Here is a 175,092-nt window from a genome sequence, read left to right on the forward strand (position 1 = left end):
ATCTAGAAAAGTTAATAAACACCTATGGTATAACCAGTGGAGAAGCTGAATATTTTGTTTTTACAGGTTCTATATTTAACCAAGCTTATCAGTTAGAATCAACGCAAATAAATATGTTGCACAAATCTGGAAAAATAGAAAATATAGTTAAGGCTTCAGATCAGCTAAATTTAAAAGCGCTATCAAAACCTGTGCTTAAATATTTTATATGTTATCCAAAAGTTAAAATGTGATACATTTTTTCTATTTTTGCCATTAATGAATTTTACAGCAAAACAAATAGCAGGAATTTTAGAAGGCGACATTGTTGGTGATCCAGATGTTGAAGTTTCTAAACTATCTAAAATAGAGGAAGGTACAAAAGGATCTTTAACCTTTTTAGCCAATCCAAAATATACATCTTACATTTATACAACTGAAGCTTCTATTACAATCGTTAATAAGAGTTTTATACCAGACAATACTTTAAATAATACAACATTGATTAAAGTAGAAGATGCCTATAAATCTTTTTCAAAACTGTTAGAGTATTACAATCAAGTAAAGCTTAACAAAGTTGGTATAGATAACGTAACTTCCATATCAGATTCAGCAACATTAGGAGAAAATATTTATGTAGGAGCTTTCACTTACATAGGAGACAATGTTGTTATAGGAAATAATGTTAAAATATTTCCAAACACCTATATAGGTGATAATGTAGTAATAGGAGATAATACCATTGTTTTTTCTGGAGCAAAAATTTATTCAGAATGTACTATTGGTAATTATTGTGTTATTAATTCAGGTGCTATTATTGGGGCTGACGGTTTTGGTTTTGCACCTAATGAGAGTGGAGAATATAGTAAAGTACCTCAAATAGGTAATGTTATTATTGAAGACTATGTTGATATTGGTGCAGCCACAACAATAGACCGAGCTACATTGGGCTCAACTATTATAAGAAAAGGTGTTAAACTTGACAACCAAATACAAATTGCTCACAATGTTGAGATAGGTAAAAACACCGTTATTGCTGCTCAAACAGGAATTGCAGGATCTACCAAAATAGGTGAAAATTGCCAAATTGGAGGTCAAGTAGGTATTGTAGGGCACTTAACCATAGGTAATAATGTAAAAATACAAGCACAATCAGGAATAGGTAGAAATATAAAAGATAATGAAGTGCTTCAAGGTTCACCAGCATTAAGTTATGGTGATTACAACAAATCTTATGTGTATTTCAAAAACCTGCCTAAAATTGTAAAAAATTTAAATGATTTAGAAAAAAAAGTAAATGGGAATAATTAGAACGGATACAAAACAAAAAACCATAAAAAGCGAAATATCGCTAAATGGTGTTGGTTTACACACAGGTAACGAAGTAACACTTACGTTCAAGCCTGCTCCTGAAAACTTTGGTTTTGCTTTTAGACGTGTAGACCTAGAAGGTAATCCAGTAATAGAAGCAGACGCTACTTATGTTACTAATACACAAAGAGGTACTTGTTTAGAAAAAAATGGGGTAACCATTCAAACATGCGAGCATGTTTTAGCAGCATTAGTAGGTTTAGATATAGATAATGCCATATTAGAACTAGACGCTTCAGAGCCTCCAATTATGGATGGCTCATCTAAATTTTTTGTTGAAGCTCTTGAAAAAGCAGGTATCTTAGAGCAAGATGCTTTTAGGGAAGTTTATGAAGTTACTGATGTTATCTCATATACAGATGAAGAAACAGGTAGCGAAATTTTAGTAATGCCTTCAAAAGAGTACCAAATCACTACTATGGTAGATTTTGGTACAAAAGTATTAGGAACTCAAAATGCAACGCTTAATCATATTCTTGATTTTAAATCAGAAATATCTGATTCTAGAACATTTAGTTTTTTACATGAAATAGAAACTTTACTAGAGCACGGACTAATAAAAGGAGGAGATTTAAATAATGCCATTGTATACGTAGACAAAGAACTGTCTCAAGAAACAATGGAAAAACTTAAAGTCGCTTTTAATAAAGATGAAATTACTGTTAAGCCTAATGGAATTTTAGATAACTTAACACTGCATTACCCAAACGAAGCAGCAAGACACAAGCTTCTAGATGTTATAGGAGATTTAGCTTTAATTAGAACACCTTTAAAAGGAAAAATTATAGCTAATAAACCAGGACATTTTGTAAATACACAATTTGCAAAAAAGATGTCTAAATTAATTAAGAACGAACGCCGAAATAATGTGCCTATCGTAGATTTGAATAAAGAGCCTTTAATGGATGTAAATCAAATCATGAACATGTTACCACACAGACAGCCTTTTTTATTAATTGATAAAATTTTTGAGCTTACAGATACAGGTGTAATAGGTATGAAAAACGTCACTATGAATGAGCCGTTTTTTGCAGGTCACTTCCCAGGGGCTCCTGTAATGCCTGGTGTTTTAATTGTTGAAGCTATGGCTCAAACAGGTGGAATACTTGTGTTAAGTACAGTTCCTGATCCTGAAAATTATCTAACATTTTTCATGAAGATAGACAATGTCAAGTTCAAACAAAAAGTAGTTCCAGGTGACACTTTAATTTTTAAGTGTGATTTAATAACACCAATACGTCGTGGTATATGCCACATGCAAGGATACGCCTATGCAAATGGTAAACTTTGTGCAGAAGCAGAGCTTATGGCTCAAATTTCAAAAGTAAAATAATAATAATAAAATGAGTTAAGCTATTGTTTTACTTGAATTACACATCAAAAAAACATTTAGCCCGTGCATTTTTACCGATATATTAAAATAAAAAAACAAAATGAATCAACCATTAGCATACGTTCACCCAGGAGCAAAAATTGCAAAAAATGTAGTTATTGATCCTTTTACAACAATACACAACAATGTGGTTATAGGAGAAGGAACTTGGATAGGGAGTAACGTAACCATTATGGAAGGTGCTAGAATAGGCAAAAACTGTAATATATTTCCAGGCGCTGTTATTTCTGCAGTACCTCAAGATTTAAAATATAATGACGAAGACACACTTACTATTATAGGTGACAATGTTACTATAAGAGAATGTGTTACAATAAACAGAGGAACTACAGACAAAATGAAAACCGTTATTGGAAATAACTGTTTAATTATGGCATATTGCCATATTGCTCATGATTGTATTGTAGGTAATAATTGTATTTTTTCAAACAATAGTACATTAGCAGGTCATATTACAGTAGGAGATTACGTTGTTTTAGCAGGTATGACAGCTGTTCATCAATTTTGCTCAATAGGAAACCATGCGTTTGTAACAGGTGGATCATTAGTAAGAAAAGACGTTCCTCCATTTGTAAAAGCAGCTAGAGAGCCGCTTTCTTATGTAGGTATAAATTCTGTAGGTTTAAGACGTAGAGGGTTTTCAACAGAAAAAATAAGAGAAATACAAGATATTTTCAGAATATTATATCAAAAGAATTATAATAATACTCAAGCTGCTGAAATTATAGAAGCAGAAATGGAAGCAACTCCTGAAAGAGACGAGATTCTACAATTTATCAAAGATTCTCAAAGAGGTATTATGAAAGGATATTTTAAATCAAACTAACATTATGGCAAATACATCAGATATTAGAAACGGATTGTGTATAAGATTCAATCACGACATTTATAAAATTATAGAGTTTTTACACGTAAAACCAGGAAAAGGTCCTGCCTTTGTAAGAACAAAATTAAAGAGTGTTACTACCGGAAAAGTTGTAGATAACACATTCTCTGCAGGGCATAAAATAGAAGACGTTCGTGTTGAAACTCATAAATTTCAATACTTATACAATGATGGAGAGTTTTATCATTTTATGAACGAAGCAGATTACACACAAATACGTTTATCAGAAGCAGCATTAGACCGTCCTGATTTAATGAAAGAAGGAGAAGTTGTAACAATTCTTATTAATACAGAAGATAATATGCCGCTTTCAGTTGAAATGCCTGCAAGTGTAATACTTGAAGTAACACATACTGAACCAGGAGTAAAAGGAAATACAGCTACTAATGCAACAAAACCAGCCACTGTAGAAACTGGAGCAGAGGTAAATGTCCCTCTTTTTATTAATGAAGGTGATAAAATAAAAATAGAAACCGAAAAAGGAACTTACAAAGAGCGTATTAAAGAATAATTCTAGTGAAGTTTCCAAAACCACATACATTATCTCAAATAGCAAATTTAATACAATGTAAATTTGTTGGAGATTCTAATTTTCAGGTTTTAGGCATGAATGAAATTCATGTTGTTGAACCAGGTGATATTGTTTTTGTTGACCACCCTAAATATTATGACAAAGCTTTAGAATCAGCTGCTACAATAATATTAATTAACAAAGAAGTTTCTTGTCCTGAAGGTAAAGCATTATTAATAAGTGATGATCCTTTTAGAGATTTTAATAAACTTACGCAGTATTTTAAGCCTTTCAAGTCTTCATCAGTTACAATTTCTGAAACAGCTTCAATAGGAAAAAACACCATAATACAACCTAATACTTTTATTGGTAATAATGTTATTATAGGGGATAACTGTGTTATCCATTCAAATGTAAGTATATATGATGACACGGTTATAGGTGATAATGTGACTATACATGCAGGTACAGTAATAGGAGCTAATGCTTTTTATTATAAAAACAGACCAAGCGGATATGATCAATTACTTTCTGGAGGAAGAGTTGTTGTAAAAGATAATGTAGATATAGGAGCTTTGTGTTCAATTGATAAAGGAGTAACAGGAGATACTATAATAGGTCATGGTTCAAAGTTAGATAATCATATTCAAGTTGGTCATGATACAGTTATAGGTGAAAAATGCTTAATTGCATCTCACGTTGGTATTGCTGGTTGTTGTGTTATTGAAGATGAAGTAACCATTTGGGGGCAAGTAGGTACAACTAGTGGAATACGCATAGGTAAAAAGGCCATTGTTTTAGGGCAAACCGGTGTAACCAAATCTATAAAAGGTAATGCTACATATTTTGGTACACCTGTAGAAGAAGCTAGAGTAAAACTAAAAGAACTAGCTTCAATAAAGCGAATACCTGAAATTATCAAAAAACTGAAAAACATATAAAAAATGGATTCTAAAGGCGTTGTTCAAAACTATTATAATTCTAATATAGAAGAAATTACAGGTGATTTGAACACGTTTTTTCATGAAGATTGTTGCTTACACTGGAATAGTAGTAAAGGTTTTTTAGTGTTAGGATTTAAAGAGCTAGAAACGTTTTTTAATGATTTATCAAGTTCCTATAAGCAGATAAGAACAGAAATAAGTCACTTACTTCAAGAAGGTAATCTTGTAACAACACGTTACACAACCTATGGCAACACTATAGAGAACGAAGATGAAGAAATTGCCCTAGCTCATTACATGAGTATATGGGAAGTAAAAGAAGGAAAACTTTATAAAGGATACGAGATAAGTCAACTTGCAGATGACTATGCCTTAAAAATAAACTCTTTTGCAGAAATAAAAATCTAAAAACACTTTATAAATAGCTGTCAAAAATGTACTTTTGACATGTTTAATAAAACAATAAAAATTAATAACAAAAAATGAGCGTTTTAGTTAATAAAGATTCAAAAATAATTGTTCAAGGATTTACAGGAAGTGAAGGTACATTTCACGCAAGTCAAATGATTGAATACGGAACCAACGTTGTTGGTGGTGTTACTCCAGGAAAAGGAGGACAAACACATTTAGACAAACCAGTTTTTAATACAGTACAAGATGCTGTTGATCAAGTTGGAGCTGATACAACTATTATTTTTGTACCACCAGCATTTGCTGCTGATGCCATTATGGAAGCTGCTAATGCAGGAATTAAAGTAATTATTACAATTACAGAAGGTATTCCTGTTGCTGATATGATTAAAGCTGCTGATTACATTAAAGATAAAGATTGTCGTTTAATTGGGCCAAACTGTCCAGGAGTTATAACGCCAGGTGAAGCTAAAGTTGGTATTATGCCAGGTTTTGTATTCAAGCAAGGTAAAGTAGGTATCGTTTCAAAATCAGGTACTTTAACTTACGAAGCTGCTGACCAAGTAGTAAAACAAGGTCTTGGAATTACAACTGCTATTGGTATTGGTGGAGATCCTATCATAGGAACAACAACTAAAGAAGCTGTTGAATTACTAATTAACGATCCAGAAACTGAAGCTGTTGTTATGATAGGTGAAATAGGAGGTCAGTTAGAAGCTGATGCTGCTAAATGGTACAAAGAAAGCGGAAGTAAAAAACCAGTTGTAGGATTTATTGCTGGTGAAACAGCACCTGCTGGACGTACAATGGGACATGCTGGGGCTATAGTAGGTGGTAGTGATGATACAGCTCAAGCCAAAAAAGCTATCATGAGAGATTGCGGAATTCACGTTGTAGATTCTCCTGCTGAAATTGGTAAGAAAGTAGCTGAAGTTATTGGTTAATAATCTTAAAATATAGACTGAAACAAATTCAGTATAACTGTTAAAAACCTTACAAAATCTTGTAAGGTTTTTTTATTTGATGCAACTTGTATTTATTATCTTTGATTTATCATATCAATAGATATAAAAAACATTAGAACTAATCGTATTTTTTATAAAATGAAATTATTACAAGGAAAAACCGCTATAATAACAGGAGCAAGTCGTGGTATAGGGAAAGGTATTGCAGAAGTTTTTGCGCAACAAGGTGCAAACATTGCTTTTACTTATAGCTCTTCAGTTGAAGCAGCTAATGCATTAGAAAAAGAATTAAATGATTTAGGTGTAAAAGCTAAAGGGTACCAGAGCAATGCCGCTGATTTTGCTCAAGCTCAAGAATTAGCTGATGCCGTAGTACAAGAGTTTGGTAGTATAGATGTTTTAATAAACAATGCAGGAATTACTAAAGACAACCTTTTAATGCGTATTAGTGAAGAGGATTTTGATAAAGTTATAGAAGTAAACTTAAAATCTGTTTTTAATATGACCAAAGCTGTTCAACGTACTATGCTTAAACAGCGTCAAGGCTCAATCATTAACATGAGTTCTGTTGTAGGTGTCAAAGGAAATGCTGGACAGACTAATTATGCAGCTTCAAAAGCAGGTATTATAGGTTTTTCTAAATCAGTGGCATTAGAATTAGGCTCAAGAAATATAAGAAGCAACGTGATTGCACCTGGTTTTATTGAAACCGAAATGACAGCAAAGCTAGATGAAAATACTGTAAAAGGTTGGAGAGATGCTATTCCTTTAAAGCGTGGCGGTACTCCTGAAGATATCGCAAATGTATGCGTGTTTTTAGCAAGTGATATGAGTGCTTACGTTACAGGACAAACTATTAATGTTGACGGAGGAATGCTAACGTAATTTATGGCAACAACCGTTTTATTATATATCATATTATCTGGAATCATAGCGCTGTCATTAGCGCTATTTCAGTATTATAAAAAACGGAAATCAAAGCCTTATCCTGTTTTAATCTTATTAAGGTTTATTACTTTTTTTTCAATTCTACTATTAATTATTAATCCTAAAATTGAAAAAACTAATATATTTAATCAAAAACCTAATTTGGTTTTAGTAGTTGATAATTCTTCTTCAATGCACTATTTAAATCAAAGTGAAAAATTATCGCAGCTTGTAAGTGAATTAAAAGTAAATAAGGAGCTTACTGATAAGTTTGAAGTAGATGTTTTTTCATTTGGAAAAGAACTAAATGCTAATGCTATAGATTCTTTTAGTTTTAATGAAAAACAAACCAATATAGATAAGGTTTTTACAGGTTTATCTCAAGTATATAAACATACTGTAGCGCCAGTTGTATTACTAACAGATGGCAACCAAACCTATGGTGCTGATTATACGTTTTCAGCAAATAAATTAAAACAACCAATTTATCCTGTAATTTTAGGAGACACCACAAAGTATGCTGATCTAAAAATTCAGCAGCTTAATGTGAATAAATACGCCTATTTAAAAAATAAGTTTCCAGTTGAGACTATTTTGGTGTACAATGGAGAAAAGGCAATCACAGCAGAGTTTAAAATAACTAGCGGAACAGCAACAATCGTAAAAGAGACTATTCATTTATCAAAAGATAACAACTCTAAAGTTGAAGCGCATAATTTACCAGCAAATCAAGTAGGCGTATTTTCTTACCAAGCCTCTATCTCGGTATTAGAAAATGAAAAAAATACCACTAACAATGTCAAAAATTTTGCAATAGAAGTTATAGATGAAAAAACAAAAGTAGCTTTAATTAGTGATTTTTCTCATCCAGACATTGGTGTTTTAAAACGAAGCATAGAACGTAACGAGCAACGTGAAGTTGTAATTTTAAACCCTAATAATTTTGAAAATCAAGCAAATGATTTTCAACTATTTATATTGTATCAGCCCAACAATAAGTTTAAGTCTATTTTTGAGTTAATTAATAGTGAAAATTTAAGCTCATTTATAATTACTGGACCAAAAACTGATTGGAATTTTTTAAATAGTGTCAGCAATAACTATAAGCATGATATTACTACGCAAACTGAAAACTATCAAGGTGTATCTAATGTAAATTATAGTGCGTTTGTTTTACCAGATTTAGATTTTGAGTCGTTTCCGCAGTTACTTTCTACTTTTGGTGACGTAACATTCTCAACGCCTTATCAAACAATATTGTATAAAAAATTAGGAAACATCACCACAGAGAAGCCTTTGATGGTTACTTTAGACGTTAACAATAGGCGAGAAGCAGTACTTTTTGGAGAAAATATTTGGAAATGGCGCTCTCAAAGTTACTTGAATACAAAATCATTTCAAGAGTTTGATAATTTAATAGGAAAACTAGTACTTTATTTAGCGTCAAAAAAACGTAGAGATAGATTGAATCTTGATTATGAGTCATTTTACGAAGGTAGTAACCAGGTTATCATTAAAGCACAGTATTTCAATAAAAATTACGAATTTGATACCAGAGAAACATTAAATATTTCTGTAAAAAACAAACTTACAGAAGCAGTTACAACATTTCCGCTTATCTTAAAAAATAATAATTATCAAGCAGATTTAAGCAATTTACCATCTGGAGACTATGACTTTACGGTAAAAGCTACAAACGATAATATATCAAAATCAGGGAGTTTTAAGATTATAAACTATGATATAGAAAAGCAATTTGCAAACGCAAATGTAACAAACCTACAAGCTTTAGCTACTAATAGTCAAGGAAAAGCTTTTTTTATAGATAATACAGATGCTTTAATAACAGATTTATTATCAGACTCAAGATATACAACCATTCAAAAGAGTAATAAAAGTACAGTGCCACTGATAGATTGGATTTATTTGTTAGGCTTAATATTATTAAGCTTAACTCTAGAATGGTTCATAAGAAAATATAACGGATTAACTTAAATAAAAACTATGGAAAGATTACCAAAAATAGGATTGCCTATAATTATAGGTTTAGTTATACTAGTAATAGCAATTTCAAAATCAGCAGTAACCATTGGTTCTGGTGAAGCAGGTGTGCTTTATAAAACATTTGGAGGTGGTGTTGTTACTGATGAACCACCATTAGGGGAAGGTTTTCATATTGTTGCTCCTTGGAATAAGGTGCATGTATATGAAGTAAGACGTCAAGAGATTTTTGAAAAAATGAAGGTTTTATCTTCAAACGGATTAGATATTCAATTAGATGCTTCAGCTTGGTATAAACCAGATGTAAAGGATTTAGGTAAATTACACCAAGAAATTGGTGATGATTATTTACAACGTATTATTTTACCAACTATTCGTTCTGCAGCAAGAAGTGTTGTAGGACGTTATACACCAGAGCAATTATATTCTTCTAAAAGAGATGCGATACAGAAAGAAATTTTTGAAGAAACTAAAAAAATCGTTGATGATCAATATATTGTTTTAGATGAAATTTTAGTGCGTGATGTAACATTGCCTCCAACTATTAAGCAAGCTATTGAGCGTAAATTAAAACAAGAACAAGAGTCTTTAGAATATGAGTTTAGATTAGTAACAGCTCAAAAAGAAGCTGAACGCCAACGAATAGAAGCTCAAGGTAAAGCTGATGCAAACAAGATTTTAAGTGCATCACTTACTGATAAAATACTTCAAGACAAAGGAATTGAAGCTACTGTAAAGCTTTCAGAATCAAGTAATAGCAAGGTAATTGTAATTGGTTCTGGAGACAGCGGAATGCCAATTATTTTGGGCAATCAATAATGATTAAATAAAAATTAACAAAGCAATATTTGGATTTTAAAAAATAATTTTAAAATCTTTGTACTCACAAAACAAAGACATGACTTTTATTCAATTACATCATCATCATTTTCATACTTGCACTCAAGCGAGCTGAAAATGTATTGAATAAATCTAAATATATTTTAAACCCGTTTGAGTAAATCAAGCGGGTTTCTTTTTTTTTTAAATAAAAACACTCCAAAGGTTTACTCAAGCACAAACAAAAGCTTCCCGCTTTCTCGGGATACAGTATGAGTAAATTAAAAATAGCGGTTCAAAAATCAGGGAGACTTCACGAGGATTCAATGAAAATCCTAAAAGATGTAGGTATTTCAATAGATAATGGTAAAGATCAACTAAAAGCTTCAGCTAGGAATTTTCCTTTAGAAGTTTTTTATTTACGTAATGGCGATATTCCGCAATACTTGCGTGATGGTGTTGTAGATGCAGCAATAATTGGTGAAAATGTGCTTATTGAAAAAGGACAAGATATAGCTATTATTGAAAAGCTAGGTTTCTCAACTTGTAAAGTATCAGTTGCTGTTCCTAAATCTTTTAAATACAAATGCATTAGCGACTTACAAGGAAAACGCATTGCTACATCTTATCCTAATACAGTTAATCAATTTTTAAAGTCAAATGAGGTAGAAGCCAATCTTCATATCATAAACGGCTCTGTTGAAATTGCTCCTAATATCGGACTTGCCGATGCTATTGTAGATATTGTTTCTAGTGGTAGTACGCTTTTTAAGAATAACTTAAAAGAAGTTGAAGTCATTTTAAAATCTGAAGCCGTTTTAGCTGCTTCACCATTAATTTCTGAAGAAAATCAAGCTATTCTAGATAGATTACAATTTCGATTTCAATCGGTTTTAAAAGGGAGACAATCAAAGTATGTGTTACTAAATGCTCCTGATGAAAAACTTAATGATATAATAAAAATATTACCAGGTATGAAAAGCCCAACGGTTTTACCTTTAGCAGAAAAGGGTTGGAGCTCGATACACTCGGTAATTAATAAAAATGAATTTTGGGAAATTATAGATGAGCTTAAAGCCAATGGTGCCCAAGGAATTCTTGTTTGTCCAATTGATAATATGGTAATCTAATATGAAAACACTTATAAACCCTAAAAGAGAAAATTGGCCAGCCATTTTACAAAGGCCAACTCAAACAGTTGAAAACATTGAAGATACTGTAAACCAAATTTTTATTGATGTTAAGCGAAATGGTGACAAAGCTATATCAAAATACACCGCACTATTTGATGGTGTTAAACTAACTAATAGTGTGGTTACTACCGAGGAAATTAATGCAGCTGGTAGCCAAATTTCAAACGAACTAAAGTTAGCCATTTCAATAGCAAAACAGAATATTGAAAGCTTTCACGTGGCTCAAAAAACAAGAAAAATTCAAATAGAAACAACACCAGGTGTAAATTGTTGGCAAGAAAAACGCCCCATTCAAAAAGTTGGTTTGTACATTCCAGGTGGAACAGCACCTTTGTTTTCAACCGTGTTAATGCTTGCTATTCCTGCTCAAATTGCAGGTTGTAAAGACATTGTTTTATGTTCGCCTCCAAATAAAGAAGGTCAGATTGCTAACGAAATATTATATGCAGCACAACTTTGTGGCGTCACAAAAATTATAAAGGTTGGTGGTATTCAAGCCATAGCAGGTTTAACCTTTGGAACAGAAACCATTCCTAAAGTATATAAAATTTTCGGTCCTGGAAATCAGTTTGTAACCGTTGCAAAACAGCTTGCGACCAAATTTAATGTCGCTATTGACATGCCTGCTGGACCAAGTGAACTTTTAGTTTTTGCAGATGATTCTGCTAAAGCAAGTTATGTAGCTTCTGATTTATTAAGCCAGGCAGAGCATGGTACAGATAGCCAAGTTGTTTTAGTTTCTACGTCAAAAACGCTTATTACAAACGTTGAAACCGAAATAGAAAAGCAAATATGTGAATTACAAAGACTAGACATAGCCAAGCAAGCCATTGCTAACTCTAAATTAATTTACGTTGAATCAAATGCTGTTGCGCTTGATTTAATTAATGATTATGCGCCTGAACACTTTATAATTTGTTCTGAAAACGAAACATATTTTATTGATGGAATTCAAAATGCAGGCTCTGTTTTTATTGGGAATTACACACCAGAAAGCGCGGGCGATTATGCTTCAGGAACCAATCATACATTGCCTACAAACGGCTTTAGTAAGGTTTATTCAGGTGTCAATTTGGATAGTTTTACAAAGAGTATAACTTTTCAAAAAATAACCTCTGAAGGCTTAAAAAACATAGGAAATACTATTGAACTTATGGCTGAAGCCGAAGGACTTCAAGCGCACAAAAACGCCGTATCAATTAGATTAAAAGACTTGAAATAATATGAATGCACTTTTTGATATAGACACGCTGGTAAGATCTAATATTAAAACCATTAAGCCATATGCTTCAGCTAGAGATGAATACAAAGATTTACGTTCTGATATGATGTTTCTAGATGCCAATGAAAACCCATTTGAAAATGGTGTAAATAGATACCCAGATCCGCAACAAACGGCTTTAAAACAGCGTTTGGCAGACATAAAGAAAATACCACAGTCGCAAATTCTGTTAGGAAATGGAAGCGATGAAGTATTAGATCTAATTTTTAGAGCATTTTGTGAACCCAATTGTGATAACATTATCACATTGCCACCAACGTACGGAATGTATAGTGTTTTAGCAGATATTAATGCTGTTGAAAATATAGAAGTGCCGCTAAACTCACTTGATTTTCAACCAAAAGTTGATGACGTTTTACGAGCGTCAAATGAGCAAACCAAACTATTGTTTTTATGTTCTCCTAACAATCCGACTGCTAATAGTTTTGACGCTTCTAAAATTGAAAAACTAATAAGTAATTTCAAAGGTATTGTTGTGATTGATGAAGCGTATATTGATTTTTCTAAAAATGAAAGTTGGTTGAATAGAATAAATGAATTTCCAAATTTAATAGTAACACAAACACTATCAAAAGCTTACGGTTTAGCTGGAATTAGACTTGGTGTTTGCTATGCTTCAGTAGAGATTATTTCAGTTTTAAATAAAATTAAGCCACCATATAACGTTAATGAACTAACACAAGAGCGTGCTTTAAAACAACTCAATAATTTAAACGAAGTTAAAGAACAAATTCAGTCGTTATTAGAATCAAGAAAACGTATAATAGAAGCATTAAAACCGATTAGTTTTATTGATAAAATCTATCCATCTGATGCTAATTTCATCTTAATCAAGGTAGATAATGCAACAGAACGTTATAATCAGTTAATTAAAAAGGGAATTGTTGTTCGTAACAGAACGAATCAGTTAGGATGTGAAAACTGCTTACGAATTACAGTCGGCACAAAAGAAGAAAACAATAAACTTATACAAGCACTAAAATCCATAGCATGAGCAAAAAAGTATTATTTATAGATCGCGATGGCACACTTATAAAAGAACCTGCTGATGAGCAAATAGATGCATTTAGCAAACTTATTTTTTACCCTAAAGTGTTTCAGTTTTTAAGCAAAATCGCCAAAGAATTAGATTATGAAATCGTCATGATTACAAACCAAGATGGTTTAGGAACTGCTGCTTTTCCTGAAGAAACTTTTTGGCCTGTTCATAATTTTATCATTGAAACATTTAAAAGCGAAGGCATAACGTTTGATGAGCAGTTTATTGACAAAACGTTTGCTAAAGACAATGCACCAACAAGAAAGCCAAATACAGGTTTGCTGACCAAATATTTCTCTAAAGATTACGATTTAGAAAACTCTTTTGTTATAGGCGATCGCTTAACTGATGTAGAATTAGCGAAAAATTTAGGAGCAAAAGGTATTTACATAAATGACAATACGTTTTTAGGAACGGATGAAGTTACTGTAAATCAAAACGATTTAAATAGTTTCATTGCGTTAGAAACTAACGATTGGGAAAAAATATACACATTCTTAAAAGCCGAAGATAGAACCGCGAGCATAGAAAGAAACACTAATGAAACTCAAATAAAAATTGCTCTTAATCTAGATGGTACTGGGAAAAGCAAAATAAAGACAGGTATCGCGTTTTTTGACCATATGCTAGACCAAATTGCGCGTCATGGTCAACTTGATTTAGATATTCATGTAAAAGGCGATTTAGAAGTTGATGAACACCACACCATAGAAGATACAGCCATAGCTTTAGGCGAGGTTTTTAATAAGGCATTAGCAAATAAATTAGGTATAGAACGCTACGGGTTTTGCTTACCTATGGACGATTGTTATGCTCAAGCAGCTATTGATTTTGGGGGAAGAAACTGGCTTGTTTGGGAAGCTGATTTTAAGCGTGAAATGATAGGGAAGATGCCTACAGAAATGTTCTATCACTTTTTTAAATCATTTACTGATGGCGCCAAATGTAATTTAAACATAAAAGCAGAAGGAACCAACGAGCACCACAAAATTGAAGCGATATTCAAGGCTTTTGCAAAAGCAATTAAAATGGCTATAAAACGCGATGTTGAGAAAATGGTTTTACCATCAACAAAAGGAATACTTTAAAAACAATTTTTATGAAAGTAGTAATAATAGATTATGGCGCAGGAAACATAAAGAGTGTTCAGTTTGCTTTCAAGCGTATTGGTGTAGATGCTGTGTTATCAAAAGATTCTGAAACTATACAGCAAGCAGATAAGGTTGTTTTTCCAGGCGTTGGAGAAGCTAGCAGTGCTATGAAAAAATTAAAAGAAGCTCAACTTGATTTAATTATTCCCAAATTAAAACAACCTGTATTAGGTATTTGTTTAGGGATGCAACTTATGTGCAACGAAACAGAAGAAGGCAACACTAAAGGTTTAGAGATTTTTGATGTTTCTGTAAAAAAGTTTTCAAATCAACTTAAAGTTCCTCAAATGGGTTGGAATACCGTGTTTGATTTAAAATCAAAATTGTTCTCAAACTTAAAAAAACAAGAATATATGTATTTAGTGCACAGTTACTATGTGGAGCAATGTAAATATGAAATTGCAAGTACCAATTATGGTCTGAACTATGCCTCTGCATTACAAAAAGATAATTTTTATGGAGTACAATTTCATCCAGAGAAGAGTAGTGTGGCAGGAGAAAAAATATTAAAAAACTTTTTAGACTTGTAATTATGAGAATTATACCCGCAATAGATATTATAGATGGAAAATGTGTGCGCTTAACAAAAGGTGATTACAACACAAAAAAAATATATAATGAAAACCCTGTAGAAGTTGCCAAACAGTTTGAAGGCGCTGGCATTGAATATTTGCATTTGGTAGATTTAGACGGAGCAAAAGCAAAGCATATAGTAAATTATAGAGTGTTAGAGCAAATAGCGTCTAAAACTAGTTTAAAAATTGATTTTGGAGGAGGCTTAAAGTCTAATGAAGATTTACATATAGCTTTTAACTCTGGTGCAAGACAAATTACAGGAGGAAGCATTGCTGTAAATGATGTTGAAACTTTTCAAGGTTGGCTAGATAAATACGGTGGCTCTAAAATTATTTTAGGAGCTGACTGTAAAGACAAAAAAATAGTTATTAGTGGCTGGTTAGAAAGTAGCCAATTGGAAATTTTACCATTTGTAAAGAATTATCAAAAAAAAGGTATACGCTACGTGATTTGTACTGATATAGCTAAAGACGGTATGCTTGAAGGACCATCATTTGAACTGTATAAGGAGATTATTAAAAATTGTTCTAATAGTGATGGACAGTCTATAAAGCTAATCGCCTCTGGAGGTGTTACTTCAATTGACGATATTAACAAGCTAGAGGATTTAGGTTGTGAAGCTGTTATTATAGGTAAAGCGCTTTACGAGGGAAATATAAAATTAAAAGATTTAGAAAAACAACTATAGTCATGCTTACCAAACGAATTATTCCATGTTTAGATATAAAAAACGGACGTACAGTAAAAGGTGTAAATTTTGTTAATTTACGCGATGCTGGAGATCCAGTTGCTCTTGCAAAACAATATGCTATCAGTGGAGCAGATGAATTGGTGTTTTTGGATATATCTGCTACACAAGAAGCTAGAAAAACTACAAGAGATATGGTTTTAAAAATAGCAGAACAAGTCAATATTCCATTTACAGTTGGTGGTGGTATTTCTTCAGTAGAAGATGTTGATATATTGCTTAAAAATGGTGCAGATAAAATATCAGTAAATTCTTCAGCAATAAAACGTCCAGAGTTAATAAACGAATTGGCAAATAAATTCGGTAGCCAATGTGTGGTTGTTGCTATTGATGCAAAGCAAATTGATGGTAAATGGAAAGTGCATTTAGCAGGAGGAACCATTCCTACAAATCTCGATTTATTTGTTTGGGCAAAAGAAGTAGAACAACGAGGCGCAGGAGAGATTTTATTTACCTCAATGGATCATGATGGTACAAAAAACGGATTTGCCAATGAAGCGCTTTCAGCGTTGTCACAAGAATTATGCATTCCTATTATTGCTTCAGGTGGTGCAGGCTCTAAACAGCACTTTGTAGATGCGTTTAAAAAAGGTAAGGCAGACGCTGCTTTAGCCGCTAGTGTATTTCATTTTGGAGATATTCCAATTATAGAATTAAAACAAGAATTAAAAAACAATAATATAGAAGTTAGATTGTAATGACTATTAATTTTGATAAAAATAAAGACGGACTTGTTCCTGCCATTATACAAGATGTTGAAACAAAAACAGTATTAATGTTAGGCTACATGAATGATGAAGCCTATAAAAAAACACTAAAAACTGGATTGGTAACATTTTATAGCAGAACAAAACAACGATTATGGACAAAAGGAGAAGAAAGTGGTAATGTGTTACAATTAGAAAACATTAAAATAGATTGTGACAATGATACCTTATTGGTTCAAGTAAAACCATCTGGACCAACATGTCATACAGGAAGTGATACCTGTTGGAATGAAGAAAACACATCATCATTTGGTTTTATTTCAAAGTTAGAAGCAACTATAACAGACCGAAAGGAAAATTTTAAATCTAATGAGTCTTATGTAGCTTCATTATTTGAAAAAGGTATTAATAAAATTGCTCAAAAAGTAGGAGAGGAAGCCGTAGAAGTTGTTATTGAAGCAAAAGATAATAATGATGCATTGTTTTTAAGCGAAAGCGCAGACTTGCTATTTCACTATTTGATTTTGCTACAAGCAAAAGGTTTTTCTTTGTCAGATGTGGTAAAAGAGTTAAAAAAAAGGCATTAGAAATCTAATGCCTTTTTATTTTTTAATAACACTACTTAAGAAATCCAATTTTTATAAATAGACTTATTTGTATACCAAATTAAAAACACAGCTATAATCAATATCATAATAGGCATAATAGCGCCACCAGGACCATAAACCTCCATAGCTTTGCTAATAAAAAGATTGTAAACCATTTGAACAATAACACCTACAAAAGATAGAAAAAAAAGATTTTTAGCCCATTTTTTTCTTAAAATTAAAAATAAGCAACCTAGAGTTCCTGCAAAGACCGCAATAGCGAATGCTGCTGTAGCCCAAGCAGGAACATTAGTGTATAAAGCTTGTTCTGCTTCAGGCAAAACAGCTAAATCCGCTTCAGTCATATAAGCTTGTCCTATGTAAGCTAATACACCCATAATATTCCAAATAAAGGCTAGAATACTTATAATCCAAAAAGACATTGGGGGCTTGTTTGTTGAGATTTCTTTCATAATAATTAAAATGTTTGTTAGTTAACTACATACAATTTATGAAAAATTTGCCACATCTATTATTTTAAATTAATTTTCAACTCTTAAAAAAACACCCCTTTTTTTGAATACTAAAAAATACTTTTACGTTATAACCATACAATATTTAGGCTATCGTTTTCATGGTTGGCAAAAACAACCAAATTTAAAAACGGTTCATTTAATGCTTGATAAAACTCTAAATTACATTCTTGAAGGCAGGCGCTTTAAAACATTAGGCTCTGGTAGGACAGATGCTATGGTTTCTGCTCAAGAAGCAGCTTTTGAACTATTTTTATTTGATGAACCTATTGATGATTTCACAGCATTTTTAGAATTATTTAATTACAATTTACCTCAAGATATTCGCGCGTTATCAATTAGAGAAGTTGATAGCTCTTTTAATATTATTCAACATTCTAAAGTAAAAGAATACTTGTATTTGTTTACCCATGCGCAAAAGCAGCATCCATTTTGTGCACCAATTATGACAACCATACTAGATGAGTTAAATATAGATTTAATGGCGCAAGGCGCTAAACTATTTGAAGGCACACATAACTTCAAGCCATACTGCTTTAGAGCTACTGATAACGGTATTTATACAAGAGAAGTACTTACTTGTGAAATTGTAGAAAACACGCTATTTAAGGCAAATTTTTTTCCTGAAAAGTCTTATATACTACGTGTTAAAGGTCAAGGATTTATGAGAAACCAAATACGCTTAATGATGGGAGTATTAATAAAACTTGGCAGAGGAGAAGTCACATTAAGCTATATTGAAAATAGCCTTAAAACAGACAGTCAAGAAGTTATGGATTATATAGCACCCGCATCAGGATTGATGCTAAATAGTATTACTTTTAAACAACCTTAATTGTTAAATGCCTTAACAATCAGCCTGTTCACTTAACATAATTTATGTTAATCAACTCTTAATTCCGTTAAAGCTTGTTAAATCGCTTGACAAACCTCATCTAGACCATAAGTTATACTCGTAAATAAGTTAAACCAATAAAAATTTAATTATGAGTTATTTGAATATGAAAGATGAGAAATTATTACCGGTTGTAGTAGAATTAAATAAACTATTAGCTGATTACCATATTTATTACCAAAAGTTACGAAGTAATCACTGGAATGTATTAGGTAAAAACTTTTTTGATTTGCACATTAAATTTGAGGAGTTGTATACAGATGCACAGATTAAAATAGATGAAATTGCAGAACGTATTTTAACCTTAAGATATCATCCTATGAGTACATTAAGTGATTATCTTCAAACATCTTCAATTACTGAAAAGGATAACCTTAAAACAGATGTTGATATGGTTAATGAAACTTTAAATGACCACAAAATCATATTAGAACAAATGAATAAGGTTATAGAAGTTTCAGATAGTATATCAGATGAAGGAACTATAGATCTTATAGGTGCTTACATTCGAGAATTAGAAAAAGCAAGCTGGATGTTGAATGCTTGGACAAAAAGCACAAACGGATCATTAAAACGATCTACCCAAGAAATTTAATTCACACATTCAGAATAAACATAAAACCTCTAATAATTAGAGTGGGTTATAATATCACATTAACCTTTTTACCTATTTAAAAAACTTAAAACTATGTTACGTTGGACAATCACATTTATCATTATTGCATTAATAGCTGGTCTTTTAGGTTTTGGCGGTATTGCTGGAGCTTCAGCTGGAATAGCAAAAATATGTTTTTACATATTTATAGTACTTTTTGTAATCTCTCTATTAAGAGGATTAATGAAAAAAAGTTAAAAATCTCAAACCACAATTACTAAATATTAACCATTAAAAATTACATTATGAAACGTATTATATTAACATTCGCATTATTATTTACAATAACCACAGTATTTACAAGCTGTAGAGACGAAAAAACAACAAAAGAAAAAGTAGAAGATACATTTGAAGAAGCAGGTGATGAAATTGAAGATGCTGCTGAAGACACTAAAGACGCTGTAAAAGACGCATCTGAAGAAGTTAAAGATGCAGCAAAAGAAGCTAAAGAAAATGTAGAAGACAAACTTGATGGTGACGAATAGTTTTAAGCTATTATTACCATTAAAAAACTTGTTTAATAACAAACAACAACAATGAAAACCCTATTATATATAACAGCTTTTATGTTCATGGTATCAGTCCATGCTCAAGAAAAGCCCAAGAATGTTTCTGAAGAAACAAACATTAAAACCGTAAAAATTAACGACGGTAAAAAAATAACCGAGAAAAAAGTAAAGCTTACTACTAGAGAAGAACAACAAGTAGAGCTTGCTGAAGAAGATAAAAATAAAGTAAACCAAACCATGGTTGACGCTCCTTCAAAAGTAACAAAAACACTAGAGGTTGATAACGATGGCGATGCATTTTATGACTCAAAGTTTGAAACAGCACACTATGAGTTTAATGACAAGGTTTACAACTTTAAGAAGAATTCAGAAGGCTTTTTAGTGTCTACTAAATCTAAATCAGATATGTCACCATTAGGTAATGTTATAAAGTCTAGTAAGGAAAATCATTATTTCTTTAAAACTAATGATTATTCAGGTATTGGTTACTTTACAGACCGTGGTAATTTTACGATAGAGTATTATGACACAAGTACTAATAAATTAGTCAAACAAGATTTTATTTTAATAAAAAAATAATAATCAAAAAGCAATAGTAAAAAGTCCCGTTTATCGCGGGACTTTTTTGTATTTTTAAAATCGCAAAAACAACAGCATTCATGAGTTTATTGATACCTAAAGAGGCTTTCACTTTTTTTAAAGCATTACAAGAAAATAATAACAGAGATTGGTTTAACGAGCATAAATCAGAATATAAAACCATAGAGAAAAGCGTTAAAGTTTTTTATAATGAACTCCTAGAAAAAATGAAAGTTCATGATGATATTGATAAGCTAAAAATGTTTAGAATATACAGAGATGTACGTTTTTCTAAAAACAAACTGCCTTATAAAACGCATTTTGGAGGTTCGTTTCACAGACGAAAACCAGAGTTGCGAGGTGGTTATTATTTACATATTGCGCCAGAAAACAAATCATTTATTGCAACAGGTTTTTGGGAACCTAATAAAGATGACCTTTTAAGAATTAGAAAAGAATTAGAAATGGATGCTTCAGAAATGCGTACCATTCTAAACAATAAAACTTTAAAAAACACTTGGGGAGATTTAGTAGGTGACGAACTAAAAACAGCACCTAGAAATTTTGACAAAAATCACCCAGATATAGATCTAATAAAAAAGAAGCAATACATCTTTACAAAAACATTTACAGATAAGCAGGTACTTGCATCAACGTTTATAAATGAGGTAGATGATGCCTTTAAAGCAATTCGTCCATACTTTGATTATATGAGCGATGTGCTTACTACAAACCTAAACGGCGAGTCTATTATATAGCCTTTAAAACCTCGGGTTTTTGTAGTACTTGTATGTTGTCAAACAAGCGCTCTTTTACAATATTCATCATACGCTTATTTAGTGCTGATGAGTTCGTGATATAAAAGGCATATTCTTCAACAGTAAATTGACCAATAACCATTCCTTTTAATGAATTTCTAAACTTCATATCCTTATGAATGGCATTGTCTATATAATCCATCTGTTTTTCAATAGATAAATCATAAAAAACATTTTTATGCTTATTTACGTAGTTTCTAAACACCGCAACAAATAGGTCGTTTTGTAGTTTAATTACTGGTCGTAAAGTCGCATTTTGAAAACGTTCGTCGTCACTCATTGAGTCAAAAAAAAGAGCAGAAGTAATTTCTGGTCGACATTTTAATAGGTCTAAAGATCTGTTCATGTCAAAAAGTTTTCTTTAAATTTAAAAATTATGTATCCTCATAATGAGTGCCTTAAAATTTGATGTTAACATGGTTATCAACAAATAGAAATTATGTATTAAAGCATTGAACCAAACTATGTATTTCTACATAAAAAATGATACTTATAAACTATCTTTGAGAAAAATAGCTACACAATGGAATTTGGAAGTGTAAACAACCCACAAGATATAGACTTTACGTTGCCTCAAGATCATATTGATACAGCTAGAGTTTTAAATAATGTAAAAGATGACAACGTACCAGAAATTTATGTAGGTTGCGCCAAATGGAATAGGGCAGATTTAAAAGGATTTTATCCTCGTGGCACCAAAGATGAGTTAGCATATTATTCCAGACAGTTTAATGCCATTGAGCTTAATGCTACATTCTACAGAATTTTTCCTGCAGAACAATTTGCTACTTGGTATGAGAAAACACCTAATGACTTTAAGTTTTTCCCAAAGTTAAACCAAGAAATAAGTCACTGGAAACGACTAAATGAGGTGCAAGCAGTTGTAGAAAATTACTTGTATAATGCTTCTAATTTACATGAAAAGTTAGGAACCATATTTTTACAAATGCATAACAATTTTGCGCCTAAAGATTTTGACAGAGTTGTTCATTTTGTTGAAAACTGGCCAAAAGAAGTGCCTCTTGCTATAGAGTTTAGGCATACCAATTGGTATAATGACAATGTAGTTTCAAATCAGTTATACGATTTATTAGAAAAAAACAACATATCCAACGTTATTGTTGATACAGCAGGAAGACGAGATTTAATGCACATGCGACTTACTAATGCAACCGCATTTGTTAGATATGTAGGAGCAAATCACGAAAGCGACTACACAAGACTTGACGATTGGGTAAAAAGACTTAATTCATGGCAAGAGCAAGGTATTAAAGAGATAGATTTCTTTATTCATCAAAACATAGAAAAAGAATCCCCTTTATTATCAGCTTATTTTATAAAACAATTGAATAGCACATTAGGATGTAACCTTAAAATTCCTAATGATAATCAACAACAAACTTTATTATAACATATGAGATTTCACACAAGAAAATGGGTAAAACCAGAAGACTTAAACCCTAATGAAACTTTATTTGGAGGACAATTACTTGCCTGGATAGATGAAGAGGCAGCATTATATACCATAATACAACTAGAAAACTCTAAAGTTGTTACCAAATATATTTCTGAAATTAATTTTATGAGCTCTGCAAAGCAAGGTGATATTATTGAACTTGGTATTGAGGTAGTAAAATTTGGTAAAACATCTTTAACATTAAAGTGTGAAGCGCGTAACAAAATGACTCGAGAAACTATTCTTACTGTAGACAATATTATTATGGTAAATCTTGGTAATGATGGAAAACCAGCTGCTCATGGTAAAACAGAAGTAGAGTTTGTTAAAGATAGATTGTAGAATTAACAATCGTTAACATCTACAGCTGTAAGCTATTTCGTATATTATAGTAAATGTCTTATAAAGCCAAATAAGGCTATTATTAAAAATTAAACTATCAACTATGAGAAATAAGCTTATGCTGTTTATTGTTGCCGTTGCGTTAGTTGCATGCGGATCAACAAAAACTCAAACTACAAATTTGTCCAAGCGTATCATGAAAGGATACTGGGCACTTAACACAATTACTTATAGCCAATCAGGCGAATTCAATGTAACACTCTTTAACGATGCCACTGCAGGTTGCTTTAAAGGAAGTACCTGGCGTTTTATTCCTAATAATAATACAGGAATTTACACTTTATCAGGGTTAGATTGTGACAATACAGAAAAACACTTTGTATCTACATTTGACAAAATAGACAAAGATTCTGGCTTATATGATTTTCTTTTAAAGCCAACAAATGAGAAGCATAAGTCTGAAACTAATAACGGTTTTAGAGTTAGCTTAACACACCTTGATGACACTACAATGCAATGGCAACAAACGGTTTCTTTAGATGGAAAACCATTTACAATTTATATGAACTTTACTAAAATTAACGAATAATGACAACTTACATTAAGAAAATAACAGGAATAACATTAGCTATGTTACTTACTATAAGTATTAGTAGCTGTGAAGCAACAAAAAATGCAAATAACAAACAAAAAGGCGCTGTAATTGGTGCTGCTGGTGGAGCCATTCTAGGTGCTATCATTGGAAACAATGTTGGCAAAGGTGGCAACGGAGAATTAGGAGCTGCTATTGGTGGTGTTATTGGTGGTGGAGCTGGAGTCCTTATTGGTAATAGAATGGATAAACAAGCACAACGTATAGAAAATGAACTACCAGGAGCTCAAGTAGAACGTGTAGACAATGGTATTGTCGTTACTTTTGATGAGAATAGTGGCGTTTTCTTTGATACAAATAAGTATAATATCAACGCGCAATCTCAAGCTACTTTAGATAAATTATCTAATGTATTAGCTGATTACCCTGATACTAATGTGCTTGTTGTAGGCCATACAGATAGTACTGGAGATGATGCTTATAATATGACGTTATCAAAAAACAGAGCTTATGCTGTAACTAATTATTTTACAGGAAGAGGATTAAGCGCTTCTAGATTTACAACACACTGGTTTGGTGAAGAAAAACCAATTGCTGATAACACTACAGCTGATGGTAGATCTAAAAATAGACGTGTAAACCTAGCTATTTTACCAAATGACAAAATGATTGAAGATGCTCAAAATGAAGCAGGAAATTAATCAGTAAATATCCCTCACAAAAAAAGCAGCTCATTATTTTGAACTGCTTTTTTTTTATGCTTTAAACTTAAAATCGTATTCAAATATTTCTAAATCAAAATACGGAATAGCAGCAAGCATATGATCAAATATATCAGAGATTATATACTCATAGTTTTCCCATCGTTTATCACTACTAAAGGCATAAATCTCAAGCGGAATACCCTCAGGAGATGGCGCTAATTGCCTAGTCATAATTGTCATATCTTTATTGATTGCAGAATGGTTCTCTATATATGCTTGTATATATTTTCTGAAAACACCTAAATTCGTTAGGTTTCTACCATTTATCAATACAGATTTATCAATGTTATGCGAGCTGTTAAACGATTCTATATCACTTTGTCGCTTATTTACATAATCGGTGATCAATTGAATATCTTTCAGTTTTTCAATATCATCAGATGTAAGATACTTTACTGAAGTTGCTCTTATGATAAGTGCGCGTTTTATACGTCTTCCTCCAGAATCACTCATACCGCGCCAGTTTTTAAATGCATCAGATATAAGAGCATAAGTAGGAATGTTGGTAATGGTTTTATCAAAATTCTGAACCTGAACTGTAGATAGGTTTATTTCTATAACATCACCATCTGCACCATATTTTTCCATAGTAATCCAATCGCCAATACGAATGGTATCATTCACAGCCACTTGAATACTCGCAACAAAACCAAGTATCGTATCTTTAAAAATAAGTAATAGTATGGCAGAAGCAGCACCAAGTGTTGTAAAAAACTTAATGATAGATATATCGGTGATGACAACAAAACTTACTGCTACACCAATAATCCATACAAAAAGCATTACTACTTGTATGTAGCTATCAATAGGCTTGTCCTTTAGTCTTGGTATGGTTTTAAAATAAGATTCAAACGTTTTTAAAACACTTCTTAAAATCCAGATAAATAGTACAACACCGTAAATTTTAATAAGTTTTTCTATAGGTACTTCAAAACTCGGAAAATCATAAAACACTATAGGAAATAACTTTAAAGTAATAACTAGTGGTACTAGGTGTGCTATATTTCTAGGAGCTTTATGAGTTATTAATAAATCATCAAAATTGGTTTTAGACTTTCCTGCAAAATTGCTAAATGCCTGAAGTAAAATTTTTCGGGTTATAAAATCTGAAAGAAATATAAAAAACACCAATATGCTCAATAAAACTATCATATTGAGATATGTTGCTGAACTTTCAGAAAAGTCTAATGAAATAAAATAATCGTAAAAGTAATGTCTTAAATTTTCAAACATTTATACGGTAGTTTTTAAATATTTTTTTTCAATGTAAAACGTGCCAAACGGAATTATTGAAGCTAGTAAAACAATACCAGTAGTTGAGTTTTTCCATTGTAATTTTCTAGCTATAAATAACGCCACAATAATATAGGCTATAAATAAAATACCGTGAGGCATTCCTAGCATTTTTACATATTGCGGATCGCCACTTAAATACTTTATAGGAGTTGCTATCCCTAATAGTAAAATATACGAAACTCCTTCTAAAAATGCGATAATTCTAAATACGTTTATAAGTTTTGTCATAGTTGTTGTTTTACCTTGCAAAGGTACTGCTCATTTCATAAAAACATTCTAGATTTAACAACTTTTTTAGACGATATCATTGTAGGAAATAGCCCGTTTTTGGGTTGTTTTTAAGTAAGTTAACGAAAAAAAACACGTACTATCGAATATAATCTTTCTGTGGTTAGATATACTATACATTTATCTACGAATTTGTTATTAATCTATATTATACAATGAAATTTGTTCTGTCCCAGCAGGTTATTAAAGTTCAAAATGTACTAGCATTATTCGTGTTTTGTATGCTATACACGCATGCTTTCTCCCAATCTACAGCAATTCCTGACTCTAACTTTGAGCAAGCACTTGTTTATATGAATATTGATACCAATGGTATGACAGGAGATATTTTGAATTGTGATGCCGAAAACGTTTTGTCTTTAAACTTATACAATAAAGACATTAGTGACTTAACGGGTATTGAAGCTTTTGTAGATTTAAAAAACCTTAATGCAGATTATAACAATCTTACTAACATTAATTTAAGCCAAAATCGCGATTTAGAATATATTGATGTTGATAATAATGCATTAACAACTATTGATGTATCAAGTAATTTAGATTTACATGAGCTACATGTTAGCTCAAACTACTTATCAAGTATTGATGTTAGTCATAACAGTGAGCTTAAAAGTCTTACATGTAGTATAAACAACATAAGCACCATAGATGTATCACAAAATTCTGAACTTGAAGTTTTATGGTGCTACTCAAACAATTTAAACACATTAACGGTTTCCAACAACGCTTCATTATCATCATTGATTTGTGGTCAGAATAATTTAAGCGTACTTAACGTAACCAATAACTCAAACTTAAAAACCATCTCTTGTGCTTCAACAGGAATATCAGAATTAAATATTGCAAACAATCCAGAGCTAGAATATTTAGATTGTAGTAATAATAGCATTAGTAGTTTAAATTTAAACGCTAACACGCAACTTAAAAGAGTATTAGCTAGTAATAACAATTTGACTGCTATTGATGTATCTAATTTAGAAGATCTTTTTCTTTTTTATATCACTAATAATAATTTAGAGCATATAGATCTTTCTAGTAATACAGATTTAAGGTACTTTAATGCCGAAAACAACAACCTTCAAGAGGTAGACATTCGTAATAATAATGCAAATGGCATAAGAGAGTTCAACACAACTCAAAACCCAAGCTTAACGTGTTTAATGGTAAATGATGCTTCTCAAAGCTACTTAAACACTTGGGATATAGATGCACATACTAGCTTTGTTAATAGTGAAAATGAATGTCAGCTATTAAGTACTGATAGTGTTTCACAATTAGATACTTTAAGTGTATATCCTAATCCTGCATCAGAATTTCTTTACGTAACCTTAAATACAAATAATGAGTCTAGTCTAGAGTTATTTACAATAAGTGGTCAGCGTATTAAAAAACAAACACTACACGCAGGGAAAAACCAAATAGATATTTCACAAATAAATGCTGGAATTTACCTTACAAAAATTATATCTAATGGTTTTTCACATAGCTCTAAACTTATAATTAAGTAAAGGCGTTTACTGTTTAACTATTTTCTTAACAATTACACCAGCGTTATTAGCACTATATAGTTTAGCGAAATAAACACCGGTTGATAATGCGGGTAGCTGCATCGTTGCTGTTTTATGTGTTGTTTTAGTGATGTATTCTTGATAAACTTGCTTGCCGTCAATACCATATAACTCAACTGTAAAAGCCGTATCAAAATCGTGTTTCACATGCAATTCATTATTAAAAGGTATAGGATATAAAGTAACAGAATCTTCATAAGCGACATCTTCGGTACTTAATAAACCATCATAAAACGTTTCAGCATAATTAAAGGCTTGAATTCCTACATCTTTTCCTATAATTCTACCACGAATATCATCAATAGGAGGGTGAATACCACCCCAAATTCTAGATAAACTGCATTGATCTGATGCATCTCTGTATGTAGCCCATTCTAAAGAGAATGTTTCTGATGGACCTTCCTCAAAAACTAAAAACTCATTTTGTGGTGCTTCAAAAGTTCCCATACCTCCAGGAAAAAACGGATCTCCTGTTAATAAGGTTAATACTTCAGCTGCTGCTCTAGAAAATGTAGAGTGTCCAGAAACATAACCTGCAAAAGGTGGTGTTACAAATGTTGGGCGCTGATAAGGCCACCAATGCGAACCTAATATCCAATCAACACCAGCCACATCTGTATTTGGGTCACTTATATAATCTGGTCCTTTCCAAGCATAAATCTTAATTTTACCAACGTTTTCATTATTGGTGCCAGCAAGCGGGTCTCCAGCTTCTATCAATGCTATTCTATTTGGTATTAATGGTAATCCATGAGGGTCATAACTTGGCAATGACATATCACTACTTTGTCCTTTTCCAGCCATGTATCTTATAGCAGAAATTGGTCTTATGTAATCATAATATCCTTTTACACCCCAAGTAGCTACAGCTGAATCATGCATGGCACCACCTAAAGCTAAATAGCATTTCACATCCCATTCTAAATCACTTAAAATAGGACCTTCGCCTTTAAAACGCTTTTCTAACATAGGGTGATCACTTACATAATTCATAATTGTAAACCAATGTCCTGGTGGTGTTTCAGAATCTGGACCATCTGCCCAAAATTCTGCTAATACACGAGCATAATCTGCGCGCTTTACAATTTGTGGTTCATAAGGTAATCCTGTTGCTGGATTTGTATCATATCCAGTTCCTGTATCTCCACCTTCCATAAAGTCATAAAATGTAGCATAATCTTCATGTGTGATAGGGAAGTCTTCTAAATCAATATTCCCAATACCATTAGGAGAGATATCTATAGTAGTTGGATCATTAGGGTCTAAATGTGATGACCATGATGCTACCAGTGCAAATGTCCATTTATAAGGGTCTTCAAAACCATTTTCATTTGAGTTTTGTATGTAAGGTGGTGCTGTAGGGTCATGATATATATAGCAATCAAAACCACTATTAGCATTGAGTACTTGCAAATCTGCATCTGTAAAACTAAATGGTGTAACTTCTCCCCATTCAGGGCTTAAAAAACCAGGTGTATTCAATGGGTACATATTACCACTTTGATCTATATAAACGTCAAAAGCTAGTGGTTGCCATCTATTGGGATCTATATCATTAGTATCTGAATAAACATCTAAGATTAAAGGGGTGTTCACTGGTGAATAGTGTTGATTACTATATCCATTGGCTTCATTTGAGCCATCTTGTAAACCAAATGCTATCATCTGATTGGCTAAATAGTTACCAAGTGCTGCATAAGAGCCAGAGCTGTAGTCTGTTGATGTAAACGATTCATCATAACCATACGAACTAAACAAATCATTAAAAGCTTGTAGTGATTGTCCTGCACCAGGTGAGTTAGCAAATCTGTGGTTTAATAATCTAAACATTGCATAACTTATCATTTCATGTCTTGCTGATGCCAGGTCTGTCGGACTTTGTATACCAGTAAAATTACAATGGTATGAACCAAAATCTTTTCCTAAAAATACCGTTTCTGCTTGACCATCAAACAAAGCCCAAGAATCATACATTACTACTGATGCGTGAAACAAGTTTCTAGCATGTACTGTTGGCCTAGCAAAATCTACGCGTATGGCGTTTAATAAAGCCTCATTCCAATCTCTAGCTACCGAGTGTTGAGAAAATGTTGGGAGTAATGAAAAGATTGTAAGAACAATAGTTAGTGTAGTTTTTTTCATAGATGTAATAGTTAGATTGTTAAATGTAAAAAAAACATTAAAAAAATACCACAAAACTTTAACGAAACATTAAAATTTCATTATTGGCGATTACGTATATTTATGGCTATTAACCAATCAAAAAACAATGAAACTATTAAAATGTTTACCTGTTTTGGCACTATGTCTTGCTTCATGTGTTGATAAACAAGAGCGTTCTACTGCAGAAGACGTAGATTCTGAATTCGCAATTTCATATGAAAAGTTTACACTCAATAATGGTCTTGAAGTCATTCTTCATGAAGATCATAGTGATCCTATTGTGGCTGTAGCCACTATGATGCATGTGGGGTCTAACAGAGAAAAGCCAGGCAAAACTGGGTTTGCTCATTTTTTTGAGCACATGAGCTTTAATGATTCTGAAAATGTTCCTGTTGGAGCCAACAGAAAAATGATACCAGAGTGGGGCGGAAGTCGTAACGGTGGTACCTGGAGCGATGGTACGGTATACTACGAGGTGGTTCCTAAAGATGCCTTTGAAAAAATACTTTGGATTGATTCTGATCGCTTTGGCTATATGATAAATACAGTTACAGAGGCTGCTTTAGAGCGTGAAAAACAAGTAGTGAAAAATGAAAAGCGTCAACGTGTAGATAATGCTCCTTATGGTTATACTGACGAGATAATAAGAAAAAACCTCTATCCAGAAGGGCATCCATATAGCTGGACAGTTATTGGTGCTTTACCAGACTTACAAGCTGCTACCATTGACGATGTAAAAGAGTTTTATACCAAATACTATGGTGCTGCAAATGCCTCATTAGTTATTGCGGGAGATATTAATATTGAAGAAACAAAAGAACTAGTCAAAAAATGGTTTGGCGAAATTACAAGTGGGCCAGAGGTAGAGCCTCTTAATCCTATGCCGGTTACTCTAGCGCAATCTAAATCGCTTTACTTTGAAGATAACTTTGCAAAACTTCCAGAGCTTCGTATGGTGATTCCTACGGTTGAGGAGTATCATAAAGACACGTATGCGTTACAAATACTAGGGCAACTTTTAAGTGGTAGCAAAAAAGCACCATTATATAATGTGTTAGTAGACGAACAAAAACTAGCGCCAAATGTAAGTGCTTATCAAAGTAGTAGTGAACTTGCTGGCGAATTTATATTTAGAGTAAGAGCAAACGCTGGCGTTGATCTAGATTCTGTAAAGCATGCCATAGACGCAGGACTTAAGCGTTTTGAAAATGATGGTGTTAGCGATCGTGATTTAAAACGTATCAAAGCCGAGTTAGAAACGGGACTTTATCAGGGCGTGAGCACGGTTTTAAATAAAGCCTTTCAATTAGTTCAAGATAATGAGTTTGCTGGCGATCCTAGTTACATCACAAAAACGGCCAAACTTACTAAAGCGGTGACTGCTAGTGATGTGATGCGTGTATACAATCAATATATAAAAGGGAAACCATTTGTAATGACTAGCGTGGTTCCTAAAGGACAACTAGATTTAGCTGTTACTGATGCGCAAGAGGCGACTGTTTGGATTGAAGATGTTAAACAAAACGTAGCTAATGAAGAAGTAAGCCAAGGTGAAGAGGCCGAGTATGAAAAAACGCCTAGCAAGCATGATAGAAGTGAGCCTCCTTTTGGAGAACTTCCGTTATTTAAGTCGCCTGAAATATGGACAAGTGCTTTAGAAAATGGTTTAGATATCTACGGCATTGAGAATAATGAAGTGCCATTGGTACAGTTTGATATAACTATTCCTGGTGGCCATCTTTTAGATACAAAAGAGAAGTCTGGTGTAGCAACTCTTTTAACCGATTTAATGCTAGAAGGTACGGCTACAAAAACACCAGCAGAACTAGAGGAAGCTATCGGTTTACTTGGTGCTACTATAAATATGTATAGTGCTGGAGAGGATATTCACATTACGGGAGCCTGCTTATCTAAGAAGTTTAATGAGACTATAGCGCTTGTAAAAGAGATTCTATTACAGCCACGCTGGGACGAGAAAGAGTTTAACCGCCTTAAACAGTCTTTACAAACAAGTTTAAAAGGGCGAGAGGCAAACCCTAATAGTATTGCAAGTATGGCCTATTATAAATTACTTTATGGTGATAACCATATCTTTTCAATACCTAGTGCAGGAACATTACAAACGGCAGAAGCTATTACTATGGCTGATTTAAAGGCTTACTATAAGTATCTAACGCCTCAAAATGCATCGTGTCATATTGTGGGAGATATATCGGAAAGTACGGCAGCAGCGGCATTAGCGACCTTAAACGATTGGCAAGGAGCGGCTGTAACACTGCCAGAGCAAAGCTTACCAGAAACACCAGTAGCTAATACTTTGTATTTTATAGATGTTCCTGATGCTAAACAATCGGTGTTGTATATAGGTAAATTGGCGTTAAGTGCTACAAATCCAGATGCTAATAATTTAGACTTTGCAAATGAGATTATTGGTGGTGGATCTAGTGGTAGGTTGTTTCAAACATTACGTATAGAAAAAGGGTATACTTATGGGGCATATTCTAGTGTGTCTAATAGTTTGGAAGTTGCGCCATATACGGTAAGAACTAGCGTAAGAGCTAATGCTACGCTAAAATCGTTAGAGATTATAGAAGGTATGTTGCAAGGTTATGCGGCAAACTTTACAGATGAAGATGTAACACTTACTAAAAACAAGCTGCTTAAGAGTAATACACGTGCTTATGAAAGTTTGGGTGCTAAATTGAGCATCTTACAGCAAATAAGTAAATACAACAAGCCGCATAATTTTATTGAAACAGATCAGCAGGAACTTGTTGCTATGACTTTAGATGATTATAAAACGATTATTAATACGTATTTAAATGAATCTGATATGATATATGTGGTTGTTGGTGATAAAGCTACACAGTTTGAGGACGTAAAGAAACTAGGTAAGCCTGTGGTAGAGCTAGACATATACGGAAACGTTATTAAGTAATTTGTTTTATAGCCAAGGCTATTTAAACAGACTATACTATAAGGTAGGTAAGCATGTATTGTGAGCCTACCTTTTTTAGTTTTAAAATATTCTATTTTACATAATATTAATTATAGTACAATTTATTTAGTATTCAGATTCGTGTATTGTTATGGTATTTTGGCATTGTGTAAGTTATTGTGTTATTCTATGCATATAAACAGTGTATTATGATTTATGTTATGTGCTATGTTATTGTGAGTCAAATTTTGCATATTCTGGATAAGGCTTCAGGATTTTATAAATACGCGATTCTCATGGATTACTATATGCTTATGTTAAGGATAAACTAATGTGTTGTGTGATTGTGTTTGCTTAAATATTTTGGGGATTTTGAGTGCCGCTATGTGTAATTGACCCGAACTCACCCGACTTAACCCGAAGTAAACCCGAAGTAAACCCGAAGTAAACCCGAAGGAAACCCGAAGGAAACCCTAGCTAATTATGGTGTTATTTGCTGATTATCAGGATGTACAATTGTTTATGATGTGATTTTTATGAATTTAACAATTGGTATTCAGGTAGTTAGGATAATTTTTTTGATTTTTTGTGTTTTTATTGAAGATTATTCAAAAAAAGGCTAAAAAACGCCATTGTTTTTATAAAATATTCATTTTCAGTTGTTTGTGAGTTAAAAAATATTTTATATGTTTGGGATGACGAACAGATATTTTGAGCGATTCGCGAGGCTTGATATGGCTGTTTGTTAATATCGATATTTAGAATTTCTCCTTAAATACTTTTTAATAGCTATTTTTTTAGAGTGGTTATAGATCCCAAATCTATACCTTATTATTAACCAAACTTGGTGGTATGATTTATTGCCTATATCATTGAGTTATAAATTTTAATATTATGGCAAAGAATAATTCATTTATAAAACTGGATGGAACTTTAGATGGTTTGACGTTTTATAGACAAAACGGAGAAAGCTTTGTTAAGACACAAAGTAAGATAAGTAAGAATAGAATCATGAAGGATCCGTCGTTTAAGCGTACGCGAGAAAACATGATAGAATTTGCAGGCGCGAGTAAAGCTGGAAAGGCTTTTAGGGATGGTTTTGCAAGTATGGTAAAGCTTATGGGCGATGCTTATATAAGTGCGCGATTGAGCGGTGTTATGAAACTGATAAACAGTGTTGGTGTTGGAAAGCGTGGTGAGCGTGATATTGATATTGTTTTGCACCATGCGATGTTGCGTGGTTTTGAGTTTAATAAAAAGCTGCCATTGAAGAGCATTTTTTATGCGCCTTACCCGATGCCAGAGATTGACGAATCTCGTCGTGTTGTGACTTGGACAGTTACAGATTTTGACACGGATGCTTTTGTGAATGCGCCGGAGAATGCTACGCATTTTAAATTGGTACTTGCTACGAGCTATGTGAGTAATTATCTTTTTAATAAAAACACTGGAGCGTTTGATCCTGAAAATGAGCTTGTAAATGGTACGGGCGGTCAGGGTTATAGTGATGCGATACCGCTAGGTGGTATGGTGGGTTCTGATATACGCTTGGAGGTTGATATGAGCGCTATTGCAAGTGTACCTGCTACTACTGCCCTATTTGCTGGTGTTGGTATTTTGTTTTACCAGGAGATAAATGGTGAGTTTTATGAGTTTGCTCAAGGGAATACGATGAAGGTTGCTGTTTCTGGTTAGGCTTTTTTTTTCAACTTATGTTTAAGTTGATAAGACTCGGTCATGAAAACCCACTCTGTATTATTGGAGTGGGTTTTTTGGGTTTAAAGTTTTATGGGGTAAAGGTAAAAATGATGTTCTGTTTTGTATAATATAAAACAGTTTTAAGTACTAAAATAATTATGATTTATTCTTTTTCAAATGCCCATTTATAATCTTTAAGTCTTAATGGAAATAACTTATCGGGTATAATTTTTTCATTAATTAAGCTATGAATAGTTAGTAAACTTTTATATTTATTTTTACCAATCTTACCTTGTATAGATGTTTTGCTATATAATGAATCAAGAATCTTGAAAAAATCTACATCATCATCATTTATGGATTGCTCTAACTCTTGAAATTCTTCTATATTAATTATAACAAGTGGCCAAATAATATGATTTATAGATTTTAGATTAATATCTTCTTTAATTAACATTCTTTCAAATTGTTGTCGCAATGGTAAATTAAAAAGACCACTAGATAATATAGGTTCATTTACAAGTATTATAGGATATAAATGTACTTTACGATTTAAATTCAATCCCTCATCATTAATATGATGCTTATAAGTATGGAAGTTCTTTATTGTATCTACCATTTGAGTTAATCCAAAGCTTTTATAAAACTTTTCCAAATCTAATGCTTTAAATTCTTCAACACTCGTAACACTTTTATATCCATCAGCCATATTGATAAAATTGCTTTTCACCTCAATACAAGCAATTTTTTGTTTCTGACGAATATATACATCTGCTATTTCTATTTCTGATTTAGAAGGGAGAGTGATTTTTAACTCATCCAACATTTTAACTGTATAGTTTTGTTTGTTTTTAAAAGTATTGGAGATAATATCTACCACAAGTGGTTCAAAAAATTTTGAACCAATAAAATCTCCCCAATCTTTTCGATTTAATCCTGAATGAGTCTTTAAATAATCAAACCAAAAATCGTTGATAAAAAATGTATCTATTTTTTCTAATAAAAAAGCCATATCTAAAACTGCAAAACCAGTGAATTTATCTGAATTTAAAGGTTCCCATGAAAATATAGGGTTCTTTTTAACAGATAAAAAATCTAACGTTTTAACATCATTATGGTTTACAATATTTAAAGGGGTATTAGCACTGAAACCTTTAATTATTTTGATAACAGCTTTTTGTTTATTATCTATTTTTAAATGATAAATTTTCAAATTTTCATCATACATTTTTAAAAATGAATAAATAAAGACTCTAAAAAATTTTTCTATATCATCAAGACCATACTTTATTTTAAAATAATTCATTAAATGACTTTTTATAGAATTATCTTTCATTAAGCATTTAAAAAAAACTATCGATTTATAAAGTTTGGTTAAAGTATTTATTGGAATAGAATATTGATTAAATGGAATTTGATTAAATGCAAAAAATTCAAAGAAATTAAATTCTTGTTGATTAATAACTTTTTCATCTGGTGCTTCATTTGAAAATTTTAAAATTCTTTCATTACAGATGAGTAAGTAATCAAGTATACCAAACCTTTCTACTTGAAGATATTGTCTTTTATCAACTTTTAAAAAACTATCTGATTGTAGAATTTCATTCAATGCATAAAGACATGTACCCCTTGTAAAAAGAATATATTCCTCTGGTAAATTAATTAGACGTTCTGCATACTTCTGAAATATTCTAACATAATTTAACGGAGCATTTTTTTCATCATGTAATATGATGGCTTTAAGACACTCTATTTGTATTTCTTTGGTAGTATTAATATTACGATAACCTTGTGGTTGCAAAAGCGTGTTTATTTTTGCAATGGTTAATATAATCTCATTTTTCGGGAGATGCGCCAATAAACCGAGTGGGTTCTCTGGGATTGGCTTATTATAATAATTCGAATATTTTAAAATTATTCCAATCAATATATTTTAAATTTTATTTATTTTTTATTCTTCTTAATGTACCAATAATCAATAAAGTGTGTAATACTCGCTCACTTGTACTTCTACTTGATGCATCAGGATCACTTAATCCATGACATATTTTATTTCTTAAATTCCAGCCTCTAGGATCTGTATACATAGCTCTAAAATATATTTGGATATCTTTTCCTAAAGTATATTTTACAATATCATCAAGTAATAGTTTATTAAAAGTTTTTAGCTGGAATGCATCCATAGAAGATGGTTCTAAAACAACTCCATTATTCTGTTCTATTAAGTTTCTTATTGAAGTTTCAATTTGTGGAATCAGTAGATGTTCACAAATGATAAAGTCATCATCAAAGTATGCTTGAACACCTTTACGAATGACATTAATTCTACTTTCAGATAGAATTACAGAATCTTTTATGAAATTTATAAAATCATCAACAGTATAGTTAAGTTCGTTTATTAATCGATAAAATATCTTATTTGAATAAATGGAATAATATTGAAAATCTTCAGAAATATAATGGAGTATGTTTCCTATTAAATCTTCTTCAAGTGTGCCAATGTTTGCAATCTCTCTTCCAGTTTCGTCTATGATACTTTTACCAAAAAAGTTACTTAATATATGCTCTTTAGCAGACTCTTTTAAACACTGTGTCACATGGTCTATTTGTGGAGTGAAAAAATGAATCAATCTATGAAAAACTTCATTTTTTGTTCCTGTAGTTATTGGAATAACTATTTTATCTATTTCTTCTTTAGTTATTTGAATTTCTGAAGTTGTCAATTGCATCTCATCCAATATTTTAGCACCAATATTTTTAATTTCAATTAATAATTCATCAGATTCATTTTTCATTCCATATTCGGAATACAACTTTTGTAAATTTTTAAGAGCACCTTGATACTGAAGAATTAATGCATATTCTTTTTTGTTTTTTATAACGTCTCCATGTATACGCAAAACTCTATGAGCATCATTAAGTTTATTCTTTTTTCTATAATATTGGGCAAGTCTTTTTATAACACATTCCGAAGCCCAAGTGTTTAGCTCACTTTCTGAAGTTACATCAACTAAACGTTGTTCTAGTTTTTGTAGAATTGTTGATTTTTCAAGTTCAGATAATTGAATTTTAGGATTACTTATTAATATGTCAAAAGAAAACCCCCAAAGTCCAGGTTTATCATTTTCACCAATCTCATCTTCAAGTACAAGTATTGCTTCTTTACATTTATTTATTAACTCTTTATTATTTATAGAAATAGCAACTGAAATTGCTCTTTTAATTTTTCGTACTAGGTCTATTCCATTTTGTAACCTATCCTCTACAATTCTTATTAGTGATTCAATATATATTAATGCAATGTGATGAGAAGGCTTTCTAAATATAATTTTAGAAGTAAAATCCCATACTAATCCTGCATATCGAGCTTTTAAGACTGGATTAACTACTTGGCTTATTCTTTCTTCCCAATAATCAATTACATCTTTATTAACATCTTTAATTGATGGTATTTCAAACAATATTCCGTTTTCTTTAGGAAAACTAGCATATGGGCCAAAGTAAGTTCCCCAATCACTATTATTCAGATTGTTTTCCATGAATTGAAAACCAAGGATTTCCGCTTTTATTTTACTGCAATCATCAGCATTTGGGAAACTTTGAATTTTTTTTAAAATATTAGTTTCAAGATGATAATCATTTTCAAGTTCAATATAGATATCGTCTAACATATTTTTAATTAATTTCAAGAATTTTAATGGTAGAAAATTAACTATGGGGGAGTTTAAATTTACAAAACATTGTAGGAAGTATTGTGAGTGAAAACTACAAAATAAAATAAAGTTCTTAACATTTATAAACCATCTCACACATCACACTTCCCTCCTTCTTCGTCACATTAAAAGTGTTCCATAAACTTTCAAAACACTTAATCCGCTTCATTATTCTCTGGTTTATTGTTTGATGTGTTGAAGATGTTGTAGCCAAGCCCAACGCCAAACCAGGGTTTGCCTTGGTAAATCCAGTTTTCGCCTACTTTACCGGCAAGGCGATCCCAACCTGTAATGAGTGCTATTTGAAATTTGTCATACTCGCCTATTATGCCCATAAAGGGTGTTAGTGATGATGCGTTTGTTTTTGTGGTAATGACGCCATTGCGGACGGTGTTTTCGTCTATGCTTACGGCGCTTAGGTTGAGACCTGCCGAGGGAATGAGAAAGCCTTTTCCTGATTTGTCTAGACGGATGCGTAGCCCTATGGATAGGCCTATGTTGATATCGCCTGTAAAATCTGACGGACGTAGTTTGTTGCCATTGCTATCTTTTTTACTGCCTGCTGGCCTGATTTTGATAGGTACGGTGATGGCTCCTGTTACGAAGCTATATTTTGGGTTGTTTTGAACGTACTTTTTTGTGAAGTTTTCAAAGTCTTGTTTTGTGATGTGGTACAAGTTTATGGTTTCTTGTGCGACTTGTTGTGTATTGCCTTTGCTATCAAGCATTGCTACTGTGTTTACGGTTGCATAGATGGTTTGGTTGTTTGGGTTGTTGTTGTTTTCCCATTTGAGGAACTTAATGACATAGCCTGTATTGTCTGGTTGGTCTACAACAAAGCGCCACCCTTTTTGTGCTATTATGGTTGTACTGCTAGGAGCTGGTGGATTTGCATTGAGATTGTATTGCTTAAGACTCATGGTGCGTGTGAGGTAATACACTGCATCATTGTTGTTTTGTGCAAACGTGCTTATGTAAAGGAATGCGATTGCGTAGGGTATAAACTTTTTCATTGTGGTTGGTTTTTGGTGCGATAATTAGACAGGTAAAAATTAGGTGGTTTTATGGTGTGATGCCATACCTAATGTTGGGTAGTTTTTGGATTGCAGGATTATGTAGGAGTTACCAATGTTAAACTTTGGTTAATATCAGTATGCAGAGGTTCGTGCTAATAGTATTACTATTATTTTTGCGTGGAATATATTTGATTATGGAAAATTTACTTTTAAATATAAAAATAGATGTCCCTGCAGGTTGCTATTTAAAGCACCCAGAATCGTCAGCATTGGGAAAAAAAATATTGACTCACAGTATTATTCTTATAAATGAGATAGGATTTGAGAACTTTAATTTTAAAAAGTTAGGCGCCCTAATACACTCAAACGAGAGTTCAATATACCGCTATTTTGAAAGTAAGCACAAGCTTCTTATTTACCTAACTTCGTGGTATTGGGGCTGGATAGAGTACCAAATGGTGATAGAGACTCATAGCCTTACTAATGATGAGGACAAGCTAAAGAAGGCGATTGATGTTCTAACGCGAGAAACGAAAGAGGTTGCTATATACAGCCATATAAATAAGGTATTATTGACGAATATTATAATAAACGAAAATTCGAAATCTTACCTTACGAAGGATGTAGATGCGGCGAATAAAGAAGGTGTTTTTATGCCTTATAAGCGTGTTATAAAACGACTGTCTGGTATGATAACAGCTTATTGCCCTAGTTATGAATATTCGTTAAGTTTGGCAAGTACCGTAGTACAAGGCGCATTGCACCAACAGTTTGTAAAGGCACATTTTAAAACGATAACAAACTTTGACAAGACGCACACACTCTCACATTTTTTTACAGATATTATTATAAAAACCTTACAAGATGGCAAATAACTCTTTAACCCCATGGCAACGTTTTTTAGGTTTGCTAGAGCTAGAGAAGAAGGATATTTTTCAAATAGCGTATTATGCCATTTTTGAAGGCCTTGTAGCTTTGTCGTTACCTTTGGGTATACAGATTATTATCAATTTGTTGCAGGGCGCACAAGTATCAGCATCTTGGGTTGTTCTGATTATTTTGGTAACCGTAGGAGTGGCGTTTTCAGGGCTATTGAAGTTGATGCAGTTGCGTATTATAGAAACGATACAGCAGCGAATATTTACAAGAGCCTCTCTAGAGTTAAGCTATAGATTTCCTAAAATAAAGATGAAGGATTTAAGGAACTATTATTTGCCAGAGCTAGCCAATAGGTTTTTTGATACGATTACGATACAAAAGGAATTATCTAAGATATTGATAGATGTGCCTTCTGCCCTATTACAAATTGTATTTGCGCTGATATTGCTATCATTTTACCATCCGTTTTTTATAGTGTTTGGTATGCTACTTATTTTGCTGGTGTATATTGTTTTTAAGTATACCGCACGAAAAGGTTTGGAAACCAGTCTAGAAGAGTCTAAGTATAAGTACAAGGTTGCGCACTGGCTACAGGAGGTATCTAGAGCCGTAACAAGCTTTAAGCTATCAGGAAATACCAGTCTAGCCATGCAAAAGAGTGATGATTTGGTAGATGATTATTTAAAATCTCGTGAAAGCCATTTTAGAATTCTGGTAATACAGTTTATACAAATGATAGGCTTTAAGGTGCTTGTAACGGCAGGTTTATTGCTTATAGGAGGTGTTTTGGTACTAGATCAGCGTATGAATATTGGGCAGTTTGTAGCCGCAGAGATTATTATTATCTTGGTAATAAACTCGGTAGAAAAGCTTATTTTAGGATTAGGCTCGTTTTATGATGTACTAACCAGTATAGAAAAATTAGGTCAAGTCATAGATAAGCCAATAGAGTCACAAACGGGGGAAGTTGTGCATAGTGGAAGTTCACTGCGTATAGTGCTAAAGGACGTAAACTACGAAGTAAAAGAGCGCAACACCCCGATACTAAAAGCTATAAACTTGGCGATAGAATCACAGGACAAGATACTAGTAAAAGGAGAAAGTGGCGCAGGGAAGTCAAGTTTACTACACCTAATAACCGGTGTTATACTGCCAACCTCGGGCTATATTTATGTAAACGATTTATCAATTGAGAGTTTGCATATAAACAAATATAGAGCGCAGTTGGGATTATCGTTATCAACCGAAACCCCTTTTGAAGGTACCATACGCGAGAACGTGACCTTTGGCAATAAGGACATAAGTGATGACGCGATATATGAAGTATTTAAGCACATAGGACTTACGGAGTTTTTGCAGCAACAACCCAAAGGTTTAAATACGATATTAAAACCCGAAGGAAAGCAAATGGCTTATACCATAGCCAAGAAAATAGTATTGGCTCGTGCTATAGTTAAGAAGCCCAAGGTGTTGATACTAGAAGACCCATTGGATCAGTTTAAGAAAAATGAGGCAAAGCAAATTATAGATTTCTTAATAGATGAACGTCATGCATGGAGTATGGTTGTAGTAAGTAATAATGACTATTGGGACTTGAAATGCAACAAACACATTGTATTAAATAAAGGAGAAATCGTACACTAAAACAACGTTTATGCTAAACATATCAAAAAATAGTGTTTCAGAATATATAGATTTAAGTAAGTTTAAATCAGGTAAAGAAATTTTTAATAAAGCATACCATAAGCGATTTAAAAGTTTTTTATTGGTGTTTTCGGTAATTATGCTCATCATATTATTTTTACCATGGACACAAAACATAACAAGCTCTGGTAGTGTAACCACGCTAAAACCTAACCAGCGACCACAAACCTTACAGTCTCAAATACCAGGACGTATTGAGCAGTGGTTTGTACAAGAAGGTGATTTTGTGAAGGCAGGAGATACCATTTTACGTATTTCGGAAGTAAAGAGTGATTACTTTGATGTAGAGCTAGCCCAACGAACCAATGTACAGCTAGATGCAAAATCATCATCAGTAAGTGCCTATAAGAATAAGATACAAGCCTTGAACAACCAAATAAGTGCGTTGTATAATGAGCGTAGGCTAAAGCTAGAACAAGCAAAAAACAAGCTAAAACAGGCGCACCTAAAAGTAAAAACCGATAGTATAGACCTTGAGGCCCTAAAAATAAAGGCAGATATAGCCAACACCCAATACAACAGAACGGTAGATTTACAAGCCGAAGGCTTGAAAGCAGTAAAAGATGTAGAAGACTCAAGGAATAAATTGCAAGAAGCAAGCGCGAAGCTTGTATCAGCAGAAAACAAGTTTTTGGTAGCCAAAAACGAGGTTATAAATAGTGAGTTGGCCATATCTACCCTACAAGCTACGTATGCCGATAAGATATCAAAAGCACAAAGTGATTTATATGCCACACAATCTAGCGCATATGATACCGAAGTACAAGTATCAAAACTAGAAACCGATTTGGCTAACTATACCAAACGTAGCAGCTTACTGTATGTAACAGCGCCCCAAGATGGTTTTATAAATAAAGCTATAAAGTCTGGAATAGGAGAAACCTTTAAAGAAGGCGAGCAATTGGTGAGCATCATGCCCTCTAATTATGAGTTGGCCGTAGAGATGTATGTAAAACCTATAGATTTACCTTTGATACATGTAGGAGAAGATGTGCGTGTACAGTTTGACGGTTGGCCAGCTATAGTATTTAGCGGATGGCCCAATGTATCATACGGAACCTATGCAGCAAAAATAGTAGCGATAGAAAACTTTATAAGTCCTAACGGTAAGTATCGTGTGTTGCTATCACCCAATGAAGAAGCGGCGAAATGGCCAGAAGCCATACGTGTAGGATCAGGCGCAAAAACGATTGCTTTGCTAGATAATGTTCCTATATGGTTTGAGATATGGAGGCAAATAAACAGCTTCCCTCCTAACTTTTATCAACCAAAAGTAGCACCAACAAAAAAGTAACAACCGCACACAGGCATCATTTTATGAAACAAGCATTTAGCTATATATTACTATTATTCTTTATAAGTGGGTTTTCACAAGATATAACCCATACCATATCTCTAGAAGAATATTTGGGGTATGTAAAAAAATACCACCCTATAGTCAAGCAAACGCACTTAATAACAAGCGAAGGCGAAGCAAAACTATTGAAGTCTCGTGGTGCATTTGACCCGAAAATAGCTGTTGATTATAACAGAAAAAAGTTTGATGATAGTAAATACTACAACAAGCTAAATACGGTTTTTAAGATACCAACATGGTATGGCGTTGAGCTAAAAGCCACCTATGAAAACAATGATGGCAAGTACTTAAACCCTGAACTAAACACTCCTGACGATGGTTTGTATAGCGCAGGCGTATCGGTATCATTAGCCAAAGGGTTGTTTATGAACGAACGCATGGCAACATTAAAACAAGCAAAACTGTTTACACAACAAGCCCAAGCCGAGCAACAGTTGGTTGTAAATGACATTATTTACAATGCGTTATCCTCTTACTTTAATTGGTTAAAAAACTATCAGTCTCTAAAAACCTATGAAGCGTTTACCGAAAATGCTGAAACCCGACTAGAGATTGTAAAGAAAAGTTACTTTGCAGGCGACAAACCCGCTATAGATACGCTTGAGGCAGGTATCAATTTGAAAAACAGATTGGTAGATTTAGAAAAAGCTAAAATAGGTTATATAAAATCTAAACTAGCGCTATCAAATTATTTATGGATAGAAAACAATATTCCGTTAGAGCTTGAAGACGCTGTTGTACCAGATTTGAATACCATATATGTTGTAGATCAGGTTTTAAATAGTTCGATTTTAAATGAAGAAGCGATAGATATAACGAATCACCCTAAAATAAGAGCATTACAAGTAAAAAGAGATATACTGACTATTGATAAGAAATTGAAAACAAACAATTTACTGCCAACAATAGATTTGCAATATAATTTTTTAACAACAGATTTTGATCCTTTGAGTTCGTTAAACACAGCCAACTATAAAAGTGGCTTGCAGGTTAACTTTCCGTTGTTTTTAAGAAAAGAACGTGGGGATTTGAAATTGGCAAAAATAAAGCTACAAGATGTCACTTTAGATTTAGTAGCCACAGAGGTTTCGTTGAAAAATAAAATACAATCAAACATACAAGAAATAACCTCTTACACCAATCAACACACCATATTACTAGACCTAGTAGAAGACTCAAAAAAGCTTGTACAGGGCGAAGACAGAAAGTTTGACATAGGAGAAGGCTCTCTGTTTTTGGTAAACTACCGAGAAGTTAAGCTTATAGAAAGTCAGCTAAAACGTATAGATGCAGAATATCAATTACTGAATAGCAAGACACGATTATTAAGGACTTTAAGTAGTTTGTACTAACACGATTTAAGTAGCACAACTACCCTATTATATAAAGAAACAACGTACCAAAGCTTGATTGCGATAATCAAGCTTTTTTTATGCGCACTTAACTTTCATAACACACAAGAAACTTTATTTTAACGATAACGCCATTAAATTAACCCAGTCATAATATTATGTTTCTAGTAGATTAATACTGTAAGATTACTTTCACGTTTTAATCTTAACTAAACATTATGAAGAAAAAAATTACACTTTTAAGTGCCCTATTTTTAACCTACCTAATAAGCTACTCTCAAGTATCGCTACAGATTACCGAAATCTGGCCAGGCAATGGCGAAGGCGATAATTTAACTGCCGATTGGTTTGAAATAACCAACACAGGCAGCGTAGCTTGGACACCCGCTATGGGAGATTTATATTTTGATGATGAATCTCAAGACCCATTAGATGCTGCATTGATAAGCGGTATAACCAGTATACAACCCGGAGAAGCTGTGATAGCTATAGATGACAATGATACTGCCGAGTTTGTTGCCGTTTGGGGAAGTTATTACGACTTAACTCATGTACAAATAGGTACATATAGTGGCGCTGGATTAGGCGGCGGTGGCGATGCTGTAACACTATTTATGAGCCTAGGCGCACCAACCGATGCTAGTAGCATTATAGATGCAGAAGCCTATCCAGATACCGATGCTAACCCTGGGCAATCTTATGATGTAACCAATGCCGCATTTAGTGTTATTGGTTCAATGCCATTTCAGCCTGTAGCAACTGCTGTAAACGATATGAATGAATCGGCAGTAGGATCGCCAGGGAATCAAGGACCAGCAATACCTAATTTACAAATCACAGAGATTTGGCCAGGTAATGGCGAAGGCGATAATTTAACTGCCGATTGGTTTGAAATAACAAATTTAGGTCCTGGTGTATGGACGCCATCTATGGGAGATTTATATTTTGATGATGAATCTCAAGACCCGTTAGATGCTGCATTGATAAGCGGTATAACCAGTATACAACCCGGAGAAGCTGTGATAGCTATAGATGACAATGATACTGCCGAGTTTGTTGCCGTTTGGGGAAGTTATTACGACTTAACTCAAGTACAAATAGGTACATATAGTGGCGCTGGATTAGGCGGCGGTGGCGATGCTGTAACACTATTTATGAGTATAGGCGCACCAACCGATGCTAGTAGTATTGTAGATGTAGAAGCCTATCCAGATACCGATGCTAACCCAGGACAATCTTATGATGTAACCAATGCTGCATTTAGCGTTATTGGTTCAATGCCATTTCAGCCTGTAGCAACTGCTGTAAACGATATGAATGAATCGGCAGTAGGATCGCCAGGAAACCAAGGCCCTTTAGCGCCTTCAACATTACTTATTACAGTTGATGTTGCTAATTTGACATCTTACCTAAACTTGCCAGAAGATAATGCCGGTTATGTAAGTGGAGTTGTGAATGACCCAACAGATCCAGCAAGTACCATAGGGATTCCTTTTCAAGTATCAGATGCCGAAACACCGTTAGCAGATTTAGTAGTAACCGCAACAAGTAGTGACGAAGCAATAGTACCTAATGCCAACCTTGTTTTGACAGGAACTAATGGTGATAGAACATTAACAATAACACCTATTGCAACAGGCTTTACAACCATTTCAGTAGTTGTAGAAGATGCCGATATGAATACAGCAAGTTATACTATAAGCTATGCAGCATCCGATGCATCAGTAACACCAAGTAGTAGTTGGTTTCATACAGGAGCTTCAGACGGTTCAACCGGAATCGCTATAGAAGACAACTATATTTGGATTGGAGATGATGAAGATCAAACATTACGTTTATATAACGGCGAACATTCAGGATTACCAATTAAAGAACTAGATTTTAATGGCGCTTTAGGTAGTACAGAAGAAGCCGATTTAGAAGGTTCATTTAGAGTAGGAAATACAATTTATTGGATAGGATCAACATCAGAAACCGATAGGTCAGTGATATTTTCAACACAAATATCAGGTTCAGGAGCCGCTTCTACCCTAACCTACAATGATAAATATACAAGTTTATATGCCGACTTAATTGCATGGGACACAAACAACGTACACGGTTTAGGTGCCAACTATTTTGGATTAAGCACCGCTATAGAAATAGAAGCATTAGCACTAGCTCCAAATAGTTCAACAACAGCATATTTAGGATTGCGCAGTACTACATCTCAAAATAAAGCAGTAGTCATACCCGTAACAAACTTTACAAGCTTACCGGGAATGGCATCAGGATCAGCAAATTTTGATACACCTATACTTATTGATTTAAAAGGACGTAGCTTACGTAGTATGGAATGTAATGATAATGGATGTATATTAATAGGCGGTCCATTTGGAACACAAACGGATTTTAAACTTTATACATGGACTGGAGAAGCCGCAGATGCCCCAGAGCTTCGAGCAGCAGATTTAACAGCACTAAACACGCATGGTTCATTTGAAGGATTAGTAGCGTTACCAAACTCGACTTTTATGGGAGCAGATGGCGACACAGATACCGTAAAGCTTCTTGTAGATTTAGGAGCAACAGTGATTTATAATGACGGAACAGAAAATAAAGACCAGCGTGCAACGTGGAAAAAGTTTAGAAGTGACCTAGTTACATTAGGCGCTGTTACAGAACCGCTTATAAAAACTCCGGTAATTAATGAATTTGTTGTTGACCATTCAGGAACAGATACCGCAGAATTTATAGAAATATATGGTGATCCATACACAGACTATTCGGCATATACCCTAGTAGAAATAGAAGGAGACAGCAGTTCTCCGGGCTTGATTGATGATGGCGTATTTACTTTAGGAACAACCGATGAAAACGGATTTTGGACTACACCATTTCAATCTAACGTTATAGAAAATGGTACTATGACATTACTACTAGTAGAAGGTTACACAGGCATTGTAGGAGATGATATAGATACGAATGATGATGGTGTTATTGATATGCCATATTGGATCAATATAGTAGATGGTATAGCAAGTTCAGATGGTGATGAAAACGATCTTGTTTATGCATTAGATTTAACTCCTGATTTTGATGGCAGCACCTTTCAAGTAGGAGGTGCATCACGTATTCCTAACGGATTAGATACAGATAGCACTTCTGACTGGGTAAGAAATGACTATGATGGTGAAGGACTTTCAGGATTTGGATTTACAGGAACCCCAGAAGAAGGCGAAGCAATAAACACGCCAAATGCCTATAATACATTAGTTGGTCCGACACTGAATATTACAGAAATATGGCCAGGAAATGGTGATGGAGATAACCTAACAGCAGACTGGTTTGAGATAACCAATAACGGCCCGATAGCATGGACACCAGCATCAGGAGGTTTATACTTTGACGATGAGTCTCAAGATCCTGCATCGGCTGTACTAATAAGTGGTATTAGCTCTATAGCACCAGGAGAATCTGTTGTAGCTATTGATGCAGCAGACACCGCTAATTTTATAGCTGTTTGGGGTGGTGTTTATAATCTTACAGACGTACAAATAGGAACTTATGCCGGTGCTGGTTTATCAGGCGGAGGCGATATGGTAACGCTTTGGATAGGAGATCCTTTAACAGTAGGAACTATTGTAGATGCAGAAGCATATCCAGATACCGCTTTATATCCAGGACAATCATATGATGTTGAAAAAGGAGGTTTTAGTGTTGTAGATGAAGCGCCATATATGCCAGCAGCAACGGCAGGTAATGATATGGGAGAATCTGCAGTAGGATCACCAGGAAATCAAGGACAGTTATTAAGCGTAGTAGAATTCAACACGCGTATAAACACCTTGAAAGCTTACCCAATTCCTTTTGATGATGTATTATACATAGACGTTGATTTACAAACTACAAAAACCACAACGATTCAAATAGTTGATATATTAGGTTCTGTAGTTTATAATAATCAAATAGTTTTGTCAGGCGAGAAAACAGCGATAAAAAACCTGTCTAATTTATCATCAGGAGTTTATGTGTTACAAATACCTGAATTAAAAATTAGTAAGAAACTTGTGAAAAAGTAATCTATTACTTCCCCTTTTTTATAAAAAGCCAGTAACTTAATAATTACTGGCTTTTATTTTGATAAATTCATAAATCTCATCACTCTATTGAAAAAAAACAAATAATTTGCTTAAATTAATTGTTTGAATATGAATATATAATTCGAGTAAGCTACTAATGAACCAACCATTAAATTTTTTTAGAAATCTATTATTTATAGATGTTCTTTTTTATGTTTTGTTTATAATATCTATTATAATAAGCTATTTCTTTGAAAAAGGATATTTATCATATACTGTTACTTTAATTAATATTGCTATCGGGTATAAACATGTTTTAGTTTGTAAAAAGCACGATTTAAAAGTGAATAAAACGTTTTTGATAGCCTTACTTATTATATTGGTTTCAGACATATTATCATTTAACTATTTTACAGAATGCTATTTGGGTATTTTGATTTGTATTACCTTGTATTTTATACTTAACATTATTATAGTGAAACCTTATATGTCTAAATGGCAAGCCAATAAGATGTTTTCCGTTTCGGTATTGTTGTGTTTTTTGTTGTTAGGGTATTTAGTTTATGCCGTACTTGATTTGCTTATAGATTTTATACCAGAAGGACAATTGATTTTTACATTAACAACCACATTAAGTCTTTTAATTTACACACTTATTTTTGCACTTATTTATATAAATGATCAATACGATAGTGCTGTGTTGTTGTTAATATCAGGCGTTCTTAATTTTTTTCAAGTAGCCTTATCTCCTATTAATGAGTTTTTTCATTTTACAAATACATTTACCGCTCTAATTATCATTTGTCATATACTATCATTATATCTTTTTATGACGTTTATTAGTCATACAGATCCTATAAAAGATAGAAGTAAATCCACCAAATATGTGTAATACAAAAGCGCCACATTATTTTTGTGACGCTTTATATATAAAGTTATCTATGTATTACATGCTTTAATGCGTATGTTCTGCTTCAGATTTATTTTTTTCAGCTAATAAATAATAGGCGTTGTTTGTTGCAAATAATGTATTAGGTGCTATGGGTTCTAAAAAATTAATAGCCATCCAACCGTTGTTGGTTGTTCCTGTTGTCACGGGTATTTGGTTAAAATGCCACGATTCACCTTCTTGCGTGGCTTGAAATACATAAAAAGAATCCCCTTCTTTTACTAAAGCGCTTTCAGGTAAAGCCCATTGTTTTTTTGCTGATGTTTCTATTTGTCCTTGAATATACATTCCAGGAATTAAGTTTCCTGATTTATTTTCAATTTCAGCATGTACATGAACAGCTTTAGGACCATCTTCAAATGTTTTTCCTATAGAATAAATAGTGGCTTCAATATCTTTATCAGGTTGTGTTTGAATTTGAAAACGAACCGTTTGTCCTTTCTTTACCAAGGCCACATCTTTTTCAAAAACCATTAAATCTGCATGCACATGATGCGTATCAACAATTTCAAAAAGTTCTGTTTGCGGATCAACAAATTGTCCTGTTTTTACTTCTACTTTTTGAACATAGCCGTCAATTGGGCTTTTTAACGCTACTTTTTGATAGATAGTTCCTTTTTGAATGCCTTTCGCACTTAAATTAAGTAACTGTAATTGAGACTCTAAACCTGCCGCTAATGTTTTAGCACTTATGTACTTTGCTTCAGCTTCTTGAAAACTCATTCCAGAAGCAACGCCTTCATTGTAAAGTTTTTTCTGTCTTAAATAGTCTTTTTCTAAAAATACCATGTTATTATAAGCGCTTAAATATTGCGTTTGTATACTTATAATATCCGGATGAGATAAATAAGCAAGCACTTGGTTTTTACTAACCTTATCGCCCTCAATAACATTTATAGAAGCCACATTAGCACCTATGGTTGCTGTAACCGTTGCTTCATTTTGTGGAGGTACTTCAAGTTGTCCGTTTGCTTCAACATAACCACTCATTGTTTTTTCTGAAAGCGTATCTATAGTCATTTGTAAGGCATCAAATTGCTGTTTGGTAAGTTCAACACCTTCTGCATGGTCATCCTCATGAGCTTCACTTGATGTTTCTTTATTTTCTTGAACGCTTGTGGTTTGCTTACAAGAAACTATGCTAGATACGATAAGCAATGTGATGAATAAAATTTTATAATGTTTCATATGATTATTTTTTAAAATATTGAAGTTTGAATGTATAGATCATGTATTGCGTAAAAGCTTGTTGAGCTTCAACTTCGCTTTGCAGCGTGTCTTCCATTATTTGGGTAAATCCAGTATAATTTAAAGCACCTTCTTTGTAGGCTAGCAAAGCTCCTTTTCGTTGTTCTTTGGTATACGGCAATACACTTGTTTTATAGAATTCCCAAGCGTTTTTCCAAGTTGTGTATGCACGTTTTGTTTGCTGATACAATGCTTGTAACTCACGCTGTTTATATTGGGTTTTTATTTCGGCTATTTCTTTATTAACTCTAGCCGATTTTATTTTGGCTTTTTGAGTTCCTGATAGCAAAGGAATAGATATTCCTGCTTGGTAACTGTAAAAACCACTATTACCATTTACTTGTTGTAAACCACCTTGAAAGCTAAACTTTGGTAAATAGTTAGCTTTGGCAACCTTATAGCTTTCAAGCGCTTCCGCCTGTTGTGACTCGGCTAATACATATTCTGGATGCGCAAGCATATTGGTGTTTTCTAAATCTATCATAGGAATATCTATCGTAGATGCCGATGTAAATAAGTTGTCAGAACCAGAGCTTATCCAAAGATTAAACTTTTGAAGGTTTATAAGATAATCTGATTCATATTGTTGCTTCTTATTAGCTATTTGTAATGCTTGATTATTTGCTGCTAAATATTCTAGTCTTGAGATAGCCTCGACATCATAATTGAGTTTTACAGCAGTTTTAAAATGCGAATAAATACTATCAAGCTCTGTATATAAATTATACATTCTTTTAGAGCTGAATACGTTTACCCAAGCTTCTTTTACTTCTTTTTCTACTTGTAATTGCGAAAGTGAATACTTGTTTTCGGCGAGTTGTATACGTTTGCTTTGTAATTTTCTTTTGGGAGCTATTCCAAAAATATCAATATTAGATTGACCAAACCCTATAGTTGTATAAACAGCATTATTCTCATTTATCTCTTCGCCACTAGTAAAAATACTTGTTGTGCCTAAATCTACAACCGTGCTTTTTAATGCTTGTTGTTTTTTTACCTCTAATTGTTTTTGTTTTAATAATGGGTAATTTTTGTTTGCTAACGCTACCGCTTCATCAATAGATAATTCCTGTAATGGTTCTTGATTTGTTTGAGCAAAAACAGTGGTTACAGGCATGGCACAAAAAGCTATCAAAACAAGTAATGCGGTAGCTTTTTTAGGTAATTTAAAAGAAAGCGTTTTTGTTTCTGACCAATGATATAAAATAGGTAATACAAATAAAGTGAGTAATGTGGCTGTTAATAGTCCACCAATAACCACTGTAGCTAATGGACGTTGAACTTCAGCACCTGCACTAGTAGAAATTGCCATAGGCAAAAACCCTAAAATATCTGTAAAAGCAGTAAGCATGATAGGCCTTATACGTCTTTTAGTTCCTTGTATGATTCTATCATTTAAACTTGTAACGCCTTCAGCTTTGAGTTCATTTAAGCCGCTAATCATTACAAGACCATTTAGTACAGCAACACCAAAAAGCACTATAAAACCAACACCAGCAGAAATACTAAACGGCATATCTCTAAACCATAAAGCTATAATACCTCCAATAGTAGCCATAGGAATAGCCACATAAATGATAATAGTTTGCGATACTGATTTTAAAGCAAAATAAATGAGTATAAAGATTAACACTAATGCTAGAGGCACAACTACTTTTAAGCGTTCGCTAGCTCTTTCAAGGTTTTCAAAAGCACCACCATATTTTAAAAAGTAACCCGCAGGAAGCTTTAAATTTTCATTTAAAATCTCTTGAATGTCAGTAACAACAGATTTAACGTCTCTATCTCGAATATTAATCCCTACATAAGTACGTCTGTTGGTGTTATCACGACTTATTTGCATTGGTCCAGGTTGGTAGCTTATATCAGCAACTTCACGAAGCGGAATTTGTACACCAGACGGAATATTAATAAGTAACGATTTTACATCATTTATATCATTTCTATGCGTAGCCTCTAACCTTACTACAATATCAAATCGTTTTTCACCTTCAAATATTACACCTGCTTTACCTCCTGCAAATGCTGCCTGAACAGTATGGTTTAAATCATTTATTTTTAGTCCATATTGCGCTAATTTATTTCGGTTGTAATTTATAACAATTTGTGGTTGACCAACTGTAGCTTCTACTTTCATATCAGCAACACCATCAACATTTGCTATAAGTTTGCCTATTTCTTCAGCTTTTGCAGCAAGCATGTTTAAATCATCACCAAATAGCTTTATTGCTACATCTTCACGAACGCCTGTAAGTAATTCATTAAAGCGCATTTCTATAGGCTGTGTGAATTCAAAATTTACACCAGGAACAATACGTAAATCAGATTTTATTTTTTCAATTAATCCTTCTTTTGTACTTGCTGAAGTCCATTGTGAAATAGGTTTTAAAATAACAAAAATGTCGGCAATATCCATTGGCATAGGATCGGTTGGCACATCAGCAACTCCTATTCTACTAATGATTGTTTCAACTTCTGGGAAATTAGCTTTTACAATTTGTTCAATTTTTGTTGTGGTTTCTATAGTTTCTGTTAGTGAACTTCCTGGTTTTAAAATGGCATGAAACGCAATATCACCTTCGTCTAACTGTGGAATAAACTCACCACCCATTTTAGAGAAAACAAAAACTGATGTTGCAAAAAGTGCTAGAGCAACGATGACAACATATTTACCTTTTTTTAAGGTTTTAATTAATATGCCTTCATAAACGTTTTCAACACGATTTACTATACGATCACCAAAAGATAGTTTTTGTGTTTTTGGCGCCCTTAAAAACACCGTACATATCATAGGAACATAAGTAACACAAAGTATCATAGCACCAATCATGGCGAAAATGAACGTTAAAGCCATAGGCTGAAACATTTTACCTTCAACACCTTCTAAAGCCAATATTGGTATAAAAACTATCAGAATAATAAGCTGACCAAAAAAAGCAGCATTCATCATTTTTTTTGAAGCTGAAGCTGTTAGTTTATCTCTCGTTTTATTAGTGAGTTTCTTATCTTTAAGTATTTGTGTTGAAATTAGAAAGACCGTGCTTTCTACAATAATTACAGCACCATCTACTATAATACCAAAGTCTATAGCACCAAGGCTCATTAAGTTGGCCCAAACGCCAAAAACATTCATAAGAATAAACGCAAAAAGTAAGGATAACGGTATGGTAGATGCCACTATAAGTCCGCCTCGCCAATTTCCTAAAAGTAATACCAGCACAAAAATAACAATGAGACCACCTTCTAATAAATTAGATGTTACCGTTCCTGTTGTTTTATTAATCAAGAGGCTTCTGTCTAAAAATGGTTTGATGGTAACACCTTTAGGTAATGACTTTTGTATTTCTGAAATACGCGTTTTGACTTCGTTAATAACACGATCTGAATTAGCTCCTTTCAGCATTAAAACCATACCACCAACAGCTTCACCTTTTCCGTCTTTTGTTAAGGCGCCATATCTTACGGCTTGTCCTATTTTTACTTGAGCAATATCTTTTACTCTAATAGGGATATTGTTGATGTTTTTTATAACAATGTTATTAATATCGTCAGTGGTTTTTGCCAAACCATCACCTCTTATAAAATTAGCTTGATGATTTTTTTCTATATAAGCACCACCCGTATTTTCATTGTTATTTTCAATTGCTTTAAAAACTTCAGCAATGGTGACATTCATAGCTTGTAACCTGTTTGGTTTTATTGCTATTTCAAATTGCTTAATACTTCCGCCAAAGGCATTAACTTCAACAACACCAGGTACCATAGCCATTTGCCTACGAACAATCCAATCTTGTATTGAGCGTAGTTTTGTGGCATTGTATGTATCTCTGTAAGCATCATCAACTTCTAAAGTATATTGATAGATCTCACCAAGTCCTGTAGAAATTGGGCCCATGGTTGGTTTTCCAAAACCTTCTGGGATTTGCTCTTGTATTTCTGATAACTTTTCAGAAACTAATTGTCTTGGTAAATAAGCGCCAATATCATCTTTAAAAACTATTGTTACAACGGATAAGCCAAAACGAGAAATAGAACGAATTTCTAATACATCAGGTAGGTTGCTCATGGCTAATTCTACAGGGTATGTAACAAATTTTTCTATTTCTTCAGTTCCTAAATTTGGAGCTTGTGTAATAACCTGAACTTGGTTATTTGTTATATCTGGAACAGCATCTATAGGAACTTCTTTCATGCTCCATATTCCTGCTATTAAAATGGCTAGTGTAAACAAGCCAATAATAAATTTATTATTGATTGAAAAATCAATGATTTTATTAATCATAAGTAAATGGGTTTAAAAAATAAACATATAAGAAATACCCTTTTAAGATCTTAAAAGGGATATGTTGCGATATACATAGCGTATATCGCGAAAACGTAAATTAAACCCGTGGTGGCTGTAAAATAGAAACTTTAAAGTCTTTTTCAACACCTTTATGATGTAGTAATAGGTGTCTTGGAATATTGTTTGTTATTAAAACGTAACTCGTTTTAGCAGTATTTGTTACGTGTATATGGCAGCAGTGACATTGACAAAAAGGAGAACACATATCTGAAACATCATTGTGTTCATGGTCTAAATCTGCATGTTGAGATATTTCTGTTTTTATATCATCAACAAGCACACTGTCTTCGCATGGTGCAAAGTTAAGTGCTAGTATATAAGTAGATAATATAAAGGCTAATATTCTCATTAGTACAAATATAACGCTTTTTAGGTTTCGTATCTACATATGTTAGGCTGTAGATGTTAAAATTATATTAATGTTACTATTACAAAATCCATAACCTTGTTAGAGACCGTACATATAACAAACCCAAAACTTAACAACAATTATGAAAAAAACAGTAATTGCCTTACTAACCGTAGTATCAATCACATCATGTGTTTCTAAAAAGAAATATGTTGCTTTACAGCAAGAAAATGGTGAAATAAAAAGTGAACTTACCAAAACACGTGTTGCCAAAGAAGATTTAGAGGCAAAATTTGATGAAATTCAATCACGAATAGATACCTACAATTCTAAAATAAACTCGCTTACAGAAGAGAATAATGCTAAAATAGTAACTGTTGGAGATGATATTGTAATCTCTAATGATGTTAGAGAATCAATGAATGCTACATTAAAGCATGTAGATCCTAATGAGTTACAAATGGCTAAAAGCTTAAAAGATTCGATGAATTTAGCTGTTGCTCATAACTTATGTAAATCTATCAATACAACAGATTTAAATGAAGATGAAGATATCGCGATAAATATTGACGAAACAGTAGTAATGATTTCTATCTCTGACAAAATGTTATTTAACACAGCTAGTTACCGTGTAAGCAACAAGGCTAATGATATTTTACAGAAGTTAGCTGATGTTATAAACTCTGAACCTAGTATAGAAGTTATGGTAGAAGGCCATACTGATTCTAGAAGTATTCACAATACAAAAGTATCAGACAACTGGGACTTAAGCGTACTTCGTGCTACATCTGTAGTTAGAAAACTACAAGATGATTATAACGTAGCTCCAGAAAAATTGATTGCATCTGGTAGAAGTTTTTATCAACCTATCGCTGAAAATGATACTAAAGAAAATAGAGCAAAAAACAGAAGAACAAGAATTGTAATTCTCCCTAATATTAATAAGTTTTTTGCCTTAATGGCATCAAATGAGTAAGCTGTATCAAAATAATAATACTTTAAAAAGACTGCTTTTGGGCAGTCTTTTTTTTATGTGTTACTTTGCTATTTATGACGCAAAAAAGTTCTAAAATACAGCAACAATATCAAGGCTATTTACAAACACCATTACTTTGGAATGAAAACCCTTTATTTGAGTTGCATCAATTAATACTACCAGAAATACCTACAACAATATTTTGTAGAAGCTTACCTGAAAATTTACGATTGGGTAAACGTGTTGAACATTTTGTTTTTAATGAATTATCACAATATAATTCTATAAAGTTACTTGCTGAAAACATACAAATACAAGATGATTATAGAACTATAGGAGAATTAGATTTATTTGCTTTAAATCATGAAAATCCAATACATGTAGAGATTGTATATAAATTTTACATTTATGACGATACTGTAGGAAATTCTTATTTAGAACACTGGATTGGCCCGAATAGAAAAGATAGTTTGGTTGAGAAATTAACCAAATTACGCGATAAACAGTTACCGTTATTATACAGAAAAGAAACTCAAACGGCATTAAATAATTTACAATTACATGTAAATAATACAAAACAGTACGTGTATTTTAAAGCACAACTTTTTTTGCCTTTAGGGACACAAGAAGTAACAGAAACGCTTATAAATAAAGATTGTATTGTTGGTTATTATATAAAAACCAAACAGTTAGAACAATTTCATCATTGTAAATTTTACATTCTAAATAAAGCAGATTGGTTAATAAAACCACATACAAATGTAAACTGGATGTCTTATTCAGCGTGTTTTACCTTGTTGCATGCAGCACAAAATAATCAACTATCAGAATGTTGCTGGATAAAACACCCTAATGGTGTTATTGACAAATGTTTTGTTGTTTGGTGGTAATTTTAATTTTAAACCTATTCAGCAGGTCTGCCATGAATTACTTCAAAAACTTCATCAAAATTATTACGCAAATACGCACGTAATTTTTTACGATAGTCTTCTTTTAGCCACTCAACAAAATTAAAAGTACTTTTACTGATGCACTTTGTATAGCGTTGAATACGATAATCTATATCATCGCCTAATTTTTTAGAAAGATCTAGTGCATCATAAACATCTTCACTGTTTTCTATACATATTTTTGCATGATGCTCTATAGAACGCTCTAAAACTACTTTTGAAGACTCACCACTTCTTACGGCATCAATGTAAGTTTTCTTTACATCAAAGTAGACATTTTCAGAATTTGAAAATTCCTCTCGTAAATCAGCGGGCATTTCATATTTAAAAGTCTCTTCTATTTCATCATCTGATAAAATACCATCTAAATAAAAATTAGGAGATCTAAAAATACGATGCCAATCTAAAACAGCTCCCCAAGGACCAAAACGGTGAAAGTTATTTCCTAAATCAATTACAGTAAAAGAGTCTTTGTCTTTAAGAATACGCGAACCACGTCCTATCATTTGGTAGTAAAGCGTTAGAGATTTTGTAGCTCTGTTTAGTATGATAGACTCAACAGTTGGCTCATCAAATCCTGTGGTTAAAATACTTACAGATGTTAAAATAGCATCTGGTGTTTCTTTAAACCATTTTAAGATGGCTTTACGTTCTTTTTTAGTGTTTGTATTATCAAGATGCGCAACAGGATATCCCGCAGCCCTAAAAGTATCATACACATGTAAAGATGTATTAATACCATTATTGAAAATTAATGTCTTTTTTCCTTTAGAGCGCTCTTCATAAGCTTGAACCAACTTTGAAAGCATGTCGTTATTGGTATATAAATCTTCAGAAGATTTTACCGTATAATCACCATTTGCTCCAACAACTAATGACGTTAATCCTACATTGTATGAATAAATTTCAGCTTTTGCTAAAAACTTATTGCTGATTAGCGATTCTATACTCTCACCTACTATAAGCTCATCATAATTGTCCTTCATAGGCAATTTGATATTTGAACTCAATGGTGTTGCAGTTACACCAAGTATAAAAGCGTTTTCAAAGAACTTAAAAAGCTTTGTGAATGAGTTGTAATGCGCCTCATCTATAATTACTAAACCAATATCAGAAATATCCAGTTTATCTTCATTAAGACGATTGTTTAGAGTCTCAACCATAGCAACAAAACAGCTATATTGCGCTTGATCATCAAGGTTTGCTTTACTATTAACAACCTTGTTTTCAACACCAAACTCGGTAAGCATACTAGAGGTTTGACGACATAATTCTATACGATGCGTCATTACCAATACCTTTTTTTTATGAAGTTTTAAGTATTGGCGTACAATTTCAGAGAAAATAACGGTTTTACCACCTCCTGTTGGTAATTGATATAATAAATGATAATCTTCAGGAGCCTCCTCAAAACTTTTAAAAATTTTATTAATAGCCCCCTTTTGATAGCTATATAACTCCTTACCTACTTTCCTGTCTTCTAATTCTAATAATGAAATTGTACTACTCATAATTTTTTTGCGATGTGCAAAAATAAGATGTTTCTTGAGTTTTTAAAGACTATTTTTAAATAAATTGAATTGTTTTTTTTTAACAATGGTCGTTTAAAACTTAATTTTGAAACTTTAACAACATCTATTATTTTATAGTGCTATTTCAAACGATATCATTAAAGCATATGTCGTTAATAACTCCTTGTAAATACATCGTCTTGTTTTTTGTAAAAATGTTATTTTGCAAGCCAAAATCAAATTAAATAAGTGAAAGTCTGTATAGCCGAAAAACCAAGTGTAGCAAGAGAAATTGCTCAAGTCTTAGGCGCCAAAACCAAGCGTGATGGCTACTTTGAAGGTAATGGTTATGCGGTAACTTACACGTTTGGTCATTTATGCTCACTAAAAGAACCTAACGATTATAAACCCTATTGGAAAAGTTGGGATTTAAACAACTTACCCATGTTACCTGATAAGTTTGAAACTAAAGTATCAAACGATTCTGGCATTAAAAAACAATTCAAAATAGTAAAATCCTTATTTGATAAAGCCGATGTTGTTATAAACTGCGGTGATGCCGGTCAGGAAGGAGAATTAATACAACGTTGGGTTTTAGACCAAGCCAATTATAAAGGTGAAGTTAAACGATTATGGATATCGTCTCTTACCACAGAAGCCATAAAGGAAGGTTTTGAAAAATTAGAAGCTAGCACAAAATACGATAACTTATACTATGCTGGGTTTTCTAGAGCAATTGGCGATTGGCTTTTAGGAATGAATGCTACCCGATTATACACCGTAAAATATGGTGGTTACAAACAAGTTTTATCTATTGGTCGTGTGCAAACACCAACGCTAGCCATGGTTGTTAACCGTTGGAAAGAAATAGAAAACTTTAAACCACAACCCTATTGGGAATTACAAACGCTTTATCGTGACACCTTATTTAGTTACGAAGAAGGACGTTTTCTAAAAATGGAAGATGGCGAAAAATTAGCCAATATCGTTAAAGAACACGATTTTGAAATTGTAAGCATTACCAAAAAGAAAGGAAATGAATTTGCACCAAAACTGTTTGATTTAACAGGTTTACAAGTCTATTGCAATACAAAATTTGGCTATTCGGCAGAAGAAACCTTAAAAATAGTTCAAAAGTTATATGAAATGAAAGTAGTAACCTATCCGCGTGTAGATACTACATTTCTTCCAAACGATATTTATCCTAAAGTACCTGGAATATTAAAAAACTTGACTAATTACAGTCAATTAATTCAGCCACTTTTAGGTCAAAAAATTAAAAAATCTAAAAAGGTTTTTGACGATGCTAAAGTAACTGATCACCATGCGATAATTCCAACAGGTGTACAAACCAATTTGCAGTACAATCAACAACAGGTTTACGATATTATTACCAAACGTTTTATAGCGGTGTTTTATCCAGAATGTAAAGTCTCAAACACAACTGTAATTGGTAAAGCAGAAACTGTAAACTTTAAAACAACTGGTAAAGAAATACTTGAAAAAGGTTGGCGTGTTGTTTTTGAAACTAAAGATAAGCCAACTAAAGAAACTGGTATTCTGCCTACGTTTGAGAAAGGCGAAAAAGGTCCGCATGAGCCTTCATTTTTAGAAAAAGAAACCAAGCCACCAAAACAATTTACGGAAGCATCTTTATTGCGTGCAATGGAAACCGCTGGTAAACAAGTAGATGATGACGAGTTACGTGATTTAATGAAAGAAAATGGTATTGGACGACCTTCAACTAGAGCCAATATTATTGAAACGCTGTTTAGACGTAAATACATAAAACGTAATAAAAAACAAGTATTACCAACAGTTACCGGTATTCAATTAATAGATTTAATTCAAAATGAATTATTAAAATCTGCAGAATTGACAGGACTTTGGGAAAAACAACTAAAAGACATAGAAAAAGGTGAATATAGCGCTGTAGCATTTATCAATAACATGAAAAAAATGGTAGACCATTTGGTGTACGAAGTTAGAACAGAAAAGGTTCAAGCTAAATTAAGTTACACCAATAATAAACCAGCCAACGCCAGCAAATCACCATCTAAAAAAACTTCAAAAAAAGGTATTGTAGGTAAAACATGTCCAAAATGCAAAAAAGGACAATTATTAAAAGGAAAATCGGCTTACGGTTGCACATTATATGGAAAAGATTGTGATTTTGTTTTACCTTTTGAATATGCTTCAAAAAAAATATCAGAAAATCAATACAAACGCTTATTAGATAAAGGATCTACTGTAAACCTAAAAGGATTTAAGGTTAATGAGGCTTCTGTTGAAGGTTTGCTTCGTTTTGATGATAACTTTAAACTAAAGTTGGAACCTAAAAAAACAATTTCAGCAAAACAAAAATTGGATACTTCTGATGAGAATAGCTGTCCTAAATGCAAAAAAGGTACCATAATAAAAGGAAAAACCGCTTACGGTTGTAGTGCCTATAAAGATGGTTGCGATTTCAGGTTTAGCTACGACGATATAAGAAAAAAAGCTAACGGGCAAGAACTAACTAAGGCATTGGTTTTAAAAATACTTCAAGGCTATGCCTCATCATAAGCATTATAAAATATATAAGCCTTATAGGTATTTAAGTCAGTTTGTAAACAACCAAAACAAGCGAAAAAACAAGAAGTTACTAGGTGAATTATATGATTTTCCAGATGGCATTATGGCTATAGGAAGACTAGATGAACCTTCTGAAGGATTACTTTTACTTACTACTGATGGCAAAATAAGTGATTACATTAGGAGCTCAAAAGTAGAAAAAGAGTATTATGTTATGGTTGATGGATTAATTACTAATGACGCTATAACCAAGTTAGGACTTGGCGTAGAAATTAGTGTTAACGGTAAACCATACAAAACAAAACCTTGTCCTGTTGAAAAATTAGAAAACCACCCTAATGTCCCAGAGCGTTTTGTTAGAGACGAACGTCATGGGCCAACATCATGGATTAAAATTGTTTTGAGAGAAGGTAAATTTAGGCAGGTTAGAAAAATGACGGCTGCTGCAGGATTTCCCACCTTACGCCTTGTTCGTGTTAGAATTGGAGATTTTATATTAGGCTCAATGAAGCCAGGTGACGTTATTGAGATAGCATTTTAGAATGCTATTTATTCTTTAACAACAATTAAAGTAGCCTTTACTCCTGTTAATAGATTCCATCGTCCAGAAGCGATTACTTTTCCTTCTTCATCTAAAATCTGTAACTCTGCTGTATTCGGACTTGATTCGCCCTCGTTTAAAGCTAAAAAATCAATTTTATTAAAACCTGGAACTAAATCTAATTTAAAACCGCTAAAACCTGGTTTTAATAACTCACTTGGTCTTACAACATCATCATTAACAAATACGCGAACACGATCACCATCAAAAGCACCAAAGTCACGATAAACCACATTTACTTTTGAAGCCTTTGTTTTATAATCACCAAGATATTGATCTACTTCACTGCCATAAAGTTTGTAACCACCTTCTTCTTCAACACCTTCTAAATGCTTGGTTACTTTCTTTTCATACAATTCTCCTGGGTTACCAAAGTCTTCACCAAACATAGAAAACCCTTCACTTTCAGTATTAAGAGGTTTACTTTTAGGGATTGAAAGTCCATTGAAGTCGTCTTTTTTAGGTGTGTTTGGCTTTATTGAAAACGAATTATTAGTATTTACATCTTCACTTTGTATTGCTGGGATTGAAGTTGATTCTTGTCCATTATCAATTTGAGCACTTACTGATATGGCACTTAAAATGGTAAATATTAATAATAATTGTTTCATAGAATGAATTATGTTCTTATGAGGTTTGACAAAAATCGTACCTAAAAATTTAATCACCAATTTTTTATTAAAATTTTAATGGACTCACCTACTTTAAAAGATTATTGTGTTTCTTTTGAAATGTTAAAATATGTTAAATATGTATTATGTTATGCATAGTACTGTAACAAATATAAAAATTGGTCGTCTATTAGGTATAACATCAATCATTAAAAATCAAAATTATGAGAACTTTAAACAACAATCAATTATCAAGTACTTTACAAACAACTAAAAGTCACACTTGGAACAGCAAACGTCGTTATCGTTAATTATTAAAAAAAAAAATCAATCAATCAAAAAACACACATCATGAAAGCCGTTATTAAATTATCTAGAGATTCATTTGGAAAACTAAAACAAGTCAAGTTTAATAAACTATTGACGCCTAATAGCGATTCTCAAGAAGTGTTATGGACAGGAATAAAACGATACGCACATTAGAATTTATTTGAATTAGTCATTCATAAAAGCCAACATATGTTGGCTTTTTTTATTCATTAATAATTTTTAAAGTATCAACTGGAACCTGGTATTGAATAAACACTTTTTTGCGCCCCCAATTTTTTGCTGCTTTTACATCTAGTCCCATATAAATATCTATGCGTTTTTTCCAGCGCCAATGCATTTTATCTTTCACTAGATAGATATCATCAAAACCTTCAATACAAACACTTGTGTTATGATGAAGCCCAAGCGCTAATAAATCTCTAGAAACAGCAATGTATTTCATTCCAGGAATCAAACTATCACCAAAAGCTGTAATATGCGGATTTGTATTGGTTTGATTTGTTAAAGAATTATATGCCGTAGCTGTAACTTCAAGTGTTTTCCACTCATGAGTTTTTTTAATATCAACATCATCATGAGTGGTTACTTTTTTACAAGCATTAAGCATAATTAGGATAATAGCTAAAAAACAAATTTGTTGCTTCTTCATAGTAACTGAAAAATACAACAAATTTCTTTTAATAGTTCAATAGTTCTTGTAAAGCTGATTCAAACTTGCTTTTAGCTAAATATTGCTCTTCTAATTGGTTTATAAACGGAATAGGTGTCTCCATACTAGCAACACGCTTTACAGGTGCATCAAGATATTCAAAACAATGTTCCATGATTAAAGCTGAAATATCTGATGCTATTCCACCAAACATAGAGTCTTCTTGTAATATTATAGCCCTACCTGTCTTTTTTACAGAGTTGTAAATAGCATTTGTATCAAGTGGTTGTAAGGATCTTAAATCAATAAGATCTGCTTGAATATTCGGGTTGTTTTCTAATGTTTCCAAAGCCCAATGTACTCCTGCTCCATAAGTGATAATAGTGACATCAGCACCTTCTTTTAGAAGCGCTGCCTCACCTAACGGAATACTATAGTAGTTTGTTGGCACTTCTTGACGAATGCTTCTGTATAATGCTTTATGCTCAAAAAATAATACCGGATTAGGGTCATTAATTGCTGTAACAAGTAAACCTTTTGCGTCTTTAGGAAATGCAGGATAAACAACTTTTAATCCTGGTGTTTTTGTAAACCAAGCTTCATTAGTTTGAGAATGAAATGGTCCAGCAGCAACACCAGCACCACAAGGCATTCTTACAACAACATCTGCGTTTTGACTCCAGCGATAATGAGATTTTGCTAAATAATTCACTATCGGATTAAATCCAGAGCTAACAAAATCTGCAAATTGCATTTCTACAACACTTTTTATTCCAGCAATAGACAAACCCATTCCGGCTTCAACAATCGCTGACTCACAAATAGGTGTATTACGCACACGATCTTTACCAAACTTCTCAACAAATCCTTCGGTGATTTTAAAAACGCCTCCATATTCGGCAATATCTTGTCCCATGATAACTAAATCATCATGCTGTTCCATAGATTGTTTTAAACCTTCAGAAATAGCATCTATAAAACGAAGTTCTTGTGTGTTTTTTAATTCATCAAAATTCTGATAATCAAAATCTTTATAAACATCACTTAATTCGTTTGTTTCAATAGGATTTATTTTCTCTTCAGCATTTGCTGCATCAAGAGCAGCATCTATTTCTGCCTTTATTTCCGCATGAAAAGCCTCATCTTGCTCGTCTGTTAAAAGGCTTTCAGATTTTAAATAGCTTCTGTAGTTTTCAATAGGATCTTTGGCTGCCCATTCATCCATTAATTCTTGAGGAACATATTTTGTACCACTAGCCTCTTCATGACCACGCATTCTAAACGTTTTAAACTCTAATAAAACAGGACGTGGATTCTTTCTGATACTTTCTGCTAGCGCATTAACCTTACTAAAAACCTCTATAATATTATTTCCATCTATGATATGAGATTCCATACCATACCCTAATCCTCGGTCTGCTATATCTTTACAATAGTATTGCTCGTTCGTAGGTGTTGATAAGCCATACCCATTATTCTCTACACAAAACATAACGGGTAATTGCCACACAGAAGCAACATTAAGTGCTTCGTGAAAATCACCTTCACTAGTTCCGCCTTCTCCAGTAAAAACAGCAGTAACCTGGTTTTTATTTTTTAGCTTACTAGCTAAAGCAATACCATCAGCTACGCCTAATTGCGGACCAAGATGAGAGATCATACCTACAATATTGTATTCTTGTGTACCAAAATGAAATGATCTATCTCTTCCTTTTGTAAAACCACTTGCTTTTCCTTGCCATTGGCAAAACAATCTAAAAAGGGGAATTTCTCTAGTAGTAAACACACCTAAATTACGATGCATTGGTAAAATATATTCGCTTGATTGAAGTGCCATTGTAACACCAACAGAAATAGCCTCTTGGCCAATTCCTGAAAACCATTTAGAAATTTTTCCCTGACGTAATAAAATGAGCATCTTCTCCTCTATTAGTCTTGGTTTTAGCATGTTTTTATATAGTTGACGCAGTGTGGTTTCGTCAAGGTCTTTTGTTTTATAGTTCATAAGGTTTGTTATAGCTACAGTTGTGCTCATAAATATAGTTTGTCAAATATATTAAAATGTCTTTTAGAATTGGGAGAAGTTATACGTTAAAATTGTAATTAAAACTTTATAATGTTTTCGTACATTTGTAAGACATACAATTTAAATCACATACAAAATGACAAGTATTCCAAGCGTTAATTTAAACGATTTCACATCGGGAGATCCAGTAAGAAAACAGAAGTTTGTAGATGAAATAGGTAAAGCCTATGAAGAAATTGGATTTGTTGCTTTAAAAGGACATTTTCTAGACGATACACTAGTTGATAATTTATATACAGAAGTAAAAAACTTTTTTTCTTTACCTGTTGAAACAAAACAGAAATATGAAATTCCAGGAATTGGAGGACAACGCGGTTATATTTCCTTTGGTAAAGAAAGCGCTAAAGGAAAAAAAGAAGGCGATTTAAAAGAGTTTTGGCATTTTGGTCAATATGTAGATGATAATCCAAAATTAGAAGCTGAATATCCTGCAAATGTTGAAGTTGAAGAACTTCCAAAATTTAATGAAACAGGTAAAGAAGCATATAAAATGCTTGAAAAAACAGCTAAATATGTTTTAAGAGCACTCGCATTACATTTAGGATTAGAGGAAACATATTTTGACAACTACATTCATAACGGAAACTCAATTTTAAGACCTATTCATTATCCACCTATTCAAGAAGAGCCAAAAGAAGCTGTTCGTGCTGCTGCTCATGGTGATATTAATTTAATCACACTATTAATGGGAGCTCAAGGTCGTGGTCTTCAAGTTCAAAATCATAAAGGAGAATGGATTGATGCTATTGCAGAGCCAGATGAATTAATGATAAATGTTGGTGATATGCTATCAAGACATACAAACAATAAATTAAAATCTACAATTCACCGAGTTATAAATCCACCACGTGAGCTTTGGGGAACATCTAGATATTCTATTCCATTTTTTATGCATCCAGTAAGTGATATGAAATTAGATGTATTAGAAAGCTGTATAGATGCCGAAAACCCAAAAAAGTATGATGATATAACTGCTGGAGAGTTTTTACACGAACGTCTTGTTGAATTAGGATTAATTAAAAAGTAAGGACGCTTACAATTATGGATTTACAAGATCAGTTAAAAAATTTATTTCCAGATCATAAACCAGAAGAACCATCATTAGATTCTGAATCAAATTTAGAAGAAGACCTATGGCTGCAAGATGATCCTATTATTTGTAAATACGAAAAGCGAAAAGGAAAGCCAATTACTATTTTAGAAGGTTATACAGGTGCTACCGAGGACTTTAAAAAGTTAGCCAAAGATCTAAAAAAAAGTTTAAGCGTTGGCGGTAGTTTTAAAGATGATAAAATCATTATTCAAGGAGATTATAGAGATAAAATTATGGCAATCCTTAAAGAAAAAGGATTTCAAGTAAAACGTGTAGGCGGATAATGAGTTTACAAACTTTACACATTACAAACGGAAACTGTCTAACAGATTATTTAAATGAAATTACTATTGTAGGAGATATTTTAACATGGCAAGAAATGCTTTGTGAAGGTCCTACAATTTCTAATATAGATTCTGAAGAATTTATTTTAAAACGAAAAGCTTTTTTAAGCACGTTTTATGATATAGAAATGAACGTTCAAGAGTTTAAAGAAGAAATTAACATTCTTAATAATATCAATCATTATAAAGAAGTTGTTCTTTGGTTTGAATATGATTTGTTTTGCCATATAAATATGATTGCTGTCATAAGCTTACTAAAGCAAAAAAAATGTCAACTTCCTATTTATTTAGTTTGTAGTGGTAGAATTGAAGGCGAAAAAAACTTAAAAGGTTTAGGAGAACTTACTACAGAGCAGCTACTCTATCATTATAAAAATAAAGTGTTACTTAATAATGATGATATTGAATTAGCAATAACTCTTTGGGATACGTATTGTGGTAAAGACCATAATTTATTGAAACCATATATTACAAAAAAATCCTCTTTTCAATATTTAAGTAACTGCCTAAAAGCCCATATTACTAGGTTTCCAAATTTAGACAATGGCTTAAGTATTTTAGAAGAAAACATTTTATTAATAGTAAAAGACAACCCCATAAGGTCTAAACATCACTTATTAGGCTATACCTTAAATTATCAAGGATATTACGGGTTTGGAGACACACAAATAAATAGACTTATTGATAAGCTATCTATTTTCTTTTCAGAAGCTGACGAACAATTAAGTTTAAATAGAAAAGGCCACGAAGCCCTTTATAAAAAACATAATTTTGCTGCTGAAATTGGCAACAACCTACTTTTTGGAGGTGTAAATAGATTAGATTTTCAATACAGTAAAAAAGAAAATAAACTTATAAAAACACAGATAAATGCCAATTAAAGATTCAGAACTAATTTTAAATCCTGATGGAAGTATTTATCATCTTAATTTAAGACCAGAACATTTAGCAGACACAGTCATTACTGTTGGTGATCCAGATAGAGTTTCTAGTGTTACACAACACTTTGATAGTATAGAATTTCAAACCCAAAAACGTGAATTTCATACACAAACAGGACTTTATAAAGGAAAACGAATTACAGTAATATCAACTGGTATAGGCACTGATAATATTGATATCGTTTTTAACGAACTAGATGCATTGGCTAATATAAATTTTGAAACTCGCGAAGTAAAAGACACTTTAAAAAGTCTAAATATTATTCGAATAGGGACTTCTGGTTCTATTCAGGAAAATATTCCTGTTGATGCTTTTTTGATTAGTGAATATGCTGCTGGTTTTGATAGCTTACTGCATTTTTACGACAGCGAGCATGTGCAACACAATGAAATAGCTAACGCTTTGATAGAGCAAACTAACTGGTTTGCTTCAAAATCTAAACCTTACATTGTAACATGTAATGAATATCTTTTAAAACAATTTAGCTCAAGCAAAACTGTTACTGGTTTTACAGCTACAAATGTTGGTTTTTATGGACCTCAAGGTCGTATTTTAAGATTAGCTATACAAGATGACGCTATGAATGATAAGCTTGCTAATTTTAATTATAATGGCATGTCTATAACTAATTTAGAAATGGAAACCGCTGGAATATATGGATTGTCACGCTTGTTAGGACACAAAGCATTATCTATGAATGCCATAATAGCTAATAGAGCAACAGGGGAATTTAGTAACGATCCCAAAGCCACTGTAAACAATTTAATTACTTACACGCTTAACAAATTGATAGAAGAATAACTATGAAGACAATAAAAATAGGCGGAGTTCCTGAACATTTTAATCTAGCTTGGTATCTAACGCTTAAAAATGGCGAATATAAAAAAGAAGGTATAAACCTTCGCTGGAAAGACTACTTTGGTGGTACAGGAGATATGTGTAAAGCGTTACGCAATAAAGATATTGATTTAGCCGTAATACTTACCGAAGGCATTGTGAAAGATATCGTAGGAGGAAATCCTAGTAGTATCATTCAAACATTTGTTCAAACACCTTTAATTTGGGGAATTCATGTAGCAAATACATCTCACTATCAAACTATTGAAAGCTTACAGGGAAGTAATGCAGCAATAAGCCGCTACGGATCAGGCTCTCATCTTATGGCTTACATTAATGCACAAAATAACGGCTGGAATTTAGATGCTGATTTAAACTTTAAAGTCGTAAAAAATATTGATGGCGCTGTTGAAGCATTAACCAATAATGAAGCTGATTATTTTATGTGGGAGAAATTCATGACAAAGCCTATCGTTGATAATGGGGTTTTTAGACGTATAGGTAATTGCCCAACTCCTTGGCCATGTTTTGTAATAGCTGTTAGAGATGAGTTTTTAGAAGAAAACAAAGAGGCTGTTAAAACAATTTTGAATATTATTAATAGTACCACATCTAGGTTTAAAGAAATACCTAATATAGATGTAGATATCGCAAAGCGTTATAATTTAAAAATTGATGATGTTAAAGAATGGCTTTCATTAACAGAATGGTCTCAAGAAGTCATTGACGAAAAAACTATAAATAATGTTCAAGAACAATTATTTGCGCTTAATATAATATCAGAAAAAATCGCCTATAACGATTTAGTTGTCAAGCTGTAAGTTTTTGTGTTAAATTCAACATTTCACACCTAAGAAGGATGTTTCTTATAAAAAATTCAATTTTAAGACATAAAAACGTTATATTTGATAAAGTAGTAATAATTTAAAATTTATTATTTATGCTATTAACTATCACTATCACTTTAGCAACTCTTGTTGTATTAAATTTTTTTCTTCTTGTATTTAGCTGTAATAAAACGAAAAAATCAACCAAAAAAGTTGATGATCAATATTTAAAAATTGTACATAAGCCTACCAAACAATCGGTTTCTTCCCAGCTTGCTGCAACAGGAAGTTAGTTTTACTAAAATGCTTATTTCCAAACCAAAAACCTCTATTAGCACTTAATGGTGATGGATGCCCTGAATTTAATACATAATGTTTTTCAGTATCAATTAGCTTAATCTTCTTTTTTGCAAATCCACCCCAAAGTAAAAAAACTACATCCTTTTTTTCATTACTAATTATTTTTATCACTTCATCGGTAAATTGTTCCCAACCTTTACGCTGATGACTCCCCGCTTCATGTGCGCGAACAGTCAAAGTTGCATTAAGCAGTAATACTCCTTGATTAGCCCATCTTGTTAAATTACCACTTTTAGGATAAGGAATCTTTAAATCTTGATCAATCTCTTTAAAAATATTCACAAGAGATGGCGGATGAGCTATCCCATCATTAACAGAAAAACAGAGTCCGTGAGCTTGACCAACACCATGATAAGGATCTTGCCCAATAATTACTACTTTTGTATCCTGAAAGGAACAATGTGTAAATGCATTAAATATTTCATCACATGGAGGAAAACATTCATGGTGTTTATATTCAGATTTCACAAAAGAAACCAAATCTTCAAAATAAGGTTTATTAAATTCTTTTTGTAAATAGGGTTTCCAGCTTTCATCAATAGCAGCGTACATACGAATCATGTTAATTATTATAGCGAAAATAGTAGTATCTTTATTCTTATTAAAATATAGCACTTGAAAAAAATTAAATTCCCAACAGCACAAACAATTCTACTTATCATAGCAGCTTTTGTTGCACTCCTAACATGGGTTGTTCCTGCAGGCAAATACGACTCATTGGTTTACAATAATGATAGTAATAATTTTACGCGTACAAAACAAGACGGCACAGTAACCTTGCCCGCAACTCAAAAAACATTAGATGATCTATCTATAACCATTCCTCTTGAAAAATTTACAAATGGTGATATTTGGAAACCAATTTCTATTCCTAACACGTATAAAAACGTAAACGCTCAACCTCAAAATATTATTGATTTTTTTAAATCACCTATAAAAGGAGTTATTGAAGCCGCTGACATTATTTTTCTTGTTTTGATTATAGGCGGACTCATAGGCATTATGAATATAACAGGAGCTTTTGATGCTGGCATAACGTGGTTAGCGAAAACCCTAGAAGGCTATGAATATATATTGATTATTCTAGTAACAACTTTAGTAGCGTTAGGTGGTACAACTTTTGGTCTTGCCGAAGAAACCATAGCTTTCTACCCTATTTTAATTCCTATGTTTTTAGCAGCTAAATATGATGCAATGGTACCTCTAGCAGCCATTTATATTGGTTCTTCAATAGGTACTATGTGCTCAACAGTTAACCCTTTTAGCACAATAATTGCCTCTGACGCAGCTGGTATTACATGGACAACAGGATTAACCGGTCGTATAGTTATGCTTGCTCTAGGCATTACTATTTGTATTATTTATATTTTGAGATATGCAAGTCGAGTAAAAAAAGATCCTACAAAGTCCATTATTTATGATCAAAAGGAACAAATTGAAGCTATGTTTGCTACATCTGTTTCTGCAAAAACTTTAAAACTAACAACGAGATTACGAATTATACTTATAATCTTTTCTTTATGTTTTATTGTTATGATTTATGGTGTATCACAGCTAGAATGGTGGTTTCTTGAAATGACAACTGTTTTTCTTGTTGGAGCTATATTGATAGGGTTTATAGGAAAAATAAAAGAAACAGAATTTGTAGAAACTTTTGTAAAAGGCGCAAGTGATTTACTTGGTGTTGCATTAATCATTGGTATAGCGAGAGGCGTGTCAGTACTTATGAATGATGGATTAATTAGCGACACGATGTTATACTATGCTAGCACAATTACTGACGGAATGAATAAAGGTGTTTTTGCTAATGCGTTGTTATTTATTTATGGTGGACTTTCTTTCTTTATACCAAGCTCTTCTGGTATGGCGGTACTTACAATGCCTATTATGTCACCTCTAGCAGATACTGTAGGCATTGGCAGAGAAATCATTGTAAATTGTTATCAATACGGAATGGGTTTATTTGCTTTCATAAACCCTACTGGATTAATTTTAGCATCATTAGCTGTAGTAAAAGTAGGTTATGATAAATGGTTAAAGTTTGTTGTTCCTTTAGTTATTATTTTAATTTTATTTACCGTTTTCATGACAACACTATCAGTGTTTTAGTTACAAACAAATCAATATGGCAATAATCTTACCTTATTGTTACCAAATATTAAATATTTGTATATCAATATGTTGAAAATGTAAAAAATCATGTTTATACTTTCTTTTTTAAAATTAAGCTATATCTTTGCTTCATAATAATTTAAAAAATCGTCCCAATGATTTTAACTATTACACTTATACTTATCAGCTTAATTGTTATTAATTTCCTTTTACTATTTTTTAGTTCTAACTCAATAAACAAAAAAAATAGAACTAACGTACCTCCTATTATCATCAGACAAAAAGAGGTTACAACTAACTTTAATTAATTATTCTTGTTTAAGAATTCAATTATAATTTGATTAACAATTTCAGCTTGATCTATAGAAAGAAAATGTCCAGCTTGTGAGATAACTTCTCCTTCAGCATCTTTTATAGACTCTTTTGCTATATCTATACTTTTAGGGGTGTTTATCATATCATCATCACCAACTAAAACTAACACAGGCATATCTAATGCAGATAACTCTTTTTTAGAATAAGGCATCATACTTGCTACAAACTTGTTATTTACATCTACTTGATTACCAAGATAATATTGCTTTAAATAGGCTTCATCTATATTATCAACGTTTTTAGACATCGTATTTAAAACTTGACGCATACGTTTTTCATCTGAAGATAAAGCATAAACAATATTTTTAATTAAATCTTGACTAGGAGGAATCCACATAAAAGTTTGCGCAGGACTTAACAATGCCATTTTCTTGACTTTAATTTTTTTCTTTAAGGCAATATTGGTTGCAATCCAACCTCCACGAGAAGCTCCTATTAAGTAAACTTCTTTAAGTTTCAGTTTCTCAAAAATTTCATGATACCAATTAATTAAATCATCAACAGACTCTGGTTCTTTGGTCATTTTAGATTTTCCAGGTTCTATGAGTAGATCAATTGCATAAATTCTATAATCTTCTGAAATTGCATTTACATTAGGATACCAACTAGTAGAGCTAGCATCCATACCATGTAATAATACAGCAGGTTCGCCTCGGCTAGGTCCACTGACTATTACATGAGCTGTTCCATAAGTTGTAGGAACATAAATTTCATAAACATCTGTATCCCATAAGCTTAACGCGTCATCATAAGCCTTAAAATAAGCTGCTTCTTTTGGTGATGGGCTTTTGATATATTCAGGTTCTGCATAATATGCTTCTGGAATATTGTTGCAATTACAAAGTAATAACAACATAGATAGTATAATCACATATCTAAAAATTGTCATGTAGTAGGGTAAATTTATATAGCTCAAAACTACTATTTTAAAATATAATTATTTGTGAAGAATTTCATAAATATATGCGGATTAAAAGTTAATACGTAAATTTGACTTTTATTAAGAAAAGCTCAAGAAACGTCCTGCTTTTTAGGACACTCTTTTATGATACACATTCACGAAAAAACACTTCAAGATATAGAATTCTCTACAGTTTTAGAACAAGTAGGAGAACATTGTATTACTTCTTTAGGTCATGAACAAACCTTGAAAATCACTCCCTTTAAAAAAAAGGAAGATGTCGTTAACTCATTAGCTTTTACCAATGAATATTTAGCGTCATTTTATAATGACAACCGCATTCCCAACCATGGATTTGATACCATTTCTAAAGAATTAAAACTTTTAAAAATTGAGAATACATATCTCGAAGTTCATAGTTTAAAAAAAATCGCTTCATTATCAATCACATCAAATGACATTATAATATTTCTTAAAAAATTTAAGGAGTATTATCCAAGTCTGTTTGATTATGCTTCTGAAATTGAAGTTACTAAAGAAATCATAGAAGCCATAAACGCTATTATAGATCGCTTTGGAGATATAAAAGACAATGCATCTACCTTACTTTATGAATTACGACAACAAATAAATAAACTTAAAGGTAGAATAAATCAAAGTTTTGCTAGCGCTTTAAACACCTATTCTAGTTTAGATTATCTAGATGACATTAGAGAGTCTGTAGTAGATAACAAACGTGTGCTTGCTGTAAAAGCCATGTACAGGCGAAAAGTAAAAGGCGCTATTATGGGCGGCAGTAAAACAGGTAGCATTGTTTATATAGAGCCAGAAACAACCCTACAACATACCAGAGAACTTAATAATTTAGAATACGAAGAGAAAGAAGAAGTTATAAGAATCTTAAAAACACTTACAGATTTTATAAGACCCTTTTTGCCTTTATTAGAGCAATATCAAGACTTCTTAACACAAATGGACGTCATTGCGGCTAAAGCTAAATACGCACAATCACTAAATGCTATTTTACCAGAAATTACTGAAGAGCGCTTTATGTTTTTACGCGATGCTTACCATCCTTTACTCTATTTAAATAACCAAAAAACCAAAACCAAAACATTTCCTCAAACCATAGAGCTAGAGCAAGATAATCGTATTATTGTTATCTCAGGTCCAAATGCAGGAGGTAAAAGTATTACACTCAAAACGGTTGGTTTACTTCAAGTCATGTTACAATCAGGTTTGCTTGTTCCTGTTCATGAACGCAGTAAAATGTATTTATTTGACAGAATAATTTCTGATATAGGTGACAACCAATCTATTGAAAATCACTTGAGCACATATAGCTATCGTCTTAAACAGATGAATTATTTCTTAAAAAAGTGTAATAAAAACACACTATTTTTAATTGATGAGTTTGGTACTGGTAGTGATCCTGAATTAGGTGGCGCATTGGCCGAAACATTTTTAGAAGAGTTTTATCATCGTGAGGCTTTTGGAATTATAACTACCCACTACTCTAACCTTAAAATATTAGCCAACGAATTACCGCATATGATTAATGCTAATATGATGTTTGATGAAAAAACATTAGAACCATTATTCAAACTTGCACTAGGACAAGCAGGAAGCTCATTTACTTTTGAAGTTGCACAAAAAAATGGTATTCCATACAGTTTAATAAATAGAGCAAAAAAGAAGATAGAACGAAGCAAAGTACGTTTTGATAGAACTATTGCTAAACTTCAAAAAGAACGTTCAAAACTTGAAAAAACGGAACAGTCTCTTAAAGTTAACGAACGAAAAAAACAAACAGAAGCAGATAAGTTAGAAGAAATAAACGCTAAAATTCAAAAAAAACTAGAAGACTATCAAGAGCTTTATGATAGCAATCAGCGTTTAATTTACATTGGCCAAAAGGTAAATGATCTTTCTGAAAAATACTTTAACAATAAGCGCAAACGCGAACTAATGGACGAGTTATTTAAACTTGTTCAAATAGAAAACTCTAAACGAAAAAAACTAACAGCTAAACAGAAAAAAGTAGTCAAAGCCAAGGAAAGCAAAGTAAAACAAGAGGCCGAGAAAAAAGTCGCTGTTATAAGAAAAGAGAAAAAAGCAGCCAAAGCTGAAGCTGCAAAACAACCAACAAAACCTAAACCTATATTAAAAGTAGGTGACCGCGTTAGACTAGAAGATGGTCGTGCCGTTGGTAGCATTGATAAAATTGAAAAAAACAAAGCCGTAGTAAACTATGGCATATTTACTACAAATGTTGATTTAAATCAGCTAGAACTAGTTGAGGCTATAAAAAAGTAAAGTCAGTTTACTTTGTATAAACTGACTTTAAAACAATTATTGTAGGGATAAAAAATTAATTCTTTAAAGATGCCATATCAATTACAAAGCGATATTTCACATCAGAACTTGTAACACGCTCATACGCTTTATTAATATCTTGCATATTAATAAGTTCTATATCTGAAACAATGTTGTGTTCTCCGCAGAAATCTAACATTTCTTGAGTTTCTTTTATACCTCCTATTAAAGAACCAGCTACACGTTTACGTCCCATAACTAATCCTCCACCATGAAATGGTTTCATAGGTTCTATAGCACCAACAAGTACCATAGTAGCATCTATTTTTAGCAGAGCTAAATAAGGATCCATTTCATGACCAACAGGTATTGTATTTAATATGAAGTCAAAAGAACCTTTATGCTTTTGCATATCTGAAGCATCTTTTGAAATCAGTATTTCATCTGCCCCAAGTGCTTTTGCATCTTTTCCTTTTTCTGGAGATGTTGTTATCATGACTACATGAGCTCCAAGAGCGTGAGCAAATTTTACTCCCATATGCCCTAATCCTCCAAGACCTATAACACCAACTTTATCACCTTTTTTTACATTCCAATGACGTAATGGTGACCACGTTGTAATACCCGCACATAATAATGGTGCTGCGGCAGCTGCGTCAATATTTTCAGGAACTCGTAATACGAATTGTTTGTCAACTACAACGGTTGTTGAATAACCACCGTAAGTTTGTTGATTTTCTATATGTTTATCTGGACTATTATAAGTAAATGTAGCTCCATTTTCACAAAACTGTTCTAAATCTGCTTGACAAGAGGCACATGTATGACAAGAATCTACCATACATCCTACACCTACTAAATCTCCTACTTTAAAATTGGTAACATTGTCCCCTATTTCAGTCACACGACCAATAATTTCATGACCAGGCACTACAGGATATGTTGATCCTTTCCAATCATTTCTTGCTGTATGTATATCACTGTGACATACACCGCAGTATGTTATATCTATTTTTACATCTTCTAGACCAACATTACGACGTGTAATATCAAGTGGTTTTAAGTCGTCTGTTGGAGATGTTGTTCCGTATGCTTTTACTGTTGTCATATTTTAATTGTTTAAGCTAATTTTTAATTGAATATTGGTGTTTAAAAGTTTAGAAATTGGACAAACTTCTTTCGCTTTGCGAGCTATTTGTTGAAATTTTTCACAATCAATGTTTGGCACATCGCCTTCTAAATCTAATACAATTTGGGTAATACTTCCATCTTCAAATGTTACATCTGCATTAACATTTAGAGAATTTGCAGTAAATCCATCTTCATTAAGAAGAAAACTCAACTGCATTGCAAAACAGCCTGCATATGCTGCTCCAATAAGTTCTTCTGGGTTTGTTCCTTGTTTATCCTCAAATCTCGTATGAAATGAATAAGGTGTCTCTTTTAGTACATTACTTGCTGTACTTAAATGTCCTGTGCCTTCTTTTCCACTTCCTTTCCATTTAGCTTGAGCTTTTCTTGTAAATTTCATAATTAAGAGTTTTTAGTTTATTAAGCGTGTTATTTTGTTGCTTTTGGATAATCTGTATAGCCTTTTTCTCCTGTTGTATAAAACGTATCACTATCCCATTCTGATAAATCTAAATTGTTTTCAAAACGTTCAACCAAATCAGGGTTTGAGATAAATGGTTTACCATAAGCAACTAAATCTGCTTCTCCATTTTCAATCACTTTATTTCCTGTCTCTTGAGTAAAGTTAGCATTTATCATAAGCGTTCCGTTGTACAATGGTCTAAAATGCTTTGCTATTTCTGTTACTGCAAAAGGAATTTCTGAAACGTCATTAAACGGTTCTGATAAGTGAACATAAGCTATATTATAGTCATTCAATTTTTTTATGATATACTCAAATGTTGGTATGGTTTCTTCATCCATAGTCATTCCAAAAATATTATGTAATGAAGGATTAAACCTTACACCTATTTTTGCTTCTGGAATAACTTGTTTTACGGCATCTAACACTTCAAAGAAAAATCGCGCTCTATTTTCTATGCTGCCACCGTATTTATCTGTACGAACATTTGATGTTGCATTAAAAAATTGATGAAACAAATATCCGTTTGATGAGTGTATTTCAATACCATCAAATCCTGCCTCTAAAGCATTTTTTGAAGCTTGCACAAAATCTGCTATAGTTTTATCTATATCGGTTTGCGTCATAGCTTTTGGTGTTACCGTATCTTTAAAACCATTAGGTGTATACGACTGTGAATTAGGATTTAATGCTGAAGGAGCTAACGGTAATTCTCCATTATGAAAATCAGGATGAGACATACGACCAACGTGCCATAACTGTATAAATATTTTTCCATTTTTATGGTGTACACGCTGAGTTACTTTTTTCCATCCTTCAATTTGCTCTTGAGAATAAATACCAGGCGTATTTACATAACCTACGGCTTCTGTAGATACTTGTGAGCCTTCAGAAATTATTAAACCTGCTGTTGCGCGTTGTTCATAATACAAGCCATGCAAATCATCTGTTGGTATGTTGCCGTCATTGTTGGCTCTGCTTCGAGTCATTGGAGCCATGACTACTCTATTGTTTAAATTTAAATTTTGGGTATTATATGTTGTTAATAAAGGTTGTTTTTTCATTGTTAGTATCTTTTATAGTAATTCAAATATAACAACGCTTATAACCAATAAAAATGACCTATGTCAATTAAGAAATAATTAACCTTTCAATTTTCTTCTAATTCTACTTAAACTTTCAGCCGAAACACCAAGGTAATTAGCTATATGATAATTGGGCACTCTATCTTCTATATTTGGGTAGGCACTACAAAATTCTAAATATCTGGTTTTTGTATCATTTTGTAAGGCTGACAAAATACGTTTGCGCTGCGCTATGAAGGCATTGGTTGTTAAGAGTCTAAAATACCTTTCGTATATGGGAGCTTCTTGAAATAGTGTATTTAAATCATCATAAGTAATAGAAAACAATTTTGAAGACTCTATGGTTTCTATAAATAAGTTTGATGGTTTATGATTAAAAAAGGCGTCAAAATCACCAACCCACCAATTTTCTATTGCAAACTGAACAGCATGCTTATGCCCTTTACTATCTAAATAATACGCTATTAAACATCCTTTTATTACAAAATACTCATGCATTACATGTGTGCCTGGCTGTAATAAATATGTGTGTTTAGATACGCATACCTCATTTAATTTGTCTGTCAGCGCTTGTATATGAGCGTTTGAGGCTTCAACGTAATTTTTTACGTGAGATATAATAGATTCATACATATAAATACAAAGGTGCTAAAATAATAGATGACTTCAAATAAGAATATACGTTTCATTCAAGTTAAAATCTCGCAACAATCTTGTATTTTTGTACTATGTTAGAAAAGTTTCCAAAAAACAAACAATTGGTATTGTTTGATGGTGTTTGCAACCTTTGCAACACTTCTATTCAATACATCATAAAGCGTGACAGTAAAAACTTATTTATGTTTACTGCGTTACAAAGTGATTTTGGAAAACGCATTATTTCTAATTTTAACATTGACACTACTAAAATAGATTCTATTATTTTATACCATCCTGAAAAAGGAATAAGCTATAAATCTACTGCGGCTTTAAAGATTGCTGCAAAGCTTGGTTTTCCATTAAACTTAATGGCTGTTTTTCTATTAGTCCCTACATTTATTCGTAATTGGGTTTACGATTTTATTGCTAAAAACAGATACAAATGGTATGGAAAGAAAGAAGCTTGTATGATTCCTTCTCCTGAATTAAAAAATAAATTTATAGATTAAAATAAAAAAGGTCTTAAACATATTAAGACCTTTTTTAACTAATAACTAACCTGAAAATTAACAAAATCTAATTTAATAACTAAACAAAAATTAGTAGCACATTTATTTTGTTAGTCAAATCTATGAAAGTTTTTTTTTTTTGATTTATAAACTCGATAAGTTGCTGAATTATTTGTTTAAAAAAGTTTTAGAGCAAAAATCTTCTATAAAACGTATGACTTTTTGATTAGCAAGCATTTATTGTTTTTCAATTCGCTCAATAACCAACCCTGTTTACTCAAAAAACAACATCTCACACTCAATATATATTGCTATAACGTAGATAACAAGCTAACTTTGACTAACAGTAAAGCCCTAATACAGGAATGTTACTTGGGCCATGCTTCTGTTAGCATGGAATAACCAATTCTTATTATTTGTATGTCTACCCTTATAATAAGTTCTAGTATTTTATACTATTAGACATAAAACTGTATTATGGCTTTTATTTTAGGCTATTTAAAATGAAATCTAGATTTTTATTTGCTTCCTCATTGCTTAAATAAGCATCAGTAAAATATTTTGATGTATTAGCTAAACCTAACTTTTGAAGCTTGTAAATAGTATCCATATATTCTAAAGACACTTTTCCTGTTAGTAACACATCTAAATCTTTATCTGCTTTTGCGTGATTATATACTTTAATTAAGCCTGATAGGTAAAGATGATCTTTTGTAAAACCACCACCACGATGTACACGCTGTGTTATAGAAAATGCTTTGTTTTTATTAAGCTTGTATTGGTTGTGTAGTAAATCAAACGTATCCGGAAAAGTGTAACCTTTAATTAGGCTATCAACAGCAATAACCCTGTAAGACAACTCTTTTAGTCTTGTTATTGTTAAGCAACCTGATTTATATTCTGAAAAAACAGCTAAACCTTCTTGAGTTTCTACATTGTTTGGCAATCCGTTTGAAAAGATTTTTAATGGCTGATTTAGACTGTTGAATGTAGTCACAAGATGCACACCTATTTCGTGATTTGCTAATACTTTAAGTTGATTTTTACTAAACTTATGATTTTTTCTCAATACCAATGTCTGCACATTATTTAAAACCATTGCAGCAGCTGATATATTTGTTGAGAGCTTTATTTTATAATTAAAATTGTAACGTTTAGAAAAATCATGAAAATACGCTTTAGCATCTTCTGCATTGTACACTGGAAGTAAATCTTCATCAAAATCACCATCATCAAAACGTAAAATAAATTTAGCATTTTCAATATCTTTTTCAGTTGGTGTTCCAAAACTTTTTAAGCTATTATAATAAAATTTTCTACCCTGATTTATGGTTTCGATACACTCAATTAGCCCGGAGTACTCATAAATTACATCTTCATACAATTGTCTAATATCATCATCCTCAATACGCTCTAACCTTTGAGAATAAAATAACCGATGTAGTTTGTACCCATTAAACTTTATTTTGGGATATTTAAAGTTAGGATTGTAGTTATATTTTGAAGCGAAAAATTGCTTTTTTTCCATTTCAATATTCAACGGATTGATATAATTAAGCAATTCTATCTTTTTAACCAACCTATTTAGGTTAGCATCAATGTCAAATAAATCTTGATGAGTCGCTATTAGTTTTTCTGAAATCATTTACTTGAATGTATTGTAAAATTCTATAGCATGTTTAGGCAAGTATTCTTTAAGCTGTGTTTCTACTGCTGAAACTACTTCCGGATAAATAATTTGATTATATTCATCACAATAAACTTTAGCTATTTCAGTAGCCAAAACTAATGTGTTTTTAAATGATTTGGTAATAAATTTTAGAAAATATCCGTTACCTTGAAATGTATCATTAATTCTTGAAGTTTGCTTGATGTTATGTGGTAGTTTAATACTTGAAAGATATTCTCTCCAAGCTTCAATACAATCTCCAAAACGTTCATTATCTATATTACTTGTACCTAAATTCCACGTAGGAACCTCTCTGTCCCAGCGCTGCCAGTTATAACTATGCATATCATATACTACACAAACACCAAACTTTTCTTCTAGTTTACTTATTAACGCGTGAACAACTTTATAAAAATTCTCATGTTTTTTTAAGCTTTTAGATTTCATAGCGACTGGTAATGGCTGATGCCATAATTGTTTTCCCCAAGCAGTTTCAAATACAGCCTCTTCAGGATTTCTATTAAGGTCATACTCAAACCTAGAATCACAACCTGCTAACACTAAAGGATGAGATTGTATCATATTTTTTGTCTCTGGATCTTCTTCATACCAGCGTTCGTATTCTGAATGAATACAATTGTCCCAAAGTTCTTTTCTAAATTGATGACCATTGTGTATTGCGGCACAAGCATAAGGTACATACTCATCAATTTTTAATGTAAATGAATAATCATCAGCTATTGCGTGAAATGTTTTTTCATTTTCAATATGTTCTAAAATTTCTTTAAGAGACAATTTTTGCATTGGTTTATTCTTTAATTAAGCTACCCCATTCAGTCCATGACCCATCATATACAGATATGTTTTCATATCCAGAAATTTCAGCTCCTAACGCTAAAATGCATGCTGTAATTCCAGAACCACAACTAAAAATAATAGCATTATCAGCACTAACTATATCTGCAAAAATGACTTTCAACTCTGTAGCTGTTTTTAAACATCCGTTTGCTAGTAACCTTGTATAAGGTAAATTTATAGAATCAGGAATATTACCACTACGAAGTCCTTGTCGTGGTTCTGGCTCTAGTCCTTTAAATCTACTTTCAGATCTAGCATCTATAACAACATGAGATTTACTTTTGACTGTTTCAACTATATCTTCAAAAAACCTCATGTATTTAGGATTATAGCATGCTTTGAAATTACCCAAAACTATTTTTTTTGTAGCTTTTTTAGGTTCAACTTTAAAACCTGCATACTTCCAAGCGGGAAATCCACCGTCTAGAACTGCCACATTTTTATGACCAAAAGCCTTAAACATCCACCAAACTCGCGCGCTAGAATAAATACCTTTTTCATCATAAATAACAAGACAGCTTTCTTTATTAATTCCTAATTTTTGAGCTTCAGTTGTAAATTGTTTTTCAGAAGGAAATGTATTCGGAAATTTTCCAGAAGCATCACTGAATTTATGCTTTAAGTCAAAAAAACTAGCATGTGGTATTTGGGTTGATATGGTGTTAAAATCATTGTTACTAACTGCTTTTTGAATAGTCGCATTTAGAATAATGAGATTACTAGCCTCAAGATGCTCTTGAAGCCATACTACAGAAACTATAGAGCTTGGCACTTGAATTTCCATAAAAAAAGAAGTTTATTTGGTTAAGCGTCAGCTACTGTTTTACGAAGTCTAGCACGTCTATCAAAAGCTTGAAGTTTATCTAAAACTTTACTTTCAATAAAGTCAATAACTTTTACTTCGATTTTGGTTTTTGGTTTATATACTTTATTGATATAGGTAATACCTCCAGGAGACATTACATTAACTTCAACAAGCTTACCTCCTATTACATCAATACCAACAAAATAAAGACCATCACTAACTAGTTTAGGTCCTATTTGTTTGCAAAGTGCTTTTTCGGCTTTTGTTAGCGTATGTCGCTGAACACTTCCGCCGGCTGTAACATTAGATCGGTGATCGTCTGTGCCGGGAACTCGTTTCATAGCACCTACAGGTTCGCCATTTAACATTAAAATCCTTACATCACCTTCATCAGCTCCTTCTATATAATCTTGTAAAATAACGTAGTTTGATGTACCATCAGGGTTTGTTATATAAAAATCTAACAACGAGTTAATATTGCGCATTGCTGATTTTTCTATTAGAATAACACCAGAACCACCAAAACCATTTAATGGTTTTATAATCATTTTATCAGATTTTGACTCTTTAATTTGCTTAACTAAATAGTTTTTATTTTTTGATACGTGCGTATTAGGAATAATATTACTGTGTGCGTCACCAAATGCGGCTGTGTAAAGCTTATTATTAGCTTCTCGCATTCCTTCTAATGAATTGATGATGAATACATCATTCTTAACAGAATCTAAAAAATTGAGCATTAAAGGATCTAACGGTGGATTTGCTCTAAAAAACAACGCATCAAAACCTGCTAGTGGTAACATCTCTTCACGTAATGTTACTTTTTTATAAAATGCTTTTAATGAACTGGGAACTTTATCCATTCTACTAATTACGTTACAAAACGCGTTAGTAACGCTATCCCTAATGGTTAAGTTTGCAGGAGTGCACATAGCAACGCCGTGCCCACGTTTTACACACTCTTTTATAAGTGCTAAACTGGTGTCATTTTCAGGATCGATATTATCCCAAGGATACATTAAAAAGCAAATATTCATGAAAAGATTCTTTTTAGTGGTTAAATTTTATAATTTAAATATAAAATTTTATTTGCCCTTATTGTAATTATCGTTCCAGTTTTTTGTTTTTGGTTTTCCTAATTTTCCAACAGATTTAGCCACAAGCATTGAAACCGCAGCATCACCAGTAACGTTTACTGTAGTTCTACACATATCTAAAGGTCTATCTATTGCAAAAATTAAAGCTAAACCTGCTTCAGGAATTCCTGCTTGAGCTAATACAATAACTAACATTACCATACCTGCTCCAGGAACCGCAGCACTACCAATAGATGCTAATGTCGCTGTAGCAATGATACCTAATTGTACACCAAAACTTAAATCCATACCAAAAGCTTGGGCAATAAACACTGCGGCTACGGCTTGATACAAGCTTGTACCATCCATATTTATAGTAGCTCCAATAGGAAGCACAAAGCTTGTTACTTCTTCTTCAACACCTAAATGCTCTTCTACGCGCTCCATAGTCACAGGAAGCGTCGCTGCACTACTACTTGTAGAAAACGCTAATAATTGGGCAGGAGAAATACCATTTAAAAAGAACTTTGGTGTTTTTTTGGTTACAGCATAAACAATTAATGTATAAATAACCAACATTAAAGCCAAGCCAAGTACAACACAGAAAGCGTACCAACCCAAAGCCTTGAATAAATCGGCACTTGGTGATTCTACTATTAATGCTGCTAATAAAGCAAAAACACCATAAGGTGCTGCAAGCATTATGATGTCTATAAGTTTTAAAATCACCTCATTAAAACCATCAAAAAAGGCTTTTACTGGTTTAGCTTTTTCTTGCGGAATTAAAATAAGTCCAATACCAAAGAAAATAGCAAAGAATATTACTTGAAGCATATTACCATTATCACTTGCGGCATTAAATATATTGCTTGGCACTAAATCTTCTAATGCTTGCAGAGGTCCAGATTCTTTTTGTTTTTCAGCAGCTGCAATTTTAGAGTCGGCGTCACCTTTATAGCTTTCTACCAATTCGGTTCTTGTTTCTTCTGATATTGATGTTCCTGGTTTTACAATATTTACAACCGTCAATCCTATTGATACAGCAATAATGGTGGTTAGTATGTAAATACCTATGGTTCTTCCTCCCATTTTAGAGAGTTTTGAAATATCTTTTAAATCTGATACGCCTTTTATTAAAGATGCTAATATTAATGGAACCGCAATTAACTTTAGTAAATTGATAAATATGGTTCCAAAGGGTTTTATCCAGTTAGTAACGAAGGTGCTTCCCCACTCAAAATTTGCCATAATGAGTGCAAAAACAACTCCTAATATCATACCTATTATAATTTGCCAATGTAATGCGAGTTTTTTCATAATTTGTTTTTATTTTTTTAGCCCTGATTGAGGCGATATCCTTTTGTTTGCAAAAGATAAAGCTGAAAGCAGGAAATAGCTTCTAATTATACATTTTATTTAGCAGGTAATAATCTGCTAATACTAATGCTGCCATAGCTTCTACAATAGGTATGGCTCTTGGTACAACACAAGGATCATGACGTCCTTTACCTTGCATTTCAACAATATTTCCGGCATTATCTAATGCATCTTGTTTTTGAATTACTGTAGCAACAGGTTTAAAGGCTACTCTAAAATAAATATCCATTCCGTTGCTTATACCACCTTGAATACCTCCTGAAAGGTTGGTTTTTGTAGTTCCATCTTGATTGAATAAATCGTTGTGTTCTGAACCTTTCATTTTTGCGCCACAAAATCCGCTTCCGTATTCAAATCCTTTTACGGCATTAATTGATAGCATGGCTTTTCCTAAATCGGCATGAAGTTTATCAAAAACGGGTTCACCTAATCCTACAGGTACATTTTGTAATACACAGGTTATTGTACCACCTATGGTATCACCTTCTTTTCTAATGATTTTAATACGCTGAATCATTTTTTCAGCCACTTCAGGATCAGGACAACGAACAATATTACTTTCGGTTTTACTAAAATCTAATGCTTGATATGGCTTTTCAAGAAATATATCTCCCACAGAAGATGTATAGGCATTGATACTTACTGAAGCTAATAATTGCTTGGCAATAGCACCTGCAACAACTCTACAAGCTGTTTCACGGGCAGAACTACGACCGCCGCCACGGTAATCTCTTATGCCATATTTTTTATCATACGTATAATCTGCATGGCTTGGACGATAAACATCTTTAATATGTGCGTAGTCTTTTGACTTTTGATTGGTATTTCTAATATTAAAACCAATAGGTGTTCCTGTTGTTTTCCCTTCAAAAATACCTGATAAAAACTCTACAGTATCGGGTTCTTTTCGTTGGGTTACAATCTCTGATTGCCCAGGTTTTCTTCTATCTAGTTCGTTTTGAATGGCATCAAAATCCAGTTCTAATCCTGGAGGACACCCATCAATAACACCACCAATTGCAGCTCCATGAGATTCTCCAAATGTGGTTAGTTTAAATAATTTTCCGAAGGAATTTCCTGCCATGTAATAAGCTTTATCCGTTTGTATTTTGTTATAGTTTTGCTAAAGTAATTGTATTATTAGAGAAACAAAAATGGAATTTGATTGTAAATAAACAATTTACAAAAAACTCAAATAACAATTTCATAACAATATACTCATACTTAATTAATTATGCGTTAATGATTACATAACTTATAAATAGGTTATTTGTAAAAGTAAACTTATTTGCCCTTTGGATTTAAAACGTAAAGTAGAAATAGCCGTAATATCTGATGTTCACCTAGGCACATACGGTTGTCATGCCAAACAGTTACTCACGTATTTAAACAGTATTCAGCCCAAAAAACTTATCCTAAATGGAGATATTGTTGATATTTGGCAATTTAGCAAACGATATTTCCCTAAACCACACTTGAAGGTTATAAAGAAAATAATGGATATGGCTGCTGATGGTGTTGAAGTTATATACATCACAGGGAATCACGACGAAATGCTTCGTAAATTTAGCGATATGACTATTGGCAATATTTCTATTGTTGATAAAAAAGTATTAGATCTTGATGGTAAAAAAGCTTGGTTTTTTCATGGTGATGTTTTTGACGTTTCCATACAAAATGCCAAATGGCTAGCAAAATTAGGAGGCTACGGTTATGATTTGCTAATTTTACTCAATAGAGCTACCAATTGGTGTTTAGAAAAATTAGGCAAAGAAAAATACTCATTATCTAAACGAATAAAAAACAGTGTAAAAGGCGCAATAAAATACATTAGTGATTTTGAAGAAGTAGCATCAGATTTAGCTATTGAAAATGGTTACGACTATGTTATTTGCGGTCATATTCATCAGCCTAAAATACTTATTAAAGAAAATAAGTTTGGTAAAACCATGTACTTAAACTCTGGCGATTGGGTTGAAAATTTCACTGCATTAGAATATCAATTTAAACGCTGGAAAATATACAACTACAATAAGGATAAGCTTTCGCCCTTTTTTGCTGATGAAGACATAAAAGAAATGGAAATTAAGGACTTAATAGCCGCAATTACTATTGTTGAACCAGAAAAAAAGAAGAAAAAGAAGTTAAATTAATGCTTCTTTAAGAATTGTTATAGGATGCTTTGCTTCTCTTTGAGTTCCATCCTTTATTTGATGTCTACAACTAGTTCCGTTTGCTGCAATAATAACATCTGTACTTGCTTTTCTTATAGCAGGAAACAATGTTTGCTCACCTACTAGCATACTTACTTGATAATGCTCTTTTTCATAACCAAAACTACCTGCCATACCACAACAACCACTTGGTATAATAGTAACACTATAGTTTTTAGGAAGATTTAAAACTGAAAAACTTGATAATTGATTAGCGAGTGCTTTTTGATGGCAATGCCCATGAAATTTAATAGTACGTTTATTGGTTGTAAATTGGTTTGATGTTATGTTTCCTTGTTCTATTTCACTTTGTAAAAACTCTTCTATTAAAAACGTGTTATCAGCTATTTTTTGAGCAGCTTTTTTATCGTCAGCTAGTTTTAAATATTCATCTTTGAAAGTTAAAATAGCTGATGGTTCAATACCTATTAAAGGGCTGTTTTCTGAAACGATATTTTTAAAAATAGAAACATTACTATTTGCTAGTTTTTTAGCTTGTTTTAAAAATCCTTTTGATAAAAATGCGCGTCCCGACTCTTCATGTTTTACAATACGAATCTTATAATTTAAGGCTTGTAACAACAAGATAGCATCCTTCCCAATTTGAGTGTCTAAATGGTTTGTAAATTCATCAACAAAAAGTATAACCTCTTTTTTTATTTCACTTTCAATCTTTTGATTTACAGTGTTTAAAAATATTTTATTTAAACTTTTAGTTGACATTAATGGCAACTGTCTTTCTTTAGCTATACCTAATGAACTTTTCAGTATTCTGGAAGAAATTGTATTAGAAAAAACAAAATTTGTTAACCTAGGAATCTTACTTCCATAATGATTGAGCACATTATTATAAGCAAATAATTTTGTTCTAAAACTGGTACCATGTTCCTTTTGATATTGATATTGAAATTCTGCTTTTAAAGCCGCAACATTTACACTACTTGGGCATTCGCTAGCGCAGGCTTTACAGCTTAAACACAAATCAAAAACATCTTTTAATTCCTTGTGATTAAATTTATTTTTCTTTTCTGACGTTGTTAAAAACTCCCGTAAAGCATTTGCTCTTGCTCTGGTAGTATCTTTTTCATTTTTGGTGGCTCTATAGCTAGGACACATAGTTCCTCCAAACTCTGGTAATTTCCGGCAATCACCAGAACCGTTACATTTTTCGGCTTCCCTTAAAATTCCTTGAGATGCTGAAAAATCTAAAATTGTTTCAATATCAGGCTCAACTCTATCTGCTTCATATCGCAAATTTTCATCCATTGGCAAAGTTTCAACTATTTTCCCAGGATTAAAGATACTTTTAGAATCAAAGGCTAGTTTAATACGTTTTAATAACTCATAATTAGTATTACCTAGCATTAATGGAATAAATTCAGAACGAACAATGCCATCTCCATGTTCACCACTCATAGATCCACCATATTTTTTTACTAAATGAGCTACATCTGTGGTTATTTTTCTAAACAATACAACATCTTGTTGCTTTTTAAGATTCAGAATTGGTCTCAAGTGCAACTCGCCTGCTCCTGCATGCGCATAGTAAACAGCTTCTTGACCGTGACGTTTCATCAGGTTGGTAAACTCGTTTATATATTGTGATAAATCAGCTAATGCTACTGCAGTATCTTCAATACAAGCAGCGGTCTTTTTATCTCCAATTATATTACCAAGCAATCCTAATCCTGCTTTTCGTAATTCTATAGCTTTGTTTATATCAGCACCATAAAGCAATGGATTAGCATAACTTAACTTTGTTAGCTCTATAGCTTTCAATAACTGTTTAGCCTTTTTATCTACTTGATCAAAAGAATCCCCTTTTACTTCACACATTAATATTGCTTCTGGTTCTCCTACAATAAACTGCCTGTTTTCTTGTTGTGTTTTATTGTGTTTAGTAAGATTTAAGATGGTTTTATCCATCATTTCGCAAGTATGCAAATTGTATTGCATAGCGGTTTCAACCATATTTAAGCAATCTTCAATAGACTTAAAATGACTAGCAATCATAATACTTTCACTAGGCGGCAGCTCATCTAATTGCAATGTTATTTCTGTAGTAAAAGCCAATGTTCCTTCACTTCCGGCTAGAAGTTTACACATATTAAAAGGCTCTGATGCATTAGAAAACATAGCGCTTTTTATTAATTCATCAACTGCATATCCTGTGTTTCGTCTGTGAATTTCTGATTTTGGAAAGTTTGATATTATATTTTGTTGCGTATCCGTATCAGACAATTCATTATAAAGAGTTTTATAAATAGCGCCTTCTAAAGAGTTCTCATTGACTTTTTCTAAAAACTCATCTTTAGATAAGCTTTTGAAGGTAGCCTCACTTCCATCACTCAAAATTGTTTTTAGCTGCAATACTTTATCTCGAGTTACACCGTATTGAATAGATGTAGTTCCTGATGAATTATTACCTACCATACCTCCAATCATACAACGGTTTGATGTTGACGTGTTTGGTCCAAAAAATAAACCAAAAGGCTTTAAAAACGTGTTAAGCTCGTCTCTTACCACTCCAGGTTGTACAGTTACCGTTTTTAATGTTTCATCAAGACTTAAAATTTTTGTAAAATACCTAGAGACATCTACAACTATACCGCTACCAACGCATTGCCCTGCAAGTGATGTTCCTGCTGTTCTTGGTATTAAAGACGTATTATGAGTACTTGCAAACAATACTAATTTCTTTATATCATCTACTGTTTTTGGAAAAGCAACAGCAAGTGGTAAAATTCGATATACCGAAGCATCTGTTGCGTATAATATTTTCATTAAGTCATCAACATGCAGTTCTCCAGTAAGTTGTGCTTTTAATGTTGCTAAATGTTTGTAGATACTCATAATTCTGTATAAAGACTTGCTCATAAAACTAATAAGAAATTCAATATAAATACTTGTTTAGCGTTATTTTTATAAGGTAACATTTAAAGAAATTTTAACGTCTATTTATCACGATATACCGTATATTAAAATAAAAAAACAAAAAATTATTTTATGAAAAACATTTTTTTAGTAGCAGGTGCGCTTTTAGGTTTTGTTACATTCTCAAGTGCTCAAAACATTTCTGATAATGCCATAGGATTACGATTAGGTGATAGTGATGGATTTGGCGCTGAAATATCCTACCAACGTGCTATTTTTGATAGCAATCGCCTTGAAGTAGATTTTGGCTGGCGTGATGGTAAAAACTTTGATGGTATAAAATTAATTGGGTTATACCAATGGGTTTGGAATATTGAAGGTGGATTCAATTGGTATGCGGGAGCTGGTGCTGGATTTGCTGCATTAAAACATGACAGAACCAGATATTATGGTCCTTTTTTAACGGTTGTGGAAGAAAACAAAGATGCTTTTTTTATTGCAGCTGGTAATGTAGGAATTGAATATAATTTTGATTTTCCTCTTCAATTATCTTTAGACTTAAGACCTGAACTTGGTTTTGGCGATGACGATTTAGATAATAATGATCTTGATTTTGATATTGGATTAGGAGTACGATACAAATTTTAATTTTAAAAAAAACTACCTTAAAATAAGGTGGTTTTTTTTAACTTATAGCTATGTCTCATTTAGCATACATTCAGAAAGTGTTTGCTTATAAATAGCTTCGTATTTAGGTACGATCTCGTGTATATCAAATTTTCTTGCTTGCGCTTTAGCCTGACTTTTAAAAGCATTAAGGGTATCAACATTTGATAGTATTGAAATAGCATTTTTACTCATATCATCTATATCTCCAACAGCACTTAAGTAACCAGAAACACCATGAACATTAACCTCTGGAATTCCTCCAGAATTACTAGATATTACCGGAACTCCAGAAGACATAGCCTCTAAAGCTGCTAAACCAAAACTTTCGGTTTCTGATGGCAATACAAACAAATCAGAAAAACATAGAATACGATCAATTTCATTACTGTTTCCAAAGAAAACTACTTTATTCTCTATACCAAGTTCTTTACACAAAGCTTCAGCTCCTTCTTTTTCTGGGCCTTCTCCAACCATCATTAATTTTGCGGGTAATTCTTTTTGAATGTTATAGAAAATCTTAATAACATCTTTTATGCGTTTTACAGGTCTAAAATTACTTATATGAGTAATAATACGCTCATCATCTCCAGCCATCATAGCTCGCTGGCAATCTGTAAAACTATTTTTTTGCTTACTTAAATCAATAAAATTTGTTACTACGTGAACATCATTTTTAATATCAAATAAGCGTAATGTATCCTGTTTTAAACTTTCAGACACTGATGTTACTGCATCAGATTTATTTATACTAAATGTTACTGCAGGTTTATAAAAAGGGTGACTTCCTACTAGAGTAATATCTGTTCCGTGAAGCGTGGTTACAATAGGCACATAAATACCTTCTTCTTGCAACATTTTTTTTGCCATATAAGCAGCATAAGCGTGCGGAATTGCGTAATGTACGTGTAAAATTTCAATATTATGAAGTTTTACCATATCTACTAACTTACTAGATAATGCTAACTCATATGGTTGATAATGAAATAATGGATATTCAGGAACTGTAACTTCGTGAAAGTGCACATTACTTCCTAATAGCTCTAAACGAACTGGTTGTTTGTAAGTTATAAAATGAACATCGTGACCTCGCTTTGATAGTTCTATACCTAATTCTGTAGCTACTACGCCACTTCCTCCAAATGTTGGATAACAAACAATTCCTATTTTCATTATTCTTCTATAGCTTCGTAAATTAAACGTTGTATTTCGGTTCTGATGTTTTCTCTCAATAAAACATTTTTACCAGCATGCGGATATGTTCTATTCGCCATAAATATATATACTATTTCTGTTTCTGGATCTGCCCAAGCATAAGTTCCTGTAAACCCAGAGTGTCCAAAACTCATCATAGATACGCAACCACATGTTGGGCCAACATCACCCAATTGAGGCTTATCAAAGCCAACTCCTCTTCTATTGTCATCACCACAATAATAGCATGTATTAAAAAGGTCTAAAGTTTCAGGTTTAAAATAACGTTTGCCTCCATAAAATCCTTTTTGTAAATACATCTGCATGATTTTAGCTACGTCATTGGCATTACTAAATATTCCTGCATGACCACCAACACCACCTTGCATTGCTGCTCCCATATCATGAACATAACCATGTACTTCTTGGTACCTATAATAATCATCAATCTCTGTTGGAACAATATTTTTTCCGCTAAACAAATTATTAGGATTATACGTGGTATAATTTGCTCCTAACGATTGATAAAAATGATCTTGAACCAATTCATCAAGTGGTTTGTCGTAATGTTTCTCTATAAATTTCTTTAAAATATAATATGGTAAATCACTGTAACGATAACGTAGTCTATCTAGTAAATCTGTTTCTTTAATGATGTCTTGAATAGAATCTTTGTAGTCATTTCTCATATAAAGTTCTTTTGCTACTTTGATTGAAAAATGCTGACTTGGTTCTTTTTGATAGTATTTAGGGTCTGGTTTTTTAGTTACAGAATCTAAAGTTGCATAATAAAACGGGATCCAAGGTTTTAAACGAGCGTAATGTGATAACATTTGCTTTAACGTTACATCTGCTTTGTTTGAATCTTTATATTCAGGCAATAACTCTGATAATTTTGAGTTTAACGAAACAACACCCTGTTCCTCTAGCTCCATTACAAGCGGTAGTGTTGCAAGTATTTTTGTTAATGAAGCTACATCATAAATATCATTGAATTTTACAGGTTCAGATTTACTTTGATATGTGTGTTTTCCAAAATTTTTATTGTAAATAACCTGCCCTTTTCTTGCTACAAGTAACTGAATGCCTGGTGTCATTTGCTCGGTTACAGCATGATTAGCTACAGAATCAAGTTTTTTTAATTTTTCACTACTCATTCCTACTCTTTCAGGAATACTATAACCAAGCCTAGATAAACTAGAAAAAGTAATACCATCTCCTTCTTTAAAAAATTCACCACTACTTACAGGTAGAACGCCTTTGGCTTCAATAGCGCCAAAAATAAGTTGCGCCGATTTTTGTTGCGCTATTTTACTATTTTGATAGCTCATTATTATGCTTTCAAAGTTTTCTATTGTTTTTAAATCTGAAAGCGCATAAGGTTTTACAAATGCATCTAAAATAACGGTATTAGTTCTTGCTATTTCATAAAGCCAAACCAGCTCTTTGTCTGAAAACTTATAAGCCTTCCAAGGGCTTTCATTAGAACGATGAAACCCTACGATTACAGTATTATAAGCCTTAAGCTTATTTAATAATTCATCAAGATTATTTGCAGAAACTTCGTGTACTTTAGCATATTTTTGAAGCTCTTTAAAGAAATGTCTTCCTGAATCGTCTCCTAGTTTTACGTAAGCAATTTTTTTAGTTTCTAAATGCTGTAACGGAATGATATCAGACTTGTTTTTTAAAACTGTAATGGCATTCTCAATCAACTCTTCATACAAAGCATCGTCAATAGGTCTATTTAAATCACTAATAATATTTTTAGAGTCTATTGGTTTATAATCATTAAGTCCTACTTTATATTTGGCTTGTAAAATTTTCTTTACTGAATGTGAAAGTCGCTCTTCTGTAATAATATTATTGCTATAAGCTGAAACAAACCTTGCAATTGCTTTCTCTGGATTTTCAGACATAAGCATCACGTCATTACCTGCTAAAAATGCCATTAAATCTATTTCTCCGCCTTTAGGCATTGTATGTGTTGTATTACCGTCTACGCCTTTAGCTACATAATCTGCGGCGCCTTTCATTGTTAATGCATCAGTAAAAATAAGTCCGTTAAAACCTAGTCTTTCTTTTAGTATATCGGTAACTATGTGTTTTGATAATGATGAAGGAAATCCTGCTCTAGATTCTAAACTTGGTACATTTAAATGAGCAACCATAACACTAGACAAGCCTTCTTTTATGAGTTTTCTGTATGGATATAACTCTACAGAGTCAATACGCTTTTCATCAAAAGATACTGTTGGTAAAGTTTTATGCGAATCACTTTCAGTATCTCCATGTCCTGGAAAGTGTTTGGCATTTGCTAACACTCCAGCACTTTGCATACCTTTCATAAAAGCTAAAGCTTTTCTTGTCACATTATCTCTATCTTCTCCAAAAGAACGATTTCCTATAATAGGGTTTTTAGGATTGGTATTTATATCTACAACTGGCGCAAAGTTAAAATGAACACCCAAGCGCTTACAATGTTCTCCTATTTGATATCCTGTTTTTTCTACAAGTTTTTCATCTTTAATAGCACCAAGAGTCATATTCCAAGGAAATGCATATGTAGAATCTAAACGCATGCTTAATCCCCATTCAGCATCCATACCAACAAGTAATGGCACTTTTGACACTGCTTGTAATTCATTATTAAACCTAGCTTGTTTTAGCGGATCACCTTTAGAGAAAATAATACCTCCAATTCCGTAATTACTTACTAATTGGCTAATCATGTTCTCGTGTTTTAATCCTTTATTAGAAAAAGCCTGAACCATGAAAAGTTGGCCAATTTTTTCTTCTAGAGACATACTTATATAAACACTATCAACCCATTTTTGCTGTTTGATAGCATCTTTTGCCAATAAAGGATTTGAAACGGTTTGAGAGAAACCTGTAAATGAAGTGAAAATAAAAGTTACTAGAAAAAAAATATAGCGCATAAAAAACAAGGCTTTAACCATTAATTACTTTACATAATTAAAAACTATGCCAAAATACTATAATTAAAAGTAAGATTATGATACTTTAAGATAGTTTTATAAAGAAGATAATAACAAAATCAGCTTAAAAACCTGCTATGCCAACTGTCTTTTGCAGGCACTTCCCAGTGTTCATTAAACTCTGCTATATTGGCAACAAGATTATTAAACACAATTGTGTTTTTTGAAACTGCTTTATCTTTAGCCATTTTTCTGAAATCGGATAAAGTTTTATAAGCTACAAATTCACCTTGCTTATAAGATACATTCATTTTATCCATCAAATCTACATTATAGTCTTTCTCTAATTGTTGTATAAAATGCACAGATGCATCAATAGAACAACCTGTTGCTGATTGAGTTTCTTGATTAAGACCAATTACAATAAAACGTTTGTATTTTATTGTATATCCTGCTTGTAAATCACTTCCGTGAGCTGTCCAGTTTGCTAAAAACACACGAAGTTTGTCTTCTAGTTCTTCTAGTTCATTGTCACTAAATGAGCGATTGGCTTGATATATCCAAACGCGTGACTCTTCTGGTAATGTATTAAATTCTACTAACATTATTTCTTTTGATTCTTTTTCTTTGATAGACTTATAAGTCCTGTAAAAATTCCCATGCTTAAAAAGTAAAACAAGAACTGTTTCCAATTAAAATAACTTTCATCATTATATTGAAACAAAGCCATGACAGTTGCAAAAATCAAACCTTGAGTTACTCCAGATATTACTGCGAGTATTATTCTATTATTCGATTTCACGATACTTACTCAAATTAAAAACTAATACTATGAGTATTTTTAGAATTTTACAAAACGATAAAATAAGTGCTTAAGATTTATTTCGTCTTTTCTTTTCTTTTTTTACACGGCGATAAGCCATAAAACCGTTGAAGGCTCCAAATAAGATAAAATGCAATATGAATTTCCAAACAAGAAATGGTCTCCCCATAAAGTAGTCAAAAGCAAGCATTAATAATGCAAATATTAATCCTGAAACTAGTCCTAATTTTATGTAGGTTTTGTTTTTACTTATAAAACTCATATATATTACAAATCTTGTGTGTTAGCTATAAGTTCAGCAATGTCTAACACCTCTATAGCGTCTTCTTTTTCTTTTGCTTTTACGCCATCAGTCATCATTGTGTTGCAAAACGGGCATGCTGTTATAATGACTTTTGGATTCGTTTCTAAAGCATCTTCGGTTCTTAAAACGTTTACGTCTTTATCACCTTTTTCAGGTTCTTTAAACATTTGAGCTCCACCAGCACCACAACATAAAGATCTACGCTGATTTCGTTTCATTTCTTTAAAATTAACGCCTAAAGTGTCTATTAAATCTCTAGGAGCTTCAAAAACTTCGTTTGCACGACCTAAATAACATGGATCGTGAAATGTTACATTTTTTCCTTTAAACTCTGATTCTTTAACTTTAATTTTCCCTTCAGAAATTAATTGTTTTAGGAACTGCGTATGATGATACACCTCATAATTGCCTCCTAATCCAGGGTACTCATTTTTTAGTGTATTATAATCATGAGGATCTGTGGTGATTATTTTTTTTATTTCGTACATATTCATGACTTCAATATTAGTCATGGCTTGCATTTGAAATAGAAACTCGTTTCCTGCTCGTTTTGCTGCATCGCCAGAGTCTGACTCTTCTGTTCCTAAAACAGCAAAATCAACATTGGCTTTATTTAACAATTTTACGAATGCTTTGGTGATTTTTTTTGCCCTATCGTCAAAAGCTCCAGCAGAGCCAACCCAAAATAAATATTCTGGTTGTCTTCCTTCTGCCATCATTTCTTCCATAGTTGGCACTTTAAGTTGCTCGCTCATATATTATATTATTAAAGTCACTTGCTTTTAAGGCAAGTTTTAATTGTTTTTATTATTAGTCATGATGGCCATCATCAAACACTTCAATGGTTACTTCTTTTTCTACTAAATCTGTGAATTTTCCTTTATATCTAGTAGCTTTTACTAAATGATTATCAATCCAGTGGTAATTTCCTCCTCTTGGTTTCCCCATTAATAGGCTGTGATACTTAAAGCCGTGTTTTTTTAACCATGTTTCTGTTATTTCTCGATGTTCTTCTGTGCGTGATGTGAAGAAACAAATCATATGACCTTTGTCATACCAGTTATTACAAGTAGCTAATGCATCAGGGTAAGGCATACAAGTAGCCATACGTTCTGGCTCTTCGTTAGGAACATCGTCAGTAATAGTGCCATCAATATCAATAAGGTAATTTTTCACTCCTTTTGGCAACATTGGACTTACTTTTTCTCCAGCTTCTACTTTTTCGTGTAATAATTTGTCTGCTTCTTCTCGTTGCATCTATATGTTTTTTGCTTAATTAAAATACGTGTTTAATTATTTTAATTATCTTTTTCGTTTAGTGCTGCAAAATCTTTTTTTGAAACCCTAATGTAAGTTGCTATACGCTTAATACCATTTTGTAATCTATTATAAGCTTCATATTTTTCTAAATTAGATCTTCGTATTGCTTCTTTTGCTATGGCTTCATTTTGAGTATTTGAGCAATAATCACAAAACACCTTTTTAAGAGTAATTTCTGTTGCTATATTATTTTTGTACAAAATTTCAGTATACACTTTTATTTGCAATGAATCTTTAGCGTATCCTTGAGAATTAGCAACATTCATCAAACAAAAGTTAAACAACAGAAATATAAAAAACCGTTTCATCTTTACATTACTCGTCTTTCCAGTTTAGTCTATCCATTTGGTTGTAAGGCCAAGGCGCTCCATTATTTTCAATATTTGTCATCATATTATTTAGTTCTACTGGCGCTGCACTTTGCTCCATTACTAAATAACGTCTCATATCAACAATAATTGATAGCGGATCTATACTTACAGGACAAGCTTCTACACAGGCATTACAACTAGTACAAGCCCATAACTCTTCTCTTGTTATATAATCGTCAAGAAGTTGTTTTCCGTCGTCTTTAAAGGTACCATTATTAGCATCAATATTTTTCCCAACTTCTTCTAACCTGTCTCGTGTATCCATCATAATTTTACGAGGCGATAATTTTTTACCTGTAAGGTTTGCAGGACATTCACTAGTACAACGACCACATTCTGTACATGTATAAGCATTTAATAGCTGTACCCAATTTAAATCTTGCACATCACTTGCTCCAAATTTTGCAGGGATTTCATCTTCTGCACCTTCAGCTGGTGCGGCAAATGGGTCTGCATTTGGATCCATCATCATTTTTACTTCGTTTGTAACAGCTTCTAAATTATCAAACTGTCCTTTTGGTTTTACACGTCCATAAAATGTATTAGGGAATGCTAATAATATATGTAAATGTTTGGAGAAATATAGATAGTTTAAGAATACTAAAATTCCTAATATATGAAGCCACCAAGCGCTTCTTTCTATAACATGTAGGCTTGCTTCGGATAAACCACTAAATAAAGGAGCGATAAACTGACTAATTACATTTCCTGATTGCATATCTTGAAAATGTACATCTGTAGCATTCATAACTAAAAATAGTGTCATCAAAACCATTTCAAAGTATAAAATGATATTTCCATCATTTTTTGGCCAACTTGTCATTTCTGCCTTCCAGAATCTTTTTAGTTTAATAACGTTACGTCTAATCCAAAAAACTACAACAGAAACAAATACTAAAGCTGCTAAAACCTCAAATGCCCCGATTAAAAAACCATAAAGACTTCCCATACTGGATAATGCTCTATGTGTTCCAAACAAACCATCTATAATAATTTCTAAAACTTCAATGTTTATGATAACAAACCCTACATAAACAATTACGTGAAGAATACCTGCTACAGGGCGTTTTACCATTTTGCTTTGTCCTAAAGCTATCATGGTCATATTTTTCCAGCGTTGTTTTTTATTATCGCTAACATCAACATCTTTGCCGAGTTTAATGTTACGAACCAGTTTTTTAACGTTCATGGCAAAATAGCCTATTCCTGCAATAAGTGCTATAGCAAATAAAATATTAGGTATGTAATTCATTGATTGTTGGTTTATTGGCGTTCATTTTCTGGTTTTACGTAATCTTCTTTGTTTTTGCCCCCAAAGACAGACACGTTAATGTAGCGTTTAGGATTTAGTTTTACGTCTTGTAAAAGCTCTTTTAATTGCATAGAAGCAACTTCTAGGTTATCATATAACTTTTCGTCTTTTAATAGTTTACCTAAAGAACCTTCTCCTTGATCTAATCCTGCTAAAATACCATTTAAATTATTAAGGGTTGTATCTAAATTAGCTACTGTTTTTGATACTTCTACGTTTTTTAAATCGTTTGACAGTACAGCTAAATCTTTGCTTATTGTATTAAAGTTTGTTATAACAGCCGTTAAGCTCTCATCATTTTTAGAAATCAATTGGTTAAGAGAAAGAGACAATGTATTAAATGATGTAATGGTTCCGTTTAGCTCTTTAATAGCATGTTTTAAACCTGCTTTAGTATCGTCTTCTACAAGATCGTTAATATTGATTAATAAAGAGTCAGCTGATTTTAATGTAGAGTCTAAACCTGTACTTAAGCCTGAAAAATTACTAGTCAAACTCTTTATAAGACCTTCTTCTACTTCAGATTCTAGCACATCACCACTTTGGGCAAGTTGTTCGTCTTGCGCAGGAATAATAGCCATGCCATTACCTCCCATAAGTCCTAATTCATAAAGTCTTATTTTACTATTTTTAGAGAACTTAAGTTTATTATCAACTGTAAATGCCACGCGTGTTTTACCCGTTTCAAAGTCATATTTTATTTCTTTGATTTTCCCTACGTTATTACCTTTTATGGTTACAGGAGATGATGTTGTTAAAGCATTATAATCAAATTCTGTATAAAATGTATTTGATGCATCAAGTACGTTTTGACCTTTTAAATAATTGATTCCGAAATAAAGGAAAATAATTCCTAAAATAACTAGTATAGCGGTTTTAACTTCTTTAGATATATTCAAAGTAAATACGTTTGGTTTATAACAAAATTAGAAATAATTTTATAAAGAATGACTCTAATTTGTAGTTGTTTTTAAGGCTTCTGTTAATGATATTTTATTTCCATTTTTAAAAGCAACTATAAAACAAGAATTATAGCCTTTACTTTTAGCGCCATCTTGAAGTTGCTTTATTCTGGTGTAATCTGAAGTATTGCCATAATAATACTTATATAAAGCTCCTTCTTGATCTCTAGAAATATCATCCAATCCGTTGAAATTATATGATTTTGTAGCCAGCTTTTTTGAGCTAGCAGCGATTTGAACTTTAAAAACAATGTCTTTATAAACTTGAGCTGACTCCTCTTTTACTACTTTGCTTGACGCTATTGAAGAAATATCATCTACATTTTGGTAAATAGCATTTTTATAGTCTAAAACTGCCTTTTCTATAGAATTTGATATTTCAGTTTGTCCCTTTTTAGAGTTCAAGTATGCACCTTCGCTTTTATTTGTAACAAAGCCTGTTTCTATTAAAACACTTGGCATAATAGTTTGATGTAATACTATAAATCCAGCTTGCTTAACACCTCTGTTTTTGCGCTTTAGCTTTTGAGTGAAATTGTTTTGAACAAAACTTGCTAGTAATATACTCTGATCTAAATATTCTTCTTGCATCAAAGTTAAACCAATAAAAGAATCTGGAGAGTTAGGATCAAAACCTTGGTAATTTTGTTCATAATCATCTTCTAGATAAATTACTTCGTTTTCAGATTTTGCTACATTAAAATTTGTTTCGTTTCTATGAATTCCTAATACATAGGTTTCAGAACCATATGCCTGAGATGTATGTGCATTACAATGCACAGAAACAAACAAATCAGCTTTAGCTTCATTAGCTATTTTACCTCTTTTAAATAAATCAACAAACACATCTGTTTTTCTAGTATATACAACCTTAATATCTGGATTTTTTTCTAATGCTTTACCTACTTGTAAAACAATATTTAAAGCAATATCTTTCTCTTTATAACCATATTTAGAATGCTTTCCTGGATCTTTACCGCCATGACCTGCATCTAAAACAACGATAAACTTATCAGAGTTTTTTTGAGCAAACAACTGATTTACAGAAGATACTGTTAATAAAAATATAAAGGATACGAAAAATATTATTGGGTTCGTTTTCATAGATATAATAACAACTTTTGATTCGATTTATTTTAATTTTCAAATTTTCTTGAATATTAAATTAATCACAAAAAATATATGTAATTTTGGCAATTCAAAAACCGAGCCATACTTTTACAAAAATACATTTAAAAGCGTTGCGAACAAACATCTTTCACATACTTTTCACCTTAAGTTTTACAGTGTTTATCAACACTTTTAGCTTCGCTCAAGATCTCCCTAAACCGAGTACTGAAGTGAAGCCTACAAAAACTGAAGACACTTTAGATATAAACTTGAAAGACTTTGAAAAGCCTGTTATTTCTGAAAAAGGACAAGATTCTACACTACAAGATTCTGTAAAACCCAAAAAAGAACTTTTAGAAGGTATTGTTTCTTATAAAGCAAAAGACTACACTTCTTTTAACAGGAAAGAGCAAAAACTATACTTATACAACAACGCCGAAGTCTACTATCAAGATATGGAACTTAAAGCCGGTATTATTGTTATAGATTACAATAAAAATGAGGTTTACGCAGGTCGTATCAAAGATTCTTTAGGTGAATATTCACAACATCCTACTTTTAAACAAGGAGATAATCTTGTGGAACCAGATTCTATCAGATTTAATTTTGATACAGAAAGAGCCTTAATATTTAATTCAAAATCGCAACAAGGCGATATAAATATATATGCGCCAATAACAAAGAAAGAAAATGATTCGGTTATTTTCTTATATAAAGGACGCTTTACTACTTCTAAAAACATTGAAAACCCGGAGTATTATTTTCAAGCAAATAAAATTAAGCTAGTACCAAAAAAGAAAATTGTTGTTGGAGCTACCAACATGGTTATTGCTGATGTACCAACACCTATTGGACTACCTTTTGGGTTTTTCCCATTAACAGATAAACAAACATCTGGGGTAATAATCCCTAGTTTTGGAGAAGAAAATAGTAGAGGGTATTTTTTACAAAATGGTGGTTATTATTTTGCTATTAATGACTATGTAAACCTTGCTGTATTAGGAGATTATTATACCAATGGCAGCTACGGATTACGATTTGAAAGTAATTATGCCAATAGATATAGATATAATGGTAATGTTGGTTTTAGATACGAAAATATAATTCGTAACGAGCGTGGTTTTCCAAACTATTCTAAAAGTACCATATATAATATAAGATGGTCACATAGTCAAGATGCAAAAGCAAACCCAAATTCAAGATTTTCAGCCTCTGTAAACCTAGGTAGTAGCAACTATTACCAAGCATCTATAAACCAAGTAAACGCACCAAGTTTTTTAAATAACTCGCTATCATCTTCGGTTTCTTATTCCAGAACATTTCAAGGTGAGCCTCAAGTAAACTTAAGTGTTGCTGCAACACATTCACAAAACACAAATACTGAAGATATAAACATGACCTTACCAACAATACAGGCAAGTGTCTCAAGAATATTCCCTTTTGAACCAAAATCTGGTATAAAAAAAGGAATTATTCAAAATATAAACTTTCAATACAATATTAGAGCTGAAAACAGAATTCTTACAACAGATTCTTTATTCTTTAAAAAAGAAATGTGGGATGATGCTGAAAATGGTATAAAGCACAGTATTCCGCTATCTACAAACTTTAAAATACTAAAATACTTAAGCCTAACAGCTGGCACTAGTTATGATGAAGTTTGGACTTTTGAAACCGTAAATAAATATTATGACCCTGAACTTGAAGATATTGTCACCGAACCAGTAAGAGGTTTTGACTCTTATCGTACTTATAATTTTAGTTCAAGTTTAGGAACAACATTATACGGAATGTTTAATTTTGAAAAAGAAGGTCAAGACAAAAAAATAAAAGCAATTAGACATGTTATGCGACCATCTGTAAGTTATTCTTTAAATCCTGCTTTTGACAATTTTTACGAAACATATGAATATATAGATGCTGATGGCCAAACAACTTATGATGAATACACGCGTTTTGAAGGCGGACTTTACGGCGCACCATCAAAAAACTTTTCTAGCTCATTAGGTTTTTCTGTATCAAATAATATTGAAGCTAAAGTTAGAGATAGAGACTCTACAGCAACCGAGGCTAAAAAGATTAAAATTTTAGATAACTTAAACTTTTCTACAAGTTATGATTTAGCCAAGGATACCCTTAAATGGAGTCCTGTTAGAATTTCTGGAAGCACACAGCTTCTAAAAAACCAAATGACAATAAACTTTGGAGCCACTTTAAATCCTTATGCATTAGATAACAACAATAGATTAATAAACACTTGGAACATAGATAACGGTGGAAGTCTTTTTAGACTAACAAATGCAAACATTAATTTGAGTTATGCGTTATCTAGTGATACTTTTGATAAAAGTAAAAGCGATAGAAGCACCCAAGAAAACTTAAGAAGTGGTGGTCGTGCAGATGATTTATTTGGTCGTGCACAAGATTTTGCTGATCAAACATATTATGACGATGACGAAGAAAGTGAAGATGCTAAACCGAGCGAATTATACAACTACAAAATACCTTGGAGCATTCGTTTTGCATATGCTGTAAACTACATAAATACAGCAAGACAAGATGAGATATCATCACATTCATTAATGTTTTCTGGTGATATTGAATTATCTCCAAGATGGTCTGTTGGAGCATCATCAGGATATGATTTTAAAAGCAACGGATTTACTTATACGCAATTACGTTTTGAACGTGACTTATTAAGCTGGCGAATGAATTTTAGCTGGGTACCTTTTAGCTCAAGAAGCTCTTGGTATTTCTTTATAGGTATAAAATCTAGTGTCTTAAAAGACATTAAATACGATAAACGCAGAAGACCAGATCAACAACTATAAAACATCTTTATAAAATCTTTATAGAATGAAAACTATCATTAACACGCCTGAAGCTCCTGCTCCAATCGGGCCTTATAACCAAGCCGTTTTAGTAAACAACACACTTTATACCTCTGGGCAAATTGCTTTGCATCCTGAAACCGGCGAACTTGTTTTAGATGATATAAAAGCAGAAACAAAACAAGTTATGGAAAACATGAAAGCTGTTTTGAAAGCTGCTGACATGACTTTTGAGAACGTCATAAAGACATCCATTTTCATAAGTGATATGAATAACTTTTCTCTTATAAATGAGGTGTATGGTTCTTACTTTAATGAAGAAACGGCTCCTGCAAGAGAAACCGTTGAAGTTGCAAATTTACCAAAATTTGTTAATGTTGAAATAAGTATGATTGCTGTGAAATAAGCCCAATCTACTACTCTATTCCTAACAAGCTTTTCTGAAATAATTTAAATATACGCAAGTATTCATCTGTCCAGCTGCTAGGCTCTACAAAACCATGGCGCTCCACTGGATAAATTGCCATTTCCCAGTTTTCTTTTCCTAATTCTATCAAACGTTGAGATAGTCTTACCATATCTTGAAAGTGTACGTTATCATCAATCATACCGTGTAAAATAAGTAAATCACCTTTTAAGCCGTCAGCAAAGTAAATTGGAGAGCTTCTTTTATATGCAATACTATCAGTTACCGGTGTATTAAGAATTCTTGCAGTATACCCATGATTATATGCTGCCCAATCACCTACTGATCTGATTGCTGCTCCAGCCTTAAAAGTATCTGCTGCATTAAACATTCCCATTAGTGTAATAAAGCCACCATAAGAACCGCCATAAATACCTACTTTATTTTTATCTATTCCTAAATTAGAAATTAAATACTCGGCGCCATCAACTTGATCAGACAAATCCTTTCCCCCCATATGACGATATATACCTGTTCGCCAATCACGGCCATAACCAGCGCTAGCTCTATAATCTATATCTAAAACAGTATAACCATTATCAACTAAAAGATTATGAAACATGTATTCACGATAATAAGAACTCCACCACTTGTGCGCATTTTGTAGGTAACCTGCTCCATGAACAAATATAACTGCTGCGTTATTTTTTACTGAAGATTTTGGTTGATATAGACGTGCATGTACTTGAGCTCCATCATCAGCTTTAAAAGTGATAACTTCAGGAGCTCTCCATGCATAAGTATTAAAAGCTTTTGTGGTTGAATGTGTAACTTGCTTTAGTGTTGTTTCAGCTTTAGCAAACACCGGATTTTGTTTCACATAGAGTTCTGTTGGCTTATTTGAAAAAGAATATAATATTGCCATTTGTTTTTCGTCTGGAGATAACACAACATCATTACGTCCTACATTTTCTGTCAACTGCTTAAGTTTTCCTCCTTTAATAGGCATGGTATAAAATTGCCTATCACCTGGATGGTTCTTATTTGCAGTAAAATACCACCTTGTTTTATCGTTTGATATTTTTGGATTATATATTTCAAATTTCCCAGATGTAAGCGCTTTAGTTTTCATAGTTCTTACATTTGTAGTATATAAATGAGCATATCCAGATTTTTCAGACATAAACCAGATATTTTCATTATCAGGCATCCAACCAAGTGATAAATTACTAAACCAACCTATACCTGGACCTGCAATCCAAGCTTCATCATGTTGATGATCAATATTTTTTATTGTTCCATTATCTAGATTTAATAACGCAATCCACCTGTCCTTGTAGTCATTTGAAGTAATATTAATTATGGCTTTACTTCCGGCAGTATTCCAATAAGGTTTTGAAATATATTCTATCCTATTTTCATTAACATAGGTTTTATTTGGATAATCTTTAGTGTATTCTGGAATGTAATCCAGTCCTTCAAGATTATCTAATACCACAGGATATGTTTTTCTATTTTTTATATCATAAATATGCATTTCATAAATACTTTGCTCGTCACCTACTTTAGAACGTGTATTTTCGTCTTCAGTATAACCTGACTCGGTTACATAATGAGGCATAATGGTTCTCTTATTCTTGGCATATTTAACAGTAAGATAGGTCACATAATTTCCATCAGGACTCATTTGTTGATTTCTAATAGCGCGTCCTTTTGTGTCAATTTCTAATGGTTTTTTAACTTCATATCGTTTTAATAAACTATCTCGCATATCTGCTTTTGCTTTTCGCTCTTGAAGCACTGTAAACATTGCTAGTTGATCTTTTTTTAACCATGCATCTTTTTCTGTGTCTTTTGCTTCTCCTTTTACTTTTTTAAAATTTGTTACCTGCTTTGTCTCTCCGGTCTTTAATGTCCAAGTAAACAAATTACCATTTTTTACATATGCAATTTGAGTGTCATTTAAAGTGAAATGCGGATTTGATTCTCTTTCTAGTGTTTGAGTGATTCTTGTCGTTGAATTGGTTTTAACATCTGTAATATATATGTCACCGTATTTTGAATAAACTTTTTTTGTTCTGGATGCATTAAAAATCGCATAACTAGCTGGCAAATTATATTCTGTTTCAAAATCAACTTTTGATACTTTATCAGTCTTAAGATTGTATACATATAATGAATCGCTAAAAGCATTATCAGGATTCCAATCAAAATAGACATTATTATTATCATCATACCATTTAGGATTAGAAGGTAAATGACCTATAAAATCATTGCCCTTCATAATGGTCTCTATTTGCAATGTTGATGTGTTTGTATTTTGTGAAACTGTTGCCATAGTAAATAACAACACCAGGATTAAAAAAAAGTAATTTTTCATCTTAAATGTATAATCAGATTTATGAGTTAACGAAGTTAACTTTAATTTCTATAGAATTCAAACAAGAATTATTTTTAAGGACAATCACCTATAAACAATTGTTAATAAAAGAGTACGTTGTTTAGAACTTTACTTTCATCTATTATAATATATCTTGTATTTTTGATGGTAACCAAATTTCTTTCAGAATATGCGCATTGAACAAGACATTAAATTAGGGTTTAAAGATGTAATGATAAGACCTAAACGTTCTACATTAAAAAGTAGGTCTCAAGTAAATCTTGAGCGCTCCTTTACTTTTTTGAATAGTACAGCGACTTGGACTGGAGTACCTATAATGGCAGCTAATATGGATACTGTTGGAACTTTTGAAATGGCATTGGCGCTTTCTAAACAGAAATTATTTACAGCAATTCATAAACATTATAACGTATATGAATGGGAAGAATTTATGGAGAACGCCCCTAAAGACATTACTGATTTTATAGCAATAAGTACAGGAACCGGAACAGATGACGCACATAAACTTGAAACATTATTTTCTTTATTTCCGCAACTTAAGTTTATTTGTATTGATGTAGCCAATGGTTACTCTGAACATTTTGTGAGTTTTGTAAAGCAAACGCGAAAGCAATATCCTGACAAAGTTATCATTGCTGGAAATGTAGTAACAGGTGAAATGGTTGAGGAATTGTTATTAGCTGGTGCCGATATTATTAAAGTAGGTATTGGCCCTGGAAGTGTGTGTACTACCAGAGTAAAAACAGGTGTTGGCTACCCACAACTATCTGCTATCATAGAATGTGCTGATGCCGCTCATGGGCTTGGAGGACAAATTATAAGTGATGGTGGTTGTACAACGCCTGGTGATATTGCCAAAGCCTTTGGTGCTGGTGCAGATTTTGTTATGCTTGGTGGTATGCTATCTGGTCATGCTGAAAGTGGCGGCGAACTTATTACAAAAAACGGAAAACAATACAAGCAATTTTATGGTATGAGCTCTTCTACGGCTATGGAAAAACATGTTGGTGGTGTAGCTGAATATAGAGCAAGTGAAGGTAAAACTGTTGAAGTTCCATATAAAGGAGCTGTTGCAAATACACTACAAGACATACTTGGCGGTATAAGAAGCACTTGTACTTATGTAGGTGCTGAACGCTTAAAAGAGCTTACAAAACGTACAACTTTTATTCGAGTTGCTGAACAAGAAAATCAGGTTTATAGCTAATTTTTCTGGGCTACTTTAGGAAGTTCAATTAAACTATCATAATCTATTTGAGAAACTTTTTCTCCTGTTTTCCAATCAATTAGACCCCATTTGTTATTCTTCTTGGCTGCAAGGTAGTTTTTGTTATCAACATTTACTTTTCGTAAATCATCATAAATACAAGGTATTGTTTCTTTTGCAGCCTCAAAATAGCTCCATGTAGACAAGTAAACACCTACTTTATTATTTTTATATACTTTGGTATAATCAGCATTCCAACCAAAAAAATCTATTTTATCGTAGTTGTATGGTATTAACTCTTTAAACGTTCCATCTCCTAAATCTTGAAACATTCCCCACTTTTTAGAAGCTGTATTTCTAGCTAAAAAAACACCATCACCATTTGTATTATCAATAACAATGGTATCGGCTTTTAAGCCCATAATTCTATTATAATTTTCATCATCAGTATTTATGCTACAAGTTTGTAAACCTTGTAGGTATGCATATGTACTTTCTGGTATAATGTTGCTTGTATTCCAACTACTTATTTGTAAATGAAGTGTACTTAAGTTTTTTAAAAACTTTACTTGCTCTGGAAACTTATCTATTGGTGCATAGATTTTTAAAGTTTCTAATTTTGAAAGTTTTGAAAAATCAACTTTTTCAATGTCTTGAACAAAACCTTCACAATCAGTAATACTTAAATGTTTTAATTTATTATCACCATTGAGTGTATTTATAAATTGCATTCCTTTTTCTTTAGACAAGCCACTCTCTAACGAAAGTGATTCTAAATTTTTAAGCTTTGATAAATTCAAATATTGATTATTAAAATCACTATCAAGCAACTCTAAATACTTGATTGTTTTAAGCTTTGAAATGCGTTTTAACGAAGCTTTGTTTATAATACTGTTATGTATTTTTAATACCTGAAGACTCCTAAAACCATTAAACAGTTTTGCATTGACTGAATAAGAGAAACTTTCTTGATTGGTTAATTTTAATTTTTTTAGGTTTATCAGATTTCTAAAAAACTCATAATCGGATTTTAATAGGTTTTGGTACAGTTTAAGTTCTAAACTATTTATAGTGTTAACGTTAAATAGCTGTTTGGGAATATATCCGTATTTTCCTCGATATTCTAATTCTAAAGTATCAGCCTTAATTTTTTTAGTGCATTTAGGAAAAAATGAAGCTATATTTTCTGGAACATGATTATAAAAAACAGAACTATAACTTATGGCTTCAAGTTGTAAGCCACATAGATTATTAAGATTGGCATTGTGTGTGTCTTCATCAAAAAACTCTAGTGATAACTTTAACCGTTTTAGATTTTTATACTGTTTAAAATTGATTTTAGAAATATCCTGAATAGTTCCAGATATATGAAGATTTTCTATTTGGTCGGGTGCTTCATTTAAATCATAATAATGATCATATTCACTGTCTTTTTGTGAAAAAGCAAATGAAAAAAACATTAAAAATGATATCATCACATAGTACCTCATAAAGCTTTTTATATTTAAGCTTAAAATTAATTATCTGAACTAGCATCATAAATACCTAATAATGGGTATTTATATATCATTATAAAAATACGGTATTTGTAACTGTATAGAAATACTCAATATGAGTATATTACAATAAAAAAGCACTCTATATAGAGTGCTTTCCTTATTAATAAATCTAGTTTTTAATAACTTTAAATGTTTGTTTTGATTTTGTGGAGGCATTAATAATCTCTATCATAAAAATACCTTTATTAAGGTGCTGTACATTAATACTATTATGACTCTTTGATAAGTTACCAGAGCCTAAAAACTGACCTGTAATATTATATAAGTTGTATGTTGAACTTGCATCAAGACCTTTTATAAAGAGCTTCTCTTTTACAGGGTTTGGATATATTGCTAATCTGTTATTTATATTAGTATCATTTACTGATAAAAGCTCTGGTAACGTTACTAGTGTTAAACCGCCATTTGGTGTGTAGCCATTTTCATTTAATGATGTTGTAAACTCATGTTTAACAGCACTTGTATTTGTATTAGTATCATATTCATAAATATAACCTCCGAATCCACCGTTATAATTTCTTGAACCTGTTAAGTATAACTTTCCATTTAAGACTATAGGGCTTAAATAAAGTGATAATCTATCATAAGATTGACTAAATACAGATGTAATTGTATTGGTGTTATAATCATATTCAAAAAGTTTAGCTCCAGAATAACTCGTGTTACCCCACAAACTTGAACTGTAACGAGAGTTAGTTCCATAAATTTTACCTGAAACCTCTACAAGATTACCTTGAGGTTTTCTAAAAGTAGAAGCAACATCTAATAATTTAGTATAACTAGAATTGGTAATATCATATTCAAAAATGACACCATAACCTCTTGTTCCACCTGAATACGTTGTGCCATAAATTTTACCATTACTTGCTTGTAACAAAGTACCTTGAGGATTTGAACCTTTATTAATGCCATCAAAATCAAGTAATTTAGTATAAGTATCTGTTGAAATTTCAAATTCAAATAAAACGCCATAACCATTTGTTCCTCCTGAATATGTTGTACCATATAATTTACCATTACTTGCTTGTAATAAGTTAGCAGATGGATAGGCACCTGTATTTGCTTGATCAAAATCTATTTTTTTTGTATAGACATTAGTGCTTGGGTTATATTCAAATAAAGTTCCATAACCATTTGTCCCTCCATTGTTAGCTACGCCATATAATAAATCGTTGTCTGCTAATATAAAACCACTTTTTGTGCTTTGCTGTCCTGTATTTATATTTTCTAAATCTACTTTTTTTGTATATACATTCGTTACAGGATCAATTTCAAAAATAACTCCATCATTGAAGGCACCTCCACTACTTGTTAAACCATATAAATAACCATTAGAAGCTTGAACTAAGTCCGAACTAGGTGTTGCGCCGTCGTTATTATTAAATTCTATTTTCTCTAAAAAGTTATTCGTATTGTAATCAAACTCAAACAATACTCCTGAATAATTAGAACTCGGTAAAGTTCCATACAACTTCCCATTAGTTGCTTCTAGCAATTTTATTATTCCAGGGTGTTTTCCATTAAAGAACTCAAATTTAACTGCATAGGAACTTAATGCTATGTCATATTCAAACAAAACACCAAAGTTATTACTACCTCCATACCTTGTCATTCCATAAAGTTTATTATTTGAAGCTAATAATAAATTTGTATATGGGCTTGAACCTGTTGTAGCACTATCAAAATCTACTAATTTTGTATAGGCATCAGTATTTATGTCAAATTCAAACATAACACCTTCACTATTAATTCCACCACTTCTTGTCAATCCATATAATTTATTTGAGTTATGGCTTAAACTACCGTAAGGATTTGCTCCATTATTAACCCCATCAAAATCTAGTTTTTTAGTATAAGTATCTAACTGTAGATCATATTCAAATAAAACACCCAAGCCATTAATTCCTCCTGAACTAGTCATTCCATATAGCTTACTATTATGATAAAGCAACCCTGAATAAGGGTTTGCCCCATTAGTCCCATTAAATTCATACTTCGTAACTAAAGTATTTGCCTGAATATCATACTCATAAATAACACCAACATTACTGGATCCTCCAAATCTTGACATACCATATAATTTTCCTGATGAATCTTCCACTAGTGAGCCGTTATAACGAGAGTTACTTATGCTAACTTTTTCGGTAAAGGTGTTTGTATTTATATCAAACTCAAATATGACACCAAAGTTATTATCACCTCCTGAAGTTGTTACCCCATAAAGTTTACCATTAGATGCTAGAGTTAAGTCTCCTTCAGTAGAGGTACCAATATCATGTAATACTGTATAAGCTTGCGTAACAATATCGTAAGAATAAATTATACTTGCATTGTTTAAATTATTTCTAGCGACTCCATATAATTTATCATTGTTTGCTCTTACCAAACTGCTTAAAGGTGATGTTTCATAAATATTTTTATCAAATGTATGTTCTAAACTAAAATTATTTGCAGTTTCATCTAATTTATAAACGGTACCTAAATAATCAGCACCTCCATTGGAAGTCATTCCCCAAAGCTCAGTTACCTGACTATACGTACTATTTACAGTAAATAGTGTTAGAATAAAAAGTAGTGTTTTTCTCATAATTAAAGATTGATTGATTAAGGCTCATCTAGATTTTTAATAAATATTTTCCTACAAAATTAACACTAGTCCTTTTTTTGTAAAATACTCAAATTGAGTATTTTTATATAAAAAATACTCAATTTGAGCTACTGGGAGTTATTTAATTGATATAAAAAAAGCACTCATTTTGAGTGCTTTTTTTATAAGTATATTGTTTTTTACTTTAAATTACTAAAGCTTTAGTGTATGATATTTTACAAGTCCTTCAATAGGTCTTCTTACAATATTCCCAACTTTAAATCCAAATTCTTCTGCTACTTCATGTATTTCACTTTCAGAAAAGAAAGCTATAGATCCTGCAAAATGAACTGGATAGGTTTTAATTTCTTCTTTAAATTGCATAACCATATTGGTTATAAAAACTCGCAATCCCTTTTTTATTAGGTTTTTAGCGTATTCAGAATCTTTATTTAAAATCATAAATTCTGCAAACGTAGCTAAATAAGCATTAGGGTTAGGTTGTTTGTATAGGTTATATTTTATGTAATCTGCTTCTAAATTGTATTTTCCGGCAAAAGAAACTTTTAGCACTTCTGGCATTTGATTAAAGTAATAATCGCGGATGAGTTGTTTACCGTAATAATTACCAGAGGCATCATCCATAATGGTATAACCTAAAGAGTCTACACGTTGATGCAATTGCTCTCCATCAAAATAACTACAGTTAGACCCTGTTCCTAAAATACAGACAACTGCGGCTTCGTTATCAGAATTAATGGTTGCTCTTACAGCCGCCAATGTATCTTCATTAACCTCAACAACTGCATTGACAAATACAGATTCTAAAACTCCCTTTAATAATAATCTTGGTTTTTCAGTACCACAACCAGCACCATAGAAAAAAACATGAGTTACCTCATCTCTATGAGGTTTCAATTCTTTTATCCCTTTAATGATTTTATTCAGTTTTTTTGTTTTTAAAATCGCAGGGTTTAATCCTTTTGATCTTATTTTTTCTAAAAGTTGCCTTCCATTATTATCAACAGAAATCCAATCACATTTTGTTGAGCCGCTATCTACAATTAATATCATATCTAATTTTATAAAAAAAACCGTAACCTATAATAAACTAATTATAAACTACGGTATTAATATTTAATTTAAAAGTAAGTTTACAATTATAGACTATACACGTGCTGTGCTAAATCTACTAATTTGTTTGAGTATCCAAACTCATTATCATACCAAGAAACTACTTTAAAGAATTTTGAATTTAACTCGATAGCTGCTTCAGCATCAAAAATACTTGTTCTTACATCGCTAACAAAGTCTTGAGAAACTACTAATTCATCAGTATATCCCAGAACTCCGTTCATAGCGCCCTCTGAAGCTGCTTTAAATGCTTTTTTAATTTCTTCTAATGACGTTTCTTTTTTGGTTCTAAACGTTAAATCAACAACAGATACATCTGCTGTTGGAACACGAAATGCCATTCCTGTTAATTTTCCGTTTAATTTAGGAATTACTTTACCTACAGCTTTTGCTGCTCCTGTTGATGCGGGAATAATGTTTAATAATGCACTTCTTCCGCCTCTGTAGTCTTTTCTAGAAGGGCCATCTACAGTTAATTGAGTTGCTGTTGTTGCGTGAACAGTTGTCATTAAACCTTCTTCTATACCAAAATTATCATCAATAACTTTTGCTAAAGGAGCTAAGCAGTTTGTTGTACAAGATGCATTTGATACGATATTATCTGATGCTTTAACGTCTTGGTGATTCACACCCATAACAAACATAGGCGCATCTTTACTTGGTGCAGAAATAACTACTTTTTTCGCTCCAGCATCTAAATGATATTGTGCTGTACCTAATGTTGTAAATATACCGGTACATTCTGCTACTACATCTACACCTGCTTCATCCCACTTTAGGTTTTTTGGGTCTTTTTCTGCAGTAACTCTTACTGTTTTACCGTTTACTATTAAGTGTCCATCTTTAACCTCTATTGTTCCGTCAAATTTTCCATGTACAGAGTCATACTCTAGTAAATATGCTAAATGCTCTACATCTAACAAATCATTTATTGCTACCACATCTACATCTGGTCTATTTACTGTAGCTCTAAATACTATTCTTCCTATTCTTCCGAATCCGTTAATTCCTAATTTTAGTGTTGACATATTCTATTTTTAAGTTATGTGGTCATGATATCTGACACACGAAGTAATTCTAAATTTATTTTTGATTGTCCTTTTATAGCTTGATCTAATGGTGTTAATACCATTTTATCATTAAGTAAGCCTACCATAAAATTGCTTTTGCCTTCTAACAGGCTTTCTACGGCTTTTACTCCCATTCTACTTGCTAAAACGCGATCAAAGCATGATGGAGATCCACCACGTTGCATATGCCCTAATACGGATACACGTGTTTCATATTCGGCCATATTTTCATCTACATAATCTTTTAGCTCAAAAACATTTTTACCTATTTTATCGCCTTCTGCAACTACAACGATACTTGATGATTTTCCTGATTGTTTACTGCGTCTTAAAGACTCTAAAAGTCTGTCTAATCCTAAATCTTCTTCTGGGATTAAAATTTCTTCAGCACCAGCTCCAACACCTACGTTTAATGCTATGTGACCAACATCTCTTCCCATTACTTCAACAAAAAATAGTCTGTTGTGAGAACTTGCTGTATCTCTAATTTTATCAATTACTTCTACAACAGTATTAAGCGCTGTATCATAACCTAGTGTATGTGAAGTACCATAAATATCATTATCAATAGTTCCTGGTATACCCATTACAGGAAAGTTATATTCGCTATTAAAAATCATAGCTCCTGTAAATGTACCATCTCCGCCTATGGTTACTAAAGCGTCTATGTTGGCTTCTTTAAGTTTATCGTAAGCTTTTTTGCGCCCTTCTGGGGTTCTAAATTCGTTAGATCTTGCTGACTTTAAAATGGTACCTCCTTTATTTATAATGCCTTTTACACTTCGAGCATTCATAGCTTTAAAGTCGCCTTCAATCATGCCTTGGTAACCTCTATATATACCAACACATTCTATTTGATGATAGGCACAAGTTCTTACCACAGATCGTATGGCTGCATTCATTCCTGGTGAGTCACCACCAGAGGTCATAACACCTATTTTTTTTATTGTTTTTGACATGTATTTCTAGTTTGAATAGTAAAACTAATAAAGAAATTATATAAACATAGTGCTATTTCATATAATTTAACAATCAAACAAAAACTCAATCGTTTTCGTTAATAACTATTTGGTTTCAGCAAGAATAATGAGGTGTTTTAAGTTAAAATTTGGATGAAATTTTAATTTTTATTTTCTTTTTTGAAACCGATATATGAAGGTAGTTTTTCTTCTTCTTCAGCTTCTTCTTTTTGCTTTTCTTCTTCTACTTTAGCTTTACCCTTAAATATAATTTGAAGTAATTCTTTAAACGTATCAAAATCTACATTATAAGAAATACCTAACCCTTGAGTGTAGCCTATTTCTTCTCCAAAATTTCTAATACTGTTTTCTCGGTTAAAGACTTTTGCGGTAAGTGTTCCTTCTTCATTTAACAAAAAGTCTATTTGAACATCACCTGCAATTACGGTTTCGCTAACTCCGCCAACGGGAACTCCTACTTTTCCGTTTATTAATACGCGATCTGTGATATTTGTTTGTAGAGTTACACCTAATCTATCATCAGTTTGATATTCTGGTGTGTTTGCTCCTGCTTCATAATTAAGACCTATATTAACTTTATTATTACCATCAGATAGAATTCCGTTTACAATACCGTTAAGTCGCTCTGCTATGGTTCCTGTAAAGTTCACATTTGATCTGTTAGAAAATGAGCCGGTAGCTAATAAAAATAAGGCTTGATTATCTCTGTCTTCTTTTGATTCTAATCTATAAGCTAATTCTGATTTTACTGTAGAGCTTAAGTTAGGAAAACTAAAGTCAAAATCAATATCTGGTTTCTCTAATTGCCCTGTTAAATTGGTTACTAAATGAACTGGTATGCTTCTGTTTATTGGATTATCTAATAATGGAGATGGATTTGCATTGGTTTTATAAATAGCTTTTAAATCTATGTTGGCCTTTAATGGATCTCCATTCCAAGCTATAGATCCTCCAGGTTCTACTGTGAATTCTTTTTGCACTAAACCTCCATATAAAAAGTTGTATACGCCTTCTACTACTGAAAAATCACCGTAAATTTTAAATTTACCGTTTGTATTTATATCTAATAAAATACCTCCAATACCACGACCACGTATAGTACTTCCTGATGTTTTATCAATAACAATTTCAATTTCGGCATCTTTGGTTATATCTAAATCAAAATCTAGTTCTAAACCTGATACATCTTTTATTTGTAATACTTCTCCATTTTGTTTAGCAAGTTTTTCTTCAGGTGTTAAGAAGTGAATAAATGAATTATCCCCAAAAGATTCGGAGTCATTTAGTGGAATTACAAATACTGTATTAGGTTTTGTTTGTGCTATAACATCTATTACCAATTGCTCTGTAGGCCCTTTTAAGCTAGCATAACCATCAATAAAAGCAGTACCGTAATATGGAAGATCTTCATCTTCTTCTGTATCTAAAACAAGCATATTATTTGCTCTGATACCTAAATCTAAATTCCAATTAGAAAAGTTAATATGGCTAATTGAACCGTCTATCCAACCTTTTGTATTATACTTGGTATCTGTAATATCAATATTATTAAAAACAAAACTTTGATTTTCTAAAGTTACCGATGAGGCTTGAGCAAAATCAAAATCTACGTTTAAAAAAGGAACGGTTAGTCCGGAGTTATTTAAAGTTAGTTCACCATTTATATCTGGCCTACTTAAATCACCGCCTAGGTTTGCGGTTCCTGTAACAAACCCTCTAATATTACTTAATATACCGTCTAGGAAAGGATTTAGAGGTTTCAGATTAAAATCTTTAAAATTTAAAGCGACATCTATAGATGATGTTGCTCCAGATACATTTATATTTCCTAATGCTTTAAAAGATTCTGATACATCGTCTTTAATTTTGGCATTAACGTTATAATTTGTTAAATCTTCATTACCTGTTATTTGGGCGTCAAATGAGCCTAACAGCAAATCATTAACCTCTAAATCATCTATAGTAATTGTTGAGTTTGGTAAGTAACTACCTTTTTCTTGTAAGATATCTAGCTTACCATTTACATTTCCTTTTAACTTAAGGCTATCTATTTCTGGTGTTATTTTAGCTAAATCTACATCTTTAAAATCAAGCTTTATGTCTTTATATGTTGAATCTCTTAAAACACCAGATAGCTTGATTTGTTCTTGGTTATGACTCATCATAAACGAGTCTATTTTAATGGAATTAAACTTGTTATCAAATACAATTTTGTTGTACTTGTTTCTGTTTTCGTTTATAACCCATTTATTGTTTTTAAATGTCGCATCAGATTTTTTAAACCCTATTACTGATTTATTTTCCTCATTTATAGTATGATAAAAACTGAAGTTATAAACATCTCTATTTTTTGCTCCTCCTTGAAATTCTGACCTAACAAAAAGTGTATCATTTAACGTTACATTAATCAAGTTGAATTTAGATATATTATAATATTTGGTATTTATACTATCTATTTCTGCATAGGTGTTAAATAATGGGTTTTTATTATCTACTTGAACAGCTATAGATTCAGCAAAATAATCAAAGAGTTTTATTTTTGGAGATCTAAATACTAGATCAAAAGCTTTTTCATTGCTTTCTACATGACCTCTAATGTAAGTGTTGGTTCCTAATTCAATATCAGGAACAAATACTTCAACTATTTTATTATAAATTTTAAAATTAAAATCTATGTACTGATTTTCGGCTACTTCATGAGGTTTATAGTTTGTATAAATACTGCCTATGGCGTTTTCAAAAAGTTTGGCGATGTCTTCAAATAGGAATTCACCACTTAATTGGCCTTCAATAATATCAGGAGAGTTAACATCTATATATCTTACATTATTTTTGATAGATGATGTGATTTCAAAATCGTCAAACTCGTATTTGTCATATTCATTCTCATAATATGTTTTATTAAATTGAATAGAACCAATCGCATCATTTAGAGATGTTCCTGTCATTTTCATATCAACAACACCTTTAAAAACAGATAAGCTATCGTTTTTAACAAAATTAAGCGCTTTTAAATTGGCATAATCTACTTCAGCTACAAAGTCGAATTTATTTACCTCTTTTGAGACATCAGCTAATCCATTAAATTTTAGTTTAAGATTTTTATCATTAGATCGTAATCTACCATTATACACATTTTCCTTTAATGTTCCGGATACTTCTATATTTTGATAAACATAATTATTGTAATCTAAACTAAAGATATCTCCTAATAGTTTAGTGTTTACATTGGCTTTGGTAAAACCTTTTCCATCTACATCTAGGTTAAGGGATACTTGTTTTAATGTTGGGTCTTCAAGAAACTGCCCCATATCAAAATCAGTAAGTATTACATTACCTACATAAGAGGCATTGTCAATATCATCAATAGAATTCATAACAAGATTAGAATCTATAAACCCTAAATCAGTATCTATTTCTATATCAGCCTTTATGGTTTTTGGTGATATTTCTGATTGCCCAACTATAGTGAAATTTCCAAGCCTTTCAAAAGACGAAGGAATGGTTTCTCCCAAAACATTTGGCAATAACGCTTTAAGATCTCTATAATTTGATGATAGGTTTGAGAAATACCCATTCATATGAAAGTTATCATCTTGGGCATTAAAAAGGTTTTTAAAAGTAATATCACCATATACGCTACTTCTAGAACTTGTATTAAGACGCAAGTCATCAAGTTTCATATTGTTAAGTGTTCCTGAAACTTTTGTGCTAAATGCAGCTCGCTGGTTTACTCCAAACTCATTATAAAAAGTGTTTAATTCATTTAGAGCAATATCTGCTTTTGTAAATATAGCGTCTATATTTACTTTGTCTGTAAAGTCTTTTAAGTCTTCACGGTTAAACAAAAACTTAACTTCTCCTTGTAGGGTTGAGTTTTTTGTTTCAATATCTAAATCTTCAAGAAATATATGTTCTGGTGTATATGCAAAATTTGTCACCAAATTTTTCATTTCAAGTCCACGACTATCTAAAAATGCTAAATTATTTACACGCATACTTACATCACTGCCGTTTATGAGAAATGTCGTTGCATTAATATCTATAGCATTAAATTCTAAAATATTAGGGTTTTCAATATTTTCATCTATCAACCTAAAAATTCCGTCTGTAATTGTAACATCACTAGAAGATAGCAAAAAGTTACTTTTTTCTTTGCTAGGTGTTTCTTCATCAAATCTAGCTACAAAAACATCTAAATTAGTTTCTGAAGCTCCTTTGTATTTCTTTAAATTAAATACAAGGCCCTCTAAATCTATATCACCAAAAGCTAATTTGCTATTATAGAGATTTTTAAAGTTAATTATAGATGTGTTTAGTTCTAAAACACTAATCAATGTATCTTGCTTGTAATCTCTAATTAGTATTTCTTTTAATTCAACATCGCCATTAAATTGTAACCCTACTCTACCAATGTTTATATTTGTTTTATAATCGCGGTTTATTAAATCTGTTGCATAAGCACCTAGTTTTGTTTGAACTGCGGGTATAGAAAACACCAACACCAATATGATGAAAAGAAGTAGTAAAATTAATACTAGCTTTGATACTATTTTTAAAAATTTTCTGATACGTTTTAAAGTTATAACTTTGAAGCCAAAATTAACAATTATTGTGCCTAATTTTTATTAATGAGTTCACAAAATATTTATATTCTCGGAATTGAGTCTTCTTGCGACGACACAGCAGCATCTGTTATGCATAATGGCAAGATTTTAAGTAACGTTATTGCAAGTCAAAAAATACATGAAGAATATGGCGGTGTTGTTCCTGAACTTGCCTCTAGAGCGCATCAGCAAAACATTGTTCCTGTTGTGGCACAAGCACTTAAAAAAGCTAATATTGACAAGTCTCAATTAAACGCCATAGCTTTTACGCGAGGTCCAGGACTTATGGGTTCTTTGCTTGTAGGTACATCTTTTGCTAAATCATTAGCTTTTGGTCTAGACATTCCGTTAATAGATGTGAACCATATGCAAGCTCATATTTTAGCTCATTTTATAGATGAAGAAGGCTTTAACAAACCTCCTTTTCCTTTTTTAGCAATGACTATTTCTGGTGGACACACTCAAATAGTTAAAGTTTCTAGTTACTTTGACATGGAAGTTATTGGTGAAACTATAGATGATGCTGTAGGAGAAGCTTATGACAAAAGCGGAAAAATTTTAGGTTTAGGATATCCTGCTGGTCCAGAAATAGACAAACGTGCAAAACTTGGAAACCCAAAAGCTTTTAAGTTTACAAAACCTAAAGTAGACGGACTAAACTTTAGCTTTTCTGGCTTAAAAACCGCTATCTTATATTTTATACAAAAAGAAACAAAAGCCAATCCTAATTTCATTGATGAAAATATTAATGACATTTGCGCTTCAATACAATATACCATTATTGGTATTTTAATAGATAAACTTAAGCTTGCAAGTAAAGAAACTGGTATAAAGCACATTGCTATTGGCGGTGGCGTATCTGCCAATTCTGGAATTAGACAAGCTTTAAAAAATGGAGAAAGCAAATTTGGATGGACAACTTATGTACCTAAATTTGAATTCACAACAGATAATGCGGCTATGATTGCTATTGTAGGATACCTAAAATATCTTGAAGGGAATTTTTCTGAACAAAACATAACAGCTTCAGCAAGATTAAAAATCTAACTAATATTGTTAAAGTTTCTGTTGATAACCTTTATTAATTAAAGGATATCTATACTATAATTTTGTTTTTTTGTATTCTAACTAATAAAAAAAGATTTAATGAGACTATTTATTTTATTTTTTGTTTTATCTACATCATTCATTCAATCTCAAAATGCGTCTAAAGAGTTAGATGCCATTACAGATACAAGTCAAGCTGAAACTTACATTTCAGAAAAAGGAAGCAAAAAAAATAAACTCATCACATTTAATGAAGCTAAACACAAAACCAGATTAGCTCAAGAGCTTTTAAAAAAACGTGTTGGAGGAAAAACTACCGTAGAAACAGATTTTGAACATGTACATTATAAAGTAGTTGAAAAATACAATGTATCTCACTATAGAGTAAGCTATATATTACTAAATGGAAAAGGCAAAACTCAAGATGAAATTAATGATGTAAGAGATCAAATCATTGATAAGTATAAAAAGAAGCTATATTCTTTTGCTCAACTAGCCAAGCAATACTCTATAAGTCGTAATGCAACACGCGGTGGTGATACTGGTTGGTTTACTGAAGGTAGACTTTCTGCAACTTTAGAGAGCGCTATAATTAATGACACACACGCGCTAAACGATATCTTTAAAATTGATGATGTTGAAAAAGATTCGTATTACATTGTACTGAAAACTCACGAACCAGAAAACATTAAAGAAATTAAAGTCTTAAAAGTCGTAGAACCTAAATAATATGCAACTTTTTTACAACGCCAATATATCTGATAACGATACACAGTTTTCTTTTGATAAAGACGAAAGCAGACACATTGTAAAAGTTTTAAGAAAAACTATTGATGACACGCTTCACATTACCAATGGTAAAGGTTGGCTATTTACTGCAAAAATCACTGTGGCTGATATAAAAAACTGTGTTGTTTCAATAACTGGAAAAACACAACAACCAAAGCCTAAATACAATTTACATATTGCTGTTGCTCCTACAAAAATGAATGATCGCTATGAGTGGTTTTTAGAAAAAGCTACTGAAATTGGCATTCAAGAAATAACTCCCATAATATGTGATCATAGCGAACGTAAAATAATTAAACCAGAACGTTTTCAGAAGATATTGCAATCGGCTATGAAACAATCATTGCAAAGCTATTTACCAATACTTCATAACGCCATACCATTTACAGAATTTGTTCAACAAAACAACTTTAATGGTCAACAGTTTATAGCTCATTGTGAAGAGTTAGATAAAAAATCTCTTAAAAAGGAATTGCAATCTGAAAAAGACGTTATTATCTTAATAGGACCTGAAGGCGATTTTAGTGTTAAAGAAATTGAAATGGCATTACAAAACAATTTTATTCCTGTAACTTTGGGAGAAACCAGATTACGTACAGAGACAGCTGCTATAGTAGCTTGTCATTCGGTAGCTTACACAAATGAATAACACACAAACTTATATAACAACATTCCTTCTATGCCTGCTAACACTAGGAGTGCAAGCTCAAGAGGTTGCCGTATTAAAATATAAAGGTGGTGGCGATTGGTATGGTAACCCTACATCATTACCTAATTTGGTTAAATTTTGTAATGCAAATATCAATACAAAAATTAATGAAAAAACTGAAACTGTAGAAACTGGCAGTCCAGATATTTTTCAATATGCTTTTATTCACATGACAGGTCATGGAAATGTGTTTTTTAATGACGAAGATGCTGACAACTTAAGAAACTACTTAATCTCTGGAGGTTTTTTACATATTGATGACAATTACGGAATTAAACCATACATTACTAGAGAGTTAAAAAAAGTTTTTCCTGAAAAAGCATTTATAGAACTCCCTGCAAATCATCCTATTTTTAATAGCGCTTTTAGCTTTCCAAAAGGATTACCTAAAATTCATGAACACGATGGCACAAGACCTCAAGCTTTTGGTATTTTTCACGAAAGCAGACTTGTGGTCTTATTTACTTTTGAAAGCGATTTAGGAGATGGTTGGGAAGATGAAATTGTACATAATGATCCGCCAGAAGTTCGTGAGAAAGCTTTAAAAATGGGTGCTAACATCATTAAATATGTATTTGAAAACTAATCGCTATAAATGCAACTAAACCACTACAATACTAATTTTCAAAAGCGCACATTCCCAATAACGTTAGTTTGTGACAATATTACTAACGCACCAAACATTGGTAGCTTATTTAGAATTGCTGATGCCTTTGGTGTTGAAAAAATTATTTTTTGTGGAGGTCATATTCCCTTTGGCAGAAAAATGACAAAAACATCAAGAGCTACAGAAAAAGTAGTTCCTTATGAGATTCACGAATCTGCTATTTCAGTAATTTCTGAATTAAAAAACAACGACTATCAAATAATTTCTTTAGAAATAACAGATAAAAGCACACCTATAGATAGCTTTAAGTTTTCAACTGAAAAACCCATTGCTTTGGTTATAGGCGATGAAAATTTTGGCGTTTCAGAAACTATACTACAAGAATCTCATAATACAATTCATATTACAATGTTTGGTCAAAATAGTAGCATGAATGCTGTACAAGCCACAAATATTGCACTTTACGAAATAACAAAACAATCTCTATGATACAAATTCATATATTTACCTTATGAATTCAAAAATAATCGCAAACGGAATTTTAAGAGCACTAGCAGTTGTTGTAGGCATTTGTCTTGTAGCATTTTTTTTATATAAAATTCAATCGGTACTTGTATATATTGTCATTGCCGCTATAACTTCATTAATTGGTAGGCCTATTGTACAATTTTTAAGAAACAAACTTAAATTCAAAAACACTGTAGCCGTTATAGCGACTATGATATTGCTCATAGGCATTTTAGTTGGGTTATTTGTATTATTTATTCCACTAATTACAGAGCAAAGCCATAACCTAGAATTACTAGATATTAAAGAGCTACAAGGTAATGTTGAAGATTTATATCTAGAAGCAACCAGCTATTTTGGTATTAACCATGTAGATGTTGAACAATCACTTAAAGAGTCTGATTTGCTTTCAAAATTAGACTATGCGTTGATTCCTAATTTAATAAACTCCATATTAAGTGGGTTTGGAAATTTTAGTATCGGATTATTCTCTGTATTGTTTATTTCATTTTTCTTTCTGAAAGACAGCCAGTTATTTGAAGGAAGCATCATGAGTTTTATACCTGAAGATAAAGAAACTAGACTTCAAAAATCATTTAATAAAATTAAAGATTTACTTTCTCGTTATTTCGTTGGACTTATATTTCAGATATCAATATTGTTTGTTATTTATACCATAGGTCTACTAATAATTGGTGTTGAAAATGCTGTTGTTATTGCATTTTTATGTGCTTTAGTAAACTTAATACCTTATGTAGGGCCTTTAATTGGTGGTGCATTAATGATTATTCTTACCATGACAAGTAACCTTGGTAGCGATTTTAGTGATGTCATACTTCCTAAAACCATGTATGTATTAATTATCATTTGTATTGGTCAACTTATAGATAATTTCATTAGCCAGCCTGTAATTTTCTCAAAAAGCGTTAAGTCGCATCCATTAGAAATCTTCTTGATAATTATTATTGCTGGACTACTATTTGGTATTGTAGGTATGATAGTTGCTGTTCCTGCTTACACAGCTATAAAAGTAATTTTGAAAGAGTTTCTATCTGATTATAAAGTAGTAAAAAAACTAACTAAAGGATTATAGTATAGCTTTGAACAAAGACATATTAAAAACTAAAAATCAAGAGTTTATTGAAAATAATTTAAACTCTGACACCATAAGTTTACTCTTAAAAAAGCATCCTGAATTAGATATTGACATTAAAACTTTAATTGAGCAAATTGAAGCAAAAAAAAAGTGTGAAACCAAACTTCCTACTTGGTACAACACACCAAAAATTTATTACCCTAATAAACTTAATATTGAGCAAACATCATCTGAAATTACTGCACTATACAAATCTAAATTAGTAACCGGAAATACGATTATAGATTTAACAGGTGGTTTTTGTGTTGATTGTTACTTCTTTTCTAAACATTTTAAAAAAGTAACACACTGTGAAATAAATGACACTTTATCTCAAATTGTTGCGCACAACTTAAAACAACTTGGCACTGAAAATATACAAACAGAAGCCGTTGATGGCTTAAAATATCTCAATGAAAACAAAAATATATATGATTGTATTTACATAGATCCTTCTAGGCGACATGACAGTAAAGGAAAAGTATTTTTATTATCAGACTGCCTTCCTAATGTGCCCAAACATATTGATTTACTTTTCAGTAAGTCCAATAGTATTCTAATTAAAACATCACCTCTATTGGACATTTCTATAGGGATTAATGAATTAAAATGGGTAAAAACCATTCATGTTGTTGCTGTAAATAATGAAGTAAAAGAATTGCTTTGGCTGCTTGAAAAAGGAAATGAAAATCCTATTGAAATAAAAACTATAAACTTAACAAAAACATCAGAGTCTTATTTCAATTTTGAACTTGAAACAGAAAAAACTATTCACCCAAAGTTTAGCTTACCTCTATCCTATCTTTATGAACCCAATGCTGCAATACTAAAATCAGGAGCTTTTAAATCAGTAGCTAGTAAACTAAATGTTTTTAAGCTTCATCAGCATTCGCATCTATATACTTCACAAGCTTATATTGATTTTCCGGGAAGATGTTTTAAAATAAAAGAAATACTGCCTTATAACAAACGGGCACTAAAAAAGAGAGTTCCGAAACAAGCCAATATAACAACAAGAAATTTTCCTGAAACGGTACAACAAATAAGAAAAAAACTAAACATTAAAGACGGCGGAAAAACATACCTTTTTTTTACTACAAATTTAGAGGAAGAGCGAATTGTTATTATTTGTGAGAAGGCATGATACTTTCAAGAAATAAATTTATAACTAAATACATTAATTAAACAGATACCTATCTTTGCAAAAAAAACTTTTATTCTATGCTTAAAGCTGTTTTATTTGACATGGATGGTGTTATTGTAGACACCGAACCTTTACACCATAAAGCATACCACGGTATGTTTAACGAATTAAATATAGATGTATCAGCCACACACTACGAATCCTTTACTGGACAATCTACAATAAATGTATGTCGTAGTTTATGTGATCATTTTAATTTAAAAAACGAACCTCAAGAGCTTGTACAAATAAAGCGCAATATTTTTAAAGACTTGTTTAAAAATGATCCAGACCTAAAACTAATTGATGGTGTTTTAGATCTTATTAAAAACTACTATGATAATGATGTAAACCTTGTTCTAGCATCGTCAGCATCAATGTTTACCATTGAAAGTGTTTTTGAGCGTTTTAATTTAAACCCATTTTTTACTAATAAGTTTAGTGGTGCTGATTTAAAGGCTTCAAAACCACATCCTGAAATATTTAATAAAGCTCATGCCGCTACCAATGTTGATAAAAAACATTGTATCGTTATAGAAGATTCTACAAACGGAATAAAAGCAGCTCATGCTGCTGGTATTTATTGTGTAGGATACAATAGTATAAATTCCAAAAATCAAGATTACTCTCTAGCAAACACTATAATTTCTGATTTTAAAGATATTCATTATCATAAAGCAAAAACTTTATTAACAACTGACTTTTAATAGATTAAAAAAGCAATAAGTACTTATTGTAAATTTTTACGTAAAAAAGTGGAAAAATAGTTGCGTTCTTTGGTTTGAAAACTTACATTTGCATCCGCATTTAAAGAACGTTCTTTACAAAATGTATTGGAGAGGTGCCAGAGTGGTAATGGAGCAGATTGCTAATCTGTCAACGCGTAAGTGTTGCCGGGGTTCGAATCCCCGTCTCTCCGCAGAGTTTAAAAAACCAAATACCGGTGGTTTTTTATAAAAATGTCTATTTGATATTTTTATCTCAACTCGGGGTGTAGCGTAGCCCGGTTATCGCGCCGCGTTTGGGACGCGGAGGTCGCAGGTTCGAATCCTGCCACCCCGACTTTTTTTCAGGTTTAATCCTTGAATGGTCGCGTAGCTCAGCTGGATAGAGCATCTGCCTTCTAAGCAGACGGTCACAGGTTCGAATCCTGTCGCGATCACAAAAGCCTTACTAATTTTAGTAAGGCTTTTTTATTTTAACTACTACAATAATTTACTTCAAAAAAACTATCTTATTTTGATAAAATAGTATTGCTTCTCTAGTCTATTCTTTTTTAGTAATAAAGTGCTAATTTGATTACTTTCATCTTGTGGAGTTTCTTTCAACAATATTTGTTTTAACTACGGTATGTATTGTTTCTGTTGAGGTTTCACTTTCTAAACGATTTACAAGTGAAGAAACCGCTTGTTTACCAATATTTTCAGCATGTTGACTAACAACTGTTAATGATGGTATTGCGTGTTCAGAAATAAGGCCATTTGTAAACCCTATAATCGAAATATCTTTGGGAATATCATATCCATTCATTCTTGCAACATTCATAGCTAAAACAGCAGAGTATTCGTCTGCTGCTAATATAGCATCAACCTTTTCATTTTTAAAAACTGGTAATAACTCTTTTTCTATTTCATTATAATGTTGAGGTGTTAATATTTTCACCTCTTTATCAGATTTTTGCATTGCTGAAACATAACCTTGTTCTCTTAATTGTCCTACGCTTATATTTGATATTATATTTAAAAACACAACATTTTCACATCCTATTTCTAATAAAAAATTTGTTGCTTTAAAAGCGCCTTCAAAATCATCTACAGTAACTTTATCACAAGTAATCTCATCTATTACCCTATCAAACATAACCATAGGTACGTTATATTTTAAGGTTTTATAAAAATGTGAATAGTCTTTATTTTTTTGTGTTTCTTCTGCTACAGATAATATGATTCCATCAACACTACCATTTATAAACGTATCTATGCTTTCAACTTCTTTTTGATGGCTTTCATTTGATAGGCAAATTACAATTTTATAACCCAATCTAGTAGCTTCCATCTCTATACCATACAATACTTTACTGAAAAACTCCAATAAAATTGCAGGTATAATAACCCCAATTATTTTAGTTGATTTAGATTTTAAACTTCTTGCAATATTATTAGGTACATAATTATAAGACTCTGCAATTTCTTTAATTTTCACACGGGTTTTCTCTCCTATTTCAGGGCTATCATTTAATGCTTTAGAAACCGTTGAAATTGAAACGCCAGCAAGATTAGCTAAATCTTTTAAGGTTATTTTAGGTTGCATAAGTGTTACATTTTTTAAGTCTCTTGCAATTTAATCATTAATACATCATGAACACTGATAGTTGTTTTAAAATGATAAAATAATATCTATTCTGGGTACTCTATCCTTAAGTGATAAATATTAGCTAGTTTTCTTTTTAATACTTTTTTGATAGATTGAATTTCTTTAAACGTAATATTGGCATTTAAAAACTGTTCTTCTGCCATTTGTTTATTGATTATATTTTCAACAAAATCATCAATTTTTGAAGAGGTTGGTTCTCTTAAGCTTTTTGAAGCTGCTTCTACACTATCACACATCATAAGAATTGCTGTTTCTTTACTAAAAGGCTTTGGACCAGGATATGAAAAAACCGATTTATCTACTTGAGAATCTAAACTAGTTTCCTTTTCTTTCATATAAAAATAGTAAACAACACTAGTTCCATGGTGAGTTCTTATAAAATCTATTACACGATCTGGTAGGTTATTCTTTTTTGCTATTTCTATTCCATTTATAACATGATCTATAATAATAGAAGCACTTTCTCTAGATGACAACTCGTCATGAGGACTTATACCTGTTGGTTGGTTTTCAGTAAAATACGTAGGGTTTTTCATTTTTCCGATATCATGATATAAAGCACCTACTCTAGCAAGCATAGCATTTGCTCCTATCTCGTTTGCAGCAGCTTCAGCTAAATTTGCGACATTTAATGAATGATGAAAAGTTCCTGGAGCTATATCAGAAAGCTCCTTAAGTAGTTTAGAATTGGTATCTGACAACTCAAGAAGTGATACATCTGATACTAATCCAAATAATTTTTCATAAGCATATATAAGTGGCTGCACAAAAAGCGTAGCTAAACCACACAATACAAAGAGTCCAAATGTTTCCCACTTAAGTGATTCTACACTCCCTTCATGTATTACAAAAAAGGCAAAATATGCTATAATATAAATAAGTGTTATTTGTCCTACAGATATAAATAAATTAGCGCGCTTATATAATTCAGATACTGTTAAAATAGTTACAATACCTGCGATAATTTGTAAAAACATGTATTCATAACTATTTGACACAATAGAGCCTAATAATAAAACCGTAACAACGTGTGTAAACAAGCCTAATCTAGCATCAAAAAAAGCTTTTAACACAAGCGGTAGTATACAAATTGGTACAACATAAATATATTTAGAATTGTAATTTACAACCAAAGTTGTAATAAGTACCATTAAGAAAATATTGAAAAATATAAAGGTTACTTTGGTATTGTTTTCAAAAACATCAAGTCTATATTTTCTTAAAAACAAAAGCAACATTAGCAATGCTAAAGCTACTAAAACTGTATAAGCAAAAACTATTAAGTAATAATTGGTATCTGTCCAAACTTGAGACTCATACTCCAACTCTAAAGAACGTAATTTTTGATATTTATCACCTTCAACTACTTCTCCTTTAGAAATAATAAGGGTTTCTTTTTCTACACTTCCTCTTGTATAAGAAATTTTATCAAGCTCTTCTTGTAATACATTCTCTGTAAAAGCTTTATCATACGTTAAATTAGGTTCTACAATATCAAAAAACAAAGAAATAAATTGTGTTTTATAGCGGTTTAGCCCATTGTTTTTTAAATCATCCTCAATAAAGCTAGTCAACTCACTTTGACTTATTAAATTTGAATACGTTGCCTTTTTATACTCTACACGGTTATTTAACAGAACAACCTTTTGTGACTTAGAAAAATTATGGTCTTGATTCAAAAAACCATAACCATACAAGTCATTTAAAATTTGCTTACCTGTTTTATACAAAACATTATCAGGTAATTTAGATAATGAATCATCAAAAATTGTTTTAAACTCTTGGTCATATAATTTGTATACTTGTTTTTTTACTGCAACATCAACATTAAAATACAGCGTACTGTTATCTGTGATACGTTTTTTTTCTGTTGCAATTTCAGCATCTGTCTTTTTTATAGCAAAATTGAAAGGTGCATATAAGTTTTCTGATTGCCAAGGCTTTCCTTTTTCGAAATTATATTTAAACTTACCGCTTTTAGGAAACAAGTAAACAATTAAAAATGTAGTACCTATAAAAAGAAGCAGCTTATATACTAATGAGTGATTTCTATATAGTAAATTAATAAAGTCTTTCATGAAGTGGTTTAATATCTCAAATGTAATAAAAATATAACCTTTTTCAATCGCTTATAATAGAGTAATCATTCTCTGTTCTATAAAAAAATCATTATTTTTGCGAGAATCAAAAAAAGAAAAATCAAAATGAATAAAGACGTCGTTATTGTTTCTGCTGCTAGAACTCCTATTGGAAGTTTTTTAGGATCATTATCAACAATACCAGCTCCTAAATTAGGAGCTATAGCTATAAAAGGTGCACTAGATAAAATAAATTTAAAGCCAGAAATGGTTCAAGAAGTTTTAATGGGTAATGTTGTTCAAGCAGGAACAGGACAAGCTCCTGCAAGACAAGCGGCTATTTATGCTGGTATTCCTAATACTGTTCCTTGTACCACAATAAACAAAGTATGTGCTTCTGGAATGAAAGCTGTTATGCAAGCTGCTCAAGCAATAGCTTTGGGTGATGCTGATGTTGTAGTTGCTGGAGGTATGGAAAACATGAGTTTAATTCCTCATTACTTTCACGCGCGTTCTGCAACTAAATTTGGACCTGCAACCATGATAGATGGTATGCAAAAAGATGGTTTAGTAGATGCCTATAATCAAGATGCTATGGGTGTTTGTGCTGATGCTTGTGCAACTGAATATGAATTCTCTAGAGAAGACCAAGATGCATTTGCTATTCAATCATACAATAGATCTGCTGCTGCTTGGGAAGCAGGAAAGTTTGACAACGAAGTAGTTCCTGTTGAAGTTCCTCAACGTCGTGGTGATGCTATTATAGTAAATAAAGATGAAGAATTTACTAATGTAAAAATGGATAAAATTCCTGCTTTAAGACCTGCTTTCACTAAAGACGGTACTGTTACAGCAGCAAATGCTTCTACAATAAATGATGGTGCTGGAGCCATGGTTTTAATGAGTAAAGAAAAAGCAGAAGAATTAGGACTAAAACCACTTGCTACAATAAAAAGTTATGCTGATGCTGCTCACGAGCCAGAATGGTTTACTACTGCACCGGCTAAAGCGCTTCCAAAAGCTTTAGACAAAGCAAATATATCAATAGATGATGTAGATTACTTCGAGTTTAACGAAGCCTTCTCTGTTGTAGGATTAGCAAACATGAAAATTTTAGGTTTAAGCGATAAAAACGTAAATGTAAACGGTGGTGCCGTTTCTTTAGGACACCCACTAGGTTGTTCTGGTGTAAGAATATTAATCACCCTATTAAATGTTTTAGAACAAAACGATGCAAAAATTGGTGCTGCAGCTATTTGTAATGGCGGCGGTGGTGCTTCTGCAGTTGTTATAGAAAGAAACTAAACCAGAATCTAAATGCAATACGGAATTTGTAATTTAAGCATTGTTCCTTTAAGGTTTGAACCATCTGACAAAAGTGAACTTGTTTCACAAGTACTCTATGGTGATTACTTTAAAGTGCTTGAACAACGTAAAAATTGGAGTCGAATTCGTCTTGCATTTGATAATTACGAAGGCTGGATAGATAATAAACAGTATCTTGAAATACTTGAAGATCAATACAGCTTTCTAAATAAGGAAACACTTAAAGTTTCAACAGATTTGGTTGAGTTTATTCAAGACAGTAACCAACAACTTTATCCAATTCCTTTAGGTGCTTGCCTTAACGGTTTATCGCTATTAAACCATACTTATGATGGTAATACCACTTCTAGTAAAAAAGAAAAAGAGTCTTTAATAAATACAGCCTTTATGTATTTAAATGCCCCATATCTTTGGGGTGGAAAAACTCCTTTTGGTATTGACTGTTCTGGTTTTACGCAAATGGTTTATAAATTAAACGGTTATAAATTACTACGAGATGCCTCACAGCAAGCCACTCAAGGTGAAGCTTTAAGTTTTATTGAAGAAAGCGATCCTGGTGATTTAGCCTTTTTTGATAATACTGAAGGTGATATTGTACATGTTGGAATTATCATGAAAGATAATTTTATTATCCATGCACATGGAAAAGTACGAATTGATAGATTAGATCATTCTGGTATATATAATGCCGAGTTAAGAAAACACACTCATAAACTACGAGTCATTAAAAAGATTATATAAAAAAACACCGCTAAAATTTAGCGGTGTTTTTTTTGATTAAAAGGAAAAAAGACTCTAATTTCCTTCTAATGTTTCTAATTTAGCTTTTAAAGCTTTAAATTTTGCAGTATTATCAATAGCACTGTATATATTCATTAACGTTTTTGTTACTTGAACATCATCTGGGTTAATTTTTAATACAGCTTCTAAATAAGGAATAGCAGATTTATATACGGTCATTCTTTCTTCCTTAAGCTCATCATAACGCTTATTATCAGCAGCTGAACTACCTAAACCATTCATTTCTTCAATGATATCTTTCTCTTCATCAAGAATTAATGCCGCAATATTTGTTTGAGCATTAACATAGGTAGGATCCATTTCAATTACTTTATTGTAATATTCTTTTGCCTTTTCGTTATTTCCTGATTCAGCAGAAAGAACTCCTAAATTATAAAATAAGTCAATGTTGTTAGGATCTAACTCGATAGCTTCTTCTATTAAAGATTTATAAGCATCTGTATTACCCATTTTATACTGAAGGTTAGCTTCCGTTAATATCAAATTAACATCGCTTGGCTCATTGGCTCTAGCCTTTTTTATAGCAGCGATAGCTTCATCATTTTTGTCTAAATTAACATAAATAAGTGCAATGTTTTTGGTTATTTCAGCTAATTTAGATTCTGTCATACGATCAACAGGTTTGATATAGTCGTCTCCTTTTACTAAAATATCTCTTGTTGCTTTATCAAAAACTTCTTCTTCTCCTGTTTCTACATTTGTTGCATAATATTGCTTTTCTTGTCCTGTATACCCTAAATCACTTAATTTTAAGTAATGATTTAAAGCAGCATCATAGTCTTGCCCACTTACAGCACTTACAGCAGCATAATATAGATATGTTGTATCTGAAGGCACAACTCTATAAAGTTGCTCAAATTTATCAGTAGCTAGTGAGAAATTATTGCTTTTGTAAGCTTCATTTGCTTTGGTAAGAAAATCATTTTCCATCGCAGTTTTAAGTTCTGACAGTTCAGATGCATAATTATCTGAAACACTTTCTAAACTTGTTAAAGCCTCATTTATATCTGACTGGCTTCCGGTTCCGTTTGCATAAAGCGCTTTTGCATTAAGAAAGTTATATTTATCTTTTAATTTGCCATCCATAGAAGACATTAAAGACTTTGCTTGACCTAAAGCTGTTTTAGCTTCTGCATAGTTTGCATTTTTTATAGCTTTTTCAGCTGTTTTCAATTCCTTTTTTTGAGCAAAAGAAAACGTAGTTACCGATAGGGATAAAGCAACTATTAGTGTATTTTTCATTTTTCTGTTTTTTTATTAATTATCGTTATTATTTTGATCTTCTTGAGTATTATCAAGATTTGTACCATTTTCTATGGTTTCGCCAGATTCTAATGCTTCAGCATCAATAGTTTCATCTTCATCTTTCATTACTTTTGCTACTGCTGCTATAGAATCTTTTCCTTTTAAGTCTATAAGTTTTACTCCTTGTGTTGCACGTCCCATAACTCGAAGGTTGTTAACTGCCATTCTAATTGCAATTCCAGATTTATTAATGATCATTAAATCATCTTCATCGGTTACAGATTTAATGGCTACTAGATGACCTGTTTTTTCGGTAATAGAAATTGTTTTAACTCCTTTTCCTCCTCGGTTTGTAATTCTATAAACAGCTTCTCCATCTTCAGGATCGTCAATAAACGTACGTTTACCATAACCATTTTCAGATACAACAAGTACAGATTCTTCTTGAGGATTTTCAATAGCGATCATACCAATTACTTCATCTTGATCGTTTGCTAGTGTAATCCCTCTTACTCCTGAAGCATTTCTACCCATTGGTCTTGTTTTAGCTTCTTCAAATCTGATGGCTTTACCAGACTTAAGTGCTAACATTACTTGACTATTACCAGTGGTTAGTTTTGCTTCTAATAGCTCATCTTCCTCTTTTATGGTAATGGCGTTAATACCGTTTGTTCTTGGTCTTGAATATTGCTCAAGTGCTGTTTTCTTTACTTGACCATTTTTTGTAGCCATAATAACGTAATGGCTGTTTATGTAGTCTTCATCTTTTAGGTCTTGCGTACAAATGAAAGCCATAACTTTATCGTCTTGCTCTATATTTATAAGGTTTTGAATAGCGCGACCTTTTGATGTTTTGCTTCCTTCAGGAATTTCATAAACACGCATCCAGAAACATTTACCTTTTTGAGTAAAGAACAACATGTATTGATGGTTTGTACCTACAAATAAGTTCTCTAGGAAATCTTCGTTTCTTGTTGTTGATGCTTTTTGACCTACGCCTCCTCTATTTTGTATTTTGTATTCTGTTAAAGATGTTCTTTTTATGTATCCAGCATGAGAAATGGTAATAACTACTTGCTCATCAGGAATCATATCTTCAATACTTAAATCTCCACCAGCATACTCTATTATAGAACGACGCTCATCTCCGTATTTATCTTTAACAACAAGAAGCTCATCTTTAATGATATTCATACGACGCTCTTTTTTGTCTAGAATATCTTTTAGGTCTTCAATAGTTTTCATCAATTCTTCGTATTCAGAACGTAGTTTATCTTGTTCTAAACCTGTTAATTGACGTAGACGCATCTCTACAATAGCCTTGGCTTGTATTTCAGATAGCTTAAAACGTTCTATTAACTTTTCTCGAGCCTCTTCAGCATTAGATGATGCACGAATTAAAGCTATAACTTCATCAATATTATCTGAAGCAATTATTAATCCTTCTAATATGTGTGCACGCTCTTCAGCCTTACGTAATTCATATTTGGTACGACGCACTACAACATCATGTCTATGCTCTACAAAATGATGAATAAGTTCTTTAAGGTTTAGTAATTGTGGTCTTCCGTTTACTAATGCAATATTATTTACACTAAAAGATGATTGTAATGCCGTGTATTTAAAAAGTTTATTTAAAACTATATTAGGTATTGCGTCTCTTTTTAATACGTAAACAATACGCATTCCATTTCTGTCAGACTCATCTCGAATTGTAGAGATACCTTCAAGTTTTTTGTCATTTACAAGATCGGCTGTTTTTTTAATCATATCAGCCTTATTTACTTGATAAGGAATTTCTGATACAATTATACATTCTCTACCTTGTACCTCTTCAATAACCGCCTTACCTCTCATTACAATTCGTCCGCGACCTGTTTTAAAGGCTTCACGAACTCCATCATAACCATAAATAGTTCCTCCTGTAGGAAAATCTGGCGCTTTAATGTAAGTTATTAACTCATCTATTTCTATATCATTATTATCAATATAAGCTACTGTACCATCAACAACTTCACTTAAGTTATGCGGTGGCATATTTGTAGCCATACCTACAGCAATACCAGAAGCACCATTTACTAATAGTCCAGGTATTCTGGTAGGAAGAACTGTTGGTTCTTGTAATGTATCGTCAAAATTTAATTTATGATCTACAGTTTCTTTATCAATATCTGCAAGCATGTCTTCAGATATTTTTCGCATACGCGCTTCGGTATAACGCATTGCTGCTGGGCTATCGCCATCTATAGATCCAAAGTTTCCTTGTCCATCAACAAGCATGTAACGCAAGCTCCACTCTTGAGCCATACGTACCATTGTATCATAAACAGATGAATCACCATGTGGGTGATACTTACCTAAAACTTCTCCAACAATTCTAGCTGACTTCTTATGAGCTGTGTTTGACCTAACTCCTAATTCATGCATACCAAAAAGCACGCGTCTATGAACAGGTTTTAAACCATCTCTTACATCTGGTAATGCACGTGACACAATGACTGACATTGAATAATCAATGTAAGCCGATTTCATTTCATCTTCAATATTAATTGGAATGAGTTTTTCTCCTTCTACCATATATTAAATTAATTAGTTTTTTTCAAAATTTCAAATCGAGCTAATATAACCAATTAAGTAGTAATGATAGGTGTTTGTTCTATCTTTTTTATTTTTTTTATTAACAATTTCCAGTACTATTTTAGTTAATAAGTAAGCTGTTAATTTTTTTGATTTTGTTAAGTTTTTTTTGTCTATTAGCAAGACACATATAATTTAAGGTATAGTTTTTGCCTTTAGTAATATGTTTTTATTACATTTAATGCAGAAAGGATATAATTTATGGATGATAATTTTTCACCTAGAGTAAAAGACGTAATCGCTTTTAGTAAAGAAGAAGCACTGCGCCTTGGACATGATTTTATAGGTACAGAACATTTAATGCTAGGGCTTTTAAGAGACGGTAATGGTAAAGCTATCAATATACTTAATGCTCTAGAAATAGATTTAAACCACTTAAGGCGTAAAGTAGAAATATTAAGCCCTGCAAACCCAAATGTTGCAGTGGTTTCTAATGAAAAAACAAACTTGCACCTAACAAGGCAAGCTGAACGCGCTTTAAAAACAACATTTCTTGAAGCCAAGCTATTTCAAAGCACTTCAATAAATACAGCACATTTATTGTTATGTATTTTAAGAAATGAAAATGACCCAACTACAAAGCTTCTTAATAAGTTAAAAGTTGATTACGATAACGTTAAAGAACAATTCAAGTTTATGATAACAAATGACGACGAATACATAGAACCAAAAAACCAAGCATTTGATGATGATGCGTCAGCTGGTGAAGACACACCTAAAGACAATCCGTTTAATGCGCCTTCAGGAAAAACTAATAAAAAATCTAAAACACCTGTTTTAGATAATTTTGGTCGAGATTTAACCGCTATGGCCGAAGAAGGAAAATTAGACCCTGTTGTAGGACGAGAAAAGGAAATAGAACGTGTTTCTCAAATTTTAAGTAGAAGAAAGAAAAACAACCCATTACTTATTGGTGAACCTGGCGTAGGTAAATCAGCAATTGCTGAAGGTTTAGCAAACAGAATTGTGAAACGAAAAGTATCTAGAATATTATTTAACAAACGTGTAGTAACACTAGATTTAGCCAGCCTAGTTGCAGGCACAAAATATCGTGGACAGTTTGAAGAACGTATGAAAGCTGTTATGAATGAATTAGAAAAAAATGATGATATCATTCTTTTTATTGATGAAATTCACACAATTGTTGGTGCTGGTGGCGCAACTGGAAGTTTAGACGCATCAAATATGTTTAAACCTGCTTTAGCTCGTGGTGAAATTCAATGTGTTGGCGCCACTACCCTAGATGAATACAGACAGTATATAGAAAAAGATGGAGCTCTTGAAAGACGTTTTCAAAAAGTTATTGTAGAACCTACTAGTGTTGAAGAAACTATCATGATTCTTAACAACATAAAAGGTAAGTATGAAGAGCATCACAATGTTGATTACACAGATGAGGCTATTGAAGCGTGCGTTAAGCTAACTAACAGGTATATGTCTGATAGATTTTTACCAGATAAAGCTATAGATGCACTTGACGAAGCCGGATCTAGAGTTCACATTAAAAATATTGATGTTCCTCAACAAATTTTAGATTTAGAAAAACAACTTGAAGACGTAAAAGAATCTAAATCTTCTGTTGTTAAAAAACAAAAATATGAAGAAGCAGCAAAGTTAAGAGATGATGAAAAACGCATAGAAAAAGAACTTGCTATTGCTCAAGAAAAATGGGAAGAAGAAACAAAATTACACCGCGAAGTTGTTACTGAAGACAACGTTGCCGATGTAATATCTATGATGACCGGAATCCCTGTAAACAGAATAGCACAAACTGAAAGCAACAAACTTGCTCAATTACCAGAACTTATAAAAGGAAAAGTAATTGGTCAAGATGAAGCCGTTGCTAAAGTTGTAAAAGCCATTCAGAGAAACAGAGCTGGACTTAAAGATCCCAATAAGCCAATTGGTTCATTTATATTTTTAGGGCAAACAGGAGTTGGTAAAACACAATTAGCTAAAGTTCTTTCTAAACAACTATTTGATAGCGAAGATTCACTTATTAGAATAGATATGAGTGAATACATGGAGAAATTTGCAATCTCAAGACTAATTGGTGCTCCTCCAGGATACGTTGGTTATGAAGAAGGTGGTCAACTTACAGAAAAAGTAAGACGCAAACCTTACGCTGTAATATTACTTGATGAAATAGAAAAAGCACATCCTGATGTATTTAACATGTTACTTCAAGTATTAGATGACGGCTATTTAACAGACAGTTTAGGTAGAAAAATTGATTTTAGAAATACAATTATTATAATGACCTCAAATATTGGTGCTCGTAAGCTTAAAGATTTTGGAACCGGAGTTGGATTCGGAACATCGTCACAAAAAGCGCAAGAAGATGCCAATGCAAGAAGCGTTATAGAAAACGCACTTAAAAAAGCGTTTGCTCCAGAATTCTTAAACAGAATTGATGATGTTGTTGTGTTTAACGCTCTAGAACGAGAAGATATCAATAAAATCATTGATATTGAACTTGAAAAACTATTTGAAAGAATCAAGTTGCTAGGATACGATTTAAAACTATCTAAAAAAGCTAAAGATTTTATTGCCGATAAAGGTTTTGACAAACAATATGGAGCAAGACCATTAAAACGTGCAATACAAAAGTATATTGAAGATACACTAGCTGAAGAAATAGTTAACTCTAAAATTGACGAAGGTGATAAAATCTCTATGACTTTAGACGAAAAAAGTCAAGAGCTAAAAGTCACTATAGAGAAACCAAAAGATACTGCAGAATCCTAATAATTAGTTTTTTAACTAAAAAAAACTCCATTTTATAAATGGAGTTTTTAGTTTTTTTTTAATTTAGAATATGGAGAAAAAATTAAAGTACACTTTTGGAGAATTTACTATATACAGCAACTACATAGTGGCTGTTATGAAAGAAGGTGTTACAATATCAAATGAAAAGTATAACGCTATTGTTGATATAACTAAAAAATATTATGGCGATAGCAAACCCTTTGTATATGTAACACACCGAAAAAACTCCTACGCTATAAACCCTAAAGTTTATCTGGAAACATCAAAAATTGATAATTTATTAGGATTTGCTGTTGTAACCGGCGAAAAAATTATGATAGACAATTCAGATATAGAAAAACTTTTTCTTCAAAAGCCATTTGAAATATTTTCAACACTAGAAGATGCTTATAAATGGGCAAATAAATTGTGTAAAAATAAATCAGATGAATCTTTAACTTAAAAATTCATCTACATCTACTGCCAATTGCTCTACAAACAAAATACTTTTATCAATATCTTTATAAAGTTCTCTATCATCAGCCACAAAAGCAACTTGCTCTCTATAAGATTTTAGAAAAGACTCTATAAATTCAGAAGATTTTAAAGGCGCTCTGAATGATAATGCTTGAGAAGCATTAAAAAGTTCTATAGATAAAATACGCTTTACATTATTAACCAATCTAAATGCTTGCGTAGCTGCATTTGCACCCATACTAACGTGATCTTCTTGACCATTACTAGACACAATACTATCAATACTTGCTGGTGATGCTAATTGTTTGTTTGCACTTACTATACTAGCAGCTGTATATTGTGGAATCATAAATCCAGAGTTTAAACCTGGGTTATCAACTAAAAAGGCTGGTAACTCACGTAAACCTGATACTAATTGAAAAATTCTGCGCTCTGAAATATTTCCTAATTCAGCCATAGCTATTTTTAAATAATCTAACGCCAAGGCTAAAGGTTGTCCATGAAAATTACCTCCAGAAATAATTTCATCATCATTAAAAAAAATATTAGGGTTGTCAGTCACCGAGTTTATTTCTGTAATAAATGTTTTTTCTACATAAGCTAATGTATCTTTACTTGCACCATGCACTTGCGGTATACATCTAAACGAGTACGGATCTTGTACGTGTTTTTTAGATTGACTAATAAGTTCGCTACTATCTAAAAACTCTCTAACACGTTCAGCAGTTTTAAGCTGCCCGTTATGTGGTCTTACTAAATGTACTAACTCATTAAAAGGCTCTATCCTACCATCAAAAGCATCTAATGAAATACTTCCTATTAAATCTGCTAAATATGACAATTTATAAGACTCTAATAGCAAGTCTATACCATACGCGCTCATAAATTGTGTTCCGTTTAGCAACGCTAAACCTTCTTTAGATTTTAATACTATGGGTTCCCAGTCAAATTTCTCTAAAACTGTTTCTGCATCATGGCGTTTTCCCTTATAATAAACTTCGCCTTTTCCTAATAATGGTAATGCTAAATGAGCTAATGGTGCTAAATCTCCCGAAGCTCCTAAAGAACCTTGCGTATAAACAACTGGCAAAATATCGTTGTTATAAAAATCTACCAAACGTTTTATTGTAGCTACTTGCACACCACTATGGCCGTAATGTAGCGATTGTATTTTAAGTAAAAGCATTAATTTAACAACATGCTTTGGTACACGCTCTCCAACACCACAAGCATGAGACATAACTAAATTCTCTTGAAGTTTAGTTAAGTTTTCATTTGTAATTTTCACATTATACAATGATCCAAAACCTGTATTTATCCCATAAATTGGTTTGTCTTGATTTTTTAATTTTTCATCAAGATAACTTCTACACTTTTGAACTTTATCAATAACTTCATCAGAAAGCGCTAATTGTTTCTGTTCGTAAGTGATTTCGTATATGGTTTTTAAATCTAAAGTTTCAGATGATATATAATGAATTTGGCTCATGTCTTTTTTAAATATTTGGCCTCAAAATTCTGCATTCGTATCTAATTATGCAAGTAAATATTAATAATTAAACGAAATACTAACATTATAATATAATTCTCATTATTTTTGGTAAAACATAAATTATTTATCATGAAAAAACTAGCGATTCTCGCATTAGCAATATCTGTATTTGCATGTAATGAAAAAGAAGAAAAACCTAAAGATTATGTAACACTTTCAGGAACAATCACTAATAAAAACAGCGACTCTGTTTTTGTAAAGAAAAAAGATTTTATCAAAGTACTAAAAGTTGCTGAAGATGGCACATTTAAAGATACTTTAAAAGTTGCTGAACCAGGCGTTTTTTCAATTGGAGATGGTACAGAAGTAACATCAATTTTCCTAAAAAATGGTTATGATTTAAACATGACTATTGACACAAAAATGTTTGATGAAACTGTGAAATATACTGGAGAAGGATCTGAAACAAGTAATTTTTTAGCTGCTCATAGTTTGAAACAAGAAACTTATTTTTCTACTGAAGCCTATAAGGATTTAGATAGCCTTGCTTATAACAAGGAATTTGACAAAGTTGAAAACGAACTTAAGGCTTTTTATGACAATGCTAAAAACATTGATTCAACTGTTGTGGCTGATGCCAAAGAACGTCTTCCTAAAATAATGAAATATTACAGGTTTGCTATTAAACAGCAATTAGAAACTGAAAAAGCAATGTCTGAAACTTTATATAAAGGTGCTGATTCTCCAGAGTTTAAAGACTATGAGAATTATGCAGGAGGCACAATGTCTCTAAATGACTTAAAAGGAAAATACACATACATTGACATTTGGGCTACATGGTGCGGACCTTGTAAAGCTGAAATTCCTTCACTTAAAAAAATTGAAGCCGCTTATCATGGTAAAAACATTCAATTTGTTAGTATCTCAATAGATGATGATAGAACTCATGGAAACTCATGGGATAAAGCTAAAGAAGATTGGAAAGCGATGGTAGCCGATAAAGAATTAGGAGGTATTCAATTATTTGCTCCAAAAGGATGGCAATCACAGTTTATTGCAGATTACTACATTATGGGTATTCCTAGATTTATACTTTTAGATCCTGACGGAAAAATTGTTTCTGCTGATGCACCAAGACCATCAAGCAGTGATCTTACAGATTTATTTAGCGAGCTAAATATTTAAAATAGATTAACTCATAAAAAAAGCCACTTTTTAGTAAAGTGGCTTTTTTTATATTCTTAACTTTAGTTATGACTCCTCTTGCTCTGCTTCACTAACTTGAGGTTGTTCTGGTTGTTTAAATAAGTCTATATAAGCTTCTGCTACAGCATCAATAACATAGCTAGCTATCATACTTTGATACCCAAAATCTTCTAAAATTATATCAGCAGCTTTACCATGTAAATACACCCCAAAAACAGAGGCGCTTAAAGGCTCATATCCTTGAGTTATTAATCCTGCAATGATACCCATTAACACATCGCCTGTTCCTGCTGTAGCCAAACCTGGATTTCCTGTTGTATTGACATAATATTTATCTTGAAAAACAGTAATTGTATTTGCGCCTTTTACAACAACAATAACTTCATGCTTTTTTGAGAAGGCTTTTGTTTTATTTAATTTATCAAAATCATCTTTCCATTCACCAATTAAACGTTCTAGCTCTTTTGGGTGTGGCGTTAATACTGTGCCTTTTGGTAATAAGGCTAGTAATTCAGTTTTTTTTGATAATAGATTTAAAGCATCAGCATCAACAACCAAAGGCGCTTTATTTTCTTTTAAAAAATTCTCAAAAGCAAGTAATGTTTCGTCTTGTGTACCAATTCCTATTCCAACTCCTATGGCAGATGGCGTAATATCAAATGAAATATTAGAGATAAACTTTTCGTTTTCATCAGTAATCACCATAGCTTCTGGTAATGCTACTTGCAATGGCACATAACCACATTTTGGCACATAAGCAGACACTAAACCTACTCCAGAAACCAAAGCTGCTTTACTTGACAATGTTACTGAACCTATCTTTCCATAACTACCACCAACTATAAGTGCATGTCCAAAACTACCTTTATGTGAAAAACGCTTACGCGGCTTATATATTGGTAAAACTTCTTGCTTACCTATAAGCTCTGCTTCTGTATTAAGTTTGTAAATGTACTCTAAATCTATACCTATATCTAAAACCTCCCATTGTACCGAATATTTTGAAGTTTCAGGTAAAAAGAAAATAAGTTTTGGCGACTGAAAACTTAAGGTGTATCCAGCCCAAACAACATCATTTTCACTTTCTGGAACACTATCAGTTTGTAAACCTGAAGGAATATCAATAGCTAAAGTAAATGCTTTTGATGCTCTAAAATGTTGAAATAATTTCTTTACCCAATCTGCTATTGGCCTGTTTAAGCCAATACCAAAAACAGCATCAACAATAATAGCTTCTGGGGTGATTGTAGGAAAATCCTCTTCACAAGCCATAAGTGTTGGCCACTCTTTAGTTACCTGTTTTATTCTATCATAATTTACCAAAAAGTCTTTAGAACGCTTATCACTATAGTTTACAACATATGTATGAACATTATATCCATGATTTACTAAATGTCTTGCCAAAACCAATCCATCGCCACCGTTATTACCTATACCACAGAACACATGAATTGGTACTTGAGCGCCTTGCATACGCATATGCATCCAATTAAAAATTTGTGTTCCAGCACGCTCCATTAATTCTGTTGAAGATATATTCTGACGTTGTGCTGTTAATTTATCGCCTTCGTAAATCTGTTCTTTTGAGAGTATTTTCATTATTTATTAAAAATTCTATATGTTTTTTGTTAATTCTATAAAAAGAATTAATTCGCTTTTTATTAGATAAAAATAACACATTTGAGTATGTATATGAGCACGAAGTTAACAAATAACAACTTAAAAATGGCAACTAATATTATTGGTATCTTTTATTTTTGTGCTATTATTTCAGCTACAATTATTACAACTCGTTTGGATTGTTATTAATATATTCTCTTCGGTCATAAAAAAGTGTATTTCAAACACTTTGCTAAACAACAACAAGCTCTTAATCAAGTTTTATAAAATGTGTGTTTGTTAAATTTTAAGTAATCCCTGTTAGTGCTATTGGAAAAAAAAATAAAAGTATAAAAACGAATCTGATTTAGTAAAAAAATTATAGTGAATACGCGATAACACTGCATGAAGTAACCCCAATTTTATACTGAAAAAGATTCGTTAATTTTAGTATTTATAGCTGATAACATGAAAAAAATCTTTTAAATGGTAGTATTACTTAAAAAAAACCTTAGAATAAAAGTCACGGATAAAAATTAAAATAGATATATGGATTTAAAACTGGTTCTTTTGAGCTAATTTTGTCTCATGACATCTACTATTAAAGCAACATTAAATGATGCTGAACAATTATCTGTTTTAGCTTCTAAAACGTTTTTAGAATCTCACGGGCATAGTGCGCCACAAAAAGATATAGACAATTATATATCATTAAAACTAAACCCTGAAGCTTTTAAAGAAGAGCTGAATGATAGCAACAATATGTTTTATTTATTACATTTTAAAAACCAATTGGTTGGTTACTCTAAAATAACTCTTAATGTCGCTACAAAAAATATTCCTTTTAATAATGTAACAAAGTTAGAGCGTTTATATTTACTTGAATCTCATCAAGATTTAAAACTAGGCTTAATGCTTTTCAATTTTAATATTGAAATATCTAAAAAACATAATCAATCTGGTATATGGCTTTATACATGGATTAAAAACAAAAAAGCTATCAAGTTTTATGAAAAAGCAGGATTTAAGATCATAGGGCATTATGATTTTAAGATATCAGAATCACATTCTAACCCTAACCATCAAATGCTTTTAACATACTAATTGCTAACTATAACTCACAAAAATAGTCTTGCAAATATGCAAGACTTTCATTTTTAATATTTAAAACTTTATTTCTTTGTAACTCTCTTGATTACCATGTCTCTTTTAGCTTACATTTAAAGTGTATAAACACCAATTAAACAGCTACTTAAGCTTATAAAATCATCAACAGGATAAGCGTCTTAACATGCATTTTTATAGTTTTTATTTCAACAATTAAAGCAACACATATAACACAGATAAAATATCTGTTTTTCAGATTACAAAAACAGATAATATTCAATACATTTGCGCTACAATATAGAAACAACAACACATGAAAAACACAGCACTAACAACTACACATGAAGCTTTGGGAGCAAAAATGGTTCCTTTTGCTGGATACAATATGCCTGTACAATACGAAGGCGTTAACATAGAACATGAAACAGTTCGTAATGCCGTTGGCGTATTTGATGTATCTCATATGGGTGAGTTTTTAATTGAAGGACCAAATGCTTTAGAATTAATTCAGAAAATTAGCAGTAATGATGCTTCTAAATTAACCATAGGAAAAGCACAATACAGCTGCTTACCTAATGATAATGGTGGTATTGTTGATGATTTAATTATATATCGCATAAAAGAAGAAACTTATTTATTAGTTGTAAATGCTAGCAACATTGAAAAAGATTGGAACTGGATACAATCTAAAAATGATGTTGGTGCTGATATGCGAGATTTAAGTGAAGACTACTCCCTACTAGCAATCCAAGGCCCTAAAGCTATTGAAGCTATGCAGTCACTATCTAGTCATGATTTATCAGAAATAAAATTTTACAACTTTGTTGTTGGAGATTTTGCTGGCATAGAACATGCAATCATATCAGCAACAGGTTATACTGGTAGTGGTGGATTTGAAATTTATTGCAAAAACAGCGAAGTAAAACAAGTATGGGATAACGTTATGAAAGCTGGGGCTGACTATGGTATAAAACCAATTGGTTTGGCTGCTCGTGATACGTTACGTCTTGAAATGGGTTATTGCCTTTACGGAAATGATATTGATGATACAACATCACCTATTGAAGCTGGTTTAGGTTGGATAACAAAATTTTCTAAAGCATTTACAAACTCTGAAGCTTTAGAAACTGAAAAACAACAAGGACCTAAACGAAAGCTTATTGCTTTTACATTAGATGAAAGAGGAATTCCTCGTCAAGGATATGATATTGTTGATGAACAAGGTGAAAAAATAGGTGTAGTAACTTCCGGAACTATGTCTCCTTCTCTAGGAAAAGGTATTGGTTTAGGTTATGTGCCAACAGCTTTAGCTGGTGTTGACAGTAAAATACACATTCAAATTAGAAAAAATGCAGTTCCTGCAACTGTAGTAAAATTACCATTTTACAAAGGTTAATAGTATATATGATTGAATACCAAAATATTTTAGACAGCATAAACCAATCGGTTATTAAGGAACAAAACAAAGGCACTATAGCAAGTTATATTCCTGAACTAACAAATGTTGATATAAATGATTTTGGTATTCATTTACAATTAGTTTCTGGAGAGCAATTTTCGGTTGGCAATTCTCATCAACCTTTCTCCATACAAAGTATCTCCAAAGTTTTATCACTAGCCTTAGCAATGTCACAAGTTGGCACTGCCATCTGGGAGCGATTAGATGTAGAACCATCTGGCAACCCTTTTAATCATTTATCACTTTTAGAATTAGAAGAAGGTATTCCTAGAAATCCGTTTATAAATTCTGGCGCAATTGTTATTGCTGATATTTTAGTTTCAAATTTAAAAAACCCTAAAGCAGATTTTTTAAACTATGTACGAGATATCACAGGAGATAACAGCATTGACTACAACTATAAAGTAGCACAATCTGAAAAAGAAACAGGATTCAATAATTATGCTGCTGCAAATCTTTTAAAGTCATTTAACAACTTGCACAATGATGTAGAAGACGTTTTAGATTTTTACTTCCATCAATGTGCATTAGAAATGACATGTCAACAATTATCTAAAGCTTTTTTTCTATTTGCTAACAAAGGAAATTGTTTAGCCAATAAAGCTAGACTAACTAAAAGTCAAGCAAAAAGAATTAATGCTATTATGCTTACTTGTGGCTTTTATGACGAAGCTGGAGAGTTTGCTTTTGAAGTTGGACTACCCGGTAAAAGTGGTGTTGGTGGTGGCATTGTAGCTTTATTACCAAACCAATTTGTGATTTCTGTTTGGTCTCCTGGACTTAATGAACGTGGTAACTCAAAACTAGGCATGCAAGCTCTAGAACAATTTACAACACTAGCCAATCAGTCTATTTTTTAACACGTTTCTTTTTTAAAACTTTAAATGAAGAAAGAAAAAAGTAAGCATACTATTTTAATTCTTGGTGCAAGTGGCTTTTTAGGAAATGCGCTTTATAAAGAGCTATGTCCTTATTTCAGAACATTTGGTACTTATCGTATTCCTAAACGAGAGTTTGAGAAAAACCAACATTTTTTTCAGTATGATGTTGAAGAAGATGATGTCTATGAAATTCTACAAGCCGTAAAACCTACCATTATTATTTCTGCATTACGTGGTGATTTTTCAGCACAAGTTATCGCACATGCTCATATAGTAGAATATATAAAAACCTACAAAAGCAAGCTCATATTTTTATCTTCGGCCAATGTGTTCGATGCTTATAGCAAATATCCAAGCTATGAAAATGACAAAACATTAAGTAATAGTATTTACGGACATTTTAAAATTAAAATTGAGAATGCACTTTTGCGCTTACCCAAAAAACACGTGGCAATAATAAGATTACCTATGGTGTTTGGCGCTCAATCACCAAGAATACAAGAAATAAAATACTTTTTTAAAGAGAAAGAACCTATAGAAGTATTTCCTAATCTAATTATGAATGTTTCTACAGATTCTAAAATCACGCAACAAATACACTATATCATTAATAGAAATAAATCTGGCATATTTCATTTAGGAAGCAACGACCTTGTACATCATGATGATTTTATAAAAGATATTATTACCGCATTGCAAATAAAAACTCCTTTATTAAAACAGGTTTTCACTACAAATGATGACAGATATCTAGCTGTTTTGCCCAAAGAAAACTCACTTCCCAAACATTTACAATTTACCAGTAAAGATGTTTTATCAGAATTAGAAGTTTAATTTAAGCGTCATAACATAATAAATGGTTAAATTTATCAGAAACCTAAAACCATTTTTTTATGAATAAACTTTCAAAAGAAGATATCGACAAAAAATTATTACGTTTTCCTGATTGGGAATACTATGAAGATGCTATTCATGTTGAATTTGAATTTGACAATTTTAAAGATTGCTTTAGCGCCATGAGTAGAATTGCTTTTGAATGTGAAGCACAAAATCATCATCCAAACTGGACAAACGTTTACAATGTATTAACCATTTCTCTATCTACACACAGTGCTAACGGCGTAACCGAAAAAGATTTTAAACTAGCTGAAGCTATAGAGATGATTGTAGAAGTTCAAGAATAATAGGAAATAATTTTCATTTTTATTACTTTTCAAATCTATACCTTTAACTATAAATGACTTATTACTTAAGGCTACTAACCTTTTTTTTAGTTTGCAGCAACATTAAAGCGCAAACTACAGATTTATTTTGTGAACAAGTACAAGCTATAAATGATATTGTAAAAAAGGCACACTATCAACCAAAACCTCTAGATGATGATTTTGCGTCAGGTGTTTTTAATTTATTTCTTTTAAAATTAGATGAAAGACAACGTCTTTTTACTGAAACTGATATCGCACTATTTAGTAAGGACTCCACGCTTATAGATGATTATATTAAGAATGAAAACTGTGACTTTATAAACAAATATATTACCACATTAGAGTCAAGAATATCACTCTCAAAATCTATTATTGAAAACCTTTCTAACACAGCGTTAGACTATTCTGGAAAAGACACCTTATATTTTGATTTTGAACGGCCTATCTCCTACTTCAAAAACGAAAAAGAACAAGTTAAGTACTGGAACAAACGAATTCGTTATGAAATTCTATCAAACATTATAGAAGAAGATACAACTTTAGCCAATGCTAAATCTCATTTTAAATCATTAGAGAAAACACTTAAACCTAAAATTATACAGCAACAAATCTGTATTCTAGATGAATTACTCAATCAAAGTAAAGGTATTGACGGTTTTGTAAAAGAATCATTTTTAAATGCTTTTCTAAACTATCAAGACCCTAATTCATCATTTTTTAATGTATCAGAAAAAGCGCGCTTTGAAAACTCATTATCTAATGATGAAATGTCTTTTGGTATATACACTGCAAAAAATAAAAACGGCGATATTATAATTACTTATATCAAGCCAGGTAGTGCCGCTTTTAAAAACGGAGGCTTTGATAAAAATGATGTTATAAAATCTTTAAAATCTAAAAATAAAGAGCTAGAAACATTTTGCATCTCTAACAGCGAGATTATAGATTTTATCAATGACACAAACAATGCAACGATTACCTTTAGAATAAGAAAGAAAAACGGAACTATTAAAAACATTCAACTTACAAAAATGAAATCTCAAGTTGAATCAAACACCATAACAGGTTACGTTATAAATAATACAATAGCAAAACTTGGCTATATAAAAATCCCTAGTTTTTATACCGATTTAGAATCTCCAAATGGCTTGGGAGTTGCAAATGATGTTGCTAAAGAGCTTTACAAGCTTCAAAAAGAAGGTATTCAAGGCTTAATAATTGATTTAAGGTTTAACTCTGGTGGCTCAATGAAAGAAGCAACTGATCTTTCTGGGATGTTTATAAATCGTGGACCGCTAGCCATTCAAAAATATAATAGCAACCAGACTTTCACCATAAAAGACGCTAATCGCGGCTCATTATTTAATAAACCATTACTCGTTTTAATTAATAGTTACAGTGCTTCTGCTTCAGAGTTTTTTAGTGCTGCTATGCAGGATTATAATAGAGCTATACTTGTTGGCTCACCTAGTTTTGGTAAAGCAACCGCACAAATTATTTTACCACTTAATGACACTGAAACATTAGGATATGCAAAAGTAACTATAGAAAAATTTTACAGAGCTACTGGTAAAAGTCATCAATTACAAGGTGTTATTCCTGATGTCGTATTACCTTCTATTTATGATGATTTTAATCATGGAGAAAGTCAAAAATCTTATGCTTTATCAAACGACTCTATAACTCCAATGCTAAAGCTTTATCCTTTAAAACCTTTACCTATAAAACAAATTAATACTCAGAGTAAAGAAAGACGACAACAAAAAAACAGTTTTGAATCTGTAAAAGACTTGAACAAAACCCTATTAAAGAACGTAGTAAACAAAAAAACACAATTTTCTTTAACTTTAGAAAACCTTTTTAATGACTACAAAACATACAAAAGTACTTGGGATGCCTTTGATAATTTAAGTCTTAAAAATGACACTATTCCATTTCAAAATACAGCATCAACAAGTGAAATAATTAGCTATAACACCGATGAGAAAAAGCAAAATCAGTCTATTTTAAACAACTTATCAAAAGATATATATATCAACGAAGCACAAAACATCTTAATAGATATTATAAACCTAACCAACAACAATTAACATGACAAAAATTATTAAATCGTGTATTTACATGTTCCTATTTACATGCATAGCAACCACCTATTCTCAAAGTTTTTCTAATGCTAATGAGTATTTAGATTTTGTAGGTGGTGAGCAACAAGAAATCACTAAAAACATGTGGAAATACACCAAAGCATTAGCACATAGTAAAAGTGACAGAAGTATAAACAACAAAAGAAAAAGCTTAATAAAAACTGTTGAAAATGCTATTTCAAAAATAGAAAAAGCCAATAGCTATGATGGAGACGAATACAAAAACCAGGTTTTAAACCACTTGCGTCTTAATGAAAGTCTTTTAAAACAAGATTACGCCAAAATAGTAGATATGAAAGAAGTTGCAAACCAATCGTATGATTTAATGGAAGCTTACATGATTGCTCAAGAAATGGCCGATAAAAAAATGCAAGAATCACAAGTAGAATACGAAAAAAACTTTTATGCTTTTGCCGCCAAACACAATATAAACATTATAGAAAACGAAACAGATTTAGGGAAGAAAATGCAAATCTCTAACAAGGTTTTTAAGCACTATAACAAGATGTACTTGGTCTATTTTAAGGTTTACATAAACGAAGTTTACCTGATGGATGCATTAAAGAAAAACGACGTGAGTGCAATACAACAAAATGCTAACGCTTTAAACCAAAGTGCAAATGAAGGTTTAGAAATACTTAAGTCTATTGAAACTTACAACAATGACAGCTCTATAATAGAAGCCACAAAAAAAACCTTTGACTTTTTCATAGAAGAATCAGAAAATAACATTCCTAAAATGGTAGATTTTTTAATACTGAATGAAGACTTTACCACTATAAAAAACACATTAGAAAAAACCCCAGAAAGAAAACGTACCAAAGAACAAATAGATACTTACAACAAAAAAGTAAAGGAGCTAAACAAAGGTGTTAAAGACTATAACAAAATCAACCAAGATTTAAACACAAAAAGACAAAACGTAATTAATAGTCTAAATGCAACAAATGACAATTTTTTAGCTAAACATATTCCAAACGACTAGCTTATTTTTTTAAATTTGTCAAAACTTAAAAATAATTAATGTAACATATGGGAAGAGCTTTTGAATTTCGCAAAGCAAGAAAAATGAAACGTTGGTCAGCCATGAGTAAGGCCTTTACTAGAATAGGTAAAGACATTGTAATGGCAGTAAAAGAAGGCGGTCCAGATCCAGATAGTAACTCCAGACTACGTGCGGTAATACAAAACGCCAAGTCAGTAAATATGCCTAAAGACAATATTGAACGTGCCATAAAACGTGCATCTGATAAAAGTCAAGGCGACTATAAAGAGGTTATATTTGAAGGTTATGCACCTCACGGTATTGCGATTTTAGTTGAAACAGCTACAGACAACAACACTAGAACAGTAGCAAACGTAAGAAGCTATTTTAATAAGTGTGATGGTAGTTTAGGAACATCTGGCTCTGTTGTTTTTATGTTTGACCATACATGTAACTTTAAAGTAAAAGGAGAAAATTTAGATTTAGAAGAACTTGAACTTGAGCTAATAGATTTTGGTGTTGAAGAAATTTTTGAAGACACAGATGAAGATGCTGATGGAAATGAAATAAACAGCGTAATGATTTATGCACCTTTTGAAAGTTTTGGTAAAATTCAAGCCTATCTAGAAGAAAATAATATTGATATATTATCTTCTGGTTTTGAACGTATTCCTCAAGTTACCAAAAAGCTAAATGAAGAACAAGTTGCTGATGTTGAAAAACTATTAGAAAAACTTGAAGAAGATGATGATGTACAAAATGTATATCACACTATGGAAGAAAGCACTGATGAATAATCATGATTTACAATCTATAAAAAAGGCGACCAAATGGTCGCCTTTTTATTTCAAATAAAATATTTATAATATACTACTCGGTATATAAATAAACTGATGAAGCTGCTGCTAATTGGTTATTTAAAGTTGGTGTTATATTACCACCTGTACCAATATTGTTGTAAGCAAGAATTCTTCCGCCACCATTACCAGCTTCTGCTATAAAAACAGTACCAGTAGATGCTTGATAAGCTACATCAACAGGATTTCCTAACATTGTAGAAGATCCTGAAACACGCACTTGTTCTGAAGCTGATAAAGTACCTCCATTACTAGTTGCATTAAACTTTGATGTAAAAGCAGTGATTACCTGGAAACCTCCATCATCATCATCAGTGTTTCCTGCATCACCTATGTCTGTAAGTATCATCGTATCTGATGAAGCATCATAGGTAATTCCATGTGTTCTTACAATGCCTTCAATAGTTATTCTTTTTGAAGCAGATAAACTAACATCGGCATCATTTGTTAGGAAATTAGTATACACAGCTAAATCTCCTGTAGTATCAACAACGGCATATAAATCATTTCCTTTAAAAGTTATACCCCAAAGTTTAATATCTGTTGTAATGGTATTTCTTAAAGTAAATGATGTGCCTGATTTTTCATAAATGTAAAGTCTTCCATCAGCAGTAAGCGGATTTCCGTCTGCATCAGCATTATCTGCTACTACATAAAAATTTCCATTTACAGCCACTTCTCTTGGGCTTTCCATGTCAGCACTTCCTGAAACATCAATATCAATTGATATTCCTGAATCATTAAGGGAAATGTCTAAAAAACCTTCTAGTCCTAAATTAGAACGAGATGCTTGCACCGCCATATCTGTAGAACTGTCATAGTAAATTCCATCTGCAGCTAATGATGTAGTAAGTAACGATTTTGAGGATACATTATCTAAATCTGTTACATTATAAATCATAATGTTGCCATCAGAATTGTTTGATGTATATAATTCTGAATTACTTGGTTCCTCTCCAGAAGGAACGACTATTGGTGTTGCATTGTCATCGTCACTACATGAAAAAAATACTAGTGATACCGATAAAGCTAATGTAAAAAATTTAACTGATTTTAATCGTTTCATAAATTGTAGGTTTTTTGTTATATGAATATTTACGAAACAACGAGTCTTGCGGTTTTATTTTTGTAGCTTTTTAACTATTTTTTAGCAAAATTGCTATTAATAATTTTGATTACATAAACATAATTGAAACTAATTGTTTTTTTACTATCTTCATCAGTAACAATATATAGTTTCATTCGTCTTAAAAAGAAAAAGCGTATTTATGCATCTTAAAAAAATATTATTCTGTCTATTTATTTCCTTTTTAATCTTTTCTCACAGTAGCTTTTCTCAAAATGTAAAAGGAAAAATCATAAACAACACAAACAATACACCAATACCTTATGCCACTATACAAATAGGCGAACATTATGGTGTTATATCAAACGAAGAAGGTAGCTTTACTATAGATACTGATGGATATAAGCCTTTAGATTCTGTACACATATCATGTTTAGGGTATGAAAAACTAGGGTTAGTTCTTGAAGATTTTTCATCTAAAGACTACTATTTAAGCGAACAAGTAAACGAACTTAATGAAGTATACCTTACAAACAGAACACTATCTGTAGACTCTGTTCTATACTATGTAAATAAAAACTTAACCAAGAACTACAAAAAAGAACTAGTAAACTACACGCTTTTCAGTAGGAAAACAGATTATATAAAAGGAAAAGATGTGAATTTTGAAATTGATAAATCTTCAAATTTTAATAAAAAACAGTTAGCGGCTTTCAATAAAGATTTTGACGCACTAGAATCTGCACTACTAAATAACAAATCAAAACAATACACTGATTTTGTTGGAAATTTCAATATTCTAAATAATGAAGAAGCCAAACTAAATGTAGAAAAAGCATTGAGATTACTGGATGAAAAAAACAATCAATCTCTTGAGAGTCTAGCTAATAGAGGACAAGAAATTGTTTCTAAACATTTAGACAAAAACAAGATTTATACATTAAAATCTGGGCTTTTTAAACTGTCTGACTCTGTAACGCTAAATGGCGGAAATAATAAAATGGAAGACACATTAAACTCTATTGGTTTAATTAAAAAAATCACTTTTGACATACTAAAACGTAATAGTTTTAACGAAAATTCAACATTAGATTTCATAACTGAAAACAAAAAATATGACTATGAAATTGAGGATATAACGTTTATAGGAACAGAAATGGTATATGTCATAGGTTTTAAACCAAGAAGAAGTTCTGTTGATTACGAAGGTAAAATATATGTCTCAAACGAAAGCTTTGCCATATTAAAAGCTGATTACCATTTTTACAAAGGACGTGTTGGCGAAAAGGTTAACCTTAAACTTCTATTAGGAATTAAATATGTAGAACAAAACAGAAAAGGTTCTGTAATTTTTAAGAAAGGACAAGACAATTACTACTACCCTAATTATATCACCGAACAAGTAGATAGATACTTTTATATAAGCAGACCTTTTAAGTTTATAGAAAACGATAATAAAAAAAATAAAGTCGCTTTTGATTTTATGGTTGAAGGTACTTTTAAAGAAAAAACGGAACTCCTTATATTATCACAAAAACCTATTACTACAGCTCAATATAATACCATAATAGAAAAAGAAAAAATAGAATACTTAACACCTAAACGCTATGATGAAAGCATCTGGGAAGATTATAACGTTTTAGCGCCACTTGAAGACATGAAGAATTTTAAAGTTGATTAATTAACCAATCGCTTTTCAACAATAAAAAAGCTACTGATTTTTTACAGTAGCTTTTAAATATTAGTAAATGTTTCTTTTTAGGGACAATAGTTTACTTTATGTTTCATTTACCAACCTACCTAAAATATTCAAAATGTATGCCAAAATTTTAGGAGTACTTGGCTACTTTTCCTTCAACACCTTCAAAAAAGTGTTTCATAAATTTAAAATCGGCTTCTTTATTATCTGTTGGATAAAATGGTTCTGATATATTGTTTTGTTTGTTTTTAAAATCTAACGTAAACATGATAATAGGAACATTGGCTGTTTTTGCTATGTAGTAAAAACCCGTTTTCCATTCATCTACTTTCTTCCTTGTTCCTTCAGGAGCTAAAGCTAGTCTAAACTCTTCTTTTGAATTAAATATACGAGCTATTGCTTCAACGTTGTTTTCTTTACTTTTTCTATTAATAGGTGCGCCACCTATACGTTTTAAGTACCAGCCTAATGGCCCAACAAATAGTTCTTTTTTTGCTATAAAATTAGATTTTATACCCACTACTTGACGCAGCAAAACACCAATATAAAAATCATGCCAGCTAGTATGTGGAACAGCTATTAGAACAGCTTTTTTCACGACATCTTTTGAAAAGTTTTTATTACCAACTACTTTCCAGCCTAATATTTTAAAATAAATAAACTTCGAGAGTTTACGCATATTACATTTTCTGGTAAAGTGATTTTAACTTCTCTCTTGTAATTGTTTTTTTCCAGTTTTTCCCTATTGCATTTTCCCAAAGAGGTTCAAGACTTAAAGCAACATCAATCATTATATCAAACTCGTCATCTGATAAGTTTGCACAAATTCCTTGTGGTAATTGAATATCGTGTTTTTCTTTCATTTGCTTAAAAAGAGCAACACCATCTGGATAATATTCTTCTAAATGATCAAAAACAATACAGTTACCAATACCGTGTTTTGTTCCTAATAGATAGCCTAGTCCGTAACTCATAGCATGCGCCACACCTACTTGAGAGTAAGCGATACTCATACCTCCATGCCAACTAGCCATCATAAGTTTATCTTGAGACTCTTCTTTAGACAGTGTATCACTTAAAAATATTTCTTTACACAACTCAAAAGCCTTTTCTCCGTATGATTTACTAAAAGCATTTAAATAAGTTCCGTTAAGAGATTCTATACAATGTACATAACAATCCATACCTGTGTAAAACCATTGATCTTTAGGAACATTGGCTGTGAGTTCAGGGTCTAAAATAACTTGATCAAATGGTGTGTAATCACTATTAATTCCTAATTTTCTTTCAGGACCAGTTAAAATAGTAGTTCTAGAAACTTCTGCTCCTGTTCCTGAAATTGTAGGAACGCCTAAATGATAAATTGCGGGTTTTTTTACTAAATCCCAACCTTGGTAATCTTCAGATTTACCCTCGTTTGTAAGCATAATAGAAACAGCTTTGGCTATATCTAAAAGACAGCCACCTCCTATTCCTATAATACCTGAAGGCATTTCTTTTTGGGTAAGTATAATTTCTTCTACCAATGCATCTATTTGTGATGTTTTTGGTTCTTGATCTGAAGACACATAAATTACCTTATCGTTGTATGATAACGGAATACGTGATGTTAACCAGGCATTTCCTTTAAAAACTTCATCAACATAAAATATAAATGGTGCTTTTGTATTTAATCTTTTAGGTTCTAAAATATCTCCTAATTGATTAAAACTGCCTCGTCCAAACATAATTTTGGACACCATTGGAAAATTCTTGTAATTCATTGATTTATTTCTAATTCAAAAATATCGTTTTCTACTTAATTATTTCGGGCAACTCTAACAAGCTTTTGATTGTATGATATTGCCTAGTTTTATACACATTTTCATGTACTTGCTCGTGTTGCCAAGTAATATGAAACGGTATATGAATAGCCTTGGCTTTTATATTTAATAAAGGTAACACATCTGACTTTAATGAGTTACCTATCATTAAAAATTCTGAAGGCTTTATATCTAAATGGTTTAAAAGCTTTGAGTAATTAGCTTCTTGCTTATCACTTAAAACTTCAATATGATGAAAATAGTCTAACAACCCAGACTTTTCTAATTTTCTTTCTTGGTCTAACAAATCTCCTTTTGTTACTACTATTAATCTAAAGGATCTTGACAACTTTTTTAATACAGTCTCAACACCTTCAAGCAGTTCAACTGGTTTATTTATCATACTTTTTCCAATATCTAAAATCTCTTTTATTGTGTCATTTGATATTGTATGATTTGATAAATCTAAAGCTATTTCAACCATAGATAAAACAAATCCCTTTATTCCGTATCCATAAGTTGGTAAGTTTTTCATCACCATTTTAAATAACTCTTGATCTATTTTATTTGGTGTTTCAAAACGACTTAACAGCTTTGTAAATGCTTCTTCTGCCTCTCTAAAATAGGTTTCATTAACCCATAATGTATCATCAGCATCAAAACCTATAACCTTTATGTTAGAATAGTCTATTTCCAAAGTTTTTTTGCTCTTTCTAAATCTTCAGGTGTATCTATTTCTACACCTTGAACATTTGTTTCTACCATTTTTATTTTCTTACTATATTCTAAATAGCGTATACATTCTATTTTTTCTGATGCTTCTAATGATAGCATTGGCAATCTATAAAAGTCTAACAAAGCGTTTTTTCTGAAAGCATAAACACCTTTGTGTTTAAAGTACTTTACGTTTACCTCTTTATCTCTAGGGTAAGGAATTGGGCTTCTTGAAAAATATAATGCAAAGTTATCTTTGTCTGTAATTACCTTTACGGTATTTGGGTTTTTTATTTCATCATCATCAGTAATATGCACCATCAATGAAGCTAAATCTACTTCTTTTTCTGGGTCTTCTTTAAAAATCTGTATAAGCTTTTTTAGAGACGCTACTTCTGTAAATGGTTCATCTCCTTGCACATTAACAACAATATCTACATCCATGAACTCTACAGCTTCTGCTATTCTATCACTACCACAATCGTGCTGCTTAATACTCATTATAGCTTTACCACCATTGTTGACTATTTCATTAAAAATAATATCACTATCAGTAACAACAAAAACATCATCAAATAAGTTTGTTTTTACTGTTGCTTCGTAGGTTCTTAATATTACCGATTTTCCTTCAAGGTCTTGCATAAGTTTACCTGGAAATCGAGATGCACTATATCGTGCAGGTATCATGGATATAGTTTTCATAAAAAATGATATAAATTATCGTTTCAAAAATAAGGTTTTAAATGCTCTTTTATATGATGTATTTGTTTTTTTTCTTTTTATTCTTCATTGAAAAATTCATCTTTAAAACCAATAAGATACAATTTTTCTTTTGCTCTTGTAACTGCTGTATATAGCCATCTTAAATAATCTTTTGTAATACCGTCTGGTAAGTATGGTTGCTCAACAAAAACAGTGTTCCATTGACCTCCTTGTGATTTATGACATGTTATTGCATATGAAAATTTCACTTGTAATGCATTGAAGTATTTGTTGTTTTTTACTTTCATAAATTTCTTGTAGTTACTACTTTCATTAGCATAATCCTTCATGACTTCTTGATAAAGTCTATTAGAGTCTTCGTAAGGTAACGATGGTGTTTCAGCTTTTATGGTATCTAGTAATAAAACGGTTTCAAAAGGTCTCATTTTAGGATAGTCTACCATTTTTACTTTAACTTCTGCAAAACGAAAGCCATATAACTCGATGATATTAAATATTTCAAGAATCTCAATGATATCTCCATTGGCTATAAAACCGGCTTCTGTTGTTGGTTTTATCCAGAAGTAATTGTTTTTTACAACCATTAAATAATCACCAGCTGTTAACTCATGATCATTAAATAAAATTCTACTACGAATTTGTTCGTTATAAAGGTTGGCTCGTTTATTACTTCTTACTATTATCGCTGTTTCTTCATTTCCTAAATTACTGTAAGCATCATTAATTGCTTCCATAATTTCGTGTCCGTCTATTAGTCTTACAATATCTGTAAAGCCTTTTAGGTTAAATTGAAAAGAATCAAAGAATTCATCAGATAAAGCTTCTCGTAGTTGTGTTGCGTTTACTAAAATGCCTGAATCCTGTTCTTGTCTTACCACTTGGTCTAGCTCCATTTTAGCTACATCTTTATTATAATTAAGTGATAATGTGCGTTCGCTTAAGGCTGGACTTAAATCTAGTTTTACAGGTGGCAATTGGGCTGTATCACCAATAAGTAATAATTTACAACGATGGCCGGAATATACATACTGCATTAAATCATCAAGCAACGAGCCGTTTTCAAACAATTTAGATTCACCTGGTGTATCTGGTATCATAGATGCTTCATCAACAATAAATATTGTATCTTTATGCTTATTAGGTTGCAAAACAAACTTAACGCCGCCGTTCTTCTCTTTTCTTGGAAAATAGATTTTCTTATGAATTGTAAAAGCCTCTTTACCAGAATAATTAGAGATGACTTTTGCAGCTCTTCCTGTAGGCGCCATTAATACGGCACTTTTTTTAGCTTTCCATAGATTCGTTACAATAGTTCCTATAATTGTTGTCTTTCCTGTTCCTGCATATCCTTTTAAAACATATAAGGCTTTTGGATCTGTGCTAAAAATAAATTCAGATAATTGTAAAAGCACAATATCTTGTTTTTGTGTTGGTGAAAACGGAAAACGCTGTTTTATAAGGGTGTAAAATTCTGATGGAGTCATTAAGGCTGTTGAAATATTATATTTTCTCAAATATAGGAATGATTTTTACTCATATAAGCTTTTACGATTAAAAAAAAATTGTAGATTTGCGTATAACCATATTTAATTTTAATTAAAAAACTATGTTAAATATTATTCTTGCAGTAGTTGCTGTAATAGTCGTGACAATTGGTCTAGTTTGGCTTGTTGATAAATTTGTACCTTCAAAACTTAAACCTGTTCTAATTATAGCCCTTTGGGTTTTAATAGGGTTTTTAGGGTATCAAACTTTTATGTCTGTTTACAAGCCTATTCAATTTAATAAAATTAAAGAAAAACGCTATGCTGCTGTAATAGAACGCTTAATTGATATAAGAGATGCACAATTAGCTCATAGAGAAGTAACGGGTGTATTTGCACCAAATTTTGAAAATTTAGTAAAATTTATTGATACAGCACAATACACAATTACACAGCGTAGAGACTCTACTGTAATTGATGAAGAGTTAACAAAACGTTACGGTGGTGTAGAAACTACTAAAGAAATTACTATAATTGACACTTTAGGACATGTATCAGTAAAAGATTCTTTATTTAAAACGTCTACACGTTACAAAACAATGATGAATATTCCCGGTTTAGATGGTAAAAAGTTTGAAATGCAAGCAGGAAGTTTAGATCAAGACGATGTTAAAATCCCTGTTTTTGAAGCAAGCGTTAAAAAAGCTGTTCTTTTAGCTGATCAAGATCAAGATTTAGTAGCTCAAGAAAATGAAGTTATTTCTGTAGACGGTGTTAACGGAGATGCTATTAGAGTTGGATCTATGACCGAAGTAAAAACCAATGGTAATTGGCCTAAAACTTATGGAGATAGCGAATAAGCCAAAACATACATTAACTAACCTAGATTTGTCCATTCAAATAAGTTTGAATGGACTTTCTTTTTGTGTATTACACAAACCTACCAATACAATTACCTTTTTAAAGCATATTGACACAGACAAAAAAGTAACTCCTTTCAAAATATTAGATTTACTTAAACACGCTTTTGTCTCTGAAACCATGCTACAAAACACATTTAATAATGTCACTGTTGTACACGTTAACGAGCTATCTACTTTTGTACCTAAAGAGTTATTTAATGAAGAACTGCTAGCTGACTACTTAAAATTTAATGCTAAAATATTAAAGTCTGATTATATAACTTTTGATACACTATCAAACAACAACAGTGTAAATGTTTATGTACCCTTTGTAAATATAAACAACTACTTGTACGAGCGTTTTGGTGAATTTTCATATAAACACGTTTCAACAGTTTTAGTAGAAAAACTCCTTGAAGCACCTACAGAAAAACAACCTAAATTATATATACACGTAAGTAAATTTCACTACGAAATTGTAATCATTGAAAATGGGCAACTTATACTTTACAATACCTTTGAATATAACACACAAGAAGATTTTATATATTATATCCTTTTTATAATAGAACAATTAAACCTAAATCCGGAATCAGTTGAAACTATATTATTAGGAAATATTGTAAAAGATGACAACTATTACAATATCCTATATAAGTATATCAGACATGTAAGCTTTGGTAGCAAACAACACTTGTATAGCTTTAAAACGCAGCCAGATTTAGATTATTCAGACTTTACTTTAATACACAGTTTATAATGCGCATTATTTCAGGAGAATACAAAGGCAGAAAAATTACAGCACCAAAAAAACTTCCTGTAAGGCCAACGACAGATATGGCCAAAGAAGCCTTATTCAACATTATAAACAATCAGTATTATTTTGATAGCATAACGGTATTAGATCTTTTTTCTGGAACCGGAAACATAAGTTACGAGTTTGCCTCAAGAGGCACACAGCAAATTACATGTGTAGACCAAGATTATGGCTGTATAAAGTTCATAAACGAAACCGCTAAAAGCTTTAACATGCCATTACAAACAATAAAGAGTGATGTTTTTAAATTTTTAGAAAAAACAACACAAAAAGCAACCATTATCTTTGCTGATCCGCCTTATGATTTTTCATTAGAGCTGTTTGCTAAAATACCAGAACTAGTTTTTAATAATGATTTGCTGGAAGCCCAAGGTACTTTAATTGTAGAACATTCAAAACACACAGACTTATCATCATTAAAGAACTATAGCTACTCAAAAAGTTATGGCGGTAACATGTTTAGTTTCTTTGAAATAGAAGAAAACACAACATTAGAAGAAGAATAAAAAAAGCAGATCTATAAGCCGAATTCTGTCCGAGAGTGTTTACCATTCTCGGCCTTATCATTTATCTGAATGTACTGTTGCCAGCACACTTTAGCTGCCTACCCTCCAACAATCGCACGTGCAGCACTCAAACGTTGGTATACATGACATTGCACCATATAGAGTTTACCTGATTTCACTACAGCATTACCTGTACATACTTTCTGTTGCACTTTTCCTAGCCTCACGACTGGTGGCTGTTAACCACTATATTTGCACTATGGTGTTCGGACTTTCCTCCATTCGCTAAAAAGCGAACAGCGATAAGGCGATCTGCTTGTCGGCAAAAGTACGTAAATTGTTAATAAATACTATTAAATTATGACGTTTGAATTCTAATTTATGATTGGAATTTTTAACTTTGTTACATTAACAATTTTCAATGGAACATTTCGTAGTATCTGCAAGAAAATACAGACCTCAAACATTTAAAGATGTTGTGGGACAACAAGCTATTACTAATACGCTACTAAATGCTATTGAAAACAATCATCTAGCTCAAGCTTTACTTTTTTGCGGACCTCGTGGTGTTGGAAAAACTACATGTGCCCGTATTTTAGCAAAAATGATAAACAGCGATGGTAATGAAAACGAAAATGAAGATTTTGCTTTTAACATTTTTGAGCTTGATGCCGCTTCAAACAATTCAGTTGATGATATTAGAAATTTAACTGATCAAGTTAGAATTCCGCCACAAGTAGGTAAATACAAAGTATATATCATTGATGAGGTTCATATGCTCTCTCAAGCAGCTTTTAATGCATTCTTAAAAACCCTTGAAGAGCCACCAAAACACTGTATTTTTATTTTAGCAACAACTGAAAAGCATAAAATAATTCCTACTATTTTATCTCGTTGTCAGATATTTGATTTTAAGCGTATCACTATAAAAGACGCTAAAGAATACCTAAAATATATTGCTGAAGAACAAGGTATCACTGCCGAAGATGATGCACTCCATATTATAGCTCAAAAAGCTGATGGTGCCATGCGTGATGCACTTTCTATATTTGATCGTGTAGTAAGTTTTTCTGGGAAAAATCTAACCAGACAAGCCGTAACCGAAAACTTAAATGTTTTAGATTACGAAACATATTTTACAAGCACTGATTTTATTCTAGAAAACAAAATCCCTGAATTATTAATTCAGTTTAATGAAATACTTGCAAACGGTTTTGACGGACATCATTATATAGCTGGTTTAGCCTCTCACTTTAGAGACTTATTAGTTTGCCAAAATCAAGAAACCATTCAACTTCTTGACGTTGGTGATGACACTAAAGAAAAATATCTTTTACAGTCAAAAAAGGCTTCACAAGCATTTTTACTTCAAGGAATAGAGCTCGCAAATGATTGTGACTTAAAGTATAAAACCAGCAAAAATCAACGACTTCTCGTTGAATTATGCCTTATGCAACTTGCCTCTATCACTTTTGATGGAGAAAAAAAAAATAGCAAAAACTACATAATTCCGGCTAGTTACTTTAAAAAGAAAGGTATTACACCTATTCCTGTAACAGTACCAAAAAACAGAAAAAACACTAATTCAGCTGCTACAAATACATCTCAAACACAAAAAAAGCAAGATGTAGCAAAACCTGAAGATAAACCTAAAACAAGTTTAACTTCTGCATTAAAAAATCGTACTTCGGGATTATCATTAAAAAGTATAAAGGCAAAAAAGGCGCATCAAATAAAACAAATGGATGTTGTTATAGATGAAGAAGATTTGCCTACAGATGATTTTTCTGAAGAGCAGCTTATAAAAGCTTGGTCTACCTTTGTAAAATCAATAGAAAAAAGAGGGCAATACAACCTTGCTTCTATTCTATCTATTGACACCCCAAAAGTACAAGGCACAACAATTCATTTAGAATTTCCTAATGCTACCAACAAAGTTGAAGTAGAACGACAGCAACATGATTTACTTATGTTTATAAGAAAAGAATTGAATAATTATGATATTCACTTAAGCATTACAGTAAATGAAACATTAGAAAAGAAATACGCCTATACAACTATGGAAAAATTTGAAAAACTAAAAGAAAAAAATCCATTGATTGATACCTTACGTAAAACTTTTGATTTAGATTTATAATGATGAAATCACTCTTATCAATATCATTTTTAATGCTTATGGTTCTTTTTGCAAGCTGCGATGGTAGAGACCGTATGCGTAAAACATCAAAGGAAGTACTACAAGAAAGTAAGTTACTTGATTCTTTTTCTGAAAACACAACCTATTTTCCAGAATCATACTCTGAAACTGTTACCGATACCATTTTAAGCAACGGAACCAAAGTAAGCATAAAAGCATACTCTGATATGCAAAACAGTGTTTTAAACACATTCAAATCTGACACTATAAATTTTAAGCATTATTACAGAGATTTTATAGCAGATGTTTCTATTACAACTAACAGCAAGAAAACCTTAAATTATACTATAGATAAATCGTTTTTAAAAAAACACGATACGTTATCTAAAGTTGACAATACTTTTTATAAAAACGCTATCATAACATCTATCTCACTTGCACAATACGATTCTTTATCTACTAATAAAACCACATTGATTATTAGTTTATGCAAGCCAGAGACTGATAATTGCTCAACATACAAAATGCTTGTTGATCAAAATGGCGAACTAGAATTAAAACCTCAAGATTTATAAGTAATTTTTTCAAACCATGCTAGGACTAAAACTACCAACAGATCCACGTTGGGTAAATATTGTAGAGAAAAATATAGAAGATATTTTAACTGATCATGCTTATTGTGAGCAAAAAGCCGCAAGTACAGCCATATCACTTATGGTTAGCTTCCCAGAATATACTGATTTAGTTAAAGAAATGATTGCGCTTGTTAAAGAAGAAATCAGTCATTTTAAAATGGTACATGATAAAATTTTAGAACGTGGTTGGGTTTTAGGACGAGATAGAAAAGATGATTATGTAAACGCCTTATTAAAATTCTTTCCAAAAGGCGGTAGTAGAACAACACAGATGGTACACAGGTTGCTTTATGCTGCATTAATTGAGGCTAGAAGTTGTGAACGTTTTAGATTATTATCAGAAAAATTACAAGACAAAGAACTTGCTGAATTTTACCGAAAACTTATGGTAAGTGAAGCCAATCATTATACAATGTTTTTAGGTTTTGCGAGACAATATGGTGACCGAAAAGAGGTTGATGAAAAATGGCAACAATTACTTGATTTTGAAGCAGAAATAATGAAAGATTTAAGTAAGAAAGAGACAATTCATGGCTAGTAAATTGAACTAAATAAAAAAACTCCGATACTTAAAAAGCATCGGAGTTTTTTTATAGAGTAATTTATAATCTTGGAGTTAGATTTTTATACCTATACCAAATTGAATGTTTGTATTTGTAGCTTCTCCCATTGGGTTGTTATCATCTAAAATATTACTTAAACCGTAAGAATATCTAGCATCGATAAAAATTTCATCAGTAATCATAAACTCTAAACCTCCAATTCCTGAAAAGCCAAAGTTTTTATAACCATCATTGAACTCATGAATTTTTACTCCAACCATTGGTCCTGCTCCAATAGATAATCTATTACCTATTTTAAATTTTACTAATATTGGTGCTTGAATATAATCAACACGTAAATCTCTATCTTTTGCTCCTTCAGCAGAATATTGAATTTCTGGTGCTAAAGCTATTGATGATGATAAATCGTACTCGGCAAAGAACCCAATTGCGAAACCGTTTCTATGCTTGTTTTCAAAAGTTGCATCCGGATCAAAATCTAAATTTGAAACGTTTAATCCCGCTCTAACTCCGTAACTTTGTGAAAACGAATAGCTTGTTGTTATTACAAGTGCTAAAAAAAGTAATATTTTTTTCATAATTATAGTTTAATGTAGATTTAATTATTTGGTTATAATTAGCTAATATAAATTAATTTAATAAATATATTATAATAAAAGGACAAACTGCGTATTTTTTACTGTGTATTACTTGACACTGTATCATAATAAATACTCTTAATAATACCGTCTGCCAATCCTATTTTGGGAACAAATATATCTTTAGCTCCACTCCATTTCATTGCAGAAAGGTAAATTCTAGTTGCTGGTATTATTACATCAGCTCTATCTTGATTTAAGTCTAGCTCTGTAATGCGCTCTTCATAAGAGTAAGATTGAAGCATATTATAATAGGACGTTAAATAAAAGTAGGTTAATGGTTTTCCCAACGATTTACCTGAAATTTTAAATATTTTATTGATATTTCCCCCAGATCCTAAAACATCTATTTTTTCATATTGTTTGGTGTTTTCTTTTATCCAAACTTCTAATTCATCCCAAGTTTCCTTTTTTACAATATCGTTAAGCAATCTTACAGTACCTATTTTAAAAGATCTTGAAGTAATTGTGTTTCCGTTATGAATTACTGTAAACTCAGTACTTCCGCCTCCTACATCAACATAAAGATATGTTTTGTTTTTGTCTATATAGGTATTTAAATCTGTTGCTGCTATTATTGCTGCTTCTTCTTCGCCTCCTATGATATCTATTTTAATATCTGTTTCGTTTAAAACTAGCTCTGATAATTTATTTCCGTTACTAGCTTCTCGCATTGCTGATGTTGCACATGCTTTATATTTTTCAACATTATGAGACTTCATAAGCAGTTTAAAAGCCTGCATGGTATCTAGCATACGCTGTTGATTGTGTTTTGATATTTTTTGTTTTAAAAACACATCAGCTCCAAGACGAATAGGCACTCTTACTAATGAACTTTTTTTAAATCTTACGGGTTTTCCTTTTTCTTCAATGATGTTTGCTATGAGCAATCTTACGGCATTAGATCCTATATCAATAGCTGCATATTTCTTTATTGAAAGCATATAAATTAATTGTTTAGCTTTTTTAAGTAATAGTCATATATAGCAAATTGTGCTCTAATATTACTTTTTTGTTTTGGCTTATATTGATTGGTTTGCGAATCATTTAGCACTCTGGCTTTTACAGTATCGCTCCAACAAATATTAAAAATATCAATAAGCTCTTGTTTTATATTTTCGTCATAAATAGGACAACTTACTTCTACTCTATTATCTATGTTTCTTGTCATCCAATCTGCTGATGATATATAAACTTTTGGATTATTATCGTTTCCAAATATATAAAGTCTTGTGTGCTCTAAAAACTTATCGACAATACTTATAACTTCTATATTCTCACTCATACCCGGAATACCAGGAATTAAACAGCAAATTCCTCTTACTATCATTTGTACTTTAACGCCGGCTCTACTTGCTTCGTACAGTTTATCTACCATTTTAAAGCTTGAGATACTATTCATTTTTAAACGAATATAACCTTCTTTTCCTGCTTTTACATTTTCTATCTCTTTGTTTATGAGTTTAAATAAAGATGATTGTGTGTAATGAGGTGATGTAATGATGTGTTTGTAACGATATATCTTGTAGTTTGTTTCAAAGAAATTAAACACTTTATTTACATCTTTTAATATTTTTTGGTTTGATGTAAATAATGTAAAATCTGTATAAATTTTTGCTGTTGATTCGTTAAAGTTTCCGGTGCTTATAAAACCGTATCGTTTTAATTTATCATCTTCTTCACGTTCTATAACGCACATCTTACTGTGCACTTTTAGACCTTGAACTCCAAATATTAGGTTTACGCCTTCGTTTTCCATTTGTTCAGCATAATCAATATTTGCTTGTTCGTCAAAACGGGCTTGAATTTCTATAGAAACCGTTACTTTTTTACCATTTTTAGCCGCATTAATTAATGAACTTGCTACGTGAGATATTTGTGCCAACCTATAAATGGTTATTTTTATTGTTTTTACAGATGGGTCTAAAGCAGCTTCTCTTAAAAACTTAACAACGTAAGAAAAGGTATGATACGGTGTGTGTATCATATAATCTTTATCTGCTATGGTTTTAAATATACTTTCTTCTAGGCTTAAGCCTTTTACTTCTAAAGCTTGAATTTTACTATACAGTAAATCTGTACGTCCAAGACTTGGGAAATCCATGTAATCACGTCTGTTATGATAACGGCCTCCTGGAATTATACTATCTGTTGAGTCTATCCCCATTTTGTCCATCAAAAACAAAAGTGTTTCCTTGTCTATCGTTTTATCATAAACAAAACGAACAGGCTCTCCTATTTGTCTGTGCTTTACACTATCTGAAATTTTTTCTATAAAACTTTTACTTAAATCACTTTCTAAATCTAACTCACCGTCTCGAGTTATCTTTATCATATGCGCATTTATATTAGTATAGTTAAAAATGCTGAATATGTCATTTAAGCAATAGCGAAGTAAATCGTCTAGCATCATGATGTAGTTTTTGCCATCTTTTTCTGGCAGTACCACAAAACGATCCATAGATTTAGATATTTCTATTAGTGCATATTGAGCTTCTTTATTATTTAAACTCATTTTTACAGCTAAATAAGCCGCACTATCTTTAAGGTTAGGAAGCTCTACTAAATCATTAAGGATGATTGTTACTAAAGCTGGACTAACTTTCTGAATGAAGTAATTTTTAATAAACTTATGATGCGCATCATCTACCTGTAATTCATTAATAATAAAAATACCTTCACTTTCTAGCTTTTTGTGTATTTTACTTAATACTTTTAAGCTGTGACTTTGTTGTTTTATAACTATTTGGGTGATAATATCAAGTAGTTCGTTAGCTTTTAGAACACCTAATTCGCTTTTCCCTCCTTTTCCTGCCTCTACAATACGCTTTACAGTAGCATAACGAACCTTAAAAAATTCATCTAAATTATTAGAGAAAATTCCTAAAAAACGTAGTCTTTCAATTAATGGGACCGATTCATCTTCGGCTTCCTGTAATACGCGTGCATTAAATTGTAACCAACTAACTTCTCTATTAATATATCTGTTGCTTTTATCTACTTTATTCATTAAAATAAATTTTATACAAATATATCCTATTAAACAATATGTGTATGATTAAGTTTACTTTAAATCTCTTGGAAACAAAACATAGTCTGTAATGCCTTTACTTAAATCTTGCCAATGATTTGTATTGAAGTTTATAACTACCAATCCGCTAGTTGGTACATTATCTATATGTTTATCGCCATATGTATTAACAAATGATGTTATTGCATGATTGTGACCAAATAACATTAATGTGTTTATCTCATCGCTACAAGATTTTATTACGTTGAGTAATAATTCTCCAGAAAAATCATATAATTCATGCAGTAACTGACATTTGTTTTCAGGAAAGTTCAGAGCTTCTTTAAAAATTTTTGCAGTGTATTTAGCACGATAGGCATCACTAGAAAATATAATATCAGGTTTGTAGTTTAAATTTTTAAACGTATTTGAAATTAATTTTGCATCATCTATACCGCGATCTAATAAGGGTCTTTCATGGTCTATTACATTTTCTTTCCATGAGGATTTAGCATGCCTTATGAGTATTAATTTTTTCATATCGCTTCGATTAAATACCATTTTTATCGATAAAATGTTGTTTATTGTCGTTTATTAACTTACTTTGCAATCAAATTTTAAAAACCATATAACACAAAGCAAGTAAGTAATGAGGTAAAAATAGTTTATTTTTTGTTTAAAACTCAATAAGATAGGTCGTTTAATTATAAAATATAACCGATTAAATGATGAGCATTCTCATTTAATCGAATTTATCTGTGATTTAACATTTTTTTTTGATTGAGTTGTTTTATCGCTATTTATTTGTCTTGTAAGCTATTAATCAAAATGAATCCCAAGTCACAAATTTTTCTTAATCCATTATGCATTGACTTTCAATGCGTTTCCCTCAACAAAAGAACATAATGTAAAGAATTATGAAGGTATTTTTTATGCCGTGACCTAACACATACATAATGTGTCATAATAATTAAAGTTTACGAAAAAGTATTAATTATAGTTATAAATTTTTTTAATAAAACTAATTATGAAACTTAAAATTGGCCCTACATTTTCAAATGTTTTATTTTATTGTGCCTTCATGCTATTATTTACAGGGTATAGCTTTGCACAACAAAACCCAATATACAGATTAACTGATGATAATACGCAAGCACAAGGCCGTTCTGCACAAGTGATCGCTAATTACCCTGAAGATTTATTATTTAATTTAGAATCATCAATTTACATAAAAAACAATGCGGTTTTAAACACGTATGGTAGTACGGCTCCTAAAGTTATAAAAGTTAAAGATTCTCAATCTCTTAACTTTTTATATACATATAATGAGCTTTATAATGAAGTAGAAATGATTACAATAAACTTAAAATCCTTGAGTGATTTATCATCACCTTTTGATGTTGACTCTATTCGTGGTTTTAGTCATCTTAAATATATTTACTTAAAATGCGAATTTCCTATAAGTGAAAGTCAAATTCGTGCATTTATTCAAAATGCAGATACAGAAATAAGCATATTCTATAAAAACATAAACCGTTCATAAGAGGTATTGTATTAGCTTAATTAAAAGTTATAAAAAATGAAAAAATTATACGCTTCAAAAAATAAAACCTATAAATATCAAATACAGTTATTTTTAGCAGTTTTTGCTTTATTATCTGTTTCTTTTTATAGTTATAGTCAGGTTAGAGTTGACTTTGAACCTCGAGCTTCAATATACTCACCAAGCAAAACCATTTATAATGTAAAAGGTGATTTTACCATGATGGGAAACACAAACCTTACATTAGTAAATTATGGTAATAACACCAATAATGGTGGTAATGACATGAGATATGTTGATGTTGATAATGATCCTAATACATTAAACTCATCTTCAGCTACACTACAATTTTCTACTGAAAATGGAGCCATCCCTGAATGTTCAAACATTGTTTATGCTGGATTATACTGGAGTGGTAGAGCAGGTTCAAGCAATACTTTTACAGTCTCAAAAAACATCAATACTGGAAACACAACAACACAACAAGTTACTACAGGTTATACAGTTTATAGTGCGTATAGTATACCTAATACAAACTACACATTAAATGTTACAAACCAAGGTAGTGGTCAATACAGGTTTAGATTTTCATCTTCTGGAGCTGGAGATACAGTTGATTTTATTTATAGAACTTCTGGTTGGAATGAAACAGTTCATGTTTCAGTAAATAATGGCCCAGAGCAAGCTATTTCTACATCTTATATTGATGATAACAATGCCTATCTTAATTCTGATTATCAAATATTTTCAGACTCAAATTATACATTATCTGTAGACAGACTACGCCTACAAGGATATGACAGAGCTTATGTAGACGTTACATATAACGAAACTATACCTGAAACAATTTTAGTAACAAAAAATTATGATAAGCGTAAAATATCTATAAAAGGTCCAAACGCAACAAGTTACACTCAACTTACAGCTGCAAATAACGAAATATATTACCCAAATGGTGTAGATGATAATATGTATTCTGCCTATACTGAAATTACAGATTATGTAAGAACTAACGGAGTTGGAGAGTACTTTCTTGCTGACATGGCATTAAGAGAAGGTGATCCTGATGGAACTGGTTATTATGGCGGCTGGGGAATGGTTGTTGTTTATGAAAACACAAAAATGAAATGGAGAGATGTAACCGTATTTGATGGACATGCTTACGTAGTTTCTTCTAACAACAGCTCATATATTATAGATGTTGATGGGTTTAACTCAACACAAAGCGGTGACGTGAACGTGAAACTAGGAATGATGGCTGGTGAAGGTGATGTTGGCTTTACAGGTGATACATTTCAAATTGAAAATAGAAATTCTGGAAACTACACATCATTGAGCCACGCTGGAAACTCAACAGGAAACTTCTTTAATTCATCTGTTTCTACTGGTGGAAACCCAAGAAATCCACAACTACAAAACAATACGGGAATAGATATTAGTATGTTTACCATTAATAATACAGGAAATGCTATTATTAATAATAACCAAACATCTACATCTTTTAGGTATTTTACTGACGGAGATACCTACTCTATCTACAATGTAACATTTTCTGTAGATGCTTACATTCCAGAATCTGAAGGTGTTTTAGCGACTACATCAATTAATGGAAACCCTGTAGGATCTCAACAATTAGTTGTAGAGCCTGGAGACGAAATTGAATATGGTGTACAAATTAAAAATAAAGGAACAGAAGCTATAGAAGATTCAAGACTCGTTATTCCTATTCCTTTTACTTCAAACTATGTATTATCTAGTATAACTTTTAATGAGTATCATAGCTTATTTGCTGCTAACCAACCATATTTTGACCCTAATGAAGGAGCAACAGGTGCTATTGTATGGGATATTGATTATTTACCACTAAATAGTGCCGATCTTGAAATGGTACTTGCTGATATTTCTTTCAAATTGAAAGCAACAGAAGATTGTTCAATTTTAGTCAACAATAACTGTACACCAAAAATTGTGATTTTAGGTGGTTATATATCTGGTACTGGTGTTATTTCTGGAATAGACTACTCTCTACCACTTATACAAGGGTATCAGCAAAACGGTGTATGCCAAGGAGAACCTAATACAGAACCTATAGAAATTAACATTGATTCTGAACAATATATTTTAGATAATTGTACTGGCGTATCTATTCAAAGAGACTTTTTCTATTGTAGCTTTGACGGAAATTCAATTCCTGTTTCACAATTACAAGCGAATTTTCCTCCAGGATCATTGTTTTATGATTCTTACCCTATTACGCCTTCAACAACACAATACACATCTTCAAACCCATTTCCTGCGACTTTGGGAGTATCTACATATTACGCAATTCCTCCTGGAAATTCTACCTGTAATTATATATTTACTATTGAAGTTAATGATATTGAAACAACGCCTACCACTAGTAATGTAGCATATTGCTTAAACGAAACAGCAAGCCCACTAACCGCTACAACTACAGATACAGATTACATACTATTATATTACACAGATAATGACCCTAATACTGTTGGTCAATCGTCAATAACGCCTTCTACAAATACTGCTGGAACTTTTACATATTATGTCTCTGAAGGTCCAAGCAATACTTGTCACGGAGATCGTGTACCAGTAACTGTAACTGTTTATGATCCAATTTCAATCTCTTTAGAAGAGCAAATAAATGAATCTTGTGAAAATAATAATTCAGGTGCTATTAACATAAATGTCACAGGTGGTTCTGGTAATTATACCTTTGATTGGGATAATAACGGAGCAGAAGATCCTGATTCTGATACAGAAGACTTAACGGGTCTTGCTGCTGGAACTTATACGATAACTGTTAGTGATGCTAATTCTAACTGCTCTGCAACAGAAAGCTTTACTATTACAACTGAAGATAACACAGCTCCAGTAATTACAGTTCCTGAAGATATAACTGTTGAAGGTTGCTCTACTGCTGATATTCTTAATGGTAACCTAACAGCTTTACCATATAGCGAAACTACGGTGGTAATTACTGTACAACAATTCACTAGTGAAAACGGAACTTATACTGAAGATAGTGTTGCACAAATAACCTATCAAGATGAGGCATCTCAATCTTGTCCTATTATTGTTAAAAGAAATTTTACAATAACTGATAATTGTGGTCTTTCTGATAGTGGTATTCAAAATATAACAATACAAACACCTAGTTTTTCAATCACAGAACCTAATGGCAGCTTATCTGTAGCTTGTATTGATGATGCTACTGAAACCTTTACAATGCCAACTATTACAGATCATTGTGGAAACACGCTTACACCATCTGCTGCTGTAGTTACAGATAGTCCTGACCCAATAACTTGTGATGGAACTAGAACATACGCATATACATATACTGACTGTACAAATACTCAACAAACATGGTCGTTTGTTTACACTATTGAAGTAGAAGACTTTACTGCTCCTGCTCCAACTTCTGATACTGTTGCTTGTTACGATAATATCGTTTTACCTACATTACCTACGGTAACTGATAACTGCGGAAATACTTTAACACCATCTGCTGTAGTTGAATCTACTTCACCTGATTGTGAAGGCGATATCACTTACACTTGGACTTATACAGATTGTGAAGGTAACACACACGATTACGTACACACAGTAACTATTGAAGTAGAAGACTTTACTGCTCCTGCTCCAACTTCTGATACTGTTGCTTGTTACGACAATATCGTTTTACCTACATTACCTACGGTAACTGATAACTGCGGAAATACTTTAACGCCGTCTGCTGTAGTTGAATCTACTTCACCTGATTGTGAAGGCGATATCACTTACACTTGGACTTATACAGATTGT

At 32.0% G+C, this 175,092-nt stretch carries 148 protein-coding genes, 3 tRNA genes and 1 other RNA gene (1 of these 152 cut by a window edge); 89 read left to right on the top strand and 63 right to left on the bottom strand.

Annotated features, from left to right (window positions below; all coding sequences use genetic code 11):
• From ABD690_RS10740 to hisIE, 19 genes are all read left to right on the top strand, one after another.
• A protein-coding gene (locus ABD690_RS10740; RefSeq protein WP_344730408.1) for an HD domain-containing protein crosses the window boundary here: on the top strand, positions 1–233 show its 3' portion. Its footprint begins 997 nt before the window's first position; only the last 233 of its 1,230 coding nucleotides appear in the window; the start codon falls outside the window, past its left edge; it ends in the stop codon at positions 231–233.
• A gap of 25 nt (positions 234–258) precedes the next feature.
• The gene (gene lpxD, locus ABD690_RS10745; RefSeq protein ID WP_344730410.1) at positions 259–1,290 is read left to right on the top strand and encodes a UDP-3-O-(3-hydroxymyristoyl)glucosamine N-acyltransferase; all 1,032 of its coding nucleotides are present in this window, start codon (positions 259–261) and stop codon (positions 1,288–1,290) included.
• Entirely contained in the window at positions 1,277–2,683 is a 1,407-nt protein-coding gene (locus tag ABD690_RS10750; protein ID WP_344730413.1) for a bifunctional UDP-3-O-[3-hydroxymyristoyl] N-acetylglucosamine deacetylase/3-hydroxyacyl-ACP dehydratase, read from the top strand. The genes lpxD and ABD690_RS10750 overlap by 14 nt, the downstream gene beginning before the upstream one ends.
• A gap of 100 nt (positions 2,684–2,783) precedes the next feature.
• A complete protein-coding gene (lpxA, locus tag ABD690_RS10755) occupies positions 2,784–3,569 on the top strand; it encodes an acyl-ACP--UDP-N-acetylglucosamine O-acyltransferase (RefSeq protein WP_344730415.1) in 786 nt (261 codons plus the stop codon).
• A 4-nt stretch (positions 3,570–3,573) separates the two neighbouring features.
• Entirely contained in the window at positions 3,574–4,140 is a 567-nt protein-coding gene (gene efp / locus ABD690_RS10760) for an elongation factor P (protein WP_344730417.1), read from the top strand.
• A gap of 5 nt (positions 4,141–4,145) precedes the next feature.
• Entirely contained in the window at positions 4,146–5,081 is a 936-nt protein-coding gene (locus ABD690_RS10765; RefSeq protein ID WP_344730419.1) for a UDP-3-O-(3-hydroxymyristoyl)glucosamine N-acyltransferase, read from the top strand.
• A 3-nt stretch (positions 5,082–5,084) separates the two neighbouring features.
• Positions 5,085–5,492 carry a nuclear transport factor 2 family protein gene (locus ABD690_RS10770; protein WP_344730421.1) on the top strand — a complete coding sequence of 136 codons (408 nt, stop codon included), beginning with the start codon at positions 5,085–5,087 and terminating at the stop codon, positions 5,490–5,492.
• 74 nt (positions 5,493–5,566) lie between these two features.
• Entirely contained in the window at positions 5,567–6,439 is an 873-nt protein-coding gene (gene sucD / locus ABD690_RS10775; RefSeq protein ID WP_344730423.1) for a succinate--CoA ligase subunit alpha, read from the top strand.
• Between the two features lie 159 nt (positions 6,440–6,598).
• Complete coding sequence (fabG, locus tag ABD690_RS10780; RefSeq protein WP_344730425.1) at positions 6,599–7,345, top strand: 3-oxoacyl-[acyl-carrier-protein] reductase; 747 nt, start codon at positions 6,599–6,601, stop codon at positions 7,343–7,345.
• Positions 7,346–7,348: 3 nt separating this feature from the next.
• A complete protein-coding gene (locus ABD690_RS10785) occupies positions 7,349–9,382 on the top strand; it encodes a vWA domain-containing protein (protein ID WP_344730427.1) in 2,034 nt (677 codons plus the stop codon).
• Between the two features lie 9 nt (positions 9,383–9,391).
• Positions 9,392–10,207, top strand: a complete 816-nt coding sequence (locus ABD690_RS10790) for a prohibitin family protein (protein ID WP_344730429.1) — start codon at positions 9,392–9,394, stop codon at positions 10,205–10,207.
• Between the two features lie 272 nt (positions 10,208–10,479).
• Positions 10,480–11,337, top strand: coding sequence for an ATP phosphoribosyltransferase (gene hisG / locus ABD690_RS10795; RefSeq protein ID WP_344730431.1), 858 nt, complete (start codon positions 10,480–10,482; stop codon positions 11,335–11,337).
• Between the two features lies 1 nt (position 11,338).
• Complete coding sequence (gene hisD, locus ABD690_RS10800) at positions 11,339–12,622, top strand: histidinol dehydrogenase (protein WP_344730433.1); 1,284 nt, start codon at positions 11,339–11,341, stop codon at positions 12,620–12,622.
• A 1-nt stretch (position 12,623) separates the two neighbouring features.
• Positions 12,624–13,676 (top strand): histidinol-phosphate transaminase, encoded by a 1,053-nt coding sequence (gene hisC, locus ABD690_RS10805; RefSeq protein ID WP_344730435.1) that lies wholly within the window; start codon positions 12,624–12,626, stop codon positions 13,674–13,676.
• Complete coding sequence (gene hisB, locus ABD690_RS10810) at positions 13,673–14,809, top strand: bifunctional histidinol-phosphatase/imidazoleglycerol-phosphate dehydratase HisB (protein ID WP_344730437.1); 1,137 nt, start codon at positions 13,673–13,675, stop codon at positions 14,807–14,809. Before hisC ends, hisB begins: the two co-directional genes overlap by 4 nt.
• Before the next feature lie 11 nt (positions 14,810–14,820).
• Positions 14,821–15,402 carry an imidazole glycerol phosphate synthase subunit HisH gene (hisH, locus tag ABD690_RS10815; RefSeq protein ID WP_344730439.1) on the top strand — a complete coding sequence of 194 codons (582 nt, stop codon included), beginning with the start codon at positions 14,821–14,823 and terminating at the stop codon, positions 15,400–15,402.
• 2 nt (positions 15,403–15,404) lie between these two features.
• On the top strand, positions 15,405–16,136 hold the full coding sequence (gene hisA, locus ABD690_RS10820; protein WP_344730441.1) for a 1-(5-phosphoribosyl)-5-[(5-phosphoribosylamino)methylideneamino]imidazole-4-carboxamide isomerase: 732 nt from the start codon (positions 15,405–15,407) through the stop codon (positions 16,134–16,136).
• A gap of 2 nt (positions 16,137–16,138) precedes the next feature.
• Positions 16,139–16,894, top strand: coding sequence for an imidazole glycerol phosphate synthase subunit HisF (gene hisF, locus ABD690_RS10825; protein WP_344730443.1), 756 nt, complete (start codon positions 16,139–16,141; stop codon positions 16,892–16,894).
• A complete protein-coding gene (hisIE, locus tag ABD690_RS10830) occupies positions 16,894–17,490 on the top strand; it encodes a bifunctional phosphoribosyl-AMP cyclohydrolase/phosphoribosyl-ATP diphosphatase HisIE (RefSeq protein ID WP_344730445.1) in 597 nt (198 codons plus the stop codon). Before hisF ends, hisIE begins: the two co-directional genes overlap by 1 nt.
• 35 nt (positions 17,491–17,525) lie before the next feature.
• Here hisIE and ABD690_RS10835 read toward each other — a convergent pair whose 3' ends face one another.
• Positions 17,526–17,963 (bottom strand): hypothetical protein, encoded by a 438-nt coding sequence (locus ABD690_RS10835; protein WP_344730447.1) that lies wholly within the window; start codon positions 17,961–17,963, stop codon positions 17,526–17,528.
• 103 nt (positions 17,964–18,066) lie between these two features.
• Between ABD690_RS10835 and ABD690_RS10840 the strand changes: the two genes are divergently transcribed.
• The 6 genes from ABD690_RS10840 to ABD690_RS10865 all read left to right on the top strand — a co-directional run bounded on the left by ABD690_RS10840 (position 18,067) and on the right by ABD690_RS10865 (position 21,419).
• Positions 18,067–18,858 (top strand): tRNA pseudouridine synthase A, encoded by a 792-nt coding sequence (locus ABD690_RS10840; RefSeq protein ID WP_344730449.1) that lies wholly within the window; start codon positions 18,067–18,069, stop codon positions 18,856–18,858.
• A gap of 151 nt (positions 18,859–19,009) precedes the next feature.
• Positions 19,010–19,513: a Dps family protein gene (locus ABD690_RS10845; RefSeq protein ID WP_344730451.1), complete on the top strand. Its 504-nt coding sequence runs from the start codon at positions 19,010–19,012 to the stop codon at positions 19,511–19,513.
• Between the two features lie 93 nt (positions 19,514–19,606).
• Positions 19,607–19,771, top strand: a complete 165-nt coding sequence (locus ABD690_RS10850) for a DUF1328 domain-containing protein (RefSeq protein ID WP_344730453.1) — start codon at positions 19,607–19,609, stop codon at positions 19,769–19,771.
• Positions 19,772–19,818: 47 nt separating this feature from the next.
• Positions 19,819–20,058: a hypothetical protein gene (locus ABD690_RS10855; protein ID WP_344730455.1), complete on the top strand. Its 240-nt coding sequence runs from the start codon at positions 19,819–19,821 to the stop codon at positions 20,056–20,058.
• A gap of 51 nt (positions 20,059–20,109) precedes the next feature.
• The gene (locus tag ABD690_RS10860) at positions 20,110–20,661 is read left to right on the top strand and encodes a hypothetical protein (RefSeq protein WP_344730457.1); all 552 of its coding nucleotides are present in this window, start codon (positions 20,110–20,112) and stop codon (positions 20,659–20,661) included.
• Positions 20,662–20,741: 80 nt separating this feature from the next.
• On the top strand, positions 20,742–21,419 hold the full coding sequence (locus ABD690_RS10865) for a DUF2461 domain-containing protein (RefSeq protein WP_344730459.1): 678 nt from the start codon (positions 20,742–20,744) through the stop codon (positions 21,417–21,419).
• Here ABD690_RS10865 and ABD690_RS10870 read toward each other — a convergent pair.
• On the bottom strand, positions 21,412–21,825 hold the full coding sequence (locus tag ABD690_RS10870; protein ID WP_344730461.1) for a glyoxalase: 414 nt from the start codon (positions 21,823–21,825) through the stop codon (positions 21,412–21,414). The two genes, ABD690_RS10865 and ABD690_RS10870, sit on opposite strands and share 8 nt — an antisense overlap.
• A gap of 177 nt (positions 21,826–22,002) precedes the next feature.
• Here ABD690_RS10870 and ABD690_RS10875 point away from each other — a divergent pair, with 177 nt between their 5' ends.
• The 4 genes from ABD690_RS10875 to ABD690_RS10890 all read left to right on the top strand — a co-directional run bounded on the left by ABD690_RS10875 (position 22,003) and on the right by ABD690_RS10890 (position 24,570).
• Positions 22,003–22,890: a DUF72 domain-containing protein gene (locus ABD690_RS10875; protein WP_344730463.1), complete on the top strand. Its 888-nt coding sequence runs from the start codon at positions 22,003–22,005 to the stop codon at positions 22,888–22,890.
• A 3-nt stretch (positions 22,891–22,893) separates the two neighbouring features.
• Positions 22,894–23,277, top strand: coding sequence for an acyl-CoA thioesterase (locus ABD690_RS10880; protein WP_344730465.1), 384 nt, complete (start codon positions 22,894–22,896; stop codon positions 23,275–23,277).
• Between the two features lie 103 nt (positions 23,278–23,380).
• Positions 23,381–23,866, top strand: coding sequence for a lipocalin (locus ABD690_RS10885; RefSeq protein ID WP_344730467.1), 486 nt, complete (start codon positions 23,381–23,383; stop codon positions 23,864–23,866).
• Positions 23,866–24,570 (top strand): YiaD family glycine zipper/OmpA-like lipoprotein, encoded by a 705-nt coding sequence (locus ABD690_RS10890; protein WP_344730469.1) that lies wholly within the window; start codon positions 23,866–23,868, stop codon positions 24,568–24,570. Before ABD690_RS10885 ends, ABD690_RS10890 begins: the two co-directional genes overlap by 1 nt.
• A 54-nt stretch (positions 24,571–24,624) precedes the next feature.
• Here the strand turns inward: ABD690_RS10890 and ABD690_RS10895 are convergent, their stop codons facing one another.
• The gene (locus ABD690_RS10895; RefSeq protein WP_344730474.1) at positions 24,625–25,866 is read right to left on the bottom strand and encodes a mechanosensitive ion channel family protein; all 1,242 of its coding nucleotides are present in this window, start codon (positions 25,864–25,866) and stop codon (positions 24,625–24,627) included.
• Positions 25,867–26,157, bottom strand: a complete 291-nt coding sequence (locus ABD690_RS10900; protein WP_344730476.1) for a DUF3817 domain-containing protein — start codon at positions 26,155–26,157, stop codon at positions 25,867–25,869.
• Positions 26,158–26,372: 215 nt separating this feature from the next.
• Here ABD690_RS10900 and ABD690_RS10905 point away from each other — a divergent pair, with 215 nt between their 5' ends.
• Complete coding sequence (locus tag ABD690_RS10905; RefSeq protein ID WP_344730478.1) at positions 26,373–27,725, top strand: leucine-rich repeat domain-containing protein; 1,353 nt, start codon at positions 26,373–26,375, stop codon at positions 27,723–27,725.
• 6 nt (positions 27,726–27,731) lie between these two features.
• On the opposite strand, the gene ABD690_RS10910 is transcribed toward ABD690_RS10905, so the two are convergent.
• A complete protein-coding gene (locus tag ABD690_RS10910; RefSeq protein WP_344730480.1) occupies positions 27,732–29,927 on the bottom strand; it encodes a T9SS type A sorting domain-containing protein in 2,196 nt (731 codons plus the stop codon).
• Between the two features lie 127 nt (positions 29,928–30,054).
• Between ABD690_RS10910 and ABD690_RS10915 the strand changes: the two genes are divergently transcribed.
• Both ABD690_RS10915 and ABD690_RS10920 read left to right on the top strand, forming a co-directional pair.
• Entirely contained in the window at positions 30,055–32,886 is a 2,832-nt protein-coding gene (locus ABD690_RS10915) for a M16 family metallopeptidase (RefSeq protein ID WP_344730482.1), read from the top strand.
• A gap of 894 nt (positions 32,887–33,780) precedes the next feature.
• Positions 33,781–34,581, top strand: coding sequence for a hypothetical protein (locus ABD690_RS10920; protein WP_344730484.1), 801 nt, complete (start codon positions 33,781–33,783; stop codon positions 34,579–34,581).
• A 166-nt stretch (positions 34,582–34,747) separates the two neighbouring features.
• On the opposite strand, the gene ABD690_RS10925 is transcribed toward ABD690_RS10920, so the two are convergent.
• The 3 genes from ABD690_RS10925 to ABD690_RS10935 form a co-directional block, all read right to left on the bottom strand.
• Complete coding sequence (locus ABD690_RS10925) at positions 34,748–36,511, bottom strand: hypothetical protein (RefSeq protein WP_344730486.1); 1,764 nt, start codon at positions 36,509–36,511, stop codon at positions 34,748–34,750.
• Between the two features lie 13 nt (positions 36,512–36,524).
• Positions 36,525–38,255 (bottom strand): DUF4209 domain-containing protein, encoded by a 1,731-nt coding sequence (locus ABD690_RS10930; RefSeq protein ID WP_344730488.1) that lies wholly within the window; start codon positions 38,253–38,255, stop codon positions 36,525–36,527.
• 197 nt (positions 38,256–38,452) lie between these two features.
• The gene (locus ABD690_RS10935) at positions 38,453–39,310 is read right to left on the bottom strand and encodes a hypothetical protein (protein ID WP_344730490.1); all 858 of its coding nucleotides are present in this window, start codon (positions 39,308–39,310) and stop codon (positions 38,453–38,455) included.
• A 197-nt stretch (positions 39,311–39,507) separates the two neighbouring features.
• Here ABD690_RS10935 and ABD690_RS10940 point away from each other — a divergent pair, with 197 nt between their 5' ends.
• The 6 genes from ABD690_RS10940 to ABD690_RS10965 all read left to right on the top strand — a co-directional run bounded on the left by ABD690_RS10940 (position 39,508) and on the right by ABD690_RS10965 (position 49,558).
• A complete protein-coding gene (locus tag ABD690_RS10940) occupies positions 39,508–40,188 on the top strand; it encodes a TetR/AcrR family transcriptional regulator (RefSeq protein ID WP_344730492.1) in 681 nt (226 codons plus the stop codon).
• Positions 40,178–41,836: a peptidase domain-containing ABC transporter gene (locus ABD690_RS10945; protein ID WP_344730494.1), complete on the top strand. Its 1,659-nt coding sequence runs from the start codon at positions 40,178–40,180 to the stop codon at positions 41,834–41,836. Before ABD690_RS10940 ends, ABD690_RS10945 begins: the two co-directional genes overlap by 11 nt.
• A 10-nt stretch (positions 41,837–41,846) precedes the next feature.
• Positions 41,847–43,190, top strand: a complete 1,344-nt coding sequence (locus tag ABD690_RS10950) for an HlyD family secretion protein (protein WP_344730496.1) — start codon at positions 41,847–41,849, stop codon at positions 43,188–43,190.
• A gap of 23 nt (positions 43,191–43,213) precedes the next feature.
• On the top strand, positions 43,214–44,605 hold the full coding sequence (locus ABD690_RS10955) for a TolC family protein (protein WP_344730499.1): 1,392 nt from the start codon (positions 43,214–43,216) through the stop codon (positions 44,603–44,605).
• Between the two features lie 218 nt (positions 44,606–44,823).
• The gene (locus tag ABD690_RS10960; protein WP_344730501.1) at positions 44,824–48,666 is read left to right on the top strand and encodes a T9SS type A sorting domain-containing protein; all 3,843 of its coding nucleotides are present in this window, start codon (positions 44,824–44,826) and stop codon (positions 48,664–48,666) included.
• 487 nt (positions 48,667–49,153) lie between these two features.
• On the top strand, positions 49,154–49,558 hold the full coding sequence (locus ABD690_RS10965) for a hypothetical protein (RefSeq protein ID WP_344730503.1): 405 nt from the start codon (positions 49,154–49,156) through the stop codon (positions 49,556–49,558).
• Positions 49,559–49,621: 63 nt separating this feature from the next.
• On the opposite strand, the gene ABD690_RS10970 is transcribed toward ABD690_RS10965, so the two are convergent.
• The 3 genes from ABD690_RS10970 to ABD690_RS10980 form a co-directional block, all read right to left on the bottom strand.
• Positions 49,622–50,803 (bottom strand): efflux RND transporter periplasmic adaptor subunit, encoded by a 1,182-nt coding sequence (locus tag ABD690_RS10970; protein WP_344730505.1) that lies wholly within the window; start codon positions 50,801–50,803, stop codon positions 49,622–49,624.
• Positions 50,804–50,807: 4 nt separating this feature from the next.
• The gene (locus tag ABD690_RS10975) at positions 50,808–55,145 is read right to left on the bottom strand and encodes a CusA/CzcA family heavy metal efflux RND transporter (protein WP_344730507.1); all 4,338 of its coding nucleotides are present in this window, start codon (positions 55,143–55,145) and stop codon (positions 50,808–50,810) included.
• A gap of 100 nt (positions 55,146–55,245) precedes the next feature.
• Positions 55,246–55,557: a DUF6660 family protein gene (locus ABD690_RS10980; RefSeq protein WP_344730509.1), complete on the bottom strand. Its 312-nt coding sequence runs from the start codon at positions 55,555–55,557 to the stop codon at positions 55,246–55,248.
• Between the two features lie 142 nt (positions 55,558–55,699).
• On the opposite strand from ABD690_RS10980, the gene ABD690_RS10985 reads away from it, so the two are divergent.
• On the top strand, positions 55,700–56,533 hold the full coding sequence (locus tag ABD690_RS10985; RefSeq protein ID WP_344730511.1) for an OmpA/MotB family protein: 834 nt from the start codon (positions 55,700–55,702) through the stop codon (positions 56,531–56,533).
• Positions 56,534–56,607: 74 nt separating this feature from the next.
• Positions 56,608–57,423 carry a DUF1853 family protein gene (locus ABD690_RS10990; protein WP_344730513.1) on the top strand — a complete coding sequence of 272 codons (816 nt, stop codon included), beginning with the start codon at positions 56,608–56,610 and terminating at the stop codon, positions 57,421–57,423.
• A gap of 14 nt (positions 57,424–57,437) precedes the next feature.
• On the opposite strand, the gene ABD690_RS10995 is transcribed toward ABD690_RS10990, so the two are convergent.
• Positions 57,438–58,994, bottom strand: coding sequence for a DEAD/DEAH box helicase (locus ABD690_RS10995; protein WP_344730515.1), 1,557 nt, complete (start codon positions 58,992–58,994; stop codon positions 57,438–57,440).
• A gap of 249 nt (positions 58,995–59,243) precedes the next feature.
• On the opposite strand from ABD690_RS10995, the gene ABD690_RS11000 reads away from it, so the two are divergent.
• Both ABD690_RS11000 and ABD690_RS11005 read left to right on the top strand, forming a co-directional pair.
• Positions 59,244–61,559, top strand: a complete 2,316-nt coding sequence (locus tag ABD690_RS11000; RefSeq protein ID WP_344730517.1) for a type IA DNA topoisomerase — start codon at positions 59,244–59,246, stop codon at positions 61,557–61,559.
• The gene (locus ABD690_RS11005) at positions 61,546–62,109 is read left to right on the top strand and encodes a pseudouridine synthase (protein WP_344730520.1); all 564 of its coding nucleotides are present in this window, start codon (positions 61,546–61,548) and stop codon (positions 62,107–62,109) included. Before ABD690_RS11000 ends, ABD690_RS11005 begins: the two co-directional genes overlap by 14 nt.
• Positions 62,110–62,117: 8 nt before the next feature.
• Here ABD690_RS11005 and ABD690_RS11010 read toward each other — a convergent pair whose 3' ends face one another.
• Positions 62,118–62,780, bottom strand: a complete 663-nt coding sequence (locus ABD690_RS11010; protein ID WP_344730522.1) for a hypothetical protein — start codon at positions 62,778–62,780, stop codon at positions 62,118–62,120.
• A 351-nt stretch (positions 62,781–63,131) separates the two neighbouring features.
• Between ABD690_RS11010 and ABD690_RS11015 the strand changes: the two genes are divergently transcribed.
• Complete coding sequence (locus ABD690_RS11015) at positions 63,132–63,263, top strand: hypothetical protein (protein ID WP_344730524.1); 132 nt, start codon at positions 63,132–63,134, stop codon at positions 63,261–63,263.
• Positions 63,264–63,312: 49 nt separating this feature from the next.
• On the opposite strand, the gene ABD690_RS11020 is transcribed toward ABD690_RS11015, so the two are convergent.
• Both ABD690_RS11020 and ABD690_RS11025 read right to left on the bottom strand, forming a co-directional pair.
• On the bottom strand, positions 63,313–63,759 hold the full coding sequence (locus tag ABD690_RS11020; RefSeq protein ID WP_344730526.1) for a 3D domain-containing protein: 447 nt from the start codon (positions 63,757–63,759) through the stop codon (positions 63,313–63,315).
• 28 nt (positions 63,760–63,787) lie between these two features.
• Entirely contained in the window at positions 63,788–65,764 is a 1,977-nt protein-coding gene (locus ABD690_RS11025) for an alpha-ketoacid dehydrogenase subunit alpha/beta (protein ID WP_344730712.1), read from the bottom strand.
• 157 nt (positions 65,765–65,921) lie between these two features.
• On the opposite strand from ABD690_RS11025, the gene ABD690_RS11030 reads away from it, so the two are divergent.
• From ABD690_RS11030 to ABD690_RS11050, 5 genes are read left to right on the top strand one after another with little or no spacing between them, the layout of a single operon-like run.
• Positions 65,922–66,872 (top strand): isopenicillin N synthase family dioxygenase, encoded by a 951-nt coding sequence (locus ABD690_RS11030; RefSeq protein WP_344730528.1) that lies wholly within the window; start codon positions 65,922–65,924, stop codon positions 66,870–66,872.
• Between the two features lie 14 nt (positions 66,873–66,886).
• Entirely contained in the window at positions 66,887–67,222 is a 336-nt protein-coding gene (locus tag ABD690_RS11035; RefSeq protein ID WP_344730530.1) for a translation initiation factor, read from the top strand.
• Positions 67,222–68,163, top strand: a complete 942-nt coding sequence (locus tag ABD690_RS11040; protein WP_344730532.1) for a DUF1835 domain-containing protein — start codon at positions 67,222–67,224, stop codon at positions 68,161–68,163. Before ABD690_RS11035 ends, ABD690_RS11040 begins: the two co-directional genes overlap by 1 nt.
• Complete coding sequence (locus tag ABD690_RS11045; RefSeq protein WP_344730534.1) at positions 68,153–69,025, top strand: nucleoside phosphorylase; 873 nt, start codon at positions 68,153–68,155, stop codon at positions 69,023–69,025. Before ABD690_RS11040 ends, ABD690_RS11045 begins: the two co-directional genes overlap by 11 nt.
• A 2-nt stretch (positions 69,026–69,027) precedes the next feature.
• Positions 69,028–69,882, top strand: coding sequence for a substrate-binding domain-containing protein (locus tag ABD690_RS11050; protein WP_344730536.1), 855 nt, complete (start codon positions 69,028–69,030; stop codon positions 69,880–69,882).
• Between the two features lie 252 nt (positions 69,883–70,134).
• Here the strand turns inward: ABD690_RS11050 and ABD690_RS11055 are convergent, their stop codons facing one another.
• Positions 70,135–70,800, bottom strand: a complete 666-nt coding sequence (locus ABD690_RS11055; RefSeq protein WP_344730538.1) for a uracil-DNA glycosylase — start codon at positions 70,798–70,800, stop codon at positions 70,135–70,137.
• Between the two features lie 63 nt (positions 70,801–70,863).
• Here ABD690_RS11055 and ABD690_RS11060 point away from each other — a divergent pair, with 63 nt between their 5' ends.
• Positions 70,864–72,357 (top strand): YfcC family protein, encoded by a 1,494-nt coding sequence (locus ABD690_RS11060; RefSeq protein ID WP_344730540.1) that lies wholly within the window; start codon positions 70,864–70,866, stop codon positions 72,355–72,357.
• A gap of 307 nt (positions 72,358–72,664) precedes the next feature.
• Here ABD690_RS11060 and ABD690_RS11065 read toward each other — a convergent pair whose 3' ends face one another.
• Positions 72,665–73,624 carry an alpha/beta fold hydrolase gene (locus tag ABD690_RS11065; protein WP_344730542.1) on the bottom strand — a complete coding sequence of 320 codons (960 nt, stop codon included), beginning with the start codon at positions 73,622–73,624 and terminating at the stop codon, positions 72,665–72,667.
• A 156-nt stretch (positions 73,625–73,780) separates the two neighbouring features.
• Between ABD690_RS11065 and ABD690_RS11070 the strand changes: the two genes are divergently transcribed.
• The gene (locus ABD690_RS11070; protein ID WP_344730544.1) at positions 73,781–75,952 is read left to right on the top strand and encodes an endonuclease MutS2; all 2,172 of its coding nucleotides are present in this window, start codon (positions 73,781–73,783) and stop codon (positions 75,950–75,952) included.
• A 55-nt stretch (positions 75,953–76,007) separates the two neighbouring features.
• Here ABD690_RS11070 and ABD690_RS11075 read toward each other — a convergent pair whose 3' ends face one another.
• The 4 genes from ABD690_RS11075 to ABD690_RS11090 all read right to left on the bottom strand — a co-directional run bounded on the left by ABD690_RS11075 (position 76,008) and on the right by ABD690_RS11090 (position 79,264).
• Positions 76,008–77,060, bottom strand: coding sequence for an NAD(P)-dependent alcohol dehydrogenase (locus tag ABD690_RS11075; RefSeq protein ID WP_344730546.1), 1,053 nt, complete (start codon positions 77,058–77,060; stop codon positions 76,008–76,010).
• Positions 77,061–77,063: 3 nt separating this feature from the next.
• Positions 77,064–77,483, bottom strand: coding sequence for an OsmC family protein (locus tag ABD690_RS11080; RefSeq protein WP_344730548.1), 420 nt, complete (start codon positions 77,481–77,483; stop codon positions 77,064–77,066).
• 29 nt (positions 77,484–77,512) lie between these two features.
• Positions 77,513–78,610: an alkene reductase gene (locus ABD690_RS11085; RefSeq protein ID WP_344730550.1), complete on the bottom strand. Its 1,098-nt coding sequence runs from the start codon at positions 78,608–78,610 to the stop codon at positions 77,513–77,515.
• Between the two features lie 78 nt (positions 78,611–78,688).
• Complete coding sequence (locus ABD690_RS11090; protein ID WP_344730552.1) at positions 78,689–79,264, bottom strand: Crp/Fnr family transcriptional regulator; 576 nt, start codon at positions 79,262–79,264, stop codon at positions 78,689–78,691.
• A gap of 95 nt (positions 79,265–79,359) precedes the next feature.
• Here ABD690_RS11090 and ABD690_RS11095 point away from each other — a divergent pair, with 95 nt between their 5' ends.
• Positions 79,360–79,779 carry a thiol-disulfide oxidoreductase DCC family protein gene (locus ABD690_RS11095; RefSeq protein ID WP_344730554.1) on the top strand — a complete coding sequence of 140 codons (420 nt, stop codon included), beginning with the start codon at positions 79,360–79,362 and terminating at the stop codon, positions 79,777–79,779.
• 484 nt (positions 79,780–80,263) lie between these two features.
• Here the strand turns inward: ABD690_RS11095 and ABD690_RS11100 are convergent, their stop codons facing one another.
• The 6 genes from ABD690_RS11100 to aroC all read right to left on the bottom strand — a co-directional run bounded on the left by ABD690_RS11100 (position 80,264) and on the right by aroC (position 86,648).
• Complete coding sequence (locus ABD690_RS11100) at positions 80,264–81,424, bottom strand: peptidase MATCAP family protein (RefSeq protein ID WP_344730556.1); 1,161 nt, start codon at positions 81,422–81,424, stop codon at positions 80,264–80,266.
• A complete protein-coding gene (locus tag ABD690_RS11105) occupies positions 81,425–82,252 on the bottom strand; it encodes an N-formylglutamate amidohydrolase (protein WP_344730558.1) in 828 nt (275 codons plus the stop codon).
• A 4-nt stretch (positions 82,253–82,256) separates the two neighbouring features.
• Positions 82,257–83,090, bottom strand: coding sequence for a sulfurtransferase (locus ABD690_RS11110; RefSeq protein WP_344730560.1), 834 nt, complete (start codon positions 83,088–83,090; stop codon positions 82,257–82,259).
• A gap of 20 nt (positions 83,091–83,110) precedes the next feature.
• On the bottom strand, positions 83,111–84,148 hold the full coding sequence (gene gshB, locus ABD690_RS11115) for a glutathione synthase (protein ID WP_344730562.1): 1,038 nt from the start codon (positions 84,146–84,148) through the stop codon (positions 83,111–83,113).
• 48 nt (positions 84,149–84,196) lie between these two features.
• Positions 84,197–85,504 carry a dicarboxylate/amino acid:cation symporter gene (locus ABD690_RS11120; protein ID WP_344730564.1) on the bottom strand — a complete coding sequence of 436 codons (1,308 nt, stop codon included), beginning with the start codon at positions 85,502–85,504 and terminating at the stop codon, positions 84,197–84,199.
• An 82-nt stretch (positions 85,505–85,586) separates the two neighbouring features.
• Positions 85,587–86,648 carry a chorismate synthase gene (aroC, locus tag ABD690_RS11125; protein WP_344730566.1) on the bottom strand — a complete coding sequence of 354 codons (1,062 nt, stop codon included), beginning with the start codon at positions 86,646–86,648 and terminating at the stop codon, positions 85,587–85,589.
• Between the two features lie 211 nt (positions 86,649–86,859).
• On the opposite strand from aroC, the gene ABD690_RS11130 reads away from it, so the two are divergent.
• Positions 86,860–87,717: a UDP-2,3-diacylglucosamine diphosphatase gene (locus tag ABD690_RS11130; RefSeq protein WP_344730568.1), complete on the top strand. Its 858-nt coding sequence runs from the start codon at positions 86,860–86,862 to the stop codon at positions 87,715–87,717.
• Here the strand turns inward: ABD690_RS11130 and ABD690_RS11135 are convergent.
• Complete coding sequence (locus ABD690_RS11135) at positions 87,709–90,630, bottom strand: FAD-binding and (Fe-S)-binding domain-containing protein (protein ID WP_344730570.1); 2,922 nt, start codon at positions 90,628–90,630, stop codon at positions 87,709–87,711. The two genes, ABD690_RS11130 and ABD690_RS11135, sit on opposite strands and share 9 nt — an antisense overlap.
• Before the next feature lie 153 nt (positions 90,631–90,783).
• Here ABD690_RS11135 and ABD690_RS11140 point away from each other — a divergent pair, with 153 nt between their 5' ends.
• Entirely contained in the window at positions 90,784–91,299 is a 516-nt protein-coding gene (locus ABD690_RS11140; RefSeq protein ID WP_344730573.1) for a hypothetical protein, read from the top strand.
• Between the two features lie 48 nt (positions 91,300–91,347).
• Here ABD690_RS11140 and bshA read toward each other — a convergent pair whose 3' ends face one another.
• The 11 genes from bshA to ABD690_RS11195 form a co-directional block, all read right to left on the bottom strand.
• A complete protein-coding gene (bshA, locus tag ABD690_RS11145) occupies positions 91,348–92,490 on the bottom strand; it encodes an N-acetyl-alpha-D-glucosaminyl L-malate synthase BshA (RefSeq protein WP_344730575.1) in 1,143 nt (380 codons plus the stop codon).
• The gene (locus ABD690_RS11150; RefSeq protein ID WP_344730577.1) at positions 92,490–95,450 is read right to left on the bottom strand and encodes a serine hydrolase domain-containing protein; all 2,961 of its coding nucleotides are present in this window, start codon (positions 95,448–95,450) and stop codon (positions 92,490–92,492) included. The genes bshA and ABD690_RS11150 overlap by 1 nt, the downstream gene beginning before the upstream one ends.
• A gap of 119 nt (positions 95,451–95,569) precedes the next feature.
• Positions 95,570–96,055: an ABC transporter ATPase gene (locus tag ABD690_RS11155; RefSeq protein WP_344730579.1), complete on the bottom strand. Its 486-nt coding sequence runs from the start codon at positions 96,053–96,055 to the stop codon at positions 95,570–95,572.
• Positions 96,055–96,252, bottom strand: a complete 198-nt coding sequence (locus ABD690_RS11160) for a hypothetical protein (protein ID WP_344730581.1) — start codon at positions 96,250–96,252, stop codon at positions 96,055–96,057. Before ABD690_RS11160 ends, ABD690_RS11155 begins: the two co-directional genes overlap by 1 nt.
• A gap of 70 nt (positions 96,253–96,322) precedes the next feature.
• Positions 96,323–96,535: a hypothetical protein gene (locus ABD690_RS11165; RefSeq protein ID WP_344730583.1), complete on the bottom strand. Its 213-nt coding sequence runs from the start codon at positions 96,533–96,535 to the stop codon at positions 96,323–96,325.
• A 5-nt stretch (positions 96,536–96,540) separates the two neighbouring features.
• A complete protein-coding gene (locus ABD690_RS11170; RefSeq protein WP_344730585.1) occupies positions 96,541–97,332 on the bottom strand; it encodes a (Fe-S)-binding protein in 792 nt (263 codons plus the stop codon).
• Between the two features lie 55 nt (positions 97,333–97,387).
• Entirely contained in the window at positions 97,388–97,834 is a 447-nt protein-coding gene (locus ABD690_RS11175; protein ID WP_344730587.1) for an LNS2 domain-containing protein, read from the bottom strand.
• 41 nt (positions 97,835–97,875) lie between these two features.
• Positions 97,876–98,163, bottom strand: a complete 288-nt coding sequence (locus tag ABD690_RS11180) for a hypothetical protein (protein WP_344730589.1) — start codon at positions 98,161–98,163, stop codon at positions 97,876–97,878.
• A 49-nt stretch (positions 98,164–98,212) separates the two neighbouring features.
• Complete coding sequence (locus tag ABD690_RS11185; RefSeq protein WP_344730591.1) at positions 98,213–99,520, bottom strand: 4Fe-4S dicluster domain-containing protein; 1,308 nt, start codon at positions 99,518–99,520, stop codon at positions 98,213–98,215.
• Between the two features lie 11 nt (positions 99,521–99,531).
• Complete coding sequence (locus ABD690_RS11190) at positions 99,532–100,479, bottom strand: MlaD family protein (RefSeq protein WP_344730593.1); 948 nt, start codon at positions 100,477–100,479, stop codon at positions 99,532–99,534.
• 54 nt (positions 100,480–100,533) lie between these two features.
• Complete coding sequence (locus tag ABD690_RS11195) at positions 100,534–101,646, bottom strand: N-acetylmuramoyl-L-alanine amidase family protein (protein WP_344730595.1); 1,113 nt, start codon at positions 101,644–101,646, stop codon at positions 100,534–100,536.
• An 86-nt stretch (positions 101,647–101,732) separates the two neighbouring features.
• Between ABD690_RS11195 and ABD690_RS11200 the strand changes: the two genes are divergently transcribed.
• Positions 101,733–104,483, top strand: a complete 2,751-nt coding sequence (locus tag ABD690_RS11200; protein ID WP_344730597.1) for a putative LPS assembly protein LptD — start codon at positions 101,733–101,735, stop codon at positions 104,481–104,483.
• Between the two features lie 25 nt (positions 104,484–104,508).
• Complete coding sequence (locus ABD690_RS11205) at positions 104,509–104,889, top strand: RidA family protein (RefSeq protein ID WP_344730599.1); 381 nt, start codon at positions 104,509–104,511, stop codon at positions 104,887–104,889.
• Between the two features lie 10 nt (positions 104,890–104,899).
• Here the strand turns inward: ABD690_RS11205 and ABD690_RS11210 are convergent, their stop codons facing one another.
• Positions 104,900–107,227: a S9 family peptidase gene (locus ABD690_RS11210; RefSeq protein WP_344730601.1), complete on the bottom strand. Its 2,328-nt coding sequence runs from the start codon at positions 107,225–107,227 to the stop codon at positions 104,900–104,902.
• Positions 107,228–107,459: 232 nt separating this feature from the next.
• Between ABD690_RS11210 and ABD690_RS11215 the strand changes: the two genes are divergently transcribed.
• The gene (locus ABD690_RS11215) at positions 107,460–108,497 is read left to right on the top strand and encodes a GMP reductase (protein ID WP_344730603.1); all 1,038 of its coding nucleotides are present in this window, start codon (positions 107,460–107,462) and stop codon (positions 108,495–108,497) included.
• On the opposite strand, the gene ABD690_RS11220 is transcribed toward ABD690_RS11215, so the two are convergent.
• The 6 genes from ABD690_RS11220 to ABD690_RS11245 all read right to left on the bottom strand — a co-directional run bounded on the left by ABD690_RS11220 (position 108,494) and on the right by ABD690_RS11245 (position 120,326).
• Positions 108,494–109,987 carry a leucine-rich repeat domain-containing protein gene (locus ABD690_RS11220; RefSeq protein ID WP_344730605.1) on the bottom strand — a complete coding sequence of 498 codons (1,494 nt, stop codon included), beginning with the start codon at positions 109,985–109,987 and terminating at the stop codon, positions 108,494–108,496. The genes ABD690_RS11215 and ABD690_RS11220 overlap by 4 nt on opposite strands.
• A 178-nt stretch (positions 109,988–110,165) precedes the next feature.
• Positions 110,166–112,643, bottom strand: a complete 2,478-nt coding sequence (locus ABD690_RS11225; RefSeq protein WP_344730607.1) for a choice-of-anchor tandem repeat GloVer-containing protein — start codon at positions 112,641–112,643, stop codon at positions 110,166–110,168.
• Between the two features lie 213 nt (positions 112,644–112,856).
• Positions 112,857–113,717, bottom strand: a complete 861-nt coding sequence (locus tag ABD690_RS11230; RefSeq protein WP_344730609.1) for an N-acetylglucosamine kinase — start codon at positions 113,715–113,717, stop codon at positions 112,857–112,859.
• Between the two features lie 86 nt (positions 113,718–113,803).
• Positions 113,804–114,805 carry a type I glyceraldehyde-3-phosphate dehydrogenase gene (gene gap / locus ABD690_RS11235; RefSeq protein ID WP_344730611.1) on the bottom strand — a complete coding sequence of 334 codons (1,002 nt, stop codon included), beginning with the start codon at positions 114,803–114,805 and terminating at the stop codon, positions 113,804–113,806.
• Positions 114,806–114,819: 14 nt separating this feature from the next.
• Entirely contained in the window at positions 114,820–115,806 is a 987-nt protein-coding gene (gene pfkA, locus ABD690_RS11240; protein ID WP_344730613.1) for a 6-phosphofructokinase, read from the bottom strand.
• 161 nt (positions 115,807–115,967) lie between these two features.
• Complete coding sequence (locus ABD690_RS11245; protein WP_344730616.1) at positions 115,968–120,326, bottom strand: translocation/assembly module TamB domain-containing protein; 4,359 nt, start codon at positions 120,324–120,326, stop codon at positions 115,968–115,970.
• A 132-nt stretch (positions 120,327–120,458) separates the two neighbouring features.
• On the opposite strand from ABD690_RS11245, the gene tsaD reads away from it, so the two are divergent.
• The 11 genes from tsaD (at position 120,459) to ABD690_RS11300 (ending at position 127,573) form a co-directional block, all read left to right on the top strand.
• Complete coding sequence (gene tsaD, locus ABD690_RS11250) at positions 120,459–121,481, top strand: tRNA (adenosine(37)-N6)-threonylcarbamoyltransferase complex transferase subunit TsaD (protein WP_344730618.1); 1,023 nt, start codon at positions 120,459–120,461, stop codon at positions 121,479–121,481.
• Between the two features lie 99 nt (positions 121,482–121,580).
• Positions 121,581–122,210, top strand: a complete 630-nt coding sequence (locus ABD690_RS11255; protein ID WP_344730620.1) for a peptidylprolyl isomerase — start codon at positions 121,581–121,583, stop codon at positions 122,208–122,210.
• A 1-nt stretch (position 122,211) separates the two neighbouring features.
• Positions 122,212–122,919, top strand: coding sequence for a 16S rRNA (uracil(1498)-N(3))-methyltransferase (locus ABD690_RS11260; protein WP_344730622.1), 708 nt, complete (start codon positions 122,212–122,214; stop codon positions 122,917–122,919).
• Positions 122,912–123,565, top strand: coding sequence for a DUF4159 domain-containing protein (locus tag ABD690_RS11265; RefSeq protein WP_344730624.1), 654 nt, complete (start codon positions 122,912–122,914; stop codon positions 123,563–123,565). The genes ABD690_RS11260 and ABD690_RS11265 overlap by 8 nt, the downstream gene beginning before the upstream one ends.
• A gap of 9 nt (positions 123,566–123,574) precedes the next feature.
• Positions 123,575–124,075: a TrmH family RNA methyltransferase gene (locus tag ABD690_RS11270; protein ID WP_344730626.1), complete on the top strand. Its 501-nt coding sequence runs from the start codon at positions 123,575–123,577 to the stop codon at positions 124,073–124,075.
• Between the two features lie 22 nt (positions 124,076–124,097).
• Positions 124,098–125,186 (top strand): AI-2E family transporter, encoded by a 1,089-nt coding sequence (locus ABD690_RS11275; RefSeq protein ID WP_344730628.1) that lies wholly within the window; start codon positions 124,098–124,100, stop codon positions 125,184–125,186.
• A gap of 7 nt (positions 125,187–125,193) precedes the next feature.
• A complete protein-coding gene (locus ABD690_RS11280) occupies positions 125,194–126,372 on the top strand; it encodes a THUMP-like domain-containing protein (protein WP_344730630.1) in 1,179 nt (392 codons plus the stop codon).
• A gap of 77 nt (positions 126,373–126,449) precedes the next feature.
• Positions 126,450–127,118, top strand: a complete 669-nt coding sequence (locus ABD690_RS11285; RefSeq protein WP_344730632.1) for an HAD family hydrolase — start codon at positions 126,450–126,452, stop codon at positions 127,116–127,118.
• Positions 127,119–127,246: 128 nt separating this feature from the next.
• A tRNA-Ser gene (locus tag ABD690_RS11290) sits at positions 127,247–127,330 on the top strand.
• A gap of 68 nt (positions 127,331–127,398) precedes the next feature.
• Positions 127,399–127,473: transfer RNA gene (locus ABD690_RS11295), tRNA-Pro, on the top strand.
• 26 nt (positions 127,474–127,499) lie between these two features.
• Positions 127,500–127,573: transfer RNA gene (locus ABD690_RS11300), tRNA-Arg, on the top strand.
• A gap of 143 nt (positions 127,574–127,716) precedes the next feature.
• Here the strand turns inward: ABD690_RS11300 and ABD690_RS11305 are convergent.
• Both ABD690_RS11305 and ABD690_RS11310 read right to left on the bottom strand, forming a co-directional pair.
• On the bottom strand, positions 127,717–128,721 hold the full coding sequence (locus ABD690_RS11305; protein ID WP_344730634.1) for a LacI family DNA-binding transcriptional regulator: 1,005 nt from the start codon (positions 128,719–128,721) through the stop codon (positions 127,717–127,719).
• A gap of 86 nt (positions 128,722–128,807) precedes the next feature.
• Positions 128,808–130,862 (bottom strand): HD family phosphohydrolase, encoded by a 2,055-nt coding sequence (locus ABD690_RS11310; RefSeq protein ID WP_344730636.1) that lies wholly within the window; start codon positions 130,860–130,862, stop codon positions 128,808–128,810.
• 126 nt (positions 130,863–130,988) lie between these two features.
• On the opposite strand from ABD690_RS11310, the gene ABD690_RS11315 reads away from it, so the two are divergent.
• Both ABD690_RS11315 and ABD690_RS11320 read left to right on the top strand, forming a co-directional pair.
• Positions 130,989–132,167, top strand: coding sequence for an acetyl-CoA C-acyltransferase (locus ABD690_RS11315; RefSeq protein WP_344730638.1), 1,179 nt, complete (start codon positions 130,989–130,991; stop codon positions 132,165–132,167).
• A gap of 12 nt (positions 132,168–132,179) precedes the next feature.
• Positions 132,180–132,929, top strand: coding sequence for a C40 family peptidase (locus ABD690_RS11320; protein WP_344730640.1), 750 nt, complete (start codon positions 132,180–132,182; stop codon positions 132,927–132,929).
• 54 nt (positions 132,930–132,983) lie between these two features.
• On the opposite strand, the gene ABD690_RS11325 is transcribed toward ABD690_RS11320, so the two are convergent.
• Entirely contained in the window at positions 132,984–134,231 is a 1,248-nt protein-coding gene (locus ABD690_RS11325; protein ID WP_344730642.1) for a tetratricopeptide repeat protein, read from the bottom strand.
• Positions 134,232–134,246: 15 nt separating this feature from the next.
• Complete coding sequence (gyrA, locus tag ABD690_RS11330) at positions 134,247–136,811, bottom strand: DNA gyrase subunit A (RefSeq protein WP_344730644.1); 2,565 nt, start codon at positions 136,809–136,811, stop codon at positions 134,247–134,249.
• 261 nt (positions 136,812–137,072) lie between these two features.
• On the opposite strand from gyrA, the gene ABD690_RS11335 reads away from it, so the two are divergent.
• Together ABD690_RS11335 and ABD690_RS11340 are read left to right on the top strand one after the other, a co-directional pair.
• On the top strand, positions 137,073–139,619 hold the full coding sequence (locus ABD690_RS11335; protein ID WP_344730646.1) for an ATP-dependent Clp protease ATP-binding subunit: 2,547 nt from the start codon (positions 137,073–137,075) through the stop codon (positions 139,617–139,619).
• Between the two features lie 70 nt (positions 139,620–139,689).
• Positions 139,690–140,082: a hypothetical protein gene (locus ABD690_RS11340; protein ID WP_344730649.1), complete on the top strand. Its 393-nt coding sequence runs from the start codon at positions 139,690–139,692 to the stop codon at positions 140,080–140,082.
• On the opposite strand, the gene hutH is transcribed toward ABD690_RS11340, so the two are convergent.
• Positions 140,074–141,585 carry a histidine ammonia-lyase gene (gene hutH, locus ABD690_RS11345; RefSeq protein WP_344730651.1) on the bottom strand — a complete coding sequence of 504 codons (1,512 nt, stop codon included), beginning with the start codon at positions 141,583–141,585 and terminating at the stop codon, positions 140,074–140,076. The two genes, ABD690_RS11340 and hutH, sit on opposite strands and share 9 nt — an antisense overlap.
• 132 nt (positions 141,586–141,717) lie before the next feature.
• Between hutH and ABD690_RS11350 the strand changes: the two genes are divergently transcribed.
• Positions 141,718–142,773, top strand: a complete 1,056-nt coding sequence (locus tag ABD690_RS11350; RefSeq protein WP_344730653.1) for a redoxin family protein — start codon at positions 141,718–141,720, stop codon at positions 142,771–142,773.
• Positions 142,774–142,839: 66 nt separating this feature from the next.
• Here ABD690_RS11350 and ABD690_RS11355 read toward each other — a convergent pair whose 3' ends face one another.
• A complete protein-coding gene (locus tag ABD690_RS11355; protein WP_344730655.1) occupies positions 142,840–144,393 on the bottom strand; it encodes an NAD(P)H-hydrate dehydratase in 1,554 nt (517 codons plus the stop codon).
• Between the two features lie 588 nt (positions 144,394–144,981).
• Between ABD690_RS11355 and ABD690_RS11360 the strand changes: the two genes are divergently transcribed.
• From ABD690_RS11360 to ABD690_RS11395, 8 genes are all read left to right on the top strand, one after another.
• Complete coding sequence (locus ABD690_RS11360) at positions 144,982–145,497, top strand: GNAT family N-acetyltransferase (protein ID WP_344730657.1); 516 nt, start codon at positions 144,982–144,984, stop codon at positions 145,495–145,497.
• Positions 145,498–145,813: 316 nt separating this feature from the next.
• The gene (gene gcvT / locus ABD690_RS11365) at positions 145,814–146,896 is read left to right on the top strand and encodes a glycine cleavage system aminomethyltransferase GcvT (protein ID WP_344730659.1); all 1,083 of its coding nucleotides are present in this window, start codon (positions 145,814–145,816) and stop codon (positions 146,894–146,896) included.
• A gap of 8 nt (positions 146,897–146,904) precedes the next feature.
• Positions 146,905–147,819, top strand: a complete 915-nt coding sequence (locus ABD690_RS11370) for a glutaminase (protein WP_344730661.1) — start codon at positions 146,905–146,907, stop codon at positions 147,817–147,819.
• 24 nt (positions 147,820–147,843) lie between these two features.
• The gene (locus tag ABD690_RS11375; protein ID WP_344730663.1) at positions 147,844–148,674 is read left to right on the top strand and encodes a sugar nucleotide-binding protein; all 831 of its coding nucleotides are present in this window, start codon (positions 147,844–147,846) and stop codon (positions 148,672–148,674) included.
• Positions 148,675–148,733: 59 nt separating this feature from the next.
• Positions 148,734–149,024 carry a 4a-hydroxytetrahydrobiopterin dehydratase gene (locus ABD690_RS11380; RefSeq protein WP_344730665.1) on the top strand — a complete coding sequence of 97 codons (291 nt, stop codon included), beginning with the start codon at positions 148,734–148,736 and terminating at the stop codon, positions 149,022–149,024.
• 53 nt (positions 149,025–149,077) lie between these two features.
• Positions 149,078–151,135 carry a carboxy terminal-processing peptidase gene (locus ABD690_RS11385; RefSeq protein WP_344730667.1) on the top strand — a complete coding sequence of 686 codons (2,058 nt, stop codon included), beginning with the start codon at positions 149,078–149,080 and terminating at the stop codon, positions 151,133–151,135.
• 1 nt (position 151,136) lies between these two features.
• On the top strand, positions 151,137–152,174 hold the full coding sequence (locus tag ABD690_RS11390; RefSeq protein ID WP_344730669.1) for a hypothetical protein: 1,038 nt from the start codon (positions 151,137–151,139) through the stop codon (positions 152,172–152,174).
• Positions 152,175–152,221: 47 nt separating this feature from the next.
• Positions 152,222–152,971, top strand: coding sequence for a YebC/PmpR family DNA-binding transcriptional regulator (locus ABD690_RS11395; protein WP_344730671.1), 750 nt, complete (start codon positions 152,222–152,224; stop codon positions 152,969–152,971).
• Between the two features lie 73 nt (positions 152,972–153,044).
• On the opposite strand, the gene ABD690_RS11400 is transcribed toward ABD690_RS11395, so the two are convergent.
• Positions 153,045–154,097, bottom strand: coding sequence for a hypothetical protein (locus ABD690_RS11400; protein ID WP_344730673.1), 1,053 nt, complete (start codon positions 154,095–154,097; stop codon positions 153,045–153,047).
• A 202-nt stretch (positions 154,098–154,299) separates the two neighbouring features.
• Here ABD690_RS11400 and ABD690_RS11405 point away from each other — a divergent pair, with 202 nt between their 5' ends.
• Entirely contained in the window at positions 154,300–155,778 is a 1,479-nt protein-coding gene (locus tag ABD690_RS11405; protein ID WP_344730676.1) for a carboxypeptidase-like regulatory domain-containing protein, read from the top strand.
• Positions 155,779–155,926: 148 nt separating this feature from the next.
• Here the strand turns inward: ABD690_RS11405 and ABD690_RS11410 are convergent, their stop codons facing one another.
• From ABD690_RS11410 to ABD690_RS11430, 5 genes are all read right to left on the bottom strand, one after another.
• Complete coding sequence (locus tag ABD690_RS11410) at positions 155,927–156,475, bottom strand: 1-acyl-sn-glycerol-3-phosphate acyltransferase (RefSeq protein WP_344730678.1); 549 nt, start codon at positions 156,473–156,475, stop codon at positions 155,927–155,929.
• Position 156,476: 1 nt separating this feature from the next.
• The gene (locus ABD690_RS11415) at positions 156,477–157,559 is read right to left on the bottom strand and encodes an iron-containing alcohol dehydrogenase family protein (RefSeq protein ID WP_344730680.1); all 1,083 of its coding nucleotides are present in this window, start codon (positions 157,557–157,559) and stop codon (positions 156,477–156,479) included.
• Positions 157,560–157,590: 31 nt separating this feature from the next.
• Positions 157,591–158,295, bottom strand: coding sequence for an HAD family hydrolase (locus tag ABD690_RS11420; protein ID WP_344730682.1), 705 nt, complete (start codon positions 158,293–158,295; stop codon positions 157,591–157,593).
• Positions 158,286–159,014, bottom strand: coding sequence for a 3-deoxy-manno-octulosonate cytidylyltransferase (gene kdsB, locus ABD690_RS11425; RefSeq protein WP_344730684.1), 729 nt, complete (start codon positions 159,012–159,014; stop codon positions 158,286–158,288). Before kdsB ends, ABD690_RS11420 begins: the two co-directional genes overlap by 10 nt.
• A gap of 77 nt (positions 159,015–159,091) precedes the next feature.
• Positions 159,092–160,519: an ATP-dependent DNA helicase gene (locus ABD690_RS11430; protein WP_344730714.1), complete on the bottom strand. Its 1,428-nt coding sequence runs from the start codon at positions 160,517–160,519 to the stop codon at positions 159,092–159,094.
• A 122-nt stretch (positions 160,520–160,641) separates the two neighbouring features.
• Here ABD690_RS11430 and ABD690_RS11435 point away from each other — a divergent pair, with 122 nt between their 5' ends.
• From ABD690_RS11435 to ABD690_RS11445, 3 genes are read left to right on the top strand one after another with little or no spacing between them, the layout of a single operon-like run.
• Positions 160,642–161,379: a hypothetical protein gene (locus tag ABD690_RS11435; RefSeq protein WP_344730686.1), complete on the top strand. Its 738-nt coding sequence runs from the start codon at positions 160,642–160,644 to the stop codon at positions 161,377–161,379.
• Positions 161,363–162,181 (top strand): DUF3822 family protein, encoded by an 819-nt coding sequence (locus ABD690_RS11440; RefSeq protein WP_344730688.1) that lies wholly within the window; start codon positions 161,363–161,365, stop codon positions 162,179–162,181. The genes ABD690_RS11435 and ABD690_RS11440 overlap by 17 nt, the downstream gene beginning before the upstream one ends.
• Positions 162,181–162,744, top strand: coding sequence for an RsmD family RNA methyltransferase (locus ABD690_RS11445; protein ID WP_344730690.1), 564 nt, complete (start codon positions 162,181–162,183; stop codon positions 162,742–162,744). The genes ABD690_RS11440 and ABD690_RS11445 overlap by 1 nt, the downstream gene beginning before the upstream one ends.
• On the opposite strand, the gene rnpB is transcribed toward ABD690_RS11445, so the two are convergent.
• Positions 162,743–163,063, bottom strand: an RNA gene (gene rnpB, locus ABD690_RS11450) — RNase P RNA component class A. The two genes, ABD690_RS11445 and rnpB, sit on opposite strands and share 2 nt — an antisense overlap.
• 102 nt (positions 163,064–163,165) lie before the next feature.
• On the opposite strand from rnpB, the gene dnaX reads away from it, so the two are divergent.
• From dnaX to ABD690_RS11465, 3 genes are read left to right on the top strand one after another with little or no spacing between them, the layout of a single operon-like run.
• Positions 163,166–164,881, top strand: a complete 1,716-nt coding sequence (gene dnaX / locus ABD690_RS11455; RefSeq protein ID WP_344730692.1) for a DNA polymerase III subunit gamma/tau — start codon at positions 163,166–163,168, stop codon at positions 164,879–164,881.
• A gap of 2 nt (positions 164,882–164,883) precedes the next feature.
• The gene (locus ABD690_RS11460) at positions 164,884–165,456 is read left to right on the top strand and encodes a hypothetical protein (protein ID WP_344730694.1); all 573 of its coding nucleotides are present in this window, start codon (positions 164,884–164,886) and stop codon (positions 165,454–165,456) included.
• Between the two features lie 16 nt (positions 165,457–165,472).
• A complete protein-coding gene (locus tag ABD690_RS11465; RefSeq protein WP_344730696.1) occupies positions 165,473–166,054 on the top strand; it encodes a MiaE family protein in 582 nt (193 codons plus the stop codon).
• Between the two features lie 78 nt (positions 166,055–166,132).
• On the opposite strand, the gene ABD690_RS11470 is transcribed toward ABD690_RS11465, so the two are convergent.
• From ABD690_RS11470 to ABD690_RS11485, 4 genes are all read right to left on the bottom strand, one after another.
• The gene (locus ABD690_RS11470) at positions 166,133–166,657 is read right to left on the bottom strand and encodes a porin family protein (RefSeq protein WP_344730698.1); all 525 of its coding nucleotides are present in this window, start codon (positions 166,655–166,657) and stop codon (positions 166,133–166,135) included.
• A gap of 98 nt (positions 166,658–166,755) precedes the next feature.
• Positions 166,756–167,661, bottom strand: a complete 906-nt coding sequence (locus ABD690_RS11475; protein WP_344730700.1) for a Ppx/GppA phosphatase family protein — start codon at positions 167,659–167,661, stop codon at positions 166,756–166,758.
• A gap of 5 nt (positions 167,662–167,666) precedes the next feature.
• Positions 167,667–169,727, bottom strand: coding sequence for a polyphosphate kinase 1 (gene ppk1, locus ABD690_RS11480; RefSeq protein ID WP_344730702.1), 2,061 nt, complete (start codon positions 169,725–169,727; stop codon positions 167,667–167,669).
• A gap of 54 nt (positions 169,728–169,781) precedes the next feature.
• Positions 169,782–170,267, bottom strand: a complete 486-nt coding sequence (locus tag ABD690_RS11485; RefSeq protein ID WP_344730704.1) for a SixA phosphatase family protein — start codon at positions 170,265–170,267, stop codon at positions 169,782–169,784.
• Between the two features lie 487 nt (positions 170,268–170,754).
• Here ABD690_RS11485 and ABD690_RS11490 point away from each other — a divergent pair, with 487 nt between their 5' ends.
• Positions 170,755–171,270 carry a hypothetical protein gene (locus tag ABD690_RS11490; protein ID WP_344730706.1) on the top strand — a complete coding sequence of 172 codons (516 nt, stop codon included), beginning with the start codon at positions 170,755–170,757 and terminating at the stop codon, positions 171,268–171,270.
• Positions 171,271–171,306: 36 nt separating this feature from the next.
• Positions 171,307–175,092 (top strand): HYR-like domain-containing protein (locus ABD690_RS11495; RefSeq protein WP_344730708.1); only part of this gene is annotated, 3,786 nt, incomplete at its 3' end.

Origin of the sequence: Corallibacter vietnamensis, assembly GCF_039537875.1 — a bacterium.
GTDB classification, from domain to species: Bacteria; Bacteroidota; Bacteroidia; order Flavobacteriales; family Flavobacteriaceae; genus Corallibacter; species Corallibacter vietnamensis.

Bases quoted from the DNA above. Each gene is read 5' to 3' on its own strand.
- lpxD (WP_344730410.1), top strand. From the start codon at position 259: ATGAATTTTACAGCAAAACAAATAGCAGGAATTTTAGAAGGCGACATT.
- ABD690_RS10750 (WP_344730413.1), top strand. From the start codon at position 1,277: ATGGGAATAATTAGAACGGATACAAAACAAAAAACCATAAAAAGCGAA.
- lpxA (WP_344730415.1), top strand. From the start codon at position 2,784: ATGAATCAACCATTAGCATACGTTCACCCAGGAGCAAAAATTGCAAAA.
- efp (WP_344730417.1), top strand. From the start codon at position 3,574: ATGGCAAATACATCAGATATTAGAAACGGATTGTGTATAAGATTCAAT.
- ABD690_RS10770 (WP_344730421.1), top strand. From the start codon at position 5,085: ATGGATTCTAAAGGCGTTGTTCAAAACTATTATAATTCTAATATAGAA.
- sucD (WP_344730423.1), top strand. From the start codon at position 5,567: ATGAGCGTTTTAGTTAATAAAGATTCAAAAATAATTGTTCAAGGATTT.
- fabG (WP_344730425.1), top strand. From the start codon at position 6,599: ATGAAATTATTACAAGGAAAAACCGCTATAATAACAGGAGCAAGTCGT.
- ABD690_RS10785 (WP_344730427.1), top strand. From the start codon at position 7,349: ATGGCAACAACCGTTTTATTATATATCATATTATCTGGAATCATAGCG.
- ABD690_RS10790 (WP_344730429.1), top strand. From the start codon at position 9,392: ATGGAAAGATTACCAAAAATAGGATTGCCTATAATTATAGGTTTAGTT.
- hisG (WP_344730431.1), top strand. From the start codon at position 10,480: ATGAGTAAATTAAAAATAGCGGTTCAAAAATCAGGGAGACTTCACGAG.
- hisD (WP_344730433.1), top strand. From the start codon at position 11,339: ATGAAAACACTTATAAACCCTAAAAGAGAAAATTGGCCAGCCATTTTA.
- hisC (WP_344730435.1), top strand. From the start codon at position 12,624: ATGAATGCACTTTTTGATATAGACACGCTGGTAAGATCTAATATTAAA.
- hisB (WP_344730437.1), top strand. From the start codon at position 13,673: ATGAGCAAAAAAGTATTATTTATAGATCGCGATGGCACACTTATAAAA.
- hisH (WP_344730439.1), top strand. From the start codon at position 14,821: ATGAAAGTAGTAATAATAGATTATGGCGCAGGAAACATAAAGAGTGTT.
- hisA (WP_344730441.1), top strand. From the start codon at position 15,405: ATGAGAATTATACCCGCAATAGATATTATAGATGGAAAATGTGTGCGC.
- hisF (WP_344730443.1), top strand. From the start codon at position 16,139: ATGCTTACCAAACGAATTATTCCATGTTTAGATATAAAAAACGGACGT.
- hisIE (WP_344730445.1), top strand. From the start codon at position 16,894: ATGACTATTAATTTTGATAAAAATAAAGACGGACTTGTTCCTGCCATT.
- ABD690_RS10835 (WP_344730447.1), bottom strand. From the start codon at position 17,963: ATGAAAGAAATCTCAACAAACAAGCCCCCAATGTCTTTTTGGATTATA.
- ABD690_RS10845 (WP_344730451.1), top strand. From the start codon at position 19,010: ATGAGTTATTTGAATATGAAAGATGAGAAATTATTACCGGTTGTAGTA.
- ABD690_RS10850 (WP_344730453.1), top strand. From the start codon at position 19,607: ATGTTACGTTGGACAATCACATTTATCATTATTGCATTAATAGCTGGT.
- ABD690_RS10855 (WP_344730455.1), top strand. From the start codon at position 19,819: ATGAAACGTATTATATTAACATTCGCATTATTATTTACAATAACCACA.
- ABD690_RS10860 (WP_344730457.1), top strand. From the start codon at position 20,110: ATGAAAACCCTATTATATATAACAGCTTTTATGTTCATGGTATCAGTC.
- ABD690_RS10865 (WP_344730459.1), top strand. From the start codon at position 20,742: ATGAGTTTATTGATACCTAAAGAGGCTTTCACTTTTTTTAAAGCATTA.
- ABD690_RS10870 (WP_344730461.1), bottom strand. From the start codon at position 21,825: ATGAACAGATCTTTAGACCTATTAAAATGTCGACCAGAAATTACTTCT.
- ABD690_RS10875 (WP_344730463.1), top strand. From the start codon at position 22,003: ATGGAATTTGGAAGTGTAAACAACCCACAAGATATAGACTTTACGTTG.
- ABD690_RS10880 (WP_344730465.1), top strand. From the start codon at position 22,894: ATGAGATTTCACACAAGAAAATGGGTAAAACCAGAAGACTTAAACCCT.
- ABD690_RS10885 (WP_344730467.1), top strand. From the start codon at position 23,381: ATGAGAAATAAGCTTATGCTGTTTATTGTTGCCGTTGCGTTAGTTGCA.
- ABD690_RS10890 (WP_344730469.1), top strand. From the start codon at position 23,866: ATGACAACTTACATTAAGAAAATAACAGGAATAACATTAGCTATGTTA.
- ABD690_RS10895 (WP_344730474.1), bottom strand. From the start codon at position 25,866: ATGTTTGAAAATTTAAGACATTACTTTTACGATTATTTTATTTCATTA.
- ABD690_RS10900 (WP_344730476.1), bottom strand. From the start codon at position 26,157: ATGACAAAACTTATAAACGTATTTAGAATTATCGCATTTTTAGAAGGA.
- ABD690_RS10905 (WP_344730478.1), top strand. From the start codon at position 26,373: ATGAAATTTGTTCTGTCCCAGCAGGTTATTAAAGTTCAAAATGTACTA.
- ABD690_RS10910 (WP_344730480.1), bottom strand. From the start codon at position 29,927: ATGAAAAAAACTACACTAACTATTGTTCTTACAATCTTTTCATTACTC.
- ABD690_RS10915 (WP_344730482.1), top strand. From the start codon at position 30,055: ATGAAACTATTAAAATGTTTACCTGTTTTGGCACTATGTCTTGCTTCA.
- ABD690_RS10920 (WP_344730484.1), top strand. From the start codon at position 33,781: ATGGCAAAGAATAATTCATTTATAAAACTGGATGGAACTTTAGATGGT.
- ABD690_RS10930 (WP_344730488.1), bottom strand. From the start codon at position 38,255: ATGTTAGACGATATCTATATTGAACTTGAAAATGATTATCATCTTGAA.
- ABD690_RS10935 (WP_344730490.1), bottom strand. From the start codon at position 39,310: ATGAAAAAGTTTATACCCTACGCAATCGCATTCCTTTACATAAGCACG.
- ABD690_RS10940 (WP_344730492.1), top strand. From the start codon at position 39,508: ATGGAAAATTTACTTTTAAATATAAAAATAGATGTCCCTGCAGGTTGC.
- ABD690_RS10945 (WP_344730494.1), top strand. From the start codon at position 40,178: ATGGCAAATAACTCTTTAACCCCATGGCAACGTTTTTTAGGTTTGCTA.
- ABD690_RS10950 (WP_344730496.1), top strand. From the start codon at position 41,847: ATGCTAAACATATCAAAAAATAGTGTTTCAGAATATATAGATTTAAGT.
- ABD690_RS10955 (WP_344730499.1), top strand. From the start codon at position 43,214: ATGAAACAAGCATTTAGCTATATATTACTATTATTCTTTATAAGTGGG.
- ABD690_RS10960 (WP_344730501.1), top strand. From the start codon at position 44,824: ATGAAGAAAAAAATTACACTTTTAAGTGCCCTATTTTTAACCTACCTA.
- ABD690_RS10965 (WP_344730503.1), top strand. From the start codon at position 49,154: ATGTCTAAATGGCAAGCCAATAAGATGTTTTCCGTTTCGGTATTGTTG.
- ABD690_RS10970 (WP_344730505.1), bottom strand. From the start codon at position 50,803: ATGAAACATTATAAAATTTTATTCATCACATTGCTTATCGTATCTAGC.
- ABD690_RS10975 (WP_344730507.1), bottom strand. From the start codon at position 55,145: ATGATTAATAAAATCATTGATTTTTCAATCAATAATAAATTTATTATT.
- ABD690_RS10980 (WP_344730509.1), bottom strand. From the start codon at position 55,557: ATGAGAATATTAGCCTTTATATTATCTACTTATATACTAGCACTTAAC.
- ABD690_RS10985 (WP_344730511.1), top strand. From the start codon at position 55,700: ATGAAAAAAACAGTAATTGCCTTACTAACCGTAGTATCAATCACATCA.
- ABD690_RS10990 (WP_344730513.1), top strand. From the start codon at position 56,608: ATGACGCAAAAAAGTTCTAAAATACAGCAACAATATCAAGGCTATTTA.
- ABD690_RS10995 (WP_344730515.1), bottom strand. From the start codon at position 58,994: ATGAGTAGTACAATTTCATTATTAGAATTAGAAGACAGGAAAGTAGGT.
- ABD690_RS11005 (WP_344730520.1), top strand. From the start codon at position 61,546: ATGCCTCATCATAAGCATTATAAAATATATAAGCCTTATAGGTATTTA.
- ABD690_RS11010 (WP_344730522.1), bottom strand. From the start codon at position 62,780: ATGAAACAATTATTATTAATATTTACCATTTTAAGTGCCATATCAGTA.
- ABD690_RS11015 (WP_344730524.1), top strand. From the start codon at position 63,132: ATGAAAGCCGTTATTAAATTATCTAGAGATTCATTTGGAAAACTAAAA.
- ABD690_RS11020 (WP_344730526.1), bottom strand. From the start codon at position 63,759: ATGAAGAAGCAACAAATTTGTTTTTTAGCTATTATCCTAATTATGCTT.
- ABD690_RS11025 (WP_344730712.1), bottom strand. From the start codon at position 65,764: ATGAACTATAAAACAAAAGACCTTGACGAAACCACACTGCGTCAACTA.
- ABD690_RS11030 (WP_344730528.1), top strand. From the start codon at position 65,922: ATGACAAGTATTCCAAGCGTTAATTTAAACGATTTCACATCGGGAGAT.
- ABD690_RS11035 (WP_344730530.1), top strand. From the start codon at position 66,887: ATGGATTTACAAGATCAGTTAAAAAATTTATTTCCAGATCATAAACCA.
- ABD690_RS11040 (WP_344730532.1), top strand. From the start codon at position 67,222: ATGAGTTTACAAACTTTACACATTACAAACGGAAACTGTCTAACAGAT.
- ABD690_RS11045 (WP_344730534.1), top strand. From the start codon at position 68,153: ATGCCAATTAAAGATTCAGAACTAATTTTAAATCCTGATGGAAGTATT.
- ABD690_RS11050 (WP_344730536.1), top strand. From the start codon at position 69,028: ATGAAGACAATAAAAATAGGCGGAGTTCCTGAACATTTTAATCTAGCT.
- ABD690_RS11055 (WP_344730538.1), bottom strand. From the start codon at position 70,800: ATGTACGCTGCTATTGATGAAAGCTGGAAACCCTATTTACAAAAAGAA.
- ABD690_RS11065 (WP_344730542.1), bottom strand. From the start codon at position 73,624: ATGACAATTTTTAGATATGTGATTATACTATCTATGTTGTTATTACTT.
- ABD690_RS11070 (WP_344730544.1), top strand. From the start codon at position 73,781: ATGATACACATTCACGAAAAAACACTTCAAGATATAGAATTCTCTACA.
- ABD690_RS11075 (WP_344730546.1), bottom strand. From the start codon at position 77,060: ATGACAACAGTAAAAGCATACGGAACAACATCTCCAACAGACGACTTA.
- ABD690_RS11080 (WP_344730548.1), bottom strand. From the start codon at position 77,483: ATGAAATTTACAAGAAAAGCTCAAGCTAAATGGAAAGGAAGTGGAAAA.
- ABD690_RS11085 (WP_344730550.1), bottom strand. From the start codon at position 78,610: ATGAAAAAACAACCTTTATTAACAACATATAATACCCAAAATTTAAAT.
- ABD690_RS11090 (WP_344730552.1), bottom strand. From the start codon at position 79,264: ATGTATGAATCTATTATATCTCACGTAAAAAATTACGTTGAAGCCTCA.
- ABD690_RS11095 (WP_344730554.1), top strand. From the start codon at position 79,360: ATGTTAGAAAAGTTTCCAAAAAACAAACAATTGGTATTGTTTGATGGT.
- ABD690_RS11100 (WP_344730556.1), bottom strand. From the start codon at position 81,424: ATGATTTCAGAAAAACTAATAGCGACTCATCAAGATTTATTTGACATT.
- ABD690_RS11105 (WP_344730558.1), bottom strand. From the start codon at position 82,252: ATGCAAAAATTGTCTCTTAAAGAAATTTTAGAACATATTGAAAATGAA.
- ABD690_RS11110 (WP_344730560.1), bottom strand. From the start codon at position 83,090: ATGGAAATTCAAGTGCCAAGCTCTATAGTTTCTGTAGTATGGCTTCAA.
- gshB (WP_344730562.1), bottom strand. From the start codon at position 84,148: ATGAATATTTGCTTTTTAATGTATCCTTGGGATAATATCGATCCTGAA.
- ABD690_RS11120 (WP_344730564.1), bottom strand. From the start codon at position 85,504: ATGAAAAAACTCGCATTACATTGGCAAATTATAATAGGTATGATATTA.
- aroC (WP_344730566.1), bottom strand. From the start codon at position 86,648: ATGGCAGGAAATTCCTTCGGAAAATTATTTAAACTAACCACATTTGGA.
- ABD690_RS11135 (WP_344730570.1), bottom strand. From the start codon at position 90,630: ATGAGTATCTACAAACATTTAGCAACATTAAAAGCACAACTTACTGGA.
- ABD690_RS11140 (WP_344730573.1), top strand. From the start codon at position 90,784: ATGAAAAACATTTTTTTAGTAGCAGGTGCGCTTTTAGGTTTTGTTACA.
- bshA (WP_344730575.1), bottom strand. From the start codon at position 92,490: ATGAAAATAGGAATTGTTTGTTATCCAACATTTGGAGGAAGTGGCGTA.
- ABD690_RS11150 (WP_344730577.1), bottom strand. From the start codon at position 95,450: ATGCGCTATATTTTTTTTCTAGTAACTTTTATTTTCACTTCATTTACA.
- ABD690_RS11155 (WP_344730579.1), bottom strand. From the start codon at position 96,055: ATGTTAGTAGAATTTAATACATTACCAGAAGAGTCACGCGTTTGGATA.
- ABD690_RS11165 (WP_344730583.1), bottom strand. From the start codon at position 96,535: ATGAGTTTTATAAGTAAAAACAAAACCTACATAAAATTAGGACTAGTT.
- ABD690_RS11170 (WP_344730585.1), bottom strand. From the start codon at position 97,332: ATGAGCGAGCAACTTAAAGTGCCAACTATGGAAGAAATGATGGCAGAA.
- ABD690_RS11175 (WP_344730587.1), bottom strand. From the start codon at position 97,834: ATGCAACGAGAAGAAGCAGACAAATTATTACACGAAAAAGTAGAAGCT.
- ABD690_RS11180 (WP_344730589.1), bottom strand. From the start codon at position 98,163: ATGAATGTTGCTAATTCTCAAGGATACGCTAAAGATTCATTGCAAATA.
- ABD690_RS11185 (WP_344730591.1), bottom strand. From the start codon at position 99,520: ATGAATTACATACCTAATATTTTATTTGCTATAGCACTTATTGCAGGA.
- ABD690_RS11195 (WP_344730595.1), bottom strand. From the start codon at position 101,646: ATGAAAACGAACCCAATAATATTTTTCGTATCCTTTATATTTTTATTA.
- ABD690_RS11205 (WP_344730599.1), top strand. From the start codon at position 104,509: ATGAAAACTATCATTAACACGCCTGAAGCTCCTGCTCCAATCGGGCCT.
- ABD690_RS11210 (WP_344730601.1), bottom strand. From the start codon at position 107,227: ATGGCAACAGTTTCACAAAATACAAACACATCAACATTGCAAATAGAG.
- ABD690_RS11215 (WP_344730603.1), top strand. From the start codon at position 107,460: ATGCGCATTGAACAAGACATTAAATTAGGGTTTAAAGATGTAATGATA.
- ABD690_RS11220 (WP_344730605.1), bottom strand. From the start codon at position 109,987: ATGAGGTACTATGTGATGATATCATTTTTAATGTTTTTTTCATTTGCT.
- ABD690_RS11225 (WP_344730607.1), bottom strand. From the start codon at position 112,643: ATGAGAAAAACACTACTTTTTATTCTAACACTATTTACTGTAAATAGT.
- ABD690_RS11230 (WP_344730609.1), bottom strand. From the start codon at position 113,717: ATGATATTAATTGTAGATAGCGGCTCAACAAAATGTGATTGGATTTCT.
- gap (WP_344730611.1), bottom strand. From the start codon at position 114,805: ATGTCAACACTAAAATTAGGAATTAACGGATTCGGAAGAATAGGAAGA.
- pfkA (WP_344730613.1), bottom strand. From the start codon at position 115,806: ATGTCAAAAACAATAAAAAAAATAGGTGTTATGACCTCTGGTGGTGAC.
- tsaD (WP_344730618.1), top strand. From the start codon at position 120,459: ATGAGTTCACAAAATATTTATATTCTCGGAATTGAGTCTTCTTGCGAC.
- ABD690_RS11255 (WP_344730620.1), top strand. From the start codon at position 121,581: ATGAGACTATTTATTTTATTTTTTGTTTTATCTACATCATTCATTCAA.
- ABD690_RS11260 (WP_344730622.1), top strand. From the start codon at position 122,212: ATGCAACTTTTTTACAACGCCAATATATCTGATAACGATACACAGTTT.
- ABD690_RS11265 (WP_344730624.1), top strand. From the start codon at position 122,912: ATGAATAACACACAAACTTATATAACAACATTCCTTCTATGCCTGCTA.
- ABD690_RS11270 (WP_344730626.1), top strand. From the start codon at position 123,575: ATGCAACTAAACCACTACAATACTAATTTTCAAAAGCGCACATTCCCA.
- ABD690_RS11275 (WP_344730628.1), top strand. From the start codon at position 124,098: ATGAATTCAAAAATAATCGCAAACGGAATTTTAAGAGCACTAGCAGTT.
- ABD690_RS11285 (WP_344730632.1), top strand. From the start codon at position 126,450: ATGCTTAAAGCTGTTTTATTTGACATGGATGGTGTTATTGTAGACACC.
- ABD690_RS11305 (WP_344730634.1), bottom strand. From the start codon at position 128,721: ATGCAACCTAAAATAACCTTAAAAGATTTAGCTAATCTTGCTGGCGTT.
- ABD690_RS11310 (WP_344730636.1), bottom strand. From the start codon at position 130,862: ATGAAAGACTTTATTAATTTACTATATAGAAATCACTCATTAGTATAT.
- ABD690_RS11315 (WP_344730638.1), top strand. From the start codon at position 130,989: ATGAATAAAGACGTCGTTATTGTTTCTGCTGCTAGAACTCCTATTGGA.
- ABD690_RS11320 (WP_344730640.1), top strand. From the start codon at position 132,180: ATGCAATACGGAATTTGTAATTTAAGCATTGTTCCTTTAAGGTTTGAA.
- ABD690_RS11325 (WP_344730642.1), bottom strand. From the start codon at position 134,231: ATGAAAAATACACTAATAGTTGCTTTATCCCTATCGGTAACTACGTTT.
- gyrA (WP_344730644.1), bottom strand. From the start codon at position 136,811: ATGGTAGAAGGAGAAAAACTCATTCCAATTAATATTGAAGATGAAATG.
- ABD690_RS11335 (WP_344730646.1), top strand. From the start codon at position 137,073: ATGGATGATAATTTTTCACCTAGAGTAAAAGACGTAATCGCTTTTAGT.
- ABD690_RS11340 (WP_344730649.1), top strand. From the start codon at position 139,690: ATGGAGAAAAAATTAAAGTACACTTTTGGAGAATTTACTATATACAGC.
- hutH (WP_344730651.1), bottom strand. From the start codon at position 141,585: ATGAGCCAAATTCATTATATATCATCTGAAACTTTAGATTTAAAAACC.
- ABD690_RS11350 (WP_344730653.1), top strand. From the start codon at position 141,718: ATGAAAAAACTAGCGATTCTCGCATTAGCAATATCTGTATTTGCATGT.
- ABD690_RS11355 (WP_344730655.1), bottom strand. From the start codon at position 144,393: ATGAAAATACTCTCAAAAGAACAGATTTACGAAGGCGATAAATTAACA.
- ABD690_RS11360 (WP_344730657.1), top strand. From the start codon at position 144,982: ATGACATCTACTATTAAAGCAACATTAAATGATGCTGAACAATTATCT.
- gcvT (WP_344730659.1), top strand. From the start codon at position 145,814: ATGAAAAACACAGCACTAACAACTACACATGAAGCTTTGGGAGCAAAA.
- ABD690_RS11370 (WP_344730661.1), top strand. From the start codon at position 146,905: ATGATTGAATACCAAAATATTTTAGACAGCATAAACCAATCGGTTATT.
- ABD690_RS11375 (WP_344730663.1), top strand. From the start codon at position 147,844: ATGAAGAAAGAAAAAAGTAAGCATACTATTTTAATTCTTGGTGCAAGT.
- ABD690_RS11380 (WP_344730665.1), top strand. From the start codon at position 148,734: ATGAATAAACTTTCAAAAGAAGATATCGACAAAAAATTATTACGTTTT.
- ABD690_RS11385 (WP_344730667.1), top strand. From the start codon at position 149,078: ATGACTTATTACTTAAGGCTACTAACCTTTTTTTTAGTTTGCAGCAAC.
- ABD690_RS11390 (WP_344730669.1), top strand. From the start codon at position 151,137: ATGACAAAAATTATTAAATCGTGTATTTACATGTTCCTATTTACATGC.
- ABD690_RS11395 (WP_344730671.1), top strand. From the start codon at position 152,222: ATGGGAAGAGCTTTTGAATTTCGCAAAGCAAGAAAAATGAAACGTTGG.
- ABD690_RS11400 (WP_344730673.1), bottom strand. From the start codon at position 154,097: ATGAAACGATTAAAATCAGTTAAATTTTTTACATTAGCTTTATCGGTA.
- ABD690_RS11405 (WP_344730676.1), top strand. From the start codon at position 154,300: ATGCATCTTAAAAAAATATTATTCTGTCTATTTATTTCCTTTTTAATC.
- ABD690_RS11410 (WP_344730678.1), bottom strand. From the start codon at position 156,475: ATGCGTAAACTCTCGAAGTTTATTTATTTTAAAATATTAGGCTGGAAA.
- ABD690_RS11415 (WP_344730680.1), bottom strand. From the start codon at position 157,559: ATGAATTACAAGAATTTTCCAATGGTGTCCAAAATTATGTTTGGACGA.
- kdsB (WP_344730684.1), bottom strand. From the start codon at position 159,014: ATGAAAACTATATCCATGATACCTGCACGATATAGTGCATCTCGATTT.
- ABD690_RS11430 (WP_344730714.1), bottom strand. From the start codon at position 160,519: ATGACTCCATCAGAATTTTACACCCTTATAAAACAGCGTTTTCCGTTT.
- ABD690_RS11435 (WP_344730686.1), top strand. From the start codon at position 160,642: ATGTTAAATATTATTCTTGCAGTAGTTGCTGTAATAGTCGTGACAATT.
- ABD690_RS11440 (WP_344730688.1), top strand. From the start codon at position 161,363: ATGGAGATAGCGAATAAGCCAAAACATACATTAACTAACCTAGATTTG.
- ABD690_RS11445 (WP_344730690.1), top strand. From the start codon at position 162,181: ATGCGCATTATTTCAGGAGAATACAAAGGCAGAAAAATTACAGCACCA.
- dnaX (WP_344730692.1), top strand. From the start codon at position 163,166: ATGGAACATTTCGTAGTATCTGCAAGAAAATACAGACCTCAAACATTT.
- ABD690_RS11460 (WP_344730694.1), top strand. From the start codon at position 164,884: ATGAAATCACTCTTATCAATATCATTTTTAATGCTTATGGTTCTTTTT.
- ABD690_RS11465 (WP_344730696.1), top strand. From the start codon at position 165,473: ATGCTAGGACTAAAACTACCAACAGATCCACGTTGGGTAAATATTGTA.
- ABD690_RS11470 (WP_344730698.1), bottom strand. From the start codon at position 166,657: ATGAAAAAAATATTACTTTTTTTAGCACTTGTAATAACAACAAGCTAT.
- ABD690_RS11475 (WP_344730700.1), bottom strand. From the start codon at position 167,661: ATGCTTTCAATAAAGAAATATGCAGCTATTGATATAGGATCTAATGCC.
- ppk1 (WP_344730702.1), bottom strand. From the start codon at position 169,727: ATGAATAAAGTAGATAAAAGCAACAGATATATTAATAGAGAAGTTAGT.
- ABD690_RS11485 (WP_344730704.1), bottom strand. From the start codon at position 170,267: ATGAAAAAATTAATACTCATAAGGCATGCTAAATCCTCATGGAAAGAA.
- ABD690_RS11490 (WP_344730706.1), top strand. From the start codon at position 170,755: ATGAAACTTAAAATTGGCCCTACATTTTCAAATGTTTTATTTTATTGT.